Raw genomic sequence first — 167,369 nt, 5'->3', positions numbered from 1 at the left:
CAGTTGCCTGATCACGGCGCCAGGCACCAATGAGGGCGACCGCCCTCGTCCGAGGGCATGCCCGCATCCGGTGCGGCGCACACGTGCGCACACCCGGCAACGCCTAAGTGCCCTGCAACCACCAACTCATCGGCAGCCAGGGCACTTTCCACCTCTCACAGGCAGCGGCCGGAGTCAACGACCTACGCGCCGAACCGCCCGTCGGCGACATCACGCACGAAGCTCTGCCACGCAACGGAAGGGAACGCCAGCACCGGACCCTCCATGATCTTCGAGTCCCGCACCGGGACAGCGCCCTCCGACACCTGACCTGGAGCCCACTCGACGCACTGACCACCGTTGTCACTGTAGGAGGACTTGAACCACCGGAGAGATTCGGTCATCACGGAGTGCCCTTTCGTAGCTGGTTGATCATGTCCACAGACTGCGCCTGGGAGGGCGCGTCGGCCTGTAGCTGATGGTAGGACGTCAGCATGGGGAGCACGAACTTGTTGTCGCGCTCAAGATGCCCGTGCTGTGCGGACTCCGCATACGACACGAGCGCACGATCAGGCAGCGTCAGCACGGTTATCGGCAGCCTGAGCGGCCGACGCTCCCCCATGTCGAATGGTGCTACCTGGAGAACCGTGTTCGGCCGCTCGGCGAACTCCAACAGCGAGTCCAACTGCGCCGACATTACGCCCCGACCACCGACGGGCCGACGGACACAGCTTTCATCCAGCATGACGAATACCAACGGTGGGGACCTTCGCACGAGCGCGGCTTGTCGTTCCGCTACGAGCGCGATCCGTTCGCTTGCCTGCTCAGCCGTGATCGCTCCCCGTTTCACGGCACTTTCGGCAATCACGGCTGCGTACTCCGGCGTCTGAAGCAGCCCCGGCATCACGCCCACCTCGTACAGCCGGATCTCCACCGCCCGGCCCTCGTGTCCCACGAACTCCGGAAACCCCTCCAGCAGGCTGCCGTGCCGGATCTCGCGCCACTGGCGCTCGAATGTGTCAGCCGTGCCTTCGAGGCCGAATGCCTTGTCGGCACTGCGCGAAAAGCGCAAGGTAGGAAGCTTCCGAGAAGTTTCGACGGCCGAGATGTGCGTGCTGGAATAACCCATCCGCTCGCCCAACTCGTCCTGCTTCCAGACCCGCGCCTCGCGCGACCTGCGCAGTCGTGCACCGAACGCAGCCTGCGGGCTGACTTCGGGGTTCAAGTCCTTGCGGTTCAGGGCGTGTCACCAACTTTCCGTGCACGGCTGACAAGTTGAGTAGTGGCCCACCGTAAGCCACGCTGAATCGCCCTGGTAGTGGTGTCGCTACAGAGCGGAGCCAGAGAAATGTCAACTGCCGGTATCCCGCGAGGAGACAAGACCGCGCCGCGTCCGAACACAGACGCGCACACCAGCGGTTTCCGGCCGCAGACACGACTCCATGCTGCCGCGCCGCCACGCTCACCAGGAACGCTCCTCATCCCTCGGACTGAAGAATCCGCATTCCCTCCCCTGCGACGGAGTTGATGCAGTAGCGGCCGTCCGGCCTCCACGGACGAACCGTCACGGCAGGCCCGTCGGCACGCAGGTGAGCACACCACCGCACCCCTCCCGCCTACAGGGTGATCAAGCATGCCCCGAACCAGCACGGCCTACCGCTTCCGCAGGTTCGGCATCGTCCGCGACGCCGAACCCGACGCCGAGCCGCACTCGTACGCGCTGGAGTGCGCCGTCTGCGCCGCTACCGGCCCCCGAAGCGACGACCCCGGCACAGCGCACGAGTGGATTCCGGCCCATCTCCGCGCACACCCCGAGCACTTGACGTACCGCGAACACGTCACCCGCCCCTACCGCGCCGTCCCCGGCGAGTGGCTGTGACCCGGGCCGCGCACGCCGTGCGCCGCCGCATCGGCGCATGCGCGGGCCCGCTCTTCCTCTTCTCCATCGCCGCAGGCATCGGCTTCGTGCTGTGTGCCGCCTGGCTCACCCGGACGGGAGCGTGACGTGCAGAAGAAACGACAGCCGACACCGAAACCGAAACCGCAACCGAAGCAACCAGCCTGCATCCACCGCAAGTTGACCCCCGACGGCAAGCGCTGCGCCGACTGCAACGTCCAGATCTACCTCTAGGAACCCACCATGCTCCGCACAGGTTGGTACGAAGTGCCCAACGGCCTGGGCCCGTTCGACGTGCGCCGCGGCGACCGCGTCCTCCACGGCGGACGGTGGTGCACCGTCCTCGACCTCTACTCCCCCGGCAGCTCCGGCCGCGGCCGCGTCCTCCACCTCGACAACGGCCGCCTGCAACTCCTCCGGCCGCCCGAACGCCTGCGGGTCTACCGCCGCACGGGGCGCCGCTGAGACTCCGCTCCGGGCCCGGTGTCCTCGTCCCGGGTCCGGAGCGGGCAGCGCCGATGGGCCGGGTCGGCGTGCGGCTCGTAGTCGTAGCCGCGGTCGGCGAAGTACCTCGTGCAGGCGTCGGCGGACTCCCCGCCTCGGCCCGTTCCCGGAGCCGTCGAGCCGCACCTTGCCATAAGCCATCAGGCACAAGAGCATCCGACCGCGGAGAAAGTCCGCCGTTACCGCGTCACACAACCAAGTGCCTTGTAGCGCACTCTGGAACCGACAGCAAGAAAGGCCCGAGCACGGCAAGGGAGCGGCGACCCCAATACACGAGAAGCGGCCCGTGAGCGGCACTGATCGCACGGCGTGTAGCGTGGGGAGAATGCGTGGCGGCACGGCCTTCCTGACAAACGCGGTCACACAAAGGAACGCCCACGACGACCCGTCAAGGCCGTGGGGCACGCTGTTTATGCATGCATGAGGCGAAAAGGCACAGTGGGTGATCCGATGAGCTCTCCCCGTGGCGGCGGGTCGCCGTCATCGAGCTTGGGCGCCATTTCCGTGGCCGGGCCCCGAGTGCTCCTGGACCTGTTGTCCAGAATGGGAGTCGACAGCCGCCGACTGGCTCGCGCAACCGGTCTCGACACGGACCGGCTCACCGATCCGGCCGGCTGGGTGGAGGGTCGGCTCGGCATGGATCTGCTGAACCGGGCTGCCGAAACGGTGGGCGACCCCCTGTTCGGCGCGCACTTCGGCCGTGACCACCAGCCCGGCAGGCTGGGCCTGTTCGACTACCTGTTCCTCACCGCTGACTCACTCGCGGCAGCCTTCGACACAGCGATCCGCTACATCTCGGTGGCCACCACCGGCGGTGCGTACGGGTGGGCCGAAGGCGGCGGCAGGCCCGTCGTCGAACGGACGCTGCCGGGCGGCCCCCACTTCCTGCACGCGGAGACCTACGCGCTGAGCTGGCATCTGACCATGGCCCGGCACGCCACCGGAAGCCCCATCCGCCCCACCCACGTCGGTCTCGTGCAGCCGGCGCCGAAGCGGCACCACGCGCTCACCGAGATCCTCGGGGTGGACGACGTCGACTTCGGGTGCCCGGCGACCACGATCACGCTGAAGCGCCGGGACCTCGACCTACCGCTGCTCGGAGCCGATCCGATGCTCGCCGTGACGCTGCGCCGGCACGCGGACGGGCGGCGGCTGCCCGCCGACTCCTGGCCCGAGCGAGTACGGGCCTTCCTGTCCGACGGTTTCGCCGACCGTCCGGTCACGCTCGACGCCGCCGCCCGGCACCTGGCGGTCAGTCCTCGCATGTTGCAGCAGCACCTGCGCGAAGCCGGAACGAGCTGGCGGGCCGAGGTCGAGACGGCTCGCGACAGTCGGGCGGTCGATCTGCTGCGCAACAGCGCGCTGCCGGTCAGGGCCATCGCGATCCGGCTCGGCTACTCCGACGACCGGGCATTCCGTCGCGCTTTCCACCGGCGGCACGATTGCGGTCCCGACGCCTATCGGCGTGGCACGCTCGCGTGAACAGTCCCCGTGCCCGCGGATTCGGTCCTCCCTCCGCCGCTCGTACCGCTTTAGCGTGGCGTTCATGAGCAAGGAGCCGATTCAGCGCAGCAGCGCCGCAATGCACTACCGTTTCGACGACCGCGACATGGATTTCGTCTTCCAGATGTCCGTGGCCGCCGCCAAGACAGGCGGCCCGGACGCGGGCGAACTGTACGCCCTCGCTTCCCGGATCGAGGACGGCAATACAGAGAGCTGGGTGAAAGAATTCGAAGCCTACGGCGACGCACAGTGCGCCCTGGCCGCGGAATGGGAGGCGCACGGGCGGCGACGCAGCGCCGGCGAGGTCCTGATGAAGGCGTACTACGCCTACCGGCAGGCGTGGCAATTCGCCGCCGAGGACGCTGCGGCGTTCGACGCCCTGATCGGTAAGTTCGAGAGCGCATTCGCCGACGCCGCGAGGCTGACGGAGCTGCCCCTGACGTACCTGGAGGTGCCGTTCGGGTCCGCGTCGCTGCCCGGGCTGCGCCTGGACGCCGGCCCCGAGGCCCCGACGCTGCTGCTGCACGGCGGCCTCGACACCACCCGCGAGGACGTGTTCCACCTCATCGGCCTGAACGCGTGGCGGCGTGGCTACACCGCGGTGATGGTGGACCTGCCAGGCCAGGGCACCACCCCCCTGCGGGATCTGCACCTGATGAGCGAGACGGAACGGCCCATCGGAGCGGTCATCGACCACCTCGTCGACGTCTACGGCACCCACCCCGCGAGGTTGGCCCTCATGGGCATGAGCGCCGGCGGCTACATGGTCAGCCGTGCCGTGATGACCGAACGCCGCGTCGCTGCCTGCGTCGCCAGCACCCCGCTCTACGACGGTGGCAGCATGCTGCCCGTCGAGGCGCTCGACGCCATGGCCGCCGCCGGTGGCGCGGTACACGGCAGCTTCCTCATGTACCTGTGGCGCTCCGGCCTGTCCACGGCGGCAGAACTGGCCGAACTCTTCGCCACCTTCCGGGCCGATCCGTCCGGGGTCGAATGCGCCTTCCTGTCCATCGCGGGCAGCGGTGAGGGACCCGGCTTCATCGATCAGGCCCGCCGCTGGCACGACGGACTCCCCGTCGAGGACAAGACGCTGCTCGAACTCGACGCGTCCACCGGCGCGGACGCGCACTGCCAGGCCAACAACCCCACTCGCCTGGCCCAGGAAGTCTGCGACTGGCTGGACGATGTCTTCGACAGACGCGGCCGAACGCGCTGACCGCCACGTCGGTCTGCCCAACTCGCCTGCTGCATCGGCTGCTTGCGGGGGCTCCGAGCTCGTCCTCGAACCGTCAGTAAGCCTCGGCCTCCCCGAAGTTCAGACGGGCAGTTGCCAACTCGGCCCCGCCGGGGAGCCGATGCACACGGTCTGCTCGAACGGCGTGGCCGTCATCCCGAACTCACCGAGCGACGGGGCGCCGACGTCGTGCCAGCGGAGCAACGCCGACTCGACCTGGTCCCACAGGCGCAGCGGCCCGTGCTGGTGCCCGTACTGTGGTCATCAACTCGCCCGACAAAGCCGCGAGTTGCGCGACGAAGCAAGCCGCCCACCGCCCCAGGAGGCCCAGGTCGAGACGGGTTGTACGGGTGTCTCCGCCCAACCGGAAGTACGTCGGGGACGGGGACGCCCGTGGGGCCTGGCGAGCATGTAGGAGACGGTGTCCTCGGTGAACCGGCCGTGCGCGGTGCCTTCCTCGTACAGGACGAGGCGGATCAGCCCGCCCGCCGGCATCCATCCGCTGAGGGCGGTGGTGATCGATCCGCCGTCCGTCAACTGCCCGAACCATGAGGGCGGGACGACGCGCACGGCGCAGGTGGCGACGATCGCGTCGTAGTCGGCGTACTCCTTGCAGCTCTGGAGCCCGTCGGCGTCCTGGTAGTCGGTGTTCCGAAGCGGTTTACGGATCACGGGTCCGTATTCACGTGCGAACTCCCGCGCGGTCTGCTCGTCGTTGGTGAGCAACGTGGGCGGGATGTCGAATCCGCACCGGACCGGTGTGCTCTGTGCATTCCTGCCTCGGTAGTGGGCATTCGGCGTCGACAGTCGGAGGGAGCGCTCGCGACGGCCGGTCGCGGTGCTGCGTTACGGGGTAGTCCAGCTCACGAGCGAAGTCCCTGGCCAGGCAGGGGCGACCACGAACTCCGCCCCAGACATGTTGGGCAGCGGCCCGAGTATCGATTACGGCGCCCGACTTCCTCGCGTGCGAAACCACCCGTTAAAACTTCGAACGCCTTCCGCCAACGGGCACGGCTCAGGCGGCCACCGCATGATCTCCGGACTTCACTCATCATGGAAGCGTTGGTCGCGACTTCCCCATGGTCCCGCAAATCAGCGGCCTACGGCCGGAGTTCCACATCGCGCCGATACCAACTGCCGGACTCACCACCGAGGTCGGCCGGGTCGGCCGGGCCGACCAGAACGAACCCGGCTTTGGTCAGCACGTGCTGGGACGCGAGGTTCCTTCGGGCGGTGGCCGCCCGCAGTGTGCGGAGCCCGTAACGCGTCGCCGCCAGGCGGCACAGCTCCCGGACGGTCGTGGTCGCCACGCCGCGGCCGGTGGCGTGCTGGGCGACCCGGTAGCCGAGCTCCGCGGTGCGGTCCTCGATGTCGACCAGGTTGAACCTGCCGAGCACCCGGCCGTCCTCGGCGACGAGCACGTGAAAGGCGCAGGTGCCGGCCTCCTGTTCAGCCAGCAAGGCGTTGTACCGGTCGGTGAACCGGTCGAAGAAGTCGTCGCCGCGGTCGGCCACCGAGGTGGCGAAGTACGCGCGGTTCACCACCTCGAAGGCCAGCACCGCCGGGGCATGACGAGCATGTAGCTGTTGCAGCTCGGGCACCTGGGCAACTCTATCCGGACGGCGTGCCGAGGCCCACCCGAGTCCGGCCGGCGGCGGACAGCCTCCACGGTCTCGGCTGCTTCCGCGTCCGCTGCGAGGCCCGCGACGACGCGCGTGCGCGAGACTCGCCTGCTGCACGACCGCTCGCAGACGCATCCGAGCACCGCGTCAACTCCTCCCGGCAGTGCCCCTCAGCATGTCTGCCAGGTGAACATGGCCCGGTCGAACCGGAGTTCCGCCAAATCCCGAGGACGGATGAGCCAGTAGAGCATCCCGGAGTCGCCCCATATCATGTCGGCATCGTCCTCGCCGTCGAACTGCGCCAACAGGACCCACTCGTCGGCGTGCTCTTCGTCGACCTCCCTCTCGACGGGGTCTTGGATGTCGTCGGCGTAGCCGCCGATCTGGTGCGCGCAGTCCGCGTCGTCCTCACACTCGAACTCGATCAGCGCGTCGACGAACTCCTCCTCGCTCACCGGATGGCTGTAGTCGTCCGGGTACGACACCTCAGGGGCGAATGCGGCCCGTGTTCTCGAATGCCAGGCATCGGGCGCCGTGAAGATTGCTTGCGCGGTCAGCGGCAGAACCGGGAACGGTCGCAGCTCGGCGGGCGCGTCACGCACCGGCGCTTCCGCACCCTCCGGTACGTAGAGGACCCGGGCGCCCGAGCGGCTGTCCCGGACGTGCGCCCAGGACCAGGACGCGTGGTCGTCAAGCTGACCGTCGAAGAAGAAGAACAACAGCGTTCCCTCCCTCGGAAGAGGGAGATCCGAGCCCGCGGAAGGCAGTTGGGCGCAGTCGACCGAGGCGATGAGCGACAGCGGCCCGTGCCCCTCCCATACCGGCCACTCCTGGCCTTCCGGCAGTCGGGGAAGCCCGCCGAGCTGCCCGGCGACGACGTCCGATTCGGCATCGACCTTCAAGCGTACGGCGGGGCGCAGCAGGCCCAGCCACTCCTGAGCGATGTCGGAGGGCAGGTGCTGCAAAGCGAAGTCGCGCCAGGCGGCGAAGGTTGCGTCAGTCATGATCAGCATTGTGGTCGGTCCCACTGACACCGGAGTCAGCGAGGACGTGCCATCCCCCCGCCTGCGCCCGGACACGACCGACTGCCCACGGCTGAAGTGCCGGGCGAACAGGCACACTTCGGCGGCCCGGAACCGGCACAGCGCCCCGCCTCACCGCACCCGCACCTTCCGCCGCACCAGCACGACCGCCCCCGCGACGACCACTCCCCCGCCGAGCGCGTAGACGACCACGGAGCCCGTTCCCGGCCCCGACGCCGGGTCGGCCTCGGCGGGCACCGGGCCGAACAGGTCGAAGGTGCGGGTGTTGTTCGCGGTGTCCGGGTCGGCGTGGTCCGCCTTCGTGTCGGCCACCCTGAGGGCGGCCTTGGCCTTTCCGCCCTCCGCGGCTGCGCTCTTGCGCACCTCGAAGTCGAGCGCTGACGTCTCGCCGGGCGAGGCGGCGCTCAACGGGCAGGTGTACGTGAGGCCGTGGTGGCGGCAGAGGGGCTCGAACGTGCCCTCGTCGATCTCCTCCATCGGCTGCTTGCGTACCTCGGCCCCCTTCGGCAGCGTGAGGACGAGCGAGACGCCGGCGCCGCCTCCCGGATCGCCCGAGCCGTCGTTGCGCAGGCCCACCCGCAGGCGCCGGCCGCGGTCCCCGGCGGCGGAGACCTTCGAAACGACCGCGTAGTCGGGGCGGTTGGCGATGCGTACCTTCGTCCAGACGTCCTTCTCCTCGCTGTACTCCTTGCGCCCGGCGCTCGCCTTGCTTACCTGCGGGGCGAGCGCGGTGCCGGTACCGGTACGCGGGGTGCCGGTCGGGGAGGGCTCCGCCGTGGAGCGGGACGTACCGTCGAGGCCCCCGTTGTCGGCGCCGCTGCCGAGGAGTGCGACGGTGGCCCGGAATGAGGCGTTCATGGCGGTGCGGGAGGCGCGGAGGACGAGCCAGTTCTCGACGTGTGCCTCCTCTCCGGGTTCGATGCGGGCCTTGGGGAAGCGGCACGTAACGGTCGTCGCGCCGCCGTGGGACCAGTAGTCGCACGTCCGGGAGCGGCGGACCGGGTCCAGCCCCTCTTCCACCGTCGCGGTGACGGCGAAGCCGTCCGCCGGCAGCTCGCCGGTGTTGCGGACGCCGAGCGCGACGGCGTGCCGCTTGCCCGGGCTTACGCGGAGGGTGCCCTGCTTGCGCAGGGCGAGGGAGGGACCGCCGACCTCGACGCGGGTCGTCGCCCGGCTCGTCTTCCCCTCCGAGTCGCGGAAGGCGACGTGGAGTCGGCCCGTGTCGCCCGGCTTGCTGCCCGGCGCCGCGCGCGGCAGCGCTCCGGCCCAGTCGGTCCAACTGTCGTACGCCTCGCCGACCCTGCACACCACCTTCCGGTCCGACCCGGAGCAGCCGTTGCCGTACTGCTTGAGTCGCAGGACGTCGGAGGAGTCCGTGACGTCCATGGTGAGCGTCGACCCTTTGTCCTCACCGGTCCGCGCCTCAGGCTCGTACCTGATGAGGAGGCGCTTCTCGCGGTCGGGACGCGGCTTTCCGCCGTGGGGCGCGACGCGGAACGCGTCGGGCGCCTTGAGTCCGGGTGCGTCGGACCCTTCGTCGGCGACGGCGGTGCCCGGCGGGAGGAGGCCGGTGCCGAGCAGGGCGAGGACGCCGACGAGCAGGCCGCGGACGAGCCGGGGACGCCGCCGGCCGGAAGCGGAGGAGCGCGGGCGGGGGACGACAGCGTGAGCGGAAGCCATCGCTCCAGTCGAACAGTCCCCGCACACGCCGCGGGCACCGTCCGATGACGGAACGACTACGGTTCCGCACCCGGCCCACCACCGCCGCACCGCTCAAGCCGCGCCCCGCCACCGGACGCCGACTGCCGTACCCGGCACGCCTCGCACGCACGGCCGCCCTCCAACCGGCCGCGCACGAGGCCGAGTCGGCGAAGCCGGGCGGCGGCAGTCCCCGCCACCCCCGGGGGGGGCACGCCGTCCCGCCTACACGGCCGCCGATCCGACGGTGCGGTGGACGCCGCACACTCCGGGAGCCGACACACGCACGGGCACCACGCCCGTCGAGCTGCGAGCCGCTCACCCCCGTATCGCCGGGATCACCTCCGCCCCGTACGCCTCGATCGTCGCGTCCCGCGCGTCGTGCATGGCGTACATCGCGAACTGGTCCACGCCCAGCTCCCGGAGCTCCGCGAGCTGTTCGACCTGGGCCGAGGGCGGGCCGAGGAGGCAGAAGCGGTCCACCACCGCGTCGGGCACGAAGGCGGTGTCGGGGTTGCCCGCACGGCCGTGGTGGGCGTAGTCGTAGCCGCGGCGTTCCTCGATGTACGCCGTGAGCGCCTCGGGGACGGCCTCGGAGCTCTGGCCGTAGCGGGCGACGAGGTCGGCGACGTGGTTGCCGACCATGCCGCCGAACCAGCGGCACTCCTCGCGCGCGTGGGCGAGCGCCTCGGGGCTGTCGTCGGCGGTGACGTAGGCGGGCGCGGCCACGCAGACGGTGACGTCCTGCGGGTCGCGGCCCGCATCGGACGCGGCGGTGCGCACCGCGTCGACCATCCACGCCGTGAGGTAGGGATCGGCGAGCTGGAGGATGAAGCCGTCCGCCTCGCGGCCGGCGAGGGCGAGCGCCTTCGGCCCGTACGCCGCCATCCATACGGGCAGGCGGCCGTCCTTCACCCAGGGGAGGCGGACGGGTGTGCCGTCCATGGACACCTCGCGGCCCTCGGCGAGTCCGCGGATCGTGGAGATCGCCTCACCGAGGCGGGCGAGCGTCGTCGGCCGGCGTCCCGCCACGCGCTGGGCCGAGTCGCCGCGGCCGATGCCGCAGACGGTGCGGTTGCCGTACATCTCGTTGAGGGTGGCGAAGGTCGACGCGGTGACCTCCAGGGACCGCGTCACGGGGTTGGTCACCATCGGGCCGACGCGGAGGCGTTCCGTCTCGGCGAGGATGCGGCTGTGGATGACGAAGGGCTCCTGCCAGAGGACGGCCGAGTCGAACGTCCAGCCGTAGTCGAACCCCAGGTCCTCCGCGCGCTGCATCAGCGCGACCGTCGCCGAGGCCGGCGGGTCGGTCTGGAGGACGAGTCCGAAGTCCATGTCGTCGCGCAACGTGGTCCCTCAACTTTCCGTCGCTTGGAGGCTGTCGGGGGCGCGGGGCCGGCCGGATGGCCCTCGGTCGGCCCCGCGCGTCAGCCGAGCAGTTGGCAGGTGCCGCGGGGCACGTACTGGCCGTGCCCGGCCCGGCCGGTGTACTCGCCGCGGTCGAGGACGGTGGTGCCGCGGGAGAGGACCGTCTCGACGCGGCCGGTGATCCGCTTGCCCTCGTACGGCGAGTAGTCGACGTTCATGTGATGGGTCTCGGCGGAGAGGACCTGCTCCGCGTGCGGGTCGTAGACGACGATGTCCGCGTCGGCGCCCGGCGCGAGCGTCCCCTTCTTCGGATAGAGGCCGAACATCCGGGCCGGGCTTGCGCAGGCGAGGTCGATCCAGCGCCGGCGCGTCAACTTGCCTTCCACGACGGCCTGGTGGAGGAGGTCCATGCGGCTCTCGACGCCCGGCATACCGTTCGGGATCTTGCTGAAGTCGCCGCGGCCCAACTCTTTTTGGCCCGAGAAGCAGAACGGGCAGTGGTCGGTCGAGACGACCTGCAGGTCGTCGGTGCGCAGCCCCCGGAAGAGCGCCTCCTGGTGCTCCTTGGGCCGCAGCGGCGTCGAGCAGACGTACTTGGCGCCGCCGAAGTCGGGTTCCGCGAGGTTCTCGACGTCGAGGAAGAGGTACTGCGGGCAGGTCTCGCCGAAGACGGGCAGGTTCTCGTCGCGCGCCGAGGCGAGTTCGGCGAGGGCCTTCTCCGCCGAGACGTGCACGACGTAGAGCGGCGCCCCCGCCACGCGTGCGAGCTGGATCGCCCGGTGGGTGGCCTCGGCCTCCAGCAGCTCGCGCCGCACCTCGCCGTGGACCCGCGGATCGGTGCGGCCCTCGGCGAGCGCCTGCTCCACGAGGACGTCGATCGCGATGCCGTTCTCGGCGTGGACCATCGGCAACCCGCCGTTGTCCGCGGCGCGTTGCATGGCGCGGAGGATCTGGCCGTCGTCGCTGTAGAAGACGCCGGGGTACGCCATGAAGAGCTTGAAGGAGGTGACTCCCTCCTCGACGAGGAGGTCGGTCTCGTGCAGGGACTCGGGGGTGACGTCGGAGAGGACCATGTGGAAGCCGTAGTCGACGGCGCAGCGGCCGTCGGCCTTGGCGTGCCACTGGTCGAGGCCCTCGCGGAGGGCCCGGCCCTTGGTCTGGAGTGCGAAGTCGACGATGGTGGTGGTGCCGCCCCAGGCCGCCGCTCTCGTGCCGGTCTCGAAGTCGTCGGAGGCGAAGGTGCCGCCGAACGGCATCTCCATGTGGGTGTGTGCGTCGACTCCGCCCGGGAGTACGTACTTCCCCGTGGCGTCGAGGGTGCGGTCGGCCTGCCAGCCGTCGGCGACGTCGCTGTGCCGGGCGGCGACGGCGGCGATGCGCCCGTCCTCGATGAGGAGGTCGGCGTGGAGCTCGTCGCTCGCGGTGACGAGGAGGCCGCCGCGTACGGCGGTGCGGCCAGGGGTTCCGGAGGCGCCAGGCTGCGGAGCTGTCATCGATTGCCTCCCAGCGCACTCTCGGCGGCACGGAGGGCCGCGCCGAGGATCGCGGCGCCCTCCTCCGCCTCCTCCGCGGTGAGGCTCAGCGGCGGCCCGACGCGCAGCACGCTGCTGACCGCGTGGCCGTGGCCCCCTCCCTTCCCGACGAGCAGGCCGCCTCTGCGGGCCTCCTCCAGCACCAACGACGCGGCGTCCGGCGCTGGTTGACCGCTGCGCGGGTCGACGAGCTCGACGCCGATCATCAGGCCCCTCCCCCGCACCTGCGAGACGACGCCGAGCCCCTCGGCCTCCGCTTCGAGCCGCTCCTTGAGGAGGGCGCCGACGCGGCGGGCGTTGCTCTGGAGGTCGTTGTCGAGGAGGTGGGCGAGGTTGGCGTTGCCCGCCGCCATCGTGACGGGGCTGCCGCCGAAGGTGGAGATCGAGTTCCCGTCGATCGCGTCCATGACCTCGGCGCGGGCGACGACGCCGCCGATCGACATGCCGTTGCCGATGCCCTTGGCGAAGGTGAGCAGATCGGGCGGGCCGTTGCCGGCGTGCGCCTCCCAGCCCCAGAAGTGGTCGCCGGTGCGGCCCCATCCCGTCTGCACCTCGTCGGTGATCCACAGGATGCCGTGACGGTCGAGGACTTCGCGGAAGGCGGCGAAGAGGCCGTCGGGCGGCGCGGTGAACCCGCCGACGCCCTGGACCGGTTCGGCGATGAGCGCGGCGACGCGGCCTCCGGTCTGGGCGAGGACGTCCTCCAGGTCGGCGACGCAGGCGTTGATGTAGGCGGCGTCGTCGAGGTCGGCGTAGGGGCCGCGGTGGCGGACGCTGCCGTGGACGTAGAGGGTGTGCAGTGGGGAGAAGGTCGTCGGGGACCAGGACTGGTTGCCCGTGAGGCCGACGGTGGAGAAGGACCGGCCGTGGTAGCTGTTGCGCATCGCGAGCACCTGGTTGGAGCCGCGGTACGCGGTGGCGAGGAGCAGCGCCGTGTCGTTCGCCTCGGTGCCCGAGGTGGTGAAGAAGACGCGCGCGTCGGGGATGCCGGAGAGGTCGGCGATCTGCTCCGCGAGGTCCACCATGGGGCGGTTGAGGTAGAGGGTGGAGGAGTGGAGGAGGCGTTGGGACTGGTCGGTCACCGCCTTGGTGACCTCGGGAAGGGCGTGGGCGGTCATCGTGGTGAGGATGCCGCCGAAGAAGTCGAGGTAGCGGCGGCCCTCGGCGTCCCAGACGTGGCGGCCCTCGCCGTGCGAGAGCTCGATCGGCTCGTCGTAGTAGAGGGCGAGCCAGTCGGGGAGGACGGAGCGGTGGCGGGCGAGGAGCGCGGCGGCGCTGTCGGTCACGGTTGCACCAGCCCTTCGTAGGCGTCGGGTCGGCGGTCGCGGTAGAAGGCCCACTGGTGGCGGACCTCCTCGATGAGCCCGAGGTCGAGGTCGCGGACGACGAGTTCCTCCGCCTTGTCGCTGGCGACGTCGCCGACGAACTGGCCGCGCGGGTCGACGAAGTAGCTGGAACCGTAGAAGTCGTTGGCGCCGTACTCCTCGGTGCCGACGCGGTTGATGGCGGCGATGAAGTACTCGTTGGCGACGGCCGCCGCGGGCTGCTCCAGCTTCCACAGGTACGCGGAGAGGCCGCGCGAGGTGGCCGAGGGGTTGTAGACGATCTGGGCGCCGTTGAGGCCCAACTGCCGCCAGCCCTCGGGGAAGTGGCGGTCGTAGCAGATGTAGACGCCGACCTTGCCGACGGCGGTGTCGAAGACGGGCCAGCCGAGGTTGCCCGGCTTGAAGTAGAACTTCTCCCAGAAGCCCTGCACTTGGGGCAGGTGGTGCTTGCGGTACTTGCCGAGGACGGTGCCGTCGGCGTCGATGACGGCCGCGGTGTTGTAGTAGAAACCCGACTGCTCCACCTCGAAGATGGGGACGACGACGACCGTGCCCGTCTCCCGCGCCACTTCGCGCATACGCTGCACCGTGGCGCCGTCGGGGACCGCCTCGGCCCAGCGGTAGTGCTCGGCCTCCTGGACCTGGCAGAAGTACGGGGAGTTGAAGACCTCCTGGAAGCCGATGATCCCGGCGCCCTGCCGGGCGGCCTCGCGGACGTACTCCTCGTGTTTGGCGACCATCGACTCGGTGTCGCCGCTCCAAGCGGCCTGCACCAGTGCAGCGCGTACAACCTCGGGCATCAGCAGCTCCTTCGTGGGGCGTCTGCCTGTACGACACGCGTAGATGCGCGTGGGATTGCGACGGTAGATCCCGGCATGTCACCTGGCAAGAACCCCGGCCCAAGCTCCGTCCTGACTACGGGGGTTGGTGCCGTGATCCGACAGGGCCATCCCTACGGCCTGCCCCGGCCGCCCCTTCCGGAACCCTTGTACCGCCGCGGCACTCCGGGCAGGCCCGCCCCACGCACCGCGTGGTGAGGTCCGACCGACCCCGCCTCGGTGCGCGGCCCCCTTCGTCCGCGTGGCCGGACCACGTGCGGCGGCAGGGGCGGTGTCGCTGCAGGTGCGGTCACCGTAAGTGCGTGGCAAGGGCTGGGAGTTGACGCTTGCGGACCACCCGCTCGCCATCCGCCGGAAGCCACTCGTTGGACGCGGGTGATCTGTCCCGCCGCCTACCCGGAGACGGTGCACCGTCCCGGGCAAATCCCCGGCACCGCCCGGCCGTTGACGGCGGCCGGGCGCCTCGGTGGCCGTCGGGGAACAGGGCCCCCGGACGGACGGCCACCGGCGTCACGCCTCTCAGCGCCCCCCGCTCTCCCGTACCACCATCGCGGAGCCCCCGCCCCGCCGTTCGGGCTCCGCGACCGCTCGCAGCCGTCCGTGCGGCAGCAGTTGCACGCCCGTGGCCGCGCCGATCTCCGGGTTCGCCGTGAACTCGTGCCCCATGTCCTCGAGTCGGCCCCGCACCTCGCTCTCCATCAGGCCCGGTTCCGCCTCGGTCCGCTCCGCGTTGCGCTGGCTGGCACGGGGTGCGGCGACGGCCTCGGAGAGCGGCATGCCGCGGTCGATGTGGTTGGTGAGGGTCTGGAGGACGGTGGTGATGATCGTGGCGCCGCCCGGGGAGCCGAGCGCGAGGACGGGCCGCCCGCCGTCGGTGACGAGCGTCGGGGAGATCGACGAGCGCGGACGCTTCGACGGTCCCGGCAGGTTCGGGTCGGGGACGTCCGGGTCGGCCTGCGCGAAGGAGAAGTCGGTGAGCTCGTTGTTGAGCAGGAAGCCGCGGCCAGGAACGGTGATCCCGCTGCCGCCGGTCTGCTCGATGGTGAGGGTGTAGGCGACGACGTTGCCCCACTTGTCGGCGGTGGTGAGGTGCGTGGTGTTCTCACCCTCGTACGTCGGCTCCGCGCCCTTGCCCGCGGAGCCGCACGGCTGCGGGTCGCGCGGATCGCCGGGGGCGAGGGGGCTGGTGAGGGCCTTGTCGTCGTCGATGAGGCAGGCCCGCGAGGCCGCGAACCCGGGCGAGAGGAGCTCGTCGGTGGGGACGTCGGTCTGCGCGGGGTCGGCCACCCACCGGTCGCGGTCGGCGAAGGCGATGCGGCTCGCCTCCAGGTAGCGGTGGAGGTGGTCCCGCTCGTCGAGGGAGCCGAGGTCGGTGGGTTCGAGGACGTTGAGCGCCTCGCCGACCGCGATGCCTCCGGAGGAGGAGGGCGCCATGCCGTACACGTCGAGCCCGCGGTAGCCGGACTTGGTCGGCTTCTGCTCCAGCGCCCGGTAGCCGCGCAGGTCCCGGCGGTCGAGGTCACCGGGGCGCACCTCGCGGTCGGAGTCCTTCGCCACGGGCGGCTTGCGGACCGTGCGGACGATGTCGTCGCCGATCGGTCCGCGGTAGACGGCGTCGACGCCCTTGCGGCCCAACTCCCGGTAGGTGCGGGCGAGGTCGGGGTTGCGGAGGACCGTGCCGACCTTCGGCAACTCGCCGCCAGGAAGGAAGAGTTCGGCCGTGGCCGGGAAGTCGCGGAACCGCTCCTCGTTCTCGGCGGTCTGCTCGCGGAAGGTCTCGTCGACCGTGAAGCCGTCGCGGGCCAGCTTCTCCGCCGGGCGCAGGACGTGGCCGAGGCGCTTGCTGCCCCAGGTGTCGAGCGCCTTCCGCCACGTCGCCGGCGTCCCGGGGGTGCCGACGCTGAGGCCGCTGGTGACCGCCGAGTCGAAGGGGATCGGCTCGCCGTCCTCCTGGAGAAGCCGCTCGTCCGCGCTGGCCGGCGCCGTCTCGCGGCCGTCGAGGGTGCTCACCTGGCCGGTGGCGGCCGAGTAGTGGACGAAGTAGCCGCCCCCGCCGACGCCTGCGGAGTACGGCTCCGTGACGCCGAGCGCCGCCGCCGTCGCCACGGCGGCGTCCGTGGCGTTGCCGCCCTTGCGGAGCACCTCGATACCGGCGGCGGTCGCGTCCTCGTCGACGCTGGAGACGGCGCCGCCGTAGCCGGTGGCGACGGGCTTCTTGCCGTCCGCGTCCGGCGGTTGGGTCTGCGGGGAGGCGCCGGGCGCCGCCGCGGTGAGCGCACCCACGAGGACGGCGGCGGTGACGGCCGCTCTCCCCCGGCGCCCGCGGTCAGGGCGCGCGCGGGTGTGCGAAGGTGCCGGTTCTGCTCCGGCGCGGCGGTGACGACGCATCGGGCCTCCTCTCGACGGGCTCACGGCGGCTGGCAGCGTAGCCCCCTCGCCGTGCGCACGTCAGTACCGCGCGCCCGCCTCATCGCGATCCGGGAGGAGCGCGGCATCCTCCCGGTGCGCGCGGGAGGGACCCGGGCTGTCGTGGGCACGCCGCCTGTACCCTGCCGCACCATGGATGACTACCTGCGCGAGATCCTGATAGCCGTGGTCGTGGCCGTCGTCGCCGGTGTCCTCGGCTGGGTCGGCCGTACGTATCTGTGGCAGCGCAAGCTCCAGCGCAGGCAGCGCTTCTTCGGGCTCCCGCAGAACTCCGAGTGCGTGGTCGTCGTCAACAGGGACGCGGGGACCGGCGAGTGGGCGGTGGCGCGGAACGACGTCTTCACGCTCCTCGAACTCTCCTCCGTGGTGAAGGAATGCGGCGCGCACGCCGACCTCGTCGCGCACGACGCCGCGCAGCAGGGCTTCGGCGACCGCACGGAGTTCTGCGTCGGCGGCCCTGTCGCCAACCGGCGGATGGCGCAGCACCTCCAGTCGCTCCTGCCGGGGGTCCGCGTCAACACGGACACCGCGCCGGGTCCCGACCGGGGCGCTTTCCTCGTCGGCAGCGAGACGTACCGACTGGAGGCGGGTACCGCCGAGCACGTCCTGCTTGCACGGCTCACCGCGGGGCAGAACGGCGACATCCGTCCCGTCTTCCTCTTCTGCGGCCAGCGCACCGTCGCCCACCAGGCCGCGTCCCGGTACCTCACGAAGAACTCGGCGCGGCTCGCCCGCAAGTACGGCCAGAACGGGGACTTCTGCCTGCTGCTGAAGGTCGTCAACTCGCAGGCGTACGGCCCGGATGTGGTGGAGCTCGTCGGGGACGTCACCCGCGCGGCGACCTCGCCCATGCCCGGCGCACGCAAGGGGAGCCACCGCGCGACGAGTTGAGGTCAGCGCTGGAGCCCACCGCCCGCCATGGTGGAGCCCGCGCGCGCCGGCGCCACCTCGACGTCGCGGTTCTTGACGTTGTGCCGCTCGCACCGCGCGACCCGGTTGGCGCACCACGAGAGCAGCATGCACAGCCCGATGTAGATCGTGGAGACGACGAGCACCACGGGGATGAACGGCATCGTGTAATCCATGTTGATCGCGATGAGCCGTCCGGCGTGCAGGAACTCCTCGTAGGTGATGAGGAATCCGAGCGAGGTGTCCTTCAGCGCGACCACGAGCTGGCTGATGATCGTCGGCAGCATCGCACGCACCGCCTGCGGTACGAGGACGTACGCCATCACCTGCGTCTTGCGCATGCCCAGCGCGTAGGCGGCCTCCCGCTGGCCCGCGGGCACGGAGTGCACGCCGGCGCGGAACACCTCGGCGAGCACCGACCCGTTGTAGAGCGTGAGCCCGGTGACGAGCGCGGGGAGCGCCTGCACCTGGAGCGCGACGAAGACGAAGAAGATCATCACCAGCACCGGCATCGCCCGGAAGAACTCCACGAACACGGTGGCGACCCACCGCACCGGCGCATGGTCGGAGAGCCGCCCCGCGGCGAGGGCGGCGCCGAGCACCAGCGAGAGGACGGCCGCGACGGCGAACGCCTTCAGCGTGTTGGCGAGCCCGGTGAGCAGCAGCTCCTGGATGCCGGTGTAGGTGAAGGGCCGCCACTTGACGGCGGCGAACTGCCCCGTGCCGATGAGGAGATGGAGCACGAAGGCGAGGACCGCCGCGATGGCGAGACTCGCGACGACGCCGTAGGCGAGGTGCCTGGCCCGCGTCCTCGGACCCGGGATGTCGTAGAGCGCCGAGGGCTCGGCGGTGCGGGCGCTCATCGGGCGACCCCCCAGCGCTTCTCCAGCAGGTTGAAGACGGCGCTGATGGCGAGCGTGAGGAGCAGGTATCCGACGGCGATCCACACGAAGGCCCAGATGACGCTGTACCCGTTTTCGTTGAGCGTCTTGTACGTGCTCAACAGCTCGACGACGCTGAAAGAGCCGGCGATGGCGGAGTTCTTCGCCAGCGCGATGAGCGTCGAGCCGACCGGCGGGATGACGGTGCGGAACGCCTGCGGCAGCACGACCGTGCCCAACGTCTGACCGAAGGTCATCCCGAGGCTGCGCGCCGCCTCGCCCTGGCCCACGGGGACGGTGGTGATCCCGGAGCGCACGGCCTCGCAGATGAACGCGGAGGTGTAGCAGCCGAGTGCGAGGACGGCGAAGAGCTCGAAGGGGAGCGCCACGCCGAACCTCGGCAGTCCGAGGAGCATCGCGAAGAAGAGGAGCGTGAGCGGGGTGTTGCGGAGCACGGTCACCCACGCCGTGCCGATCCACCGCAGCGCGGCGACCGGCGCCACCCGGAGTCCCGCCATGACCACGCCGACGACGAGCGCGAGGAGCGAGGAGTAGAGGGTCAGGCGCAGGGTGCCGAGGAAACCCTCCCCGTAGAGCGCGAAGTTGTCGGTGAGGACGTCCATGGTTCAGCTCTCCTCTGCCAGTTCGCGCGCGGAGCGGTCGAGCGGCGGCGGCTGCGGCGCCGGCTCGCCCGAGAGGCCGAGCGTCGCGTCGTAGGCGCGCTTCCAGTCGCCGTTGCGCTCGCGCTGGAGCAGCGCGCGGTCGAGCGCCCGTGCCAGCGCCGTTTCCTTCTTCGGGACGCCGATGCCGTACGGCTCCTCGGAGAACGCCTTGCCGACGACGTGGAGTTGGGAGGGGTCCTTGGCCGCGTAGCCGAGGAGGATCGTGTCGTCCGTGGTGACGGCGTCCACCTGGTCGTTGAGGAGGTTGTCGACACAGATCGCGTACGAGTCGTAGGCGACGGCCTCCGCCTTCGGGTACTCGTCCTGGAGACGCTGGAGCGGCGTCGAGCCGACCGCGGAGCACACCTTCCTTCCCGCGAGGGACTGCGGCCCTTCGATCCGCCGCTCGTCCGTGCGGACCAGGAGGCGCTGCCCCGCCATGTAGTAGGGGCCGGCGAAGCCGACCAGCTTCTTGCGGCCGGGGTTGATGGTGTAGGTGCCGACGTAGAAGTCGACCTGTCCGTTCTGGAGCGACGTCTCGCGGTTGGCCGAGGCGATCGCCTTGAACTCCACCTGCCGGTACGGGTCGAAGCCGAGGGACGCTGCGAGCATCCGTGAGATCTCGATGTCGAATCCGCTGTAGGACCCGTTGGCCGGGTTCTTCTCGCCCGTGCCCGGCTGGTCCTCCTTGGCGCCGATCACCAGGTGCCCGCGGCTCTTCGCCTGTTTCCACGACGGCGAGGAGGGGAGCGAGAAACCACGGTCGACGCGGTAGTGCGGCAGGCTCCCCGGCTGCGGTCCGCGCGGCGGCGGGCTCCCGGAGCGGCCGCAACCGGCGGCGAGCAGCGCCAGAGCGCAGCACACGACGGCGGTCGCGCGTGCGGCGCGCAGGGGCGCGGGCGGGGCGGGTTGGCGGCGCGGTCGCACGGGTCGTCCCCTCAGTGCTTGAGGATCTTGGAAAGGAAGTCCTTGGCGCGGTCGCTCCGCGGCGACGTGAAGAACTCCTCCGGTGTGCGGTCCTCGACGACCTGGCCGTCCGCCATGAAGACGACACGGTTCGCCGCCGAACGGGCAAAGCCCATCTCGTGCGTGACGACCACCATCGTCATGCCGTCCCGCGCGAGCTGCTGCATGACCTCCAGCACCTCGCTGATCATCTCGGGGTCGAGCGCGGACGTCGGCTCGTCGAAGAGGAGCGCCTGCGGGTCCATGGCGAGGGCGCGTGCGATGGCGACCCGCTGCTGCTGACCGCCGGAGAGCTGCGCAGGGTACTTCTCCGCGTGGTCGGAGAGCCCTACGCGGTCGAGGAGTTGACGCGCCCGCCGCTCCGCCTCGTCCTTCTTCATCCGGCGCACCTTGACCGGCGCGAGCATCACGTTGGCGAGCGCCGTCTTGTGCGCGAAGAGGTTGAAGGACTGGAAGACCATTCCCACCTCGGTACGGAGCCGGGCGAGTTCCCTGCCCTCGGCGGGGAGGGGCTCGCCCGCGATGGTGAGGGTGCCGCTCTCCACGGCCTCAAGTCGGTTGATGGCCCGGCAGAGCGTCGACTTGCCGGAGCCCGAGGGCCCGATCACCACGACGACCTCACCGCGGCCGACCACGAGGTCGACCTCCTTGAGCACGTGCAGGGAGCCGAAGTGCTTGTTGACACCGCGCAGCTCGATCAGCGGTTCCATAGGAACCGGAAGCTATCGGTCCGGGCGAGACGCGTCCGGGAGGACACGCGACGGCCCGTCAGGGAGCGGACACCTCCGCGTAGACGCTGGAGAGTTCGGGTACCCCGTTGGTCGCCCAGCCCACGCCCTCCTCCACGACGTCCAGCTCACGCCCCGAGTCGAGGACGACGACGGGCTGGCCGTCGTCGCGGCGGTGCCAGTGCGCGCCGTCGATCGTGGCGACAAGGACCGTGCCGAGGTAGAGACCCGCGTCGGTGCCGAGCCAGGGCATCACCTCCGGGTCGTCCCGCCAGCGGGGCAGGAGTTGGTCGAGCCCGTTCAGCGACTCCGGGGTGTCGTCGAGGAGGACGCCGACTCTCTCGGCCTGGTCGCGCAGGAGCTCGCACTCGGAGAAGAGCGCCGCTGCGCCCGGCCCGTCGGGGTAGGCGGCCGAGATCCGCTCGCTCTCCTCGGCCCTGCGCCGTTTGTCGAGAAAGGGGATGCGCATACGTCCAGCGTGTCACCGACGGTACCCGCCACACCATAGGCGCGCTGTGTACGCTGTGCTCCCGGTTGCCCTGTTGGACACCTTGACGCCGCATTGGCGCCTTTCTACTTTCACCCGGCCTCTGTCCAATACGGGGCGCACATCCGACTGTTGGAGCCGCAGGGAAGGGCAACCGCGTGCACAGACGCCTTACGACGAGCATCCTGGTGATCGTGCTGACCGCACTGGGGACAACGACAGCCGTCGCGCAGAGCGCCACGGCACCCTCCGCCGACCGAAGCGGAGCGGACACGACCGCGACGGACCGCGAACCCGCGACGACGAGGCCGCAGCCGCTCTCGCGCCTCTACGACAACCGCGCCGTCGGCGACCCCGACGCCCGCACCGCACACACTGCCGACTTCGACGGCGCGGGCAACTCCCTGTCCGCGCAGGACCTCGAGGCCGCCGGCTGGCACCCCGGCACCCGCCTCCGCCTCGACGGCGCCGACCTGGAGCGCCCCGACCGCAAGGCCGGCGAGCCCGACAACGTCGTCGCCGAAGGACAGCACGTCCGCGTGCGCGGCACGGGCAACGCGCTCTCCTTCCTCGTCGCCGCGACCACCGAGGACGCCGCCGGCCGGGCGGTGAGCGGCAGCGGAACCGTGCGGTACGCCGACGGCTCGGAGAGCCGGTACGCGCTCACCGCCGAGGACTGGCGCGGCGGTCCCGTCAGCACCAAGGCCGTCGCGCTCCCCCACCTCAACACGCGCGAGGGGCCGCGGTCCGAACAGACGAAGCTCTACGCGGTGACGGTTCCGCTCCAGCGCGGCAAGCCGGTCGACTCGGTCCAACTCCCGCGCATGCGCGGCTCCGCGGGGCGGCTCCACGTCTTCGACGTCGCGGTACGCGAGGACGGCGCCGGCTGGACGGGCAGTTGGGCGGCGAGCACCGGCGGGTACGCCGCCGTCGGTCCGTGGCAGGACCAGACGCTCCGCCTCGTCGTCCACGCCTCGTCCGGCGGCCCGAAGGTACGGGTGCGGCTCGCCAACACCTTCGCGGGGAGTCCGGTGCGGATCGGCTCCGTCTCCGTCGGCGTGCAGCGCGAGGGCGCGCAGGTGCGCGGGCGGCCGGTGCCGCTCACGTTCAACGGCCGTGCGGAGACAGTCATTCCGGCCGGCGCGGAGGCCGTGAGCGACCCGGTCGCCTTCGACGTCCCCACGGGCGCCGACCTCCTCGTCAGCCTCCACCTGCCCGAGCGGGTGACCGCGGCGCCGCTGCACTCCGAGACGCGCCAGCTCTCCTACGTGAGCAACCCCGGCAGCGGCGACCGCACGGGCGAGCCCGGCGGCGGCTCGTTCACCGGACGCATCGACGTGTGGCCCTTCCTCACCGGCGTGGACACCGCGGGCGGCCCCGGGTCCGTCGTGACACTGGGGGACTCCATCACCGACGGCACCCGCTCGTCCGAGGGCGCCAACAACCGCTGGCCCGACATCCTCGCCGCCCGTCTGCGCGACGGCTCGGGGGGCGTGCCCGCCTACGGCGTCCTGAACCACGGCATCTCGGCCAACCGCATCGTCACCGACCGCTACCCCGGCGACGGCGTGAGCACGGACACGGCGGGGGTGAGCGCCCAACACCGCCTGGAACGCGACGTGCTGGGGCAGACGTCCGCGCGGACCGTCGTCCTCTTCGAGGGCATCAACGACGTGCGCTGGGGCACCTCGGCGGAGGAGGTGATCGCCGGTATGAAGGCGATCGCCGCCCGCGCCAGGGCGCAGGGGCTCCGCGTCGTCGCCGGGACGGTCACGCCGTGCGAGGGGTACACGGACTGCACCGCCGAGGTGGAGGCCCGGAGGGCGGCCGTCAACTCCTTCCTCCGCTCCGAGGACGGCACCTTCGACGCGTTCCTCGACTTCGACGCCGCGGTGCGCGACCCGTCCCACCCCACACGGATGCTGCCCGCCTACGACAGCGGCGACCATCTCCACCCGGGCGACGCCGGGTTGAAGGCGATGGCCGACTCCATCGACCTCCGCAAGCTCCACGCCTGAACCCGCGCGACGGCCGCCGGTGCGCCCGGCGGCCGTCGCCTCCGGCCACCGCACGCGCCGGTGCTCCGGGCCGACAGCCCTCACGGCCCGGAGCACCGGCCCGGGTGGCTCCCGTGGGGCAGCCCGCCGTGGTGCCAACGCGGCCCGCGGAAAGGGAAGTTACCGCGCGGAACGACACCGGAACCCAACTGCCGCCGGAATGCCGGCTCGTCGAAACCGAGGGCCGTCCCCCGTGCGCGCCTCCTCCGCAGCACGCAGCCGCGCGCACGCCTGCGGCGACCTCAGCCGCTGCCGGCCGGGCCAGTCGTGCACCGTCCAGCGGCAGTGCTCGTCCAGGTCGAGACGGACGCGGGACTGCTGCCCCCGCGGTGCCCGCCGTCGAAGAGAAACTCGATCTTCGGCAGCGGCCACTCGCCCGCGGGGTGTGTGAACGACATGAGAAACAGGCGGGGTCCAAGGTTGTTGAACTCGCCGAGGCCCGTCTCCTCCACGGCCTCGCCTCGGGCCGTCCGCCACGGGTCCTCACCGTGTTCGGCGTTTCCGCCGGGGAGTTGCCGGAGCATCCCGACGTGGACGGAGCGGAGCCGGAGCGGTCGGCCGCGCACGTCGCGGACGGAGAGGCAGCCGTAGACGGTGTGGTGCGGGAGGGTTTTGACGTACTCGGCCGACGGGACCGGGGGCGGGCGGGATGTGCGTTCCCCTGGCCGCACCGCCGTCCGCGTCCGCCGCACCGCACGGGCCGGGCGGAACCTTCCCACCGGTGGAAGCCGAAGCGACGCACCGGCGCGGCGCCCCGCGCGCCGTGAACGCACGGGGCGCGCGGCGCACTTGGCTCCGGCTTCCTCTCACAGCTCCAGGTCGACGACGACGGGCGCGTGGTCGGAGGCGCCCTTGCCCTTGCGCTCCTCGCGGTCGACGTAGGCGTCCTTCACGGCTGCCTGGAAGGCGGGGTTGCCGTAGACGAGGTCGATGCGCATGCCCCTGTTCTTCGGGAAGCAGAGCTGGCGGTAGTCCCAGTAGGTGAAGGCGACATCGTACTTGAGGGCACGGGGGTGTACCTCGGTGACGCCGGTCTTCTCCAGGGCATGGAGCTGCTCGCGCTCGGCGGGGGTGACGTGGGTCGCGCCGTCGAAGGCGGCGATGTCCCAGACGTCCGCGTCGGTGGGGGCGATGTTGAAATCGCCGAGGATGGCGAACGGGCGCTCGCCCGCGGCGTTCTCGGCGGCCGTCGCACGGAGGGCCTCCAGCCAGCGGAGCTTGTACTCGTAGTGTGCGTGGCCCACCTCACGGCCGTTGGGAACGTAGACGCTCACCAGGCGCACGCCGCCGCAGACCGCCGCGGCGGCGCGGGCCTCCGCGGCGCCGTCGAACTCGGGGGCGTCGGGCAGCCCCTTGACCGGCTCCTCCAGGCCGACGCGCGAGAGGACCGCGGTGCCGTTCCAGCGGCCCGAGGCGTTCGCCACGGACTCATAGCCGAGATCGCGGAGTTCGGCGGCAGGGAAGTTCTCCTCGCTGACCTTGAGCTCCTGGAGGCAGACCGCGTCCGGCTCTGCGGACTCCAGCCAGCCGAGGAGCCGCGGCAGACGGGCGGTGATGGAGTTGATGTTCCAGGTCGCGATGCGCATACCGGAAATCTACTAGCCGAGACTGACACTCTCGCCCGGCGCCAGCCGGTCGTGCTCGGCACGGCCCGTGCCAGGGCCGCCGGTGCCGAGCATGCGGCCGTAGGCGGCGAAACCGTTGTCGTTGAGGAGGCCGTCGTGGATGTCGTACGCGGTGGTCGGGGCGACCTCGCGGACGTAGTCGAGGACCTCGGCGAACTTGTTCCACGGCGCGTGCAGCGGCATCAGCAGCGTCTCGACGGGGCGTTCGGGGACGGTGAGCGCGTCGCCGGGGTGGAAGACGGTGCCCGTCGGAGCCTCGACGAGATAGCCGACGTTGGTGATCCGGGGGATGTCCGGGTGGATCACGGCGTGCAGTTCGCCGTGGACCTGCACCTCGAAGCCGGCGGCGGTGAAGGAGTCGCCGTGCCCGACGGTGTGCACCCGGCCGGGGAAGGCGGGCGCGATCTGTTCGGCGACGCTGCGCAGCGTGTAGATCTCGGCCGCCGGGTTCGCCTCCATCGCGGCGCGCAGCCGTCCCTCGTCGAAGTGGTCGGCGTGCTCGTGGGTCACCAGCAGGACGTCCGCGCCGAGGGCGGCGTCCGGTTCGGAGAAACCGCCCGGGTCGATGACGAGGGTGCGGTCGTCCTTCTCCAGCCTGACGCAGGAATGGCCCTTCTTGATCAGCTCCATGGCGACCATTCTGGCAGCCGCCGTGCCCACGCCCGCGCACCGGTGGGGCGCGCTCCGCCGGCGGCGCTCACTCCTCGGTGCTCGTCTCCTCGCGGATCACCCGCTGGGCCACGTCGAAGGCCGAACGCGCCGCGGGAAGGCCGCAGTAGACGCCGGTGTGGAGGAGGACTTCCTTGATCTCGTCGGGGGTGAGGCCGTTGCGGAGCGCCGCCCGGGTGTGGACGGCGAGCTCCTCGAAGTGGCCGCGCGCCGCGAGCGCCGTGAGCGTCACGACGGAGCGGGTGCGGCGGTCCATGCCGCGCCTCGACCACAGGTCGCCCCAGGCGTAGCGGGTGGCGAAGTCCTCGAAGTCCGCGGTGAAGTCGTCGGTCTCGGCCCCGACCCGGTCGACGAGCGCGTCGCCGAGCACCTCGCGCCGCACCTTCGTCCCTGCCGCGTAGAGGTCGCGGTCGGGGGCTGCGAAGACGCCCGACTCCAACTCGGCGACGGCGCTGGGTTGTTGCGGCACAGGGGCGATCACGGGGGACGGCGGGGGCGGCCCCGCGGCGGACTCCTGCCAGGTGGTCGTGGCGTGCCGGATGATCAGGTCGGTGACGGCGGCCGGCTGCTCGACGGGCGCGAGGTGCGAGGCGCCGGGCACCATCGCGAGCCGTGCGTCGGGGATTCCGGCGACGAGCGCGCGCGCCTCGTTCGGCGGCGTCGTGTCGTCCTCGGCGCCGGTGACGACGAGCGTGGGCACGCCGACGCCGCCGAGCGAATCCCGCGCGTCGAAGGCCGCGAACGCCTCGCAGGCGGCGATGTAGCACCCGGGGTCGGTGGTACGGACCATCTGCACGGCCCACTCCACGATCGCGGGCTGCGCCTCGGCGAACCCGGGCGTGAACCAGCGCTCAGGGGTCGAACGCGCAAGGGAGTCGAGGCCCTTGGTCCGCACGACGACACCGCGCTGGCGCCACGCGTCGGGGCTGCCGTACCGCGGCGAGGAGGAGACCAGCGCGAGCGTCGTCAGGCGGTGCGGCGCGGCGAGCGCCAACTGGACGCCGATGGCGCCGCCGAGTGAGCAGCCGACGTAGCCGAACCGCTCGATGCCCAGGCCGTCCAGGGTGGTCAGCAGCCGGGCCGCGAGCGCCTCCGTCGAGTCGGCCGGGTGCGCGGGGGAGCCGCCGTGTCCGGGTAGGTCGTATCTGAGTACACGCCAGTGTCTGGTGAGTTCGGGTATCTGCCGGTCCCACATGTGCCAGGTCGTGCCGAGGCCGGGGCCGAGCACGAGTACGGGCGCGTCGTCAGGACCTCGATTCGGTGTTGCAGGCTGTTGGCAGGCATCGTCTCGCTCACACGTTCACGCTATCCGGGGCGGGCAGGGGGTGGTGCAGCGGGTTTGGGGTCTTCACGTGCTCTGCGCAGTCCGGTACCGCGCGGCGTCCGGCGGTCAGAGCCGCACCGTCGAGACCACGTAGACCCTCGGTCTGCTCTTGAAGGAGTCGTCGACGACGACGCGCACCTGGGGGCGGTCGTCGGCGCGCTCCCGCACGGTGCCGGAGAAGGGGCGGTCGGGCTCGTCGAGCTTCCAACCGACCGTGTCGGCCTGGCCCTTGGTGATCGCTCCCCGACCCGCTTCGAGGTCGGCGGCGCTGGTGCCGAGGTACCTGAGGAACCGGTCGAGCTGCTGCTCGTCGGTGCGGAACTCGGCGTAGAGGCGGCTCTGGGACCACGAGTTGACCTCGTAGTGCGCGACGCGGGTGGCCCCGTACGGCACGGGGACGTCGTAGATCCGGCGCTGCACCTTCGACGGCCACGCGTAGGTGAGGCTCGTGGCGGAGGCGGTGCGCTCCTTGTCGCGTCCGCTGTCCCGGCTCTGGAACGCGGAGATCACCACGTAGCCGGCGGGGATCGCGATGAGGAGCACCACGATCAGCAGCGTGAGCAGGCGGTTGCGCGGGCGGCGCGGAGGGCCGGCGGGCGGCAGCGCCGGGCCGCCGGGCGGGGACTCCCCGCCGCCGTCGGCGCTGCGCCGGAGGGTTCCGGTGGCTGCGGTGGTCACTGGCCCACCGCCCTGCGGAGGTTGTCAGCGGCGCGCTCGTACCGCTCGTACCGCTCCAGACGGCGGCGGTTGGCGCGGCGGAACCTCCGCGCGACGAGCCGAGCGAGGTCGGCGGCGCCGACCATCCCCGCCTCCGGGCCGAGCTGCGCCTTCGCGATCCGCGCCTCGGGGCGGTAGCCGCGGCCGGTGAGCTGGCGGGCGAAGGCTTCCCTCGCCGGCGTGATGAGGAGTTCGTCGGCGGCGCTCACCCCGCCACCGATGACGAAGCACGACGGGTCGAGCGCGGCCGCGAGGTTGGCGATGCCGACGCCGAGCCACTGGCCGATGTCCTGGAGCAGCTCGGTGCACATCGCGTCGCCTTCCCTGGCGAGCTCCGTGATGAGCGGTCCCGTGATGTCGCCGATACGGCCGTCGACGCGGTCGATGATGCCGTAGGCGACGGGCGACTCCGCGGCGGCGAGCTCCCGGGCCTCGCGCACCAGCGCGTTCCCCGAGCTGTACTGCTCCCAGCAGCCGCGGTTGCCGCACGGGCAGCGGTGCCCGCCCGGGACCACCTGCATGTGCCCGAACTCGCCGGCCACGCCGTACTTCCCGCGCTTGACCTGACCGTTCTCGAGTATGGCGCCGCCGATGCCGGTACCGAGGGTGATCATGACGAGGTGGTCCTCGCCGCGCCCGGCGCCGAACCGCCATTCGCCCCAGGCCGCGGTGTTGGCGTCGTTGTCGACCATCACGGGGACGGCGAGGCGGGCCGTGAGGGCGTCTTTCAACGGCTCGTCGCGCCAGGCGAGATGGGGCGCGAAGAGGACGCGGGAGCGGTCGGCGTCGACCCAGCCGGCCGCGCCGATGCCGACGGCGTGGACGTCGTGCCGGTCGGAGAGGTCGAGGACGAGTTCGGCGATGGTGTCCTCGACGACCTTGGGGCTCTTGGACTTCTCCGGCGTCTCGGCGCGGGCCTGCTCCAGGATCGTGCCGTCCGCGTCGACGACGCCGGCCATCACCTTGGTGCCCCCGATGTCGATGCCGACGGTCGGCACCCGCGGCGCCGAGTGCGGAGAGCGCCGCTCGCGCGTCGAGACGGTGCGCAGGACGCTGGCGCTGCTGCCCGAGCGCCGGCGGTACACGCGCTCGGTGCGGCTCGGATAGTAGCCCTCACCACTCACTCGACCACCTCCTCGCGCTGCTCGCCCGGTCTGCGCGGGTCAGTGGTCTCGCTGCGGTGGGGGCTGCGCAAGAGTCCATCCCGTCTCTGCGTGGTCTCGGTCTCGGGCCTTCCCGGTGCCGGGCCGCCGGACGGGGCCGGCTCCCCGGGACGCCGCGCCGATTCTGCCTCACCGCTGGACGGGGGCGCTCGGCGGAACCCACCGTACCGCCACGGGGGCCGCCCCGCGGACGCTCTCCGCCCCGGTCCCGGGGGCGCTGCGGCCGGCTCAGCGCTGCAGTTCGTGGCTGAGCTGCTCCAGCTCGCTGCCGCCGGCCATCTGCCGCACTAGCTCCTCCAACTCCAGCTCGTCGCGGTGGTGGCTGCCGGCCATCGTGCCGCGCTTGAGCAGGACGAAGCGGTCCCCCACGAGGTACGCATGGTGCGGGTTGTGCGTGATCAGGACCACACCGAGTCCGGCGTCCCGCGCAGCGGCGACGTACTTGAGGACCACGCCCGACTGCTTGACGCCGAGCGCCGCCGTCGGCTCGTCGAGGACGAGGACCTTGGCGCCGAAGTGGATCGCCCGGGCGATCGCGACGGACTGGCGCTCGCCGCCGGAGAGGGTGCCGATCGGCTGGTCGACGTCGCGCAGGTCGATGCCCATGCGCAGGAGTTCGCTGTGGGTGGTGGCGCGCATCCGCGGTACGTCGAGGCGGCGCAGCGGGCCGCGGCCCGTGGTGAGTTCGGAGCCGAGGAAGAAGTTCCGCCAGACCGGCATCAGGGAGACGACGGCGAGGTCCTGGTAGACGGTGGCGATGCCGCGGTCGAGCGCCTCGCGCGGGGAGGAGAGCGAGGTCTCCTCGCCCTCGATGCGGAAGCCGCCCGCGTCGTGCCCGTGGAGACCCGAGACGATCTTGATGAGCGTGGACTTGCCCGCGCCGTTGTCGCCGAGCACGCAGGTGATCTCGCCGGGGTGCACCTGGAGCGACACGTCGGTGAGCGCCTTGATGTGGCCGTAGTACTTGCTGACGGCGTCGAGTTCGACGAGCGGCGGGGTGTCCGCCGCCTCGCTCTTCGCCCCGTCCTCGGCGGTCATCGGCTCGCCTCCGCGCGCTTGCGAATCCACAGGTTGAGCAGGGTGGCCAGCAGCAGCATGGCTCCCAGGAAGAACTTGAACCACTCCGGGTTCCACTGGGCGTAGACGATGCCCTTGCTCGTCATGCCGAAGATCAGGGCGCCGACCGCGGTGCCCACCGCCGAACCGTAGCCGCCGGTGAGGAGGCACCCGCCGATCACCGCGGCCGCGATGTAGATCAGCTCGTTGCCGACGCCCTCGCCCGACTGCACGACGTCGTAGCTGAAGAGCAGGTGCTGTCCTGATATCCAGGCGCCGAGGCCGACGGCCATGTAGAGGCCGATCTTCACCCTGGAGACGGGGACGCCGAGCGCCCGCGCCGCCTCGACGCCGCCGCCCACCGCGAAGATCCAGTTGCCGACCCGGGTGCGCAGCAGCACCCAGGTGGCGAGCGCGACGAGGACCAGCCACCAGACCACGGTGATCTGGAGGTCCACGCCGCCGATCGAGAGCTGCGAGGCGAAGAGCGCCCTGGCCGACTCGAAGCCCTCCATGTCGGAGATGCCCTTGGTGGAGACCGTGCCGCTGATGAGCTTGGTGAGACCCAGGTTGAGTCCGGTGAGCATCATGAAGGTGCCGAGCGTGATGATGAAGCTCGGCAGCCCCGTGCGCGTGAGCACGACGCCGTTGAAGAGCCCGATGGCGAGGGTCACCAGGAGCGAGACGCCGACGCCGACCCAGGCGTTCGCCGTCATCTGGTAGCTGAACATCGAGGAGACGAGCGCCGACGACGTCACCATCACGCCCGTCGAGAGGTCGAACTCCCCGCCGATCATCAGCAGCGCGACCGGCACCGCCATGATGCCGATCGTGGACGAGGCGTAGAGCACCGTCGAGAGGCTGGAGGCGCGGAGGAAGCTGTCGGCGAAGAACGCGAAGAAGACGAAGACGGCCACGGCGCCGACGACCGCGCCGAGTTCGGGCCGTCCCAGCAAACGACGGGCCAGGCCCTTGGACTCGGGGACGGCCGCGGGCTGCGGCGGCTGCGTGTCGTCTGCGGGGTCCGCGGTGGGTGGCGCGGTGCCGCTCATCGGGTGCCTCGCTTGGTGTACTCGCGCAGTTCTGCCGCGTCGTCCTTGGTGAGGACCTGCGGGCCTGTGAGGACGGGCTCGCCGCCGCCGAGCATGTCGGCGTTGTAGCGGTAGAGCCAGAGCAGGTCGACGGCCTCGTACCCCTGGAGGTAGGGCTGCTGGTCGACGGCGAAGCCGATGCTGCCGTCCTCCAGCCCTTCGGCGACCTTGTCGTTGAGGTCGAAGGTGTCGACCTCGGCGTCGCTGCCCGCGTCCTCGGCGGCCTGCGCGGCCGTCGGTGCGAAGGGGGCGCCGAGGGTGACGACGGTGTCGAGGTCCTTGTCCGACTGGAGCTCCGCCTCGATCGACGACTGCACGTTCGGCATGTTGGTGCCGTCGACGTAGAGGTTGTCGAGCTTGCCCTCGAAGGTCTCCTTGACGCCGCGGCAGCGCTCCTCGTGGCCGACGTTGCCCTGCTCGTGGAGGACGCAGACGGCCTTCTTCCGGCCGCGGTCGTTGAGCTCCTCGCCCACGGCCTCGCCGGCCTTCACCTCGTCCTGGCCGATGTGGGTCAGGGCGCCGAAGGACTCCGACTCGTCCTGGCCCGAGTTGATGGTGACGACCGGGATGCCCGCCTTGACCGCCTTCTTGACGGCCTTCTCCATGGCGGACGGCTTCGCGAGGGTGACGATCAGGCCGTCGACCTTCTTGTCGATCGCCGCCTGGACGAGCTGGGCCTGGCGGCCCGCCTCCTTGTCGTGCGAGTAGAGGAACTCGATGTTGTCCTTCGCCGCCGCCTGCTTGGCGCCGCTCTGCACGATGTCCCAGTAGGTGTCGCCGTCTCCCGAGTGCGTCACCATGGCTATCTTCCAGCGGGGCGTGTCCACGTTGGCCTTGCCCGAGGCGCCCTGCGCCCGCTCCTCCTCGGCGCGCTTGCCGCCGGTGCTGCTGCACCCTGCCAGCCCCACCGCGAGGACGAGCACCGCCGCCGCGGCGCCGGCCGCCCTCCTGCGGGCCCTGCCGGACCTCTTCACGCTGGCCACGCTTCTCCTGCCCTCCTACGGGTACTGCTCGGTGTGGGCCCTCGGCCCCAGGTGCGGCGCCCCTCCGGGTCCGGCGCCGCGGGCGAGCCTCGCACAAGTATCCGTCACCGCTGCCCGCGGGGCGTCCACGGGCCCGCGCCGGGTGAGATACGACGCACAAGGCAGCGCGCACGCTGCGGTGTTCACCCCCAGCCCACGTCGGCGCACCCGGCTCCGTGCGGAGGCCGGCATGGCCGCGGGCTGCGCGCCCGCGGCCATGGCGGAGTTCTAGCGGCGGTCGGTGGGCGCGTCAATGGGCGGGCACGCGGCTGCCCCGGCGTGCGCGGGAGCCGTGGGGCGCGCAGCCACGCGGACATTTCCTGCTTCCCGGGGCAAACGGTTGACACCGACCGAGGCGGCCCGCAGCGTGGCGCCATGCGTATCGGACTCGTCGGCGTCGGCCGGATCGGCAGCTTCCACGCGCACACGCTCGCGGCGCACCCCGAGGTGACGGAGCTGGTCGTCGCCGACCTGGACCCCGTGCGCGCCACCCGCACCGCGGCGGCGCTCGGCGCCACACCGGTGGCGGGTCCGGCGGAGCTGCTCTCGCTGGACGTGCACGCGCTCGTGGTCGCCGCGGCGACCGACGCACACGCCGAGCTGGTCACCGCCGCGGCCGAGCGGGGCCTCCCGGTCTTCTGCGAGAAGCCGCTCGCGCGCGAACTCGACGGCACGCGCGCCGTGTTGGCGTCGGTCGCCGAGGCGGGGACACTCCTCCAGGTCGGCTTCATGCGCCGCTTCGACGCCGGCTACCTCGCGGCCCGCGAGGCGCTCCGCACCGGCCGCCTCGGCCGGCTGCACACCGTGCGCGCCGTCACCTCCGACCCGGCCCCGCCGCCCGACGCCTACCTGCCGCTCTCCGGTGGACTCTTCCGGGACTGCCTCGTCCACGACTTCGACGCGGTCCGGTGGCTCACGGGCCGGGAGGTCGCCTCCGTCCAGGCGGCGGGTTCGGACGCGGGCCCGCCGGCCTTCCGCGCCGCCGGCGACGTCGACACCGCCGCCGCCCTCCTCACCCTCGACGACGGCACCCTGTGCACGGCCACCGCCACCCGCGTCAACGGCGCGGGGTACGACGTACGGATGGAACTTGCGGGCGAGAAGGACCAGTTGGCGGTCGGGCTCGACGTGCGCACGCCGCTCGCCTCCGTCGAGGAGGACAGCCCCGTCCGGGGCGGGAGCCCCTGGCTCGGCTTCCTCGATCGCTTCGCGCCCGCGTACCGGGCCGAACTGCGGGCGTTCCTGCGGTCCGTGCGGGGCGAGGTGCCCAACCCGTGCTCCGGAGAGGAGGCGTTGGCGGCCTTCCGGATCGCCGACGCGTGCGAGGTCTCCCGTCGGGAGGGGAGGCCCGTCGCGCCCTGACTCAGCCGAGACGTACGGGTAGTTGCCGCGGCCCGCGCAGCAACGTGCCCGTACGCCAGGAGAGTTCGGACGCCGGGACGTCGAGCGCGAGGGCGGGGATGCGCGCGAGAAGCGTCGTCACGGCGGTGCGGGCCTCCAGCCGTGCGAGCGGGGCGCCGAGGCAGAAGTGGGCACCGTGGCCGAAGGCGAGGTGGCCGCCGGTGTCCCGGTGGATGTCGAACTCGTCGGGGTGCGGGAAGCGTTCGGGGTCGCGGCCGGCCGAGGCGAGGCCGATGCAGACGACCTCTCCCGCGGGGATGACCGTGCCGTCGTCGAAGGGGATCGGCTCCGTCGCGAACCGGGGGATCGAGCGCGCCACGGGCCCTTCGAACCGCAGCGTCTCCTCGACGGCGGCCGCCACGAGCGAGGGGTCCGCGCGCACTTGGGCCAATTGCTCGGGGTGCTGGAGCAGGCACAGCACGGTGCTGCTGATGAGGTTGACGGTCGTCTCGTACCCGGCGACGAGCAACAGGTTGGCCATGCCGAGGAGTTCGGCGCCGGTGATGAGCGAGTCCTCTTCGCCCTCCCGGGAGGCCGCCTCGAGCAGGGCGCCGAGCAGGTCCTCCCCTCCGGCCGCCCGCTTGGCGTCGACGAGGCGGGCGAGGAAGGCGTGCAGGTCCTCGGACATGGCTGCTGCTTCCTCCTGGTTAGTGGACTCCAGCACCCCCGAGGAAAGGTGCCGGAAGGTCTCCCGCTCCAAGAAGGGAACGCCGAGGAGCTCCGCGATCACGGTGATCGGAAGGGGGAACGACAGCGCTTCGACCAAGTCGACGCGTTCTCGCGGCCCTTCGGCGAGCGTCCCCACGAGCCCGTCGACGATCTCCTGCACCCTGGGCTCCAGGCCGCGCACCCGGCGCGCCGTGAACTCCTTCGCCACCAGGCGGCGCAGCCGGGTGTGGTCGGGGGCGTCGAGGGAGAGCAGGTTGTCGTCGAACCGGCGGGCACCGCCGGGACCGGGGCCGTCCGTCTCGGGGACGCGGCGCGGATCGTTGATGAGGCGAGGGTCGTTGAGCGCGTTCCGCGACGCCTCGTGGCCGACGATCAGCCAGCCGTCGAAACCCTCGGTGAACCGGACACGGTGCGCCTGGCCACCGGCGAGCAGGCTGCTGAAGAGGGGATGCGGATCGCGTACGAACGCGTCACCGTGTGCGTGCAGGTCGACGGGCAAGGTTCCCTCCACCGGGTCGGGGCATCGATCGCGCCGGGCGCATCTCGAATGCGCCGGTCACGCGGGGAGTTGCCCTGCGCGGGGCGGAGGCATGCGCAACTTGGTGCGCAGAAGGGCGTGTTCGAGCCACAGGGGCAGCAACTGCTCCGAGCCCTCGGGGTTGCCTGCCCCCTCGACCGAGAGGACCCGCGTGCCCTGTCGGGCACGCGGGTCCCGGTGCGCGGGACCGCGCGGCGGTGGGGGTCACCGCGCGGCGTCCGCGCGCCTCGCCGGGGCCGCCGCCGCCTGCCCGCGGGGAGACGGGCGCACGGCAGCGACGGGCCACCGGAGGCTGTTCCCGTGCCGCAGCACGGGTTCGGCCGATCAGCAGGAGTGGTCGACGAGGTCGAAGGACTCGTAGTGGTCGGAGGTGTAGTAGTCCTCCTCCTCTTCGTCGCCCGTGACGATGCGGCGGGCGCCGCGGTCGTCGGAGCCGGGGGTCTCCACGGTGTACTCGTGGTAGTAGCCCGTGTCCTGGTCCGGGAGGATGCCCTCGCGGTTCTCGAAGACCGTGCCGTCCTGCGGGTACGGGTAGGGGCCGCCCTGCTCGATGAGGTCGAGGGTGTCGTGGGCCTCGGTCGGGAGGTCGGAGTGGCAGATGTCGCCGACGGCGGCGGGGGCGACGGCCGTTGCGGCTGCGGGCGCCTGCGGCGCCGCGGTCGCCGTGGCGAGAGCGGGACCGCCGGCGAGGAGCGCGGCGGTGAGGGCACCGAGCGCGCCTAGGCGCGCGATTCGTGGGGGGAATCTCATAACCCCCATGGTGACGCGCGTAGATGACGTGTCAACGCCAACTCCCCCATATTTTCCTGATGTTCACACGCTCGAGTGGTATGCGTGCGCGGTCCGCGCCCCCCTCGGGCGCGGACCGCCGGCATCGCTCCTCGTCAGCCCGCAGCCTCCCGGTACCGCGCGGTGAGGTCGGCGGCGCCCTGTTCCGTGAGGGAACCGTGGAGACGCAGACGGCCGACGCCGCCGTCGGGGAAGATGTCGAGCCGCACCCGTACGAGCGGCCCCACCGGCTCGGGGAGCAGGAAGCGGTGGACGGTGTCCGGCTGGAGCGGCGTCCGCGGCAGCAGTGTCCGCCACTCGCAACTCCCGGACTCCGCAGGCGAGTCGGTGCCGTGGAGCGCGACCCAGCCGGCCGCGTTGCCGCGCAGCTCACCGGTGTCCAGCTCGATCGCGCGCACCTGTGCCTCCCCCGCGAGCGCGTAGTCGATCCAGTCGTGCCCCTCGTCCCTGCGCCGCCTGGTCTCCCAGCAGTCGGCCATGCCGCTCGGACGGCCGGGTCGGAGGGTGTTGGCCGGCGAGGAGAAGAACCGGTCGGAGGCGTCGAGGACGCGACCGCCGTGCTCCTGCGCCAGCACGTCGAAGGTGCCGAGCGCGGTGAGCCATGCGGGCTCGGGGAGCACCTCGCCGTGCACGCGCAGCCGGGCGACGCCGCCGTCGGGGTACTGGGTGAGCCGCAGGTGCGTGAACCGGTGCGGGGTGGAGACGGCGAAGCCGTTGGCGGCGTGCCCCGTGACCGGGGTCCGCGGCACCAGCGTCGTCCAGACGGTGGCGGGGTCGCCGAGTTCCTCGGGGCCCGGTGCGCCGGGGAGTTGGGCGCCTTCGACGGAGATGCTCTGCGGGTTGTTGCCCCTGAAGTGCGCCGTGTCGACGACGACGCCGCGCACCACCCCAGGGGTGCCGAGCCGGATCAGCGCGGTGTCGCCCTCGCCGGGCTCGGGGTGCGGCGCGGTGGCCGAACTGCCCCTGCGCCTGCGGGTCTCCCAGCCGTCCATCGTCTTGCCCTTGGGACCGAAGAGGTCGGGATCGAACTCGGCGCGCCCCGGGCGCAGCAGCCGCTCCCGCTCGGCGAAGAACTCGTCCGAGGCGGCGACGACCGTGCCGCCGAGGCCCGCGTCCGCGAGGTCGGGGAGGTGCTGGAAGGGGAAGCCGCCGGCGGGTGCGCGGTAGTCCGCGTACGGGTCGCCGCCGGCGTACGGGACGGCCGGTGCGGTGAACTCGGGGGAAGCGACTGCCTGTTGGTCTCCGGGCCGGGTCGGTGCCGTGGTCATGAACGTCCTCTCTCGATCAGCCTTCCGGTGGGCTCTCCCGTCCGGCCGTGTGCGGAGATGCGGCGCCCGCGCAGCCACGTCGAGGTGACGACGCCTTCGAGGGTGCGGCCCGCGTACGCGGTGACGGGGTTGCGGTGGTGGAGCCGTGCGGGCTCGACGGTGAAGGTCTCCTCGGGGGCGAGGACCGCGAAGTCCGCGTCCATGCCGGGCGCGACGGCTCCCTTGCGCGCGAGCCCCGCGACCGCTGCCGGGCCGGTCGCCATCCAGCGGACCACGTCACCGAGCCCGTGGCCGCGGCGGCGCGCCTCGGTCCAGACGGCGGGGAGCCCCAGTTGGAGCGAGGAGATGCCGCCCCAGGCGCTGCCGAAGTCGCCGTCCTTGAGCTCGGGCGTGCACGGCGAGTGGTCGGAGACGATGCAGTCGAGGACGCCCGCGCCGAGCCCCTCGCCCCAGAGCGCGTCGCGGTTGGCGGCGCCGCGGATGGGCGGGCAGCACTTGAACTCCGTTGCGCCGTCCGGGACTTCCTCCGCCGTGAGGGTGAGGAAGTGGGGGCAGCTCTCGGCGGTGACCCGTACGCCCTCGGCCCGCGCGGCGGCGAGGAGCGGCAGCGCGCCCGCCGAGGAGAGGTGGAGGACGTGGACCCTGGTGCCGTGGCGGCGCGCCAGGCGCAGCAGCAGTCCGATCGCCTCCTCCTCGGCCGCCGGCGGGCGTGAGGCGAGGAAGCCGCCGTAGCCGGGGCCGTGCGGCTGCGGTGCCTCGCCGAGCGCGGTGGGGTCCTCTGCGTGGACGATCAACAACCCGTCGAAAGCGGCGACTTCGGCGAGCGCGGCGTCGAGTCCGGCGGCGTCGAGCTCGGGGAACTCCTCGACCCCGGAGGGCGAGAGGAAGCACTTGAAGCCGAAGACGCCGGCTTCGTGGAGCCTTTGCAGCCCGCCGAGGCTCTCCGGCACCGCGCCGCCCCAGAACCCCGTGTCGATGTGGACCCTGCCTTCCGCCGCCGCCTGCTTGGTCCGCAGGTGCGCCGTGTGCACCGTCGGCGGAAGGGAGTTGAGCGGCATGTCGACGAGGGTGGTGACACCGCCGGCCGCGGCCGCCCTCGTCGCCGTGGGGAACCCCTCCCACTCCGCGCGCCCGGGGTCGTTGACGTGCACGTGCGTGTCGACGAGCCCGGGCAGAAGCGCGTCCTCGCCGAGGTCGACCAGCTCGGCACCGGCCGGGAGGGGGGCGTCGTAGGGGAGGACGGCGGCGATGCGCTCCCCCGCCACGGCGACGGACGCGGGGCGCTCCCCCTGCGGCGTCACCACGCGTGGGGAGCGCAGCACCAACTCGGCTTCGCCGTCCCAAGGTTGCTCCTGCACCCGACACCTCCCGGTGCTCGCGCGAGGGCAGCGCCCCGGCGGAGCGGGCGCGCCGCGTCCGGTCGAGACCTGCGGTTTCAACGAACTGTTGAAGGCATCCTGAGACCACTCCCGCCGGGCGTCAACACCGCGCCCCCCGCCCGTCGGTCGGAACGCGGAAACCGTCGGCCGGGACCCCGCGGACGCGGCGCCCGGTACCATGCGCACAGCCCGCAGAAAGGAACGCGCCTTGCCGCCGTCCGCCGAACACCAGCCAACGGCCCCCGCCGCCCCGGGCGGCGTCCAGTCCCTGGAGCGGGCCTTCGACCTGCTGGAGCGGATGGCCGACGCCGGGGGCGAGGTCGGGCTCAGCGAACTCGCCTCGCTGAGCGGCCTGCCGCTGCCCACCATCCACCGGCTGATGCGCACCCTCGTCACCAGCGGCTACGTCCGCCAGCAGCCCAACCGCCGCTACGCGCTCGGCCCGCGGCTCATCCGGCTCGGCGAGAGCGCGGCGCGGCTCCTCGGCACCTGGGCGCGGCCCTACCTCGCCAGGCTCGTCGAGGAGACGGGCGAGACGGCCAACATGGCGCTCCTCGACGGGGACGAGGCCGTCTACGTCGCGCAGGTGCCCTCGCGCCATTCGATGCGGATGTTCACCGAGGTCGGCCGACGGGTGCTGCCGCACACCACGGGCGTCGGCAAGGCGCTCCTCGCCGAGGCCCCGGAGGCGGAGGTGCGCGCCCTGCTCGACCGCACCGGCATGCCGGCGGCGACCGAGCGGACTCTCACCACGCCCGAGGCGTTCCTCGACGCCCTCGCGACGGTGCGCGTCGAGGGGTACGCCGTCGACGACAACGAGCAGGAGCTGGGCGTCCGTTGCCTCGCCGTCCGCGTCCCCGACTCCCCCACCTCGGCGGCGATCTCCATCTCCGGGCCTGCCGGACGCCTCACCGATGCGGCGACGGAGAAGTACGTACCGCTGCTGCGGACCGTCGCGGCCGAACTCTCCACGGCGATCGCCACCTCTGGCGCGGAGGCACCGCGAGGCTGAGCGCGGCCCCGGCGCCCGTATGTCACGGGGCGGTTGGGCGCACCCCTGCGGCTACTCGCGGCGGCGGGGCGCCGGTTCGCCGAAGAGTTCGACGGCGCGGCGCAGTTCGCCCAGCGGTTCGGCGAGCGTGCTCAGGGAGCCGAGCGCCGCGGTGAGCAGCAGCAACGACGTCCGCAGCGCGCGCACTTCGGGTGCCCCCGAGCGCACCATGGCGCGGACCGCGTCGAGTTGGTCCTCGGCCACGCCGCGGTCGCGTAACTCCGGTTGGTGCGCGTCGAGTTCGGCGCGCAGCCGGACGGCCGCGTCCCTCAGCGCCGAGACGCGCGGATCTTCCTGGCGGCTCGCCCCCGACGACCGCTGCCCCACGGTTTTGCTGCGCACGCTCTCTCCCCATCAAACGGCACGCCCCGCGGTACTCGGAGGCTGCCACCCCTGCTCCTCCGTGCTCCCCTCACCACGCCCCGGGAAGCCACCGGCCCCCCGGCCGGGTCAGACCAGTAAACGCCAAGCGCGACGAGGACGCCATACGGAGGACGCGATTCCCGTGCGGCGCACACGAGTCGGGGAGCGGCGGCAGGACGACCGTGCGCCGCTCCGGCAGCCGCGCTTCCGGAACGGCGTAGCTGCAGCTCAGGGCGCTTCCGTCGGCCCTTCCTCGCTCACGTCGAGCGCGTTGCGCCACACCGTCGGGTCGAGCTTGACGTACGTGCTGGGGTCGGAGTCGGGTGAGGTGCCGCGGAAGGTGACAAGCCCCACATGCCCGGCGCCGTTGAGGACGCAGATCCGTGCGCCCTTCGAGAGGCTGCGGAGTGCGACGCGCTGGGCGGACCGCGTTCCGGCGCGGCAGGTTCGGAGCGTCGGGGACTGCTCGTCGTCGAGGAGCACCAGCTTGTTGCTGTCGGCGGTACCGAGGCGGTCGAACTCCGTCTCGTGTGCGACGTCCTCGCGGTCGTCCGCGGAGTCGGAGGGGCGCACCGGGCGGTCGGCGAGAGCGAGGCGGTAGTCGTCGGGCAGGTCGAGGCCGTCGTACTCCTCCGGCTCCGGGACCGGTCGCGGGCGGACCCCAAGGGCGTGAAGACCCCCGCGCCGCGCTGCACTCCCCGTCACGCTGCTGCCCGTTCCGTCTGTGGAGGGACGGCGCTGCTGTGCGCCGCCCCGCACGGCCGACGGGGACCGCCCCGTACCCTGGCGCCGTGCTGCACCAGGAGAACGACCCGACGCGCTCCCCCGTCACCGGCCTACTGCTCGCGGCCGGGGGCGGCTCCCGGCTGGGCGGGCGTCCCAAGGCGCTCCTTCCCTACCGCGGTGCGCCCCTCGTCGAGCACGCGGTCCGGGCGCTCGTGGACGGCGGGTGCGGGCGCGTCTGCGTGGTGCTCGGTGCTGCGGCTGCGACGGTCCAGGCGCGGGCCCGGCTCGACGGCGCCGAGGTCGTGGAGAACCCCGACTGGGCCGCGGGGATGGGCGGTTCGCTGCGGGTCGGCCTCGCTGCCGTCTCCGGGGAGCGGCCCGGCGGGGTCGCGGCTGCGGAGAGCGGCGCCGCGCTCGTCGTGCTCGTCGACCAGCCGGGGGTGTCCCCGCGCGCCGTCGCCCGGGTGCGGGCCGCGTACGAGGGGCCGGCCTCGCTCGCCTCCGCCGCCTACGGCGGGCGCAGGGGCCACCCCGTCCTCCTCGGAGCCGCGCACTTCGCCGGGGTGGCCGCTGCCGCGGAGGGCGACAGGGGCGCCCGCGCGTACCTGCGGCGGCACCCTCCGGTGTGCGTCGAGTGCGGCGACGTCGGAGACCCGGCCGACATCGACACCCCCGAGGACCTCGCCCGCCTCGACGACTGAACTCGGCGCGCGCGAGGCCACGTTCAGCCGGCGGGCGTCCGGAAGGCGGCGCGCGTGGCCCCCGCCGCCGTGAGGAACCACACGACCACGGCGACGAGGAGGAGCAGCCGACCCGCCTCGGTGAGCGCGTCGGGCGCGAAGAGGGGCGCGGTGGTGAGCGTCGCCACCGCCGTCATGCCGAGCGGGAAGACGGTCGCCCAGCGGCGGGTGTCGTACTGCGGGCGCGACCACCTGATCTCGGCGACGACGAGTACCGCGTACCAGGCGAAGACCGCGGCGAGCAGTACGAGCGTGACGAAGCGGAGCCACGCGTGCGGCCACCCGGCCCAGGCTCCGCCCGGCGCGGTGGCGCCCGTCAGCCGGGCGGACGCGAGCGCGGAGATGGCGAGGGCGCCGCACGCCACCCAGTGGTCGCCCTTGCCGTTGCGCACCTCGGAGAAGTCGAAGTGGACCAACACCTGTACGTAGAGGGCGAGTCCGAGGACGAAGGCGCCGAGCGCGAGCCACAGCGGCCAGGTGGGGCCGCGCTGCGTCAACCAGAGCGTGGTGGCGAGCACGGCGAGGGACTGGGTGGCGACGCACGTCAGGTAGGCGGCGCCCGGTACGCGTCGCGCGGTGTGGCGCACGGCGGCCGGCAGCAGGACGACCCAGAGCACCGCGGAGAAGGCGAGGAGCACCCACGCCGCCGTCTGGAAACCGGCGAACGCGCACCGGACGCCGAGGACGCCGGTGCCTGCGACGCCGGTGAGCGCGCCCACCTTCCGCGCCTCGTCGAGCCACCTGCGGCGCTGCCGCACGAACCGCACCAGCATGACGGCGGCGACGGCGACCCACACCGCGGCGCCGACGGCGAAGAGCGCGGCGGAGAGCACCTCGAACCCCACGAGCAGGCAGCCCGTCGAGACGATGCCGGTCGCCATCACCACGGCGCCGTCGAGGGGTTGGACGCGGTCCCAGGGCGCGCCGGTGCGCTCCCCGTCCCGCCCGTCCGCCATCCGTCAACCCTCCCGGCCGGCGAACCGCTGCTGGAGTCCGCGCGCGACCTCGTCCGGGCTCTCGCCGCGCGTCTCCGGTACGTACCGCAGGACGAAGAAGAGACCGGCGAGGCAGATGACGCCGAAGATCCAGAACGTCTCGCCCTGGCCGATCACCCCCGCGACGGGCAGGAAGAGGAGGCCGACGACGAAGTTCGACGCCCAGTTGACGGCGGTCGCCGCGCTGGAGCCGGCGGCTCGGACGGTGGGCGGGAAGACCTCGCCGATGAGGACCCAGAAGATCGGGCCCAACCCGCCTGCGTAGACGGCGATGTAGGCGACCATGAAGAGCAGGGAGAGTTCGGGGCTGAGGCCGATCACGAAGGAGAGGCCGAGGAGCGCCATCGTCAGGGTCATCCCGCCGAGCGAGGCGAGGAGGAGGAAGCGTCGGCCGACGCGGTCGACGAGGCGCAGCGCCACGACCGTCATCAGCAGGTTGATGAGGCCGATGAAGACGGAGTAGAAGATCGAGTTGGAGGCGCTGAGCCCGGTCTTCTCGATCACCGAGGGCGCGTAGTAGATGATCGTGTTGATCCCGCCGAACTGCTGGATGGCGGCGAGGACGAGGCCGACGACGAGCGCGGGGCGGACCTGCTTGCGGGCCAAGTGCCGCCAGCCGCCCTCGTCTTCGTCCCCGAGGTGCCCGCCCGACTCCTCGGTCGCCTGCTGGATGCTGTCGACGAGTTCGTCTGCCTGCTTCTCGCCCATCACCCTGCGGACCACCCTGCGGGCCTCGTCCGCGCGCCCCTGGGCGAGCAGCCACGAGGGCGACTCGGGCAGCACCCACAGCGCCCCCGCGACGAGGACGGCGGCGGGCACGAAGCCGACGGCGAACATCGCCCGCCAGTCGCCGGCGCCGGCGAAGACGAGGTTGACGAGGTAGGCGATGAGGATGCCGCCCGTGATGAAGAGTTGGTTGAAGCTGAGGGTGCGGCCGCGGATGGCGTTCGGGGAGAGTTCCGAGAGGTAGATGGGAACCGTGGCGGAGGCGCCGCCGATGGCGAGACCGAGGACGAGGCGTCCGGCGAGGAGCATCCAGTAGTCGATGGCCGCGACGGCGATCAGGGTGCCGATCGCGAAGACGACGCCCTCGAAGACGAGGGCGTGGCGCCGGCCGACCCGGTCGGCGAGGCGCCCGGCGGAGAGCGCTCCGATCATCGCGCCGATGAGGAGGATGCTGACGACCGTGCCCTGTTCGAAGGAGTTGAGGGCGAAGTCGTGCTTGACGAAGAGGAGGGCGCCGGAGATGACCCCGGTGTCGAAGCCGAAGAGGAGGCCGCCCAGCGCGATGAGGAGCGCCCATCCGTAGACGCGCCCCTTACGGGTGGGGACCGCCCCCTCGGCTCCGGATTCCTCGGAATTGCCCTGCACGCGACCGCCTCCTGCGCTCTTCTGCGGCGCACACCTGCGACCGCCACCGCTCGACTATGGGGCAGCGGCGCGGGGACGGGCCCCAACGACATGCTGTGTACGGGTGAGTTGCGTACGCGGAGCTGCCCCGCCGTGCAGGTGCGCGCGGGCCGTGGGCGTTGCCAACTCCTCCGTGGCGGTGGAGAGTTCACCTCACAGAACAGGAGAAATACGGCGATCCTTGTGTGGCGGGGGCGAGGAGCCGCCGAGTTTCTCCTCCCCCGTTGAAGTTCCGCTATAAGAAAACTACTCTCCACTTTCCAGAACTCCGCCGGAGTTGGCCCTCCGGCGCCCTGTCCGTGCACGCCCGCACCACCCGCACCGCCCGCCGGCCGAAGGAGTCCTCACCATGCCCGCAACCGAGCGCCCGCTCCCGGAGCTCACCGGTATCGACCCCGCGCACCGCCCGGAGCGGCAGGACGAGGTGCTGACCCCCGAAGCCCTGGCCTTCCTCGGCGCGCTCCACCGCCGCTTCACCCCCCGCCGCGACGAGCTCCTGGCGCTGCGCGCCGAGCGCCGCGACGAACTCGCCCGCACGGCAACGCTCGACTTCCTCCCCGAAACCGCCGGCGTGCGCTCCGGCGAGTGGCAGGTGGCCCCCGCCCCGGAGGCGCTCCAGGACCGGCGGGTGGAGATCACGGGTCCCACCGACCGGAAGATGACGATCAACGCCCTCAACTCCGGCGCCCGCGTCTGGCTCGCCGACTTCGAGGACGCCTCGGCCCCCACCTGGGGCAACGTCATCGGCGGCCAGCTCAACCTGATCGACGCCTACGAGCAGCGCATCGACTTCACCGACGAGAACTCCGGCAAGTCCTACGGGCTGCGCCCCGCCGAAGAGTTGGCGACGGTCGTCGTCCGGCCCCGCGGCTGGCACCTCGACGAGCGCCACCTCACCGTGGACGGGCGCGCCCTGCCCGGCGGCCTCGTCGACTTCGGCCTCTACTTCTTCCACAACGCCCAGCGCCTGCTCGACCTCGGCAAGGGCCCCTACTTCTACCTGCCGAAGACCGAGTCGCACCTCGAAGCCCGCCTGTGGAACGAGGTGTTCGTCTTCGCGCAGGAGTACTGCGGCATCCCGTACGGGACCGTCCGCGCCACCGTGCTCATCGAGACGATCACCGCGGCGTACGAGATGGAGGAGATCCTCTACGAACTCCGCGACCACGCCTCGGGGTTGAACGCCGGACGCTGGGACTACCTCTTCTCCATCGTGAAGAACTTCCGCGACGCGGGGCCCTCCTTCGTCCTGCCCGACCGCAACTCCGTGACGATGACGGCGCCTTTCATGCGCGCCTACACCGAACTCCTCGTCCGCACCTGCCACAAGCGCGGGGCCCACGCGATCGGCGGCATGGCCGCGTTCATCCCCAACCGCCGAGACCCCGAGGCGAACGAGCAGGCGCTGGAGAAGGTCAGGAACGACAAGGACCGCGAGGCCCACGACGGCTTCGACGGCTCCTGGGTCGCCCACCCCGACCTCGTGCCCGTCGCCCGCGCCTCCTTCGACGCCGTCCTCGGCGACCGCCCGCACCAGAAGGACCGCCTGCGCGAGGACGTCGACGTCAAGGCCGCCGACCTCATCGCCATCGACTCGCTCGACGCGCGGCCCACCTCGGCCGGGCTCCGCAACGCCGTGCAGGTCGGCATCCGGTACACCGAGGCGTGGCTGCGCGGCCTCGGCGCCGTCGCCATCTTCAACCTCATGGAGGACGCGGCGACCGCGGAGATCTCCCGCTCCCAGCTCTGGCAGTGGATCAACGCGGGCGTCGTCCTCGACGACGGCAGCACCGTCACGCGCGACCTCGTGCGGCAGGTCGCCAGCGAGGAACTCGCCGCGATCCGCGAGGAGGCGGGCGAGGAGGCGTTCGCGACCGGCGCCTGGCAGCAGGCGTACGACCTGCTTCTCGACATCGCCCTCGCCGAGGAGTACACCGAGTTCCTCACCCTTCCGGCGTACCAACTCCTGGAGGGCTGAACCGCTTCGGCCGTCCGTACGGGGCAACACGCCCCGCACGGACGGCCGTTGCTCACTCCACCCACGCCCCCACCGCGACGAACCCGCAGACGAGCACGGCGAGGATCGCCAACAGCGGCCACACGAACCGGATATAGCGGTCGTAGCCGACCCTCGCGAGCGAAAGACCCCCCATGATGACGGCGGTGGTCGGCACCCACAGGTTCATCCAACCGCTCGCCGCGGTCCACGCCGTGACGGCGAGCGCCCGCGAAACCCCGGCGAAGTCGGCGAGGGGTGCGAGGATCGGCATCGCGAGGGTGGCGTGCCCCGACGTCGAAGGGATGAGGAACGCCAGGGGCAGGTTGACGACGTAGACCATGATGCCGAAGAGCGCGGCGGGGGTCCCCGAGACGGCTCCCTCGACCGAGTGGAGCACCGTGTCCGTGATCTGCGCGTTGTTCATCAGGACGGTGACGCCCCGCGCAAGCATGATCACCAGCGCCGGTGAGACGAAGTCGGCCGCGCCCCGCACCAGGGTGTCGGTGAAACCGCGCTCCCCCATCCTCGCGAGGAAGCCGACCACGATCGAGGCGACGAAGAAGAGCGCCGCCAACTCGGGGAAGGACCAACCGAGTTCGAAGCGGTACGGGGCGGCGTCCGCGCGTCCCGTCAGCACGCTCGACCACGGGATCACCGAGTAGACGAGGGCCCCGAAGGCGAGCGATGTGGCGGCGAGGACCACCCGGTGCCGCGGCGTGAGCTGCGGCGGCTCCTCCGTCCCCGCGCGCTCGGCCCGTTCCCGGTCCCCCGGCCGCCACCCCGAGAGCGAGCGCCCGGGCACGGCACGCACCCGCCGCGCGTACCGCACGACGAAGGCGATCGTCACGGAGGTGAAAACGATCCACATCGCCCCGCGGAGCACGATCCCGTCGCCGATCGAGATGTCGGCGGCGGAGGAGGCGACACCGGTGGCGAAGGGGTTGACCGTGGAGCAGAGGACACCGGCCCCGGAACCGAGCAGGATGGTGCCGGCCGCGGTCATCCGGTCGTATCCGAGGGCGAGCATCAGCGGGACGACGAGCCCGTAGAAGCCGAGCGTCTCCTCCGCGAACCCTTCGACGGTGCCGAGGAGCGAGAAGACCGTCATCACCCCGGCGACGAGCAACGCGCCCCGCCCGCGCAACCGGTGCGCGAGCCGGCCGATGCCGCGGTCCAGCGCGCCGGTGGCGAAGACGACGGTGATGAAGGCGCCCACGGCGAGGACGAAGAGGAACACCCCCGCGCTGCCGTAGAGTTCTCCGGTCGCGTCGGGTGAGACCGCGCCCGTCCTGGTGTCCTGAACCCCGTAGAGGCCGTTGACCGGCGCGAGGAAGAGGTCCTTCAGGCGGTCGGCGAAGCTGAGCCCGGCCTCGGTGCGATGGTAGGTGCCCTGCTCGGGGGCGCCGTCGGCCGTGCGCCGATAGCTGCCGGAGGGGACGACGAAGGCGAGCGCCCACACCGCGAGGGTGACGACGGCGAGCACCGTGAGCGCACTGGGAAACCTGAACGCGCCCTCGTCCGCGGGGAGTTCGCCCTGTGCGCGCTCGGGCTCCGCGCTCACGCCTCGGCCTCGCGGGCGGCGCGGAAGGACGCGGCGTACTCGCGGAAGAAGACCGCCTCCGCGAGGACGGCGGCGCGCAGCTCGGAGTAGAGGACGCGTTCGTTGGGCCCATGGAGCCCCGAGAGGTTGTCCTCGGCGCCGAAGAGGAGGATCTCCGCACCGGGCACGGCCGTTGCGAGGCCGTTGACGAGCGGGATGGAGCCGCCCGTCGCCGCGTGCACGGGCGCGCTGCCCCACGCGACGCGGAGCGCCTCGTCGGCGGCGCGGTAGGCGGGGCCGCCCGCGGGCGCCTCGAACCCGGGCCCCGCGTCGCCCGGGGTGACCTCCAGGCCCACGCCGAACGGCCGTTGGGCGCGCAGATGGCGGACGACGGCGCCGAGCGCTTCGTGCGCGTCCTGGCGCGGATGCACCCGGAGGTTCAGTTTGGCGCGCGCGTAGGGGACGACGGCCGAGGCGGCGTGCTCGACGCCGGGCGCGTCGATGCCGGTGACGGTGAGCGCGGGACCGCTCCACAGCCGTTCGCCGAGCCCCCCGGTGCCCAGGAGCGGCATCCCTTCGACCACGCCGGCGCGGGCGCGGAACTCTTCCTCGGTCAGGGCGCCGTCCGGCCACGCCTCGCGGTGCAGGCCCTCGACGGCGACGTCTCCGTGCGCGTCGTGGAGCGTGGCGAGGGCGTGGAGGAGTGCGAGCAGTGCGTCGGGGGCTGCGCCGCCGTACTCGCCGCTGTGCACCGCGCTCTCCAACGTCCGTACCTCAACGGTGAGTTCGGCGACGCCGCGGAGCGCCGTCGTGAGGGTGGGCGTCCCCGGCCGGATGCTGCCGGTGTCGGCGACGACCATCGCGTCGCAGGCGAACCGCTCCGGCTCCGTGGCCGGGTAGGTGTCGAAGGCGCTGCCGTACTCCTCCTGTCCCTCGAAGACGATCCGCACGCCGACCGGCGGTCGCCCGGAGAAGGCGCGCACGGCCCCGAGATGCGCGATGAGGTTCGCCTTGCAGTCGGCGACGCCCCGTGCGCGCAACCCTGTGCCGTCCTCCGTCTCGGTGGGTTCGAAGGGCGGCGAGCGCCACAACTTGCCGTCGCCCGGGGGCTGTACGTCGTAGTGGGCGTAGAGGAGCACGGTCGGTGCACCGGCGTCCGGAGGCGGGATCTCGGCGGTGACGAGCGGCGCCGTGTCGGGGAGGTGGAGCTCGCCGATGGCGGTGGCGCCGGCGTCGTGGAGGAGCGCGGTGACGGTGTCCCGCGCTTCGAGGACCGGGGCCTCCGGGTAGCCGGGGAAGGCGATCGACGGAATCGACGCCAACCGCCGCAGGTCGGCGACGAGTTGGCCCATCAGCCCGTCGACGACGGCCTCCAGCGGGTCGGGGCCCGCCGCGCCCGCGGACCGGGCGGGGTGCGCGGACTCGGGCATGGCTCTCCCTGGCGCTCGCGGGTGCGGATGGTGGCCCTTGCGGGCTCGCGCAGCATATCGGGCGCAACCGCCAAATAACGCTTTAACCGGGCGCTACATCCGTACGCGGACCGGCGGTCCTCACGTGGAACTCTCGTCGCCCGGAAGCGTCGTCCGGGCGCGAAGTGGCTCGGCTTTCAGTCCTGTGGTCCGGCCGCGGCGCTCTCCCCGGCTGCCCGACCGGCCAGAAGCGGCAGTACCCGGGCCTCGGACGAGTCGGGCTCGACGAGACGCTGCTCGGGAAAGTGGGGTGCGGTGGCGGCCGCGATGGGGAAGTCGAGGAGCCTGGCCCCGGGGTCGGCCTGCCTCTGCCGCGTCGGCCGGAAGCGGCGTCGCTCAGAAGAGGTTCCGGCCGACCGTCCATGCCGCGGCGGCCCCGACGAGGAGGTACCACGAACGGTTGCGCCAACTCGGGCGCCAGCGGCGGCCCTTGAGTCCCTCGGCGCCCCAGCGGAGCAGCAGCCACAGCGGCAGCGGGGCGGCGAGGAGGAGCGCCGGGTTGTCGTGCCAGGCCGCCGCGAGGTCGCCGTGGAGCAGGTCGTACGCCATGCGGGTGCCGCCGCACGCGGGGCAGAGCAGGCCCGTGACGGCACGGAACGGGCAGGCGGGCAGCAGGTTTCCGGGCTCGTGCGGGTCGGTGGTGAACAGGTATGCGGCGCCCGCCGCTCCTGCGGTGAGGGCCGCGAGCGGTGCGGCCGCAGGGTGGCGCAGGAGCGGCGGGACGGCCCGCGGCCGGACACTCAGCACGGGCGTGCCGGGCGCCGGGGAGGTGCCGCGTCAGCCGCGCAGGACACGGCCGTTGCTGTCCGTCTTGTCGTCGCTGATGAGCAGGAGGATGCCGTCGATCAGCGACCAGAGGCCGAGGCCGCCGCAGGTGAAGATCTGCGCCACGCCTATGCCGACGCTGCCTATGTAGAACCTGCCGATACCGAAGGTGCCGAGGAAGAGTTGGAGGACCCCGGCGACGATCTTCGACTTGTCGGAGTACGGCCGCCCGTACGGGTCGTAACCGTACGGCGCGTCGGGCTGGTAGCCGTGCGGCGGCGGGGCGTACCCGCCGCCGGGCGGGGGGTAGCCGTAGCCGGGCGGCGGCGTGTCCTGCGGCGGCTGCGTGTACGGGTTCTGGCCCTGGGGGCCCGGACCATACGGGTTGTTGAACGACATCGGGCCATAACTCCTGGTGTCTTGCGCGTGCAGGGGACAGTGCGGCGTCCATCCTGTCAGCCTGCATGCGCAGGACAGGTATCCAGGGCGACGCGGCACCGCACACTCGTAGGGGAGGGCAACGGAAGCCGTTCCGGTTCCGTACGGAGGGCCGCAACCGCCCATTCCGACGCGAAGATTCGGTGCAGACCTGCACACGGACGCCCGCGGCTTCCCCAACTCCCCCGTCACGCACGTCACTCGGGGCGCGGTCCCGACTCCCCGGAACCGCCCGCCCGTCCGCCGCCCGCTACGCCTCGGCGCCCCGCTTGCCGTCTGGTTCGGGCGCGGGCTCCGTGGCCGTCCCCTCGGGCGCGCCCCGGCGTCCGGTGTGGTGGAAGACGAGGTTGAGGAGGACGGCCACCACGCACCCGGTGGAGATACCGGAGTCGAGGATGATCTTCGCGCTCTCGGGAAACGCGTGGTAGAAGTCGGGCGCCGCGATCGGGATCACGCCGACGGCGAGCGAGATGCCCACGATCATCATGTTGCTGTCCTTGTCGAGCCCCGCCCTGATCAACGTCTGGATGCCGCTCGCCGCGACGGACCCGAAGAGGACGACCCCGGCTCCGCCGAGCACCGGCTGCGGAACCGTGGCGATCAGCCCGGCCGCCATCGGACAGAGCCCCATCAGCACGAGGATGCCGCCGCCGGTCGCGACGACGTACCTGCTGCGGATGCGCGTCATCGCCACGAGGCCGATGTTCTGCGCGAAGGCGCTGCACATCAGCCCGTTGAAGAACGGGCTCACGAAGGAGCCGAGTGTGTCGGCCCGCAGCCCCGCGGCGATCGTCCGCTCGTCCGCGGGGCGTTCGACGATCTCGCCCAGCGCGAGCATGTCGGCCGTCGACTCCGTCATCGAGACGAGCATCACGACGCACATGGAGACGATCGCCGCCGCCGCGAACTGCGGGGCGCCGAAGTGGAACGGCGTCGGGAAGCCGACGATGTCGGCCTCACGGACCGCGGTGAAGTCGGTGAGGCCGACGGGGACCGCCAGCACGGTGCCGGCCGCGAGGCCGAGGAGGACGGCGATCTGCTTCCAGAAGCCGCGGGTGAAGCGGCGGATGAGGAGGACGAGGACGAGGGTCGCGCCGGCCATGGCGATGTTGCGGCCGTCGCCGTAGTGCGGGTCGCTTTCGTCGCCGCCCTGGGCCCAGTTGAAGGCGACCGGCATGAGCGAGAGGCCGATGAGCGTGATCACGGTGCCGGTGACGACCGGCGGCAGGAACCGCACCAGCCTGCTGAAGTACGGCGCGATCACGAAACCGAGCGCGGCGGCGACCATCGTCGCGCCGAATATCACGGGGAGGGCGTTCTCGGACCCTTCGGACTTGCTGATCGCCAGCATCGGCGCGACGGTCGCGAAGGTGGCGCCGTTGACGAACGGCAGCCGCGCGCCGATCCGCCATACACCGAGCGTCTGGAGAAGAGTCGCCATGCCGGCCATGAAGAGGCTCGCGCCGGTGAGGAACGTCAACTCGGAGACGGAGAGCCCGACGGCCGCGCCGATGACGAGCGGCGGGGCCACGACGCCCGCGTACATCGCCGCCACGTGCTGGAGGCCGCTGGTGAGGAGCTTCAGTGGCGGCATGCCCCGGTCCACGGGGTGCTTCTCCCGCGCTGTCCCCTGCGACTGCGGGTCGTCCTGCGCCGGTCGGCCGGGGTTGGCGGAAGAGGAGTCGCGTTTCCTGTCGGGGCGGCCTTGCGGCGCGTCGGGGCGGTCGGACACGTGGGTCCTCCTGTGGGTCTTCCGTGCGCGGGGGCACGCGTTCTCCTGGTGGGTGGCACGGCGTTGCTCGATGCGCTCATGGGCGCCGCGGGTGCGTGGGTGCCGCCGTACGGAGGGCGCGGCGGCAGTCGCGTTGGGGTGCGGGCCCTTGCGGAGGTACGGAAGTGCGGGTGTGCAGCAGCGTCGTCGGACGCGGTCAATGCGCGGACGTGCGGGGATAGTTGGACGCCGGTGCTGCGTCGACCGGGATCGGTCGGCGGCTTCGAGGTGCCCCCGCGGAGGGTGACCCCCGCGAGGGCCGGGGCGCGCGGCGAGGTGCACCTCTCGGTGAAGTGATGCTCGCCTGGCGGGTGTCGGGGACCCGGCTCGGTGTCGGGCGTACGGTGCCGCGGCTCAGCGTAAGGACGTCATCGTCGCAACCTCCGTGCCTGGACGGCGGCTTCGCGCGCGATCGCCGTCTCGTCGTCGCCGAGGAGCACGCCGTCCTCCACCACGGGTCTTCCCCCGACGAAGGAGAACGCCACCGGCGCCGCGGCGCCGAGGACGAGCGCTGCGACGGGGTCCTCCACGGTGGAGTGCCCGAGCCCGTCGAGGCGCCAGAGGACGAGGTCCGCGAGCTTGCCGGGCTCCAGCGAGCCCAACTCCCGCTGCCTGCCGAGGACTCGGGCGCCGCCCGCGGTGGCGAGCCGCAGCGCGGCGCGTACGTCGAGCGCCGCCTCGCGCCGCTCGCCGAGCCGGTTGAGGAGCAGCGCGTTGCGCAGCTCGGTGTGGAGCTCGCCCGACTCGTTCGACGCGGTCCCGTCGACCCCGAGGCCGACGGGCACCCCCGCGTCGAGCATCGCGGGAACCCGTGCCAGCCCGGCGGCGAGGCGGGCGTTGGACGACGGGCAGTGGGCGACACCGGTGCCGGTGCGCGCGAAGGCGTCGATGTCGGCGTCGTCCATGTGCACGCAGTGGGCCATCCAGACGTCCTCACCGAGCCAGCCGGTGGAGGCGAGGTAGTCGGTCGGCCCCATGCCGAACCGCTCCCGGCAGAACTCCGCCTCCTCCCGCGTCTCGGAACCGTGCGTGTGCAGCCGCACGCCCAGCCGTCTCGCCAACTCGGCGGACTCGCTGAGGAGTTCGCCGGTCACCGAGAACGGGGAGCAGGGCGCGACGGCCACCTGCACCGTCGACTCGGGTGAGGGGTCGTGATACCGCGCCACCGCCTCCTCCGTGGCTCGCAGCGCGCCTTCGGTGGTCTCGACGGCGAAGTCCGGCGGGAGGCCCCCGTCGGAGGCGCCGAGGTCCATGGAGCCGCGGGCCGCCGTGAGGCGCACCCCGAGCCGGCGCGCGGCGTCGATCTCGGCGCCCAGCAAGTCCCCCGTGCCGCGCGGGAAGATGTAGTGGTGGTCGGCTGCGGTCGTGGTGCCGCCGCGCACCATCATGCCGAGCGAGGCGCGGGCGGCGGCGTGCACCATCTCCTCGTCGATCAGGGACCAGACGGGGTAGAGCTCCACGAGCCAGTCGAAGAGCGGGGAGTCCTGGGCGAGGCCCCTGGTGAGCCACTGGTAGAAGTGGTGGTGGGTGTTGACGAGCCCCGGCGTGGCGAGCTGCCCCCGTCCGTCGACGCGGCGTACGACGCCCTCCAGGCCGCCCGGCGCGGGGCCCGGGCCCACGGCCTCGATCCGGTCGCCGGCGAGGACGAGGTGCCCCGTCGGGTACTCGGTTCCGTGCCCGTCCACCGTTGCGATCGCGCAGCCCTCGACGACGGTGCGCACCGTGTCGACTGCCGTGGTTTCGCCCGGCGTTGGCTGCCCCGTCATGCTGCTCCCTTCCGGCGGCCCCCGTAGGGGCCGGCCGTTCCGCCGGCAGGCGGCTGTGCGCGCACCGGCTCCCGCTCGCCGCTCACAGGTTGCTCAGGTCGACGGGTATGCGCTCGGCCTCCCCCTCTCGCACCACCGTCGCCTCGATCAGCCCGTACGGGCGGTCGGCCGCGTAGTAGACGGCGCCGTCCGCGGGCTCGTTGGAGAGGCCGAACGGCGAGAGGTCCACGCGGAAGTGGTGCTTGTTCGGCATCGAGAGGCGTATCTCGCCGAGTTCGGGGCGCCCTTCGAGGACGTCCGCGCCCATCTCGTAGAGCGTCTGCTGGAGCGAGTACGAGTAGGTGCCGGCGAAGGCGGCGAGGAGGCGCCGCTCGACCTCGGCGTGGGCCGCGTTCCACCCGTCCTCGGGGGCTGCCGCGCCGAGGTGGCGCCACCAGGCGGTGACGTCCGTGGCGAGGATGCGGTCGTACTCCTCGACGAGCGTGGTGTAACCGTCCTTGACGTAGCCGTGGAACTCCGAGTCGGTGGAGTTGAGCACGGTGAGGCCCTTGACGCCCGAGAGGACCTCGGTGCCCCGTGCGTCGTGGGTGACCTGCGCCGTCCGGACGCACCGTCCGCTGCGGACGAACGAGTGCCCCGTGCCGGACTCGTCCTCGGAGACGCCGCCCGCGGCGTCGATACGGGACCACGCGTACTCCTCGACCCGGATGCGGGCCCGCGTGATCGGCGCGCACGTGGCGACGAAGTGCCGGGCGAGCAGCGTCCCGAACTCCTCGGGCGAGGCGACGCCGTGTTCCTTGGCGAAGGCGTAGACGGTGTTCTTCGTGGTGTCGGTGGGCAGCACATGGGCGTTGCTGCCCGAGTAGTGGACCTCGTCGAGGTCGCCCTGGAGTGCGACGGAGACGTTGAGGTCCCTGATCCGGTGCCCGGCGCCCTCCCGGGTCACCTTGAGGACGCGGACCTCGGCCTTCCCGTACTGGTTCTGGCCGAGCACGGCCCGTACGGCGGCGGGACGCGGGGCTGCGGCGGGTTGCGCGGTCTCGGTCACGTGGATCAGCTCCCTCGGTATACGGAGTAGCCGAACGGGCTGAGCAGCAGCGGCACATGGTGGTGCTCGCCCGGTGCGACGGCGAAGACGGTGGAGACCTCGGGGAAGAACCCGACGTCCGAGTAGCTGCCCGTGTCGAAGTGGAGACGGGCCCAGGCGGCTCCCTCGGGGAGGGCGGGGAGGTCGCGGCAGCGGCCGTCCCCGTCGGTGCTGCTCTCGGCGTGCGGCTGCCACTCCCCGCCGCGCCCGGTGCGCACGGCGAGGCGGACGGGGACGCCGGCGGCGGGCCGGCCTGCGGACGTGTCGAGCACGTGGGTGGAGACGGTGGCTGCGGGTGGACTGCTCATGCCGAGACCCCTTCCTCGGCGAGGCGGGTGAGACGGAGTCGGTTGATCTTCCCCAACTCCGCGCGTACGACCTCGCGTTCGTGTTCGGGCGGGTTGTCGAGCCGGTGGCGGGCGGCGTCACGCAACTGCTCGCCGGTGAGACCGGTGGCGCAGACGAGGAAGGTGTGGCCGAACTTCTCCTGGTAGGCGAGGTTGAGTTCGAGCATCTCGGCGCGCAGCCGTTCGGAAGCGTCCGCCATGCCGCGCTGTTCGCGGGAGGAGACGGCGTCCGACGGCTCGGGCCTGCCGATGCGGGGATGGCCCGCGAGCGCTTCGTCGACGTCCCCGGCGGTGAGGGCGGCGACGGCGGTGTCGCTGGCGTCGAGCAACTGCGGGAGGCCGGGGAAGGGGCGGGCGCCGAGGAGCGCCGTCGACCAGGCGCGGGCCGCGCACACCCGGTGCAGGGCGGCTCGCGCGTCCTCCTCCTCCGACGAGTTGAGCCAGGTGAGACCTGGCGCGGATCGGGTCACACGTGACCTCCGGAGCCATGAGGCGGTTGGGCTCGTGCCGACCCGGACGATCGCTCGTGCGGGTCGGGAGACAGCCAAGCGCGCCGACCGGGCGTCGTCAACAGTTTGTTGAAGAGCGGCTGTTGGGAAACATCCACGACACGACGCATGAACGCGTCGCCGCGACGCGATCCGCGCGGCTCCGCCGAGGAGGCCGGCCGCGCGGCGGTACCGCGCGGCCGGACGGACTCAGCCCTGCTCTTCCCCGTGGTCCCTCGCGCGCTGCTCGTCGCGGTAGTTGATGTAGTTGTAGACGGTGAAGCGGCTGACGCCCAGCGCCTGCGCGACCGTCTCCACGCCGTGGCGCACCACGAAAGCGCCGCGCGCCTCCAAGCTGCGCACCACCGACTGCTTCTCCTTGCGGTCGAGTTGGGCGAGCGGCATGCCGTAGCGCCGCTCCAGCTCGCCGAGTATCCGGTCGAGCGACTCGGCGAGGTGCGGCAGCCGCACCGCCGCGACCTCCTGCCCCTCCCAACGCAGCACGACGTCGTCGACCGCGGCGCGCTCGACCGGGAGCAGGTCGCCGCCGAACGCGTCGACGAGCGGACGCACCGCCTCCACGAAGCGCGCCCCCTCCCCCTGCGCGGCCTCGCGTCCGGTGCCCGCCTCCGCCGTCACCGCTCCCCCGCCCCGGCCGCCTCGGCGCCGTCCTCGTCGGCGGCCTCCTCGGGGACCACGCTCACCTGGAGGGAGATCCGCGTCGCACCGGCCGCGAGCGAGGAGCGGAGCAGCGTGTCCACCGTCTCCAGCACCCGGGAGGCGTCGCCCTCCGCCGTGTTGCCGAAAGGCCCGACGTCCACCTCGTCCAACTCCCCCGATTCCACCACCTTTCTGGCGGCGAGCGCGTGGGGAGGCGCCTCTTGGAGGTCGAACGGCTCGGTGGTGCACTCGACTCGCAATCGCATGGCACCAGCTTGGCATTTCGACCGCCCGCAGAGCGCCGCTCCCCTGCGGCGTGTGCCCGGCATGAGACCTTGGGCCGGGCCGACGGGCCCGCACCCGGCCGCCGGAGACGGGCGGTCCCATCACCAGAGGAGAAGGCAGTGGCAGCACCGGTACCGCAGAGGCTCACCCCCTTCCTGATGTTCCAGAACGGCCGCGCGCAGGAGGCGATCGACCTGTACACCTCGCTCTTCGACGACGGCGAGGTCCTGTCGCTCACCCGCTACGGCGCGGGCGAGGAGGGCGCCGAAGGCACCGTCAAGCACGCGGTGCTCGGCATCGCGGGCGAGCAACTCAACCTCATCGACAGCCCGATCGAGCACGGGTTCAGCTTCACGCCCGCGATCTCGCTCTACGTCCGCTGCGGCACCGCGGACGAGGTCGACCGGCTCTTCTCCGGCCTCGCCGAGGACGGGCAGGTCCTCATGCCGCTCGACGAGTACGGCTTCAGCGAGCGCTTCGGCTGGGTCGCCGACCGGTTCGGCGTCACCTGGCAGGTGAGCCTCGACGGAGCCGAGACCTCCGACTGACGTGCGGTGCGTCCCGAACCCCCGGGTGCCGATGTCGCTTCCTCTTCGTAAAATCGCTCCCATCGGGGACGATTGGGCCACAGGCTGGGTCCTCCGCCCCGCCCCGTACAGACCGCCACCGTGAACCACCGCCGGGAGCCCCAGAGATGGCCGAAAGCGTGCTCGTGCGCTGCCCTGTATGCCGTCGGGAGCACACGTACACCGCGCCCGTCTATCCCTGTTCCTGCACCGCTCCCGTGGTGCTGCCACTGCTGCGCTCGGCACCGCCCGTCCGCCGGGACCACCGCACCTGGGAGGGGAGCTGGGTCTCCGTGCGCTGCGCCCAGTGCGGGCGCGACGACGAGTGGCCGCAACCCGAACTCGCCTGCGAATGCGGCGCGTTACTCTGCCTGCCCGTGGACCGGACGCAACCGCCGCCGACCGCCGCCCGGTCGGCCCAGCCGCCGCGCCCCTCGGCACTCCGCTCCAGCGCCCCGCCGACGCGCCGCCCCGCCTTCCACCCGGTGACGATCCGCACGGCACAGGACGCCAGGACGGCGGCGGCCCAGTACCTCCGCTGGCTCGGCTTCGCCGACGTCCGCGTCAAGGAGCGCCGCCCCTCCTACGGTGTCGACCTCCGCGGCCCCGGCGTCGTCGCCCACGTCGACCCGTCCACCGCACCGACCGCCCTCCGCGACGTCGAGACACTCTGGCTCAACGGCCTCAACGAGTCCGCCGTCTCCGTCTGCTTCTCCCTCGCCGGCTACGCCCGCGACGCCCGCACCCGCGCCGACGAACTCGGCGTCCCCCTCTTCGTCCTCGACCTCACCGGAACCCCACAGCCGGTCAACGACCCGGCGGACGATTTGATTCGGGCTACGCCGAGGTAAGGCCGCGGCGGGGCGCGCGGAACCAACTACGCGAGCGCGTAGGCGCGAGCGCGTAGGGGAGTCGGCGCTCGTGTCGCCGTCGGTGCCGAGGTCCGGCGGGTTGGGCGTGACGTCGACGTGTTGCCACGCTGGTCCGCCGAAGACGAGGGTGTGCGTACGGGTGCGTCCCTGCGGGACTCTTTCGCGCAGATCCCGGCGGCGGTCATCTTCCTGCTCTCGGCCGGGAACTGCGCGTCGTCCCTGCGCAACCGTACGATGAGCAGCGGCGAACGGCCCAGCTTCGCCCTCGGCGGGTAAGGCACGGTACGCAGATGAGGACCAGCGCGCAGACCCGGGTTCCCGAGCCCACCGTCAGGTTGTTCCTGACGGCCTGCGGCATCATCGAGGTCTGCTGCGTGCTCCAGCACGTCGGGTTCGGCGTCCTCGCGCTGACCTCGCCGCAGGACGGCGGCGACTCGGGGACCGAGCTGCTGCGGGTGATGACGTACTGCTCCCCGCTCCTGGCGGTGCTGTCCTTCTGCGGAGCCGCCCTCGCCTTCTCGGGCAGGACGGCTCGACGTCGTCCGAGCCTCGCGGGGGCGAGTCTCCTCGTCGTGACGCTCATGTGCGCGCTGCTGGTGGCAGGGGCGTGCTCCTCCTGACCCGGCACGCGGGAGGGATGGCGCTGGTCTGGCCGATGAGCCTCGCCCCGACGATCCTCCCGATGGTCTTCTGCCGACCGATGTTCCGATCGGCTCGGCAGCACCGGTCGGACACCGGGTCCGACCTTGCCGGGACCGAAGCGACCCGATGACACGTCGGGTACCGGTCGGCGCCCTCCTTCCGTCCGCCGCCGCACGCCCGACTCCCGCGCTCGACCGAGGAATGGCACCGCGGCGGCGGGATGTTCACCCCTCGGGCGTCACCACAGCCCGCACGCCCGAACGCCCGGGCGCGGCCCAGGCTTCCGCGATCCTGGACAGGGGCCAGGCTTCGATCTCCACCGTGAGGGACCCGTCGGCGAGCATCGCGAAGAGGGTCGGCAGGATTTCCGGGACGACTCTGGCGAACGCCTCTCGAGGCACACTGCCGGCGCCCTGGCCGACGAGTTCGAGTCCTGTGCTGCGGAGGACGCCGGCCGGGAGTTCGACGGTCGGCCCGGCCATCTCGCCGATCTGCACGTAGCGGGTGCGGTGGAACCCGGCCGCCAGGTCGTCACCGCCGAGCGCACTCAACGTCTGCTGGGCCGGGCGGCCCCAGAGGTAGTCCAACACCAGGTCGAACGGCTGCTCCGTGTGCAATCGGCGGAGCCGCGCCTTGAGTTGGTCACCCGCGGCATCGTCCGGACCGAGCTCGACGGCGAGGTCCGCTCCGGACGCGGTGAGGCGGTCGAGGCGTTCGGTGTTGCGGCCGACGGCCACGACGCGGCCGGCCCCGAACTGCTGTTTCGCCAACTGCACGGCGAGTGAGCCGGTCACCCCGGTTCCGCCGAGGACGAGCACCGACTGACCGGGGCGGATCCGCCCCGCGCACTCCAGCGCGAACCAGGCCGAGACGGCTGCGTTCGGCAACGCCGCAGCCGTGCCGTGGTCGAGCGTGTCCGGAACCTCGACGCTCAACTCCGGGTCGACCAGCATCCGCTCGGCCATCGCGCCACCGGGCGGCGTCGCCCCCGTGTACACGCGGCGGCCGTCGGGCAGGACCACGACCGCGTCCGTCCCGATCAGCCCCGGAAGGGGTAGTCGCCGGCTGGCGTAGTGCGTGCCCGCGACCAGCGCCCGCTCGATGTTCTTCAACGCCGCCGCACGCACCTCGGCGACGACCAGGCCCTCCGCCGGACTCGGTTCGTCCACCTCGGCGTAGCGCGGCGAGGCTCCCAACCGTTCGACGACTGCTGCTCTCACGCTTCCTCCATTATTGTTTCCACGGAAACAATAATGGACGCCACGCCTTCGGGCAAGATGGTTTCCATGGAGACCAAGACTGACGCCGTGGGGCGGATCGAGCGGCTGCTCGCACAGGTGGCAGGGCGTTTCACGGCGGAGGACGACGCCGAGCAGCAGTGGCTCATCGATCAGTGCTCCCCCGAAGCGGCCCGGCTCGTTCCCCAACTGAGCGTGCAGGCACTGCACTTGCTCGACGCCGTCCCGGCGGACGGCTCGATCAACGTCGTCGGACTCTCCCGGGCCACTGACGTGCCGAAGGGCACGGTGTCGAAGCACGTACGCCGCCTCGTCGTCGCCGGGGCGCTCGAACGCCACCGGCTCCCGGACAACCTCAAGGAGGTCCACCTGCGCCTCGCCCCCGTGGGCGCGGAGATCCAGCAGGCGCACCGGAGCCTGCACGCACAGACGGAGGAAGGATTGCGGGCGTTCCTCCACCGCTACAGCGAGGCCGACCTGGCCGTCCTCGCCCGTGTGCTGACGGACCTTGCACGCATGCCGCGCGAGGGCCTGCGGTTTCGGCCCGATCTGCTCGACTGATGGCGCAGAGCAGTCGCCCTGCGCCGGGGAGGCGCACCACACCCCACCCGACGCGTCCTCGCACCCGCCATGTCCTGTCGTACGGGCTTTCCGCAACGCCCGACGGCCCACCACCGGCCCCACAAGCCGGCGGTTGAGCCCGGGACGGGCGTCGGCACGCGTTCACGCGACCGTCGAGCGGGCTCACCACGTACGGCGACGGTGCCCGGCCGCCGAGGCGGCCGGGCACCATTTCAGTCCCTGTACTCCTCCCGCGGCCCCCCGTCCTCCCCCGCCGCATGTGCCCGCAGCTCCACCCGCCTGATCTTCCCCGAGACAGTCTTCGGCAGTTCGGAGAACTCGATGAGGCGGATGCGCTGGAAGGGCGCGAGGACCGCGCGGGAGTGGGCGAAGATCTCCTTCGCCGTCGCCGGGCCCGGCTCCCAGCCTTCGGCGCAGACGATGTACGCCTTCGGGACAGCGAGGCGCAGCGGGTCGGGTGAAGGGACGACGGCGGCCTCGGCGACCGCCTCGTGCTGGAGGAGGGCGCTCTCCAGCTCGAAGGGAGACACCTTGTAGTCGGAAGCCTTGAAGACGTCGTCGCTTCGGCCCACGTACGTCACGTAGCCGTCCTCGTCGAGGGTTCCGATGTCGCCCGTGCGGTAGTAACCCCCGGCGAGGACGCGGGCGTTGCGCTCCTCGTCGCCCGCGTAGCCGGTCATGACGCCGACGGGGCGCTGGTGGAGGTCGAAGGAGATCTCCCCCTCGGTGGCACCCGGCTCGCCGGTGACGGGGTCGAGGAGGGCGATCTCGAAGCCCGGGGCCGGCTGCCCCATGGAGCCCGGCTTCACCCGCTGGCCGGGGAAGTTGCCGATGCCGACGCTCGTCTCCGTCTGTCCGAAGCCGTCGCGCACCTGCACGCCCCACGCCTGCTCGACCCGCTCGATCACCTCGGGGTTGAGCGGCTCCCCCGCCGCCACCAACTCCCGGGGCGCGCGGCTGAGTTGGCCGAGGTCGGCCTGGATCAGCATCCGCCAGACCGTCGGCGGCGCGCAGAAGGTGTCGACGCCCAGGCGGTCCATCTCGGACATCAGCCGGCCGGCGTCGAAGCGGGTGTAGTTGTAGACGAAGATCGTCGCCTCGGCCGACCACGGGGCGAAGAAGCTGCTGTACGCGTGCTTCGCCCAGCCGGGCGAGGAGATGTTCATGTGGATGTCGCCGGGCTTGAGGCCGATCCAGTACATCGTCGACAGGTGGCCGATCGGGTACGAACCGTGCGTGTGCGCAACGAGTTTGGGGAGCGCGGTGGTTCCCGAGGTGAAGTAGAGAAGGAGGCGGTCGTCGGCGCGGGTCTCGCCCTGCGGCTCGAAGACGGCGGGCGCCGTCCGGGTCTCCGCGTACGCGAGCCAGCCGTCCGCTGCCGTCTCGCCGCCGACGCTGATCCTGGTGTAGTCGCCGGGTACGTCGAGGAACTTCTCGGTGTCCTCGGCGCGTGCCACGACGAACCCGGCGCCGCCGCGCGCAAGGCGGTCGGCGAGGTCGGCCGGGCCGAGCAGCGGCGTCGCGGGGATCACGACGGCGCGCAGCTTCATCAGCGCCAGCAGCGTCTCCCACAGCTCGACCTGGTTGCCGAGCATCAGCACCACGCCGTCGCCCGGTCCGACGCCGTGCTCGCGCAGCCAGTTGGCGACGCGGTTGGAGCGCTTGCGCATCTCCTCGAACGTCACCTGGGTCTCTCTGCCGTCCTCCTCGACGAGGTGGAGGGCGACCCGGTCGTTGCCGTCCGCGATGCGGTCGAACCAGTCGAGGGCCCAGTTGAAGTGCTCGGGGCGCGGCCACTCGAAGCGCGCACGCGCCGCGGAGTAGTCGCCCCTGTGCCGCAGCAGGGTGTCCCTTGCGGAGCGGAAGGCACTGGTCGGTGTCTGCGCGGGCATACGTTCCTCCTCGTACCGGGCACTGCTGCGTACCGCCACATCGTGTACGGCGCGCGGCACGCGCACCACCCCTGCGCCACCGGCGGGCTCGCACGGGTGATGCTGTCCTCCCTGCCCGCCGGCAGCGCATTCGACTCCGGGCGCGGGCGCCCTTTCCCCGCACCCGATGCACCGCCCCGTAACGTGGGCGCGCGGGCGGACGGTTGACGAGGAGGGAGCGCGGATGGCGCTGCGCGCGGTCGTGCGGTCCTTCGGTCCAGCGCACCGAGTGGTCGAGGTCGAGGAGTACGCGCCGCCTCCACCGGGTCCCGGGCAGGTCGCCCTGCGGATGACGGCGGCGGCCGTCAACCCGTCGGACGTCGTCACCATCGCGGGCGCCTACCCGTCGCGCACCGGACTGCCGTTCGTGCCGGGTTACGAAGGCGTGGGGGTGGTGGAACGGGTCGGCCCCGACGTCGCCGACATCGCGCCCGGCGCACGGGTGCTGCCGCTGGGGAGCGCGGGCGCCTGGCAGCAGGTGCGGACGGCCGCGGCGCGGTGGTGCTTCCCCGTGCTCCCCGAACTCGACGACGAACAGGCAGCGTTGGCCTATGTGAATCCGCTCACAGCCGTGCTGATGGCCCGCGGCTACGGCGTGCCGGGCATGCGCGCCGTCGTGGACGCCGCGGGTTCCGCGATCGGACGGATGCTGCTGCGGCTGCTCTCGGAGAGCGGCTGCGCACCGGTCGCCGTGGTGCGCAGTGCGGCCGGTCGCGCGCGGCTCGCCGGGCTCGTGGACGAGTCGAAGGTGGTCTGCACCGAGGAGCAGGAGCTTGCGCCGGCGATCGACGCGCACACCGGGGGACGCGGGCCGGCCGTCGTCTTCGACGCCGTCGGCGGGGAGCAAGGCGCCGCGCTCGCCCGGGGGTTGGCACACGGCGGCACGTTCGTCCACTACGGGCTGCTCTCCGGCGTCCCGCTCCCCGACCCGTCCCGCTACCGGCCCGACGTGCGGCTCGTCCTCTTCCGGCTGCGCGACGTCGTGCACCGGGCCGAACGACCGTGGCTGGAACGGGCGTTGGCGGAGGCGCAGGGGCTCACCCTCGACGGGGAGACGGCCTCGCCCGTCGCCGCGCGCTACCCCCTCGCGGAGGTGCGCAGGGCGCTGGAACACGAGGCGACCGCGGGCCGCACCGGGAAGGTGCTGCTGCTTCCGCAAGCCTGAAACAGGAGCGCGGGGCCGGTCGGCGCCCGCCGGGCGCACCGCGCGCCGGCGCGTGCTCCGCCGCCACACGTACGGGCGGGCCTCGCCGTACGAACGCGTGGCGGGGCATGATCGGGGCAGGCATCCGCGGGCGCGCGCCCGAGCAGAGCGGGGCGGCACCCGGAGTCGCACCCGGGAGGCGCGGCTCCGGAGGAGAGGGGCAGGGTCGGTGGCACGGGGAGACCGCGGGACCAGAACACACAGCGGGGCCGTCGCTGTACGGCCGGGCGGCACGGCGGAACGCGGCGCGGCGGGACGCAGCGGGGCGGGACGCGGCCCAGCGGGACGCGGCAGGCACGCGCCGGGGCTTGCCGCCTGGACGGCCGCACTCTTCCTCGCCGTCATCACGGCGCCGCTCGCCGCGCGCGCCGTCGACGTCGACGGCCCCACTCCCCTCCCCCAACTCCTCGCCTTCCTCCCGTGGTTCCTCGCACCCGGCTGGCTGGCCCTCGCCTACGCCGCGCTCGCACGGCGCTGGCTCCTCCTCGGCTGGGCCGCCGCGGCGCTGGCGGCGACGGGCTGGTTCCTCCAGCCGTACGGCGCGGACGCGCCCGAAGGCTCGGCCGAGCGCCCGGCGGAGGCCAGGTTCCGGGTCCTCACCGCCAACCTCGAGCACGGCGGGGCGACGAGGGGCCTCGTGGAGACGCTGCGCGACGAGCGCCCGCAACTCGTCTCGGTCCAGGAGTGCAACCCCAGGTGCGCACGCGCGCTCCGAACGGCCGAACTCCGCGACCTCTACCCGCACCGCGTCGTCGCCGAGGCCGACGGGGCCGGTGGCTCGGCGCTGTTGAGCAGGTTCCCGCTCGGCGGGAAGACGTCCCTCGAAGGGAGCCGGATGGCGATGCCGGGCGCCGTGGTGCGCATCGGCGAGAGCCGGGTGCGGGTACAGGTGGTCCATCCCATGCCGCCCGACATCGGCGCAACGTCCGTATGGAAGCGGGAGTTGGGCATGCTGCGCCGGCTCGCCGCCCGGCCGCACGGCGAACCCCTCCTGATGGCGGGCGACTTCAACTCCTCGCAGGACCACGCCACCTTCCGCGCCGTCCTCGACACCGGCCTCGACGACGCCGCGCGCCAGGCAGGCCAGTCCCGCACGCCCACGTGGCCGGCGGCGACGGCACCGCCCCTCGGCACGCAGATCGACCATGTCCTCCTCGGCGACCGCATGGTCGCGATCGGCGCCGACTTCCTCGATCTGCCCGGCACCGACCACCGCGCCCTCGTCGCCGACGTCAAACTCTTCGCGGCGGACGGGGAGCACGGAAACTGACCAAGTGCGCGTGTTCACAAGGGGGTTGCGAAGGGCCGGGCGCTCGGACCGCGAACGCCCGGCCTCCTCTCACACCTCCAGCAGATGCTCGGGCCGCAGCGGGGTGCGCCGCAGCGCACGCCCCGTCGCCTGCCGCACCGCCGCGAGCACGGCGGGCGTCGACGAGAGGGTCGGCGCCTCCCCGACGCCGCGCAGACCGTACGGGGCGTGGTCGTCGGCGAGCTCGAGGACGTCGACGGGCATCGGCGGGGTGTCGAGGACGGTGGGGATCAGGTAGTCCGTGAACGACGGGTTGCGGACGGTGCCCTCGGGGCCGACGAGGATCTCCTCCATCAGCGCGAGCCCGAGCCCCTGCGTGCTGCCGCCGTGGATCTGCCCGAGGACCGCCTGCGGGTTGACGGCCTTCCCGACATCCTGCGCGCACGCGAGCTCGACGACCTTGACGAGCCCGAGCCGGGTGTCCACCTCGACGACCGCGCGGTGCGCGGCGAAGGAGTACTGCACATGCCCGAAGCCCTGCCCCGTAGCCGGGTCGAACGGCTGCGTCGGGCGGTGCCGCCACTCGCTCTCGACGGTGAACTCCGGGTGTTCGTCGTGGAGTTCGGCGAGGAGTTGGGCGATGCCGACGAGCGGGCGGCCCTCGGTGGTCGTCACCTTCCCTCCGTGCAGCTGGAGTGCGGCGCTTGCCCAGACCGGTTCCGTCGCCGCGTACCGCCTCCTCGCCGCGTCGAGGAGGTGCTCGCGCACCTGCGTGCAGGCGTTGCGGACGGCTCCGCCCGTGACGTAGGTCTGCCTCGACGCCGAAGTCGAGCCCGCGGAGCCGACGGTGGTGTCGGCGGGCTGCAACACCACGCGCTCCACGCCGAGTTCGGTCCGTGCGATCTGGCCCTGCACGGTGACTCCGCCCTGCCCGACCTCCGCGGCAGCCGTGTGGACCGTGGCGACGGGCTCCCCGCCGACCAGCTCCAGGCGCACGCGGGCCGTCGAGTAGTCGTCGAACCCCTCGGAGAAGCCGACGTTCTTGATGCCGACCGCGTACCCGACGCCGCGCACGACGTCCTCGCCGTGCGTCGTGTTGCCCACGCCGCCCGGCAGCTCCCGCAGTTCGGCACCGCCGGCCCCGGTGTCCCAGCGCCGCTCGGGCGGCAGCGGCCGCTCCCTGACGCGCCCCAGCAGCTCGGCCACGGGCGCCGGCGAGTCGACGACCTGGCCCGTGGGCATCGTGCCGCCCTGCCGCAGCGCGTTCCGCTGCCTCAACTCCACCGGGTCCATGCCGAGTTCGGCCGCGAGGCGGTCCATCTGCGCCTCGTAGGCGAAGCACGCCTGCACGGCCCCGAAGCCGCGCATCGCCCCGCACGGCGGGTTGTTGGTGAAGAGCGCCAGCGCCTCGATGTCGACGTTCTCCACCTCGTAGGGTCCGGCGGCGAGCGAGGCGGCGTTGCCGACCACGGCGGGCGAGGAGGACGTGTAGGCGCCGCCGTCGAGGACGATCCGGCACTTCAGGTGCGTCAACCTGCCGTCCGCCGTGGCCCCGTGCTCGTAGTGGAGCACGGCGGGGTGGCGGTGCACGTGGCCGAGGAAGGACTCCTCGCGGTTGTAGACCATCTTTACGGGGCGCCCGGTGTGCAGGGCCAGCAGGCAGGCGTGGATCTGCATCGAGAGGTCCTCGCGCCCGCCGAAGGCCCCGCCGACGCCGGAGAGGACCATCCGCACCTTCTCCTCCGGCAGCCCGAGGACGGGCGCGATCTGCCGCCGGTCCGCGTGCAGCCACTGGGTGGCGACGTAGAGCTCGACGCCGCCGTCCTCGGCCGGCACCGCAAGCCCCGACTCGGGCCCGAGGAACGCCTGGTCCTGCATCCCCACCTCGTACTCGCCCGTGACGACGACGTCCGCGCGCGCCGCTGCCGCCGCCGCGTCGCCGCGTACCACCGGCTGGCGGTGCACGACGTTGGGGTGCGGAACGTGCGCGGCGTGGCCGTCCGTGCGGTCCGGGTGGAGGAGCGGCGCGTCGGTGGCGAGCGCCGTTGACTCGTCGTGTACGACGGGGAGTTGCTCGTACTCGACACGGATCTTCGCGGCGGCGCTGCGCGCGGTCTCCGGGTGGTCGGCGGCGACGAGGGCGACGGGCTCGCCGTGGTAGCGCACGCGGTCCCCGGCGAGCGCGGGGGTGTCGGCGACCTCCAGACCGTAGACCGTGGTCCGGGAGGGCAGGTCGTCGTGGGTGAGGACGCACTGCACGCCGGGGTGGGCGAGCGCCTCGCCGACGTCGACGGCGAGGATGCGCGCGTGCGCGTGGGGGCTGCGCAGCGTCACGGCCCAGAGCATGTCCTCGTGCCAGAGGTCGGAGGCGTACGCGAACTCCCCCGTGACTTTGAGGGTTCCGTCGGGACGCGCCGCCGACTCGCCCACTCCGCCGGCGTGTTGGCCGTCCGCCGGAGTGGACTCGGGGCGTGTGCGGGTCGGTTGGGTCTGCATCTCACTCCTCCCCCGCGCCGCGGGCCGCGAGCCGCACCGCGTCGAGGATCTTCTCGTACCCGGTGCAGCGGCACAGGTTGCCGGCGAGCGCCTCGCGGATCTCCGCGTCCGACGGCAGCGGGTTGCGCTCCAGGAGCTCGTCGGCCGCGACGAGCAGCCCCGGCGTGCAGAACCCGCACTGGACCGCGCCCGCACGGTTGAACGCCTCCTGTACGGGCGAGAGTTGGTCCGGCTCCGGTTCGCCGGAGCGCTGCCGTGCGAAGTCGGCGAGGCCCTCGACGGTGAGCACCTCGCTCCCCTCCGCCTGCCCCGCCGCGACGAGGCAGGCGCAGACCGGCGTGCCGTCGAGCCGCACCGTGCAGGACCCGCACTCGCCCTGCTCGCAGGCGTTCTTCGAGCCGGGGAGCCCGAGCCGCTCGCGCAGCACGTACAGCAGCGACTCGCCCTCCCAGACGTCGTCGGCCTCGCACCGGCGGCCGTTGACCGTGAACGTCACACGCATGCCGCTCCCCCTTCGTCGTCGTTTCGCGCCGCACCCGGCCGGTACCCCGCCCAGGCCCACTCCCACGTCCGCTGCGCCATCACGCGCACCGCGTGCCTGCGGTAGGCGGCGCTGCCGCGCACGTCGTCGATCGGGTCGCACGCGGCCGCGCAGAGCGACGCGAACTCCTCGGCGACGAGCGGCGGTACGGGCTCCCCGCTCTCCCAGTACCCGCCCTCGTCGAGAACCCGGCCGAGGAACTCCTCGGCCTCCGGGGCACGTACGGGGGTGGGCGCGGCGGAGCCGATGCCGCTGCGCACGGTGCGGCTGCCCGGGTGGAGGGCGAGCGCGAAGGCGCAGACGGCGATCGTCATCGCGTTGCGCGTGCCCACCTTCGAGAACTGCTGCGGGCCCGCCGCCGGACGTACGCGCACGGCGCGGATCAACTCGTCCTCCGCGAGCGCGTTCCGCTTCACGCCCGTGTAGAACTCCTCTACGGGGATGTGCCGGGTCCCGCGCACCGACTCGGCCTCCACGGTGGCGCCGGCGGCGAGCAGCGCGGGGTGCGCGTCGCCCGCGGGCGAGGCCGAGCCGAGGTTGCCGCCGACGCTGCCGCGGTTGCGGATCTGCGGGGAGCCGACGGTGCGGGAGGCCATCGCTAGGCCCGGCAGCACGTCGGCGAGGTCCTCGACGATCCGGGTGTACGGCACCGCGGCGCCGAGCCGCACCGCCGACGGCGTGCGCTCCACGGCGTGCAGCTCGGAGATCGCGCTGAGGTCGAGCAGCGTACGGGGCCTGCGGCGGCCGAAGTTGAGCTCGACCATGATGTCGGTGCCGCCGGCGAGGGGGACGGCGTCGGGGTGCTCGGCCTTCGCGGCGAGCGCCTCCTCCCAGCCGGCTGGACGCAGGAACTCCACGGTTTCCCTTCCTGGTGCTCTCCGGTTTCTCGGCGCACGGCGTGCGGGTGCGGGCGCTCACACAGTACGTACCGGCGCGGTTGCGCCGTGTGCACGAGGATGGGTGCGCGCAGCCGCGGCAGCACGTCGCGCACCACCGTTCCGGACGTACCCAGTAGACCGGTCCGCGCGCGTGCGGGGCAGTCACCGAAGCGCCGAAGCGTTTGGCCTGGCAGCCGCGAGGTCTTGTAGATTCGAACGAAGGACGGGACGCCTCCGGTGCCCCGTCCCGGCCGCCGGCGCACGTGCGGCCGTCAGCAGCGACCAAGAACGGCAGGCAGAGATCCGATGCGGCTGCGCGCACTTCTGGCGACCGATTCGCTCGGTCTCCGCCTCCTCGGCGGAGAAGCCGAACTCGACCGCACCGTCACCGGCGTGATGACGACCGACCTGCGCGACCCCAGCCGCTACCTCTCCGGCGGCGAACTTGTCCTCACCGGGCTCGCCTGGCGCCGGTCGCCCGAGGACTCGGAGTCCTTCGTCCGCATCCTCGACGAAGCGGGGGTCGCGGGCCTCGCCGCCGGCGAGGCCGAACTCGGCGCCGTGCCCGACGACTTGGTCGTGGCGTGCGCCAAGCACCGGATGCCGCTCTTCGCCGTGACGGAGGCCGTCGCCTTCGCGACCATCACCGAGCACATCGTCCGGCAGGTCTCGACGGAGCGCGCGGGCGACCTCGCCGCCGTCGTCGACCGCCACCGCAAACTGATGTCGGCGGGACCCGCAGGGGGCGGACCCGACGCCGTACTCGACCTCCTCCACACCGACCTCGACCTCCCCGCCTGGGTCGTCTCCCCCACCGGCCGCCAGGTGGCGGGCCAGGACGGCGTCGACGAACTGCCCTCCCGACTGCGCACGGAGCTCGCCGCCGCGCACCTCGCCGCGCGCCGCGCCGGCCGGCAGGCGCCCGTGCGCACGCGGATCGAAGGCGTCCCGTACGCGCTCTTCCCCGTCGGCGGCACCGAGGCCGCACCCACCGGGCGGGACGCCCTCCTCTCCGACTGGTTCCTCGCCGCTGCGGCCGACACCTCCGAGTGGCCCGCCGAGCGGCTCGACCTCCTGCACGGCGTCACTCAACTCATCGCGGCCGAGCGCGACCGCAGGGACGCGGCGCGCACGGTGCGCAGGCGGCTCGCGAAGGAGGTGCTCGACCTCGTCGCGAGCGGGGCGCCGCCCGCCGAGGTCGCGGCCCGGCTGCGGGTCGCGGCACCGGTGCTGCTGCCGCGGTTGGGCACCGCGCCCTACTGGCAGGTGGTCGTCGCCGCACTGGAGTGGAACGACGACGGCAGCGACGCGGCATCGGCAGGCGGCCCGACGGCGCGGGCCCTGCTGGAGGAGGTCCTCGCGGACCCCGGCATCCCCGGCGCCGAGGCCGGCGTCGACCGGGTCGCAGTGACGCACGAGCGGGACGAGGCCCTCGCGCTCCTCCCCTTCCCCGCCTACCCCGACGAAGACCCCGAGCAGGGCGGGCACCCGCGGGCCGGGCTGCGCGCCGAGGAGTTGCAGCGCGCCGTGGGCGAGTCGCTCGCCTCCGGGCTGGGGGGCGAGGGGCGGCTGACGCTCGGCTTCAGCTCCCTGATCCGCTCGGCCGAGAGTCTCCGCGGCGCCGTCGAGGAGGCCCGCCACGCGCGGCGGGTCGCGCGGGCGCGCCCGGGGGCCGTATCGGCGGCAGGGCACGAGGAGTTGGCCTCGCACGTGCTCCTCCTCCCCTTCGTCCCCGACGACGTGCGCCGCGCCTTCACCTCACGCCTGCTCGACCCGCTCCGCGACTACGACCGCAGGCACCGCGCCGAACTCGTCGCCACGCTTGAGACGTTCCTCGACTCCGACGGCTCCTGGACGCGCTGCGCCAACCGCCTCCACCTGCACGTCAACACGCTGCGGTACCGGGTGGGACGGATCGAGCAACTCACCGGGCGCGACCTGGCACGCCTGGAGGACAAGCTCGACTTCTTCCTCGCGCTGCGCATGTCCTGACCACCCGCAGACCCAAATGATCATCAACGAGCCCCGTCCGTCTGCCGGTTGACAGAATCGATCAACGGGTAAAACTTTGTGAACTGATTCACAGTAGCCCCTTGGCGCTGCCCCGCCCCTCGTGCTGAGATCTGCAACACATCCGGCTCGAAGGCGCGCTTGGGAGGCACTGTGGCGGACACCGCCATGTCAGATTCGGTACGACCCGACGGCCCGGAAGACAGCGAGGACGATCCCCTCGCGCACGCCGTATGGCGGCTCCGCTCACGAGGATGCTGGGAGGACGCCGCCGCCCTCCTCGAAGAGACCGCGCACCACCGCGCCGCCCCCGCGCTGCACCGCGCCGCGCTCCTCGTCGAGCGGTGCATGTACACCTCGGGCGGCTGGACGGCCGCCGAGGAGGCGCTCCGCACCGCAGAGGCGCTCGCCTCGAGCGACGACGAGCGCGGCGCCGCGGCCTGCGAGCGGGGCCACCTCGCCTACGCCGCCACCGTGCTCGGCGTCCGCGACCGCACCGACGAGGCCCGCGCGGCCCTCGGCCGGGCCGCCGCGCTCATCGCCCCCTCGGCGCCCGCGCGCGCCCTCCTCGACCTCCGCCGCGGCCTCCTCGCCGAGAACCTCACCGACACCCCCGACTCCGCCCAAGCCGCCTACCTGCGCGCCCACTCCGCCGCGACCGCACGCGGCGACGTCCTCCTCTCCTCCTCCACCACGCGCCACCTCGCCGGGCTCGCGCTCCGCTCCGGCGAGACGGCCGAGGCCCGCCAGGGCTTCGCGGAGTCGCTGCGCCTGCGCGAGGAGGCGGGCTTCCTCGTCGGCATGGCTCCGGCGCTCGCCTCGCTCGCCGACGTCGAGCCGGAGTCCGAGGCGGAACGTCTCCGCACGGAGGCCCGCCGCCTCATCCGCCTCCTCGGCGGCGTCCCTGCATGGCTGGCGGCGAGATTGGAGGCGGAGGGGTGAACCCCGCTCCTGCAAGGAGGAGTTGAGAGCGCCCTCAGGTCACCGTGCGCGCGCTTGGCGGGAATGGGCACCCTTACTCCGCCTCACGCTCCAGGTGCACGGAGAGCAGCTCCCCCGCCCGCTCCGCCTCGCGGGCCTCCAACGCATCGAGGATCTCGCGGTGTTCGGACGCGGCCGCGACGAGCCGCGACACGGGCCGCAGCACGGGCGTCCCCGCGGCGGTCCAGGCGGCCCACTGGGCACGGCGGTGCACCTCCTCCGCGAGCCCGCCGAGGCTGCCGTTTCCGCCGGCGTCCACCAGCGCGCGGTGGAAGGCGCGGTCGGCTTCCGCGTAGGCGGTGCGGTCGCCCGCGGCCGCGGCCGCCATGGCCGCCTCCGCGAGGCGACGGGCGCGCTCCCAGTACCCGTCCGGCACCGCAGGCGCAGCGCGCAGCACCGCCGGGACCTCCAGAAGCGCGCGCACCTCGCGGAGTTCGGCCGCCTCCTGCGCGGTGTGCCGGCAGACGCGGAAGCCGCGGTTGGGCATCGTCTCCACCGCGCCCTCGGCCGCGAGCTGCTGCATCGCCTCGCGCACCGGAGTGGGCGAGACGCCGTACCTGGAGGCGAGCGCGGGCGCCGAGTAGACCTCGCCCGGGGCGAGTTCACCGGCGAGCAGGGCTCGGCGGAGAGCCGTGAGCACCTGGGCGCGGACCGAGTGGCGCTGCGGCGCGGCGGACTCGCCCCGCCCGCCCTCGGCGGCCGGCTCCCCGCGCCCGGGCACGCGCGGCAGCAGCCCGGGCGGTGAGGGACGCGGCGCGGCGCCGTCTTCCGTACGGATCTGCTCCATCTGTCCCTCCAGGTCTCGCCAGCACCCTAGAGGCGACCGGTTTGCGGGCACACCTCGCCCTCCGGCGGGCGGCGGTGCCACGGATGCAGTGCCTCGCGTTGCCGCCCGACCAACATCAGTTAAGGTAAGCCTTACCTGGCTCTGCGCGGTCGGCGGACCCTTCGGCGTCCGCGCCGCACGGCCCGGCGCCCGCAGCTCGTCCACGTCGAACCGGTGGTGCCCATGAGTACGTACGCGCCCCCAGCGCCCGTCGCCGCTCGCCTGACGCCCTGCACCGCCGCCTACACGAGGCTCACCGAGGTGCTCCCCGCCTTCCGTGTCACGGAGGTCGTCGCCGGTGCGCCGCTGCCCGACGGGCAGGGGTGGTTCAGCGGCGAGGACCTCGCCTCCGGCGGGGCCGCGCTCGACACCTACCTGGCACAGGAGGACGCCGCGGCCCTGCGCGACCACGGCCGGCAGGCGCGGCCCGACGTCGTCGCCACCTTCGGCCTCCACCGGTACGCGTGGCCCGCGTGCCTGCTGATCACCCTCCCCTGGTTCCTGCAGCGCCGAGTGCCGCGGCTCCCCGCGGGCGCCTTCGCCTACCACCGGCAGACGGCCCGACTCGCCGTTCGCGCAGGGGAGTTCACCTGCCTCCCCGACGACCCGGCCGCATCCTCGCCGTACGCCCGCACGGCAGGCGAGGAGGGGCTGCGCGCAGCGGTGCGCGAGGCCGTCGCCGAGCATCTCGGCCCGGTGCTCGACGCGTTCAGGCGGCGCGTGCGCCGGCGCGACCGGGCGCTCTGGGGGCTCGCGACCGACGAGATCGTCGAAGGGCTCACGTACCTGGGCGGACTCCTCGGCGAGGGGGAGCGCGCGCGGCGCGAGATCGCCGCGCTGCTCCCCGGGCGCACCACGCCCTTCGCGCAGGACGCCGGCTTCCGCACCCTCACAGGGCCGGCCGGCGAGGCGCTCCCCACCCGCACCCGCGCGAGCTGCTGCATGTACTACACCCTCGAGCCCGCCGACACCTGCGTCACCTGCCCCCGCACCTGTGACAGCGAACGGGTCGAACGGCTGGCATCGGTGGGTTAGTTCGTTCGACCCGATTCCCCCCTCCCCGTGACGGAGTCAGCCCTTTAGCTGTTTCTTGCGGTGAAAACGGCAGCGGCGCCCGGTAGTTCGGCCAGGATGCTCCGCGGAAGCCAAGCGAGGAAGAGCGCGCGCCGGCGCCCGGGACACACCGGCCGGGCGGCGCCGATGGGGCAAGGGGCACCCGATGAACATGACGGATATACCGCTGAACTGGGTGCTGGTGAGCGCCGTCCTGCTGGCCGGTGCCCTGGCCGCGGTCACGTTGCTGACCCACGGCCGCCGCACCGACGCCGGCGACGGGGCGCAGGACCAGGCGGACGTACTGGAGCAGCGGCGCCGGCGCAAGGAGACCCTGTACGCGACGGCCGCGTACCTCCTCCTCTTCTGCTGCGCCGCCGTCGCGGCCGCGCTCTCCTTCCACGGGCTCGTCGGCTTCGGGCGGCAGAACCTCAACCTCTCGGACGGCTGGGAGTACTTGGTGCCGTTCGGCCTCGACGGCGCCGCGATGTTCTCCGCAATGATCGCGGTGCGCGAGGCGAGCCACGGGGACGCTTCGCTGGGTTCGCGGCTGCTGGTGTGGACCTTCGCGGCAGCAGCCGCGTGGTTCAACTGGGTGCACGCGCCCCGGGGCGCCGACCACGCGGGGGCCCCGCAGTTCTTCGCCGGCATGTCGCTCTCGGCCGCGATCCTCTTCGACCGGGCCCTGAAGCAGACCCGCCGCGCCGCCCTCCGCGAACAGGGCCTCGTTCCCCGGCCGTTGCCGCAGATCCGGGTCGTGCGCTGGCTGCGCGCCCCGCGGGAGACCTTCGGCGCCTGGTCGCTGATGCTGCTGGAGGGCGTCCGGACGCTCGACGAGGCGGTCGACGAGGTGCGCGACGACCGGCGCCGGCAGGAGGACGACCGGCGCCGGCAGGAGGACGACCGGCAGCGCCGCAGGGAGCAGCAGCGATTGGAGCGGGCGAGGGTCAAGGCGCTCAACAGGCAGCACAGGCTGTGGAGTCGGGGCCGGGGCGGCGGCCGGCAGGTCGACGTCGAGCTGACGAAGGCGACGCCCGCGCCCGCGCTGGCCCCCGAGCCGATACGGGGCGGCGAGGCGCGCCCGGGGCAGCTCCCGGTGACCGAGGTCGCCGGCTCGGGCAGGCGTGGCGTGCTCGATGGGGGCGAGGACGCACCGCCGCGCGAGGTCGAGGTCGGGGCGTCCGAGTCGGGACGCGAGCGGCGCCGGCGCGAGCGTCGGGAGGCCGAGGCACGGACCGTCGGTGCGGGGCACGAGCCGCAGGGCCCGGAGGACGAGGGCGGGACGGACGAAGAACCCGCGGGCGCTGCGGGTTCGACCGCGAGCGGCAGCACCGCCGGGCCGCGGCTCGCCTCGCTGGAGGAGAAACTCGCCGAGATCGAGAGGCAGTTCGGCTGACGGAGGGGACGCGTCCTCGGGCGCGTCCCCCTGCTCCCCGGGTCGCGGACGGGGTTCGCGGGGCAGCGTCAACGCGATCGCCCGGCTTCCGGCGCCGCACACAGCCTGCGCGCAGGACTCCGGCGCTCACGCCGTCGCGGTCCGCGACGCAGACTGCGCGCCGTCGCGCCCCGTCCGGTGGCCACGCCCCTTCCCGGTCCGCGTGTGCGCACCTCGCCGAGCTCGACACCCGACGCCCGCACCCTCGCGGCCGCACTCCGCACCGACCCGCACACCGCGGCGAGGATGCTTGCGGCTCGCCGCTACCCGGGCGTCGCCTCGCCTCCTACCGCGCCGGGTTCGTCGGCCGCTCGGCCGCACGGCTCACCGCGCGCTTCGAACCGACCGGCGGAGCCGGCGTCCTCGGCCTCTCCGCGGGCTCACTGCGATACGCCGCCGACCGAGGGCCACGGCTCACCGTCCGCCACCTGCACGCCGACCCTTTCTTCTACCGCAGTGATCACCTCGTCCTCCTCGGGATGCGCGGCTACTGCGCGCTCGCCCGGCACGGCCGCCGACTGCGGATCGTCCGCCACCACCCGGCGCCAGGCGACTCCTCCGCCTTCGGCGTCGACTCGGCCGCGTCGTTCGGGGACGCCGCAGAGCAGGCGCTCTACGCACCGCGCCTGATGGACGGCTTCCGGTCGCCCGAACCCGTCCTCAACACCTCCGACACGAACGGCGGCTGGTCTCCCTCGACCGCTACGAGGCCATCGAGCAGCACCGCACGTCGCACCTTCCACGACTGGATGTGCCGCAGACGCTCTCCACCGAGCTGTCGGCCTCGGACCTCCGCGCCGGCGAGGTCCACGCAGACCTCGCCGGCCCTCCTACGAGGCCGACGCACCCTCCTTGGCGGTGGTCGCCTCGACGCGGCTCACGGGCCCTCCCAGACGGCCGCCGCGGTGCGGTCCTCGGGATACGTCTCGTCGAACTCGGCCGACTGGCCCAGGAGTTCCCCGACATCCAGATCGGCGAAGAAGCGCGGGAGCGACGGCGCGGGGGCGCCGGACTGCCACGCTGAGCGCAGGTGCGCAGCGAGCGGCCGGTCGTCGCGCAGGAGGCGGGCGAGCCCGGTGCTGCACAGGAGGAGTACGTCGTCCCGGCGCGCCTCGGTGGCCCGGAACCGGTACGGCTTGGCACGCATGTGCGGCGTCTCCGCCTGGACGCCGCCCACCGCGGCGGCGGCGCGCGCCGGGTCGGGGACGCCGCGGTCGGCCGCGCCCATCGGTGCGTCGCCCGGGAGGGTGTCGGCGTCCGAGATGCTCGGCGCAGTGCCCGCGGGGGGCACCTCCCAGGCGCGGCCCAGCGCGTGCCGGGGGTCGTCGTCCGACGTCCTGCCGTAGCCCGGACCCGCCGCGGAGAGGCGCGAGTCCGGGTCGTTGTACTCGGCGTCTTCGGCCTCCCGCGGGGCCGGGGGTTCGAGGTCCTGCCACTCGCCCTCCCTGAGGCGGAAGAGCCCGCCCTCGCCCACGCCGAAGAAGACCCGCAGCGCGCAGGCCGGGTCCTCGGGGACGAGGAGGCAGCGGAGTTCGGCGGTGTACGTGTCGGGCGCGAGCCCGAGCGCCGCCGCCTGCGCCCGCAACTTCCCGTAGCTGCGGTCGGCGAGGCGGCTGAGCCCCGACTTGAGCGCCCCGCGCCGGCCGGCCCTGATGTCCTCGCCGAGGCGCACGTGGCTGCGGCCCACGGACTGCGCGATCGAGTGGCACGCTTCGCGCGCCGCCCGGTGCGCACCGGGTATGCCGACGGGCCCCGCGGCGACGGCGACGAGGAGGAGCGACTCCGCTCCCGTACCGAAACGCACCGTCAACAGCGCCTCGCCGCGCGGCAGTCCGCGCGCCTCGGCGGCGGGGCCCCTGCGGGAGACGGCACGGACCGTGCAGGCGCCGTGGCGCGCTCCGTCGAGAACGGTGCCGGGGAGAACATCGGCGAGGGCCGACGGATCGGCCACCGGAAAGGCCGCTTCCTCGCGCGCCCCGTCGCTCTCCTCAAGCCCGGACACCGCCAGCTCCTCGGGTGCGGACGGCTCTTCGCCCGCAGCCCGCCCGACGGCGTCGGTCACCGTTCGGGCTGCCGCGCCGCCTTCCGCCCGGGGCGCGGTGCTTTGCTCGGTCGTCTCTCGACGCGGCGCCTCCGCGCCCGTCCGCGGCCCGACCGCGGTGCTCTCGGCAGGAGACGCCTTTCCGAGCGGAGCCGGTCCAGCACCAGGCTCGGCGGCCCCTGGAGAAGGCGACTGAACCGGCGACGGCGCGTCCGCGTCCGTCTGCTCGGTATCGGCGGACGGAAACGGCGGCGGCTCTCCCGCCGTGCCCGGCCCGGCACGTCCAACTCCGGGCGGCGAGGCCGGCGAAGGCACCTCTGCGCCCGTTGGTGCGGAGTCGACGGGCGGAAGCGACGACGGCTCTCCCGCCGCATCCGGCCCGGCACGCCCAACTGCGGGCGATGGACCCGGAGATGGGCCGTCCGCCCCTACTTCCGTCCCTTCGGAACCAACGGGCGCATCCGACGGAACCTCCTGCGCCGCACCCGCCCCGGCATCCCCAACTCCGGGCGCAGGAACGGACGATGCCCCTTCTCCACGGACGCCGGGCGCCGGCTCTCCCCCGTCGGTGGCCGCTCCTCCTCGCGCGGCCTCCTCGGGCCCCGCAGGCACCTCTTCGTCCGTGCCGAGCGCCGTGCCGGTGGCCTGGACCGGTGGTACCTCTGCGTCCGCACCGATCCCGGCGCCTCCGCGCGGCCCGGCCGGAGACCCCGTGCCGGTACCGCCGTCCTCGGACGCGTGGGGGCCGTCCGCACAGCTCGCCTCCACGGGGGGCTCGGCACCGTGTCGGACGGGCGGGGGCGCGGTGCTTGGGAAGGGGGCCGTTGCGCCGGGCGGGGTGTGGGGCGTGGGTCCGGGCTGTGGTTCGTCCGGGTCGGGCATACCGGCCTCGGCCGGTGGGTCGGGCCTCTTCCCCGTGCTCCGTCGCCGGTCGTCGGCGCCGGGTGGGGCCGCGAGCGGTGCCCTCGGGTCGGGGGTCGGCTCCCCGCCGGCGGCGCCGGCCTCCGTGGGCCCGCTCCCCTCGCGCGACGGCCCGCCCTGCTGCCGCGCGGGGCTGCCGCGCATGGTGCGGGTGACGGAGGCGAAGCGGTCGTCGAGGGTGTCCTCGGTACTGGAGCGACCGGTGTCCGGTGCGTCGGTCGCGTACAACTGGGCCCACCAGTCGTCCTGTTCGGGCCGACGCTGCCGCGGCTCCCCCTTCTCAGTCATCGGGCCATTGTCCCCCGCCCGGCGGCACCGCACGCCCGGTACCCCCGAGCCGTCCACGAGGTCACCCTCGGTGACCAGCGCGGCAGGCGCCGACGCCGCCCGTCCGGCAGGCTTGCCCCATGTGGACGGCAGGGACGTTGGGGGCGTGGCAGGCGCCGGTCGTCGGGCTGGTGCTGCTGCTCGGCGTCTGCGGGGCCGTCCTGCCGGGGGTGCCGGGGCCGATGGCGGTGTGGGCGGCCGTCTTCTGGTGGGCGACGGCCGAGCGCGATCCGGCCGCCTGGTGGCTACTGGGCGGCTCGACGGCACTGCTGCTCCTCAACGCCGCACTGCAACTGCTGCCGGGCGTGGCGCACCGTCGTCAACGGGTGGGAAGGCGCGCCCTGTTGAGCGCCGGAGCCGTCGGCGCGGTCGGGTTCTTCGCCGTGCCCGTACTGGGCGGCGTCCTCGGCTTCCTCCTCGGCGCCTACGCCTGGGAGCGGGCGCACCTGGGCAGCCGGGCCGCCGCCCTCGCCTCGACGCGCTCGCTGATGCGCGCCCGCGGCTGGGCCGTGCTCACCGAGCTGATGGCGTGCCTGCTGGTGGCCGGCGGTTGGCTGGTCTCCCTCGCGGCGACCCACTGAGGCCCTACGGCGGTCCTCGGTCCTGAGGCGGAGCCGGGTGCTCCCGCAGCCGGAAGCGGACTCGCTCCCCGTACGGCAGTCTGCTCCCATGACCTCTCGAACCGCCGCAGGCGACGCGGAGTTCACCGCCGCCGAGCGCGCCTACCTCCGGACCCAGCGGCTCGCCCGCCTCGCCACCGTCGACGCTGACGGGCGTCCCCAGAACAACCCCGTGGGCTTCTACCCGCGGGACGACGGCACGGTCGTGGTCGGCGGCTACAACCTCGCCACCACGCGCAAGTGGCGGAACCTGAAGCGCAACCCGTGGCTCGCGCTCGTCGTCGACGACCTCGCCAGCGTGCAGCCCTGGCATGTCAGGGGCGTCGAGATCCGCGGCGAGGCCGAGCTGCGGACGGGGTCGCACGACGTCAATCCGCAGATGAGCGACGAGCTGATCGTGGTCCATCCGCGGTGGATTCATAGCTGGGGGCTGTAGCCGGCGCGAACGGCGGTCGGCACGGCGGAGGTCGGGCACACCTCTGCCTCCAGCAAGCGGGGGGCAGCCGTCCGCCAGGCACGGTGCGCGGTGTGGTCTGCCGCATGGCCGCACCTCGGGGGCTGTCCGCTGCTCACGGTGGGCCGGTGGAAGGCCGCGTCCGCCCGAGAGGCTGCGACCGCTCGAGGTGACCGCCGGAAGTACGGGCTACCGGGGCGCGTCCGTGGACTCGGACAGCTCCTTCAGCGAGCGGCCCGGCGTGCGCGGTGGGGCGCTCGTGGACGACGGGACCGTTCATGCACGGGCCGCGTCGGGCCGGCGGAGCACGGCCGAGGGCGAGTCGCCGCCGTCCGCGCCGGTCGGCGTCGTCTGCGCGTCGATCAGCAAGCGGAGCAGGGGAATCGGGTCGCCGCTCTTCGACGCGATCGGCCACGGCGAGCGCACGGCGGTCGGCTTCAGATATGCAGCTCGGCGGGGAAGCCCGTCCAGCGCAACTCGAGGGGCAGATGCCGCATGTCATTGGAGACGAGGATGGAGGCGGGTCGACCGGGCGCGTAACGGATGACGGTGAGCGCCGCGTTGCAGTGGTCGAGGCCGAGCCAACGCCACTTCGGTGCGTGCAGGGCGTCCCGGACGAGCCAGGCGACCAGGAAGTTGTGTGTGACGACGAGTTCGTGCCGATCCTCTTCCACGGCTACCGCCCCGGTGAACAGATCGAGAGCCTGACGGGCCAGCACAGGTCCGCGCTCCTCATCGGTGGCTCTCGCGAGGAAGCGGAGAGAGAAGTCCGCTGATTCGGCCGGTAGCTCGTCCTGCTCCGGTATGTAGGGCACGTAGTCACCGGCGGCTTCCGAGACGTGCAGAGGGACGCTGCCCAGTTGGTCGCCGATCAGGCGTGCGGTCTGTTCCGCCCGTGGGAGGGGACCGTGGTGAACAGCGGCGAAGGGGATCCCGCGGAGGTGTTGGCCGAGCAACGTGGCTTGCCGTCGCCCGGCCTCCGTCAGTCCGCTCTCGTCCGGTAGTGCCTCGCCGTGCCGGACGAGGTAGAGGTAGCGGGTGGACAGGCCGGTCATCCCGAGCTCCTTCGCGCCACCAGTGATCTTGTCAGCCACAGACGCTGCCCCCGGGGTGCCGGTTCCCTCCGCCCGTCGAAGAGAAGGCCCTCGGGACGGAGAGACCGCCACGACCACGCGCCGCCTCCGACAGAATGCCCGGCGTCAGTCAGCGAGCGCCCTCCAACGAGAGGAGCAGACGCTTGTTCTCCAGGCCGCCCGCGAACCCGGTGAGCGAACCGTCGGCCCCCACGACGCGGTGGCAAGGACGCACGATCAGCAGCGGGTTGGCTCCGACGGCGCCGCCGACGGCCCGGACGGCGTTGCGCGGGAGGCCGATCGATGCGGCGAGGGCGCCGTACGTCGTCGTCTCGCCGAAGGGGACGGAGTCGAGTGCGCGCCAGACCTGCTCCCGGAAGGCGGTGCCTGCCGTGCGGAGGGGCAGGTCGAAGCGGTGCAGCTCCCCGGCGAAGTACGCGTCGAGCTGGCGGCGCACCTCAGGGAAGGCCGCGTCGTCGCGGACTCCGGTGGCGGCGCGCTGTCCGGGGACGGTCAGGCCGGCGAGCGTGTGGCCGTCGCCGGTGAGGAGGAGGTCCCCGAGGGGGCTTCGGTGGTAGGTGTGCACGGTCTGGAGGGCGGGGGCGAGGGTCATGGTGTGCTCCGGTTCGCGCGGGCGGGCCGCTTCGTCGTGGTGGGTGGTGTGCTTTCGGCGGCTGCGCGCCACAGGTGGTGGACGGCGTACGAGCGCCAGGGGCGCCAGCGTGCGGCGTGCGAGGGTGCGCAGTTGAGCAGGTCGAGCCCGTGGCGGACGCCGGCGTCGCCCGGCAGGAAGACGTCCGGATCACGGAGGGCGCGCATGCGGACGTAGCCGGCGGTCCAGGGGCCGATGCCGGGGAGCGCGCGGAGCGCGCGGTCCGCGTCGTCGCGGTCGGCGCCGGGCTCCAGTGGGACGGTGCCGTCGGCGAGCGCCGCCGCGAGCGCGCGGAGCGCGGTGCGGCGTGCCTCGGGCATGCCCACCTCGTCGAGCGGTGCCTCGGCGAGCGCGGCGGTGTCGGGGAACAGGTGCGTCAGGCCGCCGTCCGGGGCCGGGAGCGGCTTGCCGTACGCCGCGACGAGGCGCCCGGCGAGGGTGCGCGCCGACGCTACGGTGACCTGCTGCCCGAGCACCGCGCGCACGGCGAGCTCGTGCGGCTCGGCGGCGCCCGGCGAGCGCAGGCCGGGCTCCGCCGCGGCGAGCCGGGCCAACTCACCCGAGTCCGCGAGGCGTTCGGCGACGGCGTACGGATCGGCGTCGAGGTCGAAGAGGGACCGCAGCCGCTCGACGGCGGTGGCGAGGTCGCGCAGTTCGGTGAGACGGAGCCGGACGTCGAGCCAGCCGCCGGGCCTCGACCGCGCCGGCTCGGCGACGGAGGCGACGCCGACGCCGTACGGAAGCACCAGCGTGCGCCGGTAGGTACGTCGGCCGGGTTCCCCACGCATCTCCTCGACGCCGGGGACGGCGCGGCGGCCGAGGAAGTCGAAGACCTGCGCCGCGGCGTAGGGGCTCCGGTGGGCGAGACGCAGGGCGAGGCCGTCGCCGTCGGCCGCGCCGCTGCTGCCGCGGGGCGCTGCCGCGCGCAGGGCGCTCGGGGTGAGCGCATAGACCTCGCGGACGGTCTCGTTGAAGCGGCGGACGCTGGAGAAGCCCGCGGCGAAGGCCACGTCGGTGACGGAGAGAGGGGTCGTCTGGAGGAGGACGCGCGCCGTGTGCGCGCGCTGGGCGCGGGCGAGCGCGACGGGTCCCGCGCCGAGCTCGGCGGTGAGCTGCCGCTGCACCTGGCGGCTGCTGTAGCCGAGGCGGCGGGCGAGGCCGCCGACGCCCTCCCGGTCGACGACGCCGTCCGCGATCATGCGCATCGCCCTGCCGACGAGGTCCGCGCGCAGGTCCCACTCGGCGGAACCCGGGGAGGCGTCGGGCCGGCAGCGGCGGCAGGCGCGGAACCCGGCCTGCTGCGCCGCCGCGGCCGACGGGTAGAAGCGGACGTTCTCCGGTTTCGGCGTGACGGCGGGGCAGCTCGGACGGCAGTAGATGCCGGTGCTGCGCACGGCGGTGCAGAAGACGCCGTCGAACCGCGCGTCCCTGCTGCGGACCGCCTCGTACCTGGGGTCCTGCCTGCTCTCCGCGGCGCCTGGTGCTTCCTTCACGCACTCCAGTGTGCGCCGCTCCGGGGACGGATTCTCGCGGGAATCGGACATGGGCGTACGTACCCGGGACGCCGCCTACGTCTCGGTGATGTCCGGACCCTGCGGCAGCCGTTGGAGGAGGCCCCAGGTGAACTCCGCGACGAGCGAGCGGCGTTCGCCCGCCGCGTCGGGCGCCTCGAAGGCGAGGCGGAAGCGGGTGGGGGCCGAGCCCTGGAGCGGGCGGGCCGGCGCGAAGGCGCGCGCCACCTCGTCGACGGTGCAGGCCCAGGGCGTGAGGTCCTCGACGGTGCGGAGCGGCACCTGCTCCGCCCCCGGCGCCCGGACGAGCCACTCGTTCCAGACGGCCCCGCCCGGCGCGGTGAGCACCTCGAAGCGGAGGTCGGGCCAGAGCGGCACGGGCCAGGTGTGCGCGGTGCTGCGCACGTCGCCGAAGGTGCGCTCCGAGGTGGCGGCGGGCGGGCCGAGCGCCGAGCGGTAGCGTGCCAGTGCGCCGCGGCGCGCGGGGCCGTGGACCATCGCCTGCCACCGCCGGTTGGCCTCGCGCATCTCCTGCTGTCCGACGCCGAGCGTACGCAGCGCCTCGGTGACGAGTCCCGGTTGGAAGTCGGCCATGCGACGCAGCAGGACGAGCTGGAACTCCAGCGGCCCGAAGGCGCCGGGGGCGCTCATCGGTCGGCCGCGTGCGGTGTCGGGCGGTACGGGCGCATGGAAGGACGGTACCGGCACGGGTTCGGGTCGCGGTAGCGCGGATTCCGCACCGCCGGCAGCGCGCACCCGGCGGAGAGCGCACGGCGGGTGAGTACGCGTACTCAGGTGTCCGCGGGAAGCCGCCCGGCATGCTGGGGAGCGCACGCTGGACGAAGCACCGGAGGGATCATGACGGACACGGGAAACCGACGGCGAACGGCCGCCTGGTGGCGGATGTGGGCGAACCCCGCCGGCCTCGCGTACCTCGCGCTCGTGGCGGCCGCCGCGCTCTTCGCGGCGGTCGACGCGGTGTGGGTCCCGCATGCCGACGCCTCGTTCGCCGGGGTGTGGGTGCTCTTCGCGACGGCGCCCGCCTCGCTGCTCGTCCTCGGTCTCGACGGACCGTGGTTCGTCACGGGCCTCGCGCTCGCCGCGCTCGCACAGGCCGCCCTGCTGGGCGGGGCGTACAGGTGGCTCGTCACCACGCGCCACGCACGGCGTACGGCCGACGGCACCTGAACACACCCCGCCCCACCGACCCCCGCGGCCCGGGTTCACCCTCGGCCGCGGGGGTCGTTCACAGGTCAGGGCTTGCGGTGCGGGCCCCGCTTGCGCTCCATCATGTGGCGTCCCAGCGCTTGGCGCTGCTTGAACAACTGCCGCTGCTCGGCACGGAGTCGGGCGTCGCTCCGCGCGGCGATCCTGGCGTTCTCACGGAGCAGCTTGCGGTAGCTGTCGAGGCGGCGCTGCGGCAGGCGGCCCTCTTCGACCGCCGCGAGGACGGCGCAGTCGGGCTCCGCGCGGTGGGCGCAGTCGTGGAAGCGGCACTCGGCGGCGAGCTCCTCGATCTCGGCGAAGGTGCGCTCGACGCCCTCTGCCGCGTCCCAGAGCGCCACGCCGCGCAGCCCCGGCGTATCGATGAGCACGCCGCCGCCCGCCGAGACGGGGAGCGGCAGCAGGTCGCGCGCGGTGGTGGTGTGGCGCCCCTTGCCGTCGACGGCCCGTACGGCGCCGGTCCCTTGGGCCTCCTCGCCGAGGAGCGCGTTGGCGAGCGTCGACTTGCCCGCACCCGACTGCCCCAGGAGCACGGAGGTACCGCCTGCGACGACGGCCGTGAGCACCTCGATCCCTTCCCCTGACTCGGCGCTGGCGGCGAGGACTTCGACACCGGGGAGGCCCTCCGCCGTCTCGGTCCTGAGTACGTCGACGGCGCCCGGGTCGAGGAGGTCGGCCTTGGTGAGCACGACGAGCGGCTGGGCCCCGCCGGCCCAGGCGAGGGCGACGAACCGCTCCAGACGGGCGAGGTCGGGTTCCCGCTCCAAGCTGGCGAGGACGAGGGCGTGGTCGACGTTGGCCGCGAGGACCTGCGCCTCGGAGCGGTTGGAGGAGGCCGAGCGGAGGAAGGCGGTGCGCCGCGGCAACAGCGCCCGTACGACGGGCTGTTGGCCGCCGGGCACCTCGCCGAGCGCGACCCAGTCGCCCGTGCAGGGGAGGCCCGCCTCCGGCGCGGCGGCGGTGACCTGGCCCGCGACGCCGAAGGCGGTGCAGCGGTCGCGGTCGACCCGGAGGATGCGCGCGGGGGTGAGGCCCTCGTCCTCGTACGGCGCGAAGGCGTCGGCCCACTCGGCGTCCCAGCCGTAGCGGAGGAGCGGCGCGTAGGGGTCGGAGGCCGGGGTGGCGGCGGGCGGGAGCGAGGACGGGCGCGGGAAGGAGGAAGCGGAGGAGGACAAGGCGACGACCCTTCGTGGGGCAGCACCGGTGGCGCGCGCTCGGGCGCGGCTCGATCAGTCAGCCGGCGGCTGCGGGGGTGGACGTGACATGGATTCGGATGCGGGCAGCGCCCAGCGCAACGACAGCCATCGGTCGACACCTCCCCACTTCGGCACGGACGGGACAGCGGGTGCGACCGCTGCGAGGACCGACGCTAGCCGCCGGGTCTGCGCGCCTGCCACTTGTTTTTCGGTGGGCCGGGCGCCCCCGAGGGTCCGGGCCAGGCGGCGTCGAGGCTGGGTTGGTTTGCCGTCGACGCAAGGCGCAGGGCCGCGCGGCCGACGCGGCTGCCTCGGGGATGCCCGACCGGCAGACGGAAGAGCGGCGTTGAGGGTGGGACGCGTCGGTCGCCAGGAGCCGTCCCGCGTACGACAGGACAAGTACCGGCGGGTCACGGACGTGTCTCAGGGCGGCCGGAGGTTCGGGGCACGAAGTGAGGGGTGCGGAACCGGAGTCGGACCGTGCTCGAGCCCGCGGCTCCGGGAGCTTCCGTGCCCCTCCGTCAAGGGCTCGGAGCGGGCTCGGGCGGAGGTGGGCCGAGCGCCGTGGAGGGCGTGCCCGTGGCACGTCGGCGTCCGGCACCGCCAAGTCGGCTGTAACAGGCACGTATTAGAGGCCGGTCCTATGGAACGTTCTACGGGGTGCTCGTGGTCCAAGTGATCAGAAAGGCTCGCCGAGCGGGCACCACGATCACAAGGAGAAACCGATGCGCGCCCAGAAGCTGGCCATCGCCGCCGTCGCCCTCGCCGCCGGCCTCTCGCTCACCGCCTGCCAGGGAGAGGACGACGCGAGTGCGAACGACTCCTCGGCGTCCTCGTCCTCCTCGTCCGGCTCGTCGTCCTCGTCCGACTCCTCCGACTCCTCGGACTCCTCGGACAGCGGAGACTCCGGCGACAGCGCCTCCGACGACGGCGGATCGACCAAGACGGCGTCCGGCACCGGCGGCAGCTCCTCCGACGGAAAGACGCGCCCCGGCTACGCCACCTGCAGGACCTCCCAGCTCGACATGAGCGTCAACGCCGGCATGGGCGAGGGCGACCGGGTGGTGAGCCTGGAGAACACCGCCTCGACCGCCTGCGCGCTCAAGGGCTTCCCCGGCGTCGACCTCAAGGGCAAGGACGGCACGTTCAGCGCCAACCGCAGCGACCTCAAGGCGCCGATGGTCCTCGTCAAGCCCAATGAGAAGACCCGCTTCACGCTCCACACCCCGCGGAACGACACCGGGGGCTCGGGCGTCGACATCACCAAGATCGTCGTCACCCCGCCCAACGAGACCCACTCGAAGACGCTGTCGACGCGGATCAACCTGCCCGTCAGCGACACCGCCACCGACGACATCCGCGTCGACCCGGTGGGCACGGGCAAGTGACCCCGTCGGCCGGCGACTTACGCGCCCGGCCCGCCCCCGTCCGCCCCGACGCGCCGGGGCGCCGAGGGCGGGCCGGGCGCGCGCTCCGCGCGTGCGGCCCTCCGTCGCAGGCGGCGCGGCAGGTGGATGCCGCCCGGGCGGCCGCCCCGCGCGAGGCCGGTCCCGGCCACCGCTACAGCCAGTCGTGTTCCCGTGCGTACCGCGCGGCCTCGTGCCGGGTCCGCGTCTGGGTCTTCTGCATCGTGTTGGAGAGGTAGTTGCGTACCGTGCCCTGCGCCAGGTGGAGTTGCGCGGCGATGTCGGCGACCGAGTAGCCCTCGCCCGTCGCCCGGAGGACGTCGCTCTCGCGGTCGGTGAGCGGGCAGTCGTCGATGACGGCACGCGCGGAGACCTCCGGGTCGATCCACCGCCTGCCCTCGTGGAGGGCGGCGATGACCGACGCGATGTGCGCCGGTTCGGCGGACTTGCTGACGAATCCCTGCACCTTGAGCTTCAGCGCCTTGCGCAGCACCCCGGGGCGAGCATGCCGGGTCAGCATGAGGATCACCTGCTCGGGGCTGGCACGGCGGATCGCGGAGACGGCGTCGAGCCCGTCCATGCCCGGCATCTCCAGGTCGACGACGAGCACATCGGGGCGGTGGTGGAGGGTTGCCTCCACGGCCGACGCCCCGTCGCCCGCCTCGGCGAGCACGGTGATCTCGCCTTCGTGGGGGAGCAACGAGGCGAGCGCCTTGCGCAGGAGGGCCTCGTCGTCGGCGAGTACCACGGTGGTCATCGATCATCCTTCCGTGTCGCGGCGGCTTCGGAGCGGGGGAACTCGGCGGCGGTGAGGAACCGTCCGTCCTCCTGCTCGACCGTGAGCACGCCTCCGTCGCCCGCCACCCGGTCCCTGAGCGTCGAGAGCCCTCTCAGCTCGGGCGGCGAGTCCGCCCGTACGCCGTCGTTGACGATCTCGATGCCGGACCCGGAGAGGGTGATCCGCACCTGGCCGGCCTGCGCGTGCCGCAGGATGTTGGTCGTCGTCTCCCGCAGGACCTGGCCGAGCAACTCGCCGACCCCGCTGTCGACTTCACCCTCGCGTTCGACGGTGACGTCGATCTCCGCGGCCGTGAACAGGTTCTTCGCGTTCTCCAGCTCCGCCGACAGGTTGAGGCGCCGCTGCGCGTAGGCGAGCTCCTTGGTCCTGGTGAGGGTGTCGCCGACCAGGGCGTGGATCTCCCGCAGCTCCTCCTCGGCCCGTCCGGCGTCGCTGTGCACGAGCTTCTGGGCGAGCGCCGCCTTCAGCTTCACCACATGGAGCGTGTGGCCCTGGATGTCGTGCAGGTCGCTGGCGAAACGCACGCGCTCGCGGACGACGGCCAACTCCGCGTCGCGCTCCCGCGCTTCCTCCACCTGTGCGGTGAGGCGCGAGACGAGCTGGTTGAGCCCGGTGAGCACGACCGCCGCGACCGCGATGCCCGTCGCGGCCACGAGGTACCGGCCGAGGAGGTGGGCGAGGTCTCCGCCGAGGAACACCGCCCGCGCCACGACGACCGAGGCAGCGAAGGCGACCGTACCCGCCACCAACTGCCTGCGGCGGTGCGGAAGTTGGTGGTAGACGACAGTGGTGGCGACGCCCAGGCCGTAGGACGCCGCCGCACTGTCGCCCAGCAGCACGGCGAGGAGCCACACGGCCGCGGTGACGGCGAGGCAGAGCAGCGCGGTGCGGGGCGCGCGGTACGCCGCCCACTGCGAGACGGAGGCCAGAGCCGCCGCCGTGCCCACGGCGAGGAGGGCCGCCTCCCGCCAGGACTCCGCGTTCTCCGCCAGCAGCAGCGCCCCCACCGCGACGAGCGACGCGGTCACGAAGCTCTGGTTGAGCGTACGGAGCTGTCCATGGGGCTCCTCGCGCACGTCGGCCCCTTCGGAGTCCGAAGGCGGAACGCGCGGGGAGAGGGTGTCCATGTGCGATCTCCGAGGGTGGGGCGGAAGGCTTCGCCCTCAGTATCGTGCCCTGCTCCGGCGCGCCACCAGTGACACCGCGTCACTGCTCATGGGGCAGGGATGTCACGGCGGAGTGCTGACACGGCCGCACTGCCGCGAGGCGCGCACCGGCGGCTGTACTCGACGGCATGACCACCACACCCGTCATCGACGTCGACCGCCTCAACCTCACCTACGGCGACTTCCACGCCGTGAAGGACCTCTCGTTCCAGGTACGCAAGGGCGAGCTCTACGCCCTGCTCGGCACCAACGGCGCCGGGAAGACCTCGACCCTGGAGACGATCGAGGGCCACCGCGTCGCCGCTTCGGGCACCGTCCGGGTCTTCGGGCAGGACCCGCGCGACCGCGGCGCCGTCCGCCCGCGGATGGGCATCATGCTCCAGGAGAGCGGCTTCTCCCCCGACTTGACGGTACGCGAGTCGGTGCGGCTCATCGGGCGGCTCACCCGGCGCACGGACGACGTCGCACGCGTACTCGACGTCGTCGACCTCACCCGCAAGGCCGGCACCAAGGTCGCCCAGCTTTCCGGCGGCGAGAAGCGCCGCCTGGACTTCGCGACCGCGGTGTACGGAACGCCGGAGCTGATCTTCCTCGACGAGCCGACGACCGGCCTCGACATCCAGTCGCGGGACGCCCTCTGGGACACCGTGGACGCGCTGCGCCGAGCCGGGTCCACGATCGTCCTCACCACCCACTACCTGGAGGAGGCCCAGCAGCGCGCCGACCGCATCGGGCTCATGCACAAGGGCGCCTTCCACCGGGAGGGCACCGTCCGGGAGCTGACGCAGACGCTCCCCGCCGAGATCCGCTTCTCGCTGCCCGACCCCGCACCTGCGCTTCCGCTCCACGCCGCGCGCGCCGGCGACGGGTCCTTCCTCGTCGAGACCTTCGACCTCCAGAAGGACCTGCACCTCCTCCTCGGCTGGGCCCACGACCACGCCATCGAACTGCGGGAGTTGCGCGCCGGACCGACCCGGCTCGACGACGTCTTCCGCTCCATCGGCAGCGACTAGCACGCACCGCACCCGCCTTCCGCACCTTCCACGACAAGGACTCACCCATGCTGTCGATCGCCCTCGGCGAGCTGATCCAGATCTTCCGGAACCGGCTGGTTCTGGTCACCATGTTCGTCCTCCCCGTCGCGTCGAGCGCCGGGTACATCTACCTCCACGACACCGTTCCGGGGCTCGGGCTCGGCGGCGTCGCCGCGGTGCTGCTCTTCCTCGTCGTCGCGATGGGGCTCTACACGACGACGGTGACGACCCTCGCCTCCCGGCGGCAGAACCTCTTCCTCAAGCGGCTGCGCTCCACAGCGGCGAGCGACTCCGACATCCTCACCGGACTGCTGCTGCCGGTGACCGTCATCGCACTCGTCCAGGTGACGGTGATCCTCGTCGTCCTCGGCGTCGTCGCCGGCGGGCCGACCGACCTCCTCCTGCTGGCGGCCGCCGTCCTCGCGTCCGTGGCGATGATGATCGGCCTGGGGCTCGCCACCGCCGGGCTGACCAACTCCCCCGAGCACGCGCAGGTGACCACGCTGCCGCTGGTGATCGGCACGCTCGTCGTCGCCGGCTGGGTCGGGTTCGGCGACCCCGAGGACATGACCGTGCTCAAGCGGGCACTCCCCGGCGGCTCCGCGAGCGAACTGGTCGCCGCAGCCTGGGACGGCGGCGTTCCGCTCGCGGATGCCCTCCCCCTCCTCGCCCCCACGCTGGGCTGGGTCGTGGCCGCCGTCGCGCTGGCCTCCCGGATCTTCCGGTGGGAGCCGCGCCGGTGACGGCTGCTGACGCGGGCCCTCCGGACACAGGGCAGTTGCGCCGACCGGGCCGTCCGGTGCCTGCGCGCCGTGCAGGCACCGCCCGCCGCGGCGGCGCAACTGCGCGCCCCGGCTCGGGTGTTCGGCGACTCACCACCTGCCGCGCGGCCTGATACGTCCCCGTATGTCGGCGGGCGGCAGGAACTTCGGCCACCGCTCGGGGAACTCGGCCGGCGGCGCCTCCACGTTCTCGCTCTCCTCCGCCCCCTCCCCCTCGGCACCGCGCATCGCACGCCGCGCCTCGACCGCCGCGACGACCTCGGCTGCCGCCGCCTCCCGTTGGCGCTCCTTCGCGTGCCTCGCCGCCGCGGTGGCGACGGACGGCCAGACCCGGTCGATGGCGGCGTTCACCGCGGCCCCGACGAGGACGGCGAAGGCCGAGACGCCGATCCACAGCAGCACCGCGACGGGCGCGGCGAGCGAGCCGTAGATGCTCGGCCCCTCGACGGTGCTGGTGAGGTAGAGCCGCAGCAGGAAGCTCCCCAGAATCCACATCAGCAGCGCGACGAGCGCACCCGGGATGTCCTCGCGCCAGGGCGAGCGGACGGGGACCGAGACGTGGTAGAGCGTCGTGAGGAAGACCACGGAGAGCAGAACGACCGTCGGCCAGTAGACGACGCTCACCAGCCACTGCGCGTCGGGCAGCAGCCGCGCCGCCGCCTCGGGACCCGCGACCATCAGCGGCAGCGCCACGGCACCGATCAACAGCGCCACGAGGTAGAGGCCGAAGGCGAGGAGGCGGGTGTGCACGATCCCGCGGTGCCCGTCGAGCCCGTACATCACGGTGATGGTGTCGACGAAGACGTTGACGGCACGCGAGCCCGACCAGAGCGCGAGCGCGAAGCCGATGGAGATCACGTCCGGCCTGCCGCCGCGGATGATGTCGTCGATCAGGGGGCGCGCCAACTGGTCGACGCCCTTGTCGGAGAGGACCGTCGCGGAGGCCTCGAGGAAGTTGCGGCGGATGGAGTCGATCGTGTCGACGCCGATCCAGGTGTCGAGATAGCCGAGGAGGCCGACTAGGCCGAGAAGGAGCGGCGGGATGGAGATGAGCGTGAAGAACGCGGCCTCCGCCGCCAGGCCGAGCACCCGGTACTCCATACAGGAGTTGACGGTGTCCTTCAGCAGGAGCCAGGCCGTGCGTCCTTTGGGCACGTCCCGGTACTTCACATGTACCTGCGGGGGCTGCCTCGCAGGACGTTCGGGGGTCTCGTCGGCTCCGTGCACGCTCATAACGTATCTGTCCCGCCGAACCGGCATCGTCACGCGACCGCCCGGAAGACGTCCCGCCCTGCGCGCGGCGCCGGCCCGCGCACCTGCTCGCGGCCACCGCCGTACGCTCCTTCCGCTGCTACGCGCCGGTAATTACCGTGTGCCTATGGCAGCCGCGACGCACACCGTGACCAACCAGCCCCCGCCCCTCGTCGACTACGACGTCTTCACCACAGACCACGCGCTCCGCGAGGGCGTCGAGCGCCACCTCCCGCCCGAGCACGCCGGGCCCGCCACCGAGGAACTCAGCGCGCTCGGGCGGCGGGCCGGCTCGGCGCAGGCCCAGGAGTGGGGTGCGCAGGCCAACGACAACCCGCCGGTCCTCCGCACGCACGACAGGTACGGCCACCGCATCGACGAGGTCGACTTCCACCCCGCCTGGCACCGCCTGATGGAGGAGGCCGTCGGCGCAGGGCTCACCGACCCGTGGTCGCGCCCGCACGGGCAACTCCTGCGCACCGCCGGGTTCTTCGTGTGGACGCAGGTCGAGGCGGGCCACGGCTGCCCCGTCTCGATGACGCACGCGGCGGTGCCCGCGCTCCGCAGGGAGCCCGAACTCGCCGCCGTCTGGGAGCCGTTGCTCGCCTCCCGCACCTACCGGCCGGGGCTCGACGTCCCGGCGACGGCCAAGCCTGGTGCCCTCGCGGGAATGGGCATGACGGAGAAGCAGGGCGGCAGCGACGTACGGGCCAATGCCACCGAGGCCCGACCGACGCACGTCGAGGGCGAGTTCACCCTCACGGGACACAAGTGGTTCTGCTCGGCACCGATGTCGGACGCCTTCCTCGTGCTCGCGCAGACCGAGGGCGGCGGCGGCCGTCCCACGTGCTTCCTCGTACCGCGCGTACTCCCCGACGGCACCCGCAACACCTTCCGCATCCAGCGCCTCAAGGAGAAGCTGGGCAACCGCTCCAACGCGTCGAGCGAGGTCGAGTTCGACGGCACCACCTGGGCGCACCGCGTCGGCGAGGAGGCGCGCGGCGTCTCCACCATCATCGAGATGGTCGCGGCCACCCGGCTCGACTGCGTCACCGGCTCCGCCGCGCTGATGCGGCAGGCCGTCGCGCAGGCGAGCCACCACGCGGCGCACCGCACCGCCTTCGGCAAGCTCCTCGCCGACCAGCCGCTGATGCAGAACGTCCTCGCCGACCTCGCCCTGGAGTCGGAGGCGGCGACGGCCCTCACCCTGCGGCTCGCCGCCGCCTACGACGCCGCCGCGGCCGGCGACGAGCAGGAGCGCGGACTGCTGCGCATCGCGGTCCCCGCGGCGAAGTACTGGATCACCAAGCGCTGCACCCCCACGGTGGCCGAGGCCCTCGAATGCCTCGGCGGCAACGGCTACGTCGAAGAATCGGGGATGCCCCGACTGCTGCGCGAGTCCCCGCTCAACTCCCTCTGGGAGGGCTCGGGCAACGTCCAGGCGCTCGACGTACTGCGCGCCCTCCAGCGCGAGCCGCAGGGCTTCGACGCGTTCCTCCGCGAGATCGGCACCGCACGCGGCACCGACCACCGCCTCGACGCCGCGATCAAGGAACTCCTCACCCAACTCGGCGACTTGGAGGGCATCGAGACGAAGGCGAGGCGCCTCGCCGAACAGATGGCCCTGGTCCTCCAGGGCTCCCTCCTCGTGCGCCACGCACCCCCCGAGGTGGCCGACGCCTTCTGCGCATCGCGCCTCGGGGGCGATTGGGGTGCGGCCTTCGGGACGTTGCCGTACGGGGTTGATCTGGCGGGGGTTGCGGGGCGGGTGGGGGCTGGGGTGGGGTGACGCCTTGCCTCACCCCGTGAAGCGCGCCGGGTCGGTGAACCCGGCGTCGCAGTACGGCTCTTCGCCATGGACGTACTGCGCGAGGAGCTCTCCGACACCTGCCGCGTGCTTGAACCCATGGCCGGTGTCGCCGCCCGCGACGAGGAGGTTCGGGGCGTGCGGAAGGGGGCCGAGGAGGAACTGGCCGTCGGGCGAGTCGGTGACGACGCAGGGGTCGGTCCGCACCGGGTGCGGGACGAGTCCGGGGAAGGCAGTGGCGATGCGGGGCGCCAACCGCCGTGCGGCGGCGGCGAGTCGGCCGTCGTCCGGTTGCCAGGGGAACGGTGTGTCGTCGACGAGCCCGGCCACGCCCACCTTGACGTCGTGTCCCCCTTGCGCGTCCGAGCCGTGGCCCCAGAGGTGGTCGCCGTCCGGGCGCTCCCAGACGAACGCGGGGAACCGCGGGAGCGTGAAGGCGTCCGAGGCCGGGTCGGCGGCGCGGAACCAGGTGAGCGGTGTCGGGCGCGGCACGAGCGGGAGTTCGGGGACGAGCGCGGGGAGGCCGGCGCCCGTTGCGAGCACCGCCTTGCCCGCACGGACCTCGCCCGCCGAGGTGTGCAGGGTGACGCCGCCCGCGTCCGGCTCGACCGCGAGAACCTCGGTGCGGGTACGGACCTCGGCGCCGAGACGCCGCGCCTCCGCGACGGAGGCGCATACGGCGCGCTCCGGGTAGCAGAGGCCGGCCTCCGGGTCCCACACTCCGACGTCTCGCCGGCCGACACCGGCGAACTGCGGAAACTGCCGCCGCAGAGCGGCGGGTTCGAGCTGCCGCATGGACAGCCCCGCCGCCTCGGCCGCCGCCAGAGCACCGCGCACCGGGCGGCTGCCGGGGGCGCCGAGCGTGAGGCAACCGGTCTGGCGCACGAGCGGTACGCCGTCCTGCCGGGCGAGTCCGCGCCAAAGGTCGAGGGTGCGTCTCGCCAGGGCGGGCAGGCCCGGGTGTTCGAGGCAGGCGACGCGGAAGAGTCGGGTCAGTCCGTGCGAGGAGCCCGACTCGTGGCCTACGTCGTGGAGTTCGAGGCCCAGGACGCGGCCTCCTCGCTCCTGCAACCGCCAGAGCGCCGCCGAGCCGAAGGCCCCCAGCCCGATGACGGCCACGTCCGCGCGAAGGTTCACCATGCTGCCCGCTCTCCTCGTCGTTTCTCGTCCGCCCCGGACTCGGAAGCGGCGCGCGGTGCTCCGGGCGGCCCCCTCCGACCCTTCCGGGGAGAAACCTTTCCCACCCCCGGTCGGTAGACACGGGCAGGCAGACGCCCCGAAACGAGGTTTCACGATGTTCGCGTACAACCGCTCCTTCCTCTCCGGGTACGACTTTCTCGTTCACACCGTGAACTGCAACCTGTTCTGGCAGTGCCCGACCCGGCACGTCGTCGACCTCTACCGGCGGCACGCGGGCGCCCGGCATCTCGACATCGGTCCGGGGACGGGGGCGTTGCTGCGGCGCTCGCGGCTGTCGACGGGGACGGCCGTCCATCTGATGGACCTCAACGAAGGGCCGCTGGAGGTGGCGCGGAAGGCGCTGCCGCGGCACCGCGTCGAGACGCACAGGCAGGACGTGCTCAAGCCGTGGGACCTCGACGAGGCGAGTATGGACTCGATCGCCATGTCCCTCGTCTTCCATGCGCTGCCGGGGGACAGCATCGGGGCGAAGTCGACCGCCGTGCAGGAGGCGTCGCGGGTGCTCGCGCCCGGGGGGCGGTTCTTCGGTGCGACGATCCTCCCGCTCGGCCGGTCGGTGCGGACGACGGCGCGGGCACGGTGGCTGATGGACTCGTACATCCGCCGGGGCATCTTCGACAACGCGGGCGACGACGCCGACGAGCTCGACTCGGTGCTCCGCGACTCCTTCGGCAGGGTCCGCAGTTGGACCAAGGGCTGCGTGGCGCTCTGGGAGGCGTGGAACTGAACGAGCCCGCCACGCAGCCGCGCCGGGCCCTCAGGGCCGTACCGGCGCCCCTTCCGCCTCGGCCACGAGAGCGGCCAGGATCTTGGCCGACTCGGCGAAGGTCGTCCTCGCGCGGAAGCGGGCGCGCGGTACGGGCACCCCGATGCGCGCGGCGATCCGGCTGCGGATCTCGACGGCGGTGAGGGAGTCGACGCCCGCCTCGGGGAAGTCCATGTCGGGTTCGAGCGCGTCGGGTTCGTGGTAGCCGAGGACGGTCGCGGTGCACTCCATGACGACGTCGAGCAGGATGCGCTCGCGCTCCGCCTCGGGCATGCGGCGCAGCCGCGCGTTCAGGTCGTTTGCGGTCAAGTCCGGTTCCTCGCTCGGGTGTCGGGACGACCCGTCGTCCGCCCCGCCGAACGGCGTCGGCGGGGCGGACGGCGGGTCCGGTCACAGCAGCGGCCGCAGAGCGGCCAGGAAGGCTTTCGGCCGGTCGCGGTGGAGCACGTGGCCCGCGCCCGGCACGGTGGCGACGTCGAAGCCGCGCCGCCGCAGCAGCGGCTCGTCCAACGCCGGTGCGGCGCTGGGGAGTTCGGCCCGCAGCACCAGTGAGGGGACCTCGGCGGCGTCCGGTGTGCACGGCATGTCGAAGGCGTGGAGGTCGACCATGGTCCGCGGGTCCCAGCGGGACCTCGCCTCTACCTCGGCTGCGACGGCCTCGGACGGCCACTCCGGGTGCTGGGCGGCGATCTCGTCCGGCTCCGTGCCCATCAGGCGGTTCGCCGTCTCCGCCTCGGGGAGCTCGCCGACGGCCGCGATGTTCCAGTACGGCTCCGCGTAGACGAGCCGCGCCGGCGCCAACTCCCCTGCGGCCAGGGCGAGGACGGCGGCCCCGAAGGAGTGGCCCACCGCGAGGTGGGCGCCCTTCGGGAGCGTGTCGACGAGGTCCGACGCGAGCGCCTCCGGGCTGTAGTACCCCCGCGGGCTCCGCCCGTGGCCGCGGAGGTCGGGCGCGACGACGCGGTGGCCCCACTCCGCCAGTGCGCACGCCGTTTCGTGCCAGGTGCCGGAGTCGGCCGCGAGGCCGTGGACGAGGAGGACCGTGTGCTCGCCCTCGCCCCAGGTGCGTACTCTCAGCTTCACGCGGCCCCTCCCGCCGACTCGCGCAGGCGCGTCACCACGCGCCCGGCGAGCTCGGAGACCGAAGGTCCGGAGGCGACCTCGACGATGGCGAGGTCGCAGCCGAACTCCTTGCGGACTGCGCTGATCAGCTCCGTCGCCATGATGGAGTCGATGCCGAGCTGGTCGAGCGTGCGGGAGCGGTCCACGCTCCCGGGGGGAGCTCCGAGGACCCGCGCGACGACGCGGCAGAGCATCTCCTCCGCCGCACCCAGCGCCTCCTCGCGCGGCGCCTCGACGAGCCGCCGCCTGTCGGCTTCGAGCGCCGTGTGGTCCCACTGCGCGGACGCGGGGACGAGATGGCGCAGCCGGGGCCGCTCGCGGACGTGGAGGCGGACGTCGGCGAGGCGCTCCCAGTCGATGTTGAGCACCGCCGCGACGTCCGTCCCGCCGGTGACGAGCTCCTCCAGTTCGGCGAAAGCCTCCTCGCGCGCGACGAGTCCGAGCCCGCGCCGCACCACGTTCGCTGCGAGGCCGCGGTCGGCGAGCGCGCCGATGCCGCTGATCCCCGCCCACTGCACGGCGAGCCCGGGGAGCCCGGCCCTGCGCCGGGCGCGGACGACGCTCTCCGCCGCGGAGTTGGCCGCGCCGTAGGTCACCTGGTGGGTGTTGCCGACGACGTTGGTCACCGACGAGTAGACGACGAAGAGGTCGAGGTCGAGCTGCCTCGTCGCGGCGTCGAGAACCTGGGCGCCGCTCAACTTCGGTGCGAGCACGGCGCGGTCGGCTTCCGCGTCGCCGTCCTCGAAGGGCCCGTCGCGGAGCACGACGGCCGCGTGGACGACGCCGCGGAGCGGAGCGCCCTCGGCCTCCAAGCGGGCGAGCAGCGCTCCGACGGCTTCCGGGTCCGCGGTGTCGACGGCGTGCGCCGTGGCCTGCGCGCCCGACTCGCGGAGGTCCGCGAGGAGTTCGGCGGCGCCCTCCGTCGCCTCGCCCCGGCGGCTGACGAGGGCGAGGCGCCCCGCGCCGCGCTCCGCGAGCCAGCGTGCCGTCTCGGCACCGAAACCGCTGAGTCCGCCGGTCACGAGGTAGGAGCCGTGCGGATCGAGGGTGAGGGGGCCGCTGGGGCGGCGGACGGCGGGCAGTTCGGCGAGTCCGAGCACGGTGTGCCCCGAAGTGCGGCCCGTCCGCAGCCAGTCGACGGCCTCGGCGGCCCGCCCGGCGGTGTGGAGGCTGAACGGGAACGGGCGGTAGGCGCCTTCGGCGACGAGCGCGGCGGCCTCGGCGAAGAGCCGACGCGCCGCGTCCGGTCGCTCGGTGAGCAGCCACTCCGTGTCGACCGAGACGACGAGCGCCTCCCCGCCGCACGCACGCGGCGCCCGGTACCTGGGCCGCCCGTCGACGACGCGCACCAACCGGCCGCCGGGCGGGAGCAGTTCGGAGACGTCGGCGCCCGCGGGCCCCGCGCAGTCGAGGAGGACGGCGGGCGCGAACCGGCGCACGGCGCGGGGCATCGCCGGGTCGGCGGCGTCGAGCACCTCGTCGGCGCCTGCGATGCGGAGCAGGTCGCGTTCCGCCTCCCGTTCGGCGGCGACGACGACCCGCGCGCCGACGTGGCGTGCGTGCTGCACGGCGGCGAGGGCGAGTCCGCCGCCGTCGCCGTGGACGAAGAGCGTCTCGCCGGGGGCGAGTCGGGCGAGGTGCTCCAGCCCGCGGTGGACCGTGAGGAACGCGGCGGGCAGCGTGGCGGCGGCACCGAAGCCGACGCCCTCGGGGATGGGCGCGAGGAGGCCGGCATCGGCGCGGACCCTGGTGGCACAGGCGCCGGCGGCGAGGCCGTAGACCCGGTCGCCCGGGAGTACCCCCTCGACTCCGGGTCCGACCTCGGCGACCACGCCCGCGTACTCGGTCCCGGGCCGGTACGCCCCCGCGCCTCCCGGGATCGGCGCCTCGCCGCCCGCCCTCGCCGCGTCGAGCGCACTGAGCGCCGCGGCGCGTACGTCGACCGACACTTCGCCCGCACCGGGGCGTTCGGGACGGCTCGTCTCCCAGGAGAACCGGTGTGCGTGGGGCTCGATGCGCAGCTCGCAGGGGTCCGAGCCGGCCTCGGTGAGCTGCGGGCCGCTGGGCAGCAGGCGGGGGACGAAGCGGCCCTGCCCGGTGAGCAGGATCTCGTCCTCGTCGTCCGGTTCCGTCAACTCCCGTACCAGGGAGTCCGCTTCACTCCGGAGGTCGCCCGTGCTCGGCAGGGAGACGTGGCGGAGGTCGAGTTCGGAGCGCTCCGCGTCGAGTGCGTGCGCCATGCCCCAGGTGACCGCGTCGACGGGCGCGTGGGGCGCCTGGGGTGCGGGGAGGGCGCCTGCGCTGCGGTTGACGATCCAGATCCGCGGCAGGTCGCCTGGGGTGGTGCAGGCGTCGAGGAGCGAGCGGAGTGCGGCGACGCGCTCGACCGCTTCGTCGCACTCCGTCTCCGCCGCGCGCCCCTCCCAGACGAGCACGATCTCGTCGGGGCGGTCCTCCGGGGTGAGCAACTCGCCCCGCACGGCCGCGCGGACGTCCGTCTGGACGACCTCGCCGCCCGCCTGGTGCAGGCGCTCGGCGAGCGCCGCAGCGAGCGGTGCGGCCTCGGCGTCGGCCGCGACGCCCCAGCGGCGCGCGGTGGCGGGCGGCCGGGCCTCCTCGCCGGCGGCCGGGAGGGCGCGCCTGGCCAGGAGGACCGACTGGTAGGCGGCGTCGGCTTCGCTGCCGAGTCGGGTGACCTCGTCGAACCCGCACGACTCCAGGGCGCTCGTCCACCTCTCCGCGTCGAGGAGCGGGGAGTCGTCCCGCAGGTCGTCGCGGAAGGACCAGAATCCTTCGAGGAGCCCGAAGGCGAGGGCGAGCGGGCGCGGGTCGTGGTTCTCGACGAGGAACAGGTCCCCGCCCGGCGCCAGCAGGTCCGCCACCCCGTGCAGCACCTGCCGGAGGTCCTCCGCGACGTGGAGGACGTTGGTCGCCACGACGAGGTCGAACCGGCCCTCGGCCAACTCCTGTTCGGCGGCGTCGTGCTCCATGTCGAAGACCTGGCAGCGGACGAAGTCGTACGCCTCGTACCGCTTCCTCGCCTGCACCACGAGGTGCGAGGAGACGTCCGTGAAGACGTACTCGGTGCGTTCGGGCGGCAGCAGGGGCAGCAGGACGGACGTCGTGGCGCCGGTGCCTCCGCCGATTTCCAGGATGCGGAGCGGCCGGTCGGCCGGCCATCCCTCGACGATCGCGGCGACGGCGGCGGCTACCCGCCGGAGGCCGAGGCGCATCAGCGGCACGGCTCCGTAGGTGTACTGCGCCTGGTGCGTCGCGCCCTCGGGGAAGACGATGCCGATCGGGTCCGCGCTGCCGCTCAGCACCTCGCGGAGGTGCCTCCCGCAGCGTCCGTAGAGGAGGTACATCGGTGCGTACTGCGGCAACTCCCTGCCGACGGCGGCGACTGCGCCCTCCGGGTCGGCGGGCGTGCCGGCGCGCCACCCGGGGCCGCCGCTCCCCGTCGCAGCGGCGGTGAGCAGGCCGTGCTCCTCGGCCACGGAGGCGAGGACCGCAAGCAGGCCGCGGAAGTGCGGCCGTACGCCGGCCGCGATCAGGTCGTCGATGCCGAAGGCGCCTTCGGGGACGAAGGAGAGCAGGGCGCGCGCGGCGTAGTGCGCCGTGACCCGCATGGCGGCCTCGTCGACGGCGAACGCCTCGGGCTCCGAGAGCAGCTCGTCGAGCGAGGCGTTCTCCTCGGCCGTGGCGGCGGCCACCGCACGTGGCGAGGGGGCGGCCGAACTGCCGCCCGGCAGCGCGCGGGAGGCGGCGCGCAGCTCCGTCGTGTAGCGGCGCGCTCCCTTGGCCTCTCCGCGGAACCGCCTCCCGCGGTAGCCGTCGATCTCGACGGTCACGGCCCCTTCGGCGTCGGTGACGACGAGGTCGAAGACGGCCTCCTCCTCCGTCGCCTCGCGCAGCCGCACATGGATCTCGCCCCGCTGTGCCGGGCGGGCCCACCTGCGCACGGCGGCCACCGAGTCGGGGAGGAAGGCGTCGCGCCCGGCGCCCGGTGTGACGGCGGCCGTCGCCTGGAGCGCCGCGTCGAGGAGGGCGGGGTGGATCTCGAACTCGCCCGTGTCGTCGAGCTCGTAGGCGGCCACGGCGCGGTCTTCGGCGACGTGGGACGTGCGCAGTGGGCGGAAGGCGGGACCGTAGTCGAGGCCGGTGTCCTGCATGCGCGCGTAGTGGTCCTCGGCGCTCCGGATGCGTGCGCCGGCGGCCCCTCGCACCTCGGAAGGGTCGGGCGCGGCGGGCCGCTCCCCGCCCAACGGGCGTACGCGGGCCTGCGCGTGGACCTGCCAGTCGCCGCCTGCCGTACGGGCGGCGACGCGCACCTCGTCCCCGTCGGAGACGGAGACCTGCGTGCGCACGTCCATCTCGGGGTCGTCCCAGGGCAGCGTCAGGAGGCGGCGGATGTCGAGGTCGCACACCTCCGCCGGGCCGCCGAGCGCCTCCCGTCCGGCGGCGAGCGCCATCTCGGCGAAGGCGGCGGCCGGCATCACGACGGCGCCCGAGACCCGGTGGTCGCCGAGCCAGGGCAGCCGCGCCGGTTCGACGCCGCCGTGCCAGGAGGGTTCGAGCACGGGGGCGCGCACCCCGAGGAGCGGGTGCTCGTACACCCCGAGGCCGACGCCGGAGAGCGGCGCCCAGCACTCACCCGTCCCGTTCCAGTGGCGCTCACGCTGCCAGGGGTGGCGCGGGAGTTCGGCCACGCGCCCCCGGTGCGGGAAGAAGGCGGACCACTCCACGCGGGCGCCGGCGGCGAGGACGGCGCAGGTGGCCGCGTCCACCTGGTCCCGGCCGCCGGTCCGCACGGTCTCGGACGGGCGGAGGAGCGTCGGGACGACTGCCGTACGGCGCCGCCTCGCCCCCGAGGCACGCTTCAGGTAGCCGCGGAGCACCGGGTGCGGTGCGACCTCGACGAACACGTCGTGCCCCGCGGCCGAGAGCGCCCGCACCGCCTGCGCGAAGAGGACGGGCTCGCGGACGTTCCGCCACCAGTAGGCGGCGTCGAGCTGCTCCTCGCCGACGGCGGCACCGGTGACCGTGGAGTAGACGGGGATGCGCGGCGGCGTGGAGGAGAGGCCGTCGAGCGCCCGGAGGAGCGGCTCCTCGACGGGGTCCATCGCGCTGCTGTGGAAGGCGTAGTCCAGGTCGAGTTCGCGGAAGAAGACGCCTTCGAGCGCGAGGCGCTCGCCCAGTTCGCGGAGGGCCGCGGCGGCGCCCGCGACGTTGACGTTCTCCTCGTCGTTGATGCCGGCGATCTCCAACCGTCCGCGGAAGGCGGCGAGTTCCTTCTCCGCGCGGGCGGGCGAGAGTCCGACGGCGGCCATCCTCCCCGTGCCCGCCGTCTCGCCCTGTGCCCTGCTACGCTCCACGACGACGCGCACCGCGGACGCGAGGTCGAGCGCGCCCGCCGTGTAGTACGCCGCGACCTCCCCGACGCTGTGCCCGGCGGCGGCCGAGGGGTGCACGCCCCGCGCGGCCAACTCCGCGACGAGCCCCGCCTGTACGGCGAAGAGCGCCGGCTGCGCGTACTCGGTCCGTGCGAGCCGCGAGCGCTCGGTCGGCGCGCGCAGCTCCTCCACCACCGACCAGCCCGCGTAGGCGTGGAGCGCGTCGTCGACGCGCTCGACTTCGCTGCGGAAGGCCGGCGACCCGTCGAGGAGGTCGGCGCCCATGCGGGCCCACTGTGAGCCGTTGCCCGAGAAGACGAAGGCGGTGCTGCCGTTGCCGACCGCGGTGCGCAGGGCGTCCGCCGGTCCGTCAGGCGCGGCGAGCGCGTCCAGTCGGGCGGCGGCCTCCTCGGGCGTGGCGGCGAGGACGGCGGTGCGGTAGCCGTGGTGGCCCCTGCGGGTGCAGGCGGTCGAGGCGAGGTCGTAGAACTCGGCCGGGTCGGCGGCGCGGAGGCGTGCGGCGTGCGCGGTCGCGGCTGCGCGGGCGGCTGCCTCCGTGTGGCCCGAGACGACGAGCGGGAGCCGCTCGGGCCGGGCGGCCCGCGGGGACTCGGTGGTGTCCTGCCCGGGCGGTGCGAGCACGAGGTGCGCGTTGGCGCCGCCTGCGCCGAAGGAGTTGACGCCGACGAGTCCGCGTCCCGAGGTGTCCAGCGGACGGGTGGTGCGGACGGGTGCGACGCCGAGCCCCTCGAAGTCGATCTCGGGGTTGAGGTTCTCGCAGTGGAGCGACGGGGGGATCTGCCCGTTGCGGAGGACGGCGAGCGCTTTCAGGAGCCCGGTGACGCCCGCTGCCGCCTCCAGGTGGCCGACGTTGGTCTTGACCGAGCCGACGGGGAGCGGGGTGCCGTTGCGGTACGCCCCGAGTGCGCGGCCGATCGCGGTGCACTCGGTCAAGTCCCCTGCGAGGGTGCCCGTCCCGTGCGCTTCGAGGTAGGCGAGGTCCCGGGGTTCGGCGCCTGCCTGCGCGTAGACGGCCCGCAGCAGGTCGTGCTGGGCCTCGACGCTGGGGTGGGCGAGTCCTGAGGTGCGGCCGTCGCAGTTGGTGGCGCTGGCGAGGACGACGGCGTGGATGCGGTCGCCGTCCGCGAGCGCGTCCGAGAGACGTTTCAGCAGCACGAGGCCGCCGCCCTCCGCGCGCACGAACCCGTCGGCGTCGGCGGAGAAGGCGCGGCTGCGGCCCGTCGGCGAGAGCATCTGCGCCCTGGCCGCCATGACGAACTCGTACGGGTCGAGAAGGAAGTTGACGCCGCCCGCGAGCGCCAGGCCGCACTCGCCGCTGAGCAACTGCCCGCACGCCTGGTGGACGGTGATGAGCGACGAGGAGCAGGCGGTGTCGACCGTGAGGCTGGGCCCGCGCAGGTCGAAGTGGTAGGAGACGCGGTTGGCGACGGCCGTGCCCGCGCTGCCCATGGCGCTCGGGGAGTCGACGGAGGTCACGTCGCGCGCCTGGAGCCCGCCGAACGCGTGTGCGTAGACGCCGAGTTGCACGGCCGTGTCGGAGCCGCGGAGCAGCGCCGGGTCGACGCCCGCGTCGTCGAAGACCTCGACCGCCATCTCCAGGGCCATCCGCTGCTGCGGGTCGATCCTCGCCGCCTCCCGCGGCGAGATGCCGAAGAACCCCGGGTCCCACTCCTCGGCGCCGTCGAGGAACCCGCCGGCGAACGTGTAGCTCTTTCCCGGCCGCCGTGGGTCGGCGGACTCGAACCACCGCTTGTCGAACCGCTCTCCGGGCGCCTCGGTGATGAGGTCGCGTCCTTCGCTCAGGACGCGCCAGAGTGCGTCGAGCCCGTCGACCCCGCCGGGCAGCCGGCAGGCGGCCCCGATGATCGCGACGGGTTCGTGGTGCGCGGGTGACCGCTCGTTCATGTCTACTCTCTCGGTTCGGCGTTGCGCGCACGGTCGTTCGGCCGGCGCGCGGCACGGGTGGGGCGCGGCCGTCGCGGGACGGCCGGCACGCGGGGGCGCGGGCGGTCAGGTGCCGGCCGCCGCCCCCTCCGATGCGGTGGAATCGGAGGGGCGCGCTTCGCCCGAAGGGGCGGGAAAGCGCGGGGCTTCCTGCTCGGCGGCGCGTCTGAGCGCGGCCTTGTCGACCTTGCCGATCCCGATGCGGGGCAGCGCCTCCACGAGGACGAGGCGGTCGGGGAACTTGTAGGCGGCGAGGCCCTCTTCACCGAGGAACCTGCGCAGGCGGCGCAGCGTCAGCCGCTCCTCCCCCGCCTCCTCGGGGACGACGAAGGCGGATACGCCCTCCCCGTACAGCGGGTGCGGAAAGCCGACGACGGCGACCTCGCGCACCCCCGGATGACGCGCGGCGACGGCCTCCACGTCGTCGGCCGGCACCTTCTCGCCCGCCCGGTTGACCACGTCCTTGAGCCGCCCCGTCACGACGATGTTGCCGTCCTCGCCGACGCGTACGAGGTCGCCCGTGCGGTAGTGGCCCTCGGGACCGAAGCGCCCCGCCTCGGCCGCTGCCCTGCCCGCGTAGGCGGTCACGGTGCTGGGGCCGCGCGTCCACAACTCGCCCTGCTCGCCCGGGTCGACGGGGCGGCCGTCCTCGCCCACGACGAGGATCTCGTCCCCGGGGGCAACCGGCCTGCCCTGCGTGCCGGCGACCACCTCCTGCGGGTCGTCGAGGCGCGTGAAGGAGAGCAGGCCCTCGCTCATGCCGTACACCTGCTGGAGGCGCCAGCCGATCTCGGCGGGGACCCGCCGGGCCGTCTCCGCGTCGAGGCGGGCGCCCCCGACCTGGAGCACGCGGGCGCCTCCCGGCCCTGCGGGCGGCGCATGCGCCAGCAACTGCGCGACGAGCGGCGGCACGAGGGCCGTGTGCGTCACCCCTGCCTCCTCGACGAGTTCGACGAGGTGCTCGATGTCGGCCGACTCGGCGAGGACGACCGCACCTCCGCTCGCCAGCGCGCCGAGGACGCCCGGGTGTGCGCAGGTGAAGCTGTGCGTGACGGGCAGCGCCGCGAGGTAGACGCTGTCGGGGCCGAGCCCGGAGACGGCCGCGGCGTTGCGGACCACGGAGCCGAGCGCCTCGTGGCTCCGCGGGATCGGCTTGGGCGGGCCGGTCGTTCCGCTGGAGAGGAAGTACAGGGCCGTCTCGGACGGATCGGCGGCGTGGACGCGGCGCTCGGGGGCCGCGCTTGAGGCGAGGAGGCCGCCGAGCGCGACCTCGTCCGCCGCGCACGCCGCTCCGTCGACGAGGAGGGTGCGGAGGCCGGGGTGCCGCTCCTGGAGGCCGCGGGCCATCGCGGGGTGGTCGAAGACCTCGCCGGCTGCGGGGACGGCCATCGCGGCGGGGGCCAAGTCGGCGACGACCGGGTCGAGTTCGTGGGAGCGGAGCGACGGGTGGGCGAGGATCGGCGGGCAGCCGGCGCGGATCAGCGCGAGCGTGAGGACGAGCATGCCGACGCTGTTGGGCAGTTGGACGAGGACGGGGCTCGGCGCCCGGACGCCGAGCTCCTGGAGGCGCGCCGCGACCGCGTCGACGGCGGCGGCGAGTCGGGCGTGGGTCAGGGGCTGCGGGCCGAGCACGGCGGGGCGCCCGGGCGACTCGGAGGCGTGGCGCAGCACGAGGTCGTCGAGGCGCTCGTCGCGCCACCACCCTCTCGCGCGGTACTCCGTCGGGCCCCGGCTGGCTTCCATAGAACGCTCCTCCCACACGTCGTCCGCACAGGGCGGCCTTCGACCGATACTCACCCTGAGCAACGGACAGCGCACATACTGTAATTGAGATGTGGCGCCGCCGTTCCTGATCGCGTGGAGAGATGTCCCGCGGAGCGGCGGGTGAAGCGCATGGGGGCGGTGTGTTACCCGTCCGAGGGACGGAGCATCGGGGCGCGGGAGACGAAAAGAGGGCGCCGGGCGCGGCAGGGAGCGCCGCCGCGCGCGCCGAATCGCCTACGTGCGGAACGGGTTCGCGCGCGGGCGGCGCTCTCCCGTACAGCGCGCGAGGCGGCGCACGCCGGGGCGGCGCACGCGGGGCGCGGGCACGGCTCGTCGGTGCCGTGCCCGCGCCCAGGCCTTGCGGGGTCGCTCAACCGCGTACGCCGAGCTCCCTCCCCCAGGGCGGGTTGGCGCCCCGGACCTCGCAGACCGCCGCCGAGACGCGGACGCCGTACTCCAGCGCCGAGCCGAGCGGTTCGGTCCCCAGCGCGTCGAGGCGCCCTCCCAACGCGCCTGCCGCGTGCAGCGCGTGGAGCATGCCGGCCATGAAGGAGTCACCGGCGCCGACGGTGTCGACCACATCCGTCTCGGGGGCGGCCACGCGCAGCCGGGAGCCGTCGAGCGAGGCGAGGACGCCGCGTGCGCCGAGGGTCACGACGACGAGCGGGACGCCGGCGGCGTGGAGTTCGTCGGCTGCGCGCTCCGGCGGGGCGCCGGGGAGCAGGTGGGCGAGGTCGTCGTCGGAGAGGCGGAAAATGTCGGCGTACTCGCACCACTGCGCCAACCGCTCCCGGTAGACGGCGGGTTCCACGAGGAGCGGCCGGACGTTGGGGTCGATCGAGACGGTCGCCCGCTCCCTGACGCCGGCGAGGAGCCCCTCGATCGCCGCTCCCCCAGGCTGCCGCGCCAGCGCGAGGGAGCCGGTGTGCAGGCAACTCAGCGGACCCGCCGCGGAGTCGGCGAGTTCGGCCGCCGTCCATCCGAAGTCGGCCGCGCCCTCGGCGTGGAACGCGTACTCGGCGCTGCCTCCGTCGCCGACGGTCGCGATCGCGAGCGTGCTCGGCTCGGCGGCGTCGACGGCCCGGGAGAGGTCGACGCCCGACTTGGCGAAGCGCTCGCGGAAGAGCCGCCCGAAGACGTCGGAGGAGAGCCGCCCCAGGAACCGCGTCGGGGTGCCGAGCCGGGCGAGCGCCACGGCCGTGTTGGCGGGCCCTCCGCCGGGGAACACGCTCAGGCCGAGCGTGGGCAGCCCGCTCGTGGCGTCCTCGCCCCCTTCGGTGAACGCGTCGGCAACGCACTCGCCGAGGACGGCGACGGGCGGTGCGGCAGCATGCGTGGGTGCCGGGGCCCCGGGGCGCGGCGTACTCGTCATGGACGGCCTTTCCGGTCGCACGGGCCGGCCGGGCACTCGGCCGGCGTCGCTGGTGGTCGGACGGCGTCCAGTCTGCCTGGGGCGGCGGATACCGACAGGAGCGGGGCGGAGCCAACGAAGCTTCGAGCGCCGGGGTTTGGTCTCACCCGACGCACGCGCACCCGAACGGGTGGAGACATCGGCGTGGCAGGTCCGTGTTCGTGCCCTTCAGGACGGGATGCGGTGTTGGTGCCGGTCCGAGCGGCGGCGGTCGGCTGTCCTGGGACGTCGTCGCGTTCGCGGAGTCGGTCGGGGCACACGGTGGTTGCTGCGGCGGCAGTGAAAGCTCGCGTGCGTAACGGGCGGTGGGGACGGCGGCACCCCGGCACCCGCACTCCACCGGCGACGGGGTGCAGGCGTTGGGGCCGTCGCGCGCGGTGCGAGGGGGGACGCAGCGCACGGACAGCCGGCGCCACCACGGCGAATGGTCCTGGCTTGTCGCCGTAGAGCTCGGCCGACCGTCGGCGCCTCGGGGCGACGGAGAACGGGACGCGGACGAGCGCCTGCCGGAATCGCCGCCACCGACCGGCTGGACCCGGGCGGAACTCGATGGGTGAACCCGACGGCGTCGACCAACCCGCCCGCACTCCGCCCGCGTTGAGGAGCCGTGCCGACGCCGCCCGCACCGCAGCCCTCGTGCACACGGCGGTGCACCGGCGTCCGCCAACCCCCACGACGGGCTGGCACAACACCCAACGGCTGCGGTCCGGCCTCGACCACCGCTTCCAGCAAGTTCGCTGACGCAGCCGTCCGCCCAACCCACCGGAGCAGCCCGCCGCTACGGCTCGCGGCATCCGGCTGCGGACGCGTGGCTCACAGCTCCGGTAGCTGGCTCACGTCGAGTTCGGTGCCCGCGATCTCGGTACGCAGCGCGTTGAGTTGCTGGTAGTGGTCGACGGCGGAAGAACGCTGTGCCGCGACCAACTCCAGCACGAGGGCGTGCAGGATCGTCAGCGGCGCGATGAGCTCGTTCGCGGCGCCGTCGGTCGAGTCGGGCAACGGCAGCAGGACGTCCGCCCGGGTTCCCCTGCCTTCGTCGGTGGCTTCCGTCAGCAGGATGCTAGTTGCGCCGACGCGATGGGCGTGGTCGAGGAGGATGCCGATCTCGCGGAACACCCGCAACGGAGCGACGGCCACCACCGCATGGGCGGGCCGCAGCCGCAGAAGGTCGTCGGCGAGCCCGAAGCCGGTCGCCGTCCAGGAGTCGGCCTCCTTCCCCACACGCCGCAGGCTCAACGCGAGGTGCTCGGCGACGGAGGCGCCGGGGCCGATGCCGTACACCCACACATGCTCGGCCTCGTTGATCGTTGCCACCGTGCGGCTCCACTCGTCGCTCTCGACGAGGGCGGGCACCTCGCCGAGGAGCGCGAGCCCGGCGTCGATCACCGGTTGGAGGACGCCGTGTTGGGCCGGGCGGAGCCGCTGCACCCGGTCGTCCAGGACCTGGGCGGGGTCGCGGCGGCGGGCCAGGTGCTCGACCAGGCTGTGCTTGAGGTCGTTGAGCCCCTCGAAGCCGAGCTTGCGGGCCGTGCGGATCACCGTGGCATCGCTGGTCCCGGTGGCGTCGCCGAGCTTCGCGGCCGAGGAGATGGCCGTTTCCTCGGGATGTCGTTGCAGGTAGTGGGCGACCGCCCGCTCCCCGGCGGAGAGCGTCGCGGAGCGGGTGCGGATGCGGTGGCCCAGGGTCTCGCCGGCTGAAGAGTTCACGCCGGCCATTGTCTCCCCGTCCCCCCGGCAATGAAGTGTTTGCTACATCCATTGTTCGTCCCCGTCGTGAATGCTACGTTCCTTCGCGTCAAACGGCTCCCGACCTCTGCGGAGACAGTGATGAAGCCACGCCAGCAACCGAGCGTCGCCGTCATCGGCGTGGGCACGATGGGCAGCCAGGTCCTGCATACGCTCGCCGCCGCCGGCGTACCCGCCAGCGGGTTCGAGCAGTTCGACATCGGCCACGAACGGGGCGCCGCGGGTGGAGAGACCCGAATCTTCCGCGTCGCCTACAAGGAGGGCGGCAGCTATGTGCCGTTGCTGCACGAAGCACGGCGCGCGTGGGACCGGCTCGGCGAACAGGCCGGTGTGCGGCTGCTCGATCCGTGCGGGGCGCTGACCATCGGGTCGGCCCAGGACCCCGACGTACGCACCGTCCTCGACGTCTCCGAGGAGTGGGGACTCGACGTCGAGCGACTCGACCGGCGTGAGGCGGCGCGGCGCTTTCCGCAACACCGGCTCTTCGACGACGACTTGGTGCTGCTCGACCGGCAGGGCGGGCTGCTGCACCCGCGCCGCGCGGTGACCGAGACCGCCCTGCTCGCCCGGAAAGCCGGGGCGGCGATCCATACCGGCCACACCGTGACCGACGTCGTCGAAACCGGCACCGGTGTGGCCGTCCACTACCGCAGGGGCGACGAGACCGAGGTCAGGGTCGAGAAGTACGACCAAGCGGTGGTGTGCACCGGTCCCTGGATCACGCGGAGCGTGCCGAGTCTGGCGCGCGAGGTCGACGTCCGCCGCGCCGTACTGAGTTGGTTCGAGGCCGGACCGCGTTGGGCCCCGGAGAACTTCCCCGTGGGCATCCGGCGCAGCGGCGGGGAGAACGCCCTCTCCTTCTTCCCCGACGTCGGTTGCGGCGTCAAGATCAACCTGCATGTGCCGAAGTCCGCTGTGGACGACCCCGACCGGCTCGACCCAGTGGTGGAGCCGGAATACGTCTCGCGGGTTTCCGCTGCGGTGTCGCGGTGCCTGGACGGCCTGCCGGCGCGGCCGGCCCTGGTGCGCACCTTCATGGAGGGCTACACCGCGGACAACCACGGCATCATCGGCCGCGACCCAGAGCGGCCCAACGTCCTGATCATGGGCGGGTTCTCCGGACACGGCTTCAAGCTGGCGCCGGTGTTCGCCAGGTCCGCGGTGGACCTGCTCCTCACCGGGCGTACCGATGTCCCCATCGACCGGCTGTCGCTGGCGCGGCTGGCCTGATCTCCATCCCGAAGGGATTTCCATGCTACGCATCGGAATCGACGTCGGCGGCACGTTCACCGACGTGACCGCTCTGGACGCGGCCACAGGCCGATTCCACATCCACAAGCTGCCTTCGACCACCGACGATCAGTCCATTGCGGTCGCCGAGGGCATCCGTGAGGTCCTGCAACGCGCCGGTGCGGAACCCGGCGACGTCGAATACCTGGGGCACGGCACCACGGTGGCGACCAACACCGTGCTGGAGTCCAACGGCGCACTCACCGCTCTGGTGACCACGGCGGGGCTGCGCGACGTCCTGGAGATCGGCCGCCAGCAACGGCCCGACCTGTACGACATGGACGCCGACAAGGCGCCGCCGCTCGTCCCGAGAGCGCTGGTGCACGCGGTCGTCGAGCGGATGTCGGCGGAGGGCAAGGTGCTCAGCCCCCTCGACGAGGACGACGTCGCCGCCGCGCTGGACGAGGTGGGCCAGGGTGAGCCCGAGGCGGTCGCGGTCTGCTTCCTGCACAGTTACCGCAACGCCGACCACGAACTGGAGGTCGCCGACCGGCTGCGGTCCGCCCTCCCGCGGGCCTACGTGTGCGCCTCCGCCGAAGTCGCGCCGGTCTTCCGGGAGTTCGAGCGGTTCTCGACCACCGTGGTCAACGCCTATGTCGGTCCGAAGATCAACCGCTACATGTCGCGGCTGGCCGAGCGGGTTCGGGCGACCGGCGTGCCGGTCGAGCCCAGGGTGATCGGCTCGAGCGGCGGCATGATGTCGCTCGACTCGGTCAGTCGGCATCCTGTGACCACCTTGCTGTCCGGGCCCTCCGCCGGCGTCGTCGCGGCTTCGCACGTCGCGGGGCAGGCCGGGCTCAGCAACCTGATCACCTTCGACATGGGCGGCACCAGCACCGATGTGTGCCTCGTACGCGACGGGGGCGCGCTCGTCTCATCGCAGCGCCGGATCAACCACCGCCCGGTCCGCACGCCTTCGTTGGACATCCACACGGTCGGTGCAGGGGGCGGCAGCGTGGCCCGCGTCGACCCGGGCGGGGCGCTGGAGGTCGGCCCGGGCAGCGCCGGTTCGCAGCCGGGTCCGGCCGCATACGGACGGGGCGGCACCGAACCGACCGTCACCGACGCCAACGTCCTGCGCGGATGGCTGAACCCGGAGTTCATTCTGGGCGGCGAGCTCGCGGTGGACTACGCGGCGGCCGAGCGTGCCGTGGACGGCGTCGCCCGGGCGATGGAGGCCGACCGGTCGGTGGCCGCACGCGGCATCGGGCGGATCGCGGCGGTCAACATGGCCGGAGCGGTGCGCAAGGTCTCGGTGGAGGCGGGCGAAGACCCGCGCGGGTATGCCCTGGTCGCGTTCGGCGGTGCCGGCCCCCTGCACGCGGTCGAGGTCGCCCGCGAGGTGGGCATGAGCACCGTCCTCGTACCGCCGAACCCGGGCACGCTGTGCGCGCTGGGGCTGCTCGTCACCGATATCCGCACGGAGTTCGCCAAGGCCGTACTGGAGGACGCGGACGAGCGCGACCCCGACAAGCTCAACGAGATGCTGCACGAGGTGTACGCCTCGGCTCGCGACTGGCTGGCCTCCGAAGCGCCGTCCGGTGCGGCCACGAAGATCACCGGCGAGGCGAAGCTGCGTTACGCGCGGCAGAACTTCGAGCTGTCGGTCCCGCTGCCGCAGCGGGTGATCGACGCCGCGCGGTTCGACTCCGACGCGGTGGCGGGGATCGTCGAGGCGTTCCACGAACAGCACACCAAGAGCTACGGCTTCGCGCACCGCGACGCCCGGGTGCAGATCGTGGAAGTGCAACTGACCGCAGCCGCGGTGGTCGACACACCGGAACTGCCGGCCATCCCCGAAGGCACCGAGCCGGGAGACGCGCTCCTCGGCCGCCGCCGGGTCGACTTCGACGAGACAGGCCCTGTCGACACCCCGGTCTACGACCGCGCCGGCCTGCGCGCGGGCACCGTGCTGCCGGGCCCGGCGATCGTCGAACAACTCGACACCACCACGGTCATCACCCCGGCCGCCACCGCGCGCGTCGACCGCTACGGCAACCTCGTCATCGAAGTGGAGCAGCGATGAAGACCCTCGACCCCATCACCGTGCAGGTGATCGGCGCGTCCCTGGTGACGGCCGCCGAGGAGATGGGCGCGGTGCTGCGCCGGGCGAGCTACTCGACGAACATCAAGGAGCGCTCGGACTGTTCGACCGCGCTCTTCGACGAGCACGGCAGGTTGGTCGCGCAGGCCGAGAACATGCCGATCCACATGGGATCGATGACCGGCCTGATCGACTCGCTGGTCTCGTCCGGGCTGACGGTGCGGCCCGAGGACGTGTTCATCACCAACGACCCCTACCACGGCGGCGGCACCCACCTGCCGGACATCACGATGGTCAAGCCGGTCTTCGCCGAAGGGGAGCTGATCGGCTACAGCGCCGACATCGCGCACCACTCCGACATCGGTGGCCGGGTCCCGGGAAGCAACGCCGGCGACTCGAACTCCCTCTTCCAGGAGGGCCTGCGCGTCCCACTGGTCAAGTTCGCCACGGCGGACGGCGTGGAGCAGGCGCCGCTCGCCTTCGTCGAGCTGAACTCGCGGCTGCCGCAGGAGCGGCGCGGCGACATGCTCGCCCAACTGGCCGCCGTGGAAGTCGGGGAGCGCCGGCTGCGCGAGGTGCACCGGCGCTACGGCCGCGAGACGGTCCGGGCGGCCACCGCTCACCTCCTCGACCACTCACGCAAGCGGCTGGCGGCGGCGTTGCGCGAAGTCCCGGACGGTACTTACCGGTTCCACGACCTGATGGACCCCAGCGAGGGCCCGGCCACCGAGATCGCCGTGGCGCTCACCGTCGACGGCGAACGCGTCGCGCTGGACTTCGCCGGTACAGGTCCGCAGTCACCGGTGGGCATCAACGTGGTGCGCCCGGCGCTGGAAGCGACCGTCTACTACGCGCTCAAAGCAGTGCTGGACCCGGGAATCCCGCCCAACGGCGGCTTCTTCGACGCGGTGGAGATCGTCGCGCCGCCCGGCAGCATCGTCAATCCGGACGAGCCCGCGCCCGTCACCGCCCGCACCGACACCTGCCAGCGGGTGGCCGATGTGGTGCTCGGCGCGATGGCCGCCGCGGTGCCGGAGCGGGTGCCGGCCGCGAGCCACAGCACCGTCACCTACGTGACGTTCTCCGGCGAGAGCGACGGGGACTACTTCGTCTACCCGGAGGTGGTCGCAGGGGGCGGCGGTGCAAGGCCGACGAAGGACGGGCTCAACGCCGTCCAGGTGCACATCACCAACTCCTCGAACCTGCCGATCGAGGCGCTGGAACAGGAGTACCCGCTGCTGGTCGACGTCTACGAGCTGATCCCCGACTCCGGCGGCGCCGGTACCCATCGCGGCGGGCTCGGCGTGCGACGGGACGTGCGCGTCCTCGGTGACAGTGCGGAGTTCTCCGCGCACGCCGACCGTCAAGCGACCCGCCCGTGGGGCCTGCACGGTGGCAGCGACGGCAGTCCGGGACGTTTCGTCGTCAACCCCGGCCAGGACGACGAGCACCGGTTGCCGGGCGGGCGCGTATCCGGCGTGCAGCTCCGCCAGGGCGACGTGTTCCGGGTCGAGAGCCCCGGCAGCGGGGGCTTCGGCGACCCGGCCTCGCGCAGTGCGGCGCAGGTGCGCGACGACCTGCGCAACGGGCTCATCACCGAGGAGGCGGCGCGCGACCTCTACGGATTCCGGTCGGCCGACTGAGCAACTCCTGGCTGCACGGCGCTGATCGAACCCCGGTACCGACGATCGGAGTGTAGGCATGACCACCACATCGACTTCTCCCTCTCCACCCGTTGCCGACAAGTCCCTTGTACGGCGGGTGACTTGGGCGACCTGGACCGGCTGGGGACTGGACGGCTTCACCAACCAGATGTTCCCGCTCGCGCTCAGCGGGATCATCGCCGCTTTCGGACTCACCACCACGCAGGGCGGGTTGGCCACCTCCTGTGCGCTCATCAGCTCGGCTGTCGGCGGCGTGGTCGGCGGCAGGTTGGCGGACCGCTTCGGCCGCGTCCAGATACTGGTGCTGGTGATCGGCGCGTACGCCCTCTTCACCGGCCTGACCGCCACCTCGCAGAACTTCGAGCAGCTCCTGCTGTGGCGCACGCTCGAAGGTTTCTTCTTCGGCGCCGAATGGCCGGTGGGCGCCGCCCTCATGGCGGAGTACGCGGCGCCGGAACGTCGGGGCAGGGCGCTGGCGTGGATTCAGTCCGCGTGGTCGGTGGGTTGGGCGGGCGCCAACCTCGCCTACCTGCTCAGCCACGCCTGGCTGCCGGACACGGTCGCGTGGCGGGTGATGTTCGTGACCGGCATCGTGCCCGCGCTGGCGGCTCTGCTGATCCGGCGGAAACTGCGCGACGTGCCGACGGTCCGGGTGGAGCGGGAGCCGCGCCAGAAGGGCGCGTTCGTCGAGCTCTTCGCCCCGGGGCTGCGCAAGTACACCGTGCTGGGCACGCTGTTCGGGGCGACCGGCCTGGCGAGCACGTACGCGATGCAGACCTGGATTCCGCTGTATCTCAAAGAGGACCGCGGGCTCAGCGTCAGTGATACCGCCCTGTACATCTGGTTCATGATCGTCGGTAACTGGCTCGGCTATGTGCTCGGCGGCCGCCTGCACGACCGCATCGGACGACGCTGGGCGTTCACGGTCTTCTACCTGGGGACGGCGGTGTTCGGGTTCCTGTTCATGGCGGTGCCGCTCGACGCCCCGTGGTACAACCTGCTCCTCGCGTTCGTGGTCGGCTTCTTCATATCGGCCCAGGCATCCGGCAAGGGCGCCCTGTTCACCGAGTTGTTCCCGGCGCGCGTCCGCGGCACCGGTGCGGGCATCACCTACAACGTCGGCCGGGGCGTCGCGGCGTTCAGCCCCGCGCTCATCGGCTGGGCGGCGGCGGGGAGCGGGCTGGGCACGGCCATCGTCACCGTCGTGGTGATCTGTACGGCGCTGACTCTGCTGTTCGTCTGGCTGCTGCCGGAGACCAAGGGCCGCGTCCTCGATTAGGGAACGACCGGGCTTTCCGCCACCGAGGAGCGGCGGCGACCGGCGGTACGTGCGGCGCTGTCCCCCGGCGACCACCGTCTCCGCCCGCGCCCGGACGTTATGTATCGTCTCGCCGGATAAGCACTCGCGCACCGGCGCGGGACGAGCAGCCAGGAAAGGACCCGCACGTGCAACGCTCCACACATCGCCGCGGCGGCCCCGGCGGCCCCGGACGCGGCGGCCACCGGGACCGCCCCAGGGAGCAGCCGAGGAGGGGGCCCCGCCGGGGGCTCGCGGAGGAGCTGGCCTCGCTCGACGGGGCGCAGTACGGCAGGTACAAGGGGCTCACCGGGGTGTGGGAGCTGCCGGAGGGGCCTGCTGTCGAACTCGTCCGTGCCCAGTCCGACCCGTACGCGCCGCCGGCGCGGGTGGCGCTGCGTGTGCCCGCGGAACTCGCCGGGTTTCCTGAGGAGGCGTACGCGACGCCCGTGCGCCGTCGTGCGCTCGCCGCCTTCCTCGTGCGCCGGGCCGCCGCTGCGGCCAAGGGCGAGCGTGCGGTCCGTATCGACGCCGGGGGCCAGGAGGTGCTCGCGCGGAGCTCCTGCGAAGTGACGGCCGACGGCGCGGTCGTGCTGCGGCTCGGGGTCGCGCTGCCGGGACGGGGACGGCGGATCGACGGGTACGAGGCCCGGCGGCTGTTCTGCGAACTGCTTCCGCGGGTCGCCCAACGCGCCCTGGAGTACGAGGCGTTGGACGCGGGGCAGGTGCGCACCTTCCTGGAGACCGTCGAGGACTCCGACGCGCTGCGGCGGCTGCTCCCCGAGCGGGGGCTCGTCGCGTTCGTCGCGGACGGGGCCGTCCTGCCGCGCCGCAGCGGCGTCGACGACCGCCCGGCGCGGGGCTCGGGCGTCGTGCCGTTCTCCTCGCCCGAGGGGCTGCGGGTGAGCGTCGAGCTGCCCAACGCGGGGGAAGTCACCGGCATGGGGGTGCCGGAGGGCGTCACCCTCGTCGTCGGCGGCGGGTTCCACGGCAAGTCGACGCTGCTGCGCGGCCTGGAGACCGGGATCTGGGACCATGTGCCGGGCGACGGGCGGGAGTTGGTCGTCTCGCGCGCCGAGACGGTGAAGCTCCGTGCGGAGGACGGCAGGCGGGTGGAGCGCGTCGATGTCCACGCCTTCGTCGACCGGCTGCCCGACGGCTCCGACACCTCCGACTTCTCCACCGAGAACGCCTCGGGGTCCACCTCGCAGGCCGCCTCGCTCTGCGAGGCCGTCGAGGCGGGCGCGAAGGTCCTCCTCATCGACGAGGACACGGCGGCGACCAACCTGATGATCCGCGACGCGCGGATGCAGGCGCTCGTCGCCAAGGACCGCGAGCCGCTGACCCCGCTCGTGGACACCGTCCGCTCGCTCCACCGCGACCACGGCGTCTCCACCGTCCTCGTGATGGGCGGCTCGGGCGACTACCTCGAAGTCGCCGACCGTGTCCTGATGTTGGACGCCTACCAGCCGTCCGACGTCACGGAGCGGGCCCGCCAGGTGGCCGCCGCGCCCACCGGCCGCCACGCCGAGGCCGACTCCTTCCCCGGCGTCGTCCACCGGAGCCCCGACCCGCGGTCGCTCGACGCGACGGTGCGGGGCAAGTCCCGGATCAAGGCCCGCGGCGAGGACGTCCTCACCTTCGGCGACCACGAGGTCGACCTCCGCGCCGTCGAGCAGCTCTCCGACCCGCGGCAGGTGACCGGCGTCGGGCTGGCGCTCGAACTCCTCGTCAGGCGGGGCTGGTTGGACGGTGACCGCACCCTGTCGGAGGCCCTCGACCGCCTCGCCGAGGAGGTCGGCCCCGACGCCGGGGACTCGGGGCTCGGCCCGCTTCTCGGCGTCCGCGACGAGGACTTCGCCGTGCCGCGCCGGTTCGAGACGGCAGCCGCGCTCAACCGGGTCCGCGGGCTGCGGATGCTGCGGCCCGACAACGCGGGGCGGACGGCACGGTGAGCGCCGCCGCGGCCCGGACGATCGAGGTCACCACCTGGTACCTGGAGCAGAACTCCGCCGAGGAGCTGATACCGGCGCGCCGGCCGGACGAGCCGTCGCCCAGCATCGTCCGCGCCGAGATCCCCAGCCCGGAGTTCAGCCGCTTCCTCTACACCGCGGTCGGCGGCGACGTCACGTGGACCGACCGCCTGCCGTGGCGGTACGCGGACTGGCGGACGCTGCTGGAGCGGCCGGGCGTGGAGACGTGGGTGGCGTACGTCGCGGGCACGCCGGCCGGATTCATCGAGCTCGGCGCCGGCCCCCAAGCCGCCGTCGAGATCGACTACTTCGGCCTCATACCCGCCTTCCGCGGCCGGGGGCTCGGGGGCCACCTGCTCTCCTTCGGCACCGCGCGCGCCTGGGACCTCGCCGAGCGGTGGCCCGACCGGGAGCCGACCCGACGCGTCTGGCTCCACACGTGCAGCAAGGACGGCCCGTACGCGCTCACCAACTACCAGCGCCGCGGTTTCCGCCTCTACGACACCGTCGTCGGCGAGGAGCCCGCCGTGCCCGACCCGGGGTACTGGCCGGGCGCTTGAGACACCGATCGGTTTCGAGTCCGGAGCCACTGCCCCGGAACGTCTGCGTGCGTGCAGCATGGCCAGGAGGACCCGGTACCGGCCGACACGTCAAACCAGGCCCTCGGAGGCGGGGACAGGAGTACGTCGCACATGGAGACAGGCAAGCGACGGACAGCGGGTGCGCCGGCTTTGGCATCCGCGCGAGCGGGGCGGCGAGTGCCGGTCGCTACGGCAGCCGTACTCCTCGTCACGGGCGCAACGAACGCCGCGGCATGCGTCTTTCCCGACATGCTCGAAACACTGCGCCGCGACCCCGACGCGCTCGTCGACGGCCAGTGGTGGCGTGCGCTGTCGCCGCTGCTCGTCCAAGCGCCGGCATGGCAGGCGTTCCTCACCGTCCCGGCGATCGCCGCGCTCGGCGTCCCGGTCGAGCGACTCCTCGGCTCACGGGCGATGCTCGCGCTGTACCTGATACCGGGCGCGGCCGGCGAAGCGCTCGGCTACCTGTGGCAGCCGCACGGCGCCGGGAACTCGGTGGCCGACCTCGGTCTGGCCGGGGCCCTCGTCGCCTGGCTGTTCCTCGCGGCCGGTGAGCGAAGCTGGCCGACGCCGCTGCTCAACCGGGTCCGGATCTGGGGCGGCGCGGTCCTCGCGGGCAGCGTCGTGGACACCGTCTTCCGCGACATCCACGGCGTACCCACCCTCGCGGGCGCGGCGCTCGGCGCGGCCCTGCTGAGACGCCGCCGACATCGCGCCTGACACCTCGTACCTCCGTACCGACGATCCGCCGTCATGTCGCGTACCAGCGACGGTAGTTCGTGACGAGGCTCCCCCAGGTGACATGTACGGTCTGCCACCCGACCCGCGTGTTCTGGTTCAGAACTACGCCGAGCGGACCGAGTACAGCGTCGAAGCAATCGTGTCGCAAGGGACGACCACGCACCTGTGTGCCACCCGGCAGGCCGTCGCCTCGGAACGCTCCCCAGCCCGCGTCTCCACGACCGACCGTGTAACCCGGGGCACTCCGGCCGCCCGTCAGGACCTGAATGCCCCTCTAAGGCGCATCGGGTTCATCCGGTCGCGCACGTATCCCCGCACCACCCGGCGCACCGCACACAGGCGTACGTCAACGCGCCCCGCAGACACCCCGGTTCGCCCCTGATCCCCCTCCGCACCACCCCGCCCCTTTCCTGACCGATCGGTCAGGTACGGTGGAGCGCATGGCACGTCCTCCCTCCGGTCTGCGCGGTCACATCCTGGAATCCGCGCGGGGCCTCTTCGCCGAGCACGGCTTCAAGGGCACGTCGCTCCACGACATCGCCGTGGGCGCCGACTGCTCCAAGTCGGCGCTGCTGTACCACTTCGCGGGCAAGGAGGCGATCCTCACCGAAGTCCTCACCGGGCCGGCGGAGGCCCTCGCCGCGCTCGGCAGGACGCTCGGGCGGCTCGAAGGGGAGGAGGCACAGGAGGCGGCCGTGACGGGGTTCGTCGACCTGGCCCTGTCGTTCTCCAGCGAGGTGAAGATCCTCTTCGCCGAGCTGCCGGAGATGCTCGGCCATCCCGTGCTCGCCGTCGTCCCGCAGGCCGTCGACGATCTCGCGACCGCGCTCGCCGGGGGCGCACGCGAACCGGACGCGCAGATCGCCGCCTGGATGGTGATCGGCGGAACCGCCGTCACGACGGCCCAGTACGCGCACACCGAGGAGCAGGCGCTCCGCTCCTCGATGGTCGAGGGAGCGCTGCGCCTCCTCGGCCGCAGATCCCCCTGACAGAAACCGCACCGACAACCGACGCCCCACGCAACAGAAATGACGCCCTATGGCCATCCTGCTCTACCGGCTCGGCCGGTTCTCCTTCCGCCGCCGCGGACGCGTCGTCGCCATGTGGCTGGTCCTGCTCGCCCTGCTCGGCTCGGCCGCCGCGGCCTTCAGCGGCCCTACCTCCAACAGCTTCTCGATCCCCGGCACCGAGTCCCAGAAGGCGATGGACTCGCTCGCCGAGGAGTTCCCCGAGGCGAGCGGCGCGACCGGGACGATCGTCGTCGCCGCGCCCGAGGGCGAGAGACTGACCCCGGCCGCCGTCGGCCCCGTGACGAAGGAGGCCGCCGAGGTCCCGGGCGTCGTCGGGGCCGTCGACCCGTTCGAGGCGAAGAGCGTCTCGCAGGACGGCCGATACGCCCTCGTCCAGGTGCAGTTCGACAGCAAGGCCGACGAGGTCACCGACGAGCAGCGCGCCGCGTACGAGCAGGCGGGCGCCGACGCGGACGGGCTCCGGGTGGAGCACGGCGGCGAGGTCATGCAGGCGGTGCCGGAGATCGGTTCGACCGAGGCGATCGGCGTGGGGGTCGCGGCGCTCGTCCTCGTGCTGACCTTCGGCTCGCTCGTGGCCGCCGGGATGACGCTGCTCAACGCCCTCGTCGGCGTGGGGGCCGGCATAGCCGGGCTCTTCGCGCTCAGCGGCGTCGTCGAGATGAACTCGACGGCGCCGATTCTCGCGCTGATGCTGGGGCTCGCCGTCGGGATCGACTACTCGCTCTTCATCACCTCCCGCTACCGGCAGCACCTCTCGCAGGGCATGGAGCCGGAGGACGCGGCCGGGCGCGCGACCGGGACGGCGGGTTCGGCCGTCGTCTTCGCCGGCGCCACCGTGGTGATCGCGCTCGCGGGGCTCGCCGTCGCGGGCGTCCCCTTCCTCACCGTCATGGGTCTCGCCGCCGCTGGCACCGTCGCGCTCGCCGTCCTCGTCGCCCTCACGCTGCTGCCCGCGGTGCTCGGCTTCGCCGGTCGCCGGGTGCTGCCGCGCAGGCGGGCGGGGCGCGAGGGCGCGGAGACCCCGGAGGCCGCCGAGGACCGCCTCGGCTTCCGGTGGGGCCGCGCCGTGGCGAAGGTACGGGTGCCGCTGCTGGTCGTCGCCGTGCTCGGCCTCGGAGCGCTCGCCTCACCCGTCACCGACATGCGCCTCGCCCTGCCCGACGCGGGCACGGCGGCCGAGGGTTCGGCGGCGCGCGAGGCGTACGACCTGACGACCGAGGGGTTCGGCGAGGGCTTCAACGGCCGCCTCGCCGTCGTCGTCTCCGGCGACGACGCGCAGGCGACGGGTACGGCCACCAAGCAGACCGCGGCCCTCGTCGCGAAGACCGACGGCGTGCTCACCGTCGCCCCGCCGCAGACGAGCAAGGACGGCACCACCGCGCTGCTCGGCGTGATCCCGAAGACGGGCCCCTCGGCGGCCGAGACCGAGGAGACCGTCCACTCGATCCGGGACCGGGTCGCGACGGTCGAGGGCGCCACCGTGTCGCTCACGGGTGCGACCGCGTTGGGCATCGACGTGTCGGAGAAGCTCGCCGACGCGCTGCCCGTGTACCTCGTGCTCGTCGCCGGGCTCTCCGTACTGCTGCTGATGCTCGTCTTCCGCTCGATCCTGGTGCCGCTCAAGGCGGCGCTCGGCTTCCTGCTGACGGTGGGCGCCACCTTCGGCATCACGGTGGCAATCTTCCAACAGGGCCATCTCGCGGGGCTCGTGGGCGTCGACACCCCGGGGCCGCTCGTCAGCTTCCTGCCGATCCTGCTCATCGGCATCCTCTTCGGACTCGCCATGGACTACGAGGTCTTCCTCGTCTCGCGGATGCGGGAGGACTTCGTGCACGGCGTCGACGCGCGGCGGGCCGTGGTCAGCGGCGTGGGGCACAACGCCCGGGTGGTGAGCGCCGCCGCGGTGATCATGACCTCGGTCTTCGGCGGGTTCGTGCTCATGGAGGACCCGATCATCAAGTCGGTCGGCTTCGCGCTCGCCATCGGCGTGGTGGTCGACGCGTTCGTCGTCCGCATGGCGCTGGTGCCGGCCGTGATGCACCTGCTGGGACGCGCGGCGTGGTGGCTGCCCCGGCCGCTTCAGCGCGCCCTTCCCAACCTCGACGTCGAAGGGGAGCGGTTGCAGCAGAGGCTGCCGGAGCAGCGGTCGGAGGAGGAACTCACCAACGTGTGAGGCGAGTTGACCCGCTACTCGCGGACGAGCCCCGTCCCGGCGTCGCTTGCCGGGGCGGGGCTCGTCGTTGTCCGGACGCGGTTACTCCAACTCGCCTGCCGTGACGCCCGCAACGAACGCGCTCCAGCCCGCGGCGGGCACGGTCAGCTCGCCGCGGGTGCGGTCCTTCGTGTCGCGCGCGGAGACGGTGGCCGATGCCGAGCGCACCTCTACGCAGGCCCGATCGTGCGTGGAGTAGCTGGACTTGAACCACTCAGTGTTGTTCTTCATGTGTTCCCCACCATGTCGGCGACGAAGCGCGCGGTGGCCGCCTCGTCGTGGTTACCCAGGTGCGGTTACTCGAACTCGCCCGCCGTAACGCCCGCGACGAACGCAAACCAACCCGCGGTGGGAACGGTCAGCTCGCCGCGGGTGCGGTCCTTCGAGTCGCGCGCAGAGACGGTGGCCGGCATCGTGCGCACCTCTACGCAGTTCTGCTGACCGTTCAAGTAGCTGGACTTGAACCAGTCAGTGTTGTTCTTCATGTGTTCCCACCATGTCGGCGACGAAGCGCGCGGAAGCCGCCTCGTCGCAGTCGCCCAGGTGCGGTTACTCGAACTCGCCCGCCGCGACGCCCGCAACGAACGCGCTCCAGCCCGCGGCGGGCACCGTCAGCTCGCCGTGCGTCCGGACCTTGGTATCGCGCGCGAAAACGGTGGCAGACGCCAAGCGCACCTCCACGCAGTTCCGATCGGCGTTGGAGTAGCTCGACTTGAACCAGTCAGTGTTGTTCTTCATGTGTCCCCACCATGTCGGCGACGAGCCTCGCGGAAGCCGACTCGTCGAGGCTTGCGGTCCAGATGTTGTCAAACGCTGCGGCATAACTCGCTACCTCCGCGTCCTTGTCGAGGTAGAGAGCTCCGGTGAGGTTCTCGACGTACACCGTCGGCGGCTCGGCCTTCCCCATGCCCTCCGGGAAACGCAGAAGTACGAACGGACCCGTCATCACGCCATGATGCATACCGGATGCGAAGGTCACGATCCGAATACTGACATTGGCCAGCCCAGTCGCCCAAAGCAGGTGACGGAGCTGGCCATCCATGACACCATGCCCGCCCGTCGGCCGCCGTAGTACCGCCTCATTGAGGACTACCCGCAGGATGGGTGCAGTTGAGCCGCGGGTAAGTAGCGTCTGCCGCGCAGTACGCAGTCGGACTCGCCGCTCCACTTCAGCATCGGGGAGATCGCCCCTGTGCGCCCGCACCACCGCGCGTGCGTACCCATCCGTCTGAAGAAGACCTGGCACAAGGTCGGCCTCATACCATGAGAGCCCAGACGCCGCCTCTTCGAGCCCCATGTAGACGTCGAAGTCCTCCGGGATGACATCCCCGTACGAGTGCCACCAGCCCTGCGCCTTGGTCTCTTTCGCCAACCCCATAAGCGCACGGCGTAGTTCGGCCGGAGCACCGTAAACGCGGCACATCGTTTCCACGTCGTGGCTGCGCATCGAACTCTGCCCCGTCTCGATGCGCCACATCTTCACCTCCGACCATTCGAGCTCAACGGCCGCGGCGCGCACCGTGAACCCCGCCCTGCCCCTCAAATCGCGCAGGTAGCGGCCGAGTTGACGGCGCGGCACGGTCGACCCCGTACGTGATCCCATGACATCCCCTTCCCGCCCGTCCTTCAAGATGAAGGACTTTTCCCTTTCTCCGTGAAGGAGCAAAGCCCTTCACTTTCGGCACTGTTGGGCTCAGCTCCGAGTGCCGCGTTCTGAAACCTTGCCCTCGCTTCGTCGGCAGTGCACGGTGAACACATCGATCGCGCTCGGTAATCGCCTCGCGACACCGAGTCCACCATTCTGCCTACTCGGGGGGACTCCGCATGCCCAAATCCAGGTACCGCTTCCGCCAGTTCGCCCTCACTTGTGACGAGGAACCCGACGCGGAGCCGCACGCGTACGCGATGCAGTGCGCCGTGTGCTCCGAGAGCGGCCCGTGGAGCGAAGACGCCACGCAGGCGCACGACTGGCCTCCGGCCCATCTGCGGTTGCACCCGCAGCACTTGGCCTACCGCGAGTACGTCACGCGCCCCTACCGCGCCATCCCCGGAGCCTGGCGGTGAGCCGCGGCGCGCACGCCGGGCGCCGACGATGCGCGGCCTCGGCCGGACCGCTCCTGCTCTCGACCCGCACCGGCGGCATCGTCTTCGCCCTGTACGCCGCCGGGCTCACCCGGCCGGGAGGCTGACGTGTCCGACAAGCCGCAGCCGCAACCCGAGCCCAAGCAGACCCCGTGCAGGCACCCCGCCCTCACCAGCGACGGCAAACGCTGCGCCGCCTGCGGAACCGCATCTACCTCTAGGACCCCCATGCTGTTCAAGGGCTGGTACGAACTCCCCTCCGGACTGGGCCCGTTCGACCTCAGACGCGGCGACCGCGTCCTGCACGGCGGACGCTGGGCCACCGTCGTCGACCTCTACTCCCCCGGCAACACCGGACGCGGCCGTGTCCTTCACCTCGAAGACGGCCGCCTCACCCTCCTCCGCCAAGACGAACGCCTTCCCACCGCCCGGCGTACGCCCCGCGCCTGAGAGCTCCGCCCGGGCACGGCGTCCCGTCCCGCGCCCGAGCGGACACCCCGCCCCGCCGCACCGTCAGGACAGGCACCCGCGGCGGGGCGGGCCCATAGCGCGCGAAGCACACGAACCAGCCAGCGCTCGCCCGCCCCTGCCCGCAATCGCAGGACCTTTCGCCGGCCCGGGCAACCAGGACGAGAGGCAGCCGCACGCAACGGGTCCGGCCGGCCGGTCGGCTCGCGCACCTCCTCGGCCTGTGCGACGCCGCACGCCGACGGACGGAGCGCTGCCAACTCCCCTGCTCACAGCGCATTTCAGGGTCATCTCAAAAAGAAAGACTCTGATGTCCATATCACGGACAACAGTGGACTGCCCTTCAACGCCCGTGCGACGCTTCCTCCATGTCACGCGCTGGAATCTCCTTGGTGAGTCGACGCCACGTCGACTTCGGACGCATGTCCAGCGCCATCTGTCGAGCGAGCTGACAGTCCCAGCACCGCCGCTCCGCCGAACCGCCCCCGCTGCGGCTGGTTCGCCACCACTTCCTGTCAACTCCCCCTGACCAGGGACCACTTGTGCGCCCATGCGCAGGTCCGGACAGGCCGGGAGTCCGTCTGCGCCTGCCCGAAGGACCGCTCCATGGCCGACACCGCTGACACCCACGCGCCCCGCACGCCCGCCACCTCCCGCCGCAAGGCAGGACGCCACCGCGGGGAGGGCCAGTGGGCTGCCGGGCACCTCACCCCCCTCAACGGCAACGAGCAGAACAAGAAGGACGATGACGGTCTCAACGTGCGGACGCGCATTGAGACGATCTACGCGCACGGCGGCTTCCAGTCGATCGACGGCGCCGACCTCCGCGGCCGGATGCGCTGGTGGGGCCTGTACACCCAGCGCAAGCCGGGCGTCTCGGGCGGCAAGACGGCGATCCTCGAACCCGAGGAGCTGGAGGACGAGTACTTCATGCTCCGGGTCCGCATCGACGGCGGACGCCTCACCACCGAGCAACTCCGCACCGTCGGCGACGTGTCGCAGGAGTTCGCACGCGGCACCGCCGACCTCACCGACCGGCAGAACATCCAGTTCCACTGGATTCGCGTCGAGGACGTGCCCGAGATCTGGCGCCGCCTGGAGAGCGTGGGCCTCTCGACGACCGAGGCCTGCGGCGACACCCCGCGCGTCGTCCTCGGCTCCCCCGTCGCCGGCATCGCGGCCGACGAGATCATCGACGGCAGCCCCGCCGTCGAGGAGATCAACCGGCGGGTGGTCGGCAACCCCGCATACTCCAACCTGCCGCGGAAGTTCAAGACGGCCGTCTCCGGCTCGCCCCTGCTCGACGTCGCCCACGAGATCAACGACGTCTCGTTCGTCGGCGTCGAACACCCGGAGTACGGTCCCGGGTTCGACCTCTGGGTCGGCGGCGGGCTCTCCACCAACCCCAAGATCGGCGTGCGGCTCGGCGCGTGGGTTCCGCTGGAGGACGTCGCCGACGTCCACGAGGGCGTCGTCGCCCTCTTCCGCGACTACGGCTACCGCCGGCTGCGCACCCGCGCACGGCTGAAGTTCCTCGTCGCCGACTGGGGCCCCGAGCGGTTCCGCCAGGTGCTGGAGGACGAGTACCTCCAGCGGAAGCTCGCCGACGGACCGGCGCCCGAGGAGCCCGTCCAGCGCTGGCGCGACCACGTCGGCGTCCACCGGCAGCGCGACGGCCGCTACTACGTCGGCTTCGCGCCGCGCGTCGGACGGGTCGACGGGGCGACGCTCAGCAAGGTCGCCGACCTCGCCGAGGCCCACGGCTCGCAGCGGGTGCGGAGCACCGTCGAGCAGAAGATGGTCGTCCTCGACGTCCCGGAGGAGCAGGTCGAGCCGCTGCGCGAGGCGCTCTCCGCGCTCGACCTCACCACCTCTCCCTCCGTCTTCCGCCGCGGCACCATGGCCTGCACCGGCATCGAGTTCTGCAAGCTCGCCATCGTCGAGACGAAGGGCCGCGGCTCCTCGCTCATCGACGAACTGGAGCGCAGGCTCCCGGAGTTCGACGAGCCGCTCACCATCAACCTCAACGGCTGCCCCAACTCCTGCGCCCGCATCCAGACCGCCGACATCGGCCTCAAGGGCCAGCTCGTCACCGACGCCGAGGGCAACCAGGTCGCCGGGTACCAGGTGCATCTGGGCGGCTCCCTCGGCATGGAACCCGGTTTCGGACGGAAGGTCCGCGGCCTGAAGGTGACCGCCGAGGAGCTCCCCGACTACGTGGAGCGGGTGCTCCGCGCCTACCTGGCGGAGCGCACCGAGGGCGAGCGGTTCGCGCAGTGGGCGGCGCGCGCCGAGGACGGAGCCCTCAAGTGAGCGGCCGCGCAGCACCGTTCTACTGCCCGTACTGCGGCGACGAGGACCTGCGCCCCTCCGAGGAGGGGACGGCGAAGGGCAAGGGCGCGGCGTGGGAGTGCGCCGCGTGCAACCGGGCCTTCGCGCTCTCGTTCCTCGGACTGCTCGCCGGCGGCCTGCCGTCGGCGCACACGGAAGGAGGCGATCCGTCGTGACCGCCGTACGTACAGCGGAGGACCTGGAGAAGCTCGCCGAGGGCGCAGGCCGCGACCTGGAGGAGGCGCCGGCGCTGGAGATCCTTCAGTGGGCCGCCGAGACCTTCGGCGACCGCTTCTGCGTCACCTCCTCGATGGAGGACGCCGTCGTGGCCCACCTCGCCTCGCGCGCCAGGCCGGGCGTCGACGTCGTCTTCCTCGACACCGGCTACCACTTCCCCGAGACGCTCGGCACCCGGGACGCCGTCGACGCGGTGCTGGACGTCAACGTCGTCACCCTCACCCCGCGCCAGACCGTCGCCCAGCAGGACGCGCAGTACGGCCCGAAGCTCCACGACCGCGACCCCGACCTGTGCTGCACGCTGCGGAAGGTGCAGCCGCTCCAGGCGGGGCTCGCCGGGTACGACGCGTGGGCAACGGGGCTGCGCAGGGACGAGTCGCCGACGCGCGCGGGGACGCCCGTCGTCGGCTGGGACCCGAAGCGGCAGAAGGTGAAGGTCTCCCCCATCGCCCGCTGGAGCGCCGACGACGTCGCGCAGTACGTCGCCGCGCACGGCGTCCTCACCAACCCGCTCCTCGACGACGGCTACGCCTCGGTCGGCTGCGCCCCCTGCACCCGCCGGGTGCTCGCGGGCGAGGACGCTCGCGCCGGGCGCTGGTCGGGGACGGGCAAGACCGAGTGCGGGCTCCACCTGTGAGCGCGGGGCAGGACACCGCGGCGCGCCAACGCGCGGGCGCCACCGTCTGGTTGACGGGCCTGCCCAGCGCGGGCAAGACCACGCTCGCGCGGGCTCTCGCCGCGCGCCTCACCGCACAGGGCCGCAGGACGGAGGTGCTCGACGGCGACGAGATCCGCACCTTCCTCTCCTCGGGGCTCGGCTTCTCGCGCGAGGACCGGGACACCAACGTCCAGCGGATCGGCTTCGTCTCGCAACTGCTCGCCTCGCATGGGGTCACCGTCCTCGTCCCGGTGATCGCGCCGTACGAGGCGAGCCGCGAGGCGGTCCGCAAGCGCCACGAGGCCGAGGGCACGGAGTACGTGGAGGTCCACGTGGCCACGCCCGTCGACGTCTGCTCGCAGCGGGACGTCAAGGGCCTCTACGCACGCCAGGCCGCGGGCGAGATCACCGGGCTCACCGGCGTCGACGATCCGTACGAGCCGCCGCGCGATCCCGATCTGCGCATCGAGGCGCACGGCCGCAGCGTCGAGGAGTCGGCAGCGCAGCTCCACACGCTGCTGCAGGAGCGGGGGTTGGCGTGAGCGACCCGGCAGTGGAAGCAACCGGAACACCAGGAAGGGGCACGGCGTGACGACGGCCACCACACCGCTGGAGTCGAGCGGACCCGGCGCGGGCGGAAGCGGCTACGCACTGACGCACCTGGAGGCGCTGGAGTCGGAGGCGGTGCACATCTTCCGCGAGGTCGCGGGGGAGTTCGAGCGCCCGGTGATCCTCTTCTCCGGGGGCAAGGACTCCATCGTCATGCTCCACCTGGCGCTGAAGGCGTTCCGTCCGGCCGCGGTGCCGTTCGGGCTGCTCCACGTGGACACCGGGCACAACTTCCCCGAGGTGCTGGAGTACCGCGACCGCACGGTGGCGCGCCACGGGCTGCGGCTGCACGTCGCCAGCGTCCAGGAGTACCTGGACCGCGGCGAGTTGAAGGAGCGCCCCGACGGCACGCGCAACCCGCTCCAGACGCGGCCGCTCCTCGACGCCATCGCGCAGAACCGCTTCGACGCCGTCTTCGGCGGCGGGCGGCGGGACGAGGAGAAGGCGCGCGCCAAGGAACGCGTCTTCTCGCTCCGCGACGAGTTCGGCGGCTGGGACCCGCGGCGGCAGCGCCCCGAGCTGTGGCAGCTCTACAACGGGCGGCACGCGCCGGGCGAGCACGTCCGCGTCTTCCCGCTGTCGAACTGGACGGAGCTGGACGTCTGGCAGTACATCGCGCGGGAGGGGATCGAACTCCCCGCGATCTACTACGCGCACGAGCGCGAGGTCTTCGCGCGCAGCGGCATGTGGCTGGCGCCCGGCGAGTGGGGCGGGCCCAAGGAGGGCGAGCCCGCCGAACGCCGGCGGGTGCGCTACCGCACCGTCGGCGACATGTCCTGCACGGGCGCGGTCGACTCGGACGCCGACACGCTCGACAAGGTGATCGCGGAGATCGCCGCCTCCCGCCTCACCGAGCGCGGCGCCACCCGCGCCGACGACAAGCTCTCCGAGGCGGCGATGGAAGACCGCAAGCGCGAAGGGTACTTCTGATGTCCACACCCGCATCCGCCGAAGAGCGGGACGCCGTACCCGCGGAGACGGAGCTGCTGCGGTTCGCCACGGCCGGCTCGGTCGACGACGGCAAGTCGACGCTCGTCGGGCGGCTCCTCCACGACTCCAAGTCGGTCCTCGCCGACCAGTTGGAGGCCGTCGAGTCCGCGTCCCGCAACAGGGGGCAGGAAGCGCCCGACCTCGCCCTCCTCACCGACGGGCTGCGCGCCGAGCGCGAGCAGGGCATCACCATCGACGTCGCGTACCGCTACTTCGCCACCCCGCGGCGCCGGTTCGTCCTCGCCGACACACCGGGACACGTGCAGTACACGCGGAACATGGTGACGGGCGCCTCCACGGCCGAGCTCGCCGTCGTCCTCGTCGACGCGCGCAACGGCGTCGTCGAGCAGACGCGCAGGCACGCCGCGGTCGCCGCGCTGCTGCGGGTGCCGCACGTCGTCCTCGCCGTCAACAAGATGGACCTCGTCGACTACGCGGAGCCCGTGTTCGCCTCCATCGCCGAGGAGTTCACCGCGTACGCGGCCTCGCTCGGCGTCCCGGAGACCACGGCCGTCCCCATCTCGGCGCTAGAGGGCGACAACGTGGTGGTGCCCTCGGCGCACATGGACTGGTACGGCGGCCCGACCGTCCTGGAGCACCTGGAGACCGTCCGGGTCGACCGCGACCCGAGCGACGACCCGGCGCGCTTCCCCGTCCAGTACGTGATCCGCCCGCAGACCGCCGAGCACCCCGACTACCGCGGTTACGCGGGCCAGGTCGCCTCCGGCGTGCTCCGCACCGGGCAGCGCGTCGCGGTGCTGCCGTCCGGCCGCACCAGCACCGTCGCGGGGATCGACGTGCTCGGGCGCGAGGTGGACGAGGCGTGGGCGCCGCAGTCGGTGACCGTGCGGCTCGAGGACGAACTCGACGTCTCGCGGGGGGACATGATCGTGCCAGTGGAGGCCGCGGTGAGCGCCGTGCAGGACGTCGAGGCGACCGTCTGCCACCTCCACGACGAGCCGCTGCGCCCCGGCGACCGCGTCCTGCTCAAGCACACCACGCGCACCGTGAAGGCGCTCGTCAAGCAGATCCCCTCGCGGCTCACCCTCGACGACCTCTCGCCGCACCCCGAGCCGGAGGCGCTGGAGGCGAACGACATCGGGCGCGTGGTGCTGCGCACCTCCGAGCCGCTGCCGCTCGACCCGTACGCGGACTCGCGGCGCACCGGCTCCTTCCTCCTCATCGACCCGGCCGACGGCACGACCCGCACCGCGGGGATGGCAGGCGACCCGTTCGCCGGGGCCGCGGGCGACACGTCCCCGAGCGTCCAACGGGACGACGACGGCTGGGACTTCTGAGATGAGCGCGGCGGGAGAGGTCTTCTCGACCTTCGACAAGACGGGCGGCCGGATCGGCAGCGGCGCCCTCGGCAGCGGCCAGGGCGGCGTGGGGCGATGTGCGCGCTGACGCGCCCGTCCCGCACGTCCCGTCCCCTTCCGTCACGCATCGAGAGGACCACTCCGTGGCCACCCGACCCCTGTCCCGGTTCCGCTTCTCACTCCGCCGCAGACTGCTGATCCCGCTAGCCGTGCTGCCGCTCGCCCTCACCGCCTGCGGGTACGGCTCGCAGGCGAGCGACGACTCCGCCGACGGCAAGGCGGCGGGCGGCGAAAAGGTCGGCGGCCTCGACGAGGTGCGGATCGGCTACTTCCCCAACGTCACCCACGCCACCCCGCTCGTCGGACTCGGCGAGGGCGGGCGGATCGCCGAGGAGCTCGGCGGCACCAAGGTCTCGACGCAGGTCTTCAACGCGGGCCCCTCCGCGATCGAGGCGCTCAACGCCAAAGCCGTCGACATGACGTGGGTCGGCCCCTCGCCCTCGATCAACGGCTACGTGAAGTCGGGCGGGAAGAACCTGCGGATCGTCTCGGGAGCGACGTCGGGAGGAGCGTCGCTCGTCGTCGACCCGAAGAAGATCTCCTCGCTCGACGACCTCGAGGGCAAGAAGATCGCCACCCCGCAGCTCGGCAACACCCAGGACGTGGCGCTCCTCGACTACCTCCGCCGCAAGGGCATCGACGTCAAGGCCGAGACGGGCGAGGGCGACACGCAGGTGCTGCGGCAGGACAACAAGGAGATCCCGACCACCTTCCAGCAGGGCGGCATCGACGGGGCCTGGGTGCCGGAGCCGACCGCGTCGAGCGTCGTGGAGCGCGGCGGCAAGGTCCTCCTCGACGAGCGGAAGCTGTGGGAGGACGGGCAGTTCGTCGTCACCAACCTCGTGGTGCGCCAGGACTTCCTCGAGCGGCATCCGGAGGTCGTCGAAGCCGTGCTCCGCGGCTCCGTGCGCACCAACGCGTGGATCGGGAAGAACCCCGGGAAGGCGAAGGAGCGGATCAACTCCGCGCTGGAGCGGGACGCGGGGAAGCCGCTGCCGAAGAAGGTCCTCGCGTCGGCCTTCGAGAAGATCGACGTCACCGACGACCCGCTCGCCTCCACCCTCCGGGACCAGGCCGACCACGCCGTGCGCGCGGGGCTGCTGAAGAAGCCGGACCTGAAGGGCATCTACGAGCTCGGCCCCCTCAACAAGGTGCTGAAGTCGGAGGGCGCCGAACCGGTCGACGACGCAGGGCTCGGCAACTGACGTACAGCGCAGGGCGGTTCGCGCACGAACCGCCGCGTCCCCCACGCACACCCCACGGGAGGTGACAGCGATGCCCACCACTCTCAGCGCACAGGACCCGGCGGCCGCGGCGCAGCCCCGGGCCGCACACCAGCAGGACCGCCAGCGGCAGGCCGGCTACGCCGCACGACTCGACGGCGTCTCCAAGTCCTTCGGACGGCCGGGAGCGCAGCAGCAGGTGCTCGACGGGATTTCGCTCGACGTCGCGCCGGGCGAGTTCGTCACGCTCCTCGGCGCCTCCGGCTGCGGCAAGTCCACGCTTCTCAACCTCGTCGCCGACCTGGAGTCGCCGACCGACGGCACGATCGAGGTGCCGGGCGGACGCCCGGCGCTGATGTTCCAGGAGCACGCGCTCTTCCCGTGGCTCACGGCGGGACGCAACATCGAACTGGCGCTGCGGATGCGCGGCGTGGCGAAGGCGGAGCGCAGGCAGGAGGCCGAGCGCCTGCTGGAGCTGGTGCGGCTCACGGGCGCGTACGGCAAGCGCGTCCACGAACTCTCCGGCGGCATGCGGCAGCGCGTCGCGCTGGCGCGCGCCCTCGCGCAGGACAGCCAACTGCTGCTGATGGACGAGCCGTTCGCCGCGCTCGACGCGATCACGCGGGACGTGCTCCACGAGGAGCTCACCCGGGTGTGGGCCGAGACCGACGTCTCGGTGCTCTTCGTCACGCACAACGTGCGGGAGGCGGTGCGCCTCGCCGAGCGGGTGGTGCTGCTCTCCTCCCGGCCCGGGCGGATCGCGCGGGAATGGCGGGTCGACATCCCGCAGCCGCGGCGGATCGAGGACGCCGAGGTCTCCCGGCTCTCCGTGGAGATCACCGAGGAGTTGAGGGGGGAGATCCGCCGACATGGCCAGCACTGAGACCGAGAGGCCGCCGGAGAGCGGAGCCTCCCCCGCCGGCGGGGCACAGGGCGCCGAGCGCGACGACGCGGCCGAACTCGCCGGCCTGGAGGCGGGGCTCGACGCGCTCGACACCCGCACCCAGGCCCGCACCCCGCTCGCCCGCACCCTGCGCGAGAAGGCGCTCCCCCCTGCCGTCGCCGTCGTACTGGTGCTGGCGCTCTGGCAGTCGGCGTTCGCGCTGGAGCTGAAGCCCGACTACCAGCTCCCGAGCCCGCTGATGGTCTGGGACGCGCTCGCCGAGGAGTGGTACAAGGGCACCATCCTCGGGGTCGTCTGGCAGTCGGTCTCCCGGGGCGCGCTCGGCTTCCTCGTCGCGCTCGTCGTGGCGACGCCGCTCGGACTGCTGGTGGCGCGGGTGAAGGTGGTACGCGCGGCGATCGGCCCGGTGCTCTCGGGGCTCCAGTCGCTGCCGTCGGTCGCCTGGGTGCCGGCCGCGATCATCTGGTTCGGGCTCACCGACGCGACGATCTACGCCGTCGTCCTCCTCGGCGCCGTGCCGTCCATCGCCAACGGCCTGGTGGCGGGCGTCGACCGCATCCAGCCGCTCCACCTGCGGGCCGGGAAGGTGATCGGGGCCACCGGGCTGCGCGGGGTGCGGCACGTGCTGCTGCCCGCCGCGCTGCCGGGGTACGTCTCCGGGCTCAAGCAGGGCTGGGCGTTCTCCTGGCGCTCCCTGATGGCGGCGGAACTCATCGCCACCTCCCCCGAGTTGGGCGTCGGCCTCGGCCAACTGCTGGAGACGGGACGGGTCTACCAGGACATGCCGCTGGTCCTCGGCGCGATCCTCCTCATCCTCCTCGTCGGCATCGGCATCGAACTGCTGCTCTTCGCCCCGCTGGAGCGCCGTGTGCTCCGCAACCGCGGGCTGCTCGCCGCCCGCTAGCCGTCCGTACCGTCGATCCGGCAGGTTCCGATGCTCAACGCACGCGTGTCCGCGGGGTTTTCCCCTGCGCTGCTCCTCACCGCGCACGGCAGCCGCGACCCGCGGCACGCCGAGACCGTCGCGGCGATCCGTGCGGGGGTCGCCGCGGCCCTGCCCGGGGTGCGCGTCGAGGCCGCCTTCCTCGACTTCGACGCGCCCACGGTCCACGGCGCGCTGGCGCGCCTCCACAGGGACGGGGTGCGCCGCGCCGTCGCCGTCCCGCTGCTGCTCTCGCGCGCCTTCCACGCCAAGCACGACCTGCCGGCCGTGCTGGCGGAGGCTGCCGCGGAGCTGCCGGGGCTCGCCGTCCGCCAGGCCGGCGTGCTCGGGCCCGACCCGCTCCTCCTCGACGGGCTCGAACGGCGGCTCGCCCAGGCCGGGTTGGGCGCGCCGCGACTCGGCGAGGAGCGCGCGGAGACCGGCGTCGTGCTGGCGGCCGCCGGCTCCACAGACCCGGAGGCGAACGCGGTGCTCGTGGAAACCGCGCGGGAGTGGGAGCGCACCACAGGGTGGTGCGCGGTGCGTCCCGCGTTCGCCTCCGCCACGCCCCCGCGCACCGCGGACGCCGTGCGCGCGCTGCGCGCCGAAGGGGCGCGGCGGGTCGCCGTCGCGCCGTTCGTGCTGGCGCCCGGGCGCCTCCCCGACCGCATTCTCGCCGGTGCGGCCGAGGCCGGCGCCGAGCTCGTCGCGCCCGTGCTCGGCGCCGCCCCCGAGGTCGTCCGGCTCGTCGCGGCGCGCTACGCCGAGGCGTCGGCCGACGCGGTGCCCGCCGCGGCCTGACCCTCCGGCAGGTACTTGTACCCGACCCGTCGCACCGTGACGATCCGGCCGCGGTGCGCGCGGCCGAGCTTGCGGCGGAGCCGCGCGATGTGGACGTCGACGGTGCGCCCGTCGCCGACGTGTCCGTACCCCCACACGGCGCCGACGAGCTGCTCCCGCGAGTGCACCCGCGCCGGGTGCGCCACGAGGTGCGCGAGGAGTTCGAACTCCAGGTAGGTGAGGTCGAGTTGGCGCCCCGCGACGCGTGCGAGGCGGCGCTCGGCGTCCACCTCCACCGCGTCGGGGGCCGGCGGGGCGGACTGGCGCGCGGCCGGCGGGTGCGCGGCGCCGGCGAGGAGCTGGGACGGGTCGGTCCCGGCCGGCACCAGGACGAGGTAGCCGACGAGGGGCGCCGAGATCTCCTCGCGCGGAGTTCCTTCGGTTCGGCCGGGCTCGCGGACGACGCGGAGTCGGCGCTCGGCGGAGCCGCCGCGGGCCGGGTCGGCGCCGAGGCCGAGTGCGGCGAGGTCCGAGCTGGTCAACGGGGCGAACCTGGGGTGGTCTTGGACGGTCACGGCTGCGTGCTCCTTCGAGAGGTGAAGCGGGGACCGGAGGGCCGCGCAGAGGGGAACGGCCGTCCGGGAAGGGCGTGCAGACGCGGGCGCCGCACCACGCGGTGCCCCGGACGGGGCGACGTGGAAGCGGAAGGAGGAGGGAGCCGGGGCGGTCCGCCGCGGCCGAAGGGCCGCCGGTGTGGCCGGGCGCGGCGCGCGCGTCAGCGGAGGACGCAGCCCGCACAGAGGGCGCTGGCATGCCGTCGGAGGTCGACGTGCAGCCGCGCTACGAGGTTCGCATACTGGCTCACGTCAAGTGAGCATGCCAGCACAGAGGTTCGGCGTCAACGCGGGGCCTGCGGCGGCAGCCGGGAGCGGCCGTGCGTCCGGCGGTGCGAGAATCGGCGCGTGCACCTCGGGCGCGAACCCGCCGCGGGCGGACGGCGGTGCCGAACGGCCGGGGTGCGGAACCGGTGAGCGCAGGAGAGCACAGCATGCCGAAGCCCGTGGAAGACCAGCACGCCCTCCGGGCCGAGTGCGGCAGTTGCTTCGGGCTCTGCTGCGTCGCGCTGCCCCTCACCGCCTCCGCCGACTTCGCCGTGGACAAGGCGGCGGGCACCCCGTGCACGCACCTGCGCGAGGACTTCGGCTGCGGAATCCACGGCCGCCTCCGCACGGAGGGCTTCCCAGGGTGCCAGGCGTACGACTGCTTCGGCGCGGGGCAGCGCGTCTCGCAGCGGACCTTCGGCGGACGCGACTGGCGGCACCACCCGGAGACGGCGGAGCAGATGTTCGCCGCGCTCCCCGTCGTACAGCAACTCCACCAACTGCTCTGGTACTTGGACGACGCCCTGACCCGCACCGCGGCCCGCGGCCTCGGCCCGCAACTGCGCGCCCTGCGGGAGGAGACCGACGCGCTGGCGGGCGGCCCGCCCGAGGCCCTTGCCGCCCTCGACGTCGCCGCGCACCGGGGCCGCGTCGACCCCCTGCTGGAGCGGACGAGCGCGCTCGTCCGCGCCCGCACCCCGGGCGGCGGCCGCGACCGCAGGCGTGCCGACCTGCTGGGAGCCCGACTGCGCGGCGCCGACCTGCGCGGGGCCGACCTGCGGGGCTCCCTGCTCATCGCCGCCGACCTCACAGGCGCCGACCTGCGCGAGGCCGACCTCATCGGCGCCGACCTGCGGGACGCGCGCCTCCACGGCGCCGACCTCACCGGCGCCCTCTTCCTCACCCGTCCCCAACTAGCCTCGGCACAGGGCGACTTGTCGACACGGCCGCCGCACCCGCTGCCGCAGCCGGCCCACTGGCGCGGCTGAAGTCCCGCGCTCAGCCGGTGAGCTCGATGAGCCGCTCCAACGTCCGCCAGTTGCGCCCCGTCATCGTCAACTGCGGGCGTACGGCGGTCAGTGCGGAGCTCAGTCGGCTGCGGCCCATGCCGTGCGGGAAGTAGCAGTAGACGGCGCGGCCCACCGGGTGGAACTCGTCCGGTGCGTAGTCGGCAGGCGAGAGGGCGTCGAAATGGCCGGTTTCGGGGGTCTCTTCGAGGAGGAGGACGAGCACCTTGGCCGGGTCGAGCTCCGCCACCGGCAGCGGGCAGGCCGCCGCGATCTGCCGCAGCTCCTCGCCGGTGCGGACGAGGCACTGCACGCGAGTTCCGAACCGCTCCGCTATCGCCCGCTCCAGCACGGGGCCCGGCTCCGGCTCGTCCGTGCGGAAGACGGCGTTGCCGCTCTGGAGGTAGGTGCGCACGTCCGTCCATCCCAACCCGGCGATGAGCTGCCGGAGTTCGGCCATCGGAATCCGTCGGTGACCGCCGACGTTGACCCCTCTCAGCAGCGCCGCGTAGGTACGCGTGGTGGTAGCCATGCGGAAATTTTATGGCGGTACGCCGTCCCCGGCAGTGGGCCCGCGAAACCCGGCCCGGGCCGCGCGCCTCAGCGGTGCTTCTTCCCCTCGACGTACGCCAGCTCGACGCGCCCGTCGCTGTCCGTCTCCACCCGGTAGGTGTTCCACGCCTTGTGGCCGCGCGCCACTTCGCCCGTCTCCCTGGCGTAGCAGCGGTACTCCGTGGGCTCACCGCGCTCGACCATCGTCCTCCGGGGCATGCGGTCGCAGTAGGGCTTCTCCCCCGAACTCCGGGTGCGTTCCCATGCTTTGGCGTGCACGGCCTCGCGGAAAAGCGGCATCCGCACGGGCCTGACGGTCTGCTCCCAGGTGGCCTTCCTGTTGCCCGGCACCGGAAGCGGCGCCTTCAGCTTGTGGATGCTGACCCGGTAGTCGATCTCGATGTCCTTGTACCGCGCGGTGCATACGAAGACCTCGTCCCGGAGCACGGCGTCGCCGCAGTCGATCGGCACGACGGCTTTCGCGTCGCCGAGCATCGGCACGAGGTCCTCGTAGATCTCGTCCTTCACCTGCCCGATGCCGACGCGCTTCTCCTGGGGCCGCGGCCTCCGCACGGGTTCGTCTGGGTTGTCTTCGAAAGCAGTCCTACGGACCTGGACGACCTCGGCCCTGTCGAAGGGCGGCTCCTTCTCCCACGCCTCCCTCTCGTCGGCGTCCGAGCGCACCTTCGGGACCACGACGGAGAAGACGGCGTAGACGACACCGCCCACGACGGCGAGGACCACCGCGCCGATCAGCCCCACGATGATGCACGAGAGGGCCTGGACGGTCCTCTCCTGCGGCTCGCTGTCCCCCACCGCCCACGCTCCCCCGCGTTCGTGCCCCCGCTGCCGGCGCCGCGGGACGCGACAGGGCCGGGCCGCCGGGCCGTTCATGCCTCCCGTGCGTGAACGGCCGCCGTACGGCGGCTGGTGGCCCCGGCGCGCCCGCGCGGCACCGACGCGGCGGCTCAGTCCTTGCCGAGTATCCCCTTCGCACGCCGCTTCACACCACGGCCGACGCGCCGCACACCGCCGCCCGACTGGTCGAGACGGGCCTCCAGCGACGCCGTCCGCTTCTCCAGCGAAGCGGTGAGCTTGCGCAACTCCTTGTTCTCCGCCTCGACTTCGCGAAGTTGCGCCGCGGTCTTCTCCCGGCCGCGCCTGGCCGTCACCGCCTGCTCGCGCAGCCAGGCCACGCGGTAGCCGAGAGCGCCGTCGTCGCTGCCGTCCCAGGCAGTGACGGACGGCGGCAGTTCGAGCGCGTCGAGGGCCTTCTGCCATGCCTTGCCGCCGTCGCCGTGGCTGAAGGTGTTCTGCACGCCGTTCCGGTCGAGGAAGTCGGTGTAGCGGCGGAACCGCTCCGCGTGGTTCTTGCGGAGCGCCGTGTAGTCGGCCTCGGCGAGGAGGTCGGCGGGCGCGGTGCCCGCCTCCACCTCCCGGAGCAGGCGGTGCGGGATCTCGAAGTACCGGCACAGCTCCAGCGTCCGCGAGTCGTGCGCGAGGACGACGCTGGGGGTGCCGGCGAGGAGCGAGGCCATATTGCCGTGGATGCGGGTGCCGAACGAGAAGTCGTGCTCGGCGAGTTCGGCCATCCAGGTCGCCGGGTCGACGGGCACCCGGGTGTGACCGCCGCGCACCAGCGGGTGGCTGCGCAGCCCCGGCAGCGGCTTCTGCCGGTTGCCGGCCACCGAGGTGTCGCCCCAGAAGAGCAGCTCGGCGTCGGTGAGGTTCTGCGCGTAGTAGGTCAACTCCGGGTGGAGCGAGAGGGCGTGCGCGGTGAGTTCGGCTATGCCGCCCTCCTTCTCCGCCTGCGAGGAGACGTTGACGGCGACCCGCGAGCCGGCGTCGAGCGGCTTCGCCTCCAGCTCGGGGAAGGTGTCGCCGTGCCAGAACATCGACGGGCAGCCGATGACCTCGACGTCCTTGAAGCCGAGCTTCTTCAGGTAGTCGGCGGTGAGCTCACCGCGCACGCCCACGCTCGCCGAGCGGTTGAGGACGGCCTTCATGAACCGCCGCACGGACACCGAGATGTCGTCCAGCCGCCCGGTGTCGTACTCGGTGCTCGCCTGCGCACCGACACCGATGACGACCACGGGTATCTTCAACTGCTCGATGAGCGTGGAGAGCTTGTCGAGCGACTTGCCGAAGCTCGGCCGGAAGGCGTTGGCGAGCGGCACGGCGTAGAGGTCGAACCGCTCGTTGATCCGCGCCGCGTTCTCCTTCGAGGAGTCGGTGCGCAGGCCCGCGGCGACCACCTCGGTGCCCGGGACGGTGAGCTGCTTGTGCACCGCATCACTGAAGAGCAGGTTGCCCGAGTTGGTGCCCGTCAGGTCCTGGTGGATGAACTCTTCGTGGGTGACGACGTCGAACGGGCTCTTGCCCGCCCGCATCACGATCTCTTTCACGCTTCTCCTTGCTGCGTTGCCCTGCTGATGGCGGGTGCGCGGCTCACCGGCGCGCCTCGGGGTTCATCGGACGGTGCCCTCCACGGTCGCCGGGGCCTCGTGCGCGCCCGTCAGCGGCTCGTCCTCGGCCGCCGACTGCGCGGCCTGCTCGGCGTTGCGCGCCTCGGCGCGCGCCGCGAGCGCCTCGACGGCGGCCTCGAACCGCTGCTGCGCGGGCGGCTCTTCGGGCCCGAGCAGGTACGAGGTCAGCTCGGCACGCGCGCCGGCGCGCGGGTCCTCCTCGCCGCGGACGGCGGCGAGGAAGGCGTCGAGGCCGCGTGCTTCGTTGTCGAGGATCTCCGCGGCGCGCACGGCGGTGTTGCGCCGGGCGAACTCGGTGGCACCGAGCCCCGCCGAGTCGGTGACGGCGTAGGGCTTTCCGCTCGCCAGGAAGTCGGAGACGACGCTGGATATGTCGGAGACGAGGCCGTCCGAGGCGTTGAAGCACTCGTAGAGCGCCGGCGCGGGGCCCGTGATGGTGCGGTGCTCCCAGGCGGGGAACGACCGCCAGAACGCCTCGTTCCAGCGGGCGGTGAGGGCCGCCGCCTCCGGCGAGGTCCGGGGGTCGCGGAGCGCGTCCCGGGCCGTCTCCGCCTCGTCGACGCCTTCGGCGGCGCTGGCGTGGAGCCGCTCCATCTCCGCCTCGATACGGGCGAGTTCGACGCGCGCGGCGCCCATGCTGTCGGCGCCCTTCGCGGCGTCGGCCGCGAACTCCGGCGCCTCGGCGCGGCGTTCGGCGGCTTCGCGGAGCAACTCCGTGATCCTGGCGTCCGCTTCGAGCGCCTCCTGCGACCGCGTCCCGGTGAACGGGTGCGGCTTGTAGACGACGCGTACCGGCGGGTCGGCGGCGAGCAGCCCGCGGACGATGTTCTCGCCCGCGAGCATCAGCGAGGTGTTCCCCGGGTCGTCGGTCCACCCCTCCCACGTGGGCGCGTAGAGCACCGTCGGCATCGCCTCCGGGTGCCGCGGCCCCTGGATCGGGGCGAGTTGGGGGCGGCCGACCTCGACGACCGCGTCGTCCCGCACGCCGACGTCGGCGAGCGCGTACCGGTCGCGTCCCGCCTTGCCCGCCGTCCACACCTCGTCGTAGACCTTGCTGTACGGGTTGATGCTGGCGACCTTGTCGCTGTCGCCGTGGCCGATGAAGACGTGCTTCATCGTCGGGACGCGCAGCATGTGGATGTTCTTGCCGACGTTGGCCGGGTAGAGCGCCACCCGCACGGAGCTGAGGTCCATGTTCATCAGGTGGACGGCCGAGGGCACGCACGCGACGGGCGTGCGGGTCGGCGCCAGCCGGGCGAGCGTGTGCCGCTCGCGGAGGACGACGAGCGGGCGCCCGCCGAGCTCCTCCATCGTCTCCAGCCACATGTTGACCTGGTAGGACGACTCGGCGGAGCCGGAGAAGTAGAGGACGGTCGTGGGCCGGTAGCGGCGCAGCCAGCCGTCGAACCACTCCAGGAACTCCTCGCTCGTCGGCGGGAGTCGGTGCGGCAACAGGTGGCGGGCGAGGAGCCCGGTGTACAGGAGGGTGAGCACGAGCGTCGCGCCCATGCCGACGTACCCGTAGACGGACTCCCCCGTGCGCGCCACGACGAGCACGCCGACGACCGCGAAGAGGTCGAGGTGCTGGACCTTCTCCATGGCGCGGCTGGTGAGCCAGCCGGGCGGGCCGTCCCCGATCCCCAGTTCGGCGAGGTCGATGTTGCGTGTGATCACCGGGAGCCTGCGGCGGGCGCGGATCTTCGCCGTGAGCGCGGTGTGCGGGGCCTGGAGCGCGTAGAAGAGGATGAAGCACGCGATGGCGGTGAAGGAGACGGGGTCCTCCGCCATGTCCATCCTGGAGAGCAGCAGGACGAGCAGGAGCTGCCGGATCAGGAAGCGCAGGGAGAGCCCCGCGCGGAAGCGGCTGAGCCTGTTGAGCAGGTAGCTGCCTCGCCTGTGGAGGTAGTGGTCGGAGGCGTAGCTGACGCCCGCCGCGACGACGAACGTCCACAGCTCGGGCAGGAGCGCCGCCGTCATCAGTACCGGGTAGCTGAGGCCCATGAGGAGCGCGGCGACGAGCTCGGCGGTCGAGCCCACGCGCAGCATCTGCTGGAGCCGTTGGTTCATGCGACGACCTCCGCGCCCTCGTTCTCACCGCTGACGGCGAGCGCGCCCGCGAGGGCCTGCTCGACCGCGGAGGTGCCGGAGTCGAGCGGGTCCTGCCTGCGCACGTCGATCACCTGTCCCGTGAGGTCGGACAGGAGAACGTCGAGCGAAGTGCGTGCCACCTGCTCGGAGGAGAGGAGCGAGCCCGCGGGCTCTTCGCCGAACGCCGCCGTGCGCATCGGCGTCGCCGTGCGCTCGGGGTTGATGCAGTTGACGCGGATGCCGTCGGCCGCCCACTCGTCGGCGAGCGCCTGCGTGAGGTTGACGATCGCTGCTTTCGCCGAGGAGTAGAGGCTGTACTCGGCGCGCCCGCGGGTGTAGCTGCTGGAGGTGTAGAGGAGGAGCTGCCCGCCGGTCTCCGCGAGGTAGGGGTGCGCGGCGCGGGCGAGTTGCACGGGTGCGAGGTAGTTGACGCGGAGCGCCTCTTCGATCTCGGCGTTGGAGGTGTCGGCGAGGCGGCCGATGCGCAGGACCCCGGCGGTGTTGACGACGTGGTCGATCCGGCCGGTCTCTGCGTACGCCTGCGCGAGCGCCTCCTCGACCTCCTTCGGGTCCTCGACGTGGGTGCCGGTGGTGGAGCGTCCGAGCGCGTAGGCGCGGGCGCCGAGTCCGCGGGCGAGTTCGGCGAGGTCGGCGCCTATGCCGTAGGAGCCGCCGAAGACGACGAGGGTGCGGCCCTCGAGCAGTTCCCGGTAGGCGCGTCTGTCGGGCTGGCTGGGTGCGGTCGTCGAGACGAGCTGGAAGAGCTTGTCGGTGAGGAAGACGTCGAGCGGATGGGTCACCTTCATGTTGTACTCGTCGCCCGGCACCACGTGAATGGGGATGCTCGGCAGGTAGCGGAGGACGACGGAGCAGTCGTCCGTCGCCTTGAAGTGCGGGTCCTGCTCGGCGAGTTCGTAGGCCCGGCGGATGGTCGACAGCCGGAACGCCTGCGGGGTCTGGCCGCGCCTGAGCCGGGAGCGGTCGGGGACGTCCGTGATGAACTCGCCGTCGGCGCCGTGGGTGCGGGTCACGATCACGGTGTCGGCCGAGGGTATCGCCACGTCGACGGCCTGGTAGCGGTCGAGCGCGTCGACGCAGTCGTCGATGACCCGCTGCGAGAGGAACGGGCGCACGGCGTCGTGGAAGAGGACCTTCCGGTCCTCGCCTTCGGCGAGCTCGGCGTCGAGGAGGTCGATCGCGCGCCGGGTGGTCTCGTTCCTGTCCGCTCCCCCTTCGACGACGGCACGCACCTTGCTCAGCCCTGCCTTGTCGACGAGCTGCTCCACCTCCCCGACGAACCCGGGCGCCATCAGCACCAGTACGTCGTCGATCGCCTCCGACTGCTCCAGTACGGAGAGGGTGTGCTCGATCACGGGTTTCCCCGCGACCTTGAGCAGTTGCTTGGGGACGCTGAGCCCGATGCGCTGACCGGTACCGCCGGCGAGAACCACCGCAGTGGTGCCTGTGCCGCCTTTCCCCTTGCTTTGGTTGATCACTCTTTGGCTCCTGATGGCTCACGAACGTGCAGGGACGCCGTAGGAATTGCCCCCGCACGAACTAGACCCATCGAACCCGGTAATAGTTGTGGCGCGAAATGGAACTGATACATCCGATGCTGATCAGTGACAGACACAAGGTCGCCGTCACCCACGACGTGCGTGCCACGCGAAGCCCGCGGTCGCGGAAGAAGCCGTGGAGTGTCGGGGAACAGAGGGAAACAGAGCAAAGTAAAGGGAAACGTCAGGACACAGGGCGCGAATCCGCCCAGACCGACTCGAACTCCTCGCGGTAGACCGGCAGCAGCCCGGCCTCCGCGGCGGCCTGCGGCCCCGGCTCCTGCCGCACCAACTGCCGCCCGTCCCCGCGCAGCACCCAGACGGGCGCCTCCATCCCCCGCACCCTGCGCAGGTACGACTGGACGACGGCGAGCCCGTCGGGGCCGTCGTCGTCGACGAGGTAGGCGGTGAACCGCGGCGTCTCGTCGAAGACGTGTATCTGGAAGGCCCCCGTGTCACGGAGGCGGGCGCGCACCCGGCGCATGTGGAGGATGTTCGTCTCCACCGAGCGACTCAACTCGCCCCGCTTCAGGCCCAGCTCGCGCTCCCTGCGGCGGACGGCACTGGAGGCCGGGTTGAGGAAGAGCAGCCGCATGCGGCAGCCGGACTCGGCGAGCCGCGTCAGCCGTCGGGCGCTGTAGTTCTGCACGAGGAGGTTGAGCCCGATCCCCACCGCGTCGAGCCGGCGCGCCCCGCCGAAGAGGTCCTCGGCCGGGAGCCTCCGCTGGAGCCTGACCCGGTCCGGGTGGACGGCGGCGACGTCGGCGTAGCGGTCGCCGACGAGCTCCTCCACCGCGTCGACGGCGAGGCGCCCGGCCGCCGGCGCGTCGTGCGAGGCGCCGAGGAGCTCCAGCAGCCGGCCGCACGCGCGCTCCGCCTGCGCGAGGACGGTGCCGGTGAGGGCACGGTTGCGCGCGACGGCGCTGCGCGCCACCTCCAGCTCGTCGAGGGCGAGTTCGACCTCGCGGCGGTCCTCGAAGTACGGCTCGAAGCACGGCCAGTGCTGCACCATCAACTCGCGGAGCTGCGGCAGCGTGAGGAAGGAGAGGAGGGTGTCGTCGGCCGGATCGAGGAGGTAGCCCTTGCGCCGGCTCACCTCACGCACGGCGACGGCACGCTGCACCCACTCCTGCCCCGTGGGACCGGCGGCCGCGATCACCCACTCCTCGCCGTGCACCGGCTCGTAGATGGGACGCAGGACGGCGGCGACCACGGAACGCACGCGCTGCTCGACGAGGTTGAGCCAGACGTACGCGCGTCCGCCGCGCCGGGCGCGGGTGCTCACCTCCGCCCAGTCCTCCGGGCCCCAGTCGAGGTCGGCGCCGATCTCCATCGGGCGTGCCAACGACACGGCGCCCGGCGGCACTTCGGCGGTCCCGCCCTCACCGCCCGACTCTCCCGGGGGGAGCTCAAGCTCACCCGAGCCCAACTGTGCACCGCCTTCCGCGCCCCGCTGTTCGATCAAGGAAGACTACTGCGCACCCGGACGCGGTGCACCCGAACCTCTGCGACGAATCAACGTCGACTTCTGCCGCAACAGCCACCGCACGCGGGCAGATAACGCGTGGGTTTCCGACCTGTGCCAGTACTGTGCAGGTGACCTCCCCGCCGAAGCCGGCGCGGCGGCAGCGGAGCTGCCGTACCGGCTCGGCGCGGCGAAGGCCGTCCGGGAGGCACCCCGCAGGGTGCGCGCCCCCCGCGCACCCCGCCCCGCCCGCGCACACGCGGCGCAGCGCGGGGCTGCGGGCGACCACGACGGCACGACCGGGAAGAGGCAACGCCATGCAGGTATGGCCGGGAAAGGCGTACCCACGGGGCGCCACCTACGACGGCGCCGGCACCAACTTCGCCGTCTTCTCCGAGGCCGCCGACCGTGTCGAGCTGTGCCTCCTGCACGACGACGGCAGCGAGACGGCCGTCGAGCTCCGCGAGTCGGACGGCTTCGTCCGCCACGCCTACCTGCCGGGGGTCCTCCCCGGGCAGCGGTACGGCTTCCGCGTCCACGGCCCCTACGCGCCCGAACGCGGCGAGCGGTGCAACAGCGCCAAGCTGCTCCTCGACCCGTACGCCAAGGCCGTCAGCGGCACCGTCGACTGGGACGAGGCCGTCTACGGCCACCGCTTCGCGGACCCCGACCGCCGCAACGATCTCGACTCCGCGCCGCACACGATGGCGTCCGTCGTCGTCAACCCGTACTTCGACTGGGGTGACGACCGTCCGCCGCGCACCGACTGGCACCGCACCGTCCTCTACGAGTCCCACGTCAAGGGCCTCACCATGCTCCACCCCGCGCTCCCCGAAGAGCTCCGCGGCAGCTACGCGGCGCTCGGGCACCCGGCGGTGGTCGACCACCTCGTCCAACTCGGCGTCACGGCGCTGGAGCTGATGCCCGTCCACCAGTTCGTCACCGACCACAGGCTCGCCGACGCGGGGCTCAGCAACTACTGGGGCTACAACACGATCGGCTTCTTCGCCCCGCACAACGGCTACTCCTCCAGCGGCGACCGCGGGCAGCAGGTCACCGAGTTCAAGCGGGCCGTCCAGGAGCTCCACCGCGCCGGGATCGAGGTGATCCTCGACGTCGTCTACAACCACACGGCCGAGGGGAACCATCTCGGCCCGACGCTCTCCTTCCGCGGTCTCGACAACGCGTCGTACTACCGCCTCGCCGAGGACCGCCGCCACTACACCGACACCACGGGGACCGGCAACTCGCTGCTGATGCGCAGTCCCCACGTCCTGCAACTGATCATGGACTCGCTCCGCTACTGGGTCGGCGAGATGCACGTGGACGGGTTCCGCTTCGACCTGGCGGCCACGCTCGCACGGCAGTTCCACGAGGTGGACCGGCTCTCCTCGTTCTTCGACCTGGTGCAGCAGGACCCCGTCGTCAGCCAGGTGAAGCTGATCGCCGAGCCCTGGGACCTCGGCGAGGGCGGCTACCAGGTGGGGAACTTCCCGCCGCTGTGGACGGAGTGGAACGGCCGGTACCGGGACACCGTCCGCGACCTGTGGCGCGGCGAGCCCCGGGCGCTCGCCGAGTTCGGCTCACGGCTGACGGGTTCGAGCGACCTCTACCAGAACGACGGGCGCCGCCCCCTCGCCTCCGTCAACTTCGTCACCTGCCACGACGGCTTCACCCTCCACGACCTCGTCTCCTACGACCAGAAGCACAACGAGGCCAACGGCGAGGAGAACCGCGACGGCGAGAGCAGCAACCGCTCCTGGAACTGCGGCGCCGAGGGCGCGACGGACGACCCCGAGGTGCTGCGCCTCCGCAGGCGCCAGATGCGCAACCTCCTCGCGACGCTCCTCCTCTCGCAGGGCGTCCCGATGCTCTCCCACGGCGACGAGTTCGCCCGCACCCAGCGGGGCAACAACAACGCGTACTGCCAGGACAGCGAGGTCTCGTGGGTGCACTGGCCCGACGGTGCGGAGGGCGGGGCCGAGGAGCCCGTCCCGCGCCGGGGCCTCGGCGGCTCGACGCACGGCGCGCCCCGCCAACTGCTCGCCTACGTCCGCGCGATGGTGCGCCTCCGGCGCGCGCACCCGGTCTTCCGCCGGCGCAGGTTCTTCCAGGGCGCGCCGCTGGGCAGCGCGGACGGCGGCCTCTCCGACATCGCCTGGTACACCCACGAGGGCCGCGAGATGACCCAGCAGGACTGGCAGACCTCGACCGCCCGCTCGCTCGGGGTCCTCCTCAACGGCCACGCCATCTCCGAGCCCGGGCACCGCGGCGAGCGCGTCACCGACGACGACTTCCTCCTCCTCTTCAACACCGGGCGCACGTCCTTGGAGTTCACGGTGCCGAGCGCGTTGGGCGGCGGCTGGATTCCCGTCGTCGACACGGCGTACGAGAGCGGACTGCCGCCCGCGGGGCCCGCACCGCTCCAGGGCGGAGACCGCCTAGCCCTCCTCGATCGGAGCCTCGTCGTCCTGCGGCGGAGGGGCTGAGGCGCTCGCCCGCGCCTGCCGGACCTCGCACGGGCCGGCAGGAAGCGCGGAGACGGCAGGCGTGTCGGCGTCTCCGGCACGGTCGCCCGTCGCCGCACGCCCGGCCAGTTACGCCCAACGTCGCGCCGTCACAGGGTGGTTGGGCTCCCGTCGCGTGGCTGCCGCCCGCCCTCGCGCACCGCTCGCGCGGCCGAGAGCGCGGCGCCCACCACCACGCAAACCGGGCGGGAGCGGAAGACACCGGGAGAATAACGGCCATGGACGCCCCAGACACACCCCCCACGGCAGCGGCCTCCGCACCGTCCCGGACGCGTCCCGCCTCCGGGCCGCCACGCGTGCCGCCCCGCATCCCGAGCGCCACCTACCGCCTCCAGCTCCAGCCCGGCTACGGCTTCGCCGAGGCCGCCGGGGCCGTCCCCTACCTCGCCCGGCTCGGCGTCTCGCACCTCCACCTCTCGCCCGTCCTCGACGCGGTGCCGGGCTCGCGGCACGGGTACGACGTCGTCGGACACGGCACGGTGCGCGAGGAGTTGGGCGGTGAGGCGGAGCTGCGGCGGCTGGCGCGGACCGCGCACGAGCACGGCCTCGGCATCGTCGTCGACATCGTGCCGAACCACATGGCGCTCCCGCCGGACACGCGCCTCAACCGCCCCCTGTGGGAGCTGCTGCGCCACGGGCCTGCCTCGCCCTACGCGCACTGGTTCGACGTCGACTGGGAGGCGGGCGGCGGGCGCCTCGTCCTCCCCGTGCTCGACGGGCCGCCGGAGGAGGAGCTGGCGCGGCTGGTACCGGAGTCCGGAGTCCTGCGGTACGGGGAGCGGGTGCTGCCGCTCGCACCCGGCACCGAGGGGATGGAGACGGCCGCGCTCGTGGACGCGCAGCACTACCGGCCCGTCCGCCGGGACACCGCCGACTCGGCGCTCAACTACCGCAGGTTCCTCACCGTCCGGGAGCTGATCGGGCTGCGCGTCGAGCATCCGCAGGTCTTCGACGCGACCCATGCGACCGTCGTCCGCCTCGTCCGCGACGGCACCGTCGACGGGGTGCGGGTCGACCACCCCGACGGGCTCGCAGAACCGGAGGCGTACCTCCGCCGGCTGGAGCACCGCACCGGCGGCTGCTGGACGGTCGTGGAAAAGGTCCTCGGCGACCGGGAAGAGCTGCCGCGCACCTGGCCGGTCTCCGGAACCACCGGCTACGACGCGCTGCGCCACATCGACGGCGTCTTCACGGACGGCGAGGGGCAGGCCGAACTCGCAGCGCTCCACGTCCGGTTGACCGGGGCCGCGCCCGACGCGGGAGGCGAGTGGGCGCCCACGGCCGAGCGGGCCACGCGCGAGGTCCTCGCCGAGGGGCTCGCGGCCGAGCGCGAACGGCTCGCCCGCCGCGCGACGCGCGCCTGCGAGGAGGCGGGGCTGCCTTCGCCCGCGGGCGACGCGCTCCGCCCCGCGCTCGTCGAAATGCTCGTGCGGCTCCCGGTCTCCCGCCCGTACGCGGCACCGGGGGCGCCGCCCAGCACCGCCGACGCCGCGCGCGTGGAGGCGGCGTCGAGCGCCGCGCGCACCGCGCTGCCGCACGAGGGCGCCGCCGCGCTCGGTCCGCTGCGCGACCTGGCGCTCGGCCGGCTCGGGGACGGACCGGAGCGGCGCGCCTTCGCCGCGGGGTTCGCGCAGCTCAGTGCGGCACTACGGGCCAAGTCCGGCGCGGACAGGGCGGGTTGCCGCTACACGCCGCTCCTCTCCGCCTGCGAGGTCGGTGCGGAGCCAGGGGAACCCGCCGTCGCACCCGAGCGGTTCCACGCCTACTGCGGGCGGCTCCAGCGGGAGTGGCCGGCGAGCGGCACCGTCCTCTCCACGCACGACACCAAGCACAGCGCCGACGTGCGCGCGGCGATCGCCGTGCTCGCCGAATGCCCGTGCCGCTGGGGCGAGTTCCTCAGCAGGATGTCCGTACCGCTCGGCTCGGCACCGGGAGACCCTTCCGGCGCAGCGCGGTACGAGCTGCCGGACCCGCGCCTCAACTGGGTGGCCTGGCAGACCGCGTTCGGCCTCGGAAGCGTCGTGCCGCAGGCACCCGGCAGGCCCACGTACGTGCAGCGCCTCACGAACGCGCTGCTGACGTCGGCACGGGAGGCGGCGCTGCACACCGACTGGACCGCGCCCGACACGGGTTACGAGGAGCACCTCGCACGCCTCGCGGCGCAGGTGGCCGAGCGCGCCGCGCACCCCACGGGCGCGCTCGCCGCGCTCGTCGCCGAACTCGCCCCGCACACCCGCGCCAACGTGCTCGGCATGACGCTCGTCCACCTCACGATGCCGGGCGTGCCCGACCTCTACCAGGGCACCGAGCGCCTGTACCGCACGCTCGTCGACCCGGACAACCGCGACCCGGTCCCGCCCGGTATGCACACGCTCCAGGCGCTCGAAGCGGCGGAACAGGTCCTCGCGCCCGTGCAGCAGCGCCCGCACCCGGAGAACGAACTCGCCGTCGAAAAGTTGCGGTTGACGGCGGCGGCGCTCCGGCTCCGCGCGCGGCACCGCGACTGGTTCGCGCCCGGCACCGGCGGCCACACGCCGCAGCGGGCCGAGGGTCCCGCCGCCGGGCACTGTCTGGCGTTCGTCCGCGGAGGCGGGGCGCTCACCGTCGCGACGCGGCTCTCGCACCGCCTGCGGGCGAGCGGCGGGTGGCGCGGGACGCGGCTTCCGCTGCCGGCCGGGCGCTGGCGGCACGCGGCGGGCGGCGGCGCGCCGCTCGGCGGGTCCGTGCCGCTCCAGGAGCTCCTCGCCGACTCCCCCGTGGCGCTCCTCGTCCGCGCCTGACCCGTAGCCGGCAGCAGTACGGCGCCCGCCCGTCGACCGGCCGAGGACAGCGACTCCGGCAACGCTTTCACACTCCCGTCACGTACCGGGTCTGGCCTCGGAAAAGCGGCTGCGCTGCACTGACCCGCATGGCAACCAACAACACTGGTCTACTGCGGGTGTTGGGGCGCGGAGACGTCCTTGCCCTCGCCTTCGGCGCGATGATCGGCTTCGGCTGGGTCGTCCTCACCTCCGACTTCCTCGCGGACGCCGGGCCCGGCGGTGCGGCGCTCGCCTTCGTCCTCGGCGGCCTCGTGATGGCGCTCGTGGGGCTCTGCTACGCGGAGCTCGTCTCGGCGATGCCGCACGCGGGCGGCGAACACCACTACGGGCTGCGGGCGCTGGGCGCGCGCGGCGCTTTCACCGCCTCCTGGGCGCTCGTCCTCGGCTACGTCTCCGTCGCCGCCTTCGAGGCCGTCGCACTCCCCCAGACGGCGCTCGCGCTCTTCCCGGACATGGCGACAGGGCACCTCTGGACGCTCGGCGGGTACGACGTGCAGGCCACCTGGGTGGCCGTCGGCGCGGGCTCGGCTGTCCTCATCACCCTCCTCAACTACGTGGGCATCCGCCCCGCGAGCGTCTTCCAGACCGTCGCGGTGCTCTTCCTGCTCGCCGTCGGCGCGCTCCTGCTGCTGGGCTCTCTCACCGGCGGCTCGACCGAGACGATGCAGCCGCTCTTCCGCGGCGGCCTCGACGGGCTCGCCGCCGTGCTCGTCGCCGTGCCCTTCCTTTTCGTCGGCTTCGACGTCATCCCGCAGTCCGCCTCCGAGGTCAAGATCCCGCAGCGCCAGGTCGGCAAGCTGCTCGTCGTCTCGGTCGGGTGCGCCGTCGCCTGGTACGCGCTGATCATGCTCACCGTCGGCTCCGGACTCGGGGGCGCGGACCTCGCGGGGGCCGACCTCGCCACGGCCGAGGCGATGGAACGGCTCTGGGGCAGCGCGCTCATGGGGGACCTCCTCGTCGTCGGCGGCATCGCGGGGATCGTCACGAGCTGGAACGCGTTCCTCATCGGCGGCAGCCGGCTCCTCTACGCGATGGCGTCCTCCGGGATGGTGCCGGCCTGGTTCGGGCGGCTGCATCCGCGGTTCCGCACGCCGGCGAACGCGGTGCTCTTCGTCGGCGGACTCTCGGCCGTGGCACCGTTCTTCGGCGAATCGATGCTCAACTGGCTGGTGAACGCGGGCGGTATCAACATCGTCGTCGGCTACCTCGTCGTGGTCGTCTGCTTCCTCGTGCTGCGCAGGCGGGAGCCGGAGATGGAGCGGCCGTTCCGTACGGCGGCCGGGAAGGTCACCGGGGCCGCCGCGCTGGTGCTGACCGTCGGGCTCGGGGTGCTCTATCTGCCGGGCATGAGCGCCGCGTTGGAGTGGCCCGCCGAGTGGCTGATCGTCGGCGCCTGGTGGGTGGCCGGGGCACTGCTCCTGTGGCGCCTGCCCCGGATCGTCCCGGGGGCCGACGCCGAAGCCCGGCTCCGGGCGCGGATGGGCGTACCGGAGGAGACGGTGCGGGCCGCCGAGTGACAACCGGCCCCGGTGGGTTCCGGCCATGCTGCCGGCTCCGGGGCCGCATTTCGCACCGCCGGACGGCGGCGCCGTCACGCCGGTGTTCCGGCGCGCCCGCCGACCCGGTCGCACGGTCCGGGAGTCCACACGTGGGACGTTCGCCGGGCAGCCCGGCGGAGGTCGCAGAAACCCGATGCGCGCCGCCGGGCACGGCTGCCAGGTTCACGACCGCGGCCGCAGAACGGCGGTACGCGTCACGGGAGTCGGAAGGGAGGCGGTAGCGATGGCCCACACCACCGAGTCGCACACCCACGCTCCCGTCACGGCGCCCGCGCGGCGGACCGTCTGATCGTCCGGAGGCCGCACCGCGCCGGGGAGCTCCGCACTCCCTGAGGACATCCCTTGTCGCAAACGCTCGTCCGCGCACTCACGGAACCCGAGGCGCGCACCGTCTTCACCTCGCTCGACCATCCGGCACTCGACCGCCTCGGCCCCCCACTGCTCGGCCGCCGTTACGCCACCCTCGCCGAGGGCGGCGCGTACCGTCCCGAGTGGACCTTCGTCGCCGAGCGCGAAGGACGCGTCGTCGCACGCGCGGCGCTGCGGGCGGCCCCGCAGGACCGACGCCCCGTCCTCCTCGACTGGTTCGACCTCGCACCGGGCGAACACGAGGCCGGCGTACGCCTGCTGACGGCGCTCCCCTTCCCCACCCCGTACGAGCTGCTCCTGCCCCCCGGCTGGCGCACGGACCCCCTGGTGCACGCGGCGGCCGAGGCGCGCATCGCCGCCTGTACCGCGGCCGGCCGCGAGTTCGTCGTCGAACGCTTCCGGTACGAATGGACGCCCCGCGACGGGCTCCCACCGCGCACGGGCAGTCTCGTCCTCGCACCGCCCGCCGACGACGAGTCCGTACTCGGCGCCCTGCGCGAGATCCACCGCGACACACGCGACGCCCACGCCCGCCGCGCCGTGGCGGCGGGCGGGATCGAGCATGCCGCACGCGACGAGTTGGACTTTTTCGACTGGCTCGACTCCGCACGCAGGTGGTGGCAGATCGCCTACACACCGCACGGCGAACTCGCGGGCCTGCACGTACCCGGACGCAACCCCGGCGGCTTCGCCGTCGGCTTCATCGGCGTCCTGCCCGAGCACCGCGGACGCGGCTACTCGGCCGAGCTGCTCGCCGCGTGCACGGCGCGGATGGCGGCGGAGGGCGCCGAGCGGATCGCGGCCGCGACGGACGTCGGCAACACGCGGATGGCGAAGACGTTCGCACGCTCCGGCTACCGCGTCGTCCAGCACCTTTGCGTCCTCGCGGAGCCTGTGCAGGTACCGGGCTGAGCGGCGCCCGCCGCGCGCGGGCATCCGCCCGGGTAGCGCGCTGTGCTCCGCGCGCCGCCGCGTGGAGCACAGCGCCCTCGGTCTCGTCGGCCCGTGACGGTGTCCGGACCGCCAGCATCCGAGGCGGCGACGAGCACGGCCCTCGCGGCGCACCGGACACCGCGGGCCGACGGGATCACCGGAGGTACCGGTGAGCTCCTCCGTGTCGTGCGCCGACTGCTCACGCCAGGCACGCAAGTCCGGGGCCACGCCCCACAGTTGTCGCCCTCCGAGCGCACGCTCGGCATAGGCCGACACGTTGCCGCGCGAGGTGGCGCGGGGCGTGGGCGAGGAGATCGTCCGGCAGGGTCACCGCGATACGTGTACGTGGCACACGGAAAGCCTGCCTCTCCACGACGGCCGTGCCGACCCGCGCCTGGAAGCCGTAAGCCACGGCTCAGCGAGCAACGACGTACACACAGGGGGACGTCCCAACGCCCCCTGCTGCTACGCCGTTTCGCACTCACCCACCCCCGGAAGCTCCGCTCCCGCCCGCGGCTCCGAACGCCGCGTCGGCACGTGCCGGGCCGCCACCTTCCCGCCGCGCTCCCGCACGGCGCCCCGCCCCGCTCCCGCCGTGGAGGACGGGAGGAACGCGGCGATGAAGAGACCCAGCAGGGCAGCACCCGCGGCGATCAGGAACGCGGTACGGAAGCCGCCGAGGTCCGGCACCTCGGCACCGTCGAGCGGGGTCGTCATGCGCGCGAGCACCACGCCGATCACCGCGCTGGAGCTGGAGGTGCCGATCGAACGCATCAGCGTGTTCAGGCCGTTGGCCGCGCCGGTCTCCGACGCGTCGACCGCGCCGAGGATCAGCGCGGGCATCGCCGAGTACGCCACGCCGATCCCCACACCGACGAGGACGGCGACGAGCACGGCCTGCCAGACGGCACCCATGAGGAAGACCCCGGCGAGGTACGCGACGGCGAGCAGCACCTGCCCCGCCATCAGCGAGACCTTCGGGCCGCGCTTCGCCGAGAGCCGCGCCGAGAAGTTCGACACCGCCATCATCGCCACCCCCATCGGCGCGATGCACAGCCCCGCCACGACCATCGACTGCCCGAGCCCGTACCCGGTCGCCGCGGGAAGCTGGAGGAGCTGCGGCAGCACCAACGTCAGTACGTAGAAGGCGAACCCGACGGTGATCGACGCGAGGTTGGTGAGCAGCACCTGACGCCGTGCCGTGGTGCGCAGGTCGACGAGCGGATCGCGGAGGCGCAGCTCCAGCAGCCCCCAGAGCAGGAAGACGGCGATGCTCCCGCCGAGGAGCCCGAGCGTCAGCGGGCTCCCCCAGCCCCACTCGGCGCCCTTGGAGACCGGCAGCAGCAGCCCGACGAGGCCCACCGTCAGCCCGATCGCGCCGACCACGTCGAACCGGCCCGGCGTGCGCAGCCCCGACTCGGGCACCAGCAGCCCCACGAGGGTCATCGCGAGCGCGCCGAGTCCCGCGGAGCCGAGGAAGAGCACGTGCCAGTCGGCGGTCTGCGCGACGTAGGCGGCGAGCGGCATGCCGAGCGCACCGCCGACCCCGAGCGAGGAGCTCATGAACGCCATCGCGGAACCGAGCCGCTCCGGCGGGAGTTCGTCGCGCATGATGCTGATGCCGAGCGGGATCGCCCCCATGGCGAACCCCTGCACGGCACGCCCCGCGACCATCGGTACGAGCTGGGAGGTGGCGGCGCAGACGAGCGAGCCGAGGACCATCAGCCCGAGGCTCACCATGATCATCCGGCGCTTGCCGTAGAGGTCGCCGAGCCGCCCCATGATCGGCGTCGCGACGGCGCCGCTGAGCAGCGTCGCGGTGACGACCCAGGAGGCGTTGGCGGGCGACGTCCGCAGCAGGTCGGGCAGTTGGGCGATGACGGGGACGATCAGCGTCTGCATCACGGCGACGGAGATGCCTCCGAACGCGAGGACCGGCACCAGCAGCCTGCCCTCCCGCAGCCCGCTCTTCGACGGGGTGCGCAGGTCGCGGCCGCGGGATATGCCGTGCGGTGCGCCGGTGGTCGTCCCCGCGGACGTCGGCTCGGTTGCGCGGGGGGTCGCGGATGTGCCGCCTGAGCGGGGGTGCCGGCGGCGGAGGAAGCCCAACGGGCCGTGTACGTCGCCGCGTTCGGCGGCGGGGGCGGCGTCCCTGGCGGACGCCGGGGGGCAGCCTGGTGCGCGGGTGCCCTGCGGGTCGGGGGCGCCGCAGTCGGGCCGGTGGACGGGCTCCGGACTGCGGCCGGGACTTTCGCCGGGCAGGTCGCGGGGGCTGGTCGGATCGTGCGTCGGCATGCTTCGGCCTCCGGGGCGCAGACGGTACGGGAGCAACGTTCATGCAGCGTACAAACGAACTCGCCCGGGGCATCCCGTATTTCGCCACCGGAAACGCGCCGGACACACCACCGCCGGGCGTCCCGCACTCCCCGGCCGTACGCCGAGCGCATCCACCGCGAGGAGCGCGCCGCGCGTCCGCCGCGGCGCCCGCCCTCTCGTTCCACGCGGCAGCGCCCCGCGGAACGACGTCACCGCACGCCGTACGGCGCCGCCGTCGAACACCGCCCCGCCCAGGACCCGCGGAAGGAGCCGGGCGTCCGCCGGGGGCGCATCACGTCCGGCGTACGCAACAGGCGGGGCGCCGGAGGGCGGACGTGCGCGAAAGAGACGCCGGAGCACCGCCCGCGCCGCGGACGGCAAAAGGCCCCGGGGGACGGCCGTACGCCGTCCCCCGGGGCCACATGCGTCTCCGCGATCGCCCTGGCGGCCCCGCGTCAGCGCGTCCGCCAGAGGGCAACCGCACTGCGCCGAGGGGAGTTTGGCCGGATCGGAGCGAACCGGAAGCCTCCGGCACCGGTCCGGGTCCGCCGGCTCGTCAGCCCTCCGTCGGCTCCAGCCGAACGGAGATGCTGTTGATGCAGTACCGCTGGTCGGTCGGGGTGTCGTACCCCTCGCCCTCGAAGACGTGGCCGAGGTGGGAGCCGCAGTTGGCGCAGCGCACCTCGGTGCGGACCTGGCCGAGGGAGTGGTCGGGCAGCAGCTCGACGGCCTCCGACTTCGACGGATCGTAGAAGCTCGGCCACCCGCAGTGGGACTCGAACTTCGTCTCGGAGCGGAACAACTCGGTGCCGCAGGCGCGGCAGTTGTAGACGCCCGTGGTCTTGGTGTCCGTGTACTCACCCGTGAACGGGCGCTCGGTGCCCGCCTCGCGGAGCACGTGGTACTCCTCGGGGGACAGCTCCTCGCGCCACTGCTCCTCGGACTTGTTGACGTCGTAGGCCATCTCGGTCTCCTAGCGTTGCTGTGCGCCCTGATTCCCAAGGGGCCGCACGGGCCGTGCGGCCTTCCCCCCGTACCGCGGCCGTCAGCTTTCCAAGCGGGCGAGGAGCTGCGGCCCGAGTTCGGTCACGTCACCCGCGCCCATCGTGAGAACGAGATCACCGGGCTTGGTCATTCCCGCGACGAGGCCGACGGCGTCCTCCGGCCCTGATGCCTCCGTCACATCGGCCCCCGCCGCCCGCGCCGCCTCGACGACGAGCCCGCTCGTCACGCCCGGCAGCGGGTCCTCACGCGCCGGGTAGATCGGCAGCACGACGGACGCGTCGGCGAGCGCGAGCGCCTCGCCCATCTCGACGCCGAGCTCCCGGGTGCGGCTGAAGAGGTGCGGCTGGTAGACGACGAGCACGCGCCCCTCGCCCGCCGCCTGGCGCACCGCCTCCAGGTCGGCGGCCATCTCGGTCGGGTGGTGCGCGTACGAGTCGATCACCTGCACACCGCCGGACTCGCCCTTCGACTGCAACCTCCGCCCGACCCCGTGGAAGGACTGCAACGCAGGCGCCAGCTCCTCCGGTGCGACCCCGGCCGCGGCACCCGCCGCCAGCGCGGCCACCGCATTGAGCGCGTAGTGCCGCCCGGGGACGGAGACCTCGAACGCGAGCTCGCGCCCGTCGAGCACTGCCGTGACCCGGCTCGCCAGGCCCCGGTGCTCGATGGAGACCACCCGCACCTCGGCATCCTCCGCCTGCCCGTAGGTGACGACGCGCGGGGCGCCGTCTGCGGCGCGTACCCGCGCGGCGAACTCCCGCGCGCCCGGGTCGTCGGCCGAGACCACGAGGGTGCCGCCCTCGCGGACGCGGCCGGCGAAGATCTCGAAGGACTCGTGGACCTCCTCCAGCGAGGCGTAGTTGGCGTGGTGGTCGAGCTCGACGTTGAGGACGACGGCGACCTCGGGCGCGTACTTGTGGAAGCTGCGGTCGCTCTCGTCGGCCTCCGCCACGAAGAGGTCGCCGCCGCCCTGGTGCGCGTTGGAGCCCGGCTGGTCGAGGTCTCCGCCGATGGCGTACGACGGGTCGGCCCCGAGCGTGCGGAGGGCGACCGCCAGCATCGACGTCGTCGTCGTCTTGCCGTGGGTCCCGGCGACGGCGACGGCGCGGTGCCCGTCGAGCAGCGCGGCGAGCGCGTCGGAGCGGTGGACGACGGGCAGGCCGCGCTCCGTGGCCGCGGCGATCTCCGGGTTGTCGCCGCGGATGGCGCTGGAGGCGACGATGCACGTGGCGTCGGCCGGGAGGTGCTCGGCCGCGTGCCCGATCCGGATCGCCACCCCGAGCCGCCGCAGCGACTCGACCGTCCCCGACTCGCGTGCGTCGCTGCCGGTGACACGGGCGCCGCGCTGCGCGAGGACCTTCGCGATGCCGGACATGCCCGCCCCACCGATGCCGAGGAAGTGCGGCCGCTCCATGGCAGGCGGTACGGGATGACTGGCCATGCGGGCTCCCCAAGGGTCGTGGGCTGCGAGGACCCGGGGCGACTCCCGCCCGCGGGCGGCACCCAGACTATTCGGTGTGCGCGAAGAGCTTCAGCACCGGTACGCCCACCTTGTGCCGCGCCCGTGAGGCCCAGTCCCGGTGGAAGAACTCCTCGACGAAGTGCGGCGCCGTGAGGACCACCACCTCGTCGGCCTCCGTCTGGGCGCAGACGGAGCCGAGCAGGTCGAGCGGCTGACCCTCGACGAGTTGGCCGACGGCCTCGGCGCCGGTGTCCCGCAGGCGCTTCAGCGAGAGCTCCAGTGCCCGCTCCGCTTCCGGGATCGCCTCGTCGCCCCCGGGCGCCCCGCCCTCGTGCACCGCCTCGTCGACCTCGCCGAGGGCGATGTCGTCGAGCGCCCGCAGGAGCAGCCCCTGGTCGCCCCTGGGCTGCAGCAGCACGACGAAGGAGACGTGCTCCTCGCCGTGGAGCGTGGTCACCAGCTCGATGTCCTCGGACACGAGCGGCTTCTCGATCATCAACACGGTCGTGATCACGACGGGCACCCCTCAGCCAACAGGGGTCCCCGGCACAGCAGGGCCCCAACGGAACCGGTCCTCCCCCGCGGGCAGCGGGGCACGGGCACCAGTCTGCCCAAGAAGCAATAAACGGAAGGTGTCATTCCGCATTTTGCCGCGGACCGATTCGCCGCGACGGGCACCGCCGCGCCTCGAACGCACGTGGCAAGCGGGCGCGTTCACGTCGTCACACGGACCGGATGTACCTCGTGAAGAGGAAGCCGCCCTCCTCCACCACCCCGTTCAGCGCGTACTCCTGCGGCGCGGCGAGGAGCGGCCCCGCGAGGACGCCCGAGGTGCCGCCGCCGACGAGGCGCGGAGCGAACGAGAGGCAGACCTCGTCGAGGACGCCGGCCGCCGCGAGGGCGCCGAGCAGCCGCGGCCCGCCCTCGGTCAACTGCCGCCGCAGCCCCAGCTCGGCCAGCGCCCCGGGGACCAGCTCGGCGCGTGCGTGCGCCTCCTCCCCGGCGAAGACGACCCGTGCACCCGCGTGCCGCGCGGCGGCCACACGCTCGGCAGGCGCCCGCTCCCCCGTGACGACCAGCGTCGGGACGGCGGGTGAGGTGAACAGCGGGAGCGTGAAGTCGAGTTCGAGCCCGGCACTGACGACCGCGACCGCCGCGGCAGGACCCTGCCCCCTCGCCTCACGCGCGGTCGCGAACGCCGTGGACGCCCGCGCCGGCCCGTATCCCTCGCGCCGCACCGTCTCGGCGCCGACGACGACCACGTCGGCGAGCGCGCGGAGCACCCCGAAGATCCGCATGTCACCAGGCGAGGAGAGCGGCTGCGAACGCCCCTCGTACTCGGCGGCGCCGTCGAGCGAGGAGACCATGTTCGCGCGCAACCAGCGCCCCGAGGGTCCGAGCGGCTCCGGATAGGCGTACTCGTCGGCGATCTCCTCGAGGGGCCACTCCCGGTCGTCCGGTCGGTCCGCAACTACAGGGAACAGACGTCGCATATGCGGCAGTGTGGCAGGTCGCACACCCGCGCGGAGAGCGGTGGTGTGTGACGGCGCACACCGGCGGGACCGCTCCTGCCCTGCTGCTTTAGCATGGCTGCCGTGTCCACGTCCGCCGAACCGACGACCGAACCCGCCGGCGATGCCCCGGGGCCGCTCGCGCTGACCGCGCGAGCGCCGCACGTCCCCGCGGAGCAGCTCGTCTCCGAGCTGGTGCCGCCGCCGCGGTTCGACTCCGTCCGCTTCGACACCTACGTGCCCGACCCGCAGCAGCCCAGCCAGGCGGAGGCGGTCTCCGTCCTGAGCGGCTTCGCCGAGGGGCTCGGCGCGGCCGAGGTCAAGGGCGGCCGGCGCGGCTGGTTCCGACGCGCACCGAAGCGTCCCGCACGGGGCGGACCCGGCGGGGTCTACCTCGACGGCGGCTACGGCGTCGGCAAGACCCACCTCCTCGCCTCGGTCTGGCACGCGACGCAGGCACCGCCCGAGCGCAAGGCGTTCGGCACCTTCGTGGAGCTCACCAACCTCGTCGGCGCGCTCGGCTTCCAGCAGACGGTCCGCACGCTCGGCACCCACCGACTGCTCTGCATCGACGAGTTCGAGCTCGACGACCCGGGCGACACCGTCCTCGTCTCGACGCTCCTCGGCCGTCTCGTCGACGAGGGCGTCGCGCTCGCCGCCACCTCCAACACCCTCCCGGGCAAGCTCGGCGAGGGCCGATTCGCGGCCGCCGACTTCCTCCGCGAGATACAGGGGCTCTCCGCGCACTTCCGCACCGTCCGCATCGACGGCGAGGACTACCGCCACCGCGGCCTCCCCGCTTCCCCCGCGCCCCACTCCCCCGAAGCGGTCGACGCCGCGGCGCGCACCGTGCCGGGCGCCGCGCTCGACGACTTCGGCGCCCTCCTCGACCACCTCTCCCGGGTCCACCCCAGCCGGTACGGCGCCATGGTCAAGGGCGTCGGCGCGGTCTGCCTCACCGAGGTGCACCCCGTCCCCGACCAGTCGACGGCGCTGCGCCTCGTCGTCCTCGCCGACCGGCTCTACGACCGGGAAATACCCGTCCTCTCCTCCGGCGTGCCCTTCGACGAGCTCTTCGGCGAGGAGATGCTGAAGGGCGGCTACCGGAAGAAGTACTTCCGCGCGATATCCCGCCTCACCGCCCTCGCGCGGGACGGTGAGCGCCTCCTCTCCCCGGCCGGCGCCTGAGCCCTCGGTCCACGGACGGCGGCCGACGTGCCGTCGCGGCAACTCCTGCGCGTGTGCACGGTGTTCGCATGCGCGCCCACGTGGTACACACGGTGCACTTCCGCGTCGGGCGGCGTACGCCGCCCGCTTGCGGAGGGCGGTTCCTGTCTGTCCAGGTCACCCACTCCAGGGAGTGTTGCCCGATGACGGCTTCTGCTCAGTCACGACAGTCCGGACAGTCCCAGCCCCAGCAGCCCGGAAGGTCCCGCAGACAAGTCCTCGCCGCGAGCGGCGCAGCCGGTGTGGGGGTCGCCTTCAGCGGCGCCCTCGCCGAACTCTTCACCGGTACGGCGGCGGCCCAGGCCACGGGAGGCAGATCGGGGTACGGCCCGCTCGTCCCCGACCCCGCAGGACTCCTCGACCTCCCCGAGGGCTTCTCCTACCGGGTGCTCTCCCGCGAGGGCGACGCACTCTCCTCCGGCGAGGGCCGGGTGCCCAGCCACTTCGACGGCATGGCCGCCTTCGCGGGCGCGGGCTCGTCGGTCTGGCTCGTCCGCAACCACGAGAACCGCATGGATGCGGAGATCGCCGTGCCGACCGTCGACGGGCTCACCTACGACCCCGAGGGCAAGGGCGGCTGCACCCTCCTGCACCTCGACGGCAGGGGCGGCGGCATCAGCGAGCGCGTCGGCATCGCCGGCACCTCCACCAACTGCGCGGGCGGGCCGAGCCCTTGGGGGACGTGGCTCACCTGCGAGGAGACCGAGTACCTCGCGGGAGAGGAGGGATACACCAAGGACCACGGGTTCGTCTTCGAGGTCGGCTTCACCCGGCGGGCGCCCACGTCCGTCGAACCCCTCACGGCGATGGGCCGGTTCCAGCACGAGGCCGTCGCCTTCGACCCGTCCAACGGCACCGTCTACGAGACCGAGGACGCCTTCGACCACCCCTTCGGCCTTTTCTACCGCTTCCTCCCCAACAAGCCCAGGGGCGGCCCGGGTTCGCTGGCGGCGGGCGGAACGCTCCAGGCGATGCGCGTTCCCGACGTACCCGACCTCTCCTCCGTCACCGAGACCGGCACCTCGTTCCGCGGCATCGAATGGGTCGACGTCCCCGACCCGCTCGCGGCCGAAACCCCCATACGCTTCCAGGACTTCGGCAAGGGCGGCATCACCCACGGGCAGAAGCTCGAAGGCTGCTACTGGGGCGGCACCTGCGTCTACTTCGTCTCCAGCTTCGCCAGGGTCGACGAGGGCTCGGCCGGCGAGCACTACGGACAGGTCTGGCGGTACGACCCGAAGGCCAACCGGCTCACCCTCGTCGTCGTCTTCGGCCCCGACACCGACGTCCAACTCCCTGGCGAATCCCCCGACAACATCTGCCTCGCCCCCAGCGGCGGCCTGATGGTCTGCGAGGACGGCGAAGGAGCACAACACGTCTTCGGCCTCACCCGGCAGGGCTCCGTCTACCCGATGGCGCGCAACCGGCAGAACGTCGGCGACGAGGACGAGCCCTCCTGGGGCGAGTTCGCGGGCGTCACCTTCTCCCCGTCGGGCGACACCATGTTCGTCAACGTCTACACGCCCGGCACCACCTTCGCCGTGACGGGCCCCTGGCGGCACTGAGCCCGCGGGGAAGTCCCGTCGCCGGCGCGGAAGTTCGCCCGCCGCGAGGGCGGTAGCGCCCGAACCCGCCCTCGATGGCGTGCACTTGCCCGGTGGCCCGGCGCGCCTCGTCGCTCACCAGCCATGCGAGGAGGCGTGCCGGGTCGTCCGGCTCCCCCGTAGCGGCCGCCCGGGGCGCCACCGTCCGCCACACCTCCTCGGTGAGGTAACCGGTGTCCACGGGACCCGGGTTGTCGGTGCCGAGGCAGGGGCCGCGGTCGGCGAACCCCACCGCGCCCCTGCTGGCAGACTGGACGCGTGAACGACTCAGAAAGCCCCTTGCCCCCTGCGGACGACGACGCGGCCGACGACCCGGCGACCGAGTACGCCCTCCCCCTCGTCATCCGCTTGGAGCGCTCGGCCCCGCCGACCCGCACCGACGCGATGGAGACCGCGGCGCGGGCGGTGCTCGGCCTCCTCGCCGATCCGCGCACCACCGAGGAGACGGGCGAGTGGCACAAGCGCGTGCTGCTCTGGGAAGAGCGCGCCATCCGCAAGGTCGTCCGCCGGGCGCGCGGCGCCGAGTGGCGCAGGGCCTCCGCACTCCCGGGGCTCACCGCGACGGGCTCGCCCGCGCAGCCGCCGCCCGGCACCGGCGGCCCCGGCACACCCGAGGAGCACGCGCCGGCGCAGGTGCGGGTCTTCCCGCCCGTACCCGTGGGCGCCTGGCCGAAGGACCTCGCCCGACTCCAGGTCTCGGGCACCGACTTCGAGGACCCGCAGCCGCCCCCGCCGCCCGCGACCGGCACTCCCGTCCTGTGGCTCAACCCCACATTGGAGATGACGGCGGGCAAGGCGATGGCGCAGGCCGGGCACGCCGCGCAGCTCGCCTGGTGGGCGCTGGACCACCGGGCGCGGGAGGAGTGGGCGACCACCGGCTTCCCGCTCGCCGTCCGCTCCGCGCACGGCGCCGCGCAGTGGGCGGCGCTCACCGGAGGACGCCTGCCCGTCGTCCGCGACGCCGGGTTCACCGAGGTGTCGCCGGGCTCCTGCACCGCAGCCGCGGAGCACCCGGCCTTCCGCTAGGCACGCCGACCGCCCGTACCCGCAACGGTGTTGCGGCCGAAAATCGTCCGGATTCCGGCACAACGCTGGCGAACACGGGCGCCCGGTACTAGAACTCTCGTTCATGTGGGTGCCACTCCTCGTCCTGGCCTGGATCGCCGCCCTGCTGAGCTGCGCGCGCCTGTGCCGGGTGTCAGCAGCAGCCGACCGGCCGGAGACCGTCCCCGCGCAGGGCCGCGCGCTCAGCCTCTACGAGACGGCCTATCTCTGCGGCGGACCCGACCGCGTGGCGGAGGTCGCGCTCGTCTCGATGGCCCGGCGTCGGCGGGTGCTCGTCGCGCACACGGGATGGGCCACGGTCGTCGACCCCGACCCGCACGATCCCGTGGAGGAGTCGCTGATCGAGCGGTTGGGCGGCCCCGGCGGCCAGTCGTCGGTCGCGCGGGTGCGGGCGGCCCTGGCCGCGGCCGAGCCGGTGCGCAGGATCGGCGAACAGCTCGCCGCGGTCGGCCTCGCCGTGCCGCCCGCACTGCGCGACTCGGTCACCGCCGCGCTCGACCAGGTGCGCAGGGCGACGCTGATCGTCCTCGGTACGGGCGTCGCGGCGGAGGCCGTCGCCGCGGGCGACGGCGCCGACACCGGCTCGGTGGCCGCCTGGTTCCTGCTCCCCCTGGTGCTGAGCCTCGGCTGCATGGCGATAGCGCACGTGGAGGTCAGGCCGCTCGCCCGCTGGGCCTCCCCCGCGGGCCTCCGCCTCGTCCGCACCTCGTCCCCGCTCACGCCGGCCCCCGGCGACGAGTCGACCGGCCTCACCGCCTTCGCGCACCTGGGCCCCTCCACGCTCCCCGAACCGCACCTGCGTGCGGCGCTCGGCGGCGACCCGTCCCCGCTTCGGGGGTAATGGCCACCACACCGCGGATACGTCCTTTACCTCATCAGCCAATGCGCTGAGCATCCTTATCGGGCGCAACACCCGGTTCGAGCGGTTCCCTTCGGACGAGGAGACTCAGTGCGCGCAGCAGCGATCCACGGAACCCTCGGCGCCCTGGCGCTGACGGCCGCGACCCTGGCGACCGGCACCCCCGCCGCCGCCGACCAGTCCCGGCCTGCGGCCACCACCGCGGAGCAGGGCACCGCCGTCGCAGCGGCCGAGGCCGCGGCAGCGGGCGTCGACTGGAAGGAGTGCCCGCCGCGCGAGCACCTGCCGGCGCCCGCCGAGTGCGGCACCGTGCGCGTACCCGTCGACTACACCCAGCCGCAGGGCGAGCACATCGACCTCACCGTCAGCAGGAAGCGCGCGCAGCCGACCGAGGGGAAGGGCACGCGGCTCGGCTCGCTCGTCTACAACCCCGGAGGCCCCGGCGCGAGCGGCATGCGGTTCGCGCTCTACGGGGACGTCCTCGGCGGCGTCTGGAAGAAGCTCAACCGCCGCTGGGACCTGGTCGGTTACGCGCCCCGCGGCGTCGGCCGCTCGGCGCCGCTCAGCTGCCAGGACCCGAAGCAGTTCACCGCCGCGCCGAACCCCTCGCCCCGCCGCCCCTCGGCCGAGTACAAGGAGCAGCGGAAGGAGCACGCCGCTTCCTACGCGAAGGGATGCGCGAAGGCGCAGGGCACGCGGCTCGCGCACTACACGACCGAGGAGAACGCCCGCGACCTCGACGTCCTCAGGGCCGCCCTCGGCGAACGGAAGCTCTCCTTCTTCGGCGTCTCCTACGGCACCTACCTCGGCGCCGTCTACGCCAGCCTCTTCCCCGGCCACGTCCACCGCCTCGTCCTCGACAGCGTCGTCGACCCCACGCCCTCGAACATCTGGTACCGCTCCAACCTCCGCCAGAACGCCGCCTTCGAGCAGCGCTGGAAGGACTGGAAGCGCTGGGCGGCGAAGCACCACCGGAGCTACGGGCTCGGCCGCGACGCGCAGCAGGTGCAGCGGTCCTTCGACGAGGTTCGCGACGCCGTCGGGAAGAAGCCGGCCGGCGGCGAGGTCGGCCCCAAGGAGCTGCTCGCCGCCTACCTCCAGACCGGGTACGCCGACTCCGTCTGGGCCGAACACGCAGAAGCACTCGCGGAGTTCCGCAAGGGGCGGCCCGGGCCGCTGGAGGCGCTTGCGGCGCCCGACCCGGCGCGCGCGGTCGAGGACGAGAACGGGCAGGCCGTCTACAACGCCGTCGAGTGCGCCGACGCGCGCTGGCCCCGCGACTGGTCGAGGTGGGACCGCGACACCACGGCCTCGGACGCGGTGGCGCCGTTCTCCAGTTGGGAGAACACCTGGATGAACCTGCCCTGCGCCTACTGGCCGACCACTCCGCGCACCGGCCCCCCGCACGTCGGCACCGACCCCGGCCAACTCCCCGGCGTCCTCCTCCTCGCCGGGACGCGGGACGCCGCGACGCCGTACGCCGGCGCGCTCGAGACGCAGCGGAGGCTGCCGGGCTCCTCCCTCGTCACCGAGGCCGGCTCCGGTACGCACGGGGTCGCGGGCGGCAACGCCTGCGTCGACCGACACCTCGCCGCCTACCTCCTCGACGGCAGGACGCCGGGGATGCGCGCCGAGTGCGAGGGCCGGCCCGCACCCCGACCGGGGGCCTGACCTCCGCGGCGCTCCGCACGCTCCGGGGCGCTTCGTTTGGGGAGGCCCGCGCGGGAGCACCCGGGGCGCACGAGCGGTCGGCGCGCGGTGCCGTCCGTGCGCCGGAACGAGGAGGCGTGTGATGGCCGACACCGACATGGCACAGGTGATGGACGCCATTCAGGACGCCGATTTCCCCGCCACGAAGGACCAGCTCGTCGCAGTCGCACAGGCGGCGGACGCGAGGGACCAGGTCCTCCAGGCGTTGCAGGCGCTCCCGCCCGTCGAGTACGACAACCGCGAGGACGTGGCGCGCTCGGTTCGGCTGCCCGTCGACTCGGACCTCGACCACAGCAAGGCCCAGCGCAACGACCAGCTACGCGGGGGCGGCAAGCACGGCCTCTCCGGACACCTGCGGGACGTGCCGAAGCCTCCCGTCGAGGAGGAGTTGAGCCGCCGCCCCCGCTCCAGCGGGGGCGAGCCGTGAGCCGCCCCCCGCGTCAGGCGAGCTGGTCGAGGAGTTCGCCGATCGGCTTGCGGCGCCCGGTGTAGAAGGGCGTCTCCTCGCGGACGTGCCTGCGGGCCTCCGAGCCGCGGAGGTGGCGCATGAGGTCGACGATGCGGTAAAGGTCGTCGGCCTCGAAGGCGAGCATCCACTCGTAGTCGCCGAGCGAGAACGCCGGCACCGTGTTGGCGCGTACGTCGGGGAAGCCCCGCGCCATCTTCCCGTGGTCGGCGAGCATCGTGCGCCGCTCGTCGTCGGGGAGCAGGTACCACTCGTAGGAGCGCACGAACGGGTAGACGCTGACGTAGGCGCGCGGCTCCTCGTCCGCGAGGAACGCCGGGATGTGGGACTTGTTGAACTCCGCGGGGCGGTGGAGCGCCATGTTCGACCAGACCGGGTCGAGCAGCCGTCCGAGCCCCGTGCGGCGGAAGCGGTTGTAGGCGTCCTGGAGCGCGTCGGCGGTCTCGGCGTGCCACCAGATCATCAGGTCCGCGTCGGCGCGCAGTCCGGAGACGTCGTAGGTGCCGCGGACCGTGGTGTCGGCGGCGTCGAGCTCGGCGAAGAGCTCCGCCACCTCCTCGGCGAGCGCCTTGCGGTCCTCGGGGAGCGGTTCCCGCAGCCGGAAGACCGACCACATGGTGTAGCGGATGACCTCGTTGAGGTCCTTCGCCCGCTTGCCCGGGCTCTTCTCCGCCTCGGGGCGGTTGCCCGCGTCGTCAGACATGGCTCTCTCGTCCTTCTCGCTTGCTGCTCTCCCCCGCTTCCGCGAGGGCCTGGTCGGCCGCGCTGCGGCCGCTCGCCACGCAGGCCGGGATGCCGACCCCGTCCAACGCGGCGCCGCACAGCGCGAGTCGCGGCACCGAGCCTAGCGCCGCGCGGATGCGTCCGACCCGGGCCGGATGGCCCGAAGGGTACTGCGGAAGGCCCGCGTCCCAGCGCGTCACAAGGGTGTCGACCGGCTCGGCCGTGATCCCCGCGGCGGCGGCCAGGTCGGTGCGGGCGAGGGCGGCGAGTTCTGCGTCGTCACGCTCCAGCACGCGCTCCTCGCCGTACCTGCCGAGCGAGGTGCGCACGAGCGTCAGCTCGGGCGCCTGCTCGGCGACCCAGCGCCACTTGCTCCCCGAGAACGTCGCCGCCTTGATGGAACGGCCCTCAACCGGCGGCACGAGGAAGCCGCTCCCCCCGGGCAACGACACCTCGCTGCGGCGGAACGCCATGGTCACGAGCGCCATCGAGGCGTACTCGAACGCCGCCAACTCAACTGCGGCGCCCGGTGATTCCGCCCGCAGCAGCTCGGCGGCCGCGGGCGCGGGGACGGCGACGACGACGGCGTCCGCGGTGAGGCTCCGCTCTCCCTCGGGCCCCTCCACGACCGCGCCCCAGCCGTCGGCGGCCCGCTCCAGGCGCCGGACTCGCGTCCCGGTCCTGACCTCGGCACCGGCCGCTCGGCAGGCGTCGGCGACCGCCTGCGGCAGCCGTCCGAGCCCGCCCCTGACACCGAGGAAGGCGGGCGGCTGCTCCCCCTCGGCACGCTCGGCCGCACGACGGCTCTCGCGCTGCACGGCGCGCACCGCGGCGAGGAGCGACGGCTCCTGCCTGGCGGCCTCGTAGAGCTGCGGGACGGCCGCACGCATCGAGATGCGGTACGCGTCGCCCGCGTACACGCCGCCGAGGAGCGGCTCGACGAGCCGGTCGACGACCTCCCGGCCGAGCCGTGCCGCTACGTACTCACCGATCGCCGCGTCCTCACCGAGCTCGGTCCGCGGCAGCCGCTCGTCCTCCGCGATCCGGGCGAGGCCCTCGGGCGAGACGATGCCGCGCAGCGCCTCGGCGTCGCCCGGTACGCCCATCACGTGGCCCTTCGGCATCGGGCGGATCTCGCCGCGGTTCCACAGGGCTCCGCCGGTGACGTCGGGAGCGGTGAGGTCCTCGCCGAGCCCCGCGGCGCGGGCGAGTTCGACGGCCTCGGGGCGGCGCGCCAGCATCGACTCGGCGCCGAGGTCGACGGCCGCGGCGCCCGCGACGGAGCCGGCCTGCACCTTCCCGCCGACGCGCGACGAGGCTTCGAGCACGGTGGTGCGCACGCCCCGCGAGCT

At 72.9% G+C, this 167,369-nt stretch carries 149 protein-coding genes and 1 pseudogene (1 of these 150 only partly in view); 63 read left to right on the top strand and 87 right to left on the bottom strand.

The window, feature by feature from the left end; genetic code table 11:
- Window positions 1–182: 182 nt before the first annotated feature.
- Both F603_RS0119240 and F603_RS0119235 read right to left on the bottom strand, forming a co-directional pair.
- Complete coding sequence (locus tag F603_RS0119240; protein WP_078503699.1) at window positions 183–383, bottom strand: DUF397 domain-containing protein; 201 nt, start codon at window positions 381–383, stop codon at window positions 183–185.
- Entirely contained in the window at window positions 383–1,219 is an 837-nt protein-coding gene (locus F603_RS0119235; RefSeq protein WP_026328557.1) for a helix-turn-helix domain-containing protein, read from the bottom strand. Before F603_RS0119235 ends, F603_RS0119240 begins: the two co-directional genes overlap by 1 nt.
- A gap of 393 nt (window positions 1,220–1,612) precedes the next feature.
- On the opposite strand from F603_RS0119235, the gene F603_RS0119230 reads away from it, so the two are divergent.
- The 5 genes from F603_RS0119230 to F603_RS32410 all read left to right on the top strand — a co-directional run bounded on the left by F603_RS0119230 (window position 1,613) and on the right by F603_RS32410 (window position 5,099).
- A complete protein-coding gene (locus F603_RS0119230; RefSeq protein ID WP_019547610.1) occupies window positions 1,613–1,858 on the top strand; it encodes a DUF7848 domain-containing protein in 246 nt (81 codons plus the stop codon).
- Entirely contained in the window at window positions 1,855–1,983 is a 129-nt protein-coding gene (locus F603_RS36265) for a hypothetical protein (protein ID WP_019547609.1), read from the top strand. The genes F603_RS0119230 and F603_RS36265 overlap by 4 nt, the downstream gene beginning before the upstream one ends.
- A gap of 136 nt (window positions 1,984–2,119) precedes the next feature.
- The gene (locus tag F603_RS0119220; RefSeq protein WP_019547608.1) at window positions 2,120–2,341 is read left to right on the top strand and encodes a hypothetical protein; all 222 of its coding nucleotides are present in this window, start codon (window positions 2,120–2,122) and stop codon (window positions 2,339–2,341) included.
- Between the two features lie 459 nt (window positions 2,342–2,800).
- Window positions 2,801–3,862: an AraC family transcriptional regulator ligand-binding domain-containing protein gene (locus tag F603_RS33525; RefSeq protein WP_078503696.1), complete on the top strand. Its 1,062-nt coding sequence runs from the start codon at window positions 2,801–2,803 to the stop codon at window positions 3,860–3,862.
- A 64-nt stretch (window positions 3,863–3,926) separates the two neighbouring features.
- Window positions 3,927–5,099 carry an alpha/beta hydrolase family protein gene (locus tag F603_RS32410; protein WP_158678657.1) on the top strand — a complete coding sequence of 391 codons (1,173 nt, stop codon included), beginning with the start codon at window positions 3,927–3,929 and terminating at the stop codon, window positions 5,097–5,099.
- 99 nt (window positions 5,100–5,198) lie between these two features.
- On the opposite strand, the gene F603_RS36580 is transcribed toward F603_RS32410, so the two are convergent.
- The 10 genes from F603_RS36580 to ggt all read right to left on the bottom strand — a co-directional run bounded on the left by F603_RS36580 (window position 5,199) and on the right by ggt (window position 16,932).
- On the bottom strand, window positions 5,199–5,321 hold the full coding sequence (locus tag F603_RS36580) for a hypothetical protein (RefSeq protein ID WP_019547605.1): 123 nt from the start codon (window positions 5,319–5,321) through the stop codon (window positions 5,199–5,201).
- Between the two features lie 60 nt (window positions 5,322–5,381).
- On the bottom strand, window positions 5,382–5,843 hold the full coding sequence (locus tag F603_RS34175; protein WP_026328556.1) for a hypothetical protein: 462 nt from the start codon (window positions 5,841–5,843) through the stop codon (window positions 5,382–5,384).
- Between the two features lie 374 nt (window positions 5,844–6,217).
- A complete protein-coding gene (locus F603_RS0119195) occupies window positions 6,218–6,718 on the bottom strand; it encodes a GNAT family N-acetyltransferase (protein ID WP_026328555.1) in 501 nt (166 codons plus the stop codon).
- Window positions 6,719–6,909: 191 nt separating this feature from the next.
- Window positions 6,910–7,743: a YwqG family protein gene (locus F603_RS0119190; protein WP_106431353.1), complete on the bottom strand. Its 834-nt coding sequence runs from the start codon at window positions 7,741–7,743 to the stop codon at window positions 6,910–6,912.
- 150 nt (window positions 7,744–7,893) lie between these two features.
- Window positions 7,894–9,462, bottom strand: a complete 1,569-nt coding sequence (locus F603_RS32400) for a hypothetical protein (RefSeq protein ID WP_051096263.1) — start codon at window positions 9,460–9,462, stop codon at window positions 7,894–7,896.
- A gap of 336 nt (window positions 9,463–9,798) precedes the next feature.
- On the bottom strand, window positions 9,799–10,815 hold the full coding sequence (locus F603_RS0119180; protein WP_019547602.1) for a TIGR03842 family LLM class F420-dependent oxidoreductase: 1,017 nt from the start codon (window positions 10,813–10,815) through the stop codon (window positions 9,799–9,801).
- Between the two features lie 92 nt (window positions 10,816–10,907).
- Entirely contained in the window at window positions 10,908–12,341 is a 1,434-nt protein-coding gene (gene hydA / locus F603_RS0119175) for a dihydropyrimidinase (RefSeq protein WP_019547601.1), read from the bottom strand.
- Entirely contained in the window at window positions 12,338–13,666 is a 1,329-nt protein-coding gene (locus F603_RS0119170) for an aspartate aminotransferase family protein (protein ID WP_019547600.1), read from the bottom strand. Before F603_RS0119170 ends, hydA begins: the two co-directional genes overlap by 4 nt.
- Complete coding sequence (locus tag F603_RS0119165) at window positions 13,663–14,505, bottom strand: nitrilase-related carbon-nitrogen hydrolase (protein WP_019547599.1); 843 nt, start codon at window positions 14,503–14,505, stop codon at window positions 13,663–13,665. The genes F603_RS0119170 and F603_RS0119165 overlap by 4 nt, the downstream gene beginning before the upstream one ends.
- Window positions 14,506–15,063: 558 nt before the next feature.
- Complete coding sequence (gene ggt, locus F603_RS0119160) at window positions 15,064–16,932, bottom strand: gamma-glutamyltransferase (protein WP_019547598.1); 1,869 nt, start codon at window positions 16,930–16,932, stop codon at window positions 15,064–15,066.
- A gap of 171 nt (window positions 16,933–17,103) precedes the next feature.
- Between ggt and F603_RS0119155 the strand changes: the two genes are divergently transcribed.
- Window positions 17,104–17,862, top strand: a complete 759-nt coding sequence (locus tag F603_RS0119155; RefSeq protein ID WP_026328552.1) for a hypothetical protein — start codon at window positions 17,104–17,106, stop codon at window positions 17,860–17,862.
- A 2-nt stretch (window positions 17,863–17,864) separates the two neighbouring features.
- Here F603_RS0119155 and F603_RS0119150 read toward each other — a convergent pair whose 3' ends face one another.
- From F603_RS0119150 to F603_RS0119130, 5 genes are read right to left on the bottom strand one after another with little or no spacing between them, the layout of a single operon-like run.
- On the bottom strand, window positions 17,865–18,743 hold the full coding sequence (locus F603_RS0119150) for an amino acid ABC transporter permease (protein WP_019547596.1): 879 nt from the start codon (window positions 18,741–18,743) through the stop codon (window positions 17,865–17,867).
- Window positions 18,740–19,384, bottom strand: a complete 645-nt coding sequence (locus F603_RS0119145; protein WP_019547595.1) for an amino acid ABC transporter permease — start codon at window positions 19,382–19,384, stop codon at window positions 18,740–18,742. Before F603_RS0119145 ends, F603_RS0119150 begins: the two co-directional genes overlap by 4 nt.
- Window positions 19,385–19,387: 3 nt before the next feature.
- Window positions 19,388–20,350 carry a glutamate ABC transporter substrate-binding protein gene (locus tag F603_RS0119140; protein WP_019547594.1) on the bottom strand — a complete coding sequence of 321 codons (963 nt, stop codon included), beginning with the start codon at window positions 20,348–20,350 and terminating at the stop codon, window positions 19,388–19,390.
- Window positions 20,351–20,361: 11 nt separating this feature from the next.
- Window positions 20,362–21,099 carry an amino acid ABC transporter ATP-binding protein gene (locus tag F603_RS0119135; protein WP_019547593.1) on the bottom strand — a complete coding sequence of 246 codons (738 nt, stop codon included), beginning with the start codon at window positions 21,097–21,099 and terminating at the stop codon, window positions 20,362–20,364.
- Window positions 21,100–21,157: 58 nt separating this feature from the next.
- Complete coding sequence (locus tag F603_RS0119130) at window positions 21,158–21,586, bottom strand: DUF6278 family protein (RefSeq protein WP_019547592.1); 429 nt, start codon at window positions 21,584–21,586, stop codon at window positions 21,158–21,160.
- Between the two features lie 176 nt (window positions 21,587–21,762).
- Here F603_RS0119130 and F603_RS0119125 point away from each other — a divergent pair, with 176 nt between their 5' ends.
- Window positions 21,763–23,622 carry an SGNH/GDSL hydrolase family protein gene (locus F603_RS0119125; RefSeq protein WP_425426993.1) on the top strand — a complete coding sequence of 620 codons (1,860 nt, stop codon included), beginning with the start codon at window positions 21,763–21,765 and terminating at the stop codon, window positions 23,620–23,622.
- A gap of 281 nt (window positions 23,623–23,903) precedes the next feature.
- Here the strand turns inward: F603_RS0119125 and F603_RS32395 are convergent, their stop codons facing one another.
- From F603_RS32395 to F603_RS0119080, 9 genes and pseudogenes are all read right to left on the bottom strand, one after another.
- Entirely contained in the window at window positions 23,904–24,380 is a 477-nt protein-coding gene (locus F603_RS32395) for an NUDIX domain-containing protein (protein ID WP_158678656.1), read from the bottom strand.
- An 87-nt stretch (window positions 24,381–24,467) separates the two neighbouring features.
- Window positions 24,468–25,247, bottom strand: coding sequence for an exodeoxyribonuclease III (locus tag F603_RS0119115; RefSeq protein ID WP_019547590.1), 780 nt, complete (start codon window positions 25,245–25,247; stop codon window positions 24,468–24,470).
- Between the two features lie 12 nt (window positions 25,248–25,259).
- On the bottom strand, window positions 25,260–25,916 hold the full coding sequence (locus F603_RS0119110) for an MBL fold metallo-hydrolase (protein WP_026328549.1): 657 nt from the start codon (window positions 25,914–25,916) through the stop codon (window positions 25,260–25,262).
- A 67-nt stretch (window positions 25,917–25,983) separates the two neighbouring features.
- Window positions 25,984–27,239 (bottom strand): annotated as a pseudogene (pcaDC, locus tag F603_RS0119105) (bifunctional 3-oxoadipate enol-lactonase/4-carboxymuconolactone decarboxylase PcaDC).
- 106 nt (window positions 27,240–27,345) lie between these two features.
- Window positions 27,346–27,957, bottom strand: coding sequence for a hypothetical protein (locus F603_RS0119100; RefSeq protein ID WP_019547587.1), 612 nt, complete (start codon window positions 27,955–27,957; stop codon window positions 27,346–27,348).
- Window positions 27,954–29,081, bottom strand: a complete 1,128-nt coding sequence (locus F603_RS0119095) for an ROK family glucokinase (protein WP_026328548.1) — start codon at window positions 29,079–29,081, stop codon at window positions 27,954–27,956. Before F603_RS0119095 ends, F603_RS0119100 begins: the two co-directional genes overlap by 4 nt.
- Before the next feature lie 306 nt (window positions 29,082–29,387).
- Window positions 29,388–30,197: an ATP-binding cassette domain-containing protein gene (locus F603_RS0119090; RefSeq protein WP_019547585.1), complete on the bottom strand. Its 810-nt coding sequence runs from the start codon at window positions 30,195–30,197 to the stop codon at window positions 29,388–29,390.
- The gene (locus tag F603_RS0119085; RefSeq protein WP_019547584.1) at window positions 30,194–31,267 is read right to left on the bottom strand and encodes an ABC transporter permease; all 1,074 of its coding nucleotides are present in this window, start codon (window positions 31,265–31,267) and stop codon (window positions 30,194–30,196) included. Before F603_RS0119085 ends, F603_RS0119090 begins: the two co-directional genes overlap by 4 nt.
- On the bottom strand, window positions 31,264–32,280 hold the full coding sequence (locus F603_RS0119080) for a sugar ABC transporter substrate-binding protein (RefSeq protein ID WP_425426996.1): 1,017 nt from the start codon (window positions 32,278–32,280) through the stop codon (window positions 31,264–31,266). Before F603_RS0119080 ends, F603_RS0119085 begins: the two co-directional genes overlap by 4 nt.
- A 423-nt stretch (window positions 32,281–32,703) precedes the next feature.
- Here F603_RS0119080 and F603_RS0119070 point away from each other — a divergent pair, with 423 nt between their 5' ends.
- Complete coding sequence (locus tag F603_RS0119070) at window positions 32,704–33,690, top strand: Gfo/Idh/MocA family protein (protein ID WP_019547581.1); 987 nt, start codon at window positions 32,704–32,706, stop codon at window positions 33,688–33,690.
- 1 nt (window position 33,691) lies between these two features.
- On the opposite strand, the gene F603_RS0119065 is transcribed toward F603_RS0119070, so the two are convergent.
- From F603_RS0119065 to allB, 4 genes are all read right to left on the bottom strand, one after another.
- Window positions 33,692–34,897: a cytochrome P450 family protein gene (locus tag F603_RS0119065; RefSeq protein ID WP_019547580.1), complete on the bottom strand. Its 1,206-nt coding sequence runs from the start codon at window positions 34,895–34,897 to the stop codon at window positions 33,692–33,694.
- Window positions 34,898–35,260: 363 nt separating this feature from the next.
- Window positions 35,261–35,686, bottom strand: coding sequence for a guanyl-specific ribonuclease (locus F603_RS0119060; protein ID WP_019547579.1), 426 nt, complete (start codon window positions 35,684–35,686; stop codon window positions 35,261–35,263).
- A 134-nt stretch (window positions 35,687–35,820) separates the two neighbouring features.
- Window positions 35,821–36,993 carry an allantoicase gene (alc, locus tag F603_RS0119055; protein WP_019547578.1) on the bottom strand — a complete coding sequence of 391 codons (1,173 nt, stop codon included), beginning with the start codon at window positions 36,991–36,993 and terminating at the stop codon, window positions 35,821–35,823.
- A complete protein-coding gene (gene allB / locus F603_RS0119050; protein WP_019547577.1) occupies window positions 36,990–38,351 on the bottom strand; it encodes an allantoinase AllB in 1,362 nt (453 codons plus the stop codon). Before allB ends, alc begins: the two co-directional genes overlap by 4 nt.
- Before the next feature lie 229 nt (window positions 38,352–38,580).
- Between allB and F603_RS0119045 the strand changes: the two genes are divergently transcribed.
- The gene (locus F603_RS0119045) at window positions 38,581–39,384 is read left to right on the top strand and encodes an IclR family transcriptional regulator (protein WP_019547576.1); all 804 of its coding nucleotides are present in this window, start codon (window positions 38,581–38,583) and stop codon (window positions 39,382–39,384) included.
- Between the two features lie 51 nt (window positions 39,385–39,435).
- Here the strand turns inward: F603_RS0119045 and F603_RS0119040 are convergent, their stop codons facing one another.
- Complete coding sequence (locus F603_RS0119040) at window positions 39,436–39,765, bottom strand: DUF5955 family protein (RefSeq protein WP_019547575.1); 330 nt, start codon at window positions 39,763–39,765, stop codon at window positions 39,436–39,438.
- Between the two features lie 249 nt (window positions 39,766–40,014).
- Window positions 40,015–40,491, bottom strand: coding sequence for a hypothetical protein (locus F603_RS0119035; protein ID WP_019547574.1), 477 nt, complete (start codon window positions 40,489–40,491; stop codon window positions 40,015–40,017).
- An 86-nt stretch (window positions 40,492–40,577) separates the two neighbouring features.
- Between F603_RS0119035 and F603_RS0119030 the strand changes: the two genes are divergently transcribed.
- Window positions 40,578–41,213 (top strand): nucleotidyltransferase family protein, encoded by a 636-nt coding sequence (locus F603_RS0119030; RefSeq protein ID WP_051096274.1) that lies wholly within the window; start codon window positions 40,578–40,580, stop codon window positions 41,211–41,213.
- Window positions 41,214–41,236: 23 nt separating this feature from the next.
- Here F603_RS0119030 and F603_RS0119025 read toward each other — a convergent pair whose 3' ends face one another.
- Together F603_RS0119025 and F603_RS0119020 are read right to left on the bottom strand one after the other, a co-directional pair.
- The gene (locus F603_RS0119025) at window positions 41,237–42,208 is read right to left on the bottom strand and encodes a tellurite resistance/C4-dicarboxylate transporter family protein (RefSeq protein ID WP_019547572.1); all 972 of its coding nucleotides are present in this window, start codon (window positions 42,206–42,208) and stop codon (window positions 41,237–41,239) included.
- A 3-nt stretch (window positions 42,209–42,211) separates the two neighbouring features.
- Window positions 42,212–43,618 (bottom strand): sugar porter family MFS transporter, encoded by a 1,407-nt coding sequence (locus F603_RS0119020; RefSeq protein ID WP_019547571.1) that lies wholly within the window; start codon window positions 43,616–43,618, stop codon window positions 42,212–42,214.
- Between the two features lie 388 nt (window positions 43,619–44,006).
- On the opposite strand from F603_RS0119020, the gene aceB reads away from it, so the two are divergent.
- Window positions 44,007–45,635, top strand: coding sequence for a malate synthase A (aceB, locus tag F603_RS0119015; RefSeq protein WP_019547570.1), 1,629 nt, complete (start codon window positions 44,007–44,009; stop codon window positions 45,633–45,635).
- A 52-nt stretch (window positions 45,636–45,687) separates the two neighbouring features.
- On the opposite strand, the gene F603_RS0119010 is transcribed toward aceB, so the two are convergent.
- From F603_RS0119010 to F603_RS35400, 11 genes are all read right to left on the bottom strand, one after another.
- Window positions 45,688–47,217: a YfcC family protein gene (locus tag F603_RS0119010; RefSeq protein WP_019547569.1), complete on the bottom strand. Its 1,530-nt coding sequence runs from the start codon at window positions 47,215–47,217 to the stop codon at window positions 45,688–45,690.
- Window positions 47,214–48,626, bottom strand: coding sequence for a M20/M25/M40 family metallo-hydrolase (locus F603_RS0119005; protein WP_019547568.1), 1,413 nt, complete (start codon window positions 48,624–48,626; stop codon window positions 47,214–47,216). Before F603_RS0119005 ends, F603_RS0119010 begins: the two co-directional genes overlap by 4 nt.
- Before the next feature lie 375 nt (window positions 48,627–49,001).
- Window positions 49,002–49,412, bottom strand: a complete 411-nt coding sequence (locus F603_RS0119000; protein ID WP_019547567.1) for a DUF2752 domain-containing protein — start codon at window positions 49,410–49,412, stop codon at window positions 49,002–49,004.
- Window positions 49,413–49,442: 30 nt separating this feature from the next.
- Window positions 49,443–49,829: a TM2 domain-containing protein gene (locus F603_RS0118995; RefSeq protein WP_019547566.1), complete on the bottom strand. Its 387-nt coding sequence runs from the start codon at window positions 49,827–49,829 to the stop codon at window positions 49,443–49,445.
- 289 nt (window positions 49,830–50,118) lie between these two features.
- Complete coding sequence (locus tag F603_RS0118990) at window positions 50,119–51,462, bottom strand: nucleobase:cation symporter-2 family protein (RefSeq protein WP_245600825.1); 1,344 nt, start codon at window positions 51,460–51,462, stop codon at window positions 50,119–50,121.
- Window positions 51,463–52,007: 545 nt separating this feature from the next.
- Window positions 52,008–53,405, bottom strand: coding sequence for an 8-oxoguanine deaminase (locus F603_RS0118985; protein WP_019547564.1), 1,398 nt, complete (start codon window positions 53,403–53,405; stop codon window positions 52,008–52,010).
- A gap of 82 nt (window positions 53,406–53,487) precedes the next feature.
- Entirely contained in the window at window positions 53,488–54,453 is a 966-nt protein-coding gene (gene pucL / locus F603_RS0118980) for a factor-independent urate hydroxylase (RefSeq protein WP_019547563.1), read from the bottom strand.
- Between the two features lie 5 nt (window positions 54,454–54,458).
- Window positions 54,459–54,800 (bottom strand): hydroxyisourate hydrolase, encoded by a 342-nt coding sequence (uraH, locus tag F603_RS0118975; RefSeq protein WP_019547562.1) that lies wholly within the window; start codon window positions 54,798–54,800, stop codon window positions 54,459–54,461.
- Complete coding sequence (uraD, locus tag F603_RS0118970) at window positions 54,797–55,309, bottom strand: 2-oxo-4-hydroxy-4-carboxy-5-ureidoimidazoline decarboxylase (RefSeq protein WP_019547561.1); 513 nt, start codon at window positions 55,307–55,309, stop codon at window positions 54,797–54,799. The genes uraH and uraD overlap by 4 nt, the downstream gene beginning before the upstream one ends.
- A 228-nt stretch (window positions 55,310–55,537) precedes the next feature.
- Entirely contained in the window at window positions 55,538–55,966 is a 429-nt protein-coding gene (locus F603_RS35405; protein ID WP_019547560.1) for a helix-turn-helix domain-containing protein, read from the bottom strand.
- Complete coding sequence (locus F603_RS35400) at window positions 55,963–56,253, bottom strand: hypothetical protein (RefSeq protein WP_026328542.1); 291 nt, start codon at window positions 56,251–56,253, stop codon at window positions 55,963–55,965. The genes F603_RS35405 and F603_RS35400 overlap by 4 nt, the downstream gene beginning before the upstream one ends.
- Before the next feature lie 138 nt (window positions 56,254–56,391).
- On the opposite strand from F603_RS35400, the gene F603_RS0118955 reads away from it, so the two are divergent.
- The 3 genes from F603_RS0118955 (at window position 56,392) to F603_RS0118940 (ending at window position 58,330) form a co-directional block, all read left to right on the top strand.
- Window positions 56,392–56,820 carry a VOC family protein gene (locus F603_RS0118955; RefSeq protein ID WP_019547558.1) on the top strand — a complete coding sequence of 143 codons (429 nt, stop codon included), beginning with the start codon at window positions 56,392–56,394 and terminating at the stop codon, window positions 56,818–56,820.
- Window positions 56,821–56,966: 146 nt separating this feature from the next.
- Window positions 56,967–57,689: a hypothetical protein gene (locus F603_RS35135; RefSeq protein ID WP_019547557.1), complete on the top strand. Its 723-nt coding sequence runs from the start codon at window positions 56,967–56,969 to the stop codon at window positions 57,687–57,689.
- A gap of 311 nt (window positions 57,690–58,000) precedes the next feature.
- Window positions 58,001–58,330 (top strand): hypothetical protein, encoded by a 330-nt coding sequence (locus tag F603_RS0118940; protein ID WP_019547555.1) that lies wholly within the window; start codon window positions 58,001–58,003, stop codon window positions 58,328–58,330.
- A gap of 246 nt (window positions 58,331–58,576) precedes the next feature.
- On the opposite strand, the gene F603_RS0118930 is transcribed toward F603_RS0118940, so the two are convergent.
- On the bottom strand, window positions 58,577–59,572 hold the full coding sequence (locus F603_RS0118930) for a quinone oxidoreductase family protein (protein WP_026328541.1): 996 nt from the start codon (window positions 59,570–59,572) through the stop codon (window positions 58,577–58,579).
- A 66-nt stretch (window positions 59,573–59,638) separates the two neighbouring features.
- Between F603_RS0118930 and F603_RS0118925 the strand changes: the two genes are divergently transcribed.
- Window positions 59,639–60,151, top strand: a complete 513-nt coding sequence (locus F603_RS0118925; protein WP_245600818.1) for a MarR family winged helix-turn-helix transcriptional regulator — start codon at window positions 59,639–59,641, stop codon at window positions 60,149–60,151.
- Window positions 60,152–60,384: 233 nt separating this feature from the next.
- Here the strand turns inward: F603_RS0118925 and F603_RS0118920 are convergent, their stop codons facing one another.
- Window positions 60,385–62,064: an AMP-binding protein gene (locus tag F603_RS0118920; protein WP_019547551.1), complete on the bottom strand. Its 1,680-nt coding sequence runs from the start codon at window positions 62,062–62,064 to the stop codon at window positions 60,385–60,387.
- A gap of 223 nt (window positions 62,065–62,287) precedes the next feature.
- Here F603_RS0118920 and F603_RS0118915 point away from each other — a divergent pair, with 223 nt between their 5' ends.
- Together F603_RS0118915 and F603_RS0118910 are read left to right on the top strand one after the other, a co-directional pair.
- Window positions 62,288–63,268, top strand: a complete 981-nt coding sequence (locus F603_RS0118915) for a zinc-dependent alcohol dehydrogenase family protein (RefSeq protein ID WP_019547550.1) — start codon at window positions 62,288–62,290, stop codon at window positions 63,266–63,268.
- Between the two features lie 208 nt (window positions 63,269–63,476).
- The gene (locus F603_RS0118910; protein WP_019547549.1) at window positions 63,477–64,577 is read left to right on the top strand and encodes an endonuclease/exonuclease/phosphatase family protein; all 1,101 of its coding nucleotides are present in this window, start codon (window positions 63,477–63,479) and stop codon (window positions 64,575–64,577) included.
- A 69-nt stretch (window positions 64,578–64,646) separates the two neighbouring features.
- On the opposite strand, the gene pucD is transcribed toward F603_RS0118910, so the two are convergent.
- Genes pucD through F603_RS0118895 form a run of 3 tightly spaced genes read right to left on the bottom strand, consistent with a single transcriptional unit; the run spans window position 64,647 to window position 68,450 of the window.
- Window positions 64,647–67,052 carry a xanthine dehydrogenase subunit D gene (gene pucD / locus F603_RS0118905; RefSeq protein ID WP_019547548.1) on the bottom strand — a complete coding sequence of 802 codons (2,406 nt, stop codon included), beginning with the start codon at window positions 67,050–67,052 and terminating at the stop codon, window positions 64,647–64,649.
- Window position 67,053: 1 nt separating this feature from the next.
- Entirely contained in the window at window positions 67,054–67,554 is a 501-nt protein-coding gene (locus F603_RS0118900) for a (2Fe-2S)-binding protein (protein ID WP_026328538.1), read from the bottom strand.
- Window positions 67,545–68,450, bottom strand: coding sequence for an FAD binding domain-containing protein (locus tag F603_RS0118895; protein ID WP_019547546.1), 906 nt, complete (start codon window positions 68,448–68,450; stop codon window positions 67,545–67,547). The genes F603_RS0118900 and F603_RS0118895 overlap by 10 nt, the downstream gene beginning before the upstream one ends.
- Window positions 68,451–68,777: 327 nt before the next feature.
- On the opposite strand from F603_RS0118895, the gene F603_RS0118885 reads away from it, so the two are divergent.
- Window positions 68,778–70,463, top strand: coding sequence for a PucR family transcriptional regulator (locus F603_RS0118885; RefSeq protein WP_019547544.1), 1,686 nt, complete (start codon window positions 68,778–68,780; stop codon window positions 70,461–70,463).
- Between the two features lie 186 nt (window positions 70,464–70,649).
- Complete coding sequence (locus tag F603_RS0118880) at window positions 70,650–71,423, top strand: hypothetical protein (RefSeq protein WP_078503698.1); 774 nt, start codon at window positions 70,650–70,652, stop codon at window positions 71,421–71,423.
- Window positions 71,424–71,496: 73 nt separating this feature from the next.
- Here the strand turns inward: F603_RS0118880 and F603_RS32390 are convergent, their stop codons facing one another.
- Window positions 71,497–72,249, bottom strand: a complete 753-nt coding sequence (locus tag F603_RS32390; RefSeq protein ID WP_019547542.1) for a GntR family transcriptional regulator — start codon at window positions 72,247–72,249, stop codon at window positions 71,497–71,499.
- Between the two features lie 222 nt (window positions 72,250–72,471).
- Between F603_RS32390 and F603_RS0118870 the strand changes: the two genes are divergently transcribed.
- Both F603_RS0118870 and F603_RS0118865 read left to right on the top strand, forming a co-directional pair.
- Window positions 72,472–73,323, top strand: a complete 852-nt coding sequence (locus F603_RS0118870; RefSeq protein WP_019547541.1) for a (2Fe-2S)-binding protein — start codon at window positions 72,472–72,474, stop codon at window positions 73,321–73,323.
- A gap of 184 nt (window positions 73,324–73,507) precedes the next feature.
- Entirely contained in the window at window positions 73,508–74,737 is a 1,230-nt protein-coding gene (locus F603_RS0118865) for a DUF2637 domain-containing protein (RefSeq protein WP_026328537.1), read from the top strand.
- Window positions 74,738–75,156: 419 nt separating this feature from the next.
- Here F603_RS0118865 and F603_RS35130 read toward each other — a convergent pair whose 3' ends face one another.
- The gene (locus tag F603_RS35130) at window positions 75,157–75,315 is read right to left on the bottom strand and encodes a hypothetical protein (RefSeq protein WP_019547539.1); all 159 of its coding nucleotides are present in this window, start codon (window positions 75,313–75,315) and stop codon (window positions 75,157–75,159) included.
- A 338-nt stretch (window positions 75,316–75,653) separates the two neighbouring features.
- The gene (locus tag F603_RS35125; protein ID WP_158678655.1) at window positions 75,654–76,778 is read right to left on the bottom strand and encodes a protein phosphatase 2C domain-containing protein; all 1,125 of its coding nucleotides are present in this window, start codon (window positions 76,776–76,778) and stop codon (window positions 75,654–75,656) included.
- A gap of 1,367 nt (window positions 76,779–78,145) precedes the next feature.
- Between F603_RS35125 and F603_RS0118845 the strand changes: the two genes are divergently transcribed.
- Both F603_RS0118845 and F603_RS0118840 read left to right on the top strand, forming a co-directional pair.
- Window positions 78,146–78,646, top strand: a complete 501-nt coding sequence (locus F603_RS0118845) for a DUF456 domain-containing protein (RefSeq protein WP_037956322.1) — start codon at window positions 78,146–78,148, stop codon at window positions 78,644–78,646.
- 88 nt (window positions 78,647–78,734) lie between these two features.
- A complete protein-coding gene (locus F603_RS0118840) occupies window positions 78,735–79,121 on the top strand; it encodes a PPOX class F420-dependent oxidoreductase (RefSeq protein ID WP_026328536.1) in 387 nt (128 codons plus the stop codon).
- Window positions 79,122–79,576: 455 nt separating this feature from the next.
- Here the strand turns inward: F603_RS0118840 and F603_RS0118830 are convergent, their stop codons facing one another.
- The 4 genes from F603_RS0118830 to F603_RS0118815 all read right to left on the bottom strand — a co-directional run bounded on the left by F603_RS0118830 (window position 79,577) and on the right by F603_RS0118815 (window position 83,026).
- Window positions 79,577–80,194, bottom strand: coding sequence for a histidine phosphatase family protein (locus F603_RS0118830; RefSeq protein ID WP_019547533.1), 618 nt, complete (start codon window positions 80,192–80,194; stop codon window positions 79,577–79,579).
- 148 nt (window positions 80,195–80,342) lie between these two features.
- A complete protein-coding gene (locus F603_RS0118825) occupies window positions 80,343–80,825 on the bottom strand; it encodes a methylated-DNA--[protein]-cysteine S-methyltransferase (protein WP_019547532.1) in 483 nt (160 codons plus the stop codon).
- The gene (locus tag F603_RS0118820) at window positions 80,822–82,408 is read right to left on the bottom strand and encodes a DNA-3-methyladenine glycosylase 2 family protein (protein WP_019547531.1); all 1,587 of its coding nucleotides are present in this window, start codon (window positions 82,406–82,408) and stop codon (window positions 80,822–80,824) included. The genes F603_RS0118825 and F603_RS0118820 overlap by 4 nt, the downstream gene beginning before the upstream one ends.
- Window positions 82,409–82,432: 24 nt before the next feature.
- Window positions 82,433–83,026 (bottom strand): hypothetical protein, encoded by a 594-nt coding sequence (locus F603_RS0118815; RefSeq protein ID WP_037956395.1) that lies wholly within the window; start codon window positions 83,024–83,026, stop codon window positions 82,433–82,435.
- A 207-nt stretch (window positions 83,027–83,233) separates the two neighbouring features.
- Between F603_RS0118815 and F603_RS0118810 the strand changes: the two genes are divergently transcribed.
- Complete coding sequence (locus F603_RS0118810; RefSeq protein ID WP_019547529.1) at window positions 83,234–83,563, top strand: SCO4225 family membrane protein; 330 nt, start codon at window positions 83,234–83,236, stop codon at window positions 83,561–83,563.
- A 65-nt stretch (window positions 83,564–83,628) separates the two neighbouring features.
- Here F603_RS0118810 and rsgA read toward each other — a convergent pair whose 3' ends face one another.
- On the bottom strand, window positions 83,629–84,774 hold the full coding sequence (gene rsgA / locus F603_RS0118805) for a ribosome small subunit-dependent GTPase A (RefSeq protein WP_019547528.1): 1,146 nt from the start codon (window positions 84,772–84,774) through the stop codon (window positions 83,629–83,631).
- A gap of 746 nt (window positions 84,775–85,520) precedes the next feature.
- On the opposite strand from rsgA, the gene F603_RS0118800 reads away from it, so the two are divergent.
- Window positions 85,521–86,183: a DUF4232 domain-containing protein gene (locus F603_RS0118800; RefSeq protein WP_019547527.1), complete on the top strand. Its 663-nt coding sequence runs from the start codon at window positions 85,521–85,523 to the stop codon at window positions 86,181–86,183.
- Between the two features lie 172 nt (window positions 86,184–86,355).
- On the opposite strand, the gene F603_RS0118795 is transcribed toward F603_RS0118800, so the two are convergent.
- Both F603_RS0118795 and F603_RS0118790 read right to left on the bottom strand, forming a co-directional pair.
- Window positions 86,356–86,958 carry a response regulator transcription factor gene (locus F603_RS0118795; RefSeq protein WP_019547526.1) on the bottom strand — a complete coding sequence of 201 codons (603 nt, stop codon included), beginning with the start codon at window positions 86,956–86,958 and terminating at the stop codon, window positions 86,356–86,358.
- Window positions 86,955–88,127: a sensor histidine kinase gene (locus tag F603_RS0118790; RefSeq protein ID WP_019547525.1), complete on the bottom strand. Its 1,173-nt coding sequence runs from the start codon at window positions 88,125–88,127 to the stop codon at window positions 86,955–86,957. The genes F603_RS0118795 and F603_RS0118790 overlap by 4 nt, the downstream gene beginning before the upstream one ends.
- A 167-nt stretch (window positions 88,128–88,294) precedes the next feature.
- Here F603_RS0118790 and F603_RS0118785 point away from each other — a divergent pair, with 167 nt between their 5' ends.
- Window positions 88,295–89,179: an ABC transporter ATP-binding protein gene (locus F603_RS0118785; RefSeq protein WP_019547524.1), complete on the top strand. Its 885-nt coding sequence runs from the start codon at window positions 88,295–88,297 to the stop codon at window positions 89,177–89,179.
- 47 nt (window positions 89,180–89,226) lie between these two features.
- Entirely contained in the window at window positions 89,227–89,943 is a 717-nt protein-coding gene (locus tag F603_RS0118780; RefSeq protein ID WP_019547523.1) for an ABC transporter permease, read from the top strand.
- Window positions 89,944–90,072: 129 nt separating this feature from the next.
- Here the strand turns inward: F603_RS0118780 and F603_RS0118775 are convergent, their stop codons facing one another.
- Window positions 90,073–91,209 carry a YihY/virulence factor BrkB family protein gene (locus tag F603_RS0118775; RefSeq protein WP_245600824.1) on the bottom strand — a complete coding sequence of 379 codons (1,137 nt, stop codon included), beginning with the start codon at window positions 91,207–91,209 and terminating at the stop codon, window positions 90,073–90,075.
- 151 nt (window positions 91,210–91,360) lie between these two features.
- Here F603_RS0118775 and F603_RS0118770 point away from each other — a divergent pair, with 151 nt between their 5' ends.
- Entirely contained in the window at window positions 91,361–93,022 is a 1,662-nt protein-coding gene (locus tag F603_RS0118770; RefSeq protein WP_019547521.1) for an acyl-CoA dehydrogenase family protein, read from the top strand.
- 9 nt (window positions 93,023–93,031) lie between these two features.
- Here F603_RS0118770 and solA (F603_RS32380) read toward each other — a convergent pair whose 3' ends face one another.
- Complete coding sequence (gene solA / locus F603_RS32380; protein ID WP_019547520.1) at window positions 93,032–94,180, bottom strand: N-methyl-L-tryptophan oxidase; 1,149 nt, start codon at window positions 94,178–94,180, stop codon at window positions 93,032–93,034.
- Window positions 94,181–94,334: 154 nt separating this feature from the next.
- Here solA (F603_RS32380) and F603_RS0118760 point away from each other — a divergent pair, with 154 nt between their 5' ends.
- Complete coding sequence (locus F603_RS0118760) at window positions 94,335–94,967, top strand: class I SAM-dependent methyltransferase (protein ID WP_019547519.1); 633 nt, start codon at window positions 94,335–94,337, stop codon at window positions 94,965–94,967.
- A gap of 30 nt (window positions 94,968–94,997) precedes the next feature.
- On the opposite strand, the gene F603_RS0118755 is transcribed toward F603_RS0118760, so the two are convergent.
- From F603_RS0118755 to F603_RS32375, 5 genes are all read right to left on the bottom strand, one after another.
- A complete protein-coding gene (locus F603_RS0118755; protein ID WP_019547518.1) occupies window positions 94,998–95,315 on the bottom strand; it encodes an acyl carrier protein in 318 nt (105 codons plus the stop codon).
- 81 nt (window positions 95,316–95,396) lie between these two features.
- Window positions 95,397–96,089, bottom strand: coding sequence for an alpha/beta fold hydrolase (locus F603_RS0118750; protein WP_019547517.1), 693 nt, complete (start codon window positions 96,087–96,089; stop codon window positions 95,397–95,399).
- A complete protein-coding gene (locus tag F603_RS0118745; protein WP_019547516.1) occupies window positions 96,086–103,447 on the bottom strand; it encodes a type I polyketide synthase in 7,362 nt (2,453 codons plus the stop codon). The genes F603_RS0118750 and F603_RS0118745 overlap by 4 nt, the downstream gene beginning before the upstream one ends.
- Window positions 103,448–103,552: 105 nt before the next feature.
- A complete protein-coding gene (locus F603_RS0118740; RefSeq protein WP_019547515.1) occupies window positions 103,553–105,229 on the bottom strand; it encodes an AMP-binding protein in 1,677 nt (558 codons plus the stop codon).
- 391 nt (window positions 105,230–105,620) lie between these two features.
- Window positions 105,621–106,622: a carbohydrate kinase family protein gene (locus tag F603_RS32375; protein ID WP_019547514.1), complete on the bottom strand. Its 1,002-nt coding sequence runs from the start codon at window positions 106,620–106,622 to the stop codon at window positions 105,621–105,623.
- 588 nt (window positions 106,623–107,210) lie between these two features.
- On the opposite strand from F603_RS32375, the gene F603_RS0118730 reads away from it, so the two are divergent.
- Complete coding sequence (locus F603_RS0118730; protein ID WP_019547513.1) at window positions 107,211–107,402, top strand: hypothetical protein; 192 nt, start codon at window positions 107,211–107,213, stop codon at window positions 107,400–107,402.
- 72 nt (window positions 107,403–107,474) lie between these two features.
- On the opposite strand, the gene F603_RS0118725 is transcribed toward F603_RS0118730, so the two are convergent.
- Window positions 107,475–108,377: a MurR/RpiR family transcriptional regulator gene (locus F603_RS0118725; protein ID WP_019547512.1), complete on the bottom strand. Its 903-nt coding sequence runs from the start codon at window positions 108,375–108,377 to the stop codon at window positions 107,475–107,477.
- A gap of 111 nt (window positions 108,378–108,488) precedes the next feature.
- Between F603_RS0118725 and solA (F603_RS0118720) the strand changes: the two genes are divergently transcribed.
- The 9 genes from solA (F603_RS0118720) (at window position 108,489) to F603_RS0118680 (ending at window position 121,201) form a co-directional block, all read left to right on the top strand.
- Window positions 108,489–109,637, top strand: a complete 1,149-nt coding sequence (gene solA, locus F603_RS0118720) for an N-methyl-L-tryptophan oxidase (protein ID WP_019547511.1) — start codon at window positions 108,489–108,491, stop codon at window positions 109,635–109,637.
- Window positions 109,638–109,659: 22 nt separating this feature from the next.
- The gene (locus tag F603_RS0118715) at window positions 109,660–111,723 is read left to right on the top strand and encodes a hydantoinase/oxoprolinase family protein (protein WP_019547510.1); all 2,064 of its coding nucleotides are present in this window, start codon (window positions 109,660–109,662) and stop codon (window positions 111,721–111,723) included.
- Window positions 111,720–113,384 carry a hydantoinase B/oxoprolinase family protein gene (locus tag F603_RS0118710; protein ID WP_019547509.1) on the top strand — a complete coding sequence of 555 codons (1,665 nt, stop codon included), beginning with the start codon at window positions 111,720–111,722 and terminating at the stop codon, window positions 113,382–113,384. Before F603_RS0118715 ends, F603_RS0118710 begins: the two co-directional genes overlap by 4 nt.
- 58 nt (window positions 113,385–113,442) lie before the next feature.
- Entirely contained in the window at window positions 113,443–114,684 is a 1,242-nt protein-coding gene (locus F603_RS0118705; protein WP_245600817.1) for an MFS transporter, read from the top strand.
- Window positions 114,685–114,851: 167 nt separating this feature from the next.
- On the top strand, window positions 114,852–116,657 hold the full coding sequence (locus tag F603_RS0118700; RefSeq protein WP_019547507.1) for an ABC-ATPase domain-containing protein: 1,806 nt from the start codon (window positions 114,852–114,854) through the stop codon (window positions 116,655–116,657).
- Complete coding sequence (locus tag F603_RS0118695; protein WP_019547506.1) at window positions 116,654–117,235, top strand: GNAT family N-acetyltransferase; 582 nt, start codon at window positions 116,654–116,656, stop codon at window positions 117,233–117,235. The genes F603_RS0118700 and F603_RS0118695 overlap by 4 nt, the downstream gene beginning before the upstream one ends.
- A gap of 270 nt (window positions 117,236–117,505) precedes the next feature.
- Complete coding sequence (locus tag F603_RS0118690; RefSeq protein WP_019547505.1) at window positions 117,506–117,976, top strand: rhomboid family intramembrane serine protease; 471 nt, start codon at window positions 117,506–117,508, stop codon at window positions 117,974–117,976.
- Window positions 117,977–118,437: 461 nt separating this feature from the next.
- Window positions 118,438–118,986 carry a TetR/AcrR family transcriptional regulator gene (locus F603_RS0118685; protein ID WP_019547504.1) on the top strand — a complete coding sequence of 183 codons (549 nt, stop codon included), beginning with the start codon at window positions 118,438–118,440 and terminating at the stop codon, window positions 118,984–118,986.
- A 49-nt stretch (window positions 118,987–119,035) separates the two neighbouring features.
- Window positions 119,036–121,201, top strand: coding sequence for an MMPL family transporter (locus F603_RS0118680; RefSeq protein ID WP_019547503.1), 2,166 nt, complete (start codon window positions 119,036–119,038; stop codon window positions 121,199–121,201).
- An 81-nt stretch (window positions 121,202–121,282) separates the two neighbouring features.
- Here the strand turns inward: F603_RS0118680 and F603_RS0118675 are convergent, their stop codons facing one another.
- The 4 genes from F603_RS0118675 to F603_RS0118660 all read right to left on the bottom strand — a co-directional run bounded on the left by F603_RS0118675 (window position 121,283) and on the right by F603_RS0118660 (window position 122,843).
- Window positions 121,283–121,471 carry a DUF397 domain-containing protein gene (locus tag F603_RS0118675; RefSeq protein ID WP_019547502.1) on the bottom strand — a complete coding sequence of 63 codons (189 nt, stop codon included), beginning with the start codon at window positions 121,469–121,471 and terminating at the stop codon, window positions 121,283–121,285.
- Between the two features lie 65 nt (window positions 121,472–121,536).
- Window positions 121,537–121,725 (bottom strand): DUF397 domain-containing protein, encoded by a 189-nt coding sequence (locus F603_RS0118670; protein ID WP_019547501.1) that lies wholly within the window; start codon window positions 121,723–121,725, stop codon window positions 121,537–121,539.
- Window positions 121,726–121,789: 64 nt separating this feature from the next.
- On the bottom strand, window positions 121,790–121,978 hold the full coding sequence (locus F603_RS0118665; protein WP_019547500.1) for a DUF397 domain-containing protein: 189 nt from the start codon (window positions 121,976–121,978) through the stop codon (window positions 121,790–121,792).
- A complete protein-coding gene (locus F603_RS0118660; protein WP_037956390.1) occupies window positions 121,962–122,843 on the bottom strand; it encodes a helix-turn-helix domain-containing protein in 882 nt (293 codons plus the stop codon). Before F603_RS0118660 ends, F603_RS0118665 begins: the two co-directional genes overlap by 17 nt.
- Before the next feature lie 221 nt (window positions 122,844–123,064).
- On the opposite strand from F603_RS0118660, the gene F603_RS0118655 reads away from it, so the two are divergent.
- The 13 genes from F603_RS0118655 to F603_RS0118590 all read left to right on the top strand — a co-directional run bounded on the left by F603_RS0118655 (window position 123,065) and on the right by F603_RS0118590 (window position 133,844).
- Window positions 123,065–123,304, top strand: a complete 240-nt coding sequence (locus tag F603_RS0118655; RefSeq protein ID WP_019547498.1) for a DUF7848 domain-containing protein — start codon at window positions 123,065–123,067, stop codon at window positions 123,302–123,304.
- A complete protein-coding gene (locus tag F603_RS36260) occupies window positions 123,301–123,429 on the top strand; it encodes a hypothetical protein (protein ID WP_019547497.1) in 129 nt (42 codons plus the stop codon). Before F603_RS0118655 ends, F603_RS36260 begins: the two co-directional genes overlap by 4 nt.
- A gap of 121 nt (window positions 123,430–123,550) precedes the next feature.
- Window positions 123,551–123,772: a hypothetical protein gene (locus tag F603_RS0118645; RefSeq protein WP_019547496.1), complete on the top strand. Its 222-nt coding sequence runs from the start codon at window positions 123,551–123,553 to the stop codon at window positions 123,770–123,772.
- A 624-nt stretch (window positions 123,773–124,396) separates the two neighbouring features.
- On the top strand, window positions 124,397–126,103 hold the full coding sequence (locus tag F603_RS0118640; RefSeq protein ID WP_019547495.1) for a nitrite/sulfite reductase: 1,707 nt from the start codon (window positions 124,397–124,399) through the stop codon (window positions 126,101–126,103).
- A complete protein-coding gene (locus F603_RS0118635; protein WP_016908241.1) occupies window positions 126,100–126,297 on the top strand; it encodes a hypothetical protein in 198 nt (65 codons plus the stop codon). The genes F603_RS0118640 and F603_RS0118635 overlap by 4 nt, the downstream gene beginning before the upstream one ends.
- The gene (locus F603_RS0118630; RefSeq protein WP_019547494.1) at window positions 126,294–126,995 is read left to right on the top strand and encodes a phosphoadenylyl-sulfate reductase; all 702 of its coding nucleotides are present in this window, start codon (window positions 126,294–126,296) and stop codon (window positions 126,993–126,995) included. The genes F603_RS0118635 and F603_RS0118630 overlap by 4 nt, the downstream gene beginning before the upstream one ends.
- The gene (cysC, locus tag F603_RS0118625; RefSeq protein WP_019547493.1) at window positions 126,992–127,558 is read left to right on the top strand and encodes an adenylyl-sulfate kinase; all 567 of its coding nucleotides are present in this window, start codon (window positions 126,992–126,994) and stop codon (window positions 127,556–127,558) included. The genes F603_RS0118630 and cysC overlap by 4 nt, the downstream gene beginning before the upstream one ends.
- Window positions 127,559–127,604: 46 nt before the next feature.
- Window positions 127,605–128,555, top strand: a complete 951-nt coding sequence (gene cysD, locus F603_RS0118620) for a sulfate adenylyltransferase subunit CysD (protein WP_019547492.1) — start codon at window positions 127,605–127,607, stop codon at window positions 128,553–128,555.
- Window positions 128,555–129,913: a sulfate adenylyltransferase subunit 1 gene (locus F603_RS0118615; protein ID WP_019547491.1), complete on the top strand. Its 1,359-nt coding sequence runs from the start codon at window positions 128,555–128,557 to the stop codon at window positions 129,911–129,913. Before cysD ends, F603_RS0118615 begins: the two co-directional genes overlap by 1 nt.
- A 164-nt stretch (window positions 129,914–130,077) precedes the next feature.
- A complete protein-coding gene (locus F603_RS0118605) occupies window positions 130,078–131,199 on the top strand; it encodes an ABC transporter substrate-binding protein (protein ID WP_019547490.1) in 1,122 nt (373 codons plus the stop codon).
- 70 nt (window positions 131,200–131,269) lie between these two features.
- Entirely contained in the window at window positions 131,270–132,100 is an 831-nt protein-coding gene (locus F603_RS0118600; RefSeq protein ID WP_019547489.1) for an ABC transporter ATP-binding protein, read from the top strand.
- Window positions 132,087–133,025 carry an ABC transporter permease gene (locus tag F603_RS0118595; RefSeq protein WP_019547488.1) on the top strand — a complete coding sequence of 313 codons (939 nt, stop codon included), beginning with the start codon at window positions 132,087–132,089 and terminating at the stop codon, window positions 133,023–133,025. The genes F603_RS0118600 and F603_RS0118595 overlap by 14 nt, the downstream gene beginning before the upstream one ends.
- Before the next feature lie 30 nt (window positions 133,026–133,055).
- Window positions 133,056–133,844: a sirohydrochlorin chelatase gene (locus F603_RS0118590; protein WP_019547487.1), complete on the top strand. Its 789-nt coding sequence runs from the start codon at window positions 133,056–133,058 to the stop codon at window positions 133,842–133,844.
- On the opposite strand, the gene F603_RS0118585 is transcribed toward F603_RS0118590, so the two are convergent.
- Together F603_RS0118585 and F603_RS36575 are read right to left on the bottom strand one after the other, a co-directional pair.
- A complete protein-coding gene (locus F603_RS0118585) occupies window positions 133,802–134,398 on the bottom strand; it encodes a winged helix-turn-helix domain-containing protein (protein WP_019547486.1) in 597 nt (198 codons plus the stop codon). The two genes, F603_RS0118590 and F603_RS0118585, sit on opposite strands and share 43 nt — an antisense overlap.
- A gap of 200 nt (window positions 134,399–134,598) precedes the next feature.
- On the bottom strand, window positions 134,599–134,688 hold the full coding sequence (locus F603_RS36575) for a putative leader peptide (protein WP_425426992.1): 90 nt from the start codon (window positions 134,686–134,688) through the stop codon (window positions 134,599–134,601).
- Between the two features lie 183 nt (window positions 134,689–134,871).
- On the opposite strand from F603_RS36575, the gene F603_RS0118580 reads away from it, so the two are divergent.
- Window positions 134,872–135,693, top strand: a complete 822-nt coding sequence (locus F603_RS0118580; RefSeq protein ID WP_019547485.1) for a pentapeptide repeat-containing protein — start codon at window positions 134,872–134,874, stop codon at window positions 135,691–135,693.
- A gap of 10 nt (window positions 135,694–135,703) precedes the next feature.
- Here F603_RS0118580 and F603_RS0118575 read toward each other — a convergent pair whose 3' ends face one another.
- The 6 genes from F603_RS0118575 to F603_RS0118550 all read right to left on the bottom strand — a co-directional run bounded on the left by F603_RS0118575 (window position 135,704) and on the right by F603_RS0118550 (window position 143,822).
- Window positions 135,704–136,243, bottom strand: a complete 540-nt coding sequence (locus tag F603_RS0118575; RefSeq protein WP_281168897.1) for a DUF1697 domain-containing protein — start codon at window positions 136,241–136,243, stop codon at window positions 135,704–135,706.
- 68 nt (window positions 136,244–136,311) lie between these two features.
- Window positions 136,312–137,079, bottom strand: coding sequence for a hypothetical protein (locus F603_RS0118570; protein WP_019547483.1), 768 nt, complete (start codon window positions 137,077–137,079; stop codon window positions 136,312–136,314).
- A gap of 152 nt (window positions 137,080–137,231) precedes the next feature.
- Window positions 137,232–138,668 carry a polysaccharide pyruvyl transferase family protein gene (locus F603_RS0118565; protein WP_019547482.1) on the bottom strand — a complete coding sequence of 479 codons (1,437 nt, stop codon included), beginning with the start codon at window positions 138,666–138,668 and terminating at the stop codon, window positions 137,232–137,234.
- Between the two features lie 63 nt (window positions 138,669–138,731).
- Window positions 138,732–140,816: a hypothetical protein gene (locus F603_RS0118560; protein ID WP_019547481.1), complete on the bottom strand. Its 2,085-nt coding sequence runs from the start codon at window positions 140,814–140,816 to the stop codon at window positions 138,732–138,734.
- Window positions 140,813–142,333 carry a bifunctional cytidylyltransferase/SDR family oxidoreductase gene (locus F603_RS0118555; protein ID WP_019547480.1) on the bottom strand — a complete coding sequence of 507 codons (1,521 nt, stop codon included), beginning with the start codon at window positions 142,331–142,333 and terminating at the stop codon, window positions 140,813–140,815. Before F603_RS0118555 ends, F603_RS0118560 begins: the two co-directional genes overlap by 4 nt.
- A 244-nt stretch (window positions 142,334–142,577) precedes the next feature.
- On the bottom strand, window positions 142,578–143,822 hold the full coding sequence (locus tag F603_RS0118550; RefSeq protein WP_158678659.1) for an SAV2148 family HEPN domain-containing protein: 1,245 nt from the start codon (window positions 143,820–143,822) through the stop codon (window positions 142,578–142,580).
- A 353-nt stretch (window positions 143,823–144,175) separates the two neighbouring features.
- Here F603_RS0118550 and glgX point away from each other — a divergent pair, with 353 nt between their 5' ends.
- From glgX to F603_RS0118525, 4 genes are all read left to right on the top strand, one after another.
- Entirely contained in the window at window positions 144,176–146,347 is a 2,172-nt protein-coding gene (glgX, locus tag F603_RS0118545) for a glycogen debranching protein GlgX (protein WP_019547478.1), read from the top strand.
- Between the two features lie 335 nt (window positions 146,348–146,682).
- Window positions 146,683–149,166, top strand: coding sequence for a malto-oligosyltrehalose synthase (gene treY, locus F603_RS0118540; protein ID WP_019547477.1), 2,484 nt, complete (start codon window positions 146,683–146,685; stop codon window positions 149,164–149,166).
- Between the two features lie 128 nt (window positions 149,167–149,294).
- On the top strand, window positions 149,295–150,725 hold the full coding sequence (locus F603_RS0118535) for an APC family permease (protein WP_037956310.1): 1,431 nt from the start codon (window positions 149,295–149,297) through the stop codon (window positions 150,723–150,725).
- A 384-nt stretch (window positions 150,726–151,109) separates the two neighbouring features.
- On the top strand, window positions 151,110–152,048 hold the full coding sequence (locus tag F603_RS0118525) for a GNAT family N-acetyltransferase (RefSeq protein ID WP_019547474.1): 939 nt from the start codon (window positions 151,110–151,112) through the stop codon (window positions 152,046–152,048).
- 486 nt (window positions 152,049–152,534) lie between these two features.
- Here the strand turns inward: F603_RS0118525 and F603_RS32370 are convergent, their stop codons facing one another.
- From F603_RS32370 to F603_RS0118500, 5 genes are all read right to left on the bottom strand, one after another.
- Window positions 152,535–154,364, bottom strand: a complete 1,830-nt coding sequence (locus F603_RS32370) for an MFS transporter (RefSeq protein ID WP_019547473.1) — start codon at window positions 154,362–154,364, stop codon at window positions 152,535–152,537.
- 577 nt (window positions 154,365–154,941) lie between these two features.
- Window positions 154,942–155,349 (bottom strand): peptide-methionine (R)-S-oxide reductase MsrB, encoded by a 408-nt coding sequence (gene msrB / locus F603_RS0118515; protein WP_016908265.1) that lies wholly within the window; start codon window positions 155,347–155,349, stop codon window positions 154,942–154,944.
- Window positions 155,350–155,430: 81 nt separating this feature from the next.
- Complete coding sequence (gene murC / locus F603_RS0118510) at window positions 155,431–156,831, bottom strand: UDP-N-acetylmuramate--L-alanine ligase (protein WP_037956307.1); 1,401 nt, start codon at window positions 156,829–156,831, stop codon at window positions 155,431–155,433.
- 67 nt (window positions 156,832–156,898) lie between these two features.
- Window positions 156,899–157,366 carry a hypothetical protein gene (locus tag F603_RS0118505; protein WP_026328532.1) on the bottom strand — a complete coding sequence of 156 codons (468 nt, stop codon included), beginning with the start codon at window positions 157,364–157,366 and terminating at the stop codon, window positions 156,899–156,901.
- A 208-nt stretch (window positions 157,367–157,574) separates the two neighbouring features.
- Entirely contained in the window at window positions 157,575–158,345 is a 771-nt protein-coding gene (locus F603_RS0118500) for a pyrimidine reductase family protein (RefSeq protein ID WP_019547470.1), read from the bottom strand.
- 93 nt (window positions 158,346–158,438) lie between these two features.
- Between F603_RS0118500 and zapE the strand changes: the two genes are divergently transcribed.
- From zapE to F603_RS0118470, 6 genes are all read left to right on the top strand, one after another.
- On the top strand, window positions 158,439–159,551 hold the full coding sequence (zapE, locus tag F603_RS0118495; RefSeq protein ID WP_019547469.1) for a cell division protein ZapE: 1,113 nt from the start codon (window positions 158,439–158,441) through the stop codon (window positions 159,549–159,551).
- A gap of 182 nt (window positions 159,552–159,733) precedes the next feature.
- Window positions 159,734–161,155: an alkaline phosphatase PhoX gene (locus F603_RS0118490; RefSeq protein ID WP_051096259.1), complete on the top strand. Its 1,422-nt coding sequence runs from the start codon at window positions 159,734–159,736 to the stop codon at window positions 161,153–161,155.
- Between the two features lie 297 nt (window positions 161,156–161,452).
- On the top strand, window positions 161,453–162,220 hold the full coding sequence (locus F603_RS0118485) for a peptidyl-tRNA hydrolase (RefSeq protein ID WP_078503691.1): 768 nt from the start codon (window positions 161,453–161,455) through the stop codon (window positions 162,218–162,220).
- Between the two features lie 103 nt (window positions 162,221–162,323).
- Complete coding sequence (locus F603_RS0118480; protein WP_019547466.1) at window positions 162,324–163,100, top strand: TIGR04222 domain-containing membrane protein; 777 nt, start codon at window positions 162,324–162,326, stop codon at window positions 163,098–163,100.
- Between the two features lie 108 nt (window positions 163,101–163,208).
- Window positions 163,209–164,789 (top strand): alpha/beta hydrolase, encoded by a 1,581-nt coding sequence (locus F603_RS0118475; protein ID WP_019547465.1) that lies wholly within the window; start codon window positions 163,209–163,211, stop codon window positions 164,787–164,789.
- Between the two features lie 121 nt (window positions 164,790–164,910).
- Entirely contained in the window at window positions 164,911–165,255 is a 345-nt protein-coding gene (locus F603_RS0118470) for a DUF2795 domain-containing protein (protein WP_019547464.1), read from the top strand.
- Window positions 165,256–165,268: 13 nt separating this feature from the next.
- On the opposite strand, the gene hemQ is transcribed toward F603_RS0118470, so the two are convergent.
- Together hemQ and hemG are read right to left on the bottom strand one after the other, a co-directional pair.
- Window positions 165,269–165,997, bottom strand: a complete 729-nt coding sequence (gene hemQ, locus F603_RS0118465; RefSeq protein WP_019547463.1) for a hydrogen peroxide-dependent heme synthase — start codon at window positions 165,995–165,997, stop codon at window positions 165,269–165,271.
- A protein-coding gene (gene hemG / locus F603_RS32365) for a protoporphyrinogen oxidase (RefSeq protein ID WP_019547462.1) crosses the window boundary here: on the bottom strand, window positions 165,990–167,369 show its 3' portion. The gene runs 57 nt beyond the window's last position; 1,380 of the gene's 1,437 nt are visible here — the last part of the coding sequence; its start codon lies off the right edge, out of view; its stop codon occupies window positions 165,990–165,992. Before hemG ends, hemQ begins: the two co-directional genes overlap by 8 nt.

Source organism: Streptomyces sulphureus DSM 40104 (assembly GCF_000381025.1).
GTDB classification, from domain to species: Bacteria; Actinomycetota; Actinomycetes; order Streptomycetales; family Streptomycetaceae; genus Streptomyces; species Streptomyces sulphureus.
This window is presented reverse-complemented; position numbering and strand designations above follow the sequence as displayed.

What these genes read in the sequence shown, in the direction of transcription:
- F603_RS0118590 (WP_019547487.1), top strand. Translation starts at nt 133,056, where the DNA reads ATGCTCAACGCACGCGTGTCCGCGGGGTTTTCCCCTGCGCTGCTCCTC.
- ggt (WP_019547598.1), bottom strand. Translation starts at nt 16,932, where the DNA reads ATGCGTCGTCACCGCCGCGCCGGAGCAGAACCGGCACCTTCGCACACC.
- F603_RS32390 (WP_019547542.1), bottom strand. Translation starts at nt 72,249, where the DNA reads ATGGAGCAGATCCGTACGGAAGACGGCGCCGCGCCGCGTCCCTCACCG.
- F603_RS0118615 (WP_019547491.1), top strand. Translation starts at nt 128,555, where the DNA reads ATGTCCACACCCGCATCCGCCGAAGAGCGGGACGCCGTACCCGCGGAG.
- alc (WP_019547578.1), bottom strand. Translation starts at nt 36,993, where the DNA reads ATGACCACGGCACCGACCCGGCCCGGAGACCAACAGGCAGTCGCTTCC.
- F603_RS0119220 (WP_019547608.1), top strand. Translation starts at nt 2,120, where the DNA reads ATGCTCCGCACAGGTTGGTACGAAGTGCCCAACGGCCTGGGCCCGTTC.
- zapE (WP_019547469.1), top strand. Translation starts at nt 158,439, where the DNA reads ATGGCTGCCGTGTCCACGTCCGCCGAACCGACGACCGAACCCGCCGGC.
- F603_RS0118830 (WP_019547533.1), bottom strand. Translation starts at nt 80,194, where the DNA reads ATGACCGGCCTGTCCACCCGCTACCTCTACCTCGTCCGGCACGGCGAG.
- F603_RS0118865 (WP_026328537.1), top strand. Translation starts at nt 73,508, where the DNA reads ATGAACATGACGGATATACCGCTGAACTGGGTGCTGGTGAGCGCCGTC.
- F603_RS0118870 (WP_019547541.1), top strand. Translation starts at nt 72,472, where the DNA reads ATGAGTACGTACGCGCCCCCAGCGCCCGTCGCCGCTCGCCTGACGCCC.
- F603_RS32370 (WP_019547473.1), bottom strand. Translation starts at nt 154,364, where the DNA reads ATGCCGACGCACGATCCGACCAGCCCCCGCGACCTGCCCGGCGAAAGT.
- F603_RS0118740 (WP_019547515.1), bottom strand. Translation starts at nt 105,229, where the DNA reads ATGGAAGCCAGCCGGGGCCCGACGGAGTACCGCGCGAGAGGGTGGTGG.
- F603_RS0118600 (WP_019547489.1), top strand. Translation starts at nt 131,270, where the DNA reads ATGCCCACCACTCTCAGCGCACAGGACCCGGCGGCCGCGGCGCAGCCC.
- F603_RS0119070 (WP_019547581.1), top strand. Translation starts at nt 32,704, where the DNA reads ATGCGTATCGGACTCGTCGGCGTCGGCCGGATCGGCAGCTTCCACGCG.
- F603_RS0118675 (WP_019547502.1), bottom strand. Translation starts at nt 121,471, where the DNA reads ATGAAGAACAACACTGAGTGGTTCAAGTCCAGCTACTCCACGCACGAT.
- F603_RS35135 (WP_019547557.1), top strand. Translation starts at nt 56,967, where the DNA reads ATGGCCGAAAGCGTGCTCGTGCGCTGCCCTGTATGCCGTCGGGAGCAC.
- F603_RS0119135 (WP_019547593.1), bottom strand. Translation starts at nt 21,099, where the DNA reads ATGGAACCGCTGATCGAGCTGCGCGGTGTCAACAAGCACTTCGGCTCC.
- F603_RS0119090 (WP_019547585.1), bottom strand. Translation starts at nt 30,197, where the DNA reads ATGACCGCCGAGGACGGGGCGAAGAGCGAGGCGGCGGACACCCCGCCG.
- hemQ (WP_019547463.1), bottom strand. Translation starts at nt 165,997, where the DNA reads ATGTCTGACGACGCGGGCAACCGCCCCGAGGCGGAGAAGAGCCCGGGC.
- solA (WP_019547511.1), top strand. Translation starts at nt 108,489, where the DNA reads ATGAAGCCACGCCAGCAACCGAGCGTCGCCGTCATCGGCGTGGGCACG.
- F603_RS0118790 (WP_019547525.1), bottom strand. Translation starts at nt 88,127, where the DNA reads ATGGACACCCTCTCCCCGCGCGTTCCGCCTTCGGACTCCGAAGGGGCC.
- F603_RS0118490 (WP_051096259.1), top strand. Translation starts at nt 159,734, where the DNA reads ATGACGGCTTCTGCTCAGTCACGACAGTCCGGACAGTCCCAGCCCCAG.
- F603_RS0119180 (WP_019547602.1), bottom strand. Translation starts at nt 10,815, where the DNA reads ATGGACTTCGGACTCGTCCTCCAGACCGACCCGCCGGCCTCGGCGACG.
- F603_RS0119190 (WP_106431353.1), bottom strand. Translation starts at nt 7,743, where the DNA reads ATGACTGACGCAACCTTCGCCGCCTGGCGCGACTTCGCTTTGCAGCAC.
- F603_RS0118915 (WP_019547550.1), top strand. Translation starts at nt 62,288, where the DNA reads ATGGCGCTGCGCGCGGTCGTGCGGTCCTTCGGTCCAGCGCACCGAGTG.
- F603_RS0118575 (WP_281168897.1), bottom strand. Translation starts at nt 136,243, where the DNA reads ATGGCTACCACCACGCGTACCTACGCGGCGCTGCTGAGAGGGGTCAAC.
- F603_RS0119155 (WP_026328552.1), top strand. Translation starts at nt 17,104, where the DNA reads ATGGATGACTACCTGCGCGAGATCCTGATAGCCGTGGTCGTGGCCGTC.
- F603_RS0119025 (WP_019547572.1), bottom strand. Translation starts at nt 42,208, where the DNA reads ATGGCGGACGGGCGGGACGGGGAGCGCACCGGCGCGCCCTGGGACCGC.
- F603_RS0118595 (WP_019547488.1), top strand. Translation starts at nt 132,087, where the DNA reads ATGGCCAGCACTGAGACCGAGAGGCCGCCGGAGAGCGGAGCCTCCCCC.
- F603_RS0119085 (WP_019547584.1), bottom strand. Translation starts at nt 31,267, where the DNA reads ATGAGCGGCACCGCGCCACCCACCGCGGACCCCGCAGACGACACGCAG.
- F603_RS0119240 (WP_078503699.1), bottom strand. Translation starts at nt 383, where the DNA reads ATGACCGAATCTCTCCGGTGGTTCAAGTCCTCCTACAGTGACAACGGT.
- F603_RS0118940 (WP_019547555.1), top strand. Translation starts at nt 58,001, where the DNA reads ATGAGGACCAGCGCGCAGACCCGGGTTCCCGAGCCCACCGTCAGGTTG.
- F603_RS0118745 (WP_019547516.1), bottom strand. Translation starts at nt 103,447, where the DNA reads ATGAACGAGCGGTCACCCGCGCACCACGAACCCGTCGCGATCATCGGG.
- F603_RS0119060 (WP_019547579.1), bottom strand. Translation starts at nt 35,686, where the DNA reads ATGAGATTCCCCCCACGAATCGCGCGCCTAGGCGCGCTCGGTGCCCTC.
- uraH (WP_019547562.1), bottom strand. Translation starts at nt 54,800, where the DNA reads ATGAGCAGTCCACCCGCAGCCACCGTCTCCACCCACGTGCTCGACACG.
- F603_RS0119005 (WP_019547568.1), bottom strand. Translation starts at nt 48,626, where the DNA reads ATGCCCGAGTCCGCGCACCCCGCCCGGTCCGCGGGCGCGGCGGGCCCC.
- F603_RS0118580 (WP_019547485.1), top strand. Translation starts at nt 134,872, where the DNA reads ATGCCGAAGCCCGTGGAAGACCAGCACGCCCTCCGGGCCGAGTGCGGC.
- F603_RS0118690 (WP_019547505.1), top strand. Translation starts at nt 117,506, where the DNA reads ATGCTCGAAACACTGCGCCGCGACCCCGACGCGCTCGTCGACGGCCAG.
- F603_RS0118840 (WP_026328536.1), top strand. Translation starts at nt 78,735, where the DNA reads ATGACCTCTCGAACCGCCGCAGGCGACGCGGAGTTCACCGCCGCCGAG.
- hydA (WP_019547601.1), bottom strand. Translation starts at nt 12,341, where the DNA reads ATGACAGCTCCGCAGCCTGGCGCCTCCGGAACCCCTGGCCGCACCGCC.
- F603_RS0118770 (WP_019547521.1), top strand. Translation starts at nt 91,361, where the DNA reads ATGGCAGCCGCGACGCACACCGTGACCAACCAGCCCCCGCCCCTCGTC.
- F603_RS0118780 (WP_019547523.1), top strand. Translation starts at nt 89,227, where the DNA reads ATGCTGTCGATCGCCCTCGGCGAGCTGATCCAGATCTTCCGGAACCGG.
- F603_RS0118715 (WP_019547510.1), top strand. Translation starts at nt 109,660, where the DNA reads ATGCTACGCATCGGAATCGACGTCGGCGGCACGTTCACCGACGTGACC.
- F603_RS0118825 (WP_019547532.1), bottom strand. Translation starts at nt 80,825, where the DNA reads ATGACCCTCGCCCCCGCCCTCCAGACCGTGCACACCTACCACCGAAGC.
- F603_RS35400 (WP_026328542.1), bottom strand. Translation starts at nt 56,253, where the DNA reads ATGCGATTGCGAGTCGAGTGCACCACCGAGCCGTTCGACCTCCAAGAG.
- F603_RS0119110 (WP_026328549.1), bottom strand. Translation starts at nt 25,916, where the DNA reads ATGGAGCTGATCAAGAAGGGCCATTCCTGCGTCAGGCTGGAGAAGGAC.
- F603_RS0118660 (WP_037956390.1), bottom strand. Translation starts at nt 122,843, where the DNA reads ATGGGATCACGTACGGGGTCGACCGTGCCGCGCCGTCAACTCGGCCGC.
- F603_RS0118500 (WP_019547470.1), bottom strand. Translation starts at nt 158,345, where the DNA reads ATGCGACGTCTGTTCCCTGTAGTTGCGGACCGACCGGACGACCGGGAG.
- F603_RS0118680 (WP_019547503.1), top strand. Translation starts at nt 119,036, where the DNA reads ATGGCCATCCTGCTCTACCGGCTCGGCCGGTTCTCCTTCCGCCGCCGC.
- F603_RS0119145 (WP_019547595.1), bottom strand. Translation starts at nt 19,384, where the DNA reads ATGGACGTCCTCACCGACAACTTCGCGCTCTACGGGGAGGGTTTCCTC.
- msrB (WP_016908265.1), bottom strand. Translation starts at nt 155,349, where the DNA reads ATGGCCTACGACGTCAACAAGTCCGAGGAGCAGTGGCGCGAGGAGCTG.
- F603_RS33525 (WP_078503696.1), top strand. Translation starts at nt 2,801, where the DNA reads ATGAGGCGAAAAGGCACAGTGGGTGATCCGATGAGCTCTCCCCGTGGC.
- F603_RS0118815 (WP_037956395.1), bottom strand. Translation starts at nt 83,026, where the DNA reads ATGAGCGCCCCCGGCGCCTTCGGGCCGCTGGAGTTCCAGCTCGTCCTG.
- F603_RS0118480 (WP_019547466.1), top strand. Translation starts at nt 162,324, where the DNA reads ATGTGGGTGCCACTCCTCGTCCTGGCCTGGATCGCCGCCCTGCTGAGC.
- F603_RS0118925 (WP_245600818.1), top strand. Translation starts at nt 59,639, where the DNA reads ATGGAGACCAAGACTGACGCCGTGGGGCGGATCGAGCGGCTGCTCGCA.
- F603_RS0118885 (WP_019547544.1), top strand. Translation starts at nt 68,778, where the DNA reads ATGCGGCTGCGCGCACTTCTGGCGACCGATTCGCTCGGTCTCCGCCTC.
- F603_RS0118685 (WP_019547504.1), top strand. Translation starts at nt 118,438, where the DNA reads ATGGCACGTCCTCCCTCCGGTCTGCGCGGTCACATCCTGGAATCCGCG.
- aceB (WP_019547570.1), top strand. Translation starts at nt 44,007, where the DNA reads ATGCCCGCAACCGAGCGCCCGCTCCCGGAGCTCACCGGTATCGACCCC.
- glgX (WP_019547478.1), top strand. Translation starts at nt 144,176, where the DNA reads ATGCAGGTATGGCCGGGAAAGGCGTACCCACGGGGCGCCACCTACGAC.
- F603_RS32410 (WP_158678657.1), top strand. Translation starts at nt 3,927, where the DNA reads ATGAGCAAGGAGCCGATTCAGCGCAGCAGCGCCGCAATGCACTACCGT.
- F603_RS32400 (WP_051096263.1), bottom strand. Translation starts at nt 9,462, where the DNA reads ATGGCTTCCGCTCACGCTGTCGTCCCCCGCCCGCGCTCCTCCGCTTCC.
- F603_RS0118800 (WP_019547527.1), top strand. Translation starts at nt 85,521, where the DNA reads ATGCGCGCCCAGAAGCTGGCCATCGCCGCCGTCGCCCTCGCCGCCGGC.
- F603_RS0118820 (WP_019547531.1), bottom strand. Translation starts at nt 82,408, where the DNA reads ATGTCCGATTCCCGCGAGAATCCGTCCCCGGAGCGGCGCACACTGGAG.
- F603_RS0118705 (WP_245600817.1), top strand. Translation starts at nt 113,443, where the DNA reads ATGACCACCACATCGACTTCTCCCTCTCCACCCGTTGCCGACAAGTCC.
- F603_RS0118655 (WP_019547498.1), top strand. Translation starts at nt 123,065, where the DNA reads ATGCCCAAATCCAGGTACCGCTTCCGCCAGTTCGCCCTCACTTGTGAC.
- F603_RS0118640 (WP_019547495.1), top strand. Translation starts at nt 124,397, where the DNA reads ATGGCCGACACCGCTGACACCCACGCGCCCCGCACGCCCGCCACCTCC.
- solA (WP_019547520.1), bottom strand. Translation starts at nt 94,180, where the DNA reads ATGGTGAACCTTCGCGCGGACGTGGCCGTCATCGGGCTGGGGGCCTTC.
- F603_RS0119130 (WP_019547592.1), bottom strand. Translation starts at nt 21,586, where the DNA reads ATGCGCATCCCCTTTCTCGACAAACGGCGCAGGGCCGAGGAGAGCGAG.
- F603_RS0118710 (WP_019547509.1), top strand. Translation starts at nt 111,720, where the DNA reads ATGAAGACCCTCGACCCCATCACCGTGCAGGTGATCGGCGCGTCCCTG.
- F603_RS0119115 (WP_019547590.1), bottom strand. Translation starts at nt 25,247, where the DNA reads ATGCGCATCGCGACCTGGAACATCAACTCCATCACCGCCCGTCTGCCG.
- F603_RS32375 (WP_019547514.1), bottom strand. Translation starts at nt 106,622, where the DNA reads ATGACGAGTACGCCGCGCCCCGGGGCCCCGGCACCCACGCATGCTGCC.
- F603_RS0119230 (WP_019547610.1), top strand. Translation starts at nt 1,613, where the DNA reads ATGCCCCGAACCAGCACGGCCTACCGCTTCCGCAGGTTCGGCATCGTC.
- murC (WP_037956307.1), bottom strand. Translation starts at nt 156,831, where the DNA reads ATGGCCAGTCATCCCGTACCGCCTGCCATGGAGCGGCCGCACTTCCTC.
- F603_RS0118880 (WP_078503698.1), top strand. Translation starts at nt 70,650, where the DNA reads ATGTCAGATTCGGTACGACCCGACGGCCCGGAAGACAGCGAGGACGAT.
- F603_RS0118645 (WP_019547496.1), top strand. Translation starts at nt 123,551, where the DNA reads ATGCTGTTCAAGGGCTGGTACGAACTCCCCTCCGGACTGGGCCCGTTC.
- F603_RS0118920 (WP_019547551.1), bottom strand. Translation starts at nt 62,064, where the DNA reads ATGCCCGCGCAGACACCGACCAGTGCCTTCCGCTCCGCAAGGGACACC.
- F603_RS0119165 (WP_019547599.1), bottom strand. Translation starts at nt 14,505, where the DNA reads ATGCCCGAGGTTGTACGCGCTGCACTGGTGCAGGCCGCTTGGAGCGGC.
- F603_RS0118665 (WP_019547500.1), bottom strand. Translation starts at nt 121,978, where the DNA reads ATGAAGAACAACACTGACTGGTTCAAGTCGAGCTACTCCAACGCCGAT.
- pucD (WP_019547548.1), bottom strand. Translation starts at nt 67,052, where the DNA reads ATGCAGACCCAACCGACCCGCACACGCCCCGAGTCCACTCCGGCGGAC.
- F603_RS0118730 (WP_019547513.1), top strand. Translation starts at nt 107,211, where the DNA reads ATGGGTGAACCCGACGGCGTCGACCAACCCGCCCGCACTCCGCCCGCG.
- F603_RS0118900 (WP_026328538.1), bottom strand. Translation starts at nt 67,554, where the DNA reads ATGCGTGTGACGTTCACGGTCAACGGCCGCCGGTGCGAGGCCGACGAC.
- F603_RS0118535 (WP_037956310.1), top strand. Translation starts at nt 149,295, where the DNA reads ATGGCAACCAACAACACTGGTCTACTGCGGGTGTTGGGGCGCGGAGAC.
- F603_RS0118845 (WP_037956322.1), top strand. Translation starts at nt 78,146, where the DNA reads ATGTGGACGGCAGGGACGTTGGGGGCGTGGCAGGCGCCGGTCGTCGGG.
- F603_RS0118785 (WP_019547524.1), top strand. Translation starts at nt 88,295, where the DNA reads ATGACCACCACACCCGTCATCGACGTCGACCGCCTCAACCTCACCTAC.
- F603_RS0118470 (WP_019547464.1), top strand. Translation starts at nt 164,911, where the DNA reads ATGGCCGACACCGACATGGCACAGGTGATGGACGCCATTCAGGACGCC.
- F603_RS0118670 (WP_019547501.1), bottom strand. Translation starts at nt 121,725, where the DNA reads ATGAAGAACAACACTGACTGGTTCAAGTCCAGCTACTTGAACGGTCAG.
- F603_RS0118725 (WP_019547512.1), bottom strand. Translation starts at nt 108,377, where the DNA reads ATGGCCGGCGTGAACTCTTCAGCCGGCGAGACCCTGGGCCACCGCATC.
- F603_RS0118985 (WP_019547564.1), bottom strand. Translation starts at nt 53,405, where the DNA reads ATGACGGGGCAGCCAACGCCGGGCGAAACCACGGCAGTCGACACGGTG.
- F603_RS0118760 (WP_019547519.1), top strand. Translation starts at nt 94,335, where the DNA reads ATGTTCGCGTACAACCGCTCCTTCCTCTCCGGGTACGACTTTCTCGTT.
- F603_RS0118990 (WP_245600825.1), bottom strand. Translation starts at nt 51,462, where the DNA reads ATGCCGCCACTGAAGCTCCTCACCAGCGGCCTCCAGCACGTGGCGGCG.
- F603_RS0118810 (WP_019547529.1), top strand. Translation starts at nt 83,234, where the DNA reads ATGACGGACACGGGAAACCGACGGCGAACGGCCGCCTGGTGGCGGATG.
- F603_RS0118795 (WP_019547526.1), bottom strand. Translation starts at nt 86,958, where the DNA reads ATGACCACCGTGGTACTCGCCGACGACGAGGCCCTCCTGCGCAAGGCG.
- F603_RS0118995 (WP_019547566.1), bottom strand. Translation starts at nt 49,829, where the DNA reads ATGTCGTTCAACAACCCGTATGGTCCGGGCCCCCAGGGCCAGAACCCG.
- F603_RS0119150 (WP_019547596.1), bottom strand. Translation starts at nt 18,743, where the DNA reads ATGAGCGCCCGCACCGCCGAGCCCTCGGCGCTCTACGACATCCCGGGT.
- F603_RS0118560 (WP_019547481.1), bottom strand. Translation starts at nt 140,816, where the DNA reads ATGAACCAACGGCTCCAGCAGATGCTGCGCGTGGGCTCGACCGCCGAG.